Annotated in this window: 196 protein-coding genes, 5 tRNA genes, 3 pseudogenes and 1 riboswitch; of the genes and pseudogenes, 116 read left to right on the top strand and 88 right to left on the bottom strand. The window is 74.8% G+C overall.

What is annotated here, in order from left to right:
- Positions 1-272: 272 nt before the first annotated feature.
- From thyX to ACFY23_RS17020, 3 genes are read left to right on the top strand one after another with little or no spacing between them, the layout of a single operon-like run.
- Entirely contained in the window at positions 273-1,016 is a 744-nt protein-coding gene (gene thyX, locus ACFY23_RS17030) for an FAD-dependent thymidylate synthase (RefSeq protein WP_350680638.1), read from the top strand.
- A gap of 46 nt (positions 1,017-1,062) precedes the next feature.
- Positions 1,063-1,989 carry a 4-hydroxy-tetrahydrodipicolinate synthase gene (dapA, locus tag ACFY23_RS17025; protein WP_350680608.1) on the top strand — a complete coding sequence of 309 codons (927 nt, stop codon included), beginning with the start codon at positions 1,063-1,065 and terminating at the stop codon, positions 1,987-1,989.
- Between the two features lie 52 nt (positions 1,990-2,041).
- Entirely contained in the window at positions 2,042-3,730 is a 1,689-nt protein-coding gene (locus tag ACFY23_RS17020) for a ribonuclease J (RefSeq protein WP_350680610.1), read from the top strand.
- A gap of 76 nt (positions 3,731-3,806) precedes the next feature.
- On the opposite strand, the gene ACFY23_RS17015 is transcribed toward ACFY23_RS17020, so the two are convergent.
- The 3 genes from ACFY23_RS17015 to ACFY23_RS17005 all read right to left on the bottom strand — a co-directional run bounded on the left by ACFY23_RS17015 (position 3,807) and on the right by ACFY23_RS17005 (position 6,845).
- Positions 3,807-4,640, bottom strand: coding sequence for an isocitrate lyase/phosphoenolpyruvate mutase family protein (locus ACFY23_RS17015; protein WP_350680612.1), 834 nt, complete (start codon positions 4,638-4,640; stop codon positions 3,807-3,809).
- Between the two features lie 76 nt (positions 4,641-4,716).
- Positions 4,717-6,369, bottom strand: a complete 1,653-nt coding sequence (locus ACFY23_RS17010; RefSeq protein WP_350680614.1) for a YbjN domain-containing protein — start codon at positions 6,367-6,369, stop codon at positions 4,717-4,719.
- On the bottom strand, positions 6,366-6,845 hold the full coding sequence (locus ACFY23_RS17005; protein WP_350680616.1) for a YbjN domain-containing protein: 480 nt from the start codon (positions 6,843-6,845) through the stop codon (positions 6,366-6,368). Before ACFY23_RS17005 ends, ACFY23_RS17010 begins: the two co-directional genes overlap by 4 nt.
- Before the next feature lie 113 nt (positions 6,846-6,958).
- Here ACFY23_RS17005 and ACFY23_RS17000 point away from each other — a divergent pair, with 113 nt between their 5' ends.
- Positions 6,959-9,418 (top strand): DNA translocase FtsK 4TM domain-containing protein, encoded by a 2,460-nt coding sequence (locus tag ACFY23_RS17000; protein WP_350680618.1) that lies wholly within the window; start codon positions 6,959-6,961, stop codon positions 9,416-9,418.
- A gap of 88 nt (positions 9,419-9,506) precedes the next feature.
- On the opposite strand, the gene ACFY23_RS16995 is transcribed toward ACFY23_RS17000, so the two are convergent.
- Together ACFY23_RS16995 and ACFY23_RS16990 are read right to left on the bottom strand one after the other, a co-directional pair.
- A complete protein-coding gene (locus ACFY23_RS16995; protein WP_350680620.1) occupies positions 9,507-9,752 on the bottom strand; it encodes a hypothetical protein in 246 nt (81 codons plus the stop codon).
- A 128-nt stretch (positions 9,753-9,880) separates the two neighbouring features.
- Positions 9,881-10,195, bottom strand: coding sequence for an SMR family transporter (locus ACFY23_RS16990; protein WP_350680622.1), 315 nt, complete (start codon positions 10,193-10,195; stop codon positions 9,881-9,883).
- Between the two features lie 59 nt (positions 10,196-10,254).
- Positions 10,255-10,320: riboswitch (guanidine-III (ykkC-III) riboswitch) on the bottom strand.
- A gap of 91 nt (positions 10,321-10,411) precedes the next feature.
- On the opposite strand from ACFY23_RS16990, the gene ACFY23_RS16985 reads away from it, so the two are divergent.
- From ACFY23_RS16985 to ACFY23_RS16955, 7 genes are all read left to right on the top strand, one after another.
- Complete coding sequence (locus tag ACFY23_RS16985) at positions 10,412-11,335, top strand: ornithine cyclodeaminase family protein (protein ID WP_350680624.1); 924 nt, start codon at positions 10,412-10,414, stop codon at positions 11,333-11,335.
- Positions 11,336-11,468: 133 nt separating this feature from the next.
- A complete protein-coding gene (rimO, locus tag ACFY23_RS16980) occupies positions 11,469-13,019 on the top strand; it encodes a 30S ribosomal protein S12 methylthiotransferase RimO (protein ID WP_350680626.1) in 1,551 nt (516 codons plus the stop codon).
- Between the two features lie 77 nt (positions 13,020-13,096).
- Positions 13,097-13,684 carry a CDP-diacylglycerol--glycerol-3-phosphate 3-phosphatidyltransferase gene (pgsA, locus tag ACFY23_RS16975; RefSeq protein WP_350680628.1) on the top strand — a complete coding sequence of 196 codons (588 nt, stop codon included), beginning with the start codon at positions 13,097-13,099 and terminating at the stop codon, positions 13,682-13,684.
- Positions 13,685-13,845: 161 nt separating this feature from the next.
- Positions 13,846-14,403: a CinA family protein gene (locus ACFY23_RS16970; protein WP_350819113.1), complete on the top strand. Its 558-nt coding sequence runs from the start codon at positions 13,846-13,848 to the stop codon at positions 14,401-14,403.
- A 285-nt stretch (positions 14,404-14,688) separates the two neighbouring features.
- Positions 14,689-15,132 (top strand): helix-turn-helix transcriptional regulator, encoded by a 444-nt coding sequence (locus ACFY23_RS16965; protein ID WP_350683725.1) that lies wholly within the window; start codon positions 14,689-14,691, stop codon positions 15,130-15,132.
- A gap of 209 nt (positions 15,133-15,341) precedes the next feature.
- A complete protein-coding gene (locus ACFY23_RS16960) occupies positions 15,342-16,214 on the top strand; it encodes a PspA/IM30 family protein (RefSeq protein WP_350683727.1) in 873 nt (290 codons plus the stop codon).
- Positions 16,215-16,241: 27 nt separating this feature from the next.
- On the top strand, positions 16,242-17,024 hold the full coding sequence (locus ACFY23_RS16955) for a hypothetical protein (protein WP_350683729.1): 783 nt from the start codon (positions 16,242-16,244) through the stop codon (positions 17,022-17,024).
- On the opposite strand, the gene ACFY23_RS16950 is transcribed toward ACFY23_RS16955, so the two are convergent.
- The 4 genes from ACFY23_RS16950 to ACFY23_RS16935 form a co-directional block, all read right to left on the bottom strand.
- Entirely contained in the window at positions 17,025-20,672 is a 3,648-nt protein-coding gene (locus ACFY23_RS16950) for a hypothetical protein (protein WP_350819112.1), read from the bottom strand.
- A gap of 282 nt (positions 20,673-20,954) precedes the next feature.
- Positions 20,955-21,794, bottom strand: coding sequence for a zinc finger domain-containing protein (locus ACFY23_RS16945; RefSeq protein ID WP_350683733.1), 840 nt, complete (start codon positions 21,792-21,794; stop codon positions 20,955-20,957).
- Between the two features lie 136 nt (positions 21,795-21,930).
- Complete coding sequence (locus ACFY23_RS16940) at positions 21,931-22,737, bottom strand: SAM-dependent chlorinase/fluorinase (RefSeq protein ID WP_350683735.1); 807 nt, start codon at positions 22,735-22,737, stop codon at positions 21,931-21,933.
- A gap of 10 nt (positions 22,738-22,747) precedes the next feature.
- Positions 22,748-23,245, bottom strand: coding sequence for a GNAT family N-acetyltransferase (locus tag ACFY23_RS16935; protein ID WP_350683737.1), 498 nt, complete (start codon positions 23,243-23,245; stop codon positions 22,748-22,750).
- A gap of 157 nt (positions 23,246-23,402) precedes the next feature.
- Here ACFY23_RS16935 and ACFY23_RS16930 point away from each other — a divergent pair, with 157 nt between their 5' ends.
- Complete coding sequence (locus ACFY23_RS16930) at positions 23,403-23,999, top strand: hypothetical protein (RefSeq protein WP_350683739.1); 597 nt, start codon at positions 23,403-23,405, stop codon at positions 23,997-23,999.
- A gap of 204 nt (positions 24,000-24,203) precedes the next feature.
- Here the strand turns inward: ACFY23_RS16930 and ACFY23_RS16925 are convergent, their stop codons facing one another.
- Positions 24,204-28,886 carry a DEAD/DEAH box helicase gene (locus tag ACFY23_RS16925; protein WP_387036975.1) on the bottom strand — a complete coding sequence of 1,561 codons (4,683 nt, stop codon included), beginning with the start codon at positions 28,884-28,886 and terminating at the stop codon, positions 24,204-24,206.
- Between the two features lie 171 nt (positions 28,887-29,057).
- On the opposite strand from ACFY23_RS16925, the pseudogene ACFY23_RS16920 reads away from it, so the two are divergent.
- From ACFY23_RS16920 to ACFY23_RS16870, 11 genes and pseudogenes are all read left to right on the top strand, one after another.
- Positions 29,058-29,415, top strand: a pseudogene (locus ACFY23_RS16920) (hypothetical protein); the annotation flags it as partial.
- 195 nt (positions 29,416-29,610) lie between these two features.
- A complete protein-coding gene (locus tag ACFY23_RS16915; protein WP_350683745.1) occupies positions 29,611-32,445 on the top strand; it encodes a Na+/H+ antiporter subunit A in 2,835 nt (944 codons plus the stop codon).
- The gene (locus ACFY23_RS16910) at positions 32,442-32,921 is read left to right on the top strand and encodes a Na(+)/H(+) antiporter subunit C (protein ID WP_350683747.1); all 480 of its coding nucleotides are present in this window, start codon (positions 32,442-32,444) and stop codon (positions 32,919-32,921) included. The genes ACFY23_RS16915 and ACFY23_RS16910 overlap by 4 nt, the downstream gene beginning before the upstream one ends.
- A 25-nt stretch (positions 32,922-32,946) precedes the next feature.
- The gene (locus tag ACFY23_RS16905; protein WP_350683749.1) at positions 32,947-34,452 is read left to right on the top strand and encodes a Na+/H+ antiporter subunit D; all 1,506 of its coding nucleotides are present in this window, start codon (positions 32,947-32,949) and stop codon (positions 34,450-34,452) included.
- Positions 34,449-35,033, top strand: a complete 585-nt coding sequence (locus ACFY23_RS16900) for a Na+/H+ antiporter subunit E (protein WP_350683751.1) — start codon at positions 34,449-34,451, stop codon at positions 35,031-35,033. The genes ACFY23_RS16905 and ACFY23_RS16900 overlap by 4 nt, the downstream gene beginning before the upstream one ends.
- Positions 35,030-35,299 (top strand): monovalent cation/H+ antiporter complex subunit F, encoded by a 270-nt coding sequence (locus ACFY23_RS16895; RefSeq protein WP_350683753.1) that lies wholly within the window; start codon positions 35,030-35,032, stop codon positions 35,297-35,299. Before ACFY23_RS16900 ends, ACFY23_RS16895 begins: the two co-directional genes overlap by 4 nt.
- Complete coding sequence (gene mnhG / locus ACFY23_RS16890) at positions 35,299-35,628, top strand: monovalent cation/H(+) antiporter subunit G (RefSeq protein WP_350683761.1); 330 nt, start codon at positions 35,299-35,301, stop codon at positions 35,626-35,628. The genes ACFY23_RS16895 and mnhG overlap by 1 nt, the downstream gene beginning before the upstream one ends.
- 162 nt (positions 35,629-35,790) lie before the next feature.
- Positions 35,791-37,389, top strand: coding sequence for a M28 family metallopeptidase (locus ACFY23_RS16885; RefSeq protein WP_350683755.1), 1,599 nt, complete (start codon positions 35,791-35,793; stop codon positions 37,387-37,389).
- A gap of 222 nt (positions 37,390-37,611) precedes the next feature.
- Positions 37,612-38,961, top strand: a complete 1,350-nt coding sequence (locus tag ACFY23_RS16880) for a hemolysin family protein (protein WP_350683757.1) — start codon at positions 37,612-37,614, stop codon at positions 38,959-38,961.
- Positions 38,958-40,022: a hemolysin family protein gene (locus ACFY23_RS16875; RefSeq protein WP_350683759.1), complete on the top strand. Its 1,065-nt coding sequence runs from the start codon at positions 38,958-38,960 to the stop codon at positions 40,020-40,022. The genes ACFY23_RS16880 and ACFY23_RS16875 overlap by 4 nt, the downstream gene beginning before the upstream one ends.
- Positions 40,023-40,412: 390 nt before the next feature.
- Entirely contained in the window at positions 40,413-41,339 is a 927-nt protein-coding gene (locus tag ACFY23_RS16870) for a sporulation protein (protein ID WP_350682806.1), read from the top strand.
- Between the two features lie 119 nt (positions 41,340-41,458).
- Here the strand turns inward: ACFY23_RS16870 and leuE are convergent, their stop codons facing one another.
- On the bottom strand, positions 41,459-42,127 hold the full coding sequence (gene leuE / locus ACFY23_RS16865; protein WP_350682808.1) for a leucine efflux protein LeuE: 669 nt from the start codon (positions 42,125-42,127) through the stop codon (positions 41,459-41,461).
- Entirely contained in the window at positions 42,124-43,368 is a 1,245-nt protein-coding gene (locus ACFY23_RS16860; RefSeq protein WP_350819108.1) for a bifunctional pyridoxamine 5'-phosphate oxidase family protein/GNAT family N-acetyltransferase, read from the bottom strand. The genes leuE and ACFY23_RS16860 overlap by 4 nt, the downstream gene beginning before the upstream one ends.
- 34 nt (positions 43,369-43,402) lie before the next feature.
- Here ACFY23_RS16860 and ACFY23_RS16855 point away from each other — a divergent pair, with 34 nt between their 5' ends.
- From ACFY23_RS16855 to ACFY23_RS16825, 7 genes are all read left to right on the top strand, one after another.
- Positions 43,403-44,743, top strand: a complete 1,341-nt coding sequence (locus ACFY23_RS16855; RefSeq protein ID WP_350682812.1) for an aminotransferase class I/II-fold pyridoxal phosphate-dependent enzyme — start codon at positions 43,403-43,405, stop codon at positions 44,741-44,743.
- Between the two features lie 285 nt (positions 44,744-45,028).
- Positions 45,029-45,733, top strand: a complete 705-nt coding sequence (locus ACFY23_RS16850) for a UdgX family uracil-DNA binding protein (protein ID WP_350682814.1) — start codon at positions 45,029-45,031, stop codon at positions 45,731-45,733.
- A gap of 95 nt (positions 45,734-45,828) precedes the next feature.
- Positions 45,829-46,971, top strand: a complete 1,143-nt coding sequence (locus ACFY23_RS16845) for an acyl-CoA dehydrogenase family protein (RefSeq protein ID WP_350682816.1) — start codon at positions 45,829-45,831, stop codon at positions 46,969-46,971.
- A gap of 109 nt (positions 46,972-47,080) precedes the next feature.
- Positions 47,081-48,460: an MFS transporter gene (locus ACFY23_RS16840; protein WP_350682818.1), complete on the top strand. Its 1,380-nt coding sequence runs from the start codon at positions 47,081-47,083 to the stop codon at positions 48,458-48,460.
- A 4-nt stretch (positions 48,461-48,464) separates the two neighbouring features.
- Complete coding sequence (locus ACFY23_RS16835; protein ID WP_350682820.1) at positions 48,465-48,665, top strand: DUF3046 domain-containing protein; 201 nt, start codon at positions 48,465-48,467, stop codon at positions 48,663-48,665.
- 184 nt (positions 48,666-48,849) lie between these two features.
- The gene (gene recA / locus ACFY23_RS16830; RefSeq protein WP_088995380.1) at positions 48,850-49,896 is read left to right on the top strand and encodes a recombinase RecA; all 1,047 of its coding nucleotides are present in this window, start codon (positions 48,850-48,852) and stop codon (positions 49,894-49,896) included.
- A 7-nt stretch (positions 49,897-49,903) separates the two neighbouring features.
- Positions 49,904-50,602: a regulatory protein RecX gene (locus ACFY23_RS16825; protein WP_350682822.1), complete on the top strand. Its 699-nt coding sequence runs from the start codon at positions 49,904-49,906 to the stop codon at positions 50,600-50,602.
- A gap of 111 nt (positions 50,603-50,713) precedes the next feature.
- Here the strand turns inward: ACFY23_RS16825 and ACFY23_RS16820 are convergent, their stop codons facing one another.
- A complete protein-coding gene (locus ACFY23_RS16820; RefSeq protein WP_350682824.1) occupies positions 50,714-51,304 on the bottom strand; it encodes an HAD-IA family hydrolase in 591 nt (196 codons plus the stop codon).
- Positions 51,305-51,908: 604 nt separating this feature from the next.
- Between ACFY23_RS16820 and rny the strand changes: the two genes are divergently transcribed.
- The gene (rny, locus tag ACFY23_RS16815) at positions 51,909-53,675 is read left to right on the top strand and encodes a ribonuclease Y (RefSeq protein ID WP_350682826.1); all 1,767 of its coding nucleotides are present in this window, start codon (positions 51,909-51,911) and stop codon (positions 53,673-53,675) included.
- Between the two features lie 67 nt (positions 53,676-53,742).
- Here rny and ACFY23_RS16810 read toward each other — a convergent pair whose 3' ends face one another.
- The 4 genes from ACFY23_RS16810 to ACFY23_RS16795 are packed head-to-tail and all read right to left on the bottom strand — an operon-like array spanning position 53,743 to position 57,149.
- On the bottom strand, positions 53,743-54,711 hold the full coding sequence (locus ACFY23_RS16810; RefSeq protein ID WP_350682828.1) for an amino acid ABC transporter permease: 969 nt from the start codon (positions 54,709-54,711) through the stop codon (positions 53,743-53,745).
- On the bottom strand, positions 54,708-55,415 hold the full coding sequence (locus tag ACFY23_RS16805; RefSeq protein ID WP_350682830.1) for an amino acid ABC transporter permease: 708 nt from the start codon (positions 55,413-55,415) through the stop codon (positions 54,708-54,710). The genes ACFY23_RS16810 and ACFY23_RS16805 overlap by 4 nt, the downstream gene beginning before the upstream one ends.
- A 42-nt stretch (positions 55,416-55,457) precedes the next feature.
- On the bottom strand, positions 55,458-56,336 hold the full coding sequence (locus ACFY23_RS16800) for a glutamate ABC transporter substrate-binding protein (protein WP_350682832.1): 879 nt from the start codon (positions 56,334-56,336) through the stop codon (positions 55,458-55,460).
- Positions 56,337-56,393: 57 nt separating this feature from the next.
- On the bottom strand, positions 56,394-57,149 hold the full coding sequence (locus ACFY23_RS16795; protein WP_350682834.1) for an amino acid ABC transporter ATP-binding protein: 756 nt from the start codon (positions 57,147-57,149) through the stop codon (positions 56,394-56,396).
- A 192-nt stretch (positions 57,150-57,341) separates the two neighbouring features.
- Between ACFY23_RS16795 and selD the strand changes: the two genes are divergently transcribed.
- Together selD and ACFY23_RS16785 are read left to right on the top strand one after the other, a co-directional pair.
- Complete coding sequence (gene selD / locus ACFY23_RS16790) at positions 57,342-58,331, top strand: selenide, water dikinase SelD (RefSeq protein WP_350682836.1); 990 nt, start codon at positions 57,342-57,344, stop codon at positions 58,329-58,331.
- Positions 58,332-58,556: 225 nt separating this feature from the next.
- Complete coding sequence (locus ACFY23_RS16785) at positions 58,557-59,036, top strand: hypothetical protein (RefSeq protein WP_350682838.1); 480 nt, start codon at positions 58,557-58,559, stop codon at positions 59,034-59,036.
- Between the two features lie 52 nt (positions 59,037-59,088).
- On the opposite strand, the gene ACFY23_RS16780 is transcribed toward ACFY23_RS16785, so the two are convergent.
- Positions 59,089-59,319, bottom strand: a complete 231-nt coding sequence (locus ACFY23_RS16780) for a DUF2277 family protein (protein ID WP_350682840.1) — start codon at positions 59,317-59,319, stop codon at positions 59,089-59,091.
- 51 nt (positions 59,320-59,370) lie between these two features.
- Between ACFY23_RS16780 and miaB the strand changes: the two genes are divergently transcribed.
- Positions 59,371-60,870, top strand: coding sequence for a tRNA (N6-isopentenyl adenosine(37)-C2)-methylthiotransferase MiaB (miaB, locus tag ACFY23_RS16775; protein WP_350682842.1), 1,500 nt, complete (start codon positions 59,371-59,373; stop codon positions 60,868-60,870).
- A 121-nt stretch (positions 60,871-60,991) separates the two neighbouring features.
- Here miaB and ACFY23_RS16770 read toward each other — a convergent pair whose 3' ends face one another.
- Positions 60,992-62,200, bottom strand: a complete 1,209-nt coding sequence (locus ACFY23_RS16770) for a DUF349 domain-containing protein (RefSeq protein ID WP_350682844.1) — start codon at positions 62,198-62,200, stop codon at positions 60,992-60,994.
- A 150-nt stretch (positions 62,201-62,350) separates the two neighbouring features.
- On the opposite strand from ACFY23_RS16770, the gene ACFY23_RS16765 reads away from it, so the two are divergent.
- From ACFY23_RS16765 to dapF, 3 genes are read left to right on the top strand one after another with little or no spacing between them, the layout of a single operon-like run.
- Positions 62,351-63,121 carry a hypothetical protein gene (locus tag ACFY23_RS16765; RefSeq protein WP_350682846.1) on the top strand — a complete coding sequence of 257 codons (771 nt, stop codon included), beginning with the start codon at positions 62,351-62,353 and terminating at the stop codon, positions 63,119-63,121.
- Positions 63,106-64,056, top strand: coding sequence for a tRNA (adenosine(37)-N6)-dimethylallyltransferase MiaA (gene miaA / locus ACFY23_RS16760; protein ID WP_387037081.1), 951 nt, complete (start codon positions 63,106-63,108; stop codon positions 64,054-64,056). Before ACFY23_RS16765 ends, miaA begins: the two co-directional genes overlap by 16 nt.
- A 7-nt stretch (positions 64,057-64,063) precedes the next feature.
- A complete protein-coding gene (gene dapF / locus ACFY23_RS16755; RefSeq protein ID WP_350682850.1) occupies positions 64,064-64,915 on the top strand; it encodes a diaminopimelate epimerase in 852 nt (283 codons plus the stop codon).
- A gap of 181 nt (positions 64,916-65,096) precedes the next feature.
- On the opposite strand, the gene ACFY23_RS16750 is transcribed toward dapF, so the two are convergent.
- Positions 65,097-66,563: an NAD-dependent malic enzyme gene (locus ACFY23_RS16750; RefSeq protein WP_350682852.1), complete on the bottom strand. Its 1,467-nt coding sequence runs from the start codon at positions 66,561-66,563 to the stop codon at positions 65,097-65,099.
- 173 nt (positions 66,564-66,736) lie between these two features.
- Here ACFY23_RS16750 and hflX point away from each other — a divergent pair, with 173 nt between their 5' ends.
- On the top strand, positions 66,737-68,191 hold the full coding sequence (gene hflX, locus ACFY23_RS16745; RefSeq protein WP_350682854.1) for a GTPase HflX: 1,455 nt from the start codon (positions 66,737-66,739) through the stop codon (positions 68,189-68,191).
- 54 nt (positions 68,192-68,245) lie between these two features.
- Positions 68,246-69,955 carry a hypothetical protein gene (locus ACFY23_RS16740; RefSeq protein WP_350819107.1) on the top strand — a complete coding sequence of 570 codons (1,710 nt, stop codon included), beginning with the start codon at positions 68,246-68,248 and terminating at the stop codon, positions 69,953-69,955.
- Positions 69,956-70,173: 218 nt separating this feature from the next.
- On the opposite strand, the gene lexA is transcribed toward ACFY23_RS16740, so the two are convergent.
- Positions 70,174-70,956 carry a transcriptional repressor LexA gene (gene lexA, locus ACFY23_RS16735; RefSeq protein WP_350685387.1) on the bottom strand — a complete coding sequence of 261 codons (783 nt, stop codon included), beginning with the start codon at positions 70,954-70,956 and terminating at the stop codon, positions 70,174-70,176.
- Positions 70,957-71,523: 567 nt separating this feature from the next.
- On the opposite strand from lexA, the gene nrdR reads away from it, so the two are divergent.
- The 3 genes from nrdR (at position 71,524) to ACFY23_RS16720 (ending at position 75,587) form a co-directional block, all read left to right on the top strand.
- On the top strand, positions 71,524-72,024 hold the full coding sequence (gene nrdR, locus ACFY23_RS16730; RefSeq protein ID WP_350685385.1) for a transcriptional regulator NrdR: 501 nt from the start codon (positions 71,524-71,526) through the stop codon (positions 72,022-72,024).
- Between the two features lie 66 nt (positions 72,025-72,090).
- Positions 72,091-74,967 (top strand): vitamin B12-dependent ribonucleotide reductase, encoded by a 2,877-nt coding sequence (locus tag ACFY23_RS16725; protein WP_350685384.1) that lies wholly within the window; start codon positions 72,091-72,093, stop codon positions 74,965-74,967.
- A 113-nt stretch (positions 74,968-75,080) separates the two neighbouring features.
- Complete coding sequence (locus tag ACFY23_RS16720) at positions 75,081-75,587, top strand: NUDIX domain-containing protein (RefSeq protein ID WP_350685383.1); 507 nt, start codon at positions 75,081-75,083, stop codon at positions 75,585-75,587.
- A gap of 112 nt (positions 75,588-75,699) precedes the next feature.
- Here the strand turns inward: ACFY23_RS16720 and ACFY23_RS16715 are convergent, their stop codons facing one another.
- Complete coding sequence (locus ACFY23_RS16715) at positions 75,700-75,909, bottom strand: DNA-binding protein (RefSeq protein ID WP_350685381.1); 210 nt, start codon at positions 75,907-75,909, stop codon at positions 75,700-75,702.
- Positions 75,910-76,220: 311 nt separating this feature from the next.
- On the opposite strand from ACFY23_RS16715, the gene ACFY23_RS16710 reads away from it, so the two are divergent.
- From ACFY23_RS16710 to ACFY23_RS16695, 4 genes and pseudogenes are all read left to right on the top strand, one after another.
- Positions 76,221-76,400: a hypothetical protein gene (locus tag ACFY23_RS16710; protein ID WP_350685380.1), complete on the top strand. Its 180-nt coding sequence runs from the start codon at positions 76,221-76,223 to the stop codon at positions 76,398-76,400.
- Positions 76,397-76,612, top strand: a pseudogene (locus ACFY23_RS16705) (hypothetical protein); the annotation flags it as partial. The gene ACFY23_RS16710 and the pseudogene ACFY23_RS16705, both read left to right, overlap by 4 nt.
- On the top strand, positions 76,612-76,791 hold the full coding sequence (locus ACFY23_RS16700; RefSeq protein ID WP_350685378.1) for a hypothetical protein: 180 nt from the start codon (positions 76,612-76,614) through the stop codon (positions 76,789-76,791). The pseudogene ACFY23_RS16705 and the gene ACFY23_RS16700, both read left to right, overlap by 1 nt.
- A 24-nt stretch (positions 76,792-76,815) precedes the next feature.
- The gene (locus ACFY23_RS16695) at positions 76,816-77,751 is read left to right on the top strand and encodes a DUF2332 domain-containing protein (RefSeq protein WP_350685376.1); all 936 of its coding nucleotides are present in this window, start codon (positions 76,816-76,818) and stop codon (positions 77,749-77,751) included.
- Between the two features lie 100 nt (positions 77,752-77,851).
- Here ACFY23_RS16695 and ACFY23_RS16690 read toward each other — a convergent pair whose 3' ends face one another.
- Complete coding sequence (locus ACFY23_RS16690; RefSeq protein WP_350685374.1) at positions 77,852-78,166, bottom strand: TraR/DksA C4-type zinc finger protein; 315 nt, start codon at positions 78,164-78,166, stop codon at positions 77,852-77,854.
- Positions 78,167-78,574: 408 nt separating this feature from the next.
- Positions 78,575-79,843, bottom strand: coding sequence for an MFS transporter (locus ACFY23_RS16685; RefSeq protein ID WP_350685372.1), 1,269 nt, complete (start codon positions 79,841-79,843; stop codon positions 78,575-78,577).
- Positions 79,844-80,016: 173 nt separating this feature from the next.
- Here ACFY23_RS16685 and ACFY23_RS16680 point away from each other — a divergent pair, with 173 nt between their 5' ends.
- From ACFY23_RS16680 to ACFY23_RS16670, 3 genes are all read left to right on the top strand, one after another.
- Positions 80,017-81,006, top strand: a complete 990-nt coding sequence (locus ACFY23_RS16680; protein WP_350685370.1) for an asparaginase — start codon at positions 80,017-80,019, stop codon at positions 81,004-81,006.
- 78 nt (positions 81,007-81,084) lie between these two features.
- A complete protein-coding gene (locus tag ACFY23_RS16675) occupies positions 81,085-81,327 on the top strand; it encodes a DUF5522 domain-containing protein (RefSeq protein ID WP_350685369.1) in 243 nt (80 codons plus the stop codon).
- Positions 81,328-81,423: 96 nt separating this feature from the next.
- Positions 81,424-81,975, top strand: coding sequence for a hypothetical protein (locus ACFY23_RS16670; protein WP_350685368.1), 552 nt, complete (start codon positions 81,424-81,426; stop codon positions 81,973-81,975).
- Between the two features lie 141 nt (positions 81,976-82,116).
- Here ACFY23_RS16670 and ACFY23_RS16665 read toward each other — a convergent pair whose 3' ends face one another.
- Positions 82,117-82,803 (bottom strand): metal-dependent transcriptional regulator, encoded by a 687-nt coding sequence (locus tag ACFY23_RS16665; protein WP_350685389.1) that lies wholly within the window; start codon positions 82,801-82,803, stop codon positions 82,117-82,119.
- Positions 82,804-82,900: 97 nt separating this feature from the next.
- On the opposite strand from ACFY23_RS16665, the gene ACFY23_RS16660 reads away from it, so the two are divergent.
- Genes ACFY23_RS16660 through ACFY23_RS16650 form a run of 3 tightly spaced genes read left to right on the top strand, consistent with a single transcriptional unit; the run spans position 82,901 to position 87,542 of the window.
- Positions 82,901-83,749 carry a sulfurtransferase gene (locus tag ACFY23_RS16660; RefSeq protein WP_350819105.1) on the top strand — a complete coding sequence of 283 codons (849 nt, stop codon included), beginning with the start codon at positions 82,901-82,903 and terminating at the stop codon, positions 83,747-83,749.
- A gap of 30 nt (positions 83,750-83,779) precedes the next feature.
- Positions 83,780-84,961 carry an acetoin utilization protein AcuC gene (locus ACFY23_RS16655; RefSeq protein ID WP_350681340.1) on the top strand — a complete coding sequence of 394 codons (1,182 nt, stop codon included), beginning with the start codon at positions 83,780-83,782 and terminating at the stop codon, positions 84,959-84,961.
- A 25-nt stretch (positions 84,962-84,986) separates the two neighbouring features.
- Positions 84,987-87,542: a GNAT family N-acetyltransferase gene (locus tag ACFY23_RS16650; RefSeq protein WP_350681338.1), complete on the top strand. Its 2,556-nt coding sequence runs from the start codon at positions 84,987-84,989 to the stop codon at positions 87,540-87,542.
- Positions 87,543-87,610: 68 nt separating this feature from the next.
- Here the strand turns inward: ACFY23_RS16650 and ACFY23_RS16645 are convergent, their stop codons facing one another.
- A complete protein-coding gene (locus ACFY23_RS16645; RefSeq protein ID WP_350681336.1) occupies positions 87,611-88,018 on the bottom strand; it encodes a VOC family protein in 408 nt (135 codons plus the stop codon).
- A 100-nt stretch (positions 88,019-88,118) separates the two neighbouring features.
- A complete protein-coding gene (gene sigB / locus ACFY23_RS16640) occupies positions 88,119-89,135 on the bottom strand; it encodes an RNA polymerase sigma factor SigB (RefSeq protein ID WP_387037005.1) in 1,017 nt (338 codons plus the stop codon).
- Between the two features lie 258 nt (positions 89,136-89,393).
- Between sigB and ACFY23_RS16635 the strand changes: the two genes are divergently transcribed.
- Positions 89,394-90,182 carry a sporulation protein gene (locus ACFY23_RS16635; protein ID WP_350681334.1) on the top strand — a complete coding sequence of 263 codons (789 nt, stop codon included), beginning with the start codon at positions 89,394-89,396 and terminating at the stop codon, positions 90,180-90,182.
- Positions 90,183-90,272: 90 nt separating this feature from the next.
- Here ACFY23_RS16635 and dtd read toward each other — a convergent pair whose 3' ends face one another.
- The 3 genes from dtd to ACFY23_RS16620 all read right to left on the bottom strand — a co-directional run bounded on the left by dtd (position 90,273) and on the right by ACFY23_RS16620 (position 93,413).
- A complete protein-coding gene (dtd, locus tag ACFY23_RS16630; RefSeq protein ID WP_350681332.1) occupies positions 90,273-90,695 on the bottom strand; it encodes a D-aminoacyl-tRNA deacylase in 423 nt (140 codons plus the stop codon).
- Positions 90,695-92,179, bottom strand: coding sequence for a methyltransferase (locus tag ACFY23_RS16625; RefSeq protein ID WP_350681330.1), 1,485 nt, complete (start codon positions 92,177-92,179; stop codon positions 90,695-90,697). Before ACFY23_RS16625 ends, dtd begins: the two co-directional genes overlap by 1 nt.
- 154 nt (positions 92,180-92,333) lie before the next feature.
- Positions 92,334-93,413 carry a type II CAAX endopeptidase family protein gene (locus tag ACFY23_RS16620; protein ID WP_350681328.1) on the bottom strand — a complete coding sequence of 360 codons (1,080 nt, stop codon included), beginning with the start codon at positions 93,411-93,413 and terminating at the stop codon, positions 92,334-92,336.
- Between the two features lie 159 nt (positions 93,414-93,572).
- Here ACFY23_RS16620 and ACFY23_RS16615 point away from each other — a divergent pair, with 159 nt between their 5' ends.
- The 3 genes from ACFY23_RS16615 (at position 93,573) to ACFY23_RS16605 (ending at position 97,318) form a co-directional block, all read left to right on the top strand.
- Positions 93,573-95,924: a histidine kinase gene (locus tag ACFY23_RS16615; protein WP_350681326.1), complete on the top strand. Its 2,352-nt coding sequence runs from the start codon at positions 93,573-93,575 to the stop codon at positions 95,922-95,924.
- Positions 95,921-96,583: a response regulator transcription factor gene (locus tag ACFY23_RS16610; RefSeq protein ID WP_350681324.1), complete on the top strand. Its 663-nt coding sequence runs from the start codon at positions 95,921-95,923 to the stop codon at positions 96,581-96,583. Before ACFY23_RS16615 ends, ACFY23_RS16610 begins: the two co-directional genes overlap by 4 nt.
- Positions 96,584-96,736: 153 nt before the next feature.
- Positions 96,737-97,318, top strand: coding sequence for an HhH-GPD-type base excision DNA repair protein (locus tag ACFY23_RS16605; RefSeq protein ID WP_350681322.1), 582 nt, complete (start codon positions 96,737-96,739; stop codon positions 97,316-97,318).
- A gap of 102 nt (positions 97,319-97,420) precedes the next feature.
- On the opposite strand, the gene ACFY23_RS16600 is transcribed toward ACFY23_RS16605, so the two are convergent.
- Positions 97,421-97,732, bottom strand: coding sequence for a hypothetical protein (locus tag ACFY23_RS16600; RefSeq protein ID WP_350681320.1), 312 nt, complete (start codon positions 97,730-97,732; stop codon positions 97,421-97,423).
- Between the two features lie 13 nt (positions 97,733-97,745).
- Positions 97,746-98,033, bottom strand: a complete 288-nt coding sequence (locus ACFY23_RS16595) for a hypothetical protein (protein WP_225851882.1) — start codon at positions 98,031-98,033, stop codon at positions 97,746-97,748.
- Positions 98,034-98,140: 107 nt separating this feature from the next.
- On the opposite strand from ACFY23_RS16595, the gene ACFY23_RS16590 reads away from it, so the two are divergent.
- Positions 98,141-98,497 carry a DUF3099 domain-containing protein gene (locus ACFY23_RS16590; protein WP_350681346.1) on the top strand — a complete coding sequence of 119 codons (357 nt, stop codon included), beginning with the start codon at positions 98,141-98,143 and terminating at the stop codon, positions 98,495-98,497.
- 90 nt (positions 98,498-98,587) lie between these two features.
- On the opposite strand, the gene ACFY23_RS16585 is transcribed toward ACFY23_RS16590, so the two are convergent.
- Together ACFY23_RS16585 and ACFY23_RS16580 are read right to left on the bottom strand one after the other, a co-directional pair.
- Positions 98,588-99,484, bottom strand: a complete 897-nt coding sequence (locus tag ACFY23_RS16585; RefSeq protein WP_350681318.1) for a PfkB family carbohydrate kinase — start codon at positions 99,482-99,484, stop codon at positions 98,588-98,590.
- A complete protein-coding gene (locus ACFY23_RS16580) occupies positions 99,481-100,410 on the bottom strand; it encodes a pseudouridine-5'-phosphate glycosidase (RefSeq protein ID WP_350681316.1) in 930 nt (309 codons plus the stop codon). Before ACFY23_RS16580 ends, ACFY23_RS16585 begins: the two co-directional genes overlap by 4 nt.
- Positions 100,411-100,497: 87 nt before the next feature.
- Here ACFY23_RS16580 and ACFY23_RS16575 point away from each other — a divergent pair, with 87 nt between their 5' ends.
- The 3 genes from ACFY23_RS16575 to ACFY23_RS16565 all read left to right on the top strand — a co-directional run bounded on the left by ACFY23_RS16575 (position 100,498) and on the right by ACFY23_RS16565 (position 103,448).
- Positions 100,498-100,716: a DUF3039 domain-containing protein gene (locus ACFY23_RS16575; protein ID WP_091096469.1), complete on the top strand. Its 219-nt coding sequence runs from the start codon at positions 100,498-100,500 to the stop codon at positions 100,714-100,716.
- 40 nt (positions 100,717-100,756) lie between these two features.
- Entirely contained in the window at positions 100,757-101,407 is a 651-nt protein-coding gene (locus tag ACFY23_RS16570; RefSeq protein ID WP_350681314.1) for a trimeric intracellular cation channel family protein, read from the top strand.
- A gap of 310 nt (positions 101,408-101,717) precedes the next feature.
- Complete coding sequence (locus ACFY23_RS16565) at positions 101,718-103,448, top strand: DEAD/DEAH box helicase (protein WP_350681312.1); 1,731 nt, start codon at positions 101,718-101,720, stop codon at positions 103,446-103,448.
- 328 nt (positions 103,449-103,776) lie between these two features.
- Here the strand turns inward: ACFY23_RS16565 and ACFY23_RS16560 are convergent, their stop codons facing one another.
- The gene (locus tag ACFY23_RS16560) at positions 103,777-104,010 is read right to left on the bottom strand and encodes a hypothetical protein (protein WP_036374862.1); all 234 of its coding nucleotides are present in this window, start codon (positions 104,008-104,010) and stop codon (positions 103,777-103,779) included.
- 244 nt (positions 104,011-104,254) lie between these two features.
- Positions 104,255-105,871 (bottom strand): RNA polymerase sigma factor, encoded by a 1,617-nt coding sequence (locus ACFY23_RS16555; RefSeq protein WP_350681310.1) that lies wholly within the window; start codon positions 105,869-105,871, stop codon positions 104,255-104,257.
- A gap of 289 nt (positions 105,872-106,160) precedes the next feature.
- Between ACFY23_RS16555 and ACFY23_RS16550 the strand changes: the two genes are divergently transcribed.
- A complete protein-coding gene (locus ACFY23_RS16550; RefSeq protein WP_350819103.1) occupies positions 106,161-106,976 on the top strand; it encodes an inositol monophosphatase family protein in 816 nt (271 codons plus the stop codon).
- Between the two features lie 77 nt (positions 106,977-107,053).
- On the opposite strand, the gene ACFY23_RS16545 is transcribed toward ACFY23_RS16550, so the two are convergent.
- Complete coding sequence (locus tag ACFY23_RS16545) at positions 107,054-107,569, bottom strand: LytR C-terminal domain-containing protein (RefSeq protein ID WP_350681344.1); 516 nt, start codon at positions 107,567-107,569, stop codon at positions 107,054-107,056.
- 434 nt (positions 107,570-108,003) lie between these two features.
- Here ACFY23_RS16545 and ACFY23_RS16540 point away from each other — a divergent pair, with 434 nt between their 5' ends.
- Together ACFY23_RS16540 and ACFY23_RS16535 are read left to right on the top strand one after the other, a co-directional pair.
- Complete coding sequence (locus tag ACFY23_RS16540; RefSeq protein ID WP_007075406.1) at positions 108,004-108,300, top strand: DUF4193 domain-containing protein; 297 nt, start codon at positions 108,004-108,006, stop codon at positions 108,298-108,300.
- 139 nt (positions 108,301-108,439) lie between these two features.
- Entirely contained in the window at positions 108,440-109,318 is an 879-nt protein-coding gene (locus tag ACFY23_RS16535; RefSeq protein ID WP_350681306.1) for a hypothetical protein, read from the top strand.
- Between the two features lie 72 nt (positions 109,319-109,390).
- Here ACFY23_RS16535 and ACFY23_RS16530 read toward each other — a convergent pair whose 3' ends face one another.
- Positions 109,391-109,891 (bottom strand): DUF3093 domain-containing protein, encoded by a 501-nt coding sequence (locus ACFY23_RS16530; RefSeq protein WP_350681342.1) that lies wholly within the window; start codon positions 109,889-109,891, stop codon positions 109,391-109,393.
- A gap of 90 nt (positions 109,892-109,981) precedes the next feature.
- Here ACFY23_RS16530 and dut point away from each other — a divergent pair, with 90 nt between their 5' ends.
- From dut to ACFY23_RS16510, 4 genes are all read left to right on the top strand, one after another.
- Positions 109,982-110,542: a dUTP diphosphatase gene (gene dut / locus ACFY23_RS16525; RefSeq protein WP_350681305.1), complete on the top strand. Its 561-nt coding sequence runs from the start codon at positions 109,982-109,984 to the stop codon at positions 110,540-110,542.
- A 25-nt stretch (positions 110,543-110,567) separates the two neighbouring features.
- Entirely contained in the window at positions 110,568-111,242 is a 675-nt protein-coding gene (locus ACFY23_RS16520) for a DUF3710 domain-containing protein (protein ID WP_350681303.1), read from the top strand.
- A 125-nt stretch (positions 111,243-111,367) separates the two neighbouring features.
- The gene (locus ACFY23_RS16515; RefSeq protein ID WP_350681301.1) at positions 111,368-111,748 is read left to right on the top strand and encodes an OB-fold nucleic acid binding domain-containing protein; all 381 of its coding nucleotides are present in this window, start codon (positions 111,368-111,370) and stop codon (positions 111,746-111,748) included.
- A gap of 31 nt (positions 111,749-111,779) precedes the next feature.
- Positions 111,780-112,502, top strand: coding sequence for a DUF3159 domain-containing protein (locus ACFY23_RS16510; RefSeq protein WP_350681299.1), 723 nt, complete (start codon positions 111,780-111,782; stop codon positions 112,500-112,502).
- Positions 112,503-112,636: 134 nt separating this feature from the next.
- On the opposite strand, the gene ACFY23_RS16505 is transcribed toward ACFY23_RS16510, so the two are convergent.
- Positions 112,637-113,326, bottom strand: coding sequence for a TrkA family potassium uptake protein (locus tag ACFY23_RS16505; protein WP_350681297.1), 690 nt, complete (start codon positions 113,324-113,326; stop codon positions 112,637-112,639).
- 3 nt (positions 113,327-113,329) lie between these two features.
- Complete coding sequence (locus tag ACFY23_RS16500; protein WP_350681295.1) at positions 113,330-113,995, bottom strand: TrkA family potassium uptake protein; 666 nt, start codon at positions 113,993-113,995, stop codon at positions 113,330-113,332.
- Between the two features lie 163 nt (positions 113,996-114,158).
- Here ACFY23_RS16500 and ACFY23_RS16495 point away from each other — a divergent pair, with 163 nt between their 5' ends.
- From ACFY23_RS16495 to dxs, 4 genes are all read left to right on the top strand, one after another.
- Entirely contained in the window at positions 114,159-116,234 is a 2,076-nt protein-coding gene (locus ACFY23_RS16495; RefSeq protein WP_350681293.1) for an APC family permease, read from the top strand.
- Positions 116,231-117,532 (top strand): TRAM domain-containing protein, encoded by a 1,302-nt coding sequence (locus tag ACFY23_RS16490; RefSeq protein WP_350681291.1) that lies wholly within the window; start codon positions 116,231-116,233, stop codon positions 117,530-117,532. Before ACFY23_RS16495 ends, ACFY23_RS16490 begins: the two co-directional genes overlap by 4 nt.
- On the top strand, positions 117,529-118,695 hold the full coding sequence (locus ACFY23_RS16485) for an anhydro-N-acetylmuramic acid kinase (protein ID WP_350681289.1): 1,167 nt from the start codon (positions 117,529-117,531) through the stop codon (positions 118,693-118,695). Before ACFY23_RS16490 ends, ACFY23_RS16485 begins: the two co-directional genes overlap by 4 nt.
- A 138-nt stretch (positions 118,696-118,833) precedes the next feature.
- Complete coding sequence (dxs, locus tag ACFY23_RS16480; protein WP_350819101.1) at positions 118,834-120,786, top strand: 1-deoxy-D-xylulose-5-phosphate synthase; 1,953 nt, start codon at positions 118,834-118,836, stop codon at positions 120,784-120,786.
- Between the two features lie 207 nt (positions 120,787-120,993).
- Here the strand turns inward: dxs and ACFY23_RS16475 are convergent, their stop codons facing one another.
- The gene (locus tag ACFY23_RS16475) at positions 120,994-122,187 is read right to left on the bottom strand and encodes a hypothetical protein (protein WP_350684338.1); all 1,194 of its coding nucleotides are present in this window, start codon (positions 122,185-122,187) and stop codon (positions 120,994-120,996) included.
- 510 nt (positions 122,188-122,697) lie between these two features.
- Here ACFY23_RS16475 and ACFY23_RS16470 point away from each other — a divergent pair.
- Both ACFY23_RS16470 and ACFY23_RS16465 read left to right on the top strand, forming a co-directional pair.
- Positions 122,698-124,494 carry a hypothetical protein gene (locus tag ACFY23_RS16470; protein WP_350684340.1) on the top strand — a complete coding sequence of 599 codons (1,797 nt, stop codon included), beginning with the start codon at positions 122,698-122,700 and terminating at the stop codon, positions 124,492-124,494.
- Positions 124,494-126,284 carry a hypothetical protein gene (locus tag ACFY23_RS16465; RefSeq protein WP_350684337.1) on the top strand — a complete coding sequence of 597 codons (1,791 nt, stop codon included), beginning with the start codon at positions 124,494-124,496 and terminating at the stop codon, positions 126,282-126,284. The genes ACFY23_RS16470 and ACFY23_RS16465 overlap by 1 nt, the downstream gene beginning before the upstream one ends.
- 46 nt (positions 126,285-126,330) lie before the next feature.
- Here ACFY23_RS16465 and ACFY23_RS16460 read toward each other — a convergent pair whose 3' ends face one another.
- On the bottom strand, positions 126,331-128,190 hold the full coding sequence (locus tag ACFY23_RS16460; RefSeq protein ID WP_387037085.1) for a hypothetical protein: 1,860 nt from the start codon (positions 128,188-128,190) through the stop codon (positions 126,331-126,333).
- A 107-nt stretch (positions 128,191-128,297) separates the two neighbouring features.
- Here ACFY23_RS16460 and ACFY23_RS16455 point away from each other — a divergent pair, with 107 nt between their 5' ends.
- Positions 128,298-129,581 carry a PQQ-binding-like beta-propeller repeat protein gene (locus ACFY23_RS16455; protein ID WP_350684336.1) on the top strand — a complete coding sequence of 428 codons (1,284 nt, stop codon included), beginning with the start codon at positions 128,298-128,300 and terminating at the stop codon, positions 129,579-129,581.
- A gap of 19 nt (positions 129,582-129,600) precedes the next feature.
- The gene (locus tag ACFY23_RS16450; RefSeq protein ID WP_350684335.1) at positions 129,601-130,890 is read left to right on the top strand and encodes a PQQ-binding-like beta-propeller repeat protein; all 1,290 of its coding nucleotides are present in this window, start codon (positions 129,601-129,603) and stop codon (positions 130,888-130,890) included.
- A gap of 34 nt (positions 130,891-130,924) precedes the next feature.
- Here the strand turns inward: ACFY23_RS16450 and ACFY23_RS16445 are convergent, their stop codons facing one another.
- Entirely contained in the window at positions 130,925-132,214 is a 1,290-nt protein-coding gene (locus tag ACFY23_RS16445; RefSeq protein ID WP_350684334.1) for a peptidase C39 family protein, read from the bottom strand.
- Between the two features lie 149 nt (positions 132,215-132,363).
- Here ACFY23_RS16445 and ACFY23_RS16440 point away from each other — a divergent pair, with 149 nt between their 5' ends.
- The 4 genes from ACFY23_RS16440 to ACFY23_RS16425 all read left to right on the top strand — a co-directional run bounded on the left by ACFY23_RS16440 (position 132,364) and on the right by ACFY23_RS16425 (position 135,347).
- Positions 132,364-133,032 carry a response regulator transcription factor gene (locus tag ACFY23_RS16440; protein WP_350684333.1) on the top strand — a complete coding sequence of 223 codons (669 nt, stop codon included), beginning with the start codon at positions 132,364-132,366 and terminating at the stop codon, positions 133,030-133,032.
- Positions 133,033-133,206: 174 nt separating this feature from the next.
- Positions 133,207-134,388, top strand: a complete 1,182-nt coding sequence (locus ACFY23_RS16435) for a HAMP domain-containing sensor histidine kinase (protein WP_350684332.1) — start codon at positions 133,207-133,209, stop codon at positions 134,386-134,388.
- A gap of 165 nt (positions 134,389-134,553) precedes the next feature.
- Complete coding sequence (locus ACFY23_RS16430; RefSeq protein WP_350684331.1) at positions 134,554-134,964, top strand: VOC family protein; 411 nt, start codon at positions 134,554-134,556, stop codon at positions 134,962-134,964.
- Positions 134,961-135,347 (top strand): VOC family protein, encoded by a 387-nt coding sequence (locus ACFY23_RS16425; protein ID WP_350684330.1) that lies wholly within the window; start codon positions 134,961-134,963, stop codon positions 135,345-135,347. The genes ACFY23_RS16430 and ACFY23_RS16425 overlap by 4 nt, the downstream gene beginning before the upstream one ends.
- A gap of 52 nt (positions 135,348-135,399) precedes the next feature.
- Here the strand turns inward: ACFY23_RS16425 and ACFY23_RS16420 are convergent, their stop codons facing one another.
- From ACFY23_RS16420 to ACFY23_RS16405, 4 genes are all read right to left on the bottom strand, one after another.
- Positions 135,400-136,389 carry a hypothetical protein gene (locus ACFY23_RS16420; protein ID WP_350684329.1) on the bottom strand — a complete coding sequence of 330 codons (990 nt, stop codon included), beginning with the start codon at positions 136,387-136,389 and terminating at the stop codon, positions 135,400-135,402.
- A 161-nt stretch (positions 136,390-136,550) separates the two neighbouring features.
- Positions 136,551-138,617, bottom strand: coding sequence for a 3-hydroxyacyl-CoA dehydrogenase NAD-binding domain-containing protein (locus ACFY23_RS16415; protein ID WP_350684328.1), 2,067 nt, complete (start codon positions 138,615-138,617; stop codon positions 136,551-136,553).
- A complete protein-coding gene (locus tag ACFY23_RS16410; protein ID WP_350684327.1) occupies positions 138,614-139,807 on the bottom strand; it encodes an acetyl-CoA C-acyltransferase in 1,194 nt (397 codons plus the stop codon). Before ACFY23_RS16410 ends, ACFY23_RS16415 begins: the two co-directional genes overlap by 4 nt.
- A gap of 190 nt (positions 139,808-139,997) precedes the next feature.
- On the bottom strand, positions 139,998-141,326 hold the full coding sequence (locus ACFY23_RS16405; protein ID WP_350684326.1) for a ribonuclease D: 1,329 nt from the start codon (positions 141,324-141,326) through the stop codon (positions 139,998-140,000).
- A gap of 208 nt (positions 141,327-141,534) precedes the next feature.
- Between ACFY23_RS16405 and ACFY23_RS16400 the strand changes: the two genes are divergently transcribed.
- Complete coding sequence (locus ACFY23_RS16400; RefSeq protein WP_350819099.1) at positions 141,535-142,758, top strand: trypsin-like peptidase domain-containing protein; 1,224 nt, start codon at positions 141,535-141,537, stop codon at positions 142,756-142,758.
- A gap of 79 nt (positions 142,759-142,837) precedes the next feature.
- A complete protein-coding gene (locus ACFY23_RS16395) occupies positions 142,838-143,707 on the top strand; it encodes a hypothetical protein (protein ID WP_350819097.1) in 870 nt (289 codons plus the stop codon).
- A gap of 17 nt (positions 143,708-143,724) precedes the next feature.
- Here ACFY23_RS16395 and ACFY23_RS16390 read toward each other — a convergent pair whose 3' ends face one another.
- Positions 143,725-144,297 (bottom strand): DUF3000 domain-containing protein, encoded by a 573-nt coding sequence (locus ACFY23_RS16390; protein ID WP_350685187.1) that lies wholly within the window; start codon positions 144,295-144,297, stop codon positions 143,725-143,727.
- Positions 144,298-144,539: 242 nt separating this feature from the next.
- Here ACFY23_RS16390 and hemE point away from each other — a divergent pair, with 242 nt between their 5' ends.
- From hemE to hemQ, 3 genes are read left to right on the top strand one after another with little or no spacing between them, the layout of a single operon-like run.
- Complete coding sequence (gene hemE, locus ACFY23_RS16385) at positions 144,540-145,637, top strand: uroporphyrinogen decarboxylase (RefSeq protein ID WP_350685188.1); 1,098 nt, start codon at positions 144,540-144,542, stop codon at positions 145,635-145,637.
- A gap of 5 nt (positions 145,638-145,642) precedes the next feature.
- Positions 145,643-147,052, top strand: a complete 1,410-nt coding sequence (gene hemG / locus ACFY23_RS16380; protein WP_350685189.1) for a protoporphyrinogen oxidase — start codon at positions 145,643-145,645, stop codon at positions 147,050-147,052.
- The gene (hemQ, locus tag ACFY23_RS16375; protein ID WP_350685190.1) at positions 147,049-147,750 is read left to right on the top strand and encodes a hydrogen peroxide-dependent heme synthase; all 702 of its coding nucleotides are present in this window, start codon (positions 147,049-147,051) and stop codon (positions 147,748-147,750) included. Before hemG ends, hemQ begins: the two co-directional genes overlap by 4 nt.
- 107 nt (positions 147,751-147,857) lie before the next feature.
- Here the strand turns inward: hemQ and ACFY23_RS16370 are convergent, their stop codons facing one another.
- Together ACFY23_RS16370 and ACFY23_RS16365 are read right to left on the bottom strand one after the other, a co-directional pair.
- Positions 147,858-148,319: a GNAT family N-acetyltransferase gene (locus ACFY23_RS16370; RefSeq protein ID WP_350685191.1), complete on the bottom strand. Its 462-nt coding sequence runs from the start codon at positions 148,317-148,319 to the stop codon at positions 147,858-147,860.
- A gap of 20 nt (positions 148,320-148,339) precedes the next feature.
- Entirely contained in the window at positions 148,340-148,840 is a 501-nt protein-coding gene (locus tag ACFY23_RS16365; RefSeq protein ID WP_350685192.1) for a MarR family transcriptional regulator, read from the bottom strand.
- Between the two features lie 91 nt (positions 148,841-148,931).
- Between ACFY23_RS16365 and ACFY23_RS16360 the strand changes: the two genes are divergently transcribed.
- Positions 148,932-149,831, top strand: coding sequence for an EamA family transporter (locus ACFY23_RS16360; protein WP_350819095.1), 900 nt, complete (start codon positions 148,932-148,934; stop codon positions 149,829-149,831).
- A 42-nt stretch (positions 149,832-149,873) separates the two neighbouring features.
- Here ACFY23_RS16360 and ACFY23_RS16355 read toward each other — a convergent pair whose 3' ends face one another.
- Complete coding sequence (locus tag ACFY23_RS16355; protein ID WP_350685194.1) at positions 149,874-150,134, bottom strand: Prokaryotic metallothionein; 261 nt, start codon at positions 150,132-150,134, stop codon at positions 149,874-149,876.
- 157 nt (positions 150,135-150,291) lie between these two features.
- Between ACFY23_RS16355 and ACFY23_RS16350 the strand changes: the two genes are divergently transcribed.
- Positions 150,292-150,567, top strand: coding sequence for an isoamylase early set domain-containing protein (locus tag ACFY23_RS16350; RefSeq protein ID WP_350685195.1), 276 nt, complete (start codon positions 150,292-150,294; stop codon positions 150,565-150,567).
- 19 nt (positions 150,568-150,586) lie between these two features.
- Here the strand turns inward: ACFY23_RS16350 and msrB are convergent, their stop codons facing one another.
- Positions 150,587-151,000: a peptide-methionine (R)-S-oxide reductase MsrB gene (gene msrB / locus ACFY23_RS16345; protein WP_350685196.1), complete on the bottom strand. Its 414-nt coding sequence runs from the start codon at positions 150,998-151,000 to the stop codon at positions 150,587-150,589.
- A 47-nt stretch (positions 151,001-151,047) separates the two neighbouring features.
- On the opposite strand from msrB, the gene ligD reads away from it, so the two are divergent.
- Positions 151,048-152,073: a non-homologous end-joining DNA ligase gene (gene ligD, locus ACFY23_RS16340; protein ID WP_350685197.1), complete on the top strand. Its 1,026-nt coding sequence runs from the start codon at positions 151,048-151,050 to the stop codon at positions 152,071-152,073.
- 78 nt (positions 152,074-152,151) lie between these two features.
- On the opposite strand, the gene ACFY23_RS16335 is transcribed toward ligD, so the two are convergent.
- The gene (locus ACFY23_RS16335) at positions 152,152-152,445 is read right to left on the bottom strand and encodes a hypothetical protein (RefSeq protein ID WP_350685198.1); all 294 of its coding nucleotides are present in this window, start codon (positions 152,443-152,445) and stop codon (positions 152,152-152,154) included.
- 159 nt (positions 152,446-152,604) lie between these two features.
- Here ACFY23_RS16335 and ACFY23_RS16330 point away from each other — a divergent pair, with 159 nt between their 5' ends.
- From ACFY23_RS16330 to ACFY23_RS16315, 4 genes are all read left to right on the top strand, one after another.
- Positions 152,605-155,799, top strand: a complete 3,195-nt coding sequence (locus ACFY23_RS16330; protein WP_350685199.1) for an ABC transporter permease — start codon at positions 152,605-152,607, stop codon at positions 155,797-155,799.
- Positions 155,800-155,839: 40 nt separating this feature from the next.
- Complete coding sequence (locus ACFY23_RS16325; protein WP_350819094.1) at positions 155,840-158,545, top strand: FtsX-like permease family protein; 2,706 nt, start codon at positions 155,840-155,842, stop codon at positions 158,543-158,545.
- Between the two features lies 1 nt (position 158,546).
- Positions 158,547-159,545 (top strand): ATP-binding cassette domain-containing protein, encoded by a 999-nt coding sequence (locus tag ACFY23_RS16320; RefSeq protein ID WP_350683789.1) that lies wholly within the window; start codon positions 158,547-158,549, stop codon positions 159,543-159,545.
- 88 nt (positions 159,546-159,633) lie between these two features.
- Positions 159,634-160,350 carry an ABC transporter ATP-binding protein gene (locus ACFY23_RS16315; RefSeq protein WP_350683797.1) on the top strand — a complete coding sequence of 239 codons (717 nt, stop codon included), beginning with the start codon at positions 159,634-159,636 and terminating at the stop codon, positions 160,348-160,350.
- 120 nt (positions 160,351-160,470) lie between these two features.
- Here the strand turns inward: ACFY23_RS16315 and ACFY23_RS16310 are convergent, their stop codons facing one another.
- Both ACFY23_RS16310 and ACFY23_RS16305 read right to left on the bottom strand, forming a co-directional pair.
- Complete coding sequence (locus tag ACFY23_RS16310) at positions 160,471-161,007, bottom strand: hypothetical protein (protein ID WP_350683787.1); 537 nt, start codon at positions 161,005-161,007, stop codon at positions 160,471-160,473.
- Between the two features lie 164 nt (positions 161,008-161,171).
- The gene (locus ACFY23_RS16305) at positions 161,172-161,624 is read right to left on the bottom strand and encodes a GNAT family N-acetyltransferase (RefSeq protein ID WP_350683785.1); all 453 of its coding nucleotides are present in this window, start codon (positions 161,622-161,624) and stop codon (positions 161,172-161,174) included.
- 74 nt (positions 161,625-161,698) lie between these two features.
- Between ACFY23_RS16305 and ACFY23_RS16300 the strand changes: the two genes are divergently transcribed.
- Complete coding sequence (locus tag ACFY23_RS16300) at positions 161,699-162,211, top strand: potassium channel family protein (protein WP_350683783.1); 513 nt, start codon at positions 161,699-161,701, stop codon at positions 162,209-162,211.
- Here ACFY23_RS16300 and ACFY23_RS16295 read toward each other — a convergent pair.
- The gene (locus tag ACFY23_RS16295; RefSeq protein ID WP_387037035.1) at positions 162,138-163,721 is read right to left on the bottom strand and encodes an alpha/beta hydrolase; all 1,584 of its coding nucleotides are present in this window, start codon (positions 163,719-163,721) and stop codon (positions 162,138-162,140) included. The genes ACFY23_RS16300 and ACFY23_RS16295 overlap by 74 nt on opposite strands.
- 34 nt (positions 163,722-163,755) lie before the next feature.
- A complete protein-coding gene (locus tag ACFY23_RS16290) occupies positions 163,756-164,868 on the bottom strand; it encodes an ATP-dependent DNA ligase (RefSeq protein WP_350683781.1) in 1,113 nt (370 codons plus the stop codon).
- A gap of 83 nt (positions 164,869-164,951) precedes the next feature.
- Between ACFY23_RS16290 and ACFY23_RS16285 the strand changes: the two are divergent.
- The 4 genes and pseudogenes from ACFY23_RS16285 to ACFY23_RS16270 all read left to right on the top strand — a co-directional run.
- Positions 164,952-166,016 (top strand): annotated as a pseudogene (locus ACFY23_RS16285) (RNA-guided endonuclease InsQ/TnpB family protein); the annotation flags it as partial.
- Between the two features lie 294 nt (positions 166,017-166,310).
- A complete protein-coding gene (locus ACFY23_RS16280) occupies positions 166,311-166,523 on the top strand; it encodes a hypothetical protein (RefSeq protein WP_350683793.1) in 213 nt (70 codons plus the stop codon).
- A gap of 140 nt (positions 166,524-166,663) precedes the next feature.
- Positions 166,664-167,086 carry an SRPBCC family protein gene (locus tag ACFY23_RS16275; RefSeq protein WP_350683780.1) on the top strand — a complete coding sequence of 141 codons (423 nt, stop codon included), beginning with the start codon at positions 166,664-166,666 and terminating at the stop codon, positions 167,084-167,086.
- Positions 167,087-167,104: 18 nt separating this feature from the next.
- Positions 167,105-167,638 (top strand): DUF1990 domain-containing protein, encoded by a 534-nt coding sequence (locus ACFY23_RS16270; protein ID WP_350683779.1) that lies wholly within the window; start codon positions 167,105-167,107, stop codon positions 167,636-167,638.
- Positions 167,639-167,754: 116 nt separating this feature from the next.
- On the opposite strand, the gene ACFY23_RS16265 is transcribed toward ACFY23_RS16270, so the two are convergent.
- Positions 167,755-168,675, bottom strand: a complete 921-nt coding sequence (locus tag ACFY23_RS16265; RefSeq protein WP_350819092.1) for a DNA-3-methyladenine glycosylase 2 family protein — start codon at positions 168,673-168,675, stop codon at positions 167,755-167,757.
- Positions 168,676-169,168: 493 nt separating this feature from the next.
- On the opposite strand from ACFY23_RS16265, the gene ACFY23_RS16260 reads away from it, so the two are divergent.
- Entirely contained in the window at positions 169,169-171,079 is a 1,911-nt protein-coding gene (locus tag ACFY23_RS16260; protein ID WP_350683776.1) for a stealth family protein, read from the top strand.
- 47 nt (positions 171,080-171,126) lie between these two features.
- On the opposite strand, the gene ACFY23_RS16255 is transcribed toward ACFY23_RS16260, so the two are convergent.
- The 10 genes from ACFY23_RS16255 to ACFY23_RS16210 all read right to left on the bottom strand — a co-directional run bounded on the left by ACFY23_RS16255 (position 171,127) and on the right by ACFY23_RS16210 (position 187,607).
- Positions 171,127-173,964, bottom strand: a complete 2,838-nt coding sequence (locus ACFY23_RS16255; protein ID WP_350683774.1) for a stealth conserved region 3 domain-containing protein — start codon at positions 173,962-173,964, stop codon at positions 171,127-171,129.
- Entirely contained in the window at positions 173,961-174,947 is a 987-nt protein-coding gene (locus ACFY23_RS16250) for a hypothetical protein (protein ID WP_350683772.1), read from the bottom strand. Before ACFY23_RS16250 ends, ACFY23_RS16255 begins: the two co-directional genes overlap by 4 nt.
- Positions 174,944-176,722, bottom strand: coding sequence for a stealth family protein (locus ACFY23_RS16245; protein ID WP_350819090.1), 1,779 nt, complete (start codon positions 176,720-176,722; stop codon positions 174,944-174,946). The genes ACFY23_RS16250 and ACFY23_RS16245 overlap by 4 nt, the downstream gene beginning before the upstream one ends.
- A 369-nt stretch (positions 176,723-177,091) precedes the next feature.
- Positions 177,092-179,155 carry a DUF6541 family protein gene (locus ACFY23_RS16240; RefSeq protein WP_350683769.1) on the bottom strand — a complete coding sequence of 688 codons (2,064 nt, stop codon included), beginning with the start codon at positions 179,153-179,155 and terminating at the stop codon, positions 177,092-177,094.
- Positions 179,156-179,409: 254 nt separating this feature from the next.
- Positions 179,410-180,267 carry a fused MFS/spermidine synthase gene (locus ACFY23_RS16235; protein ID WP_350683767.1) on the bottom strand — a complete coding sequence of 286 codons (858 nt, stop codon included), beginning with the start codon at positions 180,265-180,267 and terminating at the stop codon, positions 179,410-179,412.
- Positions 180,267-181,226, bottom strand: coding sequence for a hypothetical protein (locus ACFY23_RS16230; protein ID WP_350683765.1), 960 nt, complete (start codon positions 181,224-181,226; stop codon positions 180,267-180,269). Before ACFY23_RS16230 ends, ACFY23_RS16235 begins: the two co-directional genes overlap by 1 nt.
- Before the next feature lie 49 nt (positions 181,227-181,275).
- Entirely contained in the window at positions 181,276-183,750 is a 2,475-nt protein-coding gene (locus ACFY23_RS16225) for an SMC family ATPase (protein WP_350819088.1), read from the bottom strand.
- Positions 183,750-184,898: an exonuclease SbcCD subunit D gene (locus tag ACFY23_RS16220; protein ID WP_350683838.1), complete on the bottom strand. Its 1,149-nt coding sequence runs from the start codon at positions 184,896-184,898 to the stop codon at positions 183,750-183,752. The genes ACFY23_RS16225 and ACFY23_RS16220 overlap by 1 nt, the downstream gene beginning before the upstream one ends.
- A gap of 64 nt (positions 184,899-184,962) precedes the next feature.
- Positions 184,963-186,717: an ATP-binding protein gene (locus tag ACFY23_RS16215; protein ID WP_350683840.1), complete on the bottom strand. Its 1,755-nt coding sequence runs from the start codon at positions 186,715-186,717 to the stop codon at positions 184,963-184,965.
- Positions 186,718-186,860: 143 nt separating this feature from the next.
- Entirely contained in the window at positions 186,861-187,607 is a 747-nt protein-coding gene (locus tag ACFY23_RS16210) for a pyrimidine reductase family protein (protein WP_350683842.1), read from the bottom strand.
- Positions 187,608-187,757: 150 nt separating this feature from the next.
- On the opposite strand from ACFY23_RS16210, the gene ACFY23_RS16205 reads away from it, so the two are divergent.
- The 3 genes from ACFY23_RS16205 (at position 187,758) to ACFY23_RS16195 (ending at position 191,056) form a co-directional block, all read left to right on the top strand.
- Positions 187,758-188,303 carry a plasmid pRiA4b ORF-3 family protein gene (locus ACFY23_RS16205; RefSeq protein WP_350683843.1) on the top strand — a complete coding sequence of 182 codons (546 nt, stop codon included), beginning with the start codon at positions 187,758-187,760 and terminating at the stop codon, positions 188,301-188,303.
- Between the two features lie 187 nt (positions 188,304-188,490).
- The gene (locus tag ACFY23_RS16200) at positions 188,491-189,924 is read left to right on the top strand and encodes a GH1 family beta-glucosidase (RefSeq protein WP_350683845.1); all 1,434 of its coding nucleotides are present in this window, start codon (positions 188,491-188,493) and stop codon (positions 189,922-189,924) included.
- An 85-nt stretch (positions 189,925-190,009) separates the two neighbouring features.
- Complete coding sequence (locus tag ACFY23_RS16195) at positions 190,010-191,056, top strand: LacI family DNA-binding transcriptional regulator (RefSeq protein WP_350683847.1); 1,047 nt, start codon at positions 190,010-190,012, stop codon at positions 191,054-191,056.
- Between the two features lie 467 nt (positions 191,057-191,523).
- On the opposite strand, the gene ACFY23_RS16190 is transcribed toward ACFY23_RS16195, so the two are convergent.
- Positions 191,524-192,738, bottom strand: a complete 1,215-nt coding sequence (locus ACFY23_RS16190) for an acyl-CoA dehydrogenase family protein (protein WP_350683849.1) — start codon at positions 192,736-192,738, stop codon at positions 191,524-191,526.
- A complete protein-coding gene (locus ACFY23_RS16185) occupies positions 192,738-193,826 on the bottom strand; it encodes a phosphotransferase family protein (RefSeq protein WP_350683851.1) in 1,089 nt (362 codons plus the stop codon). The genes ACFY23_RS16190 and ACFY23_RS16185 overlap by 1 nt, the downstream gene beginning before the upstream one ends.
- A gap of 150 nt (positions 193,827-193,976) precedes the next feature.
- On the opposite strand from ACFY23_RS16185, the gene ACFY23_RS16180 reads away from it, so the two are divergent.
- On the top strand, positions 193,977-194,681 hold the full coding sequence (locus ACFY23_RS16180; RefSeq protein WP_350683853.1) for an amino acid-binding protein: 705 nt from the start codon (positions 193,977-193,979) through the stop codon (positions 194,679-194,681).
- Between the two features lie 121 nt (positions 194,682-194,802).
- Positions 194,803-195,864 (top strand): GNAT family N-acetyltransferase, encoded by a 1,062-nt coding sequence (locus ACFY23_RS16175; RefSeq protein WP_350683855.1) that lies wholly within the window; start codon positions 194,803-194,805, stop codon positions 195,862-195,864.
- Positions 195,865-195,943: 79 nt separating this feature from the next.
- Here the strand turns inward: ACFY23_RS16175 and ACFY23_RS16170 are convergent, their stop codons facing one another.
- Positions 195,944-197,509: an aldehyde dehydrogenase family protein gene (locus ACFY23_RS16170; RefSeq protein ID WP_350683857.1), complete on the bottom strand. Its 1,566-nt coding sequence runs from the start codon at positions 197,507-197,509 to the stop codon at positions 195,944-195,946.
- A gap of 434 nt (positions 197,510-197,943) precedes the next feature.
- Positions 197,944-198,729 carry an LPXTG cell wall anchor domain-containing protein gene (locus ACFY23_RS16165; protein ID WP_350683859.1) on the bottom strand — a complete coding sequence of 262 codons (786 nt, stop codon included), beginning with the start codon at positions 198,727-198,729 and terminating at the stop codon, positions 197,944-197,946.
- Between the two features lie 553 nt (positions 198,730-199,282).
- Here ACFY23_RS16165 and ACFY23_RS16160 point away from each other — a divergent pair.
- The 3 genes from ACFY23_RS16160 (at position 199,283) to ACFY23_RS16150 (ending at position 201,807) form a co-directional block, all read left to right on the top strand.
- Positions 199,283-199,807, top strand: coding sequence for a DUF488 domain-containing protein (locus ACFY23_RS16160; protein ID WP_350683861.1), 525 nt, complete (start codon positions 199,283-199,285; stop codon positions 199,805-199,807).
- A gap of 66 nt (positions 199,808-199,873) precedes the next feature.
- Positions 199,874-200,389 (top strand): SigE family RNA polymerase sigma factor, encoded by a 516-nt coding sequence (locus ACFY23_RS16155; protein WP_350683863.1) that lies wholly within the window; start codon positions 199,874-199,876, stop codon positions 200,387-200,389.
- A complete protein-coding gene (locus ACFY23_RS16150; protein ID WP_350683865.1) occupies positions 200,389-201,807 on the top strand; it encodes a WD40 repeat domain-containing protein in 1,419 nt (472 codons plus the stop codon). The genes ACFY23_RS16155 and ACFY23_RS16150 overlap by 1 nt, the downstream gene beginning before the upstream one ends.
- Here the strand turns inward: ACFY23_RS16150 and ACFY23_RS16145 are convergent.
- The 3 genes from ACFY23_RS16145 to bioB form a co-directional block, all read right to left on the bottom strand.
- Positions 201,797-202,303 carry a GNAT family protein gene (locus ACFY23_RS16145; protein WP_350683867.1) on the bottom strand — a complete coding sequence of 169 codons (507 nt, stop codon included), beginning with the start codon at positions 202,301-202,303 and terminating at the stop codon, positions 201,797-201,799. The two genes, ACFY23_RS16150 and ACFY23_RS16145, sit on opposite strands and share 11 nt — an antisense overlap.
- Before the next feature lie 3 nt (positions 202,304-202,306).
- Positions 202,307-202,540 carry a hypothetical protein gene (locus ACFY23_RS16140; RefSeq protein ID WP_350683874.1) on the bottom strand — a complete coding sequence of 78 codons (234 nt, stop codon included), beginning with the start codon at positions 202,538-202,540 and terminating at the stop codon, positions 202,307-202,309.
- A 61-nt stretch (positions 202,541-202,601) separates the two neighbouring features.
- Positions 202,602-203,597: a biotin synthase BioB gene (gene bioB, locus ACFY23_RS16135; RefSeq protein WP_350683869.1), complete on the bottom strand. Its 996-nt coding sequence runs from the start codon at positions 203,595-203,597 to the stop codon at positions 202,602-202,604.
- Between the two features lie 155 nt (positions 203,598-203,752).
- Here bioB and ACFY23_RS16130 point away from each other — a divergent pair, with 155 nt between their 5' ends.
- From ACFY23_RS16130 to ACFY23_RS16115, 4 genes are all read left to right on the top strand, one after another.
- Positions 203,753-204,889 (top strand): 8-amino-7-oxononanoate synthase, encoded by a 1,137-nt coding sequence (locus ACFY23_RS16130; RefSeq protein WP_350683871.1) that lies wholly within the window; start codon positions 203,753-203,755, stop codon positions 204,887-204,889.
- A gap of 138 nt (positions 204,890-205,027) precedes the next feature.
- On the top strand, positions 205,028-205,729 hold the full coding sequence (bioD, locus tag ACFY23_RS16125) for a dethiobiotin synthase (RefSeq protein WP_350683876.1): 702 nt from the start codon (positions 205,028-205,030) through the stop codon (positions 205,727-205,729).
- Positions 205,730-205,783: 54 nt separating this feature from the next.
- The gene (locus tag ACFY23_RS16120) at positions 205,784-207,373 is read left to right on the top strand and encodes a histidine kinase (RefSeq protein WP_350819087.1); all 1,590 of its coding nucleotides are present in this window, start codon (positions 205,784-205,786) and stop codon (positions 207,371-207,373) included.
- A complete protein-coding gene (locus tag ACFY23_RS16115) occupies positions 207,370-208,047 on the top strand; it encodes a response regulator transcription factor (protein ID WP_350684272.1) in 678 nt (225 codons plus the stop codon). The genes ACFY23_RS16120 and ACFY23_RS16115 overlap by 4 nt, the downstream gene beginning before the upstream one ends.
- Before the next feature lie 156 nt (positions 208,048-208,203).
- Here ACFY23_RS16115 and ACFY23_RS16110 read toward each other — a convergent pair whose 3' ends face one another.
- From ACFY23_RS16110 to ACFY23_RS16090, 5 genes are all read right to left on the bottom strand, one after another.
- Entirely contained in the window at positions 208,204-209,367 is a 1,164-nt protein-coding gene (locus tag ACFY23_RS16110) for a cytochrome P450 (RefSeq protein ID WP_350684271.1), read from the bottom strand.
- Positions 209,368-209,376: 9 nt separating this feature from the next.
- Positions 209,377-210,045: a 50S ribosomal protein L11 methyltransferase gene (locus tag ACFY23_RS16105; protein ID WP_350684270.1), complete on the bottom strand. Its 669-nt coding sequence runs from the start codon at positions 210,043-210,045 to the stop codon at positions 209,377-209,379.
- Between the two features lie 127 nt (positions 210,046-210,172).
- On the bottom strand, positions 210,173-213,100 hold the full coding sequence (locus tag ACFY23_RS16100; RefSeq protein ID WP_350684269.1) for a M36 family metallopeptidase: 2,928 nt from the start codon (positions 213,098-213,100) through the stop codon (positions 210,173-210,175).
- A gap of 273 nt (positions 213,101-213,373) precedes the next feature.
- Complete coding sequence (locus ACFY23_RS16095; RefSeq protein ID WP_350684268.1) at positions 213,374-213,949, bottom strand: TIGR03086 family metal-binding protein; 576 nt, start codon at positions 213,947-213,949, stop codon at positions 213,374-213,376.
- Between the two features lie 199 nt (positions 213,950-214,148).
- Positions 214,149-214,751 carry a TetR/AcrR family transcriptional regulator gene (locus ACFY23_RS16090; protein WP_350684267.1) on the bottom strand — a complete coding sequence of 201 codons (603 nt, stop codon included), beginning with the start codon at positions 214,749-214,751 and terminating at the stop codon, positions 214,149-214,151.
- 309 nt (positions 214,752-215,060) lie between these two features.
- On the opposite strand from ACFY23_RS16090, the gene ACFY23_RS16085 reads away from it, so the two are divergent.
- From ACFY23_RS16085 to ACFY23_RS16075, 3 genes are all read left to right on the top strand, one after another.
- Positions 215,061-215,133: transfer RNA gene (locus ACFY23_RS16085), tRNA-Gly, on the top strand.
- Positions 215,134-215,167: 34 nt separating this feature from the next.
- A tRNA-Cys gene (locus tag ACFY23_RS16080) sits at positions 215,168-215,238 on the top strand.
- 13 nt (positions 215,239-215,251) lie between these two features.
- Positions 215,252-215,326 (top strand) — tRNA-Val (locus tag ACFY23_RS16075).
- A gap of 487 nt (positions 215,327-215,813) precedes the next feature.
- Here ACFY23_RS16075 and ACFY23_RS16070 read toward each other — a convergent pair.
- Both ACFY23_RS16070 and ACFY23_RS16065 read right to left on the bottom strand, forming a co-directional pair.
- Positions 215,814-217,478: a helix-turn-helix domain-containing protein gene (locus ACFY23_RS16070; protein WP_350684266.1), complete on the bottom strand. Its 1,665-nt coding sequence runs from the start codon at positions 217,476-217,478 to the stop codon at positions 215,814-215,816.
- A gap of 204 nt (positions 217,479-217,682) precedes the next feature.
- A complete protein-coding gene (locus ACFY23_RS16065; protein WP_350684265.1) occupies positions 217,683-217,922 on the bottom strand; it encodes a DUF6458 family protein in 240 nt (79 codons plus the stop codon).
- 176 nt (positions 217,923-218,098) lie between these two features.
- Between ACFY23_RS16065 and ACFY23_RS16060 the strand changes: the two genes are divergently transcribed.
- The 3 genes from ACFY23_RS16060 (at position 218,099) to ACFY23_RS16050 (ending at position 219,492) form a co-directional block, all read left to right on the top strand.
- Positions 218,099-218,171, top strand: a tRNA-Gly gene (locus tag ACFY23_RS16060).
- A gap of 48 nt (positions 218,172-218,219) precedes the next feature.
- A tRNA-Val gene (locus ACFY23_RS16055) sits at positions 218,220-218,291 on the top strand.
- Positions 218,292-218,481: 190 nt separating this feature from the next.
- Positions 218,482-219,492, top strand: coding sequence for an NAD-dependent epimerase/dehydratase family protein (locus ACFY23_RS16050; protein ID WP_350684264.1), 1,011 nt, complete (start codon positions 218,482-218,484; stop codon positions 219,490-219,492).
- A gap of 54 nt (positions 219,493-219,546) precedes the next feature.
- Here ACFY23_RS16050 and ACFY23_RS16045 read toward each other — a convergent pair whose 3' ends face one another.
- The gene (locus ACFY23_RS16045; protein ID WP_350684263.1) at positions 219,547-220,521 is read right to left on the bottom strand and encodes an Acg family FMN-binding oxidoreductase; all 975 of its coding nucleotides are present in this window, start codon (positions 220,519-220,521) and stop codon (positions 219,547-219,549) included.
- A gap of 321 nt (positions 220,522-220,842) precedes the next feature.
- Here ACFY23_RS16045 and ACFY23_RS16040 point away from each other — a divergent pair, with 321 nt between their 5' ends.
- Positions 220,843-221,481, top strand: coding sequence for a response regulator transcription factor (locus tag ACFY23_RS16040; protein ID WP_350684262.1), 639 nt, complete (start codon positions 220,843-220,845; stop codon positions 221,479-221,481).
- A gap of 172 nt (positions 221,482-221,653) precedes the next feature.
- Here ACFY23_RS16040 and ACFY23_RS16035 read toward each other — a convergent pair whose 3' ends face one another.
- From ACFY23_RS16035 to ACFY23_RS16015, 5 genes are all read right to left on the bottom strand, one after another.
- Positions 221,654-223,387, bottom strand: a complete 1,734-nt coding sequence (locus ACFY23_RS16035; protein WP_350684261.1) for a GAF domain-containing protein — start codon at positions 223,385-223,387, stop codon at positions 221,654-221,656.
- Positions 223,388-223,428: 41 nt separating this feature from the next.
- Positions 223,429-224,439, bottom strand: coding sequence for an Acg family FMN-binding oxidoreductase (locus ACFY23_RS16030; protein ID WP_387037062.1), 1,011 nt, complete (start codon positions 224,437-224,439; stop codon positions 223,429-223,431).
- Positions 224,440-224,507: 68 nt separating this feature from the next.
- Positions 224,508-225,380: a universal stress protein gene (locus ACFY23_RS16025; RefSeq protein ID WP_350684259.1), complete on the bottom strand. Its 873-nt coding sequence runs from the start codon at positions 225,378-225,380 to the stop codon at positions 224,508-224,510.
- 108 nt (positions 225,381-225,488) lie between these two features.
- Entirely contained in the window at positions 225,489-227,891 is a 2,403-nt protein-coding gene (locus tag ACFY23_RS16020; protein ID WP_350684258.1) for a phosphoketolase family protein, read from the bottom strand.
- A gap of 126 nt (positions 227,892-228,017) precedes the next feature.
- Positions 228,018-228,845, bottom strand: a complete 828-nt coding sequence (locus ACFY23_RS16015) for a universal stress protein (RefSeq protein WP_350684257.1) — start codon at positions 228,843-228,845, stop codon at positions 228,018-228,020.
- Positions 228,846-229,085: the final 240 nt, after the last annotated feature.

The raw sequence follows: 229,085 nt of genomic DNA, 5'->3' as shown, positions 1-229,085 counted from the left end.
CGGGAGGCGTCTCGTCCGGGTAGTGCCCCGCCGCGCCGCCCGACCCGACGCATCCGAGAGCGGAACGGGGCCGCTCCGCGAGGGCGGAACCAGGCCGCGCGGCGGGGGCGGAACCAGGCCGCGCGGCGGGGGCGGAAACGGGGCCGCTCCGCGGGGACGGAACCAGACCGCTCCGCGGAGACTGGCATCGCTTCGGGTGATCGACATTGCACTGGGCGAGCCTGGCTTGGGCGGGCCGGGTCGACGCCACTACAGTGCCAGGAATGCCGGACATGGTGCAGCCCCAGGTCAAGCTCATCGCGTGGACCCACTTCGAGGCCCCCGACGACGTGCCGTGGTCCACCGACGCCGAGGGCGGCCAGGCCCTCGCCGAGTTCGCCGGCCGGGCCTGCTACCAGAGCTGGAAGAAGCCCAACCCGGCCACGGCCACCAACGCCGGCTACCTCGCGCACATCCTGGAGGTCGGGCACCTCTCGGTGCTGGAGCACGGGTCGGTCAGCTTCTACTTCAGCGGCGTGTCCCGCTCCTTCACCCACGAGCTGATCCGGCACCGCCACTTCTCCTACTCCCAGCTCTCGCAGCGGTACGTGCCGGAGCGCGACGCCGCCATGGTCGAGCCCGCGGTGATCGCCGAGGACCCCGAGCTGCACAAGAAGTTCGTGGAGGCCGCCGAGGCGAGCGTGCGCGCGTACAACGAGCTGCTGGAGGGGCTGGAGCGGCGCTTCGCGGACGTGGAGAACGCCACGCTGCGGCGCAAGCAGGCCCGCCAGGCGGCCCGCGCCGTCCTGCCCAACGCCACCGAGACGCGGATCGTGGTCACCGGCAACTACCGGGCCTGGCGGCACTTCATCGCCATGCGTGCCACCGAGCACGCCGACGTCGAGATCCGCGAGCTGGCGGTGGAGTGCCTGCGGCAGCTCCAGGGGGTCGCTCCGAACGTCTTCGCCGACTTCGTCATCTCCACCCTGCCCGACGGCACCGAGGTGGCCGCCAGCCCGCACGCCGAGCTGTCCTGAGCCCTTCCCCGGCGGGGGGCCGGCAGTCGTCCGCTAGGTTGGTGGCATGACGCACGACCACCCTGACACCCCCGCCCGGGCGGTGTCCCGCCCCTTCGGGCGAGTGCTCACGGCCATGGTGACCCCGTTCACCGCCGAGGGCTCGCTCGACCTCGACGGCGCGGCGCGCCTCGCCAGTCACCTGGTGGACGAGCAGGGCAACGACGCGCTGGTGGTCAACGGCACCACCGGCGAGTCGCCGACCACCACCGACGCGGAGAAGGAACGCCTGATCCGGACGGTGGTGGAGGCCGTCGGCGACCGCGCCAAGGTCGTGGCGGGGGTCGGCACCAACGACACCCGGCACACCATCGAGCTGGCCGCCGGCGCGGAGAAGGCCGGCGCTCACGGCCTGCTCGTGGTCACCCCTTACTACAACAAGCCCCCGCAGGCCGGCCTGCTGCGCCACTTCACCGCCGTCGCGGACGCCACCGGCCTGCCGGTGATGCTCTACGACATCCCGCACCGCTCCGGCGTGCCGATCGCCACCGAGACGATGGTGCGGCTGGCCGAGCACGGCCGGATCGTCGCGGTGAAGGACGCCAAGGGCGACCTGACCGCCACCGGCTGGGTCACCGCCCGCACCAACCTCGCCTTCTACAGCGGCGAGGACTCGCTGACCCTGCCCGCGCTGGCCGTGGGCGCCGTCGGCGTGGTCGGCACCTCGACCCACTTCACCGGCGCGCTCACCAAGCGGATGATCGAGGCGTACGACGCGGGGGACACCGCCGGCGCGCTGGACCTGCACCGGCGGCTGCTGCCGCTGTTCACCGGCATCTTCCGTACCCAGGGCGTGATCCTGGTGAAGGCGGGCCTGGCGGCCGCCGGGATGCCCGCCGGCCCGGTGCGGCCGCCGCTGGTGGACGCGACCGACGACGAGATCGCCCAGCTCCGCGCGGACTGCGCGGCGGCGGGCCTGGAGCTACCCGAATGACCGAACGACACGACGGGCGCCGGGTGACGGCGCCGCAGAATGAGGTGGACGCGTGACCGAGGCGCACATCGAGGCGGAACTGCCCCCGCCGCTGCCGGAGGGTGGGCTGCGGATCATCCCGCTCGGCGGGCTCGGCGCCATCGGCCGCAACATGACCGTCTTCGAGTACGACGGCAAGCTGCTCGTCGTCGACTGCGGGGTGCTCTTCCCGGACGTGGAGCAGCCCGGCGTCGACCTGATCCTGCCGGACTTCGGCCCGATCCTCGACCGGCTCGACGACGTGCAGGCGATCGTGCTCACCCACGGCCACGAGGACCACATCGGCGCGGTTCCCTACCTGCTCGCGCACAAGCCCGACATCCCGCTGGTCGGCTCGCAGTTCACGCTGGCCCTGGTCGAGGCGAAGCTCGCCGAGCGGCGGATCCAGCCCTACACGCTGACGGTGCGGGAGGGCGGCCGGGAGCGGCTCGGCCCGTTCGAGTGCGAGTTCTTCGCGGTCAACCACTCGATCCCGGACGCGCTCGCGGTGGCCATCCGCACCCCGGCCGGCCTGGTGCTGCACACCGGCGACTTCAAGATGGACCAGCTCCCGCTGGACGGCCGGATCACCGACCTGTCCGGGTTCGCCCGGCTCGGCGCCGAGGGCGTGGACCTGCTGCTCTCGGACTCCACCAACGCGGAGATCCCCGGCTTCGTCACCCCCGAACGCGAGATCGGGCCGGTGCTCGACTCGATCTTCGCGAAGGCGCGCGGCCGGATCATCGTCGCCTCGTTCGCCTCGCACGTGCACCGGGTGCAGCAGGTCTTCGACTCCGCCGCCGAGCACGGCCGCAAGGTCGCCCTGATCGGCCGCTCCATGGTCCGCAACATGGGCATCGCCCGCGACCTCGGGCTGCTCAACATCCCGGCCGGGCTGGTCGTCGGGCTGGAAGAGGCGACCACCATGCCGCCCGAGCAGATCGTGCTGATGTCCACCGGCTCGCAGGGCGAGCCGATGAGCGCCCTGGGCCGGATGGCCAGCGGCGACCACCGGCACATCACCATCGCCCCCGGCGACACGGTGGTGCTCGCCTCGTCGCTGGTGCCCGGCAACGAGACCTCCGTCTACCGGGTGATCAACCGGCTGGCCCGGGCCGGCGCGGTGGTGGTGCACAAGGACGTGGCCAAGGTGCACGTCTCCGGCCACGCCCCCGCCGGCGAGCTGCTCTACCTGCTCAACGTGGTCCGCCCCAGCAACCTGATGCCGGTGCACGGCGAGTGGCGGCACCTGCGGGCGCACGCCCGGCTCGGCATCGAGTCCGGCGTCGCCCCGGACCGGGTGGTGCTCTGCGAGGACGGCGACGTCGTCGACCTCGTCGAGGGTCGGGCCAGCCTGGTCGGGCACGTGAAGAGCCGCTACGTCTACGTGGACGGCCTCGCCGTCGGCGACGTCAGCGAGTCGCTGCTCACCGAGCGGCGGATCCTCGGCGACGGCGGGTTCATCGCCACCACCGTGGTCGTGGACTCCGTGACCGGCAAGGTGGTCGGCGGTCCCACCGTCTCCGCCAAGGGCTTCTCCGAGGACCCGGAGGCGTTCAACCCGGTGATCCCGCTGGTCACCGAGGCGCTGAACCGGGCCGCGTCCGACGGCATCACCGACCCGCACCAGCTCCAGCAGATCGTCCGGCGCACCGTGGGACGGTGGGTGAACGACGCGTACCGGCGTCGGCCCATGATCGTGCCCACCGTCGTCGAGGTCTGACCCGCTCCACCGACGCCCGCCCGCACCCCGTGTGCGGGCGGGCGTCGCGGTGCGGCCCGAGGGCCGGCGCGTCGGCTCAGGCCAGCAGCGCGTTCAGCTCGCCGTAGCCGATTGCGCCGGCCAGCGAGTCGTACGAGCCGGAGCGCAGCGCCTCCGTGGCGGCGCGGCGGACCAGCCCGTACGCGGCCTCGGCGAGCGCCGAACCGAGGCTGACCCGGGCCACCCCCAGCCCGGCCAGGTCGGCCACGGAGAGCGCGCCCGGCCCGGCGAGCACGTTGACCGGCCCGTCGATCCCGGCGACCAGCGCCCCGACGGTCTCCGCGTCGCCCACGCCCGGCACGAAGATCCCGTCCGCGCCCGCCGCCCGGTACGCCTCCGCCCGGCGCAGCGTCTCCGCCAGCCGGTCCGCCGGGTCGCCGACCGCCCGCAGGAACACGTCGGTGCGGGCGTTGACGAAGAGCCGTACCCCCGCCTCGTCGGCGGCCTCCCGGGCCGCCCGGATACGGGCGCACTGCTCGTCGGCGGGACGCAGCGGGGACGTCCCGGCCGGCGCGGCGTCCTCGATGTTGACGCCGACCGCGCCGGCGGCGAGCACCGCGGTCACCGTGCGGGCGACCCCGGCCGGGTCGGCGGCGTACCCGCTCTCGATGTCGGCCGTGACCGGAACGGTGACGGCGGCGCAGACGCGGGCGACCACCGCCAGGGCGCGCTCCCGGTCCAGCTTGTCGCCGTCCGGCGCGCCCAGGCTCCACGAGACGCCGGCGCTGGTGGTGGCGACGGCGGCCGCGCCGCAGTCGGCCACGATCCGCGCGCTGGCCGCGTCCCAGGCGTTGGGCAGGACGAGCGGGGAGCCGGGGCGGTGCAGGGAGTGCAGGAGCCGGGCGGCGTGCTGCTGGTGCGTCGTCGTCATGGGCACCAGTCCACCAGGGCGGGAGGAGATCGTCCGGCGGGTTTCGGACCTCACCCGTGGGCCCGCCCGGCCCCGGTCAGGGCAGCGCGGCCACGGCGTCGGCGTACGCGACGCCGGTGTCGACGGCCGCGTCCAGCAGGACCGTGAGCTGGGCCGGGGCCACCCCGTGCGCCAGGTCGGTGCTGACGTCGCCGGCCAGCACCAGCTCGCCCCCGAGGTCGTGCACGTACGCCTTCGGCAGCAGCCGGTCGTGGTTCCACGCGTTGCAGAACGCGTACGCCTCGGCGCGCCGGTCGGCCGGCAGCCGGCGGTTCGCCACCGCGCGCGCCCGGAGGATCTCGCCCCGCTCGCCGGCCCGCCGGAACTGGATGAGCGCCTCACCCCACCGGCCGACCACGGTGCCGCCGGCGTCCACGGCGTAGTGGTCCCCGCGCCGGTCCAGGGCGGCCGTGATCATCTCCAGGCTCAGCGGGCGCGGCTCCCCGTCGGCCGGGGGGACGGCGTCGGCCGGGTCGGCCGGGCCGTCGTCGGGCGGGTCGTCGGGCGGCAGCGGCACCGGTGCGGCGAGCGGCCGCTCGGCCAGCCAGGAGGCGATCCGGCCGGACTGGTGGCCGGTGCCGTTGCGGGCGTCGAAGCTGCCGGCCAGCGCGGTGGCCAGCCCGAGCAGGGTCGCGCCCAGCGTGGCCACGTCGAGGTCGGCGGCCGGCCGGTCCCCGTACCCGGGTCGGTGCACCGTCCGGCCGCCCAGCCCCGCCTCGACGGCGAGCGCGCAGACCAGCGCCCCGGCGGCGGCGAACTCCATCGCGGACAGGTCGTCGTGCGGCCGGTCCAGCCGGGGCAGTTGCTCGGCCAGGACGTCCAGCCCCCGGGCGGGGTGCCCGCCCAGCGCGCACCACCGCAGGTGCGCGGCGAGGTACGGGAAGGCGGCCCGCTCCCGCCGGTGCCGCCGGTACGCACGCACGTGCGCCTCGGCGGCCCGCTCCGGCTGCCCGGCGCGCAGCCAGGGCAGCAGCCCGGCGGCCAGCGCCCGCTCGGGTTGCTCGGTGCAGCCGCCCGTGCCGGCCGGCGCGTCCGTCAGCGCGTCCAGCGCGGCCCGGTGGTCGCCCCACCCGGCGAGCAGTTCCGCCCGCCGTGCCGGCGCGCAGCCGGGGCAGCCGCCGGCCGGCCCCGCCCCGGCCGTCGACCAGCGGTCGAACCACCGTCGGGCGGTCGGCTCGTCGCCGAGGTGGTCGGCGATCCGGCAGCGCAGCTCGGTGACCATCGCCGCGTCCGCGCCGACGCGGGCGGCGAGGTCGTCCAGCATGGCGCGGGCCTGGTCCAGCCCGACCCGGGGACTGCCGAGCAGGGCCTCCACGGCGTAGCGCTGGTAGCGCAGCAGCAGCGCGGCGTCCGGGTCGGCCAGCAGGTCGGGGCGACGGTCGACGGCGGCGAGGCAGCGGCGCACCGGCTCGACCAGCCGCCACCGCTCCCCGTGCAGCAGGTAGCCCTCGATCAGCGCGAACCGGGCCTCCACGGCGGACCTGTCGTCGCCGGTGGCGTCGGCGCGCGCGGCGATCCGTTCCAGCTCCGCGCTGCGGGCCTCGCCGTCGGGCGCGTCCCGGGCGTCGGCGAGCGCCTCGGCCAGCGCCGGGTCGCGGTGGCCGTTCCCGCGCCGCCGCCCGCCCCACCGGCCGGTCAGCCCGAAGGGGTCGAACCCGCGAGGGGCCGGCTCCCCGCCCCGGCCCGTCACGCCACGACCCCGCCCGGCAGCCGGGCGACCTCGGTGGCGAGCTGGCAGCCGGTGGCGATGCCGCAGTCGAGCAACTGGTCGAGCTGGTGCGGGGTGACGCCGCGCTCCAGATCGGTGATGACCTCGCCGCAGACCCGGGCCCGCCCGTCGTCCTCGACGTGCACGAACGCCTTCGGCCAGAGCCAGTCGTGGTTCCACGCGTTGCAGAAGGCGTGCAGCGCCGGCACGTACTCGATCGGGAACGTCGGCGCGGCCAGGGTGCGGACCTGGAGCAGCTCACCGGCGGCGCCCGGCCGCAGGAACCAGATCAGGCTGTCGGCCCAGCGGCCGACCAGGTCGCCGTCCGCGTCGGCCTGGACCACGTATCCCCGGTTGCGCAGCACGGCGGCGATCAGCTCACCGGTCAGCGGTCGCAGCGCCTCCGGGTGTCCGGCCAGGGGGCCGTCCGGACCGTCCTCGATTCCCGGCGACGCCATCGGGCATCCCTTCTGAGGCAGATATCACGTGAAGCGGCGGGGTTCGCGCTGCGACGCGCGGACGCGACCCGGAAAAGCGGCGATCTGCCGGGTCACGCCGTTAAGTTGATGCTATGGCGGGCCGTACCTCTCAGGCGAGCCGGCGGCGCGGCGCGTCGCCGCGTGGCACCACGAACACCCGTGCCCGCCAACCGGCGAAGAAGACCACCCGGGCGACCCCCCGGCGGCGGCCCGCGGCGCGGCCGGGCCCGGGGCTCCTCGTCGGGCGCGCGGTCGGCGCACTGTGGATGGGGCTGGCGCACGGCGTCGGCTGGGCGTTCCGCGCCGCCGGCCGGCAGGCCGCCTCGGCCCGGGGGCTCGACCCGGAGCACCGCCGCGACGGCGCGGGGCTGCTGGTCTTCGGCCTCGCCCTGCTCAGCGCGGTGGCCATCTGGTTCTCCGGGGCCGGCCCCGTCGGCGAGCAGCTGGCCGACACCGTCCGGCTCTTCCTCGGCGCGATCGCCATCGTGGTGCCGGTGCTGCTGATGATCGGGGCCTGGCGCCTCATGCGCGAGCCCGGCGACCCGGAGCACCGCGGCCGGGGGCTGGTCGGCTGGGGCTCGATGCTGGTGGCCACCGCCGCGATGCTGCACATCGGACAGAACCCGGTCGACGCGGTCCAGCGCGACTTCGCCGGCGGCCTGGTGGGCGCGGGCGTGGGCAGCCTGCTGGAGCGGGCCGTCACCGCCTGGGTCGCCGTGCCGCTGCTGATCCTGCTGCTGCTCTTCGGCCTGCTGGTGGTCACCGCGACGCCGATCAACAAGATTCCGGAGCGGCTCGGCCTGCTCGCCGGCACCCTGGTCGCCCCGGCGGCGGCGGAGGAGGAGACGGAGGCGGCGCCCGCGAAGCCCGCCCGCAAGCGCGCGACGAAGCGGACGGCGCCGCCGCCGGTCGACCCGGCGGAGTTCGACGACGACCTCGACGGGGCGGACCTCCAGGAAACCCTCGTGCTGCCCCGCAAGCCCCCCGGCAAGGTGCCGGCCAGCCGCAAGCCGGTCGAGCCGCCGGAGCACTCGCCCGCGCCGACCCGGGCCGAGCAGCTCGCGCTGACCGGGCTGGCCGGCGACTACACCCTGCCGCCGGCGAACATACTCAGCAGCGGCGCGGCCCCGAAGAGCCGGAGCAGGGCCAACGACGAGGTGATCGCCGCGCTCACCGGCGTCTTCGAGCAGTTCGACGTGGACGCCGCCGTCACCGGCTTCACCCGGGGCCCGACCGTCACCCGCTACGAGGTGGAGCTGGGCCCGGGCGTCAAGGTCGAGCGGATCACCCAGCTCTCCCGCAACATCGCGTACGCGGTCAAGTCGCCGGACGTGCGGATCCTCAGCCCGATCCCGGGAAAGAGCGCGGTCGGTGTGGAGATCCCGAACACCGACCCGGAGAACGTGGCGCTCGGCGACGTGCTGCGCTCGCGGGCCGCCACCAGCGACCACCACCCGATGGTCGTGGCGCTCGGCAAGGACATCGAGGGTGGCTACGTGGTGGCCAACCTCGCCAAGATGCCGCACATCCTGATCGCCGGCGCGACCGGCGCGGGCAAGTCGTCCTGCCTGAACTCGCTGCTGGTGTCCATCCTCACGCGCGCCACGCCGGACGAGGTGCGGCTGCTGCTGATCGACCCGAAGCGGGTCGAGATGACCGGCTACGAGGGCATCCCGCACCTGGTCACCCCGATCGTGACCAACGCCAAGAAGGCGGCCGACTCGCTGGAGTGGGTCGTGCGCGAGATGGACATGCGCTACGACGACCTCGCCGCCAACGGGGTCCGGCACATCGACGACTTCAACCGCAAGGTGCGCAACGGCGAGATCAAGGCCCCGCCGGGCAGCGAGCGGGAGATGCGCCCGTACCCGTACCTGCTGGTGATCGTGGACGAGTTGGCCGACCTGATGATGGTCGCCCCGCGCGACGTGGAGGACTCGGTCGTCCGGATCACCCAGCTCGCCCGCGCGGCCGGCATCCACCTGGTGCTGGCCACCCAGCGCCCGTCGGTCGACGTGGTCACCGGCCTGATCAAGGCGAACGTGCCGTCCCGGCTGGCGTTCGCCACCTCCTCCCTGGCCGACTCCCGCGTCATCCTCGACCAGCCGGGCGCGGAGAAGCTGCTCGGCCGAGGTGACGGTCTCTTCCTGCCGATGGGTGCCTCGAAGCCCATCCGGATCCAGGGCGCCTGGGTGACCGAGCGCGAGATCTCCGACGTGGTGAAGTTCTGCAAGGACCAGCGCGAGCCGGAGTTCCGCCCCGACGTGCTCACGCCGCCGGACAGCGGCAAGAAGAAGATCGACGAGGACATCGGCGACGACCTCGACCTGCTGGTGCAGGCCGTCGAGCTGGTGGTCACCTCGCAGTTCGGCTCGACCTCCATGCTCCAGCGCAAGCTGCGGGTCGGCTTCGCCAAGGCGGGCCGGCTGATGGACCTGATGGAGACCCGGGGCGTGGTCGGCCCGTCGGAGGGCTCCAAGGCCCGCGACGTGCTGGTCAAGCCCGACGAGCTGGAGGAGGTCCTGGTCGGCCTGCGCGGCGGCGAGGACTGACACCGACCGGGCTGGGCTTCGTGACCGGTGCGTCGGACGCGGACGGGCCCGCCGGAGTCCGGCGGGCCCGTCCGTGGGGGAGCGGCGGTCAGGAGTTGTAGATGGCGGCACCGATGATCATGCCGATGATCGCGCCGGCCACGCTGGCGACGGCGGCGTACCAGCCCAGCGGCTTGTCGCCGAGCACGGCGCCGACGATCCCGAGGATCAGGCCGGCGAGGCCGAACAGCGGCGGCAGGAACAGGATCGCGATGACCGCGAAGACGAAGCCCAGGATGGTGCAGATGCGGGCGGCGCCGCTGCGTGGGCGGGCGGTGGTGTGCATGTCGGCCATGTCTGCCTCCGGTGGATGAGAGCCTGCGTTGCCAGGCCGACCTCTACCCACTGTGGCCGTTCGTCACGCCTCGGACCCGCCCGCCGCCCCGGTGCGGGTCGCCCCCGGCGGGCCGTGTCGCGCGGTCCCTAGTGGAAGACCTTCAGGCCCACGATGCCGGCGATCACCAGCAGGAGGCAGAGGATCCGGGGCAGGCTGGCCGGCTCGTTCAGCGCGAGCATCCCGACCAGGGCGGTGCCGACCGTCCCGATGCCGACCCAGACGGCGTAGCCGGTGCCGACCGGGATGTCGCGCAGCGCGTACCCCAGCCCGGCCATGCTGAGCACCAGGGTCACCACGAAGACCACCGACGGGACGGGACGGCTGAAGCCGGCGCTGCGGTCGAGGGCGATCGCCCACGCCGTCTCCAGGAGTCCGGAGACCACCAGCACGATCCAGGCCATGAGAGTCACCTCTGTGTGAGCGCCCGGACCACCGGGGCCGGGACGAGTCGGTCGCTGACCTCGGGGCGTCTTTTCCTGACCGGGTACGCCCTCGACTCGTCCGGAGCGGCCCACGGGGCCGCCGTGACCGACGCTAGCACCCGGCGGGCGGCGCGTGGAGTGAACCGGGCCACCGCCCGTTGACCTCAACTTGACTTCAGCTTGCAGTATGGGCGCATGCCGCTGCTCTTCTCCGACGCCGACGTCACCGCCGCGCTGGACGCCCCCACCACCGTGGCCGCCATGCGCGACGCCCTGCTCGCCGCGTACGCCGGCCGCCTGGTGGCCCCGCCCCGGGCCGCCGCGCCGTTGGGCGGGGGACGGATGGTGCTCACCGCCGGGCACCTGACCGGAGAGTGGTACGGCTTCCGCTCGTACGACACCTTCGGTCACCCCGAGAGCGAGCAGGTGGTGGTGCTGCACGACGGGCGCACCGGGGCGGTCCGGGCCGTGGCGGTCGGGGAGGAGCTGGGGTCCCGCCGCACCGGCGGGCTCGGCGGGGCCGCCGTGGACGCCCTGGCCCGCCCGGACGCCGCCACCCTGGGCGTGGTCGGCTCCGGCCGGCAGGCGTGGACGCAGGTCTGGGCGGCGGCCGCGGTCCGCCCGCTGCGCGAGGTCACGGTGCACAGCCGCTCCGCCGCCCGGCGGGAGGCGTTCGCCGCCCGGGTGCGCGCCGAGCTGGGCGTGCCGGCGCGCGCCGTGGACTCGGCCCGGGCCGCCGTGGCCGACCGCGACGTCGTGGTGCTCGCCACCACCAGCGTCACTTCGGTGCTCGACGCCGTCGACCTCGCCCCCGGCACCCACGTCAACACGGTCGGCTTCAAGCAGGTCGACCGGCACGAGTTCGGCCCCGACCTGCTGGACGCCGCCGACCTGCTGGTCACCGACTCGCCGGCGCAGGCCGCCGCGTACGACCCGCCGATGCTCGCGGCGCTGCCCGCGTACGCCGAGCGGCTGCGCGACCTGGGCGCGGTGCTGGCCGGTGCGGTGCCGGGCCGGACCGGCGCGGACCAGGTGTCGGTCTTCTGCTCGACCGGCCTGGCCGGCACCGAGGTCTTTCTGCTCGACCGCCTGGTCCAGGTCGGCGCGGCGACCGTCTGACCGGCGTGGCGTCCGTCACCCCGCCGCGACCGGAGCGCCGGGAGGCCCCTTCCCGCACCGCACCCGCCGACACCGGTGCCTTCCGCGCGGGACGGGCGTGCGTGGGGAGTCGCGGGTGGCCCGGTACCCTCGGATGGTGTCTGCCACCTCCCCTTCCGACAACTCCAGCTCGGCGCGCCCGGCGCCGCGCCGCGATCTGGAGCTGTCGCCCGCCGACGGCCGCCGCGTCGCCCTGCTGACGCTGGGCTGCGCCCGCAACGAGGTCGACTCGGAGGAGTTGGCCGCCCGGCTGCACGCCGACGGCTGGCAGGTCACCACCGACGGCGAGGGCGCCGACGTGGTGGTCGTCAACACCTGCGGCTTCGTGGAGAAGGCGAAGCAGGACTCCATCCAGACCCTGCTGGCCGCCGCCGACACCGGCGCGAAGGTGGTCGCGGCCGGCTGCATGGCCGAACGGTACGGCCGTGAGCTGGCCGAGAGCCTCCCCGAGGCGCAGGCCGTGCTCAGCTTCGACGACTACCCGGACATCGCCGCCCGGCTGGACGCCGTGGTCGCCGGCGAGGCGATCCACGCGCATACCCCGCGCGACCGCCGCGAGCTGCTCCCGCTGACCCCGGTGAAGCGGCGGGACAGCGCGGTGTCGCTGCCCGGCCACGGCACCCCCGCCCGGGGCGTCACCGAGACCGACGAGCACACCCCGGCGCACCTGCGCCAGGTGCTGCGCCGCCGGCTCGACACCGGCCCGGTCGCCTCGCTCAAGCTCGCCAGCGGCTGCGACCGGCGCTGCGCGTTCTGCGCCATCCCCGCCTTCCGCGGCGCCTTCGTCTCGCGTACGCCGGACGAGCTGCTCGCCGAGGCGGAGTGGCTGGCCAAGACCGGCGTCCGCGAGCTGGTGCTGGTCAGCGAGAACTCGACCTCCTACGGCAAGGACCTGGGCGACCCCCGGGCGCTGGAGAAGCTGCTGCCGCAGCTCGCCGCGATCGACGGCATCGTCCGGGTGCGGGCGAGCTACCTCCAGCCGGCCGAGACCCGGCCCGGCCTGGTCGAGGCGATCGCCACCACGCCCGGCGTGGCCGCGTACTTCGACCTGTCGTTCCAGCACTCCAGCGAGCCGGTGCTGCGCCGGATGCGCCGCTTCGGCTCCACCGACCGGTTCCTGGAGCTGCTGGCGAGCGCCCGCGCCCTGGCCCCGGAGGCGGGCGCGCGGAGCAACTTCATCGTCGGCTTCCCCGGCGAGACCCGCGCCGACTACCAGGAGCTGGTGCGCTTCCTGACCGAGGCGCGGCTCGACGCGATCGGCGTGTTCGACTACAGCGACGAGGACGGCACCGAGGCCGCCGGGCTGCCCGGCAAGGTCTCCGCCGCCACCGTCAAGCGCCGGTACGACAGGCTCAGCGCGCTCGCCGACGAGCTCTGCTCGCAGCGGGCCGAGGAGCGGCTCGGCTCCACCGTCGAGGTGCTGGTCGACTCGGTCGCCGACGGTGTGGTCGAGGGACGGGCGGCCCACCAGGCCCCCGAGGTCGACGGCTCGACGACCCTCGTCGCCCCGTCCGGCGGCGGGGTGGACCTCGCCGCGCTGCGCCCGGGTGACCTGGTGCGCGCCACGGTGACGGGCACCGAAGGGGTGGATCTCGTCGCGGTCCCGGATGAGATGATCTCGGCTGCGCCCGGCGCGGCACGGTGACGGCGGGCCCGGACAGAGCGGGGGAGCCACGTGGCAGGGTGCCGGATGCGCCACGGCGGCCGGAGCGGGGTGCGGCGGTGACCGGGGCGGCGGATTCCACGCCGGTGGTGGCCCGGGTGCCCGTGCTGAACGCGGCCAACGCGCTCACCGCGTTGCGGCTGGTCCTGGTGCCGATCTTCGGCGCGTCCCTGGTCGTCTCGGGGATGACCCACGCCGGCTGGCAGATGGCCGCCTGCCTGATCTTCGCCGTCGCCTCGGTGACCGATCTGGTCGACGGCTGGATCGCCCGCCGCTTCGCCCTGGTCACGTCGGTCGGCAAGGTCGCCGACCCGATCGCCGACAAGGCGCTCACCGGCGCCGCGCTGCTGTTGCTCTCCTGGTACGACCGGCTGCCGTGGTGGGTGACCGCGGTGATCCTCGTCCGCGAGCTGGGCATCACCGCGCTGCGCTTCTGGGTGATCCGGCACGGGGTGATCGCGGCCAGCCGGGGCGGCAAGATCAAGACAGCGCTCCAGATCCTCGCCATCACCTGGTACCTGTGGCCGATGCCGGCCGCCCTCGCCGCCGTCGGCCCGTGGATCATGGCCGCGGCGGTCGGGGTCACGGTGGTCACCGGCTTCGACTACGTCGTCCAGGCCCTGCGCCTGCGCCGGCCCGCCTCCTGATCCCGGCCTCCCGGCCGGGCGGGCCGGGGCTCCACGCCGCCCCATCCCGCGATCCCGTCGGCGCGGGGACACCCGTGCCCGGCGAGGGGCAGGACACCCTGTGATCCTGTCGGCTCGGGGAGGATGAGTAGGGCCCGCGGGGCGGGGGAAGGATCTGGGGCATGGAGAGTGACGCGGACGGCGCGCGGCCGGTTGGCAGCCCGGCGGCGGGCGTGGTGCACAGCCTGGCGGAGCGCCACGAGACCCTCGCCACGGTGGAGTCGCTGACCGGGGGGCTGCTGGCCGCCTCGATCGTGGAGATCGCCGGGGTGAGCGGCATCTTCCGGGGCGGGCTGGTGGTCTACGCCACCGAGCTGAAGTCGCTGCTCGCCGACGTACCGGAGGATCTGCTGGCCGACCGCGGGCCCGTCGACCCGGACGTGGCGGTGGCCCTCGCGGAGGGCGGGCGGCGGCGCTGCGGGGCGCACTGGGGCCTGGCCACGACCGGGGTGGCCGGCCCGGAGCCGCAGGACGGCAAGCCGGTCGGGCTGGTCTACGTGGCGGTGGCCGGGCCCGCCGGCACCGACGTCCGGCGGCTCGACCTGGACGGCGGCCGCGACCACATCCGCTCCGCGGCGGTCGTCGAGGCGCTGCGGCTGCTCGCCGAGCGGATCCACGACACCGACGCGGGCGGAAGCGACGCCGACCGGGCCGACACCGCCACCGCCGGGCGGCGCTGAGCCGACCCCGAAGCGCAGCGCCGCAGGCCCGGCGAGCCCCGCGGGCCAAGCCGGGCGCCGCAGGCCGGGCCGGCCCCCGCAAGGCGGGCCGACGTCGCACCCCGGGGCTGACGTCGCACCCCGGGCCGATCCCACAGGCTGAGCCGACTCCGCAATCCGAGAGGCGGGGTGGGATGTCGGCGGGGCCGGCAACGGGTACGGTTGCGGGAAGGCTCCGACGGTCGGAGCCGGCACGACGTGCCGGACGGCCGTGCGGAACAGTGGTGTCCCTCAGGGGAGGTGCGAATGGTCCTGCTACGCCGGGTTATCGGTGACGCACTGCGGGCGCGCCGGCAGGGGCAGCACCGCACCCTGCGCGAGGTCTCCTCCGCCGCCAACGTCAGCCTGGGCTACCTCTCCGAGATCGAGCGCGGCCAGAAGGAGCCGTCCAGCGAGCTGCTGGCGGCGATCTGCGACGCGCTGGGCGCGCGCCTGTCCGAGCTGCTGCGCGAGGTCAGCGACACGGTCGCGCTCGCCGAGCAGATGCCGGGCGTGCTCGTGCCAGTGCAGGACGAGACCGTCGACACCGCGGGGGTGACCACGGTGCGCAAGGCCACCGGCCGGGGCGTGCACCAGGTCAGCTCCGACGGCAAGGTCGCCGTCCAGGTCCGCCAGGATTCGCCGCTGAAGGCCACGCTGCGCACCTCCCGCGTCCGCGGGGGCGACCGCGACGTGGTCTGCGCCGCCTGACCCACCCCCACCCCGTCCGCGTCTCATGGTCGCGGTGGCGACCGCCGCGTAGGGTTGATCGCGGACGGCGTCGGCGCTCGCTTCGCTGGCCGGTACGGATGCCCCGGTGGCGTCCGGCTGGGACGATGGAGCCACTGCCGCGCCGCAGCCGGCCAGGCCCGCCCGGCCCGGTCGAGGCGGAGCGACGCTACTGAGGGGATACCGCGGAGATGGCGAACCCGTTCGTCAAGGGTTGGAAGTACCTGATGGCGCTGTTCGGCGCCAGGATCGACGAGCACGCCGATCCCAAGGTGCAGATCCAGCAGGCCATCGAGGAGGCCCAGCGCCAGCACCAGACGCTCGTCCAGCAGGCCGCCGCGGTGATCGGCAACCAGCGGCAGCTGGAGATGAAGCTGTCCCGCCAGATGTCGGAGGTCGAGCGGCTCCAGGCCAACGCGCGCCAAGCCCTGGTCCTCGCCGACCAGGCCCGCGCCAAGGGCGACGAGGCCGAGGCCAACCGCTACGAGCACTCCGCGCAGACCCTGGCCACCCAGCTGGTCTCCGCCGAGCAGGCCACCGAGGACCTGAAGACCCTGCACGACCAGGCGCTGGGCGCCGCCGCCCAGGCCCGCCGGGCGGTCGAGAACAACTCGATGATCCTCCAGCAGAAGCTCGCCGAGCGCACCAAGCTGCTCAGCCAGCTGGAGCAGGCCAAGATGCAGGAGAGCGTGGCCCGCTCGCTGGAGTCGATGTCGGCGCTGACCGCGCCCGCCAGCACGCCCTCGCTCGACGAGGTGCGCGATCGGATCGAGCAGCGGTACGCCACCGCGATGGGCCGCGCGGAGCTGGCCGGCAACTCCGTCGAGGGCCGGATGCTGGAGATCCAGAAGGCGACCCTCGACTCGGCCGGCTCCGCCCGGCTGGAGCAGATCCGGTCGAGCATGGCCGGCGAGCAGCTCGGCGGCAAGCAGGAGCGGCCGCCCGTCGCGCGTACGGAACCCGCCGCGCCGGCCGCCGACCCGGCCGCCGCCGCCCGGCTGAACGAGATCCGGGCCAGCATGGGCCGGGAACGCGGCACCGGGGACACCACCGCCGCCGGCTGAGCCGGTCAGGTCTAGGAGGCAGCAGAGGTGGCAGACGAGCGCACGCGGTACTTCCGGCGCCTGAGCCGGTTGCGGCGGTCCGCCCGCCGGTGGAGCGTCACGGCAGGTGGCCTCGGCGGCGCGGCTGCCGTGCTGACGCCGTACGCCGGGCTCGGGCTGCCCGACGCGGCCTGGGCGGCCGGGGCGGGCGGCGCGCTGGTGCTCGCCGCCTGGCGTTGGGTCGACCTGCGCGCGCTGGCCGCCCAGCCGGCGCCGCCCGCGCTCGACCCGGCCGAGGCCGCCGCCCGGTCCCGCGCCAGGCTGGTCGCCGCCGTGGAGCGGCTCCCCGCCGGCCCCGGCGTGCTGGCCGAGGTGCGCCGGGTGCGCTCCCGGGTGGCGCTGCGCGGCACCAGCGCCGCCGAGCCGTGGGCCCGGCTGGACCGGGCCGCCCTCACCCTCGCCGGGATGGCCGGCCGGCTGACCGGGCTGGCCGGGCCCGCCCTGTCGGAGGCGGCCGACGCCGACCGGTCGCTGCGGGACCTCGCCGGCCGGGTGGCCAGTGTCGAACGCGCGCTGCGGCTCGCCCCCGCCGACGCCCGACCGCCGCTGGCCGAGGCGCACCGGGCGTTGACCGGCCAACTGGAGCAGGGCGTCGCGGCGTACGAGCGGCTGGTCGTGGCCGCAGCCGGCTACGTCGCCGAGGACGCCCGTCCCGACACCGACCACCCGGCCGCCGCCGCCCGCCTGACCGAGGCGACCGACCTGCTGCACGGGGTCGCCTCGGCGCTGGCCGAGCTGCGCGGTGTCGGCGCGCCGCTGCGCACTCCCTGATCACGGCGGCGTCGTGACCGGCACCGGGCCGGTGAACGGGGAGCTGCCGACGACGTTGAACGACCGGATGCGGTAGTGGTAGGTGACGCCCCGCGCCAGGCCGGTGTTGGTGAAGCCGCGGCCGGTGACGGTGAAGGTCGACACCTCCCGGCTGAACGCCGGGTCCAGCGCCCGCTGCACGATGAACCCCGCCCCCGGCCCGGTGGGGGTGCTCGCCGACCAGCCGAGGATCACCGTCGCCGTGTCGGGCCCGGGCGCCGTGGCGGTGGCGGTCACCCCCGTGGGCAGTCCCGGGGCCGGCGGCGTGGTCGCCCGGGCCACCGTCGACCAGGGTGACGCGGCCCCGAGATAGGTGGTCCGCACCCGGTAGTAGTACGTGGTGTCCGCGGCGACCGCGGCGTCGAGGTGGTTGTCGCCGACCCCGATCGCGGTGGTGCCCGGCCCGCTGCTGAAGGTCGGGTTGGTGGCCCGCTGCACGTCGATGCCGGTGGCGAAGGAACGGTTGGTCCAGCGCAGCGCGATCCGCAGCGGCGCGGCCGGCGGGATCGCCGCGGTCAGCCCGGCCGGCGCGGCGAGCTGCACCGACGCCGGCACGCTGTTGGACCAGGTGGAGCAGCTCACCGCGTTCTCCGCCCGGATCCGGTAGTGGTAGGTCACCCCGGGGGTGACGGTGGCGTCGGTGTAGCGGGTCGCCGTGGCCGCCACGGTGATCGCGGTCAGCCCCTGCGTGAAGGTGGCGTCGGTGGCCCGCTGGAGCAGGTGGCTGGTGGCCGCCGGGCGGCTGCCGTTGCCCGTCCAGGCCAGCGCGATCGCCGGCAGCGCGGTCGCCGAGCCCGGGGCCGGGGTCGCGGTCAGCCCGGTCGGCGCCCGGGGCGAGACCCGCAGCACCAGCGGCCGGGTCATGCCCTGGTCGCGGTGCCCGGCTAGCTGGCTGTGCCAGTGGTACTCCCAGCCGAGGTTGACGAGCTGGTTCACCACCAGCGACGGCCGGCCGTCGACCGGGCTGACCGGGGTCGAGCCGGTCCGGGCGCCGGCCGGCCGGGCCGGGTCGAGCAGCCGTACGCTGTCGCCGATCTTGAACGGAAGGGGCGGCGCGACGGGCCGCAGCGCGACGACCACGTCCTCCCGCGGGTTGACCCGGACCACCTGCTTCCAGCCCCGCTCGGCGGGGTGCGGCGGGCGGGTGGCGCCGTCCCAGCCGACCCGGTTGACCAGTTGGACGTCGCAGCCGGCGAACCGCACCGGCTGGGTCTGCCGGCTGTTGCCGCGGATGCGCCAGAGCTGGGTGCCGTCGGCGGGCGCGCCCACCGGAACGGCCGGATCGCTCACGTGCAGCACCTCGGTGGCCGGATCGGTCGGGCCGAGCGGCAGGGTGGCGGGATGCAACGGCCCGGCGTGCGGGTGCCCGACGCCCAACCGGCCGACGAGCCGGCCGTGCTCCGGCTCGAACGCCTGCTGCACCGCCTTCACCTCCAGCGGGAGGAGCACCGGGGCGGCCCCGGCGGTCGGCACGAAGCTGACCGTGGTGGCGTGCACCGGGACGACCGTCTCCCGGCCGGTGCGGGTGCCGAACGCCGCGTCGTACGCCGCCTGCGGCACGATCGGCGGGCGCTGGCTGGCCGCGTACGCGTGGGGCAGGCGGTCCCGCAGCCGGGCCAGGTCGTACGGCGGCGCCGGGGTGCCGGCGACCCGGAACTGGAGCAGCGTGCGGGTGTTCGGGCCGTACCCGGGGCGGGTCGGCGGCGCGCCGCCCTCGGCGGTGCGGTCCGGCGCGCCCGTGTGGTGGTCGGCGCGGGGGTCGAAGCCGGGCAGCGGGGCGGGGCAGTCGTTGTAGAGGATCACCGTGCCGCCCGGCGGCACCGTCGAGAAGTCCACCAGCACGTCGGCCACCTCGCCCGGGGCGAGCAGCAGCGCGTGCGAGTCGACGTTGAGCACGGTCGGGTCCCGGCGGTCGTACCGGTAGCCGACCGGCTGGTTGGGCACCACCACCGGCGTGGGGAGCAGGCCGCCCTCGTTGCCGATCTGGATCAGCTCCGGGCCGGCGGCGCGCGGGTCCGGGACGCCGCCCTCGCGCCCGTCCGTCGGCCAGCCCGCCGGACGGCCCGGCGCGCGGACCGCCTCCACCATCGGCACCTCCCCGGCGTCCGCGTCGACCAGGTCGCCCTCCGCGTCCCACATCGGGCCGTCCGAGCGGGCCCGGTAGAGCTGGAGGTTCAGGGCGCGGTCCAGGCAGGCGTTGAGGACCCGGAACCGGTACGTCCGCGGCGCGACCTCCAGGTACGGGTACGCGATCCCGTTGACCAGCATGGTGTCGCCGAACGCGTCCGGCACCGCCGACGGGTGCGGGACGCCGGGTGTCAGCGGCGGCTCGTCCGGGTCCGTGACCGGGTCGTGGTGCGGGTTCGGCACCGGGCCGGCGTCGGGCTTCCCGGGGTGTTCCCGCGGCCCGGGCACGTCGGCCGTACGCGACCACGGGCCGTAGTCCCACCGGCCGGTCGGGTTCGTCCCGTCGGCCCGGTGCGGGTTCTGCCGGGGCTGGTAGACGTGCGGGTGCCAGAGGCTGCCCCGGGAGCCCCAGCGGTCCCGGTCCCAGGTCGGGTCCTCGCCGGCGAGCTGGGTGTCGTCCGGCACGAACGTCTTGTCCTCGATCACCAGGGGGAGCTGGTCGGTGGGCAGCACGCCGTCGGCGACGAGTTCCTCCTCGGCCGGGTCGGTGAGCAGGTAGAGCGCGAGCTGCCCGGAGTAGACGGTCAGCCGGGCCAGGCCGACGGTGTTGTCGTGGAACCAGCACAGCCGCCCGCTCTGCTCGTTCGGGTAGTAGAGCGTCGTGGCGCCCGCGCCGGGCGGCGGCATGTCCGGGACGTGGGTCAGGCCGACCCCGCCCGGGTACGGGGTGATCTCGCCCGCCGGGGCCACCCACTGCCAGGGGTTGCCGGCGCTGATCCACCCGGTGTGCGCGCCCGCCAGCCGCAGCACCGCCCGGTTCTGCGGGTAGGGCGCGGGACCGTCGAGCGGGCCCGTCCCCGCGCCCTCCACGGTCGGGTCGACGGGCAGGAACAGCTCCCCGGCCCGGCCGGTGGGAAGGTGGTTGATGAACTTGACCCGGACCGGGCGGCCCCGGCGGGCCAGGATGACCGGGCCGAGGTGCCAGGGGCGCCCCGCCGGCACGACCGTGTTGTGCCCGTTGGCGTCCGTGCCGAGGTTGAGCTGCCGGTAGCCGCGCAGCCGGGTCGCCGGCAGGTCCCGGTGCAGCCGCTGCGCGTACTGCTCCAGGACGATCTCGTAGTAGTCGCAGCCCGGGTAGCTGATGGTGTCGGGCACCGCCACGGGCAGGTGGCCGCCCAACTGGGTGCGGCCGAGCGTGCCGAGGCCGGGCAGCGCGTCGACGAACTTGCGGATGCCGGTGCCGGGCACCACCCGGCCGTCGGCCCCGACGACCGGCAGCGGGCTGCGGGCGTAGTTGGGCACCGGGCCGAAGCAGCGCGGGACGGCCGCCGGGTCGAGGCTGGCCGGCGCCACGACGGGCTCCTCCGCGCGTCGGGCCGCCGGGACGGGCCCCGCCGGCCGGGATCCGGCGGTGGCGCCGTTCCCGGTGCGGGGCGCCGCCCGCTCCACCCATGGGATCCGGAGTCTGCGGAACAGGTCCATGGCTCTCCCCGGTGTCCGGGCGCGGGGCCCGCCACGGCGGCGTGGCGGCCCGGTCGCGCGTCGCTGACGATGCGTGAGGAGTCAACCGCAGCATGCGACTCGACGGCGGGGGTTAGGAAGTACCCAATCGTCCGTATCTGTGGCGCGGGCGTGACTTCCCGCCGCGCCGGCGGAGTGTCCCGCCCGACACGCCGGCCCCACGTCGGTCGGACGGTCGATGGAGGGCGGGCGGGTGGCGCCCGTCGTCCCCGCCCGCCGCCGGCTGACGGCGCCTCGGCGTCGTCAGCCGGCCGGGCGTTCGGGCTGGCAGACGGGGCACCAGTAGGTGACCCGCTCGCCCAGCTCCTCCTTCCGGATGGCGGTGCCGCACCGGCGGCAGGGCTGGGCGCGCCGCCCGTAGACGTAGCTGGTCTGCCCCCGGTGCAGCGACCCGGTGGTGCTCTGCGTCCAGCGGCCCCGGTTGGCCGCGAGCAGCTTCCGCGCCAGGGCCACGGTGCCGGCGAGATCCGGCACGGCGCGTACCGGAGTCCACGGGGACACCCCGCGCAGGAACAGGACCTCGCACTTGTAGAGGTTGCCGACGCCGGCCAGGTTGCGCTGGTCCAGCAGGGCCTCGCCGATGGTGGCGTCCGGGTGGGCGGCCAGCCGGCGTACCGCCTCGGTCGGGTCCCAGTCCGCCCCGAGCAGGTCGGGGCCGAGGTGGCCGACCAGCGAGTCCTCCTCGGCCGTCGGCACCAGCGACAGCTCGTGCAGGTGGTAGCCGACAGCCACCGCCTGCGGGGCGCGCAGCACCACCCGGATCAGGTGTGCCGGCCGGGCGGTCCACCGTTCCCCCGGCGCGTACGCCCGCCAGGCGCCCTCCATCCGCAGGTGCGAGTGCAGCGTCCAGCGCGCCCCGCCGCCTTCCGGCGGGGCGTCTCCCGGTGGGGCGTCTCCTGCCGGCGGGGCGACCAGGCGGAGCAGCAGGTGCTTGCCCCGGCTGGCCGACTCCCGCACCGTCCAGCCGGTGAGGTCGGTCGCGGCGAGCTGCGGCACCCGGAAGTCGCTGCCGGTCAGGCGGGCGCCCGCCAGCGCGCGGTGCAGGACGCGGGCGGTGTTCCAGACGGTGTCGCCTTCGGGCACCCGTCCATCCTCCCCCGCCGCCCGGGACCCGGCGGCGGTCACCCGGCCGCCACGCGCGGCAGGCGGCCGTCGGCTACCCGTGCCAGCTCACCGGGCCGCGACGCGCGGCAGGTGGCCGTCGGCTACCCGCACCAGCTCACCCGGCCGCGACGCGCAGCAGGTCGCCCGGCGCCACCGTGAGCAGGTCGACCGCCCGGCCGCCGTTGACCGCCACCGCGACCAGTCCGGCCGAGTCGGCGTGCACCACCAGCCCGCCCGCCGGGGCGTCCCCGAAGGTGCGGCCGTGCACGGCCTCGCGCCCGGCCCCCGGCCCGACGTCCGGCCGTACCCGCACCCGGGCCGGCAGCGGCGCCAGCAGGTCGGCCGGCGCGGCCAGTTGGACGTTGCCGAAGTGGTCCACGGTCAGCACCTCGGCGGTGAAGCCCGCCGACTCCGGCCGGACGACCGGCGCCGGCAGCCGGACCAGGGTCGCCGGGTCGACGGCCGGGCCGCCCCCGGACAGCGGGGCGCCGAGCGCCAGCCGCGCGGCCACGGGCGCGAAGACGTCCCGGCCGTGGAACGTGCGGGACACCTCGGGCGCGAGCCAGTCCGGCGCGGTCAGCTCGACGGCCGCGGTGACCCCGCCCAGCGCATCGGCGGCGTCGACGAGCAGGCCGTTGTCCGGCCCCACCAGCAGCCCGCGCGGCGCGGCCAGGGCGACGCCCCGGCGGGCGGTGCCGACGCCGGGGTCGACCACCGCCACGTGCACGCCCTCGGGCAGGTGGGGCACGGTCTGCGCCAGCACCGCCGCGCCCCGGCGCACGTCGGCCGGCGGCACCAGGTGGGTCACGTCGATCACCCGGGCGGCCGGCGCGAGCCGGGCGATCACCCCGTGGCAGGCGGCCACGAAGCCGTCGGCGAGACCGTAGTCGGTGGTCAGCGAGATCCAGGGGGTCCGGTCCATGCCGGGCAGGTTAACCGCCGGCGGTGAGCGGCAGTTCCAGGACCAGCTCGTCGTGCAGCGGGATGCCGTCCTCGCCGACGACCGGGATGCCCGGCTTGAGCCGGCGGGCCCGGTCCACCGCGCCCCGGTCGACGCGTACCAGCCGCAGCCCGCGTCGCTGGTAGAACCGCAGCGCCCGCAGGTTGTCGTTCGTCGTGACGAGCCACAGCCGGGTCAGGCCCGCCGCCCGGGCCACGTCCGCGGCGGCGGCCAGCAGCGCCGTGCCGACGCCCCCGCCGGGCGTCGCCGCGGCCACGCTGACGACCTCCAGCCCGTCGCCGTCGCCGTGGTGGGCGAGCGCCCCGACGATCGCGCCGGCGCCGTCGACCGCCACCAGCGTGGGCAGCGTACGCAGGTCGTAGCGGGTGTCGTGGGCGACGACGTACGGGCCGCCCCACTCGCGTTCGTGCAGCGCGTCGACCGCCGCGCGGTCCCCGGCCCGGGCCGGTCGGACGGTCACCCCGGTCATCGTCGGCTCCCCTCGTCGACCGGCTCGGGAGCCTACCGTCGCCGGTGCGGGCGGGCACCCGGGATTCGGGGTCGACCGGGCGCTGGCGGATATGGGACAGCCGGATGGCCGACCGGCCACTGGCCGGGACGGGACCGGGTTGGGCAGACTGCCAGGGGTGACCAACCGGAGCCTGCCCGCCGTCGCGGCGCTCGTGATCGCCGCCGCCCTGACCGCCGCCTGCGGAGACGACGCGGAGGAACCGCCCCGCGCCGCGCCCCCGGCCGCCTCGGCGTCGACGCCGGCCGCCGACGTGCCGTCGGGCCCCACGGCGGGGCCCGGGACGGCCACCCCGCCCGCCGCCCCGCCCGCCGCCACGCCCACCGGCGCGGCTCCGGCCGGCCCGAGCACCGGGACCACGGAGCGTCGCCCCGCGAGTCCGCCGCCGGTGGAGTTGCCCGTCCGGCCGACCGGGACGCCCGGCGCGCGGCAGGTCGTCGACGCGTTCAAGGCGGCCGGGCTGAAGGTGCCGAATCCGCGGGACCGCTCGGTCGACTGCGGGCCGGACGGCCTCGGCCTGGGCTGCTCCGAGCTGATCGCCACCGACGCCGTCACCGTCTACGTCTTCCCGGACGAGTCGAGCGCCAGCGACATCGCCGAGACCTGGAGCGGCCAGTCCTTCCGGCGCGGCGCGGTGGTGCTCAACTACCTGGAGGCGAGGACGCCGGCGGCCGACCGCGCCAGGTACGAGAAGGTCCTCACCGGCCTGCGCTGACGCGCCCGGCCACCCCACCTCCGGCCACCCCGTCTCCGGCCACCCCGCCTCCGGCCACCCCGCCTCCTGGCTGCCGGGCCAACTCGCCTCCCGGCCGCCGGGCCACCTCGCTCCCCGGCCACTTCGTTTCCCGGCTACCTCGCCACCCGGCCACCCGCCGTCGTCCGGGCCCGGCCGTGTACGGCCGGTGGTGGGGCGCGTGGTTCAGCCGCGCAGGCGCAGGCCGCGTGGGGTGGCCCGGAAGCCGGCGGCGGTGAGCGCGTCGCGCAGCGGCGAGGAGCGTACCGACTCGCCGTCGGCCCGCTCCACCGACATCGCGCCCAGCGCGCCGGAGTGGACCGCGTCGGCGAGCGCCTTGCCGGCCGCCGCCAGCGTGTCGGCGTCGTCGGTGAAGGAGAGGATGGTCCGCCCGCCGCGCTCGACGTAGAGCACCAGGTCGCCGGCGACCAGTACCACCAGGGCGCCGGCCTTGCGCCCCGCCCGGTGCCCGGTCGCCGGGGCGGCCCCGTCGCCCGAGTCGACCACCCGTTCGGGCCAGGGCAGCGCCGCCCCGTACGGGTTGGCCGGGTCCGTCGCGGCGAGCACCAGGGTGGGCCCGCCGCGTCCCCGCCCGCCGTCGGTCGGCTCCGCGAGCGCCCGGATGCGGTCCACCGCGCCCGGCACCGCGAACTGCGCCGCGCCCAGCCCCTCGACGAAGTAGCCCCGCCGGGCCGCGCCGCGCTCCTCCAGCGCGGAGAGCACCGGATAGACCGCGGCGAACCCGCCGGTCACCTGCTCGGCCACGACCGCCCCCCGGGTCACCACGCCGTGCCGTTCGAGCAGCACGTCGGCCAGGGCGGCGGCGCGGCGCGTGGGGTCGGTGTCGCGCTCCGGCAGGCGGGACCAGCGCCCGGCGACGGTCGGTGGGCCGCCTCGAGTCGGCAGGGCCATCCGCCCGGGGCGGCGGTAGCGGGTGCGCGGCGCGGTCGGGCGGGACCGGTGCGCCCCGCCACCGCGGAGCACCGCCCGCAGCGGGGCGAGGGTGTCGTTGGTGAGGTGACCGGCCCAGACCAGGTCCCAGACGACCGCGGTCAACGCGGCGTCGTCCGTCGAGCCCACCCGGTCGGACAGCGAGCGGAAGAACAGTGCCTGCCCGTCGCCGAGCGCCGCCAGCACCGCGTCGTGCAGCGGGGTGCGGGTGAGCGCCTCGTCGGGCAGGGGCAGCAGCAGCGGGGCGGCGTCCGCGTACGCGAGGGTGACCCAGCCGTCCCCGCCGGAGATCGCCCCCGAGCCGGCCCAGAGCACCTCGCCGCTGGCGCACAGCTCGTCGAGCTGGGCGGGGGAGTAGTCGGCGACCCGGCCGGGCAGCACCAGGCGTTCCAGGGCCGACGCCGGCACCGCCGCCCCCTGGAGCTGCTCGATCGTCGCGGCCAGCGCCTCCACCCCGCGCGCCGAAGAGCCGACCTGCTGCCACCGGGGCAGGAACGCGGCCAGCGCGCGGGGCGGCACCGGCTCGATCTCCCGGCGCAGGGCGGCGAGGGACCGGCGGCGCAGCAGGCGCAGCACCTCCGCGTCGCACCACTGGGTGCCGGCCGTGTCGGGGCTGAACTCGCCGGAGACGACCCGCCCGGTGGCGGCGAGCCGACGCAGCGCCTGCTCCACCACGGCGACCCCGAGCCCGAACCGGGCGGCGCAGGTGGCGGCCGCGAACGGGCCGTGCGTACGCGCGTAGCGGGCGACCAGGTCGCCCAGCGGGTCGGCCACCGGGGCGAGGTACGCCTCGGCGACCCCGACCGGCAGGGCCACGCCGAGGGCGTCGCGCAGCCGGGCCGCGTCCTCGACACCCACCCAGCGCTCCTCGCCGGCGATGCGCACCCGCAGCACCCGGCGGGCGGCCGCCAGCCCGGTCAGCCATTCCACGGGCGCGCCCCGCTCGGCCAGCTCGGCCTCGGACAGGTCGCCGACCACCCGGAGCAGCTCGACCACGTCCTCCGCGTCGCGCGGGCGGCGCTGCTCGGCCAGCCAGCGCAGCTGCCGCTCGGTCTCGGCCAGCACCGCCGGGTCGAGCAGCTCGCGCAGGTCGACGCGGCCGAGCAGCTCGCCGAGCAGGGCCGAGTCCAGCGCCAGCGCGGCGGCCCGGCGCTCCGCGAGCGGGGCGTCGCCCTCGTAGAGGAAGGCCCCGACGTAACCGAACAGCAGCGACCGGGCGAACGGCGACGGCTGGGCCGTCTCCACCTCGACCAGGCGCACCTTGCGGGCGGCCAGGTCGCGCATCAGCTCCGCCAGCGCGGGCTGGTCGAAGACGTCCTGGAGGCACTCCCGGGCGGCCTCGAGGGTGACGGGAAAGTCGGCGTACTCGCGGGCGACGTCGAGCAGCTGGGCGGCGCGCTGGCGCTGCTGCCACAGCGGCTGGCGGCGGCGCGGGTCGCGGCGGGGCAGCAGCAGCGACCGGGCGGCGCACTCCCGGAACCGGGACGCGAACAGCGCGGAGGTGCCGACCGACTCCTCGACGAGCTGCGTGATCTCCTCCGGCTCGAAGACCACCACGTCGGCGCCCGGTGGCTCGTCGGCCGTGTCCGGCAGGCGGACGACGATGCCGTCGTCGGACGGCATCACCTGGGCGTCCACCCCGTAGCGCTCGGCGAGCCGGCGACTGATCGCCAGCGCCCAGGGCCCGTTGACCCGGGCGCCGAGCACGCTGTGGACGGCCAGCCGCCAGTCGCCCAGCTCGTCGCGGAACCGCTCGACCACCACGGTGCGGTCGTCGGGCAGGGACCGGGTGGCGGCCCGCTGCTCGCGCAGGTAGGCCATCAGGTTGCCGGCGGCCCAGTCGTCGAGCCCGCCGGCCCGCAGCGCGGCGACGGCGGCCTCGTCGTCCTGCCGCAGCAGGGCGCGCACCCGGGCGCCGATGGCCCGGCCCAGCTCGACGGGCCGGCCGAGCTGGTCGCCCTTCCAGAACGGCATCTTCGCCGCCTGCCCGGGGGCCGGGGAGACCAGCACCCGGTCGGGCGTGATCTCCTCGATCCGCCAGGACGAGGAGCCGAGCAGGAAAACGTCGCCGACCCGCGACTCGTAGACCATCTCCTCGTCCAGCTCGCCGACCCGGGCGGCCCGTTCGGCGCCGGCCAGGAAGACGCCGAAGAGCCCCCGGTCGGGGATGGTGCCGCCGCTGGTCACCGCGAGCCGCTGCGCGCCGGGCCGGCCGGTGAGCGTGTCGGTGGCGCGGTCCCAGACCAGCCGGGGCCGCAGCTCGGCGAACGCGGTGGACGGGTAGCGGCCGGAGAGCATGTCGAGCACGGCGTGCAGGGCCGAGTCGGGCAGCTCGGCGAAGGGCGCCGCCCGGCGGACCAGGACGGCCAGGTCGCCGACCTGCCACGGCTCCAGCGCGACCATGGCGACGATCTGCTGGGCCAGCACGTCGAGCGGGTTGCGCGGATAGTGCAGCTCCTCGATGGCGCCACCGCCCATCCGCTCGGCCACCACCGTGCAGGACAGCAGGTCGCCCCGGTGCTTGGGGAAGACCACACCCCGGGAGACCGCGCCGACCTGGTGCCCGGCCCGGCCCACCCGCTGCAGGCCGGCGGCCACGCTGGGCGGCGCCTCGATCTGCACCACCAGGTCGACCGCGCCCATGTCGATGCCCAGCTCCAGGCTGGAGGTGGCCACCACGGCGGGCAGTTGGCCGGACTTGAGCGCCTCCTCGATGTGCTTGCGCTCCTCCCGCGAGACGCTGCCGTGGTGGGCGCGGGCGATCACGGTCGGCGCGCCGGCCGCCCCGCCCGCCTGGGCCATCATCTCGGCCGGCGTGCGGCGCGCCGGGCCGGCGAAACCGCCCGACACGCCGGTGCCCCGGGCCGGGCTGGCGGGGCCGCTCCGCGCGCCCGTGCCCCGGTCGAAGCTGGCGGGGCCGCCCCACGCGTCGACGCCCCGGGCCGGCGCGGCCCCGTCGCGCTCGGCGTCGAGACCGGCCAGCTCGTCGGCGGCCAGCTCGTTGAGCCGCGCGCAGAGCCGCTCGGCGGAGCGCCGCGAGTTGGTGAAGACGATGGTCGAGCGGTGCGCCCGGATCAGGGAGAAGACGCGCTCCTCGACCGCCGGCCAGATCGACGCCCGGCGTGGCCCGAGCCCGCCGAGGTCGTCCTCCGGCGGCTCCTGCTCGTCGAGGCGGGTCATGTCCTCCACCGGCACCTGGACGCTGACCTCGATCGTCTTGGCGGTGGGCGGGGCGACGACGTCGACGGGTCGGGCGCCGCCGAGGAAGCGGGCGCACGCGTCGACCGGCCGGACCGTGGCCGACAGGCCGATCCGCTGCGCCGGCGCGGGCAGCAACTCGTCGAGGCGTTCCAGGGAGAGCGCGAGGTGCGCCCCGCGCTTGGTGCCGGCCACCGCGTGCACCTCGTCGACGATGACCGTCTCGACGCCGCGCAGGGAGTCGCGGGCGGCGGAGGTCAGCAGGAGGAACAGCGACTCGGGCGTGGTGATGAGGATGTCCGGCGGGGTGCGGGCGAACGCGCGCCGCTCGTCGGCCGGGGTGTCGCCGGTGCGCATCCCCACGGTGATCTCCGGCGGGGCGACGCCCAGCCGGGTGGCGGCCTGCCGGATCCCGGCGAGGGGCGTGCGCAGGTTGCGCTCGACGTCGACCGCGAGCGCCTTGAGCGGGCTGACGTAGAGCACCCGGCAGCGGTGCCGGCGGTCGGCCGGGGCCGGCTCGCGGGCCAGCCGGTCGAGCGACCAGAGGAACGCGGCGAGCGTCTTGCCGGAGCCGGTGGGGGCGACCACCAGCGCGTTGCGGCCGGCGGCGACGGAATTCCAGGCGCCGGCCTGGGCGGCGGTGGGCGCGGCGAAGGCGGCGGTGAACCATTCCCGGGTGGCCGCGCCGAAACCCGCCATCGCATCCGTCACGCCATCCATCCTGCCCCGGCCGTCTGACATCCGGTCGCCGGGCGGGCGCTGATTGTGTCCTGGTCCGGTTCATACGCGATGGTTGTGCCGTTCAATGCGTTAAGTCTTACTTAACTGCTTGCTTGTGGCGCGCAACATAAAGTAACTTCACTCGCAGCCGACCGGGGTGGAGGGGATCGGATGACCGTCGAGCAGCGGAGCTTCGAGCCCGGCACCGACGTGCTCATCCGTAAGGTCGACAGTCATCTCGCCGCCGTCCGCGCCGGTCTCGCCGGGCCGGAGCTGGAGCTGGCCGAGCGGCTGGCCGCGGCGCTGCGGGAGCTGGTCGTCTCCACCGCCCAGGCCAGCGCCGCCGACCGGGGCCAGGTGCGCGCCGCGGTGCACTACTTCGTGCTGCGCCGGGAGAGCCGGGGCCGGCTGCTGTCGGTGCGGTCGCTCGCCGCCGCCCAGCGGGTGGTCAACAAGGTCGTGCTCCAGCTCGACCGCCCCGACCTGGTGGTGGAGACGCGCCGGGAGCGCCCGGCCCGGGAGTCCGCCGTCCCCGCCGCCGACGTCACCATCGCCTGACCGCGCCGCGCCCGGCCCGTGCCCGGCACCGACGGAGATCGGCAGGGCCGACCGAGGGTACGAATTCCCGCAAAACGGCCCGGCGGGCGGTCATCTGGCGTCTGATCGCACCTAGGTGCCGGCCCACCTCCGGCGCGCGCCGCTGCCACCTCGACCGGGAGTGCGGGTGCTCGTACTGCTGATCCTCCACCTCGTGGCGGCCCTCCTGGCGCCGCTGCTGGTCCGGCGGTGGGGTCCGCGCGCCTGCTACGCGCTGGCGCTGGCGCCGGCCGCCGCCTTCGGCTGGGCGCTGGCCCGCACGCCCGCCGTCCGCGACGGCGGGGCGGTGGTGGAGACGTACCCGTGGATCCGGCAGCTCGGGCTCGACCTGGCGCTGCGGCTGACCACCCTGTCCTGGCTGATGACCCTGCTCGTCGGCGGCGTCGGCGCGCTGGTCCTGGTCTACAGCGCCCGCTACTTCGGCCCCGGGTCGGTCGGGATGGCCCGCTTCGCGGCCGTGCTGGTGGCCTTCGCCGGGGCGATGCTGGGGCTGGTCCTCGCCGACGACCTGCTGCTGCTCTACGTCTGCTGGGAACTGACCACGATCTTCTCGTACCTGCTGATCGGGCACAGCACGGAGCGGCGCGCCAGCCGCTGGGCGGCCGCCCAGGCGCTGACCGTGACCACCCTCGGCGGGCTGGCCATGCTGGTCGGGTTCATCATGCTCGGCCACCACGCCGGCGGCTACCGCTGGTCCGAGATCGCCGCCGGTCCGCTGCCCGACGGGGCGTACCTGGTCACGGCGGTGCTGCTGATCCTGGCCGGGGCGCTGGCCAAGTCGGCGGTGCTGCCGTTCAGCTCCTGGCTGCCGGTGGCGATGGCGGCCCCGACGCCGGTCAGCGCGTACCTGCACGCCGCCGCGATGGTGAAGGCCGGCGTCTACCTGATCGGGCTGCTCGCCCCGGTGCTGGCGGGCGTCGGCCCGTGGCGGCCGGTGGTGGTGGTCGCCGGCCTGGCGACCATGCTGGTGGGAGGCTGGGCGGCGCTGCGGCAGACCGACCTGAAGCTGCTGCTGGCGTACGGCACGGTCAGCCAGCTCGGCCTGCTCGCCGTGGTCGTCGGGGCGGGCACCCCCGACGCCGCGCTGGCCGGCGTGGCCATGCTGCTGGCCCACGCTCTGTTCAAGGCGGCGCTGTTCCTCGTCGTCGGCATCGTCGACCACGGCGCCGGCAGCCGCGACCTGCGGGAACTGTCCGGCCTGGGCCGGCGGGCGCCGCTGCTGGCCACCGTCGCGGTGCTCGCCGCCGCCTCGATGGCCGGCCTGCCGCCGCTGGTCGGCTTCGTCGCCAAGGAGGCCGTGCTGGCCGCCTTCACCGACCGGCCCGTGGTCCTCGCCGTGCTGGTGGCCGGCACCGCGCTCACCGTCGCCTACAGCGCCCGGTTCGTCTGGGGCGCGTTCGCCACCCGGCCCGGCGTGGAGCCGTCCGACCCGGGGCGGATCCCCGTGCCGATGCTCGCCCCGCCGGCCCTGCTGGCCGCCCTCGGGCTGGTCGCCGGCCCGGCAGCCGGGATCCTCGACGGCCTGCTCGCCCCGTACGCCGAACTCTTCGGCACGGTCGGCGGGCACCTGGCGCTGTGGCACGGCCTCAGCCCCGCGCTCGGCCTCTCCGCCGTCGCCGTGGCCGGCGGCGCGGCGCTGCACGCGCTGCGCGGCCCCCTCGCCCCGGCGCTGGCCCGGCTGCACGTCCCGGTCAGCGGCAACCAGGGGTACGAGTGGGTCATCGGCCGGTTCGACCGGCTGGCCATCGAGGTCACCAGCGTCACCCAGCGGGGTTCGCTGCCGCAGTACCTCGGGATCATCCTGCTCGCCTTCGCGGTGCTGCCCGGCGGGGCGATGCTGGCCACCCGGCCGTGGCAGGACCGGATCGACCCCTGGGACAGCCCGTTGCAGGTCGTGGTGGTGGCCGTGGTGACCGTGGCGGCGGTGCTGGGGGTGGGCGCCCGGCGGCGGCTGACGGCGATGCTGCTGGTGGGGATGACGGGCTACGGCAGCGCGATGCTCTTCGTGCTCTACGGCGCGCCGGACCTGGCGCTGACCCAGTTCCTCGTCGAGACCGCCACCATCGCGGTGTTCGTGCTGGTGCTGCGCCGGCTGCCCGAGCGGTTCTCGGCCCGCCCGCGCCGTCGCCGCTGGGTGCGCCGGGCGATCGGCGTGGCGGCCGGCGTGGTGGCGGCCGGGCTGGCGCTCACCGCCGCGGCGGCCCGGGACGCGCCGACCATCTCCGACGCCTTTCCCGACCTCGCCGTCAGCCAGGGGTACGGCCGCAACGTGGTCAACGTGACCCTCGTCGACATCCGCGCCTGGGACACCATGGGGGAGTTGGCGGTGCTGGTGGTCGCCGCGACCGGCGTGGCCAGCCTGATCTTCCAGCGGTCCCGCACCGGCCCGCGTCCGCGCCGACCCGAGCCGGCGGGTCCGGCGCACCGGCCGGGTCGCCCGGTCTGGCTGCGCGGTGGCGCGACCCTGCACGAGCGGCAGCGCTCCATCGTGCTGGAGGTGGTCACCCGGCTGATCTTCCACACCGTGGTGGTCTTCTCCCTGTTCCTGCTCTTCTCCGGCCACAACGCCCCGGGCGGCGGGTTCGCCGGCGGCCTGGTGGCGAGCCTGGCGCTGGTCGTGCGCTACCTGGCCGGCGGCCGCTACGAGCTGGCCGAGGCCGCCCCGGTCGGCGCCGGCACGGTGCTCGGCGCCGGCCTGTTCGTCTCGATCGGCACGGGGGTGATCGCGCTGCTGGCGGGCGGGTCGGTGCTCGAGAGCGCCCGGATCGACCTGTGGTTGCCGCTGATCGGCGACTTCTACGTGATCACGTCCCTCTTCTTCGACGTCGGGGTCTATCTCGTCGTGGTCGGGCTGGTGCTGGACATCCTGCGCAGCCTCGGCGCGGAGGTGGACCGGCACATCGAGGCGGCCGACGTCTCCGGCGGCGGGCTGCGCGTCGACCGGGGCGGGGAGCGGACGTGAGGCCGGGGGTGGAGGGGCCGACGCTGGTGCTGGTCGTCGCCGTCGGCGTGCTGGTCGGTTGCGGGGTCACCCTGCTGCTGGAGCGCAGCCTGACCCGGATCCTGCTCGGCGTCATCCTGATCAGCAACGGGGTCAACGCGCTCATCCTGATGGGTGGACGTGCCGGCGCGGCCCCGGTGGTGGGCACCGCGCCGACCGACCGGCTGAGCGACGCGCTGCCGCAGGCCATGATCCTCACCGCGATCGTGATCACCTTCGGGCTGACCGCGTTCCTGCTGGCCGTGAGCTACCGAAGCTGGTACCTGACCGGCGACGACGAGGTCCCCGACGACATCGAGGACCGGCAGATCAGGCGGGCGGCGGAGCGCAACGAGGCCCTCGCCGCCGACCTCGGCGGCGAGGGCGCGGACGCCGACCCCGAGCAGGTGGACCCCGAGCTGCCGCGCCGGCTCCGGCCCGGGGACGGTCCCGGATGACCGGGTACGCGGAAGGGGTCGTCCCGTGAGCGCCCTCGTGCCGCTGCCGGTGGTGGTGCCGCTGCTGGGCGCGGCGCTGACCCTGCTGCTCGCCCGGTGGCCCCACCTGCAACGGGCCGTCAGCGTGGCCTGCCTCGCCGGCACGCTGCTGGTGGCGGTGCTGCTGCTGGTGCAGGCATACCGGCACGGGCCGGTGGTGGTGCAGGTCGGCGGGTGGCCGGCGCCGGTGGGCATCGTGCTGGTCGCCGACCAGTTGGCCGCGCTCATGCTGGTCGTCTCGTCGGCGGTGACGCTGTGCGTGCTGCTCTACTCCGTCGGGCAGGGCCAGGGGGACTTCGGCGAGACCGTCCCGGTGACCATCTACCACCCCACCTACCTGGTGCTGACCGCCGGCGTGACGAACGCGTTCCTCGCGGGCGACCTGTTCAACCTCTTCGTCGGGTTCGAGATCCTGCTGGCCGCGAGCTTCGTGCTGATCACCCTCGGCGGCACCGAGACGCGGATCCGCACCGGCTCGACGTACGTGGTGGTCAGCATCCTCTCCTCGATGCTGTTCCTCACCGCGGTGGGCCTCGTGTACGCGGCCACCGGCACGCTGAACATGGCCCAGCTCGCCCACCGGCTGGACGCGCTGCCGGACGGCGTACGGCTGAGTCTGCAGCTGATGCTGCTGCTCGCCTTCGGGGTCAAGGCGGCGGTCTTCCCGCTCTCGGCCTGGCTGCCGGACAGCTACCCGACCGCGCCGGCGCCGGTCACGGCGGTCTTCGCCGGCCTGCTCACCAAGGTCGGCGTCTACGCGATCATCCGGACCGAGACGCTGCTCTTCCCCGGCGGCCAGGTCGCCGGGCTGCTGATGGTGGTGGCCGGGCTGACCATGGTGGTCGGCATCCTCGGCGCGGTGGCCCAGTCCGACATGAAGCGGCTCTTCTCGTTCACCCTGGTCAGCCACATCGGCTACATGATCTTCGGGGTGGCGCTGAGCACCGTGGCCGGGCTGTCCGGCGCCATCTTCTACGTGGTGCACCACATCACCATCCAGACCACGCTGTTCCTGGTCGCCGGGCTGGTCGAGGAGCGGGCCGGCAGCACCGACCTGCGTCGCATCGGCGGGCTGGCCCGGGTGGCGCCGCTGCTCGCGGTGCTCTTCTTCGTGCCGGCCATGAACCTCGCCGGCGTGCCGCCGTTCTCCGGTTTCCTCGGCAAGCTCGGCCTGCTCCAGGCCGGGGTGGCGGCGGGCGAGCCGCTGCCCGGTGTGCTGGTCGCGGCCGGGGCCGTGACCAGCCTGCTCACCCTCTACGTGGCCTCGCGGGTGTGGAACATCGCCTTCTGGCGCGCCCCCCGGCTGGCCACCGCCGAGCCGGTGGTCCGGCTGCCCGGGCTGATGGTCGGCGCGACGGTCGCGCTGGTCGCGCTGGGGCTGGTGCTGACCGTCGTCGCCGGGCCACTCTTCGACGTCACCGCCGACGCGGCCGTCGACCTGCGGGAGCGCACGCCGTACATCCGTTCCGTGCTGCCCGGCGGCGCGCCGTGAGCGCGGAGTCCGGCGCGCCGTCGCGGGGGCGGGCGGTGCGGTGGCGGGACCAGCTGATCGCCCTCGGCTGGCTGGTGCTGGTCTGGTGCCTGCTCTGGGGGACGTTCTCCTGGGGCAACCTGGTCGGCGGGGTGCTGGTGGCCGGGGCGGTGCTGCTGTTCTTCCCGCTGCCGCCGGTCACCTTCGGTGGGCGGCTGCGCCCCGGACCGCTGCTGGTCTTCCTGGTGCGTTTCGTCGGCGAGCTGGTCAGCGCCAGCCTGCACGTCGCCCGGATCGCGGTGCAGCCGGGCTGCCGGCCGCGGGGCGCGATCATCGCGGTCCGGTTGCGCGTGCGCACCGACCTGAACCTGGCGCTCACCGCCGAGGCGATCTCGTTGGTGCCGGGCACGCTGATCGTCGAGGTGGACCGGGACGCCGGGGTCCTCTACGTGCACGTGCTCGACGTCCGCGGCCCGCAGGACCTGACCGACAGCCGGGAGCGGATCCTCGCCGTCGAGCGGCGGATCGTCCGGGCGGTCGGCTCCGCCGCGGAGCTGCGCCAGGTGGACACCGATCCCGTCGAGAGGGGGCCTGGACCGTGACCGCGTTCCTCGTCGTCGTCCTCACCGTCCTGTTCTCGGTGACCGCGCTGCTCGCCCTGATCCGGCTCTACCGGGGGCCGTCCCTGATCGACCGGGTGGTCGCCGCCGACATGCTGCTCGCCACGATGGTCGGCGCGGTCGGCGCCGAGGCGGCGGTGAACCGCCACGCCACCACCCTGCCGGTGCTGGTGGTGCTCTCCCTGCTCGGCTTCGTCGGCTCGGTGTCGCTGGTCCGCTTCGCCGCCCGCGAGAAGGAGGAGGCGTGATCGGCACGGTCGCCGACTGGGTCGGCGCCGGCTGCCTGGTGGCCGGCGCGCTGCTGAGCCTCGCCGCCGGGATCGGGGTGCTGCGCTTCCCGGCCACGCTGGACCGGATGCACGCGGCCACCAAGCCGCAGGTGCTGGGGGTGCTGCTCCTGCTGCTCGGCGTGGCGCTGCGGCTGCGCGCCCCGGCCGACCTGGGCATGGTGGCCCTGGTCGCGCTCTTCCAGCTCGCGACCGCTCCGGTGGCGGCACAGATGATCGGCCGGGCCGCCTACCGCACCGGCCGGGTGGACCCCGACCTCCTCGACGCCGACGAACTCGCCGACCGCTGACGGGCGTCCCAATTCGGGGAATGCGGCGATTCTGAGTCTTGTGTATTGCCGGGGGACGGGTCCCGCTGCACGCTTTCGCAGTGATGACCGTCGATCAATGGTCGTCCACCGGTGACCGCCCACCCGACGGGAGCCGAGACTCCGCCCCCACCCGGAGGACCCATGAGACCTCGTACCCCCCGCTCCGCCTGGCTGGCCGCGGCGGCCGTGGCGGCGGCGGTCGTGACCGCCTCCTCGGCGACCGCCGCGCCCACCGGCACCGCCGCCCCTGCCGTTCCGGCTGCCCCGGCCGCGCCTGCCGCCGCTCCCGGCGCCGGACCGGCGGCGCTGGCGGCGCCCGACGTCCCGCTGGCCAACGTGAAGGCCCACCTGTCCCAGTTCCAGTCCATCGCCACCGCCAACGGCGGCAACCGGGCGCACGGCCGCCCCGGCTACCTCGCCTCCGTCAACTACGTCAAGGGACACCTCGACGCGGCCGGGTTCAGCACCGTGGTGCAGTCGTTCACCTACAACGGCGCCACCGGCTACAACCTGATCGCCGACTGGCCGGGCGGCGACCCGAACCAGGTGGTCATGACCGGGGCGCACCTGGACAGCGTCTCCGCCGGCCCCGGCATCAACGACAACGGCTCCGGCTCGGCGGCGATCCTGGAGACCGCCCTCGCGGTGGCCCGCAGCGGCCTCACCCCCACGAAGCACCTGCGCTTCGGCTGGTGGGGCGCCGAGGAACTGGGGCTGCGCGGCTCGCAGTACTACGTGAACAACCTGCCGTCGACCGAGCGCACCAAGATCAAGCAGTACCTCAACTTCGACATGGTCGGCTCGCCCAACGCCGGCTACTTCGTCTACGACGGCGACAACTCCGACGGGGTGGGCTCCGGGCCCGGCCCGGCCGGCTCGGCGCAGATCGAGCAGACCATCCAGGCGTACTTCGCCTCGATTGGCGTGCCGACCCGGGGCACCGACTTCGACGGCCGCAGCGACTACGGGCCGTTCATCGGCGTCGGCATCCCGGCCGGCGGCACCTTCACCGGCGCCGAGGGCATCAAGTCCAGCACCCACGCCTCGCTCTGGGGCGGCACGGCGGGCCAGGCGTTCGACCCCTGCTACCACCGGTCCTGCGACACCACCGCCAACATCAACGACACGGCGCTGGACCGCAACGCCGACGCGATCGCGTACACGGTGTGGGCGCTGGCCGGGACGGGGACCCCGCCGGGCAGCACGGTCTGGAGCGACACCTTCGAGACCGCGACCGGGTGGACCGCGAACCCGGCCGGCACCGACACCGCAACCCTCGGCCGGTGGGAGCGCGGCGACCCCGCGGCCACCAGCAGCTCGGGCGTGACCACCCAGCTCGGCACGACGGTCAGCGGCAGCTTCGACCTGGTCACCGGGCCGCTCGCCGGCGGCAGCGCCGGGGCGTACGACCTCGACGGCGGGGTGACCACGATCCAGTCGCCGGCCATCACCCTGCCGTCGACCGGCACGCTCCACCTCTCCCTCTCCTGGTACCTGGCCCATTTGAACAACGCCAGCAGCGCCGACTACCTGCGCGTCCGGGTGGTCGGGAGCAGCACCGTCACGGCGCTGCACGCGACCGGGGCCGCGAGCAACCGGGCGGCGTCCTGGCAGACCGCCGGCGCGGACGTCTCGGCCCTGCGGGGACAGACCGTAAGGATCGTCGTGGACGCGGCGGACGCCGGCGGCGCCAGCCTCGTCGAGGCGGCCGTGGACGACGTGAAGATCACCCAGAGCTGAGCCGGCACGGCCCCCTGTCGCGCCGGCGGGACGGAACGGGGTGATCCACGACGACCCGTAACCGGACGACAGGGGGCCTTCGGCGCACCTTCAGCGGGCGTGCAGCCGGCGCGGATAAAATGGCCGCATGATCGACTCCTCTGCCCAGGAGGGCAGCAGTAGCCAGCCGGGTCCTGCCCGGCGTTCCCCGACCCCGACGACCACGGGAGCCCTGAACGACCCGTGTTGATCGTCCTCGGTCTTCTTCTCATCATCGTGCTCACCGCCGCCACCGGTTACTTCGTGGCCCAGGAGTTCGGCTACGTCGCCGTCGACCGGGGCAGGCTCAAGCAGCTCGCCGACGACGGCGACAAGGCCGCGGCCCGGGCTTTGGAGGTGACCGGACGGCTGTCGTTCATGCTCTCCGGCGCCCAGCTCGGCATCACCGTCACCGCCCTGCTCGTCGGTTACGTCGCCGAGCCGTTCCTCGGTGCCGGGCTGGCCGAGCTGCTCGGGGTGGCCGGCGTCTCCACGGCGGTCAGCCTGCCGCTCTCGGTCGCCCTGGCACTCGTCCTCGCGACCGTGGTGCAGATGGTCCTGGGCGAGCTGGCCCCGAAGAACCTCGCCATCGCCCGGCCCGAGCCCCTGGCGAAGGCCCTGAGCCGCTCCACCCTGATCTACCTCAAGGTGGCCGGTCCGCTGATCAAGCTCTTCGACCGCGCCGCGGTGCGGCTGCTCCGCCGCGTCGGCATCGAGCCGATCGAGGAGCTGCCCAGCGGCGCCACCCCGGAGGACCTGGAACAGATCATCGCCGAGTCCCGCCAGGAGGGGCACCTGACCGCCGAGATGTCCACCCTGCTCGACCGGGGGCTCGACTTTCGCGAGCTGACGGCGGGCGAGGCCATGGTGCCCCGCGTCGACGTGCACACCGTACGCGCGCACGAGCCGGTCAGCCGGGTGGTGGAGCTGCTCGACACCGGCAAGTCCCGCTTCCCGGTGCGCGGCGCGGAGGGCGTCGACGACCTCGTCGGCGTCATCGGCATCGCCGACGTGCTCGGGGTGCCCCCCGAGCGGCGCGCGACCACCCCGGTCAGTGCGGTCGCCGGCCCGCCGCTGCTGGTGCCGGAGACCCTGCCGCTGCCGACCGTGCTGGACCGGCTCCGCTCCGGCCACCGGCAGCTCGCCTGCGTCGTCGACGAGTACGGCGGCTTCGCCGGCGTGATCACCCTCGAGGACATCGCCGAGGAACTGGTCGGCCCGATCCGGGACGAGGACGACCCGCCCGAGCGCGCGCCCGCCCGGCAGGCCGACGGCTCCTGGGTGGTGCCCGCGCGCTGGCGCATCGACGAGGTCGCCGACAGCACCGGCATCGAGCTGCCCGAGGCCCCGGAGTACGACACCCTCTCCGGCCTGGTCATGCGGGAGCTGGGCCGGGTGCCCGAGGTCGGTGACCGGCTGGAGATCAGCCTGATCGCCGACGGCGAGGACGGCGCGGTCGAGCCGCGCGCCCTCGTCGAGGTGCTGGCCGTCGACCGGCACGTGGCCGACTCGGTCCGGCTGCGGCTCGCCGAGTCCGAGGAGGTGTCCGAGTGAGCCCGGGCATCGCGCTGTTCACGTCGGTGATCCTGCTGGCGTTGAACGGCTTCTTCGTGGCCGCCGAGTTCGCCCTGGTGGCCAGCAAGCGCTACCGCCTGGAGCAGGCGGCCGCCGGGGGCGGCCGGGCCGCCCGGGCCGCCCTGGATGGCGTACGGGAGCTGTCGCTGATGCTCGCCGGCGCGCAGCTCGGCATCACGCTGTGCACCCTGGGGCTCGGTGCGCTCGCCGAGCCGGCGATCGAGCACCTGCTCAGCCCGCTGCTGCACGCGGTCGGGCTGCCGGACGCCGCGAGTCACGCGGTCGCGCTGGTCTTCGCCCTCAGCCTGGTCACCTTCCTGCACCTGGTGGTCGGCGAGATGGCGCCGAAGTCCTGGGCGATCACCGACGCCGAGCGCTCGGCGATGCTGCTGGCGCTGCCGTTCCGCGCCTTCGCGCGGGTCGCCCGGCCGGTGCTGTCGGTGATGAACGCCCTGGCCAACGCGATGCTGCGGCTCGCCAAGGTCAACCCGCAGGACCAGCTCGCCCAGGTGCACGGCCCCGACGAGCTGCGCATCCTGCTGGAGCAGTCCCGTGAGCACGGGCTGCTCGGCGTCGAGCAGCACCAGTTGCTGACCAGCATGCTGGAGCTGCAGGGCACCACGGTGGCCCAGGTGATGGAGCCGTTCCACCAGATGGTGACGGTCCGCCGCGACGAGGACGCCGCCCGGATCGAGCAGGTCAGCCGGGACAGCGGCCGGTCGCGGCTGGCCGTGCTGGACGCGAACGGCGACGTCTGCGGCCTCGTCCACGTCCGGGAGGCGGTGCGGGCCACCACCACGGGCCGCGCGGTCACCGCCGGCGACCTGATGACCAGCGCGTTCACCCTGCCCGCCGCGGCCACGGTGACCGACGCGGTGGCGGCGATGCGGGCCCGGCAGTCCCAGCTCGCGCTCGTGCGCAACGGCGGCGGCCCGACCCGGCCGATCGGGTTCGTCGCGCTGGAGGACCTCCTGGAGGAGGTCATCGGCGAGTTCGACGACGAGACCGACCCGGTGCCGCGCGGCCGACGCATGAGGTGAGACCCGCGGGCCGCCCCCGGGTCGACCCGGGGGCGGCCCGGCACGTCCGGTCCGTCACGTGAGGCCCCCGGGTGCGGCTTGGGGCGGCCCGGCACGTCGGGTCCGGGCGATCTTCGCCGGAGACCGCCCGGTACGTCGCCCGTGGGTCTTCGCGGAAGACCGCACGGACGCCCGCCAGGTCCGCGAGGCTGGAGGGACCGGGCCGGGTGACGCACCGGCCAGATGGGGCCGGGCCGGGGCCGGGACCGGACCGGGTCACGCACCGGCCGGGGCCGGGCGGCGCGCGGGCAGGGGCCGGCGGCACGGGCCGGGGTGTCCCGCGCGCCCGATCGCGGCCAGGTCGGTCCCAACGGCCCGGCCGGAGCGCGGGATGCGACGGGGGGAGTGCGGATGCGGTTGACCGGGGTGTCGCCGGAGTCCGGGTGGACCGGGCTGTCCGTCCGCACCGCCCTGGCCAACCCGAGCACCCGCCCCGGGCTGCGGCTGCCCGGGCGGGTCACCGTCATCGCCGGCTCGACCGACGTGCCGGTGCTGCACGTCCGGCTCGGCCTGGTCACCACGGCGGAGCCGGACGACCCGGAGGCGCCCCGCCGCCTGGTGCAGTTCCACCAGGCGACCGTCGCCGACGGCTTCGTGCTGCGGGCCGGGCGGGGCCGCACGATCCCGTTCGAGTTCCCGCTGCCCTGGGAGACCCCGGTGACCATCTTCGGCGGGGTGCCCCTGCTCAGCCTGCGGATGGGACTGCGCACCGAGGTGGCGGTCGAGCCGCGGCTCGACCAGGGTGCGATGGTGCCGGTCTTCGTGCACCCGCTGCCCACCCAGGCGCACATCCTGGCCGCCTTCGACACGCTGGGCTTCAGCATGCGCCAGGCCGGCCTGGTCGACGCCCGGCTGCCGGGGGTGGAACAGACCCTGCCGCTGCACCAGCGGCTGGGATTCTGGGTGGCGCCGCTCTACGCCGGGCCGATCACCGAGCTGGAGCTGATCTTCATCGCCAACCCGGCCGGCCTGGAGGTCCTCTTCTGGATGGACCGGCGGCTGGCCCTGGCCGGGATCACCCACCAGAGCATCAGCCGTTTCCGGATCTGGCACGCGGGCGCCGACCAGCGGGACTGGGTGGCGACGGTGGACGGCTGGCTGCGCGAGGCGATCAACCGGCACGCCGCGGCCGCCGCGCACGCCGACTGGTCCGCGACGATCGCCGAGTCGGCGCACGTCAGCCGCCCGCCGGACGAGCCCGTCCACCCAGGCTTCGGCCTCGGCGGCACCGCCGGCGGAGCCGGCATCGGCGGCTCCGGCGGCGGCGACGGCACCTGACCACCCGCCCCCGCCCCGCCCCGCCCCGCGATCTTGCACTTCGTGCCCCGGCAAATCGGGCTTCCCGCCCGTAACCGGGGGCCGAAAATGCAAGATCGCGGAAGGTGGGGGGCCGGGGGTCAGACGCTGGCGGTGGCGAGTTTGAGGCTGAAGCCGAGAAAGAGGGCGGCGACGCCGGTGGTGGCGCCGGCGGCGAGGCGGCGGCGCCGGCGGAACTGGGCCGCCAGGAACGTCCCGGCGAAGATCAGCGCGGTCAGGTAGAGCGCGCTGGTGACCTGGGCGATCAGCCCGAGCAGGAGGAACGACAGCGCCGGCCACGCATAGTTCGGGTCGACGAACTGGATGAAGAACGAGACGAAGAACAGGATCGCCTTCGGGTTGAGCAGGCTGATCACGAGCGCCTTGCGGAACGGGCTGCGCATCGCCGCCGGCTCCGCGGCGTCGATCAACCGCGGCGTGGCCGGGTCGTTGCGGTCGCGCCAGCGCCGCCACGCGCCGCGCAGCATCGTCAACCCCACATAGCCGAGGTACGCGGCGCCGACGTACTTGATCACCAGGAAGAGCGGCGGGTACGCCTTGAGCAGCGACGCCACCCCGGCGGCGGAGAGGAACATCAGCACCCCGTCGCCGACGAAGACCCCGCCGGCGGCACGGTAGCCGGCGGCCACCCCCCGCTGCGCGGCCGTGGAGAGCACGAAGAGGGAGTTGGGCCCGGGCAACAGCACGATCGCCACGGTGCCCAGCACGTACGTCCAGATGTCGGTGATGCCCAGCACGCCCGACATCATCCGGCCGCCGGTGCCGTCCGGCGAAGCCTTTCCCGCAGCGCGACCTGTGCGTTTGGCCACTCGTCGACGGTCATCGAATACTGCACGGTGTCCCGCCACGAGCCGTCCGGGCGGAGCTTGTGCATCCGCAGCACCCCCTCCCGGGACGCGCCGAGGCGCTCGATCGCCCGCTGGGAGCGCTCGTTGCGGATGTCGGTGTGCCAGACCACCCGCACCGCGCCCAGCTCGTCGAAGGCGCGGGTCAGCAGCAGCAGCTTCGCCTCGGTGTTGATCCCGGTGCGCCACCAGGGCCGGCCCAGGAAGGTGTAGCCGATCGCCACCGACCGGCGCTCCGGATCCACCTCGTAGTAGGAGGTGGTGCCGACCACCGCGCCGGTGGCGGCGCAGCGCTGCACCCACGGCACCCGCTCGCCCCGGCGGTGGGCGGCCAGCGCGGTGGCGACCACCTCGGCGGTGCCGGCGGGGTCGGCCGGCAGCGGGCTGCCCAGGTGCCGCCAGACCTCCGGGTCGGCGGTCGCCGCGTGCAGCTCGTCGGCGTGCGCGAGGTCGAGGGGCTCCAGCACCACGTGCTCCCCGCGCAGGACCGCCGGGTCGAGCCACGGCGAGAGGGCCGGCCGCAGGTACGCCGGCACCGGCGCGGTCACCCCGGCGTCGGGCTCGGGCAGCCCGGCGGTGAGCCGCAGCGGCACCACCCCGGCCCAGTGCGGCAGGGCGAGGTCGGCCTCGTCGTCGCGTACGCCGCCGGTGCGGGCGCGGACGGAGACCTCGCGCAGCGGCAGGGCCAGCACGGCGGTCTCGGCCAGCTCCTTGCGCGACGGCGGGCGGCTGTCGGCGCTGCGCCCGGCGCCGACCTTCTCCACCAGCGCGGTGAGCACCCGCGCCTTCTCCCGCTCGTCGGTGACCAGGTGCGCGGTGCCGTGCGCGACCACCGACCGGTAGTTGGCGCTGTGGTGGAACTGGGAGCGCCCGTAGACGAGGCCGTCGAGCAGGGTCACCGCGACGCAGACCGGCAGCCCGTCGCCCCGGGCGGCCAGGAGCGGCCGGCTGCCCGTGGAGCCGTGCAGGTAGAGGGTGTCGCCGACGCGGACGTGCAGGGTGGGCAGCACCCGGGGCTCGCCGTCGACGGTGAACCCGAGCGCGCAGTCGTACGCCTCGTCGAGGACCGCGTGTGCGGCGGTGGCGTCGTAGCTCATCCGTTCCCGGGAGCGGCTGGCGGTGGTCCGGTCGGTGCGTGCGTACATGCTCCCGCCTTTGTTCTAGTACAATCTCTGATTTGTGTCAGCACGCTATCAGGTCACCGGCGCGACAGCCGTCGAGATTTCGGCCAGCATCGAGTCGGGCATCCGTTCCGCCGCCCTCGCCCCCGGCGCCGCCCTGCCGGCGGTGCGCGCGCTCGCCGCCCAGCTCGCGGTCAGCCCGGCCACCGTGGCCCGGGCCTACCAGGAGCTGCGCCAGCGGGGCCTGGTGGTCACCGCCGGCCGGCACGGCACCCGGGTGCGGCCCCGCCCGCCGGTGGCGGCCCGCCGCTCCGCGCTGCGCCCGCCGCCCGCCCCCGGCCTGCGCGACCTCTCGCTGGGCGAGCCCGACCCGCGGCTGCTGCCGCCGCTGGGGGCGCACCTCGCCGGGCTCGCCGCCGACGCCGGGTCGCCCGTCGGGTACTCGGCCGCCGGGGTGCTGCCCGAACTGGCCGAGGCGGCCCGCGAACGGCTGGCCGCCGACGGCGTGCCCGCGACGGAGCTGACCCTCACCGGCGGCGCGCTGGACGGCATCGAGCGGCTGCTCGTCGCCCACCTGCGCCCCGGCGACGCGGTCGCGGTCGAGGACCCGGGCTGGGCCAACCTGCTCGACCTGGTCGCCGCGCTCGGGCTGCGGCCGATCGGGGTGCCGGTCGACGACGACGGCCCGCTCGTCGGGGGCGTCCGGGCCGCGCTCGACGCCGGGGCCCGCGCGCTGATCGTGACCAGCCGGGCGCAGAACCCCACCGGCGCGGCCGTCTCCGCCGGGCGGGCCGAGGAGCTGCGTACGCTGCTCGCCGGCCGGTCCGACCTGCTGCTGATCGAGGACGACCACGCCGCCGAGCTGGCCCGCGTACCGCTGCATCCGCTCGCCGGGGCGACGCCGACGTGGGCCTTCGTCCGCTCGGTGAGCAAGCCGCTCGGGCCCGATCTGCGGCTGGCCGTGCTGGTGGGGGACGAGACCACGGTGGCCCGGGTGGCCGGCCGGGCCCGGGTCGGCGCCGGCTGGGTGTCCACGGTGCTGCAACGGCTGGTCCTGTCGCTGTGGCGCGACCCGGCGGTGGCCGGGCTGGTGGACCGGGCCGCCGCCAGCTACGAGCGGCGGCGCGCAGGGCTGGTCGAGGCGCTCGCCGGCCACGGCCTCGCCGCCCACGGGCGCAGCGGCATCAACGTGTGGCTGCCGGTGGCGGACGAGACCAGCGCGCTGACCGCGCTGCGCGACGCCGGCTGGGCGGTCGCGCCCGGGGCGCTCTACCGGATCGCCGGCCCGCCCGGGTTGCGGATCACCGTCAGCTCGCTGGACGACGGCGAGGTCGCACCGCTCGCCGACGCCGTCGCCCGTGCCGTCCGACCCGCCGCGTCGCGGGGTTTCACCGCCTGACCCGCGCCCGGGCCGGCGACGCGTCGGTGTGCCGGGCGCGGCGTGACCAGCCGCCGGGTGGGTAAGCGCGGTGCCGGAGGTGGACGACCATGGCTTCGACGGGGTCGAGGAGAGGTGTCTGGATCGCGGTCGTGGTGGCGGTGATCGTGCTCCTGATCGTGGTGATCGCGCTGGCGTCCGGCGGCGACGGCGGCGGCGGATACTGACGGCCCGGCCGCCGGTCGGACGTCGTGCGGAGGCAGGACGGACCGGCATCGCTGCCCGAACGGGTATATAACAGTCGACATGGCCGAGCAGACCGAGACCGCGCCGGGCGCGCAGCAGTTCATCCCGCCACAGGCCGACACCCTCGACGACCTGCGCGCCGCCGCCGCTGGCTGTCGGGGCTGCGAGCTGTACCGCGACGCGTCGCAGACCGTGTTCGGCCGCGGCGACGCCGGTGCCCGGGTGGTCTTCGTCGGCGAGCAGCCCGGCGACATGGAGGACCAGAAGGGGCTGCCGTTCGTCGGCCCCGCCGGTCGGCTGCTCCGCAAGGCGGTCGACGACGCCGGGCTCGACCCGGGGCACATCTACCTCACGAACGCCGTGAAGCACTTCAGGTTCGAGCTGCGCGGCAAGCGGCGCATCCACCAGACCCCGGACCGGGTGCACGTCACGGCCTGCCGGCCCTGGCTCGTGGCCGAGTTCGCCCAGCTGCGCCCGGAGATCGTGGTGGTGCTCGGCGCGACCGCGGCCAAGGCGCTGCTCGGCCCGACGTTCCGGGTCACCCGGCAGCGCGGCGAACTCATGCCCTGGCCGGCGTCGGCCCAGCACCCGGAGGACTTCCAGCGGGTGCCGGTGGACGCCAAGGGCACCGTCGCCGACGCCCCGCCGGCCCGGCTGCTGGCCACCATCCACCCGTCGGCCGTGCTCCGCGCCGACGACCAGGACAAGGCGTACGAGGGGCTGGTCGCCGACCTCGCCGTGGCCGCCCGCGCCCTCGCCGGCTGAGCCGTCACTCCCTGGTCGCCGGCGCCGCCTGGTGGAGCTGAGCCGCCCCCGTCGGCCCCTGGGCAGGGCGGGTGCGCGGTGCCACACTGGCGGCCATGGAGCAGCATCTCTACGAGCGGGACCACGAGGACTTCCGCGAGCTGTGCCGCGAGTTCCTGAACCGGGAGGCCGTGCCCCACCACGAGCGCTGGGAGGCCGCCGGGATCGTCGACCGCGAGGTGTGGCGCCGGGCCGGGGCGGCCGGCCTCCTGGGCCCGGACGTCGACCCGGAGTACGGCGGCGGCGGGCAGCGGGACTTCCGGTTCAACGCGGTGCTGGCCGAGGAGGTGGTCGCCGCCGGCTGCACCGGGCTCGGTTTCGGCCTGCACAACGACGTGGTGGCGCCGTACCTGACCGAACTGACCACGCAGGACCAGCGCAAGCGCTGGTTGCCCGGGTTCTGTTCCGGCGATCTCGTCACGGCGATCGCGATGAGCGAGCCCGGCGCCGGCTCCGACCTCGCCGGAGTCCGCACCAGCGCGGTCCGTGACGGTGACGGCTGGGTGCTCAACGGCCAGAAGACGTTCATCACCAACGGGGAGATGGCCGACCTGGTGGTCGTGGTCGTCCGCACCGCGCCGGACCAGGGCGCGCACGGGGTGAGCCTGGTCGCCGTGGAGGCCGGCACCCCCGGCTTCTCCCGCGGCCGGCGGCTGGCCAAGGTCGGGCTGAAGGCCAACGACACCGCCGAGCTCTTCTTCTCCGACTGCCGGGTGCCGGCGGAGAACCTGATCGGCACCGAGAACCACGGCTTCTACCACCTGATGGCCAACCTGCCCCGGGAGCGGCTCAGCATCGCGGTCGCCGCGGTGGCCGCCGCCGAGCGGCTGCTCGCCGTCACCCTCGACTACGCCCGCTCCCGGCAGGCGTTCGGCCGGCCGATCGGCGCGTTCCAGCACAACCGCTTCCTCCTGGCCGAGCTGGACACCGAGGTCACCATCGCGCGCACCTTCGTCAACCACTGCGTCGCCGAGTACAACGCCGGCCGGCTGTCGGTCACCGACGCGGCCAAGGCGAAGTGGTGGACCACCGAGCTGCAGAACAGGGTCGCCGACCGCTGCGTGCAACTGCACGGCGGCTACGGCTACATGCTGGAGTACCCGGTGGCGAAGGCCTGGCTGGACGGGCGGGTGCAGACGATCTACGGCGGCACCACCGAGATCATGAAGGAGATCATCGGCCGCGGCCTGGGCCTGTAGCGCAACCGGGGGAGGGGCGCGGCCGGGGCGGCCACCGGCTGTGGGGCGGCGCGGCGGGTGCGCAAGGATGAGAGGGCACCCCCGCCCCTTACCGCTGAAGGAGCCGCCGATGGCCACCGACCTCGCCGCGCCGCTCACCGCGCCCGATGTCACGCCGATCCAGCGGCGCACCCTGCGGCTGCTCTTCGTCACCCAGATCGTCGGCGGGATCGGGGTGACGGTCGGCGTCGCCGTCGGGGCGCTGCTCGCCGCCGACATCGCCGGCACCGCCGTGGCCGGCCTGGTGAGCAGCGCCGCCGTGGTGGGCGGGGCCCTGCTCGCGGTGCCGGTCACCCGGATCATGAACGGTCACGGCCGGCGGCCCGGCCTGGTCGTGGCCTATCTCGCCGGCGCGGCCGGCGGCGGACTGGTGGTGCTCGCCGCCGTCACCCGCTGGGTCCCGCTGCTCTTCCTCGGCATGCTCCTCTTCGGCGGCGGCAGCGCGGCCAACCTCCAGGCCCGCTACGCCGCGGTGGACCTGGCCGAGCCGGCGCGGCGGGGCCGCCAGCTCGCGCTGATCGTCTGGGCCACCACCATCGGCGCGGTCGCCGCGCCGAACTTCGCCGCGTTCGCGGACCGCACCACCAGCGGCTGGGGCCTGCCGACGCTGGCCGGTCCGTTCGCGTTCAGTGCCGTCGCGCTGGCGCTGGCCGCCGGCGTGATCCTGGCGTTGCTGCGGCCCGACCCGCTGCTGACCGCGCGCCGGCTGGCGGCGGCCGCCGCCGCGCCGGTCACCGTGCCACCGGCCGTCGTCCCGGCCGCCCCGTCGCCGGACGCCGCTCCCGCCGCCACCCCGCTGCCGGACGCCGTCGTCACGCCGGCGCCGGCCGGCCGGCGCGGCGCGGGCATGCGGGCCGCCTGGTCGGTCGTACGCGCGAGCCCGGCCGCCCGGCTCGGCATCGCCGCGGTGGCGGTCGGGCACCTGGTCATGGTCGCGGTGATGGTGATGACCCCGGTGCGCCTGCACGAGTGGCACGACGACGCCGACGTGCTGCGGGTGGTTGGTCTCGTGCTGAGCCTGCACATCGCCGGCATGTACGCCCTCGCCCCGGTGGCCGGCTGGCTCACGGACCGGTTCGGCCGCCGGGCGGTGATCCTCGGCGGCGTCGGGCTGCTGCTCGTGGCGTGCGCGGTCGCCGGCACCGCCGGGCACCACACGACCCGGCTCTCGATCGGGCTGTTCCTGCTCGGCCTGGGCTGGTCGGGGACCATGGTGGCCGGTTCCACCCTGCTGTCGGAGTCGGTGCCGGTGGGGATCCGCCCGAGCGTCCAGGGGCTCTCCGACCTGACTATGGGGCTGGCCGGCGCCGCCGCCGGGGCGGTCAGCGGGTTTGTCATGGAGATGGCCGGTTATCCGGTGCTCGCCCTGCTCGCGGCGGTCGCGGCGGTGCCCCTGGTGGCGCTAGCGTTGCGTCCGGTGCCGGCGGGCGCACCGGACGAGGAGGATTGATCACGTGCGGCTGACCGACTTCTGGTCGCGGTTGGAGGAGGCGTTCGGCCCCGCCTACGCGGCCAGCATCGCCCGCGACCAGGTGCTCTCCCAGCTCGGCGGGCGGACCGTCGAGCAGGCGCTGGCATCGGGTGAGCAGGCGCACGTCGTGTGGCGGGCGATCTGCGCCGCCTATCCCGACCGGGTGCCCGCGCGGCTACGCTGAGCAGCCGTTTCGCCGCTTCCGCGTGTCGCTTGCCGACTCGTACACCTGTTCGGCTATTGTCCACAGCGGGGTGCTCGTCCACAGCTCACGGCCCGTCGGCTGGTTTTCTGTCGGACCCAGCGCCTAGCGTGTCCGCGTGACGCGAAGCTCAGGAAAGACGCCGGCGAAGGCAGGGGTGGCAACGATGGCAGCAGGGCCTGACCGGGAGAAGGCACTCGACCTTGCTCTCGCTCAGATCGACAAGCAGTTCGGCAAGGGCTCGGTGATGCGGCTCGGGGAGCGGCCGGTCATCCAGACCGCGGTCATCCCCACCGGGTCGATCGCCCTCGACGTGGCGCTCGGCGTGGGCGGTCTGCCCCGCGGCCGGGTCGTCGAGATCTACGGCCCGGAGTCCAGCGGTAAGACCACGGTCGCGCTGCACGCCGTGGCCAACGCCCAGCGGGCCGGCGGCATCGCCGCCTTCGTCGACGCCGAGCACGCGCTCGACCCGGAATACGCGAAGGCCCTCGGCGTCGACACCGACGCCCTGCTGGTCTCCCAGCCCGACACCGGCGAGCAGGCGCTGGAGATCGCGGACATGCTGGTCCGCTCCGGCGCGCTCGACATCATCGTGATCGACTCGGTGGCCGCGCTGGTGCCGCGCGCCGAGATCGAGGGCGAGATGGGCGACAGCCACGTGGGTCTGCAGGCCCGGCTGATGAGCCAGGCGCTGCGGAAGATCACCGGTGTGCTCAACAACACCGGCACCACCGCGATCTTCATCAACCAGCTCCGCGAGAAGATCGGCGTGATGTTCGGCAGCCCCGAGACCACCACGGGCGGCCGGGCGCTGAAGTTCTACGCCTCGGTCCGGCTCGACGTGCGCCGCATCGAGAGCCTCAAGGACGGCACGGACGTGGTCGGTAACCGCACCCGGGTCAAGGTCGTGAAGAACAAGGTCGCCGCGCCGTTCAAGCAGGCCGAGTTCGACATTATGTACGGCAAGGGCATCTCCCGCGAGGGCTCGCTGATCGACGTCGGCGTCGAGCAGGCGATCATCCGCAAGTCCGGCGCCTGGTACACCTACGACGGCGACCAGTTGGGCCAGGGCAAGGAGAAGGCCCGCGAGTTCCTCCGGGAGAACCCGGACGTGGCCGCCGAGATCGAGAAGAAGATCCTGGAGAAGCTCGGCGTCGGGGTCGGCGCGGGCGACGCCGCCGGTGGCCCGGAGCTGCCGCCGGTCGACTTCTGACCGACCCGTGGCAGGACGACGCGCCCGCACGGGGCGGGGCTGGGATGCCAGTCCGCCCCGCGCGGGTGACGGCACCACGACGCCCCGGCCCCGCCGGGGTCGCCGCGGTCGCGTCGAGGAGACCGACCCCGAGGCGCCTCCCGCCCCGCCGCGCGACGAGGCGGAGGTGGCGCGGGAGATCTGTCTGCGCCAGCTCGCCGTCCGGCCGCGCACCCGGGCCGAGCTTGCGGGGGCGCTGGCGAAGCGGGGGATCTCCGAGGAGGTCTCCGCGGAGGTGCTCGACCGCTACGACGAGGTCGGCATCATCGACGACGCCGCCTTCGCGCGGGCCTGGGTGTCCAGTCGGCACGCCGGCCGTGGCCTGGCCCGTCGGGCGCTCGCCAACGAGCTGCGTCAGCGCGGCGTCGACGGCGAGGTCGCCAGCGAGGCCCTCGGTGAGCTGGACGAGGAGACCGAGGCCGAGACCGCCCGCGCCCTGGTGGAGCGGAAGCTGCGGTCCGCCCGCGGCGAGCCGGACGCGGTCTTCCGGCGCCTGGTGGCCATGCTGGCCCGCAAGGGCTACCCGCCCGGCGTGGCGATCCGGGCGGTGAAGGACGCGCTCGCCGCCCAGAGCGCCGAGGCGGCCGAGTTCGCCGAGCAGATCGACGCCGACGCGCTGGCCGACGCCGAGGGCGAGATCGACCGGGACAGCCGCTCCGTCGACTGAGCGCAACCGACGGCGAGCCGGCGGCCCCGCGCGGGGCCGCCGGACGCACACCGGTGGGCCACCTGCCGGGGGCCAGACCGATGCCGCCGGGGGCCCGGTCGCGGAGTGGCGCTACCGCTGCCGGGGCGACGGGACGCGCACGGCGGCCATGCCCGCGGCCGTGGCCGCCGCGACGCCCAGGTCGGTGTCCTCGAAGACGAGGCAGGACTCCGGTGGGATGTCGAGGAGCCGGGCGGCGAGCAGGAACGCCTCCGGGTCGGGCTTGGCCCTGGCGTAGTCGCCCGCGCAGACCAGCACGTCGAACTTCCCGGTGAGGCCGAGGGTGTCCAGGGAGGCCGTGACCGACTCCCGGGTGCTGCCGGAGACCACGGCGAAGGGAACCCGCCCGTGGGCGTCCTCGATGTGCCGCAGGACGCCGGGGACGGCGGTGAGCCTCGGCAGGGACTCCTGGTAGATCGTCTCCTGGCGGGCGGCGACCGCCTCGACCGGCATGGTCAGGCCGTGGCGCTCGTTGAGTTCGACGATGATGTCGGCCACCGGGCGGCCGCCCCAGGCGTAGAAGAGGTCCTCCGGGAAGTCGCAGTCCCACTCCTTGAGCGCCTCGACCCAGGCGAGGTGGTGCAGCGGCATCGAGTCGGCGATGGTGCCGTCGCAGTCGAAGAGGTAGGCCCGGAACTCGCCGGGCGGCAGGGGGAGCAGCACCCGGATAGGGTAGGCGGCCGCGTGGCGAGCCGGGCGGCCGGGCGGACCGGCCGGCGGACGCCCCGCCGACTCGCCTCGTTTGTCCTCCGGTGTCCGGGCTGGCGTGGGCGTTGCGTAACGCGACAACTTCTCTCCGTTCGGGGGGTTTGATCATGAGTTCTTGACCAGACGGCCCCGGGAGACCTAGCCTCGCCATACAGGCTCACATTGCCCGACCAGCGCAGGCTAAGCGCACAACATAGATCGCGTAACGGAACAGCAACACTTTGGCCGACTCGTCGGCCACTGGCGGCAGCTTCGGACAGGCCGGTCCGAGGCTGGCGCGACAACTGCACCCGGCCGCCGGCGATGCCCCGCGTGGGCACCGCCGACGGAACCTACCCACGGCCAGTCGCTCCGGTCGGGCGTCCACAGCCGCAGGGTGCGTGCCCACCGGCACCGTCGCTGCGGTCCCGACGTTCAGGGGAGGCGGCCATGGCGAGGCGGCGCAGGTCCACCGGGGTGCCGACATGAGCGGGTTGACCGCCGGGCCGGGCCCGCACCGATCGCGGGCCGACCGGGGCGTGGCCGACCGGGTGCCGGCCGTGCGGAACGGGGCGCCGGCATGAACGGCTTCGACGTCGTGATCCTCGCGGTGGTGCTGGTCCTGACCGTGGTCGTCCTCGGGGCGGTGCTGCTGGGCGTACGGACGCTGCGCCGGCTCGGCGCCGCGCCGGCACCCGAGGATCCCGCCTTCATCGCCGAGAAGGACCGGCAGGAACAGTCCCTGGCCGCGCTGCGCAGCGCCGCCGACGAGGCCAACAGCACCATCGACGTGGCGAAGTCCGCCGCCGCGGCGGCCCGGGCCGAGGCGGCCGCAGCGAAGGCCGAGGCGAAGGCGGCCCGCGCCGAGGCGCGCCGGGTGCTCGACGACGCCCGCGCGGAGGCCGACACCATCCTGGAACGGGCCCACAAGCAGGCCGAGGCGGACGCGGAGCAGCTACGGGCCACGGCCCGGCGCAGCGGCGAACGCGAGGTCGCGGTGCTCGCCGCCACCACCCGGGAGCAGGCCGCCGAGGTGGAGCGGCGGGCGGCCCGGATGGACGAGCGCGAGCGGCTGCACACCGAGGAGGTGGAGCGGCTCGCCGAGCGGGAGCGTCAGCTCACGGCCGCCAGCGCGGCCCTGGCCGCCCGTGGGGCCGCGCTCGACCAGCGGGAGGCGGAGCTGGCCGAGGCGGAGGAGCAGCGGCGCCGGGAGCTGGAGCGGGTCGCCGGGCTCACCGCCGACGCGGCCCGGGCCGAGCTGATCGAGGCGATCGAGGGCCAGGCCAAGCGGGAGGCCGCGCTGCTGGTCCGCGACATCGAATCCGACGCGCGTGACACCGCCGAGCAGCGCGCCCGGCACATCGTCGTCGACGCGATCCAGCGGGTCGCCAGCGAGCAGACCGCGGAGAGCGTGGTCAGTGTCCTGCACCTGCCCGGCGACGAGATGAAGGGACGGATCATCGGCCGGGAGGGTCGCAACATCCGCGCCTTCGAGTCGGTCACCGGCGTCAACCTCATCATCGACGACACCCCCGAGGCGGTGCTGCTCTCCTGCTTCGACCCGGTGCGCCGGGAGGTCGGCCGGCTGACCCTGGAGAAGCTGGTCCTGGACGGGCGGATCCACCCGCACCGGATCGAGGAGGTCTACGACCTGGCCCGGCACGAGGTGGAGACGCTGTGCCAGCGGGCCGCCGAGGACGCCCTGGTCGAGGTCGGCATCACCGAGATCCACCCGGAGCTGGTCACCCTGCTCGGCCGGCTGCGCTACCGCACGTCGTACGGGCAGAACGTGCTCAAGCACCTCGTGGAGACCGCACACATCGCCGGCATCATGGCGGCCGAGCTGCGGCTCGACGTGCCGACGATCAAGCGCTCGGCGTTCCTGCACGACATCGGCAAGGCGCTCACCCACGAGGTGGAGGGCAGCCACGCCATCATCGGCGCCGACCTGGCCCGCAGGTACGGCGAGAGCGAGGACGTCGTCCACGCCATCGAGGCGCACCACAACGAGGTGCCGCCGCAGACCATCGAGGCCGTCCTCACCCAGGCGTCCGACGCCTGCTCCGGCGGGCGGCCCGGGGCGCGGCGGGAGAGCCTGGAGGCGTACGTCAAGCGGCTGGAGCGGATCGAGGAGATCGCGGCCGGCAAGCTCGGCGTGGAGAAGGTCTTCGCCATGCAGGCCGGCCGGGAGATCCGGGTGATGGTCAAGCCGGACGACGTGGACGACATCGGCGCCGCCGTGCTGGCCCGGGACGTGGCCAAGCAGATCGAGGAGGAGCTGACCTACCCGGGTCAGATCCGGGTGACCGTCGTCCGCGAGTCCCGGGTCACCGAGATCGCCCGCTAGACCTCGACAACGCGAAGGGGCCGGCCCGGAGATCCGGGCCGGCCCCTTCGCAGGACTGGAGCGGGGGTCAGAGACCTCCGCCCATGCTGCCGTCGGCCTGTGCGGTGAGCGCCGCGGGGGGCGGCTGCGTCGGGGTGCCGGCGGTCTTGCGACCCCGGGAGAGGCGGTGCTGGACGTACTGGGCCAGCTTCGACAGCGAGTAGTTCACCACGATGAACATCACCGCGATCACGACGTAGACCTGGATCGGGTTGTCCAGCACGCCGATGAGCTGCTTGCCGATGTTCAGGGTCTCCTCGTAGCTGATGATGAAGCCGAGCGAGGTGTCCTTGAGCACCACCACGAGCTGGCTGATCAGCGCCGGCAGCATGATCCGGAACGCCTGCGGCAGCAGGATGATCCGGGTGGTCTGCAGCGGGGAGAGGCCGATCGCGGCCGCCGCCTCCGCCTGCCCGCCGGGCAGGCCCTCCATGCCGGAGCGGAGGATCTCGGCGATCACCACCGAGTTGTAGATGGTCAGGCCGATGACCAGGTACCACAGCGTCTCGAACGAGACGCCGAACTCGGGGAAGCCGCGGGCCACGAAGAAGATCGTGATGACCACGGGCAGGCCCCGGAACACCTCGACGCAGACCCGGGTGAGCGCCGACAGGAACAGGCTCAGCCCGCGCAGCAGGTAGGCCAGCGGCGTGGCGAGGCCGGTGAACCGGCGGCGGGTCAGGCTCTTGAGCTGGATCCGCAGCACCGCGAGCAGGGTGCCGACCACCAGCGAGGCGACGATCGCCAGGGCGGCGGCGGTCAGCGTGTTCTTGAAGCCGAGGCCGATCCGCTCCCACACCTGCGAGAAGTTCTCGTTGGAGGGGTCGAGCAGGGGCCCCCACAGCTCCATCGAGAACTGGCCCTTGGCGTCCAGCGGCTTGTAGATCAGGAAGTACGCGCCCGCGAGCAGCAACACGGTCGCCGCCAGGCTGCTGACGAGCGTGATCCGGCGCTGCCGGGGGCCGGGGACGTCGTAGAGGACGGTCTGCTGGCTCATCGGGCCACCGCCTGCCGCTTCTCGATCCGGTCGAGGAGCGCGCCGAGGGGGACGGTCATGATCAGGTATCCGATCGAGATGCCGATGGCGACGGGGACGAAGGCGTAGCCCTCGGCCGAGGTGAGCTGGTCGGCGGTCTGCGAGAGGTCGCCGACCACGCCGAAGAAGCCGATCAGGGCCGAGTTCTTGATCATCGCGATGATGACCGAACCGAGGGGCACCACCGAGGCCTTCCAGGACTGCGGCAGCACCACGTACCGCAGGTTCTGGCCGAAGGTGAGGCCGAGCGACCGGGCGGCCTCCGCCTGGCCGGCGGGGACGGCGTTCACGCCGGACCGCAGCGCCTCGCAGACGAACGCGGCGGTGTAGAGCACCAGCGCGATCAGCGCGAAGCGGAAGTACGGCAGGTCCGTGTCGAGCCGGCTGAACACCGCGTCCAGGCCGGGGATCCGCAGGAAGTCCGCGTTGGAGCCGAGTGCCGGCAGGCCGAACGCGGCGAAGAACATCACCACGGTCAGCGGCATGTTCCGGAAGATGTTGACGTACGCGGTGCCGACCGCCCGCAGCGGCGGCACCGGGGAGATCCGCAGTACCGCCACGATGGCGCCCAGGATCAGGGCACCGATCGCGGCGAGTACGCAGATCTGGAGGGTGAGCCAGAAACCACCCGCGAAGACGTCGAACTTGTCGATGAGCACACTCACGGGTCGGTCTTCCTCCCCACCCTCCAGATCGAAGGAATTAGATTAGTAGCGGTCGACGGTGGGCGCGGAACCCAGCTGGGCGCCGAACTTGCCGGCGGTGTTGTCCCAGGCCTTCTGCCAGCTGCCGTCGGCGAACGCCTTCTCCAGCGTGTCGTTGATGAAGTTGCGGAAGTCGGTGTCCTCCTTCTTCACCCCGATGCCGTACGGCTCCTTGGTGAAGTTGTCGCCGGCCAGCTTGAAGGAGGCCTCGTCCTTGGCGATGTAGCCGAGCAGGATCACGTTGTCCGTGGTGACGGCGTCGACCTGGCCGCCCTTGAGGGCGTCGCGGCACTTGTCGTAGGTGTCGAACAGCACCAGCTGGGTGGCGACGTCCTTGACGTGCTTCTTGATCTCCTCGGCCGGGGTGGAGCCGGTGACCGAGCAGACCTTCTTGGTGCCGTCCTTGAAGGAGTCCGGCCCGGTGATCGTGGCGTCGTCCTTCTTCACCATGATGTTCTGGCCGGCCTCGTAGTACGGCCCGGCGAACGCGATGCGCTCCTTGCGCTTGGGGTTGATCGTGTAGGTCGCGGCGACCAGGTCGACCGTGCCGTTCACGATCACGTCCTCGCGGACCTTCGAGGGGGCCTCGACCCACTCGATCTTGTCCTCGGGGATGCCGAGCTCCTTGACGATGATCTTCGCGACCTCGACGTCGAAGCCCTCCGGGTCGCCGGACAGGCCCTTCTGGCCGAAGCCGGGCTGGTCGAACTTCGTGCCGATCTTGATGGACTGGGCCTTGTTCAGGCGCTCCATCGTGCTACCGGCGGCGAAGGACTTGCTGCCGGCGCCGGTGCCCTCCTCGGCATCGTCGCCGCCGCAGGCGGTCATGCCGAGTGCCAGGGTGGCGGCCGCGGCGAGCGCCGCCACGCGCGTGATACGCATACTCACTCCTTCTTCGGAGGAACCCGCCGGGGGACGGCGCGCTCCAGGTACGGACGCCTAGTGCGTGAGGATCTTGGAGAGGAAGTCCTTGGCCCGCTCGCTGCGCGGGTTGGCGAAGAACTCGGCGGGCGGCGCGTCCTCGACCAGCTGCCCGTCGGCCATGAAGATGACGCGGTTCGCCGCGTGCCGGGCGAAGCCCATCTCGTGGGTGACCACGACCATCGTCATGCCGTCGCGGGCCAGCGACGTCATCACGTCCAGCACCTCGCCGACCATCTCGGGGTCGAGCGCGCTGGTCGGCTCGTCGAAGAGCATCGCCTTGGGCTGCATGGCGAGCGCCCGCGCGATCGCGACGCGCTGCTGCTGGCCGCCGGAGAGCTGGGCGGGGAACTTGTCGGCCTGGTTGGCGATGCCGACCCGGTCCAGCAGGGCCAGGCCGCGCTCGCGGGCCGCCGCCGGCTTCTCCTTGCGGACCTTGACCGGCCCGAGGGTGACGTTCTCGAGGATCGTCTTGTGCGCGAAGAGGTTGAACGACTGGAACACCATGCCGACCTCGCTGCGCAGCTTCGCCAGCGCCTTGCCCTCGGCCGGCAGCGGCTGCCCGTCGAAGGTGATGGTGCCGGAAGTGATCGGCTCAAGTCGGTTGATGGTGCGGCAGAGCGTCGACTTGCCGGAGCCCGACGGCCCGATCACCACGACCACCTCGCCGCGCCCGACCGACAGCGAGACGTCGTCCAGCACGTGCAGCGGCCCGAACCACTTGTTGACCGATTCCAGCACGATGAGCGGTTCGCCCGTCGCCACGTCGTCCACCGTCCCTGTCGTCGCGCACGGGGTCCGTTGACCCCCGGTGCGGCAACTTTAGGCGGGGGGATGTGGCGGAACGCAAGTCAGTTGGTCACGGAGCGGTAACACCCTTGCCGCTCGGGGCCGGGAGTCGGATTTTGACCCCGAAACCGACCCACCCGGTGGCGGCGCGGAGCTGTGTAAAAGATCATACGGGGCATGACGGACCCGGTACGGCTGACCCGGTACGCCCGCGGCGGCGGTTGTGCCTGCAAGATCCCGCCCGGCGAACTGGAGGCGATGGTCGCCGGCCTCGGCCCGGCCACCGGCACCGCGGACCTGCTCGTCGGCCTGGACCACGGCGACGACGCCGCGGTGGTCCGGCTCGACGAACGGACCGGCCTGGTCACCACCGCCGACTTCTTCACCCCGGTCGTCGACGACGCGTACGACTGGGGGCGGATCGCCGCCGCCAACGCGCTCTCCGACGTGTACGCGATGGGCGGCACCCCGCTCGTGGCGCTCAACCTGCTCTGCTGGCCGCGCGACGTGCTGCCGCTGGAGCTGGCCCGGGAGGTGCTGCGCGGCGGGCAGGACGTGGCCCGCGACGCCGGCTGCCACCTCGCCGGCGGGCACAGCGTCGACGACGAGGGCCCCAAGTACGGGCTGGCCGTCAACGGGATGGTCCGGCCCGAGGAGCTGATCACCCTGGACGCGGGCCGGGCGGGGCTGCCGCTGTCGCTGACCAAGCCGCTGGGCGTCGGGGTGCTCAACACCCGGCACAAGGCCACCGGCGAGAGCTTCCCCGAGGCGGTCGCCGCCATGACCACCCTCAACCGGGACGCCGCGCGGGCCGCGGTGGCGGCCGGTGTGCGCTGCGGCACCGACGTGACCGGTTTCGGGCTGCTCGGGCACGCCGCCAAGCTGGCCCGGGCGAGCCGGCTGACGGTGGCGATCGACGCGGCCCGGGTGCCCTACCTGGCCGGTGCCCGCGAGGCGGTGCGCGACGGGTACGTCAGCGGCGGCAGCCGCCGCAACCTGGAGTGGGTCGACGGGTGGACGGACTTCGGTGGGGTCGCCGAGGACGAGCGGCTGCTGCTGGCCGACGCGCAGACGTCGGGCGGCCTGCTGGTCGCCGGCGAGCTGCCGGGCGCCCCCGTGGTCGGTGAGCTGCTGCCCCCCGGCGAGCACCGGGTCGTCGTGCGCTGACCGTCCCGGAAGCGGGCGCGCGTCCGGAGTGGGGGAGTCCCGAGCGGGCCACCGTACCCGATAAACTGTCACCTTTCCGCTACTCGGCGCGATGCCGCTCGAGGAAATTTTGCCCGGAATGGTCACAGACCGGTAACTTGCCCCCGGCTGAGGTCATATGCCCCCCACCATCGTCAGTAAGGCCCGATCCGGAGGCCGGTGGGACGAGCACAGCGAGGAGGCGGCATGACCGAGCTGTGGAACTGGAGAATCGACCAGGTGCGGCCGGTGGAGGTCTACCCGGCACTGGCCGAGGCGCTCGGCCGGGTGGTGATGCCCCTGGCGGCGGCCGACCCGGCCCGGCTGCCGACGTACGCGGTGATCTGCGACGTCTGGCAGGCGCCGGGGGAGTTCGCCACGATCGTGGACTGCTACGGGGTGCCCGACGGGCTCCCCGAGCACGCCAGCATCGCCGCGCTGGCGCGGCTGCTGGACCGTAACTGCCTGCTGCGCGACGACACCCTCGACGCCGGCCGGCACCTGCTCGTGGCCCCCGACGGCACGATCCGGCCGGTGCACTTCGACGTCCGCGACACCGACGACGGCGAGGTGCTCAGCAACCAGCGGCTCTGCACCGAGGCCGACCCGCGCTGTCGCGGCTGGTCGCAGTGCCACCGCTCGCGCTGGGCCCCCGACTCGGTGCTGCCCGCGCTCGCCGCCGCCTGACGCCGGCCGCGCCGGCACGCGGGACGACTCCCCGTGCCGGCGGGCGGCGAGGTCAGCGGGCCGGGCCGGCGGAGCGGCTGCCGCGTACCTCCAACTCGCTCAGCAGGGTCGCGGTGGCCGCGGCGACCGCGGCCACCGCCGCGTCGAAGGCCGCGGCGTTGTGCGCGGCGGGCTTGCGGAAGCCCGAGATCTTCCGGACGTACTGCAGGGCGGCGGCCTCGACGTCGGCCGGGCTCACCTCGGCGACGTACGGCTCACGAAGGGTCTTGATGCTCCGGCACACGGCTCCTCCTCGTTCGGTTCGGGATTGTCGCCCGGATACGCTGTCCGGGTCATGACTACCGCAGCGGCGAGCAGCCCGCGCACCTACCAGGTGCGCACGTACGGCTGCCAGATGAACGTGCACGACTCCGAGCGCATCTCCGGGCTGCTGGAGCAGGCGGGCTACGTGCGCGCCGCCGAGGCCGACGACAACCCGGACGTGGTGGTGTTCAACACCTGCGCGGTCCGGGAGAACGCCGACAACCGGCTCTACGGCAACCTCGGTCACCTGCGCCCCGTGAAGGACAGGCACCCGGGGATGCAGATCGCCGTCGGCGGCTGCCTCGCGCAGAAGGACCGGGGCGAGATCGTCCGCAAGGCGCCCTGGGTGGACGTGGTCTTCGGCACGCACAACATCGGGTCGCTGCCGGTGCTGCTGGAGCGGGCCCGGCACAACGCCGCCGCCGAGGTGGAGATCCTCGAGTCCCTCGACGTCTTCCCCTCGACGCTGCCCACCCGGCGCGAGTCCACGTACGCCGGCTGGGTGTCGATCTCCGTCGGCTGCAACAACACCTGCACGTTCTGCATCGTGCCCTCCCTGCGCGGCAAGGAGAAGGACCGCCGCCCCGGCGACATCCTCTCCGAGGTGCGCGCCCTGGTCGACGAGGGCGTGCTGGAGGTGACGCTGCTCGGGCAGAACGTCAACTCCTACGGCGTGGAGTTCGGCGACCGGCTCGCCTTCGGCAAGCTGCTGCGCGCCTGCGGCGACGTGGACGGCCTGGAGCGGGTCCGGTTCACCAGCCCGCACCCGAAGGACTTCACCGACGACGTGATCGCTGCGATGGCCGAGACGCCGAACGTCTGCCACTCGCTGCACATGCCGCTGCAGTCCGGCTCCGACGACGTGCTGCGCGCCATGCGCCGCTCGTACCGGGCCGAGCGCTACCTGGGCATCATCGAGAAGGTCCGGGCGGCGATGCCGGACGCGGCGATCACCACGGACATCATCGTCGGCTTCCCCGGCGAGACCGACGCCGACTTCGAGCGCACCCTCGACGTGGTGCGCGAGGCCCGGTTCTCCTCCGCGTTCACCTTCCAGTACTCCAAGCGCCCCGGCACCCCCGCCGCCACGATGGAGGGCCAGCTCCCCAAGCAGGTCGTCCAGGAGCGCTACGAGCGGCTGATCGCCTGCGTGGAGGAGATCACCTGGGCGGAGAACAAGCGGCTCGTGGGGGAGACCGTCGAGGTGCTGGTCGCCGTCGGCGAGGGGCGCAAGGACGAGCGCACCGGCCGGATGTCCGGCCGCGCCCGCGACGGCCGCCTCGTCCACTTCGACGCGGGTTCCCTCGCCGGGCAGATCCGCCCCGGCGACATCGTGCACACCACCGTGACGTACGCGGCTCCGCACCACCTCAACGCCGACGGCGAGCCGCTGTCGCACCGGCGCACCCGGGCCGGCGACGCGGCCGAGGCGGGGCGCGCCCCGCGTACCCCCGGGGTGCTGCTCGGGCTGCCCACGATCGGCGCGCCGGCCGCGACGCCCGCGCCGACGACGGGCTGCGCCGCGCACTGACCCGCGACGGCGGGCCGGTCCCGCCGTCGGGGCGGCGGCCCGGACGCGCCCTCGGGACGGGGGCCCGGACACGCGGAAGCCCCCGGTCCGCGCGGACCGGGGGCCTCCGGCATGGCTCAGCTCAGCCGGCCTGCTCGGCGAGCTGGAGGAACTGCCGCTTCGAGGCGAGCGCCTGCTCGGCCTCCTTGATCCGCCGCGCGTCCCCGGCCGCCTGGGCCCGGGCCAGCCGCTCCTCGGCCTCGGCGACCTGCGTCCGCATCTGGGCCAGCAGCGGGTTGTCCTCCTTGGTGGTGCGCCGCCACGCGGAGTCCATCACCTCGCGGACCTTGTCGTCGACCGCCCGCAGCCGGCGCTCCAGCCCGGCCGCCGCCTCGCGGGGCACCCGGCCGGCCTCGTGCCACTGCGCCTGGATCTCCCGCAGCTTGGCCTGCGCGCCCTTCGGGTCGCCGTCGACGTCCAGCGCCTCGGCCTCGGCGAGCAGCGCCTGCTTGCGCTCCAGGTTGGCCCGCTGCTCGTTGTCGCGGGCCGAGAAGACCTCGCTGCGCCGGGTGAAGAACTCGTCCTGCGCGGCCCGGAACCTCTCCCAGAGCCGCTGCTCCGCCTCCTTGGAGGCGCGCGGGGCGGCCTTCCACTGGTTCATCAGGTCCTTGAGCTGGTTGGCGGTCGCCGCCCAGTCCGTGGAGTCCTTCAGCTTCTCGGCCTCGGCGACCAGCTCCTCCTTGGCCGACTGCGCCTGCTTGCGCTGCGAGTCCAGCGAGGCGAAGTGGGCGCCCCGGCGGCGGGTGAAGCCGTCCCGGGCCGCGGCGAACCGCTTCCACAGCTCACCGTCGGTCTTCTTGTCGACCCCGCGGATGGTCTTCCACTCCTCGAGGATCTCCTTCAGCCGGTCGCCCGCGGTCTTCCAGCCGGTCGACTCGGCGGCCAGCTTCTCCGCCTCCTCGACCAGCGCCTGCTTGCGGGCGAGCGCCTCGCCCCGGGCGGCGTCCCGGGCGGCCTTGGCCTCGCCGGCCTTCTCCTCGGCGACGGCGGCGAGCCGGTCCAGCCGCGCGGCCAGCGCGTCGATGTCGCCGACGACGTGCGCCTCGGCGAGCGAGGCGCGGATCCGGCGGATCGTGGTCAGCGAGTGGCCGGCGTCCGCCGCACCCGAGTTGAGCCGCGCCTCCGTCAGGTTGACCTCGGTCACCAGGTCGTCGAAGCGGCGGGCGAAGTGGGCAAGCCCCTCCTCGGGCGCTCCCGCCTGCCAGGATCCGACCACCCGCTCGCCGTCGGCGGTCTTGACGTACACGGTGCCGTCCGCGTCCACCCGTCCGAAGGCAGTCCAGTCGCTCATGTGCCCATCCTCGTTCTCCCGGCGTCGGGGACCGGTCCCACGATCGCCGCCACGGCGCAGCAAAGTTACTCCCGGCATTGTCACAGGTCCGCCCCCGTCCGCGTCGAGCGCCTATCGCCGACCGTGACCATACGGTGTCCTAGCCACCGAATGACCGGATCGGCGCGGGGACGCACCGGGGGGTCCCGCTACGGTGAACGGGTGCCCCTGGTCGCCGCCGCCGTCTGCCCGCATCCGCCCCTGCTCGTGCCCGAGGTGGCCGGTGCCGCCGCCGCTGAGCTGGACGAACTCCGCGCGGCCTGCGACGCGGCCGTCGGCCGGCTGCTCGCCGCCGCGCCCGACCAGATCGTGCTCGTCGGCGGCGGGCCCGAGACCGTCCCCTTCCAGGCCGCCGACTACGGCTCCCTGCGCGCCTACGGCGTCGACCGGCACGTCCGACTGTGGAAGACCAACTGCGCCGGCGGGGAGCGGCTGCCGCTGAGCCTGACCGTCGGCGCGTGGCTGGTCGGCAGGACGGGCACCGACCTGCCCCGATTCGCCCAGTCGGTCGCCGCCGACGCCACCCCCGGCGAGTGCGCCACGCTCGGGGCGGAGCTGGTGGGCCGCGCCGAGGGTCGGGTCGCGCTGCTGGTGATGGGGGACGGGTCCGCCTGCCGGGGCGAGAAGGCGCCCGGCTACGACGACCCGCGCGCGCAGGCGTACGACGACGGGGTCGCCCGGGCCCTGGCCGACGCGGACGCCGACGCCCTGCGCGGCCTGGACCCGGTGCTGTCGGCCGAGCTGAAGGTCGCCGGCCGGGCGGCCTGGCAGGTGCTCGCCGGCGCGGCGGACGCGGCGGGCGGACGCTGGCGCGGCGAGCTGACCCACGACGCCGCGCCCTACGGCGTGGCCTACTTCGTGGCCACCTGGGAGCCGGCGTGAGCGCGCCGACCGGCGGCCGCCCGCCGGCCGGGACGGTGGTCGCGGTGGTCGGGCCCACCGCGGCCGGGAAGTCGGCGCTGAGCATCGCGCTCGCGCACGCCCTCGACGGCGAGGTGGTCAACGCCGACTCGATGCAGCTCTACCGGGGCATGGACATCGGCACGGCGAAGCTCACCCCGGCCGAGCGCGAGGAGGTGCCGCACCACCTGCTGGACATCTGGGACGTCACCGAGCCGGCGAGCGTGGCGGAATACCAGCGGCTGGCCCGCGCGGCGGTCGACGACATCCTGGCCCGGGGCCGGGTGCCGCTGCTGGTCGGCGGCTCGGGGCTCTACGTGCGGGCGGTGCTGGAGCGGTTCGAGTTCCCCGGCACCGACCCGGCGGCCCGCGAGCGGCTCGAACGGGAGCTGGCCGAGACCGGCCCCGCCCCCCTGTACGCCCGGCTGCGCGAGGCCGACCCGGCCGCCGCGGCGGGGATCCTGCCCACCAACGGCCGGCGGATCGTCCGCGCGCTGGAGGTGATCGAGCTGACCGGGGCGCCGTTCACCGCGTCGCTGCCCGCCCCGACGCCGTACTACCCGTCGGTGCAGCTCGGGGTGGACCTGGACACGGCGCTGCTGGACGAGCGGATCGCGCTGCGGGTGGACCGGATGTGGGCCGACGGCCTGGTCGCCGAGACCCGCGAGCTGGTCGGCCGCGGCCTGCCGCAGGGGCGGACGGCCAGCCGGGCACTCGGGTACCAGCAGGTGCTGCGCTTCCTGGCCGGCGAGATCACCGAGGGCGAGGCGCACGACGAGACGGTCCGGGCCACCCGGCGCTTCGTCCGCCGGCAACGCTCCTGGTTCCGGCGCGACCCGCGGATCCACTGGCTCGACTCGGCCGCGTCGGACCTGATCCCGGCCGCCCTGCGCCTGCTGCCGGCCGCTGCGAGATGATGGGGGCGTGGAGTTCACCAAGGGCCACGGCACCGGCAACGACTTCGTCATCCTGCCCGACCCGGACGGGGCGCTCGACCTGACGCCCGGCCTGGTCGCCGCGATCTGCGACCGGCGGCGCGGCCTGGGCGGCGACGGCGTGCTGCGGGTGGTGCGGGCGGCGAAACACCCCGAGGGCGCCGCCCTGGCCGGCGAGGCCGAGTGGTTCATGGACTACTGGAACTCCGACGGCTCGTTCGCCGAGATGTGCGGCAACGGCGCCCGCGTCTTCGTCCGCTACCTGCTGGCGTCCGGGCTGGCCACGCCGGTCGGCGCGGCGCTGCCGGTGGCCACCCGGGCCGGCCTCGTGCGCGCGCGCGTCGAGGGGGACGCCGTCGCCGTCGAGATGCGCCGCCCCCGGGTGTACGACGCCTCGACCGCCACCCTGGGCGGGTTGACCCTGCCGGGCGCGGCGGTGGACGTCGGCAACCCGCATCTGGTCTGCGCGCTCCCGGCGGGGATGGACCTGACCGGCCTGGACCTCACCCGCGCGCCGGAGTTCGACCCGGCTGCCTTCCCGGCCGGGGTGAACGTCGAGTTCACCGCGCCGGGCGAGCCGGTCGACGGCGCCGACGTGCACGTGCTGATGCGGGTGTACGAGCGCGGGTCCGCCGAGACGCTCTCCTGCGGCACGGGCGCGTGCGCGGTGGCCGCCGTGGCCCTCCGCGACGCCGACCGGGACACCGGCGTGGTCGCCGTGGACGTCCCCGGCGGCCGCCTGACGGTCACGGTCACCCAGGACTCCTGCTGGCTGGCCGGCCCCGCCGTCCTGGTCGCGGCCGGCGAGGTCGACCCCACCGCCCTCACCACCCCCGCCTGACCACACCCTCCCCCTGCCCCACCCCCACCCGCCCCCCACGCCCGCACGCCCCCCGCGCGCGATCTTGCACTTCCGGCCCGTGTTCTGCCGGTTATGTCCCGAATGCCGGGGCAGAAAGTGCAAGATCGCCGGTGGCGGCGGCGGGGCGCGGGGCGGGGCGGGGCGGGGCGCGGGGAGTGGGTCAGGGGGTGGCGCTGGCCTCGGCGGCGATCTCGGGGAGGTCGGCCGGGCCGGAGTCCCCGGCCGGCGCCGGGGCCGGGTTCTGGGCGGCGGCGCGGACCGCCGCCGCGACCGCCGGGGCGACCCGGGAGTCGAAGACGCTGGGCACGATCACCGTCGGGTTGATCTTGTCCTCGCCGACCACGTCCGCGATGGCCCGGGCGGCGGCGATCGCCATCTCCTCGGTGAACTCCTCGGCGTGCGCGTCCAGCATGCCGCGGAAGACACCCGGGAAGGCGAGCACGTTGTTGATCTGGTTCGGCTGGTCGGAACGGCCGGTGGCGACCACGGCGGCGTGCTTGCGCGCCTCGCGCGGGTCGACCTCCGGGTCCGGGTTCGCCAACGCGAAGACGATCGCGTCCTTGGCCATCGTGGCGATGTCGTCGCCGGTGAGCAGGTTCGGCGCGCTGACGCCGATGAAGACGTCGGCGTCGCGCACCGCCCCGGGCAGGTCGCCGGCGTAGTTGTCCTTGTTGGTGTGGTCGGCCAGCCACTGCCAGGCCGGGTTGAGCCCGGTCAGGCCGCGGTGCAGGGCGCCCTGCCGGTCGTACGCGATGATGTCGCCCACGCCCTGGCGCAGCAGCAGCTTCATGATCGCGGTGCCGGCCGCGCCGGCCCCGGAGACCACGACCCGGACGTCCGAGAGCTGCTTGCCCACGACGCGCAGCGCGTTGGTCAGCGCGGCCAGCACGCAGATGGCGGTGCCGTGCTGGTCGTCGTGGAAGACCGGGATGTCCAGCGCCTCGCGCAGCCGGGCCTCGATCTCGAAGCAGCGCGGCGCGGCGATGTCCTCCAGGTTGATCCCGCCGTACGCGGGCGCGATGGCCTTGACGATCTGCACGATCTCGTCGGTGTCCTGGGTGTCCAGGACCACCGGCCAGGCGTCCACCCCGCCGAAGCGCTTGAACAGCGCCGCCTTGCCCTCCATCACCGGCAGCGACGCCGCCGGCCCGAGGTTGCCCAGGCCCAGCACCGCCGAGCCGTCGCTGACCACGGCCACGGTGTTGCGCTTGATGGTGAGCCGCCGGGCGTCCGCCGGGTTCTCCGCGATCGCCTGGCAGACCCGTGCCACCCCCGGGGTGTACGCGCGGGACAGCTCGTCGCGGGTGCGCAGCGCCACCTTCGAGCTGACCTCGATCTTGCCGCCGAGGTGCAGCAGGAACGTCCGGTCGGAGACCTTGCGCACGTCCACGCCGTCGAGCGCGGTCAGCGCGTCGACCACCTGGTCGGCGTGGGCGGCGTCGGCGGTGTCGCAGGTCAGGTCGACGATCACGTGCGTCGGGTCGGAGTCGACCACGTCGAGGGCGGTGACGATCGCACCGGCCTCGCCGACGGAGGTGGTGAGCCGGCCGATCGAGGACGCGTCCGCGGGTACGGCGATCCGAATGGTGATCGAGAATCCGGCACTCGGAAGTCGGGTGATGGCCACTAATTCCTCCGTCGACGCTGAGCGGCTCGCACCGCATTTCTACTCGCTCACCCGGGCCGACCCACCGGCCGCCCCCACTTTTGTGGCATTTCACGCGGGCATATAGCAGGTGCGTCCGGCGTTGACACATGTCAGGATTGCTCGGTACGTGACAGAACGGACAGGAGACCGGCTTGACCAACCAGGAGACCTACCTCCCCTACACCGACGACGAGCTCGACGCCACCACCGGCGAGTTCGAGCTCTCAGAGCGGCAGGCACTGCGGCGGGTCCCTGGCCTCTCCACCGAACTCGCCGACATCACCGAGGTCGAATACCGCCAGCTGCGCCTGGAGCGCGTGGTCCTGGTGGGCGTCTGGACCGAGGGCACCCAGAGCGACGCCGAGAACAGCCTCACCGAGCTGGCCGCGCTGGCGGAGACCGCCGGCTCGCAGGTGCTCGAGGGGCTGATCCAGCGGCGCAACCGCCCCGACCCGGCCACCTACATCGGCCGGGGCAAGGTCGACGACCTCGGCTCGGTCGTGCTCTCCAGCGGCGCCGACACGGTGATCTGCGACGGTGAGCTGTCGCCGTCGCAGCTGCGCAACCTGGAGCAGCGCACCAAGGTCAAGGTGGTGGACCGCACCGCGCTGATCCTCGACATCTTCGCCCAGCACGCCAAGAGCAAGGAGGGCAAGGCGCAGGTCGAGCTGGCCCAGCTCGAATACCTGCTGCCCCGCCTGCGCGGTTGGGGTGAGACGCTCTCCCGGCAGACCGGTGGTAGCGGTCGCGGCGGGGGCGCCGGCGGCGGCGTGGGCCTGCGCGGTCCCGGTGAGACCAAGCTGGAGACCGACCGGCGTCGGATCCGCCACCGCATCGCCCGGCTGCGCCGGGAGATCAAGGCCATGCGGACCGTACGCCAGACCAAGCGCGCCCGGCGTTCCCGCAACGCCGTTCCCGCCGTCGCCATCGCCGGCTACACCAACGCCGGCAAGTCCAGCCTGCTCAACCGGCTGACCGGCGCGGGTGTGCTGGTCGAGAACGCGCTCTTCGCCACCCTCGACCCGACCACCCGCAAGGCCACCACCTCCGACGGGCGGCTCTACACCCTCTCCGACACGGTCGGGTTCGTCCGGCACCTGCCGCACCAGATCGTCGAGGCGTTCCGCTCGACGCTGGAGGAGGTCGCCGAGGCGGATCTGGTGGTGCACGTCGTCGACGGCACCCACCCGGACCCGGAGGAGCAGGTCCGCGCGGTCCGCGAGGTGCTCGCCGAGGTGGGCGCCGACCGGCTGCCCGAGCTGCTGGTGGTCAACAAGACCGACGCCGCCGACGAGGAGACGCTGCTGCGGCTGAAGCGGCTCTGGCCGGAGGCGGTCTTCGTCTCCGCGCACACCGGGCGCGGGATCGACGGGCTCCGCGAGGCCGTCGAGGAGCGGCTACCCCGCCCGGCGGTGGAGATCCGCGCGGTGCTGCCGTACGACCGGGGCGACCTGGTGGCGCGGGTGCACCGGCAGGGCGAGGTGCTGAGCACCTCCCACCTGCCGGAGGGGACCCTGGTGCACGTCCGGGTCGGCGACGCGCTCGCCGCCGAGCTGGCGCCGTTCCAGACCGTGGCGGAGAGCGAGGCGGTCGCGGCAGCCCGGTGACGGCGTCGTCCCGGCGTCACTCGCCGGAAACCTGAGGCATGCGACACTGACGCAATGCGCCGCGCTGTTTCTTCGGTCACGGTCGCCCTCGGCTTGCTGGGGGCGACCGTGGCGTGTGCAGGGGTCGCCCTGGCGGCGCCCGCCTCGGCCTCGTCCCCGCTCGCGGCCGCCGCGGGCAAGAAGCGGTGCACGGTGGCCGACGAGCGGCTACGCGAGCTGTCCGGCCTGGTGGCCACCAAGAGCGGCTACGTCGTGGTCAACGACGGCACCGAGGTGGAGAGCCGCAAGCGGGTCTTCTTCCTCAACACCAGGTGCGAGGTCACGAAGGAGCCGGTCCGCTATTCGGGGCAGGGGCCGTTCGACACGGAGGACCTCGCGCTCTCCCCGGACGGCAAGACGCTCTGGATCGCCGACACGGGCGACAACGTCACCAGCCGGAACCGCCGCGATCGGGTGGCGGTGTGGAGCATGCCGGTCAGCGGATCCAGCCGGCCGGTGCTGCACCGGCTCTCCTACCCCGAGGGCAAGCCGCACGACGCCGAGGCGCTGCTCATCGGCGACGACGGCAACCCGCTGATCATCACCAAGGTGATGTCGGGCAAGGCGCAGATCTTCACCCCCGCCGCGAAGATGAAGAGCGGGAACACCGAGCCGGTGCCGATGAAGCAGGTCGGCGAGATCGCCCTGCCGAAGACGGACACGGACAACCGGCTCGGCGCTCCGGGCCGGGTGGCGATCACCGGAGCCGCCCGTTCCCCCGACGGCTCCCGAGTGGTGGTGCGCACCTACGCCGACGCCTTCGAGTACGACGTGACCGGCGGCGACATCGTGGCGGCCCTGACCTCCGCCGAGCCCCGGGTGACGGCGCTGGCCGATCCGTTCGGCGAGGCGATCGCCTACACCCCGGACGGCAAGACCTTCCTCACCGTCTCCGACGGCGGCCAGCTCGACGAGGACGAGCCGGTCGACATCCTCGGCTACACCCCGTCCACGGAGGGCGCGAAGCCGATCGCCGGCGAGGGCGACGAGCCGAAGAAGGCGGCCGGGCGGTCGTGGCTCGACGGCCTGAGCCTGAGCGACATCACGTACATCATCGCCGCGGTCGGCGTAATCGGCGCGCTGATGGTTGCCGCCGGCGTCTTCGGCATCCTGCGGGCCCGGCGCAAACCGGCCACCTCGCGCCGTGACGGCGACGGGCCGGACCGTGACGACCTCGCCGACGATCCGCGGGGCCCGGCGGGCGACGACTTCCTGCCGCCGGACGACCGGGCGCGGGGCGGTGTCTACGGTGGCGCGCCCTCCGGCGGCGTCTACGGCGGCGCGCCCGGCGGCGGGCGGGGCGGGACGGCCCCGGCGGGCGGTGGTCGCGGCGGGGCCGCGCCGGCCGGCGGCGGGGTCTACGGCGGCGGCCGCCCGGCCGGCGGAGGGGTCTACGGCGGTGGTCGATCGGCCGGCGGCGGGGGCGGTGGCGGCGCCTACGGCGGCGCCCGGCCGCCGGGCCCCGGTGGCCCCGCGGGCGGTGGCGGCGGTGGCCGTCAGGGTGGCGGGCGTCCCGGTGGTGGCGTCTACGGCGGCGGGGGCCAGCCGGGCCCCGGCGTCTATGGCGGCGGTGGCCGGGCCGAGCCGCCCCGTCGCGGCGGTGAGCAGGATCCCCGTGGTCAGCGGCCGGTCCGCCGGCGCGGCGAGGGCTACGACGACGGCCGCGGCGGCCCCTACGGCCAGGCGCCGGGTGGCGGCCGTGGCTACCGGGGTGACCGCTACTGACGTCCGGCGTCGCCCAAGCACCGCACCGTCCCGGCGTCGCCGGAGCGCGCGCCGCCGGACCACGCGTCGTCCCGGCGCCGCCTGACGGGCCATCCCGGCGCCGCCTGACGGGCCGTCCCGGCGCCACCGGATCATGCGCCAGGAATCCGGGTCGTGGCCACGGCCGACCGGCTGCCTCCGGGGACCGCCGTCGGCGGCCGGCCCGGAGGCCCACGGGGTCAGATGCGGCGCAGCACCGCGACGACCCGGCCCATGATGGTGGCGTCGTCGCCGGGGATCGGGTCGAAGGCCGGGTTCTGCGGCATCAGCCAGACGTGCCCGTCCCGGCGGCGGTAGGTCTTGACCGTCGCCTCGCCGTCGAGCATCGCGGCGACGATGTCGCCGGACTCGGCGGTCGGCTGCTGCCGGACCACGACCCAGTCGCCGTCGCAGATCGCCGCGTCGAGCATGGAGTCGCCCTTGACCTGGAGCATGAAGACCTCGCCCTCACCCACCAGCTCGCGGGGGAGGGGGAAGATGTCCTCCACGGCCTGCTCGGCCAGGATCGGGCCACCGGCCGCGATCCGGCCCAGCATCGGCACGTACGCCGGGGCGGGGCGCTGCGAGCGGGTCAGCTCGTCGTCGACGTCGCCGGGAGCCCGGACGTCGACGGCGCGCGGCCGGTTGGGGTCGCGGCGCAGGAAGCCCTTCTTCTCCAGCTCCTTGAGCTGGTAGGCGACGCTGGACGGCGACACCAGGCCGACCGCCTCGCCGATCTCGCGCACGCTCGGCGGGTAGCCGTGCCGATCCACCCAGGTGCGGATGAACTCCAGGATCCGCCGCTGACGGGCGGTGAGATCCACCGTCGCCGGGTCGGGGAAGGCGCTCACCACCGGGGTGACCGGGCGCACGGCGGGCTGCCCGGCCCGGCTGCGCGTGGCGCCCCGGCGTCGGGTGGCCGGCGGGCCCGCCTCGGTGATCTGCTGCGGGCTCTTCGGCCGGATGGCCCGGTCCTCGGTCACGTCCGTCCTCCCTGGTCGGCGCTGGGTGCCTTGGCGGCTCGTGGTGCGTGCGGCGGTGCGTGGTGACCGGTGGCGGAACGATCCGCGCCCGGTTGTTCATGACCGTATAGGTGGGATCGGTCATTTTCAAACGTCTGTACGACATCACCTCGGCGTGTCGGGGTGAAAAGCGGCCCTGCTCGTACTCACGTTCTGATAAATGGTACGTCGGGTCGAACGGGTGTTCGACTCCTGCCCGATCGGCGGCGGTTTCGCCGCGACCGGACGAATAACCCCGGCGGGCGCCGGACGGTTGGTTCTGCGGCGGGTGGCGCTGGCCGGTCGAGTCCGGATGGCGGTGACGCGCCGGACACGCCGGCCAACTTGACCGCGGATCGTCGGCGGCATACGGTCGACCCCTAGATGTAGTAGTCACACGGGCGTAAGTCGCCTACAGGTTGGGTCCGACTACCGACCGCACTCCCGTACCGTCGACACGGCGAAGACCATCGACAGATGGCTCCGTCGCGCTGACGCGTGCCCGGAAAGCGGTCGGCGTGCCCGCGATCGATGAAGGAGGTCCGGCCGATGCGGTGTCCGTACTGCCGGCACGCGGACTCCCGGGTGGTCGACTCGCGGGAGGCCGACGACGGCCAGTTGATCCGCCGGCGACGGTCCTGCCCGGAGTGCGGCAAGCGGTTCACCACGGTGGAGGAGGCGGTCCTCGCGGTCGTCAAGCGCAGCGGGGTCACCGAGCCGTTCAGCCGCACGAAGATCATCGGCGGGGTGCGCAAGGCGTGCCAGGGCCGGCCGGTGGACGACGACTCGATCGCGCTGCTCGCGCAGAAGGTCGAGGAGACCGTCCGGGCCAAGGGGGCCGCCGAGATTCCCAGCCACGAGGTGGGGCTGGCCATCCTGGGTCCGCTGCAGGACCTGGACGAGGTCGCCTACATGCGGTTCGCCAGCGTCTACCGGTCGTTCGACTCGCTCGCCGACTTCGAGCGGGAGATCGAGACGCTGCGGGCCGCCGCACGCGCCCGGGAGGGCGCCGGGGCCGACGCGGTCGAGGCCGCCGGCCGTACCAGTTGAAGTTTTTCGCAGTTTTGACAGTCGGATCGCGCGGCGGGTGGTTGCGCGGACGAGGGGGCGGATGAGATGTCGGGGGATGGTGTGACGACGAGCAGGGCACGGAGCAAGGCCGGCGCGGGGCTCAAGGTCGAGCGGGTCTGGACGACCGAGGGGGTGCACCCCTACGACGAGGTCACCTGGGAGCGCCGCGACGTCGTGATGACCAACTGGCGCGACGGCTCGATCAACTTCGAGCAGCGCGGGGTCGAGTTCCCGGAGTCGTGGAGCGTCAACGCGGCCAACATCGTGACCACCAAGTACTTCCGGGGCGCGGTGGGCACCCCGGAGCGGGAGTGGTCGCTCAAGCAGCTGATCGACCGGGTGGTCACCACCTACCGCACCGCCGGTGAGGAGTACGGCTACTTCGCCAGCCCCGCCGACGCCGAGGTCTTCGCCCACGAGCTGACCTGGATGCTGCTGCACCAGGTGTTCAGCTTCAACTCGCCGGTCTGGTTCAACGTCGGCACGCCCTCGCCGCAGCAGGTCAGCGCCTGCTTCATCCTGGCCGTCGACGACTCGATGGACTCCATCCTCGACTGGTACAAGGAGGAGGGGCTGATCTTCAAGGGCGGCTCCGGCTCCGGCGTCAACCTGTCCCGGATCCGCTCCTCCCGCGAGCTGCTCTCCTCCGGCGGCAACGCCTCCGGGCCGGTCAGCTTCATGCGCGGCGCGGACGCCTCCGCCGGCACCATCAAGTCCGGCGGCGCCACCCGGCGCGCGGCGAAGATGGTCATCCTCGACGTGGACCACCCGGACATCCAGGAGTTCGTGGCCACCAAGGCGCGCGAGGAGGACAAGATCCGCGCGCTGCGCGACGCCGGGTTCGACATGGACCTGGGCGGCGCCGACATCGTCAGCGTGCAGTACCAGAACGCCAACAACTCGGTTCGCGTCTCCGACGAGTTCATGACCGCCGTGGAGAACGGCGGCGGCTTCGACCTGCGCGGCCGGCTCGACGGCGCGGTGATCGAGACCATCGACGCCAAGAACCTGTTCCGCTCCATCTCCCAGGCCGCCTGGGAGTGCGCCGACCCCGGCCTCCAGTACGACGACACCATCAACGACTGGCACACCTGCCCGGAGACCGGGCGGATCACCGCGTCGAACCCGTGCTCGGAGTACCTGCACCTGGACAACTCCTCGTGCAACCTGGCCTCGCTCAACCTCATGAAGTTCCTCCGCGCCGACGGGGGCTTCGAGGTGGAGAAGTTCGTCAAGAGCGTCGAGTTCGTCATCACCGCGATGGACATCTCGATCTGCTTCGCCGACTTCCCGACCGAGAAGATCGGCGAGACGTCCCGCGCCTACCGGCAGCTCGGCATCGGCTACGCCAACCTCGGCGCGCTGCTGATGGCCTCCGGCCTGCCGTACGACTCGGAGCAGGGCCGCTCGGTCGCCGCGGCGATCACCTCGCTGATGACCGGCACCGCGTACCGCCGCTCCGCCGAGCTGGCCGGCGTCGTCGGCCCGTACGACGGCTACGCCCGCAACGCCGAGCCGCACAAGCGGGTCATGCGCAAGCACGCCGCCGCCAACGACGCGATCAAGCCGGCGGGCACCGTGGCCACCGCGATCCAGCGGGAGGCCACGAAGCAGTGGACCCAGGGCAACAAGATCGGTGACAAGAACGGCTGGCGCAACTCGCAGGCGAGCGTCCTCGCGCCGACCGGCACCATCGGCTTCATGATGGACTGCGACACGACCGGCGTGGAGCCGGACCTGGCGCTGGTCAAGTTCAAGAAGCTGGTCGGCGGCGGCTCGATGCAGATCGTCAACCAGACCGTGCCGCGCGCCCTGCGCAGCCTCGGCTACCCCGAGGAGCAGGTCGAGGCGATCGTCGAGCACATCGCCGACCACGGCCACGTGGTGGACGCCCCCGGCCTCAAGCCGGAGCACTACCCGGTCTTCGACTGCGCGATGGGCGAGCGGTCCATCGCCCCGATGGGTCACGTGCGGATGATGGCGGCCATCCAGCCGTTCGTCTCCGGCGCCATCTCCAAGACGGTCAACATGCCGGAGTCGGCCACCGTCGAGGACGTCGAGAAGATCTACTTCGAGGGCTGGAAGCTCGGCCTCAAGGCGCTGGCGATCTACCGGGACAACTGCAAGGTCGGCCAGCCGCTCTCGGTGGCGAAGTCCAACAAGGCCACCGAGGCCGCCCCCGCCGAGGTGGAGAAGGTCGTCGAGAAGGTCGTCGAGTACCGCCCGGTGCGCAAGCGGCTGCCGAAGAAGCGCCCGTCGGAGACGATCTCCTTCTCGGTCGGCGGCGCCGAGGGCTACCTCACCGCGTCGTCGTACCCGGACGACGGCCTCGGCGAGGTCTTCCTCAAGATGTCGAAGCAGGGCTCGACCCTGGCCGGCGTGATGGACGCCTTCTCGGTGGCCATCTCCATCGGTCTCCAGTACGGCGTCCCGCTGGAGACGTACGTCAGCAAGTTCACCAACATGCGCTTCGAGCCGGCCGGCATGACCGACGACCCGGACGTGCGGATGGCCGCCTCGGTGATGGACTACATCTTCCGTCGCCTGGCGCTGGACTTCCTGCCGTACGAGCGCCGCGCGGAGCTGGGCATCTTCACCGCCAAGGAGCGGGCCGCCCAGCTCCAGGCCGAGGCGGAGGCGGAGGCGAACGGTGCGGACCTCACCGCGATGGCCGCCTCCGCCCCGGTCGAGACCAAGCCGGAGGAGCCGAAGACCGGGCCGGTCGCCCAGCCGGCCCAGGAGGTCGCCGGCATCGCCGCCGCCAAGCCGGCGCCGTCCGTGGGTTCCAGCACCGAGCTGCTGGAGGCCGTGATCGGCAAGGCCGCCGACGCGCCGCTCTGCTTCACCTGCGGTACGAAGATGCGCCCGGCCGGTAGCTGCTACGTCTGCGAGGGCTGCGGCTCCACCAGCGGCTGCAGCTGACGTACGACCGCGATGAGCCCCGGGCGTGGGAACGCCCGGGGCTCATTCGTTACGCCACCGGCCGGGCCACTCGTTGCTGCGGCTCTCGTGGTGGATCTCGTACGCTCGGCTGCGTGTCAGAGCCATTACCGTATCGGCGCCGCTCCGCGCGGGTTCTGCTGCTCGACGGTGCCGGACGGATCTTGCTCTTACGATTCCTGTTCGATTCCACGAACCCTGACCGCGGCCACGGCTGGGTGACCCCTGGCGGCGGAGTCAACGACGGCGAACCGCTACAGCGCGCCGCGGCCCGCGAACTCCACGAAGAAATCGGCCTGGTGGTCGACCCGCACCGCCTCGGTGAACCAATCGCTCACTGCGCTGGCTATGCGGACCTCGGCTGGGCCAGTGGCGTTTTCCGCGACGACTTCTTCTACCACCGCATCGACACCCACGACGTCGACATCACGCGCATGGAGACGCTCGAACGTACACACCACGCCGGACACCGGTGGTGGCCCCTCGACGAATTGGCCACGACCACCGACACCGTCTACCCGTTCGGGCTCGCTCAACTGCTAGCCGACATCCTGACCGGCCACATCCCGCAACAGCCGGTCCAGCTGCCCTGGCACCACTGAAACATCAACCACAGCGGTACAACCAGCGGCAGTGCCGACAATTCGTCGACAGCAACTCACATAGTGCACCGGGCGGGACTCGCTATCTCCCGTCCGTGATCGAGATGTCTCGTCAGCGGTCGTCGTCACCCTCGGTCGGGCGGGGCGGGCGATTGTGTCGGGCCCACTCGTCCACCTCGTCCGCGTCCCAGATGGTCGTCCCGATCAGGCGGGCGACAGGCTCAGGAAAGCCGGGCCTGCGGGTGATCTGTAGAACCCGCTGCCGTGACACGCCGAACAGGGCGGCCAACTCGCCAGGCCCGTACAAGCGCGGTCGCTTCACGGCCTGAAGGTAGGCGCGACTCGTCCTTTACGATCGCCACTTACAGATTGACAACCCACCGGTGGGTGGTGTGTGGTGGATGAGGACCTGCCCAGGGGCCTGGCGGGCGGATCGCCGGAAGGTCAGATGCCCATGCGTGTGTCGTACGACGACTACCTGCTGGCGGTGGCGCTCACTCTGGCCCGTCGGCACCGCCCGGTCTGGTCCTGGCGGCGCTGGCGTCGGGTCTGCCGGTGTGGGTCGGATCTGCCCTGCCGGGCTCGCCACCGCACACCGATACGTCGAGGTCACTGGCCGGGGGAGGAGCAGCGGTGACGGAGGATCAGGTCGGGCGGATCCTGTCGGTGCATCTGCCCGGTGTCGACGGCCTGTGCGTCGGGTGCCGTTGGTGGTGGGCGCGGCTGGCGCCGTACCCCTGCTATCAGGCGGACTGGGCGTCCCGCTGGCGTGCTCGCGTCGCCACCCGGCGCTTCCTGGACGGCCTGCGGTGACCACCCACGGCCCGGTCCTTCCGGTGTGGACCTGCGGCGGCTGCGACGCACCCTGGCCGTGTCAGACCCGGCGCAGGGAACTGCACGCCGAGTTCGAGGGCGCGCCGGTGTCGCTGGCCCTCTACATGGGGTCCTACCTGGTCTGGGCCGCCGAGGATCTGACCTGGGTGCCCGCCGGGCTGCTGCACCGGCGCTTCCTCGGGTGGGTCCGGTGAGCGTGATCCGGCGCGGCGACGAGCGCTTCCACTACAGCGACGGCTCCCACAAGTGGATCCCGCCGGACCCGGACTACGACCAGGAGGTCTGGAACGAGATGGTGCGGCAGCACCAGCGCCAGCACCTGGAGGAGATCTCGCGGCGCAGGAAGCCGCGTCAGGGGACGACACCGTGAGGCGTCGACCGCGATCATCGGAACATGACGATCGCCGCGAGCTACGTCGAGTTCGGCACCCGTGAGGCGCGGGGCGTGTCGCCAACCTACGAGCGCCTGTGTCTCGCCGTCTCGCGGGACGACGAGGTGCTCGCCCTGCTCGGCACGCTCCCGCCGGCCAAGCGGCAACCGAACCTGCTGTTCGGCGTCGTACGGCTGCTCGGCGGGCCCGTCGACGACCCGGCCGCGTTCCGCGACTTCACGCTGACGAACTGGCCGGCGATCGAGGCGGAGTTGCGCACCCGGGCCGTCCAGACGAACGAGCCTGGGCGGTGCGCCGTACTGCTGCCGGTGCTCGTCGCGCTGCCGCAGCCGCTGGCGCTGCTGGAGGTCGGCGCGTCCGCCGGCCTCTGCCTCTACCCCGACCGGTACGCCTACCGCTACGGCGACCACCTGCTCGGGGTGGGCGATCCGGTTCTGGAGTGCGCGGCGACCGGAGTGCCGCTGCCGGACCGGCTACCCGAGGTGGTGTGGCGGGCCGGCCTGGACCTGAACCCGCTGCGGGTGACCGACCCGGCGGACGTCGCCTGGCTCGACGCCCTCATCTGGCCCGAGCAGACGCACCGCCGCGACCGGCTGCGGGCCGCCGCGGCCATCGCCGCGGCCGACCCGCCGCTGCTCGCGCGCGGCGACCTGGTGGACGACCTGCCCGCGCTGGCCGCGCAGGCGCCGCCCGGCGCGACGCTGGTGGTGCTCCACACCTCCGTGCTCTATCAGGTGCCGGCGCCGCGCCGGGCGGCGTTCACCGAGGTGGTACGCGGACTGCCCGGCCACTGGATCGCGAACGAGACGCCGGGCGTGCTGCCCCACGACGCGCTGCCGGAGCCGCCGGACGAGGCCCTGCACAACGTGCTGTCCCTCGACGGCGTGCCCCTCGCCTGGACCCGCTCGCACGGCCAGGCGATGACCTGGTGGCGCTGACCGGCGTCTGACACCGGGCGCGGTCGCGGCAGGACAGCCCGTCACGTCCGCACGGGCCGCGGGCTGCCTCCGCCGTACGAGGCAGCCCCGACCCTGTCCGTCAGTACTGCTTCTGCTGGCAGGGCACGCAGAAGCGGGCGTGCGGCAGCACCTCCAGGCGTTCCCGGGGGATCGGCGCCTCGCACTTCTCGCAGATGCCGTAGCGACCGTCGGCGATGCGCCGCAACGCCCCGCTGATCTGGTCCAGGCTCTGCCGGGTCGCGGCGATCAGTGCGCTCTGGGTGTGCGCCTCGCCCGGGTCGCCGGTGTCGGCCGTCAGCTGCGTGAGCCGGACGGTCTGCGCCTCGAAGTCGGTCGTCAGTGTCGCCCGCAGCTCATCGAGCCACTGCTGGTCCGGCTGGGTGTGCGTGGTCATGGCGTAGCTCCCTTGAAAAAAGAAAAGGGCCGAAGCTTGGGAAGCTTCGCCCTGATGGCCGTTCGCAGAGTTGCAAGCGGTCCACGGAGGGCTACGTCCGGCGGGGACGGGGCTCGGCAGTCCGGAGGCGACCGAGCCGGCGCACGACGGCGCGACCGCGGATCGCACCACCCGGGTCGCGACGGTCACCGACAGGGCACGCCGACGGGCAGCAGCGGACGCCGCCGTCACCACGACGACGGTGCTCCTCTGCTGACCGACCGAACACATGCAGCCACCATAGGCCGGGCGGATCGGAAAACCAACGTGCTTCCGTACGCGCGCAAACCGGCCTCACCCGGCCAGGTCGTCTGTCAGGCGTGGACGCGCAGGTGGCGTAGCAGGACGACCCCGTTGCCGAAGGCCCGGTCAGGTCGCCGGCATGTCCCGCATCCGCCGCAGCGGGGAGCAGACGACGAAGAGCGCGGCGCTCCACGTGCCGAGGACGCAGATCCACAGCGCCGGCCGCAGCCCGAGCTGACTGGCGAGCGTGCCGCCGGCGAGCGCGCCGAGCGGGATCACGCCGAAGCAGATCCACAGGAACGCCGCGTTCACCCGGCCCAGCAGAGCCGGCGGGGTGATCCGCTGCCGGTACGTCAGGGTGGCGACGTTGTAGAGCACCGCGTTGGCGGAGAACGCCGCCAGGCCGACGCCGTAGAGCAGCACGCCCCAGCCCGGCTGCGCCAGGGGCATGAGCAGGTAGAGCGGGCCGGGGGCGGCCATCGCCACCCAGATCACCCGGGCCGAGCCGAGCCGGGCGGTCAGCCGGTCGGCGAGCGCGCCGACCACGAGGCCGCCGACGGCGCTGACCGAGAAGACCAACCCGACTAGCGCCGGCGGGGCGTGCAGTTCCTGGAGCAGGAAGACCACCTCGATGGAGGCGGACGCCATCACGAAGAAGTTGGAGACGGTGGTGCAGGCGAGGATGCTGCGCAGGATCGGTTGGCGCCGGATGAAGCCCAGCCCCTCCGTCATCTGCACCCGCAGCGGCACCCGGGCCCGGGGCTCCGGTGCCGTCGGCGCGTCGCGGATCAGCAGCAGGGTCACCCCGCTGACCGCGAAGGCCAGGCCGGTGACGACGAAGATCTTCGCGGCGCCGACCAGCCCGACCAGCACCCCGCCGACCGTCGGGCCGACGAGTTCGGCGGAGTCCTGGGTGACGGTGAGCTTCGCGTTGGCGTCCACGAGCCGGGCCGGCGGCACCAGCCGGGGCAGCATGCTCTTGTGGGCCACGGTGAAGAGCACGGTGAACACGCCGGAGAGCCCGACCACCGCGTACAGGAAACCGAGGGTGAGCCGGTCGATCAGCGCGACCACCGGCACCGACAGCAGCAACGCGGCCCGGCCCAGGTCGCAGGCGACCATCAGCCGCCGCTGGTCGACCCGGTCGGCGAGGATCCCGGCGGGCAGCGAGAAGAGCAGGTACGGCAGCCAGGCGAGCGTGGTCAGCAGCGAGACCTGGAAGACGCCGGCGTCGAGGGTGCCGGCGGCGAGCAGCGGCACCGCCACCCCGGAGATCCGGGTGCCCAGCTCGCTGACCGCCTGCCCGGCCAGGAGCAGACCGAAGTTCCGGTCGCGCAGCAGCGACGACCGCACCGGGGTGTCGACCTCGGCGGTGCGCGCCGCCTGCTGCGTCACGTCCGGTCCCCGGCGGTCTCCCCCGTCAGGTGTGGGGCGGGCGCGGGCATGCTCCGGCGACGATCCACCCGGCCAGCCTGCCCGCCGCCCGCAGACCGGCGCCACCGGTTATCCGGCCCGGACGGTACGGTCTTGCGGGCCGCCTTCCGTGGCGGCGGACGGGAGGCCCCAACGTGTCCATCGCCCTGTTCACCCTTGGCGGCACGATCGCGATGGGCGGGGTGGACCCCGGCCGGGCCGGGGTGGTCACCCGGTTGACCGGTGCGGACCTGACCGCCGCCGTGCCGGGCCTGGGCGAGCTGGGCCTGCCGCTGGACGTCCGCGACACCCACGCGGTGCCGAGCGCGCACCTGACGTACCGCCAACTTCTCGACGTGGTCGACGCCGCCTCGCGGGCGGTGACCGACGGGGCGACCGGCGTGGTGGTCACCCAGGGCACGGACACGCTGGAGGAGTCGGCGTTCCTGGCCGACCTCGTCTGGCCGCACGCCGCGCCGCTGGTCTTCACCGGCGCGATGCGCAACCCGACCCTGGCCGGCCCGGACGGCCCGGCGAACCTGCTCGCCGCGGCCCGGGTGGCGGCCGCGCCCGCCGTCCGCGACCTGGGCGTGCTGGTCGCGTTCGCCGACGAGATCCACGCCGCCCGCTGGGTACGCAAGACGCACAGCACCAGCACCGGCACGTTCGCCTCGCCGAACGCCGGCCCGGTCGGGCACGTGATCGAGGGGCGCGTCCGCGTGCTGGCCCGCCCGCCCCGGCGGGAGCCGCTGCCGCCGGTCGACCCGGCGCGGCTCGACGCCACCCGGGTCGCGCTGCACACCGTGACGCTCGACGACGACGGCGGGCTGCTCGACCGGGTCGCCGAAACCCACCACGCGCTCGTCGTCGCCGCCTTCGGGGTCGGGCACGTCCCGGCCGTGCTGGCCCCGGTGCTCGGCGAGCTGGCCGGGCGGATCCCGGTGGTGCTCACGTCCCGCACCGGCGCCGGCTCGGTGCTGCGGCACACGTACGGAACGGTCGGCTCCGAGACGGACCTGCGACGCCGGGGCCTGCTGGACGGCGGGCTGCTCGACCCGTACAAGGCGAAGGTGCTGCTGCGGCTGCTGCTCGCTGCCGGCGCGGGCGGCGAGGAGATCGCCGGCGCCCTGGCCCGGCACGGCTGACCGCCCCGACGCCCGCACGTCCGGCGAGAGGCGTGCGGCCCCGGCGGGGGATCGGCGCGGCGTCTCTAGACTGCGCCGGTGACCGGAGAGCGACGACCGCTGGCGGACCGGCCGCTGACCGAGCCGCACCCGTCCCGGCTGCCGCCCGAGCACCCGGACCGGGAGCGGATCCTGGCCGCGCACGCCGCCGCCCTGGCCGCCGGTGAGGCCGGTTACCTGGACCCGACCACCGGCCTGTTCGTGCTGAGCGCGGGGTTCCTGGCCCGGCGCGGCACCTGCTGCGGTCGCGGCTGCCGGCACTGCCCGTACGTCGACGACTGACGGCCCGCCTGATCGAGGGCTACCGCGCGGGCGGGGCAGGCCGTACGGTGTCCGGCGGACGCGTCGGGGTGGACAGTGGACAGCGGAGGAGTGATCGTGCGCGGGCGGATCGTGGGCGCCGGGGTGGCCGTACTGTTGGCGACGGGCTGTGGCGCGGAGGCCGCCGAACCGGTGGCGGTGCCGCCTCCCGCGCCGATCGCGATCGACGTGGCGGCCGCCTCGTCCGGCGGGGCGTGCCGACTGCTCGACTTCGGCGTGATCGAGCAGCACGCGGGGGTCCGCTTCGACGTCGCCGCCGCCAGCAGGACGGGCGACAGCCACACCTGCGTGGTGCGGGCCGAGCAGGCCACCCTGCCGGAGTTGGCGCTGACCGTCACGGAGACGTCGATCGACGCGGCCACCTTCACCGCGGACGTGGTGCCGGAGAAGGCGGCCAAGGTCACCGGGCTGGGCCAGAAGGCGTACCGGCAGACCATCTCGGCCAAGGGCGCCTCAGGCCCGGTCGCGGAGGTGGGCTGGCTGGCCGCCGAGGGCCGCCTCGCCACCCTCCGCTACACCACCCCGCGCGACACCGCCAAGCCAGACGCCGACAAGCTGGCGGACGCCCTCATCGCCCTGGCCAAGCAACTGGACACCCGCGCCTTCTGACCTGCCCCGCCGCCCCGGTCCAACTCCGCGATCTTGCACTTTCGGCCCCCGATCTGTTCCTTGTGCCGGATATGCCCGGGCGCAAAGTGCAAGATCGCCGAGTCAGGGGGTCGGGGGCGTAGGGGGTGCGGGGTGGGTGGGTTAGTGGGCGGCGACGAAGACGCGGGAGGCGACCTCGCGGGGAAGGCGGACGCGGTCGCCGGAGCGGTCGATCGACACCCCGTCGCGCTCCTGCGCCACCGTCACCGTCGCGCCCGGGTCGACGCCGGCCGCGTGCAACTGGCGGAGCACGTCCGCGTCGGTCTGCACGCTCTCGCAGATCCGTCGGACCACCACCGGCCCGGAGAGGCCGGGGAAGGCCAGGTTGCGCTCACCCTCGATCGCCTCGGCGGTCTCCGGCTCCGGCATGCCCAGCTCCTCCAGCCCCGGGATCGGGTTGCCGTAGGGCGAGCGCGTCGGCCGGTTCAGCAGGTCGTAGACCCGCTTCTCGACGGCGTCGCTCATCACGTGCTCCCACCGGCAGGCCTCCTCGTGGGCCTCCTCGTAGGGCATCCCGATCACGTTGACCAGCAGCAGCTCGGCGAGCCGGTGCTTGCGCATCACGGAGACGGCGGTGCTGCGGCCGTGCGGCGTGAGCGCCAGGTGCCGGTCGCCCTCCACCGTGAGCAGGCCGTCGCGCTCCATGCGGGCGACGGTCTGGCTGACGGTGGGGCCGCTCTGCCCCAGCCGTTCGGCGATCCGGGCGCGCAGGGGCGGCACCCCCTCCTCTTCCAGCTCGAGGATGGTCTTGAGGTACATCTCGGTCGTGTCGACCAGATCATGCTTCACGTCAGCGGCCCTCCGGTCCACGATGCTACCTTGGCGCAGGCCGAACGACCCTTGACGAACCGCGAGGTACGGGCCCGGATGGTGTTGACTTGACCTCATGTCCGGAACCGAGGATCTGTTGGTCGAGGCCGACCGGCTCGCGGTCGAACTCGACCGCGCCGACCCGCCCACCCTGCTCGACGTCCGCTGGCGTCTCACCGGCCCGCCCGGCCGGGACGACTATGCCGCCGGTCACCTGCCCGGCGCGGTCTTCGTCGACCTCGACACCGCGCTCTGCGGCCCGCCCGGCCCGGCCGGCCGCCACCCGCTGCCCGATCCGGCCGCGCTCCAGGCCGCGCTGCGGGCCGCCGGCGTCCGCGCCGGTCATCCGGTGGTGGTGTACGACGGCGGCGACGGCATGGCCGCCGCCCGCGCCTGGTGGACCCTGCGCTGGGCGGGCCACCGGCCGGTACGGCTGCTGCACGGCGGATTCCCGGCGTGGCGGGCCGCCGGGCTGCCCACCAGCACGGCGGAGCCGAGCCCGGCGCCGGGCGACGTCGAGGTGCGCCCCGGCGCGCTGCCGGTGCTCGACGCGGGGGAGGCCGCCCGGCTGGCCGCCGCCGACGAGGGCGTCCTGCTCGACGTGCGCGCCGCGCCCCGCTACCGGGGCGAGACCGAGCCGATCGACCCGGTCGCCGGCCACGTCCCGGGCGCGGTGAACCTGCCCGCCGGTGAGTACGTCGCCGAGGGCCGGTTCCCGGCCGCCGACGCGCTGCGCGAGCGGTTCGCCGCCGCCGGGGTGGCCGGGGGCGCCCCGGTCGGGGCGTACTGCGGGTCCGGGGTGACCGCCGCGCAGGCGGTGTTGGCCCTGCACCTGGCGGGCCGACCGGACGCGGCGCTCTACGTCGGCTCGTGGAGCAACTGGGTCGCCGACCCGTCCCGCCCGGTGGCCACCGGCAAGGGCTGAGGGCCACGCCGCGCGTGCGACGATGTGGCCATGCCCGACGACACGGTGGTGGTGTGGGACGAGTCCCTGCTCGCCTACGACATGGGGGACCACCCCCTCGACCCGGTACGGGTGGAGCTGACCGTCGCGTTGGCCCGCGAGCTGGGCGTGCTGGAGCGTCCCGGGGTGCGGCTGGTCAAGCCCGAGCCGGCCGACGACGCGCTGCTGACCCGGGTGCACGACCCGCGCTACCTCGACGCGGTGCGGGCCGCCCCGCGCGACCCGCTGTTCGCCGGCTTCGGGCTGGGCACCTCGGACAACCCGGTCTTCGAGGGGATGCACGAGTCGAGCGCGCTGGTCGCCGGGGCGAGTGTGGCCGCGGCCGAGGCGGTGTGGCGGGGCGAGGCCCGGCGGGCGGTCAACGTGGCGGGCGGGCTGCACCACGCGATGCCCGCCCGGGCCGCCGGCTTCTGCGTCTACAACGACCCGGCGGTGGCCATCGCCCGCCTGCTCGACCTCGGCGCCGAGCGGATCGCGTACGTGGACGTGGACGTGCACCACGGCGACGGGGTGCAGCAGATCTTCTGGAACGACCCGCGGGTGCTGACGGTCAGCCTGCACGAGACGCCGCTGGCGCTCTTCCCGGGCACCGGCTTCCCCGACGAGACCGGCGGGCCGGGCGCCGTGGGCAGCGCCGTCAACGTCCCGCTGCCGCCGGGCGTGGACGACGCCGGCTGGCAACGCGCCTTCCACGCGATCGTGCCGTCGGTGCTGCGCGCGTACCGGCCGCAGGTGCTGGTGACGCAGTGCGGCGCCGACGGGCACCGGCTCGACCCGCTCGCCGACCTGCGCCTCTCCGTCGACGGTCAGCGCGCCACCTACCTGGCCCTGCGGGCGCTCGCCGACGAGCTCTGCGAGGGCCGCTGGGTGGCCACCGGCGGCGGCGGGTACGCGCTGGTCGAGGTGGTGCCGCGGGCCTGGACGCACCTGCTCGCCGTGGCCACGGGCGAGCCGATCGCGCCGGCCACGCTGACCCCGCCGGCCTGGCGTGAGCTGGCCGCCGCGCGCCGGCCGGGCCGGGAGATCCCGCTGCGGATGACCGACGACGTCGACCCGTCGTACGAGCCGTGGCAGCCGACCGGCGAGCCGAACGCGGTGGACCGGGCGATCGCGGCGGCTCGCAAGACGGCGTTCCCGCTGTTCGGGCTGGACCCGCACGACCCGCGGGACTGAGCCGGGCCGGAAAGGGACCGCACAGGTGACGACGGTGGAACCACCGGTGGACGTGCTGCTCAGCGACGGCACCACCGTCCAGTTGCGACCGATCCGCCCGTCGGACGCCCCGGGGATCGTGGCGATGCACTCGCGCTTCTCCGAGCGCACCCGCTACCTGCGGTACTTCTCGCCGTACCCGCGCATCCCCGAGCGGGACCTGCACCGCTTCGTCAACGTCGACCACCGCGACCGCGAGGCGTTCGTGGTGCTGGCCGGCGACCGGATCGTGGCCGTCGGCCGGTACGAGCGGCTCGGCCCCGAGGCGCCCGAGGCCGAGGTGGCGTTCGTGGTCGAGGACGCCTACCAGGGCCGGGGCATCGGCTCGGTGCTGCTGGAGCACCTGGCCGACGCGGCCAGCCGGACCGGCATCGCGAACTTCGTGGCCGAGGTGCTCCCGGCCAACGGCGCGATGCTGCGGGTCTTCTCCGACTTCGGCTACCAGGTCCAGCGCCAGTTCGCCGACGGCGTGGTGCACCTGACCTTCCCGATCGCGCCCACCGACGCCACGCTGGAGGTGCAGCGCGGGCGCGAGCACCGCACCGAGGCCCGCTCCGTCGCCCGGCTGCTCGCCCCGCGCGGCGTCGCCGTCTACGGCGCCAGCGCCACCGGGCAGGGCGTCGGCGCGGCGGTGCTCGGGCACCTGCGCGACGGCGGCTACACCGGCCCGGTGGTGCCGGTGCACCCGAGCGCGGCGACGGTCGCCGGGCTGCCCGCGTACCCGTCGGCGGCCGACGCGGGCGTGCCACTCGACCTGGCCGTGGTGGCGGTGCCGCCCGAGGGGGCGCGGGAGGTGGTCGACGACGCCGCCGCCGCGGGCGCGCACGCCCTGGTGGTGATCTCCGCGGGCTTTGCCGAGGCCGGCCCGGACGGCGCGTCCGCGCAGCGCGCGCTGGTCCGCGCGGCGCACGCGGCGGGCATGCGGGTCGTCGGCCCGAACTGCCTGGGGGTGGCGAACACCGACCCGGCCGTACGCCTCAACGCCACCCTCGCCCCGCGGCTGCCGGTGCCCGGCCGGGTGGGCATCTTCAGCCAGTCCGGCGCGTTCGGGGTGGCGCTGCTGGCCGAGGCGGACCGGCGCGGGCTCGGCCTGTCCAGCTTCGTCTCGGCCGGCAACCGGGCCGACGTCTCCGGCAACGACCTGCTCCAGTACTGGCAGGACGACCCCGGCACCGACGTGATCATGTTGTACCTGGAGACGTTCGGCAACCCGCGCAAGTTCGCCCGGCTCGCCCGCCGGATCGGCCGGGACAAGCCGGTCGTGGCGCTCGCCTCGCCGGCCCGCCCGCCCGGCGTCGGCGACTCCGCGGGGCCGGACGAGGTCGCCGTCGGCGCGCTGTTCGCGCACTCCGGGGTGATCCGGGTGGACACGGTCGCCGAGCTGCTCGACGTCGGGGTGCTGCTGGCCAACCAGCCGCTGCCCGCCGGGCCGCGGGTCGGCGTGGTCGGCAACTCCTCGGCGCTGACCGGGCTCGCGGCCACCGCCTGCGCCGCGCAGGGGCTCACCGTCGCGCGCGGCTACCCCCGCGACGTCGGGCCGCGCGCCGGGGCGGCCGAGTTCGCCGCCGCGCTCGCCGACACCGCCGCCGACGAGGGCGTGGACGCGCTGGTGGTGGTCTTCGCCCCGCCGCTGCCCGGGCAGCTCACCGACACCGAGGCGGACTTCACCGCCGCCCTGCCCGCCGCGCTCGCCGGCGGCAAGCCGACCGTGGCGACGTTCCTGGTCGGCCGGGCGCCGGCCGGGGTGCCCGCGTACCCGAGCGTGGAGGAGGCCGTCCGCGCCCTCGCCCGGGTCGGCACGTACGCCGACTGGCTGCGCCGGCCGGCCGGCGTGCTGCCGGAGCTGCCCCGGGTCGACCGGGAAGCGGCGCACGCGGCCCTGCGGCCCGAGGCCCTCGACCCGATGGGGCTGCTCGCCGCGTACGGGATCGACGTGGTCGAGTCGGTGCCGGTGCGTTCCGCCGAGGAGGCCGTCGACGCGGCGACCCGGCTCGGGTTCCCGGTGGCCCTCAAGGCCGCCGCCCCGGGCCTGCGGCACCGGCTCGACCTCGGCGCGGTCCGGCTCGACCTGCCGGACGCGGCCACGGTCCACCGCACGTACGCGGAGATGTCGGCGGTCTTCGGCGCGGACGTCCTGGTGCAGCCGATGGTGCCGCCCGGCGTGGCCTGCGTGGTCGAGCTGGTCGAGGACCCGGCGTTCGGCCCGGTGGTCGGCTTCGGGCTGGGCGGCGTCGCCACCGAGCTGCTCGGCGACCGGGCCTGGCGGGCGGTGCCGCTGACCGACCTGGACGCGGCCGAGCTGGTCGACGAGCCACGGGCGGCGCCGCTGCTGCGGGGGCACCGGGGCGCGGCTCCGGTGGACCGGGCGGCCCTGGCCGACCTGCTGTTGCGCGTCGGCCGGCTCGCCGACGAGCAGCCCCGGGTGCGCGCGCTCACCCTCAACCCGGTGCTCGCCCGCCCCGACGGCATCTCGGTGCTGCACGCCACCGTACGCGTCGGCTCCGCCGTCGCCCGCCCCGACACCGGCCCCCGCCGGCTGTAAGGAAGGGCACCTTCCTCACGCCTGCGGTAGAGGAAGGGGCCCTTCCTAGCCGGCGGGGAGCCGAGCAGTCACGCCCGGGAGGAGATCTGCTGCACCGCCCACGCGTTGCCGTCCGGGTCGGTGAAGAAGACGAAGCCGACGTTGTCCAGCGGATCGGGCACGGGGCGCGGGTTCTCGCCCACCACCTGGATCTCGCTCACCGCCACGCCGCGCTCCACCAGCTCGGACCGGGCCCGGCGCAGGTCGGGCACGACCAGTTGGAGGCCCTTCAGCGAGCCCGGCGGCATGTCCGGCACCGCCCCCTTGCCGATGACGATCGAGCAGCCCGAGCCGGGCGGGGTGAGCTGCACGATCCGGACGTCGTCGCTGATCACCGTGTCGTGGTCCACGACGAAGCCGAGCTGGTCGGCGTAGAACGCCTTGGCCCGGTCCACGTCGGAGACCGGCACCACCACCACTTCCAAAGTCCAGTTCACAACCGTTGGTAACCCGTCCGGTGGCCCGGGTCAAGGACCGGGCCACCAGACGCACGCGAGGCCCCGGCGAACCGCCGGGGCCTCGCGTGGCTCGGGAACGTCAGCAGGCGTACGCCTCCAGGCGCTGCGCCCGCTCCGGGTCGCGCAGCTTCAGCAGGGTCACCTTCTCGATCTGCCGGATCCGCTCCCGGGACAGGCCGAACTCCCGGCCGACCTCGTCGAGCGTGCGCTGCCGGCCGTCGTCGAGACCGAACCGCAGCCGGATCACCGCCTGCTCCCGCTGGGAGAGGGTGGCCAGCACGATGCTCACCTCGTTGCGCAGCTCGCCCTGCGCGGCGGCGTCGCCCGGCTCGGCGCTCGGGTCCACCGCGGCGACGAAGTCACCGAGCGCGCTCTCGCCGTCCTCGCCGACCGCCTGGTCCAGGCTCACCGGCTCCCGGTCGTACGAGATCAGCTCGATCACCTGGAACTCCGGGATGTCCATGGCCCGGGCGACCTCGGCGACGGTGGGTTCGCGGCCCAGCGAGACGGACAGCTCGCGGCGGGCCCGGACCATGCGGTTGACCTGCTCGACCATGTGCACCGGGATGCGGATGGTGCGGGCCTGGTCGGCCATCGCGCGGGTGATCGCCTGCCGGATCCACCAGGTGGCGTAGGTGGAGAACTTGTAGCCCTTGGCGTAGTCGAACTTCTCGACCGCGCGGATCAGGCCGAGGTTGCCCTCCTGGATGAGGTCGAGGAAGGCCATGCCGCGACCGGTGTAGCGCTTGGCGATGCTGACGACCAGGCGGAGGTTCGCCTCCAGCAGGTGGTCCTTCGCCGCCCGGCCCTGCGTGACGATCAGCTCCAGGTCGGCCCGCAGCTCGGCGGAGACCGGGGTGCAGGTCGCCAGCTTCTCCTCCGCGAACAGCCCGGCCTCGATCCGCTTGGCCAGGTCGACCTCCTGCGCGGCGGTCAGCAGCTTCGTCCGCCCGATCCCGTTCAGGTATGCCCGGACCAGGTCCGTGGAGACGCCGCGCTCGTCCGTGGCGTCCAGGTCGGTCAGGGTGTCGGTGGCGTGGTCGGCCTCGGTGGTGCCGGCCGAGCGCATCCGGTGCTCCATCATCTGCAGGGCCATCTCGATTTCTCCCCGTGTCCACGTCTGTGCCGCTGGTTCCGGCCCAGTGGTGCCGGTGTGACACACAGCTTGGCGGGCCGGGCGTGAAACGGGAGTGAGGCGATCGGGGACCCGACACGAATCCGGTCCGGGGCCTGCTCACCGTGCGCGTGTCGTCGCCGAGCGTTCCTTGTCGCGGGTGGTTACCGTGCCAGCGGTCGGCCAGTGGGGCCGACGCCGCCGGCGACGTCGGCGCACCGGAACAGGTTGGAGGGTGTCGTGGTCTTCAAGCGGCTCATGCAGGCGATGGGCGTGGGTGGCCCGTCCGTGGAAACGGTCCTGGCGAACCCGAACTGCCGCCCCGGCGGCCAGTTGGAGGGTGTCGTCCACGTGGCCGGCGGCGAGCACCCCGTCGACATCTCCTACGTGTCCCTGGGCCTGGTCACCCGGGTCGAGGTGGAGAGCGGCGACAACGACTACGAGACCACGCAGGAGTTCCACCGACAGGCGGCGACCGGCGCGTTCCGGCTGGAGCCGGGCCAGCGCCACGACATCCCGTTCCGCTTCGCCGTGCCGTGGGAGACGCCGCTCACCGAGCTGTACGGGCAGCACCTGCACGGGATGACGATGGGGCTGCGTACGGAGCTGGAGGTGGCCCGCGCCGTCGACAAGGGCGACCTGGACGCGGTGGCGGTGCACCCGCTGCCGTCCCAGCAGCGGATCCTGGAGGCGTTCCTGCGGCTCGGCTTCCAGTTCGCCCGGGCCGACGTGGAGCGCGGCCACATCTACGGCGTGCGGCAGAGCCTCCCCTTCTACCAGGAGATCGAGTTTCGCCCCGCCCCGCAGTACGCCGGCGCGATCAACCAGCTCGAGGTCACCTTCGTCACGGACCCGCAGCAGATCCAGGTGGTGCTGGAGCTCGACAAGCGCGGCGGCCTGTTCACCGAGGGCCGGGACGCCTTCGGCCGCTTCACCATCGACCACGCCACCGCCGAGCGCACCGACTGGACGGCCCAGCTCGACGGCTGGATCCGCCAGTCCCTCCAGCGCCGCGGCCTCTTCTCCTGACGCCTACTCCTGCCTCTCCGGGGCGGGCGCGGGCGTGACGGCGCTGCCGTCATCCGCCTGACCGACCAGGAGAGGCAGGAGGCAGGGCGGTCAGAGGTCGAGCAGCACCGTGCGCGGGCCGACGTTGACGCTCTCGACCAGCATGTGGGCGCGGAAGCGGCCGGTCTCGACCTTCGCGCCCCGGGCGCGCAGCGCCTCCACGACCGCCGTCACCAGCGGCTCCGCCACCTCGGCGGGGGCCGCCGCCGTCCAGCTCGGACGGCGCCCCTTGCGGGCGTCGCCGTAGAGGGTGAACTGGCTGACCACCAGGATCGGCGCGCCGGTGTCGGCGGCGGACCGCTCGTCGTCGAGGATGCGCAGCTCGTGCACCTTGCGGGCCATCGTGCGGGCGGTCTCGACGGTGTCGGTGTGGGTCACCCCGAGCAGCACCAGCAGCCCGTCGTCGATCGCGCCGACCACCTCGCCGTCGACCGTCACGGCCGCCCGGCCGACGGTCTGCACCACGGCCCGCATCAGCCGGCCACCGGCTCGATGAAGCCGCGCTCGACGAGGTGCGCCACGATCGGGCCCGCGGCCTCGGCCAGCTCCTCGGGGGCGACGTCGTGCGCGGCCGCGAGCAGGGCGAGCTGGTCACGCAGCGGCAGCCGCCCGTCGGCCCCGCCCACCAGGGCGAGCACCAGGGGGTCGATCTCCTCCGTCCACCGCAGCCCGTGCGGCATGGCCAGCAGTTGCCGGTCCACCGCCCAGCCCTCGTCGCCCATCGTCGCCTCCTGCCGGAGCTGGAGCCCGTCGGCCGCCCGGTAGCGCGCGGCGAGCAGCCCGTCGGCGTCGCGGGCGCGCAGCCAGTCCTGGCGGTCGAACCAGGCGCCGACCCGGTCGCCGAGCGGCGTCTCCACCCGCTGGCGCAGGTCCTCCACCCGGATCACCGGGTCGTCGTGGCCGGAGCGGCGCAGCGAGACGATGCCGAAACCGACCGCCTCCACCTTGTGCGCGTCGAACCAGTCCAGCCACTCCGCCATCCGGTGCGGGTCGGCGCCCTCGCCGACGTCGGTGAGCCACAGGTTGACGTACGCCATCGGGTCCGCCACCTCGCGCTGGACGACCCAGGCGTCCAGCCCGGTGCCGGCGAACCAGCCGGTCACCCGCTCGGCCCAGTCCTCGCCCGCGACGTGCACCCAGTTGGCCAGGTACTGCATGGTGCCGCCCTCGGTGAGCAGGCCCGGCGCGGCGGCGGCCAGCTCCGCGCCGATCGCGTCGCCGACTCGCCCGGAGTCGCGGTAGACGTGCGTCGTGGTGCCCGGCCCGACCACGAACGGCGGGTTGCTCACCACCAGGTCGAAGCGGCGCCCGGCGACGGGGGCGACCATGTCGCCGCGGAGCAGCTCCCAGTCCTGGCCGTTGAGGGCGGCGGTGGTGGCCGCGAAGCGCAGCGCCCGCTCGGAGACGTCGGTGGCGGTGACCCGCCGGGCGTGGGTGGCCAGGTGCAGCGCCTGCACGCCGGAGCCGGTGCCCAGGTCCAGCGCGGTTTCCACCGGCCGGCGGACGGTCGCGCCGATCAGGGTCTGGGTCGCCCCGCCTATGCCGAGGACGTGCTGGGCGTGCAGCGGGCGGCCCGGGCGGGCGCTGGCGGGCACGTCGGCGAGCACCCACCAGTCGTCCCCGTACGGCTCCAGGTCCAGGCCCATCCGCAGCCCGTCGCCGTGCCGCTCGACCAGGCCCCCGGCGAGCGCCTCCTCCAGCGACAGCGGCGCGAGCGCGGCGGCCACGGCCGCCTCCGGCTCGGTCTGCTCGCAGATGAACACCCGGATCAGCGTGCCGAGCGGATCGCGGTCCTCGGTGGCGCGCAGCGCGGCCCGGAAGTCGTTGCGGGCCACCGCCCCGGTGGCCTGCGGTCCGAGCCGGTCGGCGATGCCGTTCGAGGTGAACCCGGCCCGGGTCAGCGCGGTCCGCAGCGCCTCGACGCCGGCGGGGGAGAGCAGCATGTCGTGTCCGTCCACGCCGTCATCCTGCCTGGCGCCGCGCGCCGCGGTTCGACCACCCGGGAGTTCGGTGGGCCGTCGTCCCGGCCGACCGGTCATCCGGCGGCCACGTCCTGGCCCGTGGCGTGACCGACCCCGGGGGCGGCTCGCCCCACCGCCCGCCGGTCGCCCGTCAACCGACCCCCACCGGCCACGCGGACCGTTCGCCCGGGCAGGCCGGTCCGCCGTCGACCCCCGGACCGCCGCCCGGACGGCCGCCGGACTCGACGCCCGGACCGTCGCCGGACCCGTCGCCCGGTCGGCCGGCAGATTCGTCGCCCGGTCGGTCGGCGATGCCGGGGCCCGGCGTCACCGTCGCCAGCGCGCGCCGGTCGGCGGCCCGGGCCACCAGCCAGGTGTACGCCAGCAGCACGAGCACGTCGACCAGCACCAGTTGCCACGGCGCGTCGGCCATCGTCTCGTCCACGGTCAGCCCGCCGAACGCCGCGGCCAGCCCGAACGCGCTCACGTTGTTGACCACGTGCAACGCGACGGCCGCCTCCAGGCCGCCGGTGCGCACCGTGAGCCATCCGCAGAGCAGACCCATCACGACCAGGTCGGCGAAGCCCCAGACCGTGCCCCAGCCGTGTGCCGCGGCGAAGAGCACCGCCTGCACGACCAGGCCCGGCCAGGGCGAGCGCAGCCAGGTCCCGAAGGCCTGGAGCAGCCAGCCGCGGAACAGGTACTCCTCGGCGGCGGCCTGGAACGGGACCAGCGCGACGATCATCAGCAGGCCGGCGGCGAAACCGGGCCAGCCGACCCAGGCGTCGAGCGGGCCGACGAGGACCATCTCGTCCCCGGTGGCCCGCAGGAGCAGGTGGCTGCCGGCCAGCATGACCGTGATCGCCGGGGCGGCCGTCAGCAGGCAGGTGCCCAGCCAGCGCCACCGGGTCCGGCCGAGCACGGAGGAGAGGCTGCCGGCCGGCCGGCGTTCCACCCAGCGGGTGACGGCCAGCGTCAGCGGCAGGGCCACCGCCACCGACAGCACCAGCAGGGCGGTGTCCACGACGGGGCCGAAGACGGGCAGCCCGGCGGCGTCCGTCGGGCGGCCGGTGATCTCGGCCACGACGGCGGCGACGCCGAAGAGCGCGCAGCCGGCGAGCAGCGCGCCGCCGAGCAGGGCGAGGACGCCGACGAGCGGCCGCCACCACCGCTGCCGGCCGGTCCGGGCCAGTCGGTGGTACGGGGCGCCCGGGGGAGTCGTACTGATCATGGGGCAAGCCTGCCGCCGCCGCCGGGCCGCCGGGTCGACGCGTGGGCCGAAATTCGGTACCACCCTGGGGTGGAAGTCGGCACCACCCTGGGGCATAGGCCACGTCGTGCCCGCGGGCGACGTGACCGGTCGGCGGGCCTCCGTAGGGTTTCCCTCATCATGACTCTCCTGCGGACCTGGTCGCTGCCGTCGGCGCTGGTCGGCGCCCAGCTCCTGATCTGGCCCGGCCTGCCGCTGCTGAGCGGTGACGCACCGGGCGTGGCGGCGACCTCGGCGGGTCTGGTCGCCGCCGTGGTCACCCTCCTGGCGTTGGGCTGGCGGCAGCGCCGGCCGCTCCCGGTGCTGGGCGTGGTCCTGGCCGCGCAGACCCTCGGCCGGCTGGGCGCCTCTCCCGACGACCTGCTGGTGCTCAGCCTGGCCGAGCTGGTCGCCATCTGGTCCGTGGCCGTCCGGGCGCCCGGACGGGTGGTCCGGGTGGCGCTGGCCGCCAGCACCCTCTGGGTGGCGTCGGTCAACCTGCCCCGTTTCGACACGGCCGCGGCCTACCTGGGGGAGGTCGTCGTCGCCGTACTCGGCTACCTGCTGGCCGCGGGGCTCGGGCGCAGCCGCCGGCACTGGGTGACCGGGCGGGCGGCGGTGGCCGGCCGGCTCGTCGCCGTCGAGGCGGAGGCCCGCCAGGCGGCGGAGACCGAACGCCACCGGCTCGCCCGGGAGCTGCACGACGTCAGCGCCCACCACCTCACCTCCATCGTGGTGACGGTGGGAGCGGCCGAGCGCCTCGCGGCCCGGCGTCCGGAACTGGCCGCGGAGGCGGTGGAGTTCGCGGCGCGTACGGGGCGGGAGACCCTGGTCGCGCTGCGCCGCCTGGTCGTGGTGATGGGCGACGACACCGACGTGCACCGGCCGCTGCGGCGGCGTCTCGACGACCTGGTCGCCGGCTTCCACCGGCTCGGCCAGCCGGTGCGCCTGGACCGGGCCGGTCCGGAACCACCGGCCGCCCTGGCCGACGTGGTCCACGCCGTCGTCCGGGAGTCCCTGACCAACGTGGTGCGCCACGCCGCCGGAGCCGACGTCTCGGTCCGGGTCGCGGTCGACGGCGGGACCGTCACCGTCACGGTCGCCGACACCGGCGTACCGGGGCCGACGGCCACCTTCACGCTGGGCGCGGGGCGGGGGATCAGCGGCCTGCGGGAGCGCGTCGCCGCCCTGGGCGGCACCCTGCGGGCCGGCCCGGACGGCGACGGCTGGCGGGTCGAGGCACGGCTGCCGGTCGGGACGGACCCCGGCAACCCGCCGTCGCCGGTCCGGTCGGCGAACGGCCGGTCCCTGGTGACCGCCGCGCTGGTCGGCAACGCCCTGGTGCTTCCGGTGGCGGCGGCGCTCGTCTCCGTGGAGACCGACGTCACACTGGCGGGGCTGCGCGACCCGATCGTCCTGCTCCAGCTCCTGCTGCTCTCCGTGGCGCACGCCGCGCCGCTGGCGTGGCGGTGCGGCCGACCGTGGGCCGCGTTCGCGGGCGTCGCCGGGACCGTGCTGCTCTGGCCGGTCACCGCGCTGCTGGTCGGGCTGCCCCGGGGTGCGGAGTTCGTGCTGCTGACCGCCGGGCTCGCCGACCTTGCCGCCGTCTGGGCCGTGGCCGCGTACGCCCGACGGGCCGGCCCGACGTGGCTGGCCGCGCCGGTGGCGGCCACGGTGCTCGCCGTGGGCCTGGTCGGTACGGCGGCGGCGGACGGCTCGATTGCCGGGGAGCCCGTGCACGTGCCCGTCACCGTCTTCATGACCGTCTTCGTCGCCGGGCTGCTGCTGGCGCCGATGGTGCTGACCTGGGGCGGCGGCGCGCTGGTCCGGGGCCGGCGGCGGCGGGTGCTCAGCCGGGAGGACGACGCGCTGGCCGCGGCGGCCGCCCGGGCCGTGGCGGCCGCCCGGGCCGAGCGGGAGCGGGTCGGCGCCGGACTGCGCTCGGCGGTGCTGGACCGGGCGGGTCGCCTGGTGGTCGTCGCCGACCAGGGCCGGCTCGCCGAGATCCTGGTCGAGGCACGGGCCACGTTGGCCGCGATGCGTGGCCTGCTGGACGACCTGCGTGCCGACGAGCGACCGACGCCGCACGGCCCGCAACCGACCCTCGCCGACGTGGGCGGGCTCTGCGCGTCGCGGCAGGCGGGCGGCCGGGACGTCCTGCTGGACGCGCCGGCGACCGTGCCGGCCCTGCCGACCGACGTGGACGTGTCGGCGTACCGGCTGGTGGAGGCCGCGTTGGACGCGGGCGCAGGGCCGGCCCGGGTGGTGCTGCGGCTGGTCGGCGGTGAGCTGCGGGTGTCGGTCACGGGCCTGCCCACCGCGGCGGACCCGCTGGTCGTCGCCGGGCTGCGGGCCCGGGTCGACGCGCTCGGCGGCCGGCTCGCGCTGCGCCGCGGCGAGCTGCGGGCGCGGCTGCCGCTGCCGTCGGTCCCCGTGGCCCCCGCCGCCCGGCCCGGGCAGCGGCGGGAGCGGGTGCCGGAGGGGGCGCGATGATCAGGGTGCTGGTGGTGGACGACCAACCGGTCGTCCGGGCCGGGTTCGCGGCGATCGTCGACGCCGAACCGGACCTGACGGTGGTCGGGGAGGCCGCCGACGGGGCCGACGCGCTCGACCAGGCCGCCCGGAGCCGACCGGACGTGGTGCTGATGGACATCCGGATGCCGGGGATGGACGGCCTCACCGCCACCGCCCGGCTGACCGCCGACCCGGCCGGCCCCCGGGTGCTGGTGCTGACCACCTTCGACCTGGACGCCCACGTGTTCGAGGCACTGCGGGTGGGCGCTTCGGGCTTCCTGCTCAAGGACGCCCTACCGGTCGACCTGCTGCACGCGATCCGGGTGGTGGCCGCCGGCGACGGGCTGCTCGCCCCCACCGTCACCCGCCGGCTCATCGACGCCTTCGCCACCGGGGCGCTCACCCCGCCGGCGGAGCCTGTCGAGCTGGCCGCGCTCACCGCACGGGAGCGCGAGGTCTTCGTCCGGCTGGCGACCGGGCTGACCAACGCGGAGATCGGGGCGCAGTTGGGTGTCGCGACCGGCACGGTGAAGGCGCACGTCAACGCCCTGCTGGGCAAGCTGGGTGCGCGGGACCGGGTGCAGGCGACGATCCTCGCCTACGACCTCGGGCTGGTCCGGCCCGGCACCCGGCGGTGACCCGGCGTAGGGGCGCAGGCCGGGGCGCCGGGGCCGGGCGACGACGCCTTGCCTGGTGGCGGGCGGCGACGCCCTGCCCGGCGGCGGTGGGAAGGCCCGGGCGGATCGGCGCGGCCCCTCCGCCCGGCGTCCGCGATTGGGCAGGATGGTCCCATGACGCTCGCGCTGCCCATCGACCCCGAGGCCAACCGGCTGCTGGAGCGCAGCCCGCTGGCCCTGCTGCTGGGGATGGTCCTCGACCAACAGGTCACGATGGAGAAGGCGTTCTCCTCGCCGTACGTGCTGACCCAGCGCCTCGGACGGGACCTGGACGCCCGGGAGATCGCCGACCACGACCCGGAGGCCCTGCTGGCCCTGTTCGCCCAGCCGCCGGCGCTGCACCGGTTCCCGAAGGCGATGGCGGCCCGGGTGCAGGAGGTGTGCCGGGTCCTCGTCGACCGGTACGACGGCGACGCCGCCGGGCTCTGGTCGGGCGTCGCCGACGGCCGGGAGTTGTTCCGCCGCATCGCCGAGCTGCCCGGCTTCGGCAGGCAGAAGGCGCAGATCTTCCTCGCCCTGCTCGGCAAGCGGTTCGGGGTCACGCCGGAAGGCTGGCGGGAGGCGGCCGGCGGGTACGGCGACCCGGACGCGCACCGGTCGGTGGCGGACGTCGTCGACGCGGACTCGCTGCGCCGGGTGCGCGACTACAAGCAGCAGATGAAGGCGGCGGCGAAGGCGAAGGCCGCCCAGGGCTGAACTGTGGCCGCTGCCGCCGGCGAGGCCGGGGGAGGGGACGTCCGCGCGGCCCGTGACGGCCGAGGGCGGGCGGCGGTCGCCGGGGTGTGCCTGGCCGCGACGTCAGGCGGCGGTGGGCCGGGACAGGGCGGCCAGCGCCCGCCGGACATCGGCGAGGGAGACCGTCGCCGAGTCGTCCAGGTCGGCCAGGCCGGCCTCGATCCACTGCCGCATCAGCGTGGTGACCCCGATGCCGCGCGCGTCGGCGGCCGCGCGGACCCGCTCGTACGTCTCCAAGGGCAGGCGCACCGAGCGGCTGACCATGGGGGTGTCGGTGTCGGGGGTCGGCAGCTCCACCGGCTGGCTCTCGTCGATCAGCTCCGCGAGCCGGTCACCGCCGCTGTGGAACTGCTTGGTCGCGTCGTTACGGTTCATCGTCACCGCCTCCTCATCGGCGAGATCTCCGCACGGCCTCGTCGTAGCGCTTCGCCTCGACGTCGCTGAGCTCGCGGGCGGAGAGGATGTCCCAGTCGTTGTCGGTGCCGTCGGCCTCGGCGAGCAGCACGGCCAGCCGGCGCCCCCGGCGGGCGGCGGCGTAGACGACCATCACGTCGTCGCCCAGGTGACGGATCACCCGGCGGGTGCTGTGCAGCGCCTCCCAGACTTCCCCGGGCGTGACGTCGTAGACCCTCAGGTTGGCCAACGCCTCGTCGGTGAAGCTGAACCTGCTGCCCACGGCGCCGAGCGTACCACGGATGTAACACGAGCCAGCCTGGACGGATTTTCGCTGATCATGCGCCGGAGGTGACAGGATGAGGCGTAACCCCCTCGAGGAGGTCCGTGGTGAAGCGTCAGGCGTACCAGCCGATTCTGATCACCGACGCCTCGCGCAGCCAGGACGATCAGCTCACCAGCCGCCAGCGGCGCTACGTGCTGATGATGGGGATCCGGGTGGTGTGCGTGATCGTCGGTGCGGTCCTGGTCGGCGTGCAGGCCCCGTTGCTCTGGCTCTGGCTGCCGCTGGTGGCCCTCGGCATGGTGCTCATCCCGTGGTTGGCCGTGCTGCTGGCCAACGACCGGCCGCCGAAGGAGCAGCACCGGCTGGCGTCCCGGTTCCAGGCGCGGCACCGCGACGAGACCCCGCCGATGAGCCTGACCGCCGAGGAGCGGCCGCACAAGGTGATCGACGCCGAGCCCTGACGAGCCCGGGCCCGGCGTCCGCCGAATCCTGACCCGGCCCGTCTCCGGCGTCCGCCCGGGGCAGGGCCGGGCGGACGGCACGGTCTCCGGTCAGCCGGCGGGCCGGGCGCCCACCTGCGAGACCGCCAGGGCGCCGAGGTCGCCCGCGCGGCGCAGCGCCACCTCGGGGCCCGCGCCGGCGAGCCAGGCGGCCAGCAGCCCGGCCGCGAAGGCGTCCCCGGCCCCGGTGACGTCCACCACCGCCACCCGGCGGGCCGGCGCCACGGCGACCGTGGCGTCGCGGTCCACCCAGACCGCCCCCGCCGCGCCCTGTTTGACGACGATCCGCCGGGCGGAGGCCGACAGCGCCCGCCCCTGCGCCGCCGGGTCGAGCCCGCCGGCCAGCACCGTCGCCTCGTCGGCGTTGACCAGGAGCAGGTCGACTCCGCGTACCCAGGTCAGGAAGGCCGCCGCGCCGACCCGCCGCAGCGGCGCCGCCGAGGCCGCGTCGACGCTCGTGGTGAGCCCGCGCTCGCGGGCGGCGGCCAGCGCGCGCAGCCCGGCCGGGCGGGACCCGGCGTCCAGCAGGGTGTACGCGGACAGGTGCAGGTGCCGCGCGTCCGACGCGGCGGCCAGTGCCGCGTCGACGTCCGCCGGAGCCAGCCGCAGGTTCGCGCCCCGCTCGGTGATCATCGTCCGCTCCCCGGCGGTGGCCAGCACGATGACCGTGCCGGTGGCGTGCTCCGGGTGCCGCGTCACCGCGCAGTCGACCCCGGCCCGCTCCAGCTCGGCCACCCGCTCCCGGCCCTGGCCGTCGTCGCCGACCGCGCCCACCAGCGTCACCGGCACGCCCTGGGCGGCGAGCCAGGCGGCGGTGTTGGCGGCCTGTCCGCCGCCGCTGAACCGGATGGCCGCCGGCGTGTCGGACCCGGTGGCCGGCGGCCCGGTCAGCACCGCCACCACGTCGGTGATCAGGTCGCCGACGACGAGGACGCGGCCTGCGGTCATGCGCCGGCGCGACGGACGGCCGCGGCGACCGCGATCCGGGCGGCGAGGTCGGCGTTGCGCAGGATGATCCGGACGTTCACCGCCAGGCTCGCCCCCTCGGTCGCCGAGTGGAAGTGGGCGAGCAGGTAGGGCGTCACCGCCTTGCCGGTCACCCCGTCGCGCTCCAGCAGCGCCAGCCCGTCGGCGAGGGTCCGGTCGTGCAGCTCCGGGTCGAGCTGCTCGTCGACCGGCAGCGGGTTGGCCACGATCAGGCCGCCGTGGTGCACGCCGTGCTGCTCCCGGGCGGCCAGCGCGTCGGCGACCTGCTCCGCGGAGTCCAGCGACCAGTCCAGGTCGAAGCCGCCGTCGGTGATGAAGAAGCCGGGGAACCGGCGGGTCCGGTAGCCCACCACGCCGACGCCGAGGGTCTCCAGCCGCTCCAGGGTGGCGCCCACGTCGAGGATCGACTTGACGCCGGCGCAGACCACCGCGATCGGGGTCCGGGCCAGGGTGACCAGGTCGGCGGACTCGTCGAAGGTCTGCGCGGCCTCCCGGTGCACCCCGCCGAGGCCGCCGGTGGCGAACACCCCGATGCCGGCGGCGGCGGCCACCGCGCTGGTCGCGGCCACGGTCGTGGCGCCGTCCGCGCCGGTGGCGGCCGCCACGGCGAGATCGCGTACGGAGAGCTTCGCGACCCCGTCGGCGGTGGCGAGCCGGGTCAGCTCCGCGTCGTCCAGGCCCGCCACGAGCCGGCCGCCGACCATGCCGATGGTCGCCGGGACCGCGCCCGCGTCCCGGACCGCCTGCTCGATCTCCCGGGCCACCCGGAGGTTGTCGGGCCGGGGCAGGCCGTGCGAGACGATGGTGCTCTCCAGGGCGACGACGGGGCGTCCGGCGCGCAGCGCCTCGGCCACCTCCGCGCCGTAGTGGATGTGAAAGTCGGTCACGTCACCACCGTACGGCCTGCGCCGGGGGTGACCTGAAGTGGACCGGGCCGCGGTGACCTGCCAGACTTGACGGTTGGAGGTGCAGAAGTGAGCACACAGGTTCTCGAGCGTCCGGAGCTGAAGGACGCCGACACCGGTCCCGAAATGTTCCACTACGTGCGCAAGGAGAAGATCGCCGAGAGTGCCGTCATGGGCACCTTCGTCGTCGCGCTCTGCGGGGAGACGTTCCCGGTGACCAAGGCCGCCAAGCCCGGCTCGCCGGTCTGCCCGAAGTGCAAGGAGATCTACGACTCGTACGCCGAGTGAACCGGGGCGGCCCGCGTGGCCGCCCACGTAACCTTCGGCGGTGACCACCTCCACCGCCCTGCTCCTCGCCGACCTCACCGGAGTGGCGGTCTTCGCCGCCTCCGGGGCCTCCGCGGCGGTGGCCAAACGGCTCGACCTCTTCGGCGTCGTCTTCGTCGGCTTCGTCGCCGCGCTCGGCGGCGGGATCTTCCGGGACCTGGCGATCGACGAGGTGCCGCCGCTGGCCTTCGCCGACTGGCGGTACGCCGCCACGGCCGCCGTCACCGCCGCCGCCGTCTTCTGGCTGCACCCCCAGCTCGCCAGGCTGCGCACCACCGTGCTGGTGCTGGACGCGGCCGGGCTGGGGCTGTTCACCGTCACCGGCACGGTCAAGGCCCTCGACGCCCAGGTGCCGGCGGTGGGGGCGTGCGTGATCGGCATGCTCACCGCGATCGGCGGCGGCCTCGGGCGGGACCTGCTCACCGCCGAGATCCCGGTGGTGCTGCGGCGCGAGATCTACGCGGTCGCCGCGCTCGCCGGCTCGGTCACCGTGGCGCTGCTGGACGCGCTCGGGCACGCCAACGCCGCCTGGCTGACCGCGGCGGCGGTGTTCGTCTTCCTGTTCCGCCTGGTCGCCCTGCGCCGGCGCTGGTCCGCCCCCATCGCCACCCTCCGCCCCCCACGCACCCACACCCCCGGCCCTCACCCCTGACCCCCCACGCCCCGCCCTGCCCGCCCCGCGATCTTGCACTTTTCTGCCCCGTCAAATGCCGCTCAAGGTGCGAACCGGGGGCCGAAGGTGCAAGATCGCGGAGGTCGTCCGTCGAGGACGAGCCCCCTGGTCCGTGATCGCGGACGTGGGAGATGTGAGCCGCGTGGTGTCGGCTGGGTCGGGAGGGCCGCGCTGGTTATGCTGAGTCGGCCTTCGCGGCACCATCGGCGCGGAGGCGTTTTCATGGGCGGCGGCACCCGTGGCCCTCGGCCGGGGTCCGCCCTTTCAGGCGGTCGGAGAGGAGCTTCGCGTGGCGGCCCGGTTGCCGGCGATCGAGACGTTTCCGGCACTGCGCGCGTGGCAGCGCAAGGCACTGGTGGAGTACCTGCGCCGGCGCGACCCCGACTTCACCGCGGTCGCCACCCCGGGCGCCGGTAAGACCACCTTCGCCCTGCGGATCGCCGCCGAGCTGCTCGCCGACGGCACCGTCGAGGCGGTCACCGTGGTGGCCCCGACCGAGCACCTGAAGACCCAGTGGGCGCAGGCGGCGGCCCGGGTCGGCATCCAGCTCGACGCCGCCTTCCGCAACGCCGACCTGCACTCCTCCGCCGACTTCCACGGCGCCGTCGTGACGTACGCACAGGTGGGCATGGCGCCCCAGGTGCACAAACGGCGCACCCTGACCCGGCGCACGCTGGTCATCCTCGACGAGATCCACCACGCGGGGGACAGCCGCTCCTGGGGCGACGGGGTGAAGGCCGCCTTCGAGGGCGCCGAGCGCCGGCTGATGCTCACCGGCACCCCGTTCCGCTCCGACGACAACCCCATCCCGTTCGTCACGTACGAGCGGGGCGGGGACGGTCTGCTCCGCTCCCGCGCCGACTCGGTGTACGGCTACTCCGACGCGCTGCGCGACGGCGTCGTCCGCCCGGTGCTCTTCCTGGCGTACTCGGGGGAGACCCGGTGGCGCACGAACGCCGGGGAGGAGCTGGCGGCGCGGCTGGGCGAGCCGATGACCCAGGACCTCGTCGCGCAGGCGTGGCGTACCGCCCTCGATCCGGCGGGCGACTGGATGCCGCAGGTGCTGCGGGCCGCCGACGCCCGGCTGACCGTGCTGCGTAACGCGGGGATGCCCGACGCCGGCGGGCTGGTGATCGCCAGCGACCAGCAGGCCGCCCGTTCGTACGCGAAGCTCATCGAGCAGGTGACCGGCGAACGGGCGGCGGTGGTGCTCTCCGACGACGTGGGGGCCTCCGCGCGGATCGCGACGTTCGCGGCGTCCGAGCAGCGGTGGCTGGTGGCGGTCCGGATGGTCTCCGAGGGCGTCGACATCCCCCGCCTGGCGGTCGGGGTGTACGCGACCAGCGCCAGCACCCCGCTCTACTTCGCGCAGGCGATCGGCCGGTTCGTCCGCGCCCGCCGCGAGGGGGAGACCGCCTCGGTCTTCCTGCCCAGTGTGCCGCACCTGCTCGGGCTGGCCAGCGAGATGGAGGCCGAGCGGGACCACGTGCTCGGCAAGCCGAAGGACCGCGAGGGTTTCGACGACGACCTGCTGGAACGCGCCCAGCGCGACGACCAGGCCAGCGGCGAGCTGGAGAAGCGGTTCGCCGCCCTCTCCGCGACCGCCGAGCTGGACCAGGTGATCTTCGACGGCGCCTCGTTCGGCACCGCCGCCCAGGCCGGCACCCCCGAGGAGGAGGAGTACCTGGGCCTGCCCGGGCTGCTCACCGCCGAGCAGGTCTCCATGCTGCTGACCAAGCGGCAGCAGGAGCAGCTCGCCGCCCAGCGCCGGAGGGCCGCGCGGCCCGCTGAGCCGGCCGCTGAGCCGGCTGCGGCGCCGCCGGCACCCATGAGTGCCGCCCAGCGTCGGGTAGCCCTGCGTCGGCAGCTCAACGCTCTGGTGGCCGCCCGGCACCACCGCACGGGGCAGCCGCACGGCAAGATCCACGCCGAGCTGCGTCGCCTCTGCGGCGGCCCGCCGAGCGCCCAGGCCACGATCGAGCAGCTCGAGGAACGCATCGCCACCGTCCAGACCCTCTGACGGCGGGCAGCCCGGCGACCTCCGATCGGGCCCCCGCCGGGGCGGACCGGCGAGTGGGCCAGCGACGCGGGCGCGTACGGCACGTGCGGTCGCCCCGGGGGCCCGGCGCGTGGTCCGCGCCCGCTGTGCCCGTCAGGCCGTCCGTGGCCGGCGGTGCGCGGTCGGCTCCGCCCGTGCCCGCTGGGCCGCGTCGGGGCCGTCCGTGGCCCGGCCGCGCGATCCGTTCCGCGTGCGTGGGTCGTGGGCCGGGCAGGGCCGGGGTACGCAAAAGCCGGCCGGAGGCTCCCCGTGGGGAGCCTCCGGCCGGCTATGTCGTCGGTTTGCGGATTCAGTTCGCCATCAGATCGGCGCCACGCCAGCTGAACTCCGGGTCCGTCGCGTACCGCACGGTGATCTTCACGAGATCCTCCGCGTACTTGTTCGCGTGGTGCCCACAGAACACCAGCTCGCTCCCACCCGCCAGAGTGATCCGGAGCTTGCCGGCAGCATTGCAGCGGTCGCACCGTTCATCGGCGGCTGGGGGAGCCACCGTCTCGGGCGGCGGCGTGAGGGTCGGGGTCATCGCCTTCCTCCTCTGGTCGTCACCGATGAACACTCTCTTCGGTCGTTGCTCACCTATCGTGCAACACCTTGTCCCGGCGCTGCCTTCCCTGTGTGCCCGCGGGGGACCGAGGTCACACATGGCAGGGACAGTGTGCCGTGCACCAAGGGTGCCACGTCAACGATCACAATCGTGCAACCGAACGATCACCTTCCGACGTTGCACGTCAGGTGATCAAAACGACACGTTCGGTTGACGATCCCGATCAGTCCAGGTAATCCCGCAGCACCTGCGAACGCGACGGGTGACGCAGCTTGGACATGGTCTTGGACTCGATCTGCCGGATGCGCTCCCGGGTCACGCCGTAGACCTGGCCGATCTCGTCGAGCGTGCGCGGCTGGCCGTCGGTCAGGCCGAAGCGCAGGCGTACCACACCCGCCTCACGCTCGGACAACGTCTGCAGCACCTGCTGGAGCTGGTCCTGCAGCAGCGAGAACGACACCGCGTCGACCGCGACCACGGCCTCGGAGTCCTCGATGAAGTCGCCGAGCTGGCTGTCGCCCTCGTCGCCGATCGTCTGGTCCAGCGAGATGGGCTCCCGGGCGTACTGCTGGATCTCCAGCACCTTCTCCGGTGTGATGTCCATCTCCTTGGCCAGCTCCTCCGGGGTGGGCTCGCGGCCCAGGTCCTGGAGCAGCTCGCGCTGGATGCGGCCGAGCTTGTTGATCACCTCGACCATGTGCACCGGGATGCGGATGGTGCGGGCCTGGTCGGCCATCGCGCGGGTGATCGCCTGCCGGATCCACCAGGTGGCGTAGGTGGAGAACTTGTAGCCCTTGGTGTAGTCGAACTTCTCGACCGCGCGGATGAGGCCGAGGTTGCCCTCCTGGATGAGGTCGAGGAAGGCCATGCCGCGGCCGGTGTAGCGCTTGGCCAGCGAGACGACCAGGCGGAGGTTGGCCTCCAGCAGGTGGTTCTTGGCGCGCTCGCCGTCGCGGGAGATCCAGAGCAGGTCCCGCTGCATGTCGCGGGTGAGCTTCTCCTCGCCCTCCTCGGCCGCGCGCAGCCGCTCGGCGGCGTAGAGCCCGGCCTCGATCCGCTTGGCCAGCTCCACCTCCTGCTCGGCGTTGAGCAGCGGGACCTTGCCGATCTGCTTCAGGTAGGCCCGGACCGAGTCGGCCGAGGCGGTCAGCTCGGCGTCGCGGCGCGCCTGCTTGAGCGCCTCGGACTCCTCGTCGTCCCACTCGAAGTCGTTGTCGCTGGCCGAGTTGGCGGCGTCGGTCTCGGCGGCCTGGGCCAGCTCGGCCGGCTCCTCGACCACCACGTCCTCGATCTCGGCGGCCAGCTCCTCCGGGTCGATGTCGCCCTCGGCGCCCTCGCCCTTGGCCTTGCCGGCGGCCTTGGCCGGCTTGGCGCCGGCCGCGGCGGCGACCGTGGCCTTGGTGGCCCGGGTGGACCTGGTGGCCTTCGCGGGCGCCGCGGCCTTGGCGGCCACCTCGGCGGTGGTGCCGGTGGCCTTGCGGGCGGCGGCGACCTTGCGCGGGGCGGGCGCGGGGGCCTCGTCGGCGGCGGGCGCCTGCTTCGGGGCGGGCGCGGCGGCCTTCTTGGTGGTCTTGGCGGTGGTGGCCCGGGACGCCGGGGTGGCCGAGCGGGCGGCGGCGACGCGGCGGCGGGTGCTCGCCGAGCCGTCGACCACCACGGTCACTCCCGCCTCGGAGAGCGCCCGCAAGATCTTCTTGGCCTGGGCCGGAGTCACCTCGGCGGACTCGACGGTGCGCGCGAGCTGGGCCGACGTGAGCTGGCCGCCGGCGCTCTGCGCGTGGGCGATCAGGGTGTCGGTGAGCGAGCGAACGTCGGCGCCGGTCTGGCGGGGTTCTGTCACGAATGACCTTCCGGAGGCGAAGAGCGAGCACGGCCGGGTCGTCCGACGCAGAGCGGTGCACCTTGCCGGGCGATGTGGTTGAGAGGCCCCCGTGTGTCGGGCCGGCCGGTCGTTGGCGGTCCGTCGCAGCGTGGGCAGGGGTGAATTGTAACGCCGTCTGCGGCGATCATCAGTCGCCGCACGGTGGACCGGCGGCGGGGACCGCCGATTCGACGTAGATGTGGACTTTGTAAGGATGGTACCCGCGCGTGACCCGGAACACCCCGGCCGTGCGGGAAGGGGACGAACGATGGACCGCTCGGCGCCTGCGGAGCTGCTGGAGATCGCGATCGAGGTGGCCCGCGAGGCGGCGGCGACCGCGTACCGGATGCGGGTCGAGGGCGTGTCGGTGGCCGCCACCAAGAGCACGGTCACCGACGTGGTGACCGCCGCCGACCGGGCGGTCGAGCGGCAGGTGGTCGACGCGCTGCGCCGGCTGCGCCCGGGTGACGCCGTGCTCGGCGAGGAGTACGGCCCGGGGGAGACCGGCCCGGCCGGCCCCGGCGGGGTGCGCTGGATCGTCGACCCGATCGACGGCACGGTCAACTACCTGTACGGGATCCCGCACAGCGCGGTCTCGCTCGCCGCCGAGGTCGACGGCGAGGTGGTGGCCGGGGTGGTGCGCAACATCAACACCGGCGAGGAGTGGACCGCCACCCTCGGCGGGGGCGCCTGGCGCGACGGCGAGCGGCTGCGCTGCTCCACGGAGACGGACCTCGGCCAGGCGCTGGTCGCCACGGGGTTCGGCTACGACCCGGCGCGCCGGGCGCACCAGGCCCGGGTGGTCGCCGAGCTGATCCCGCACGTCCGCGACATCCGCCGGCTCGGCGCCGCCGCGCTGGACCTCTGCTTCGCGGCGGAGGGACGGGTGGACGCCTACTACGAGAAGGGGCTGGCCGCCTGGGACCAGGCCGCCGGGGCGCTGGTGGCCACCGAGGCCGGGCTGCTGGTGGCCGGGCTGGGCGGGCTGCCGGCCGGCCCGGACCTGGTGATCGCCGCCCCGTCCGCCCTGTTCAAGCCCCTGCACGACCGCCTCGCCGACCTGGACGCCTCCGGCGGTCCGTGACCAGCGGGCCGGCCGGCACGGCCTTCGCCAGGCCGGCGTGGGGGGCGCCCCGGCCGAGCCGGGGCGCGGCACCTGCGTCAGTCGTCCTCGCTCATCGGGCAGGATCCCTCCGGGGCCCTCGGTGCGCCGAGGTCGCCCAGGGACTGGTTGACCTCGGTGGTGGTGGCGAGCTGCTGGAAGTCGCCGCCGAGCACCACGTCGACCACGTCGTCGGTGCGCTTGGCGTCGTACTCCCACTCGGCGCTGCCGAGGAAGTACGCCCGCAGCAGGTGCGCCGAGCCGACGCCCTTCGGGCCGTAGCGGAGCAGCGCGACGTCGTCGATCTGCTTCTTCTCGTCGCCGGTCTTCTTCACCTGGAACTTCCGGTTGCGGAAGTCGTCGGCGATGCTGGCGGCCAGGCCGATCCGGTCGGTGCCGTTCAGCACGTTGATCTTGACGTCCTTGGGCTCGCGCAGGGTCACGTCGGCCATCGGCCAGCCCTCCGGGCACCCGCCCGCGAGGCCGGCGTCGCTCTGGGTGTCGCGGACCATGGCGACCACCACGAAGACCAGGGCCAGCACCGCCAGCAGGCCGACGACAACGAGTGCTCGCACTCGCGCAAAGCTCATCAGGGCGCTCCCCGGACAGAGGTGGGTGGCGGCGGCCGTCGGCGGTCGGGCCGCCCCGCCGGCCGTCGAGTACGCCGCTGAGGTTAACGGGTGTCCGGCCGTCGCGTGGAAACAGTCCGACATGCCGGCGCGCCATCCGGGAACCGGGTACTACTACCCCTATCTTCGTGTCGCCTGAGTCACATTGGGAACAACTTTGCGTGCGGGGGCGTACATCTCAGCCACGAGGGCGGTATACATGCCTCGCCCAGAGGGGGGGTATGGTTCCGCGCTCGCTGGGGGTTCCTCCGGGGGTCTCCGTCCGTGCTGTCTTCGGGTCGGGTGACCGACACAAAGTGGTGGCCGGCCAGCGGAACCGAAACAGCGTCGTCCGGCGTTACAACCGGAAGCGACAACATCGATATGGGAGAGTGAAACCGATGGCCACCGACTACGACGCCCCGCGTCGCGACGAGGTCGACCTCGGCGAGGACAGCCTGGAAGAGCTCAAGGCCCGACGCGTCGACTCACAGTCGGGCGCCGTGGACGTCGACGAGGCCGAGGTGGCCGAGAGCTTCGAGCTGCCCGGCGCCGACCTGGCCGACGAGGAACTCACGGTCAAGGTGCTACCGATGCAGCAGGACGAGTTCCGCTGCGCCCGCTGCTTCCTCGTGCACCACCGCAGTCAGCTGGCGGTGGAGCGCAACGGCGAGCTGATCTGCCGCGAGTGCGTCTGACACCGCGTGCCGGCACCAGCGGCGGCTCCCTCGCGGGGCCGCCGCTGCCCGAGTTGCCGTGCGCTGCGGCGGGGGAACTGCTTCACTCGTGACGGGTGGCCGCCACGCCGGCGACCGTCCATTCCGGGAGGTCGGACCCATGAGCGAGCGGAGCGAACCCCGCGGCACACGCGGCGCGGACAGGACCCGCGCCGAGGGCGTACGCGACCGTGACCCGGCCGACGCCGCGCCCGGCGCGGACGGCGGCACGGCTGGCGCCGTCGACGAGGAGCTGGGGGCCACGGTCGCGGCACTGACCGCCGACGACATCGGGACGTCCCGCCGGCGGCAACTGCTCGGCCGGCTCGTCGGGCAGGCGCGGGCGCGCGGGCTGGGCGACCTGTTCAAGCCGAAGACCGCCGTCCGGTGGATGGTCGACACGGTCGCCGAGGTCGCCCCGCACGTGCCCGTGCGGGACCTGGCGACCCTTCGTCGCCACTTCGACGGCCTGGACGGCGAGGCGCTGGCCGACCGGCTGGTGCGCAACGCCGCGCGGACGACGGCGGGGATCGGCGCCGCGGGCGGGGGAATCGCCGCGGTCGAGTGGGCCGTCACCCCGACCCTGCTCTCCGCGCCGGTCCTGCTCGCCGCCGAGACGGTCGCCGTGGTGGCCGTCGAGCTCAAGCTGATCGGCGAGCTGCACGAGGTCTACGGGGTGCCGCTGCCGCCCGGCGGCACCCAGCGGGCGGTCGCGCTGGTGCAGTCCTGGGCCGGCCAGCGCGGGATCAATCCGATGACGCCCGGCGTCGGGGTGGGCGCGGTGCTCGGCACCGCCGCCCGCAAGGAGCTGCGCGACATGCTGCTCAAGCGCTTCGGCCGCAACCTGACCACGCTCGGCCCCTTCCTCACCGGGGCGGCGGTGGCAAGCTACCTCAACCGCCGGGCCACCTGGACGATGGCCGACCAGCTCCGCAGCGACCTGCGCCGCAAGAGCCCCGCCCTCCCGGGCGGCCCGCCGGCCCTGCCCGGCCCCGCCTGACGCCCGTCCAGGGCCAGGCGGGTGTGCGGTGGCCGGGGGACGGACAGGGCCGCCTGCGGGCGGCGGGACGGCTCAGGAGCGGGCGGCGTCGCGGGCGGCGAGGACCGCCTCGGCCAGCTCGACCGGGTGGCGGGTGCTGACCACCCAGAACGGGGTGGGGTCGGCCGGGTCGTCGAGGACCACCTGGACGGCGCCCGGGACCCACGGCCGCTGCACCACGAACGCCAGCGGGTCGGCCCCGACCCCGAGCACCTCACGCCGGCCGGCGGCGTCCAGCGGGACGACGTCGGCGACGAACCGGACGGGCAGCCGGGCGTCGTCCACCCGCAGCTCGCCGTCGCGGACCGCGATCCGGATCCGGCCCAGCCAGGCCAGGCCGGCGACGGCCGCCGGCAGCAGCACCGCGAACGGCAGCCAGGCACGCACGCCGGGGGCGCCCATCCACAGCTCCACGGCCAGCAGCGTGGCCGCGGCCAGCCCGCCCAGCCACAGCCACCAGGGCAGGCCGAGCCGCTCGGTGTGCTCCGGGGGCGCCGCGGCGGGCGACGCCGGGGACGGCGAGGATGGCGACAGGCTCACTCCTGCCAGGGTACGGCGCACGGCGGCCAGCGGAACCGGCAGGATGTCAGGGTCACCCCACGAACCGGACGGAAGAGGGGAACCGTGACCGACGTCGTACCCGTGCCCGTACGGCAGCTCGACCCGGAGCTGCCGCTGCCGGCGTACGCCCATCCCGGTGACGCCGGGGCCGACCTGGTGGCGGCCGCGGACGTCGAGCTGCCGCCCGGCGGTCGGGCCCTGGTCCCGACCGGGGTGGCGATCGCGTTGCCCGAGGGGTACGTGGGCCTCGTCCACCCCCGATCGGGGCTCGCGGCCAGACTCGGCGTGACGGTGCTCAACGCGCCCGGTACGGTCGACGCCGGCTACCGGGGTGAGATCCTGGTCAACCTGATCAATCATGATCGGGAGGTGCCGGCGAAGATCTCCCGTGGCGATCGGATCGCCCAGCTCGTTGTCCAGCGGGTGGCGCGGGCGGAGTTCCAGCCGGTGGCCGAGCTGCCCGCGTCCATGCGCGGGACCGGCGGGCACGGCTCCACCGGCGGACACGCCGGCCTGGTGCCGTCCCCGGCGGCCCTCGATGCGCCGGACGGACGGTGGGCGCCGGCCGGGCGGCGGGACGAGCGGGACCGGGCAGCCGGACGGACGGAAGAGGTGGCAGGGTGAGTGCGAACAGCGGAGGGTTGGCGCAGTGATCTTCTCCCGTAAGCGGGACGATGCCCGACGGAACGCCCGTGACGAGCGGACGACCGAGGTCCTCGACTCCCCCGAGTCGGCCCCGGCGGCCCTGCCGCGCGGCCCGTACGACGTCTCGGAGGCGCCCGCCGGGGTGCAGCGGCTCGACCTGGGCAGCCTGCAGATCCCCGCGGTGCGTGACGTCGAGGTGCGCGTGCAGGCGGACCCGGAGGGCGTGATCCAGCAGGTCGTGCTGGTGCACGGCCAGAACGCGCTCCAGCTCGGCGTCTTCGCCGCGCCGCGCTCCGAGGGCATCTGGGACGAGGTGCGCGAGGAGATCCGCCAGTCGCTGTTCAACGACGGCGCGGCGGCCCAGGAGATCGAGGGCGAGTACGGCACCGAGCTGCACGCCCGGGTGCGCACCCAGGACGGCATCACCGACCTGCGGTTCGTCGGCATCGACGGGCCGCGCTGGATGGTCCGCGGCGTCTACCAGGGCGAGGCGGCGACCGACCCGGCCGCCGCCGGCCCGCTCGCCGAGTGCCTCGACGGCCTGGTGGTCGACCGGGGACAGGAGGCGAAGCCGGTGCGCGAGCCGCTGCCGCTGCGGCTGCCCCGCGACGTCGCCGACCAGGCCGGCGCCGAGGCGCCGGCCGGCGGCAACCCCGCTCCCGGGCCGCGCGAGGCCTGACCGACTCACCGGCGGAGCCGGGACCGGGCCCGTCGGCGTACGCTGGCGGGACGGTCCCGGCGTCGCCGGGGCCGGGCCCGTGCCGGCACCGCGCCGGCCAGCGTGGAGAGGGTGACGCGGAGGTCATGTCGACCGACGAGGACCGGGGCTCGCTGCGCCGCATGCTGCGACGGCTCACCGCGAGCGAGGCGGAGATCGAGGCGCAGGAGCTGCGCCGGGAGTGCGCCGAGCACGGCGGCAAGCCGGTCGGGGAGTGCCTGCGGGGCCAGGTGGTGTCGGTCGCCGGCCGGCTCCGCACGGTGGTCTACACCCCGCGGACCAACCTGCCCACGCTGGAGGCGGACCTCTACGACGGCAGCGACGTGGTGACCCTGGTGTGGCTGGGCCGGCGGCACATCGCCGGCATCGAGCCGGGCCGGCACCTGACCGCCCGTGGGCGGGTGGCCGTGCGTGACGACCGCAAGGTGATCTACAACCCGTACTACGAGCTGGAACCGCCGAAGTGACCCGGTGGGCGCGGCGGACGGAAGGCGTGCGATGACGACGGGACAGCACCGGGCGGCGCAGCCGGAGAGCGGTCCAGAGGACGAGGAGCGGCTGCCCACCCTCGCCGAGCAGATGGCCGACCAGCTCGGCGGCTGGCGAGGGCTGGTCGAGTCCAGCATCCCGGTGGTCGTCTTCGTGGTGGCCAACGTCGTCGGCGAGCTGCGGCCCGCCGTGATCGCCTCGGTGGCGGTGGCGCTCGTGATCGCCGGGCTTCGGCTGGCCCAGCGGCGACCCGTCCGGCACGCGGTCAACGGGCTGTTCGGCATCGCCATCGGCGCCGCGATCGCCTGGCGTACCGGCGACGAACGCGACTTCTACCTGCCCGGCATCCTCTACGGCATCGGCTACGGGCTGGCCCTGCTGGTCTCGGCGGCCGTCCGACAGCCCCTGGTGGGGTGGATCTGGTCGGTGCTGGTGGCCAAGGGGCGTTCCGAGTGGCGCGACGACCCGCGCCTGGTGCGGACGTTCACGGGGCTGACCGTGCTCTGGGGCGTGGTCTGGCTGGCCAAGGTCGGCGCGCAGGCGGCGCTGTACCTCGCCGCCCGCCACTTCGACGACGCCGGCAACGAGGCCGCCGCGGCCAACATGGAGACCGCGCTCGGGGTGGCCCGGCTGGCGCTCGGCTACCCGCCCTACGCGCTGCTGCTGCTCATCACGGTCTGGACGGTCCGCCGGGTGACCCGGGAGCCCCGGCCCGCCCCGCTGCCCGGCTGACGGGCACGCCCACTCGGTCCGCCGGCCACACCGCCACGCGGGCGCGGCGGCGGCGCGGCAGCCACGTGGTCGGTGCGGCGGCCGGGGTGCGGCAGCCACTGGTCGGTGCGGCGGCCGACGGCCTGGTGCGGCCGTCAGCGCTGTTCGCGGGTCCGCTCCACGCTGTCCGGCCCGAGCACCACCGCGCGGACCGCGTCCTCGACCTCGGCGGTGCAGACGAAGATCAGTTCGTCGCCGGCCTCCAGCGGGTCGTCCGGGCTCGGCACCAGCACCCGCTTGCCGCGCAGGATCGCCACCAGCGCGGAGTCGCGCGGCAGCGGCACCGCGTGCAGCGGCTGCCCGACGTACGGCGCGGTCGGCGGCAGGGTGATCTCGACGAGGTTCGCCTCGCCCTGCCGGAAGGTCATCAGCCGGACCAGGTCGCCGACGGTGACCGCCTCCTCGACCAGGGCGGCCATCACCCGCGGCTTGCTCACCGCGACGTCGACGCCCCACTGCTCGGTGAAGAGCCACTCGTTCTCGGCCCGGTTCACCCGGGCCACCACCCGGGGCACCGCGAACTCGGTCTTGGCCAGCAGCGAGACCACCAGGTTGACCTTGTCGTCCCCGGTCGCCGCGACCACCACGTCGCAGCCAGCGACGTTGGCCTCCTCCAGGCTGGTCAACTCGCACGCGTCGGCCAGCACCCACTCGGCGGCGGGCACCCGGTCGGGCCGGAGCATCTTGGGCTGGCGCTCGATCAACATCACCTGGTGGCCGTTGTCGATCAGCTCCTGCGCGATCGAGCGGCCCACGTTGCCGGCGCCGGCGATGGCGATGCGCATGGCTCAGAGCCCTCCTTCCGGCGGCGCCGCCGCCACCGACGTGACCGACCCGGCGATGTCGTCGGTGACCAGCATGAAGAGCTGGTCGCCCTCCTGGATGACGGTGGACACGGTCGGCAGGGTGCCGATGCCGAAGCGGATCAGGTACGCCACCCGGGCCCCCGTCGCCTCTTCCAGGGCGAGCACCGACCGGCCGATCCAGTCCTTGTGCACCGGCACCTCGACGATCGACACCGTGCTCGTCGGGTCGCGGAAGATCTCCACGTTCCCCTCGGGCACCAGGTGCCGCAGCATCCGGTCGGCCGTCCACCGGACCGTGGCCACGGTGGGGATGCCGAGCCGCTCGTAGACCTGCGCCCGGCGCTGGTCGTAGATCCGGGCCGCCACGCGGGAGACGCCGAACGTCTCGCGGGCCAGCCGGGCCGAGATGATGTTGGAGTTGTCGCCGCTGGAGACCGCCGCGAAGGCGTCCGCGCGCTCGATGCCGGCCTGCCGGAGCACCTCGCCGTCGAAACCGGCGCCGGTGACGGTGATCCCGGCGAACTCGGGGCCGAGCCGGCGGAAGGCGTCGGAGTCCTGGTCGATGACCGCGACCGAGTGCCCCCGGGACTCCAGGCTGTGGGCGAGGGTCGAGCCGACCCGGCCACAGCCCATGATCACGACATGCACCGCGTCCCTCCTCAAGGTGCGCAACCGCCCGACCGGTGAGCGTGTCGTCTGCGAGCCTGCCACGTTCCCGGCGGGGGCGGGGACCGACGGTACTCCGCCGGTCCAGCGTCCCGCGCTCGGCCACCCCGCGACGCCCGCCCGGGTCGTCGTACTCTTGGCGGTTGTGGCCAGACCCACCTCGCTGCTGAAGCGGCTGCTCCTCGGTCGACCGTTCCGGTCCGACCGACTGAAGCACACGCTGCTGCCCAAGCGCATCGCGCTGCCCGTCTTCGCGTCCGACGCGCTCTCCAGCGTCGCGTACGCGCCGGACGAGATCCTGCTGACCCTCTCGATCGCGGGCGCCTCGGCGTACCTCTTCTCGCCGTGGATCGCCCTGGCCGTCGTGGTGGTGATGCTCACCGTCGTGGCCAGCTACCGGCAGAACGTGCACGCCTACCCCTCCGGCGGCGGCGACTACGAGGTGGCCACGGTCAACCTCGGGCCCCGCGCGGGGGTCGGGGTGGCCAGCGCGCTGCTGGTCGACTACGTGCTCACGGTCGCGGTGTCGGTCTCCTCCGGGGTGGCCAACCTCGGCTCGGTGGTGCCGTTCGTGGCCACCCACAAGGTGCTGATCGCGGTCGCGGCGGTGGTGCTGCTCACGGCGGTGAACCTGCGCGGCCTGCGGGAGTCCGGGACGGCCTTCGCGATCCCCACCTACGGCTTCATCATCGTGATGGTCGGGATGCTGCTCACCGGGCTGGTCCGGGTCTTCGTGCTCGGCGACGACCTGCGGGCGCCCAGCGCCGGCCTGGAGATCCAGGCCGAGCACAGCGTCACCGGCTTCGCCCTGGTCTTCCTGCTGCTGCGCACCTTCTCCTCGGGCTGCGCGGCGCTGACCGGCGTGGAGGCGATCTCCAACGGGGTGCCGGCGTTCAAGGCGCCCAAGAGCCGCAACGCGGCCACCACGCTGCTGCTGCTCGGCACCATCTCGGTGACCATGCTGGTCGGCATCATCTGGCTGTCCAAGCTCACCGGCCTGCAGTTCGTCGAGGACCCGGAGCTGCAGATCATCTCCGGCCCCGAGGGGTACGTGCAGAAGACGGTCACCACCCAGCTCGGGGAGACGGTCTTCGGCTCCGGCTCGGTGCTGCTCTACGTGGTCGCCGGGGTCACCGCGCTGATCCTCTTCCTGGCCGCGAACACCGCGTTCAACGGCTTCCCGGTGCTCGGCTCGATCCTCGCCCAGGACCGCTACCTGCCCCGGCAGCTGCACACCCGCGGCGACCGGCTGGCCTTCTCCAACGGCATCGTCTTCCTGGCCGTCGCCGCGATCGTGCTGATCGTCGGCTTCCAGGCCGAGGTGACCCGGCTCATCCAGCTCTACATCGTCGGCGTCTTCGTCTCCTTCACCCTCTCCCAGGCCGGCATGATCCGGCACTGGAACCGGCACCTGCGGACCGTGCGGGACCCGCAGGCGCGCCGGCGGATGCTGCGGTCCCGGGCGATCAACACCTTCGGCATGGCGATGACGGGCACCGTGCTGGTCATCGTGCTGGTCACGAAGTTCCTGCTCGGCGCGTGGATCGCCATCGCCGCGATGGCGATGATCTACGTGCTGATGCTGGCCATCCGCCGGCACTACGACCGGGTCGCGGCGGAGCTGACCCCGCCGGACGAGGGCCGCGCCGTGCTGCCCGCCCGCAACCACGCCGTCGTGCTGGTCAGCAAGCTGCACAAGCCGACGCTGCGGGCGATCGCGTACGCCCGGGCCACCCGGCCGGACACGCTGACCGCGGTGACGGTCAACGTCGACGACAAGGACACCCGGGAACTGCAGACGGAGTGGGAGCGGCGGGACCTGCCGGTCCCGCTGACCGTGGTCGACTCGCCGTACCGGGAGATCACCCGCCCGATCCTGGACTTCGTGGCCGGCGTCCGCCGGGAGTCGCCCCGCGACGTGGTCACGGTCTTCATCCCGGAGTACGTGGTCGGGCGCTGGTGGGAGAACCTGCTGCACAACCAGAGCGCGCTGCGCCTCAAGGGTCGGCTGCTGTTCGAGCCGGGCGTGATGGTGACCAGCGTGCCGTGGCAGCTCGCCTCGACCGCGACCAAGGACCTGGACCGACTGGACGCCACGCTGAGCCGGGGGCCGGCCCGCGGGCCCCGGGTGCTGCCCCGCGGCACCCTGCCGCCGAGCGTCCCGCCGGTCGTGTCCGCGCCGCCCGGCGAGGGCGGCCCGATCGGTGGGGGTGAGCGGTGACCGGGGAGCGGAACGGCCGGGGGCTGGAGGAGGCCGAGCGGGTCGAGTTGACCGTCGGGGCGGTCGCCCCGGGCGGGCACTGCGTCGCGCGGGTGGACGGCCAGGTGGTCTTCGTCCGGCACGCGCTGCCCGGCGAGCGGGTGGTCGCCGAGGTCACCGAGGTGCACAAGGGGTTCGTCCGGGCCGACGCGGTGACCGTGCTCGAGGCCGCCCCGGACCGGGTCGAGCCACCCTGCCCGTACGCGAAGCCGGGTCGGTGCGGCGGCTGCGACCTGCAGCACGTCGCCCCGGCCGCCCAGCTCGACTGGAAGGCCGCGGTGGTGCGCGAGCAGCTCACCCGCCTGGGCGGGCTGACCGACGCCGAGGTGGACGCGCTGGGCGTCCGGGTCGCGGCGCTGCCCGGCGGGCCGCTCGGCTGGCGCTCCCGGGTCCGCTACGCGGTCGACGGCGCGGGCCGGGCCGGGCTGCTCAAGCACCGCTCGCACGAGGTGGTGCCGATCGACCGCTGCCTGATCGCCCACCCGGCGATCCAGGAGCTGCCCGTGCTGGCCCCGAGCGGGGCGCGCTGGCCGGAGGCGGACGCGGTGGAGACGGTCGCCTCCACCGGCGGGGACGTGACCGTGGCCGCCCTCGCCGAGGGGGTGTCGCGCCCGGTGAGCGGCCCGGAGCGGGTCCGCGAGGTCGCCGCCGGCCGGGAGTGGGCCCTGCCCGCGTCGTCGTTCTGGCAGGTCCATCCGGCCGCCGCCGACACCCTGGTCGACGCGGTGCTCGACCTGCTCGACCCAGGGCCGGGGGAGACCGCGTGGGACCTCTACGGCGGGGCGGGGCTCTTCGCCGCGGCGCTGGCCGGCCGGGTCGGCGACGCGGGCCGGGTCACCCTGGTGGAGTCGGCCGAGCAGGGCGTCGCCGCGGCCCGGGAGAACCTGCGCGACCTGCCCCGGGTCGACATCGTGTCGGCCCGCGTGGAGGCCGCGCTCGCCCGCCGGCGGGTCACCGGCCCCGTCGACGTGGTGGTGCTGGACCCGCCGCGCTCGGGAGCGGGCGCCCGGGTGGTGCGGGACGTGGTCGCCGCGGGCCCGCGCGCGGTCGCGTACGTGGCCTGCGACCCGGCCGCCTTCGCCCGGGACGTGCGCACCTTCGCCGGGTCGGGCTGGCGGCTCGCCGCGCTGCGCGGCTTCGACCTGTTCCCGATGACCCAGCACGTCGAGCTGGTCGGCCTGCTCCTCCCGCCCGGCCTTGTGTTAGCAGGGGACCCTTCCTCTACCGGATCCGACAAGAAGGGGCCCTTCCTTACATGAAGATCGTCGGGCTGATGTCGGGGACCTCCTACGACGGGGTCGACGTGGCCGCCGCCGAGTTCACCGTCGACGGCGACACGCTCTGGCTGCGTCCCCTCGGGCATCGCGGCCTGGACTACGACGACGCGCTGCGGGCGGAGATCGGGGCGCTGCTGCCGCCGCAGGCCACCACGATCGAGGCGGTCTGCCGGCTGGACAACCGGCTCGGCGAGGTCTTCGCCGAGGCGGCGGCGGTCGGCGTCGAGCTGGCCGGCGGCGCGGTCGACGCGGTGGTCTCGCCGGGACAGACGGTCTTCCACTGGGTCGACGGCGGGCGGGCCCGGGGCACCCTGCAACTGGGCACGGTGGCGCGGGTGGCCGCCCGGGTCGGCGTACCCGTGCTGAGCGACCTGCGTTCGGCGGACGTCGCCGCCGGCGGGCAGGGCGCGCCCCTGGTCCCGGCGTTCGACGCGCTGCTGCTCGACCCGGCCGACGGCGCGGCCCCGCGCGCCGCGCTCAACCTGGGCGGCATCGCCAACCTCACGGTGGTCGCGCCGGGCGCGCCGGTGCTCGGGTACGACGTCGGGCCCGCCAACGCGCTGCTCGACGCGGCGGCCCGGCGCCTCCTGGGGCGGCCCTGCGACCTCGACGGCGCCCGGGCGGCGGCCGGCCGGGTGCATCCCGGTCTGCTCGACGCGCTGCTCGCCGAGCCGTACTACGCGGCGCCGCCGCCCAAGTCGACCGGCAAGGAGCTGTTCCACGCCGGCTACCTGGACGCGCGGCTGGCCGCCCTCGGTGAGCCCGTGCCCGCCGACGACGTGCTGGCCACCCTGACCGAGCTGACCGCCCGGGTGGTGGCCGCCGAGTGCGACCGGCACGGCGTCACGGAGGTGGTGGCGGCCGGCGGCGGGGTGCGCAACCCCACCCTGACCGCCCGGCTGGCCGCGCTCGGGGCCGGGCGGTGGCGGCTGCGCACCACCGACGAGCTGGGCGTCCCGGCGCAGGCCAAGGAGGCGTACGCCTTCGCGCTGCTGGGCTGGCTCTCCTGGCACGGGCTGCCCGGCGCGCTGCCCTCGGTGACCGGCGCCACCCGGGCCGCCGTGCTGGGCTCCTGGACCCCGTCCGGGCCGGCGGGCCGGAACGCCCCGGCCGCCGCGCCCCGCCGGCTGCGGATCCGCCCCTGACGACGGCGGGCGGACCGGGGCCGGGCCATCTCCTGGCCGGGTGGAGCCCGGGTCTGACCGGGCGCTCAGCGTCCCGGCCGGGCGGTGATGATCCCGGCCAGGCTGCGGACTGTGCGGCGGCCGATAGACTCTTCCGTCATGAGTGTTGAAGAGGACACGGTCCACCACGCCGGGCTGCTGGCCACCGTCCGGGGCCCGCAGGACGTCAAGCGGATGTCCGCCGAGGAACTGGACATCCTCGCCGCCGAGATCCGTGACTTCCTGATCGCCAAGGTCTCCCGCACCGGCGGGCACGTCGGGCCCAACCTGGGCGTGGTCGAGCTGACGCTGGCCATGCACCGCGTCTTCGACTCGCCGCGCGACCGGCTCCTGTTCGACACCGGCCACCAGGCGTACGTGCACAAGATCCTCACTGGGCGGCAGGTCGGCTTCGACAAGCTGCGCCAGCGCGGCGGCCTCTCCGGCTACCCGAGCCAGGCGGAGAGCGAGCACGACCTGATCGAGAACTCGCACGCCTCCACCGCCCTGTCCTACGCCGACGGCCTGGCCAAGGCGTACGCCCTGCGGGGCGAGCAGCGCAGCGTCGTCGCGGTGGTGGGCGACGGCGCGCTCACCGGCGGCATGTGCTGGGAGGCGCTGAACAACATCGCGACCGCCGGCAACCCGCTCGTCATCGTGGTCAACGACAACGGCCGGTCGTACGCGCCGACCATCGGCGGGCTCGCCGACCACCTCTCCTCGCTGCGGCTCAACCCCGGCTACGAGAAGGTCCTCGACACCGTCAAGGACGCGCTCGGCTCGACGCCGCTGGTCGGCAAGCCGATGTACGAGGTGCTGCACGCGGTCAAGAAGGGCATCAAGGACGCGGTCGCCCCGCAGGCGATGTTCGAGGACCTCGGCATCAAGTACGTCGGCCCGGTCGACGGCCACGACGTGACGGCGGTCGAGTCGGCGCTGCGCGCGGCGAAGCACTTCGGCGGCCCGGTGATCGTGCACGCCGTCACCCGCAAGGGCTACGGCTACCGCCCGGCCGAGGAGGACGAGGCGGACTGCCTGCACGGTCCGGGTAGCGCCTTCGACATCGAGACCGGCAAGCTGGTGGCCGCCCCCTCGGTGAAGTGGACGCACGTCTTCGCCGACGAGCTGGTCGCGATCGCCGACGAGCGGCCCGACGTGGTGGGCATCACCGCCGCGATGGCCGAGCCGACCGGCATCGCCAAGCTGGCCCGCAAGCACCCGAACCGGGTGTACGACGTGGGCATCGCCGAGCAGCACGCGGCCACCTCGGCCGCCGGCCTGGCGCTCGGCGGGCTGCACCCGGTGGTGGCGGTCTACGCGACCTTCCTCAACCGCGCCTTCGACCAGGTCCTGCTGGACGTGGCGATGCACAAGCTGCCGGTGACCTTCGTGCTGGACCGGGCCGGGATCACCGGCCCCGACGGGCCGAGCCACTACGGCATGTGGGACATGTCCGTCTTCGGGGTCGTGCCGGGCCTGCGGATCGCCGCGCCCCGCGACGCCGCCACCCTGCGCGAGGAGCTGCGCGAGGCGGTGGCCGTCGACGACGCCCCGACGATCGTCCGGTTCCCGACCGGCACCGTCGCCGCCGACCTGCCGGCCGTGCGCCGGGTCGGCACCGTCGACGTGCTGGCCGAGTCGGCGCGTACGGACGTGCTGCTCGTCGCGGTCGGCTCCTTCGGGCACCTCGGCATGGAGGTGGCCGCCCGGGTCGCCGAGCAGGGCTACGGCGTCACCGTGGTCGACCCGCGCTGGGTCCGCCCGGTGCCGGCCGAGCTGGTCGAGCTGGCCGCCGGGCACCGCCTCGTGGTCACCGTCGAGGACGGCGTCCGGGTGGGTGGCGTCGGCGACGCCCTCGCCCAGGCGATGCGGGACGCCGACGTCCGGGTGCCGCTGCGCGACCTCGGCGTGCCGGCGGACTGGCACCCGCACGGCACCCGCGCGCAGATCCTCGCCGACCTCGGCCTGACCGCCCAGGACGTGGCCCGCGACGTCACCGGCTGGATCTCCCGGCTGGACGTCGAGCCGATCGAGCCGGTCATCACCGCCGACGACGCGACCGCGCAGAACTGACGCACCGGACGCAGGCGGCGGGCGGCCCTTCCGGGCCGCCCGCCGCCTGCGTGTCGACACCCCCCGGCCCGGCACCTCCCCGGGCGCTCGTTCCGCCGCCGCGCCGATCTTGCACTTTCGGCCACCCTTAAGCCGTGAATGCCTTTTCGCCTGGGCGGGAAGTGCAAGATCGCCGAGGCAGGTCAGGTCAGGCCAGGTCAGGCCAGGTCAGCGGGGGCCGAGGGAGCGGTAGTGGGTCTTCTCCGTCTCGGCCAGGCTGAACGTCTCCGAGCGGGTCGGCATCGGCACGACGACCAGGCCGGACCGGTCCACCAGGCGCGGGGTGTCCGGCGGCGTCGACAGGGAGCTGTCCCGGGTGGCCCGCCAGCTCAGCACCGCCAGCGGCTGCCCCGGCACCGGCAGCGCGTACGCCTGCAGCGGGCTGGACGGGTCGGCGGGGGAGACCACGGGCGGGCCCCCGTCGGACGGGCGGTAGACCACGGCGGTCATCGTCCCGTCGGCGGTCTCCCAGCTGAGCTGCTGCAGCTCCGCCGGCTCGCCGCCGCCGAGGGCGACCTCGCCGAGGGTGCGGACCGCCAGCTTGGACATCGGCCAGGACGACGGCGTGGAGCGCGGCGCGTCCCGGTCGCCGATGCGGCGGGGGACGCTGCCGAACGGGCCCTCCTCGCCGGCGAGCACGCAGGTGTCGAGGCCCTTGAGGGCCCGCTTGCCGGAGCCGCTCTCGTCCCGCAGCAGCGGGTAGCGCGGATCGGTGGTGCCCGTGCCCAGGTCGAGCAGCCGGTCGGCGGCCCGGCCGCGGGGCAGCGACTCGGTCGCCTTCAGCGTGGCGGTCACCCCGACGGCCCGGCAGGCCGGCACGTCCACCGGCTCGGTGAGGCCGTCGACGTTGCGCAGCGCGCGGCCGTCCGGCCCGAGCAGCCGCTCGACCCGGCTCGACGTCAGGTAGCGCCGGCCGGCGGAGGTGTGCACGGGAAGCACGTCGGAGTAGACGAGGTAGCCGGGGTCGGTGTACTCGGCGGCGCGGGTGACCGCGTACCGGTCGCCGTCGGCGGTGACCTGGAGCAGCCAGGACGCGCTCTCGCCGGGCACGTCGGCGGCCACCAGCACCAGCGGCGCGCCGTCCACCTCGCCGGACCAGAGGATCCCGGACGTGGGTAGGTGCACCCGGTCCTCGGCCGGCGACCGCCAGTCGCGGACCGCCCCGGTGACCGCCGCGGTCACGGCGGCGTCGCCCGCGAGCGCGCCGCGCGGCGGCCACACCGCCAGGTCGCCGTCGAGGCTGTCGTACCCGACCCGCAGGTCGCCCGGCTGCCGGTCGGCGACCGGTCCGCAGGCCGTCGTGGTGAGCAGCAGGGTCAGCAGTGCGGTGGCCGTGATGCCGCGCCGGCGGACTGGAGCCACCTGTACGCCCCCTCGATCGCCTCAGCCGTCGTCTACGGAAAGCGCCATAGTACGAGATGTCCGATCACGCGGACGCGGCACCTCGCCCCCGACGGGCCGCAGGTCGCGGGGCCCACGCACAGGTCGCGCGGCCCGGCCGACACGCACCACAGAGGACGCTGCCGTGGTTTCAGGGCGAATGTCCCGCTCGGGTAGACTCCGCCGACTGTGACGCCTGCCGAGACCCGCGCCGAATCCTCGCCGGAATCCGACGCCGCCGCGGCCTGCGCGTCCGACCCCGCCGCCCGACCCGACGGCGGCGACGCCGGTGACCGCACGGCGAACGGCGGCGCACCCGTCCCGGCCACCCGGACCCCGGCCGAGGCCACCGGGCCGTCGGGGGCCGACGCCGAGGTCGACGCCGCCGGCACCTCGTCGGAGACGGACGCCGGCACCTCCTCGAAGGCCGCCGGCACCTCGTCGGAGACGGACGCCGGCACCTCCTCGAAGGCCGCCGGCACCTCGTCGGAGGTGGACGCCGCGGCCGGGTCACCGACGGCCGACGGCGGGGCGGCCCCCGCCCGACCGCGGCGCTGGGCCCGCCGCCGGCAGGACCTCGTGGTCTTCGGCCTGTTCCTGCTCGCCGCGGTCTGGGTGACCAGCCAGATCTGGGTGGACCCGGCCGGCCGGGTGGCCTCGCTCTACAGCAGCGACCCGGCCCAGGTGCAGTTCTTCCTCGCCCACTCGGTACGCGTGGTGCTGCACGGCGAGTTCCCGTTCTTCACCGAGCAGTTCAACTATCCCGACGGGGTCAACCTGATGGCCAACACGGCCATCCTCGCGCTGGGCATCCCGATGGTGCCGGTGACCCTGCTCTTCGGCCCGGCCGTGACGTTCGTGGTGCTGGTCACCCTCGCCCTCGCCGGCACCGCCTCGGCCTGGTACTTCGTGCTCTCCCGGCACGTCGTGCGCAGCCCGCTGGCGGCGGCGGTCGGCGGCTGGTTCTGCGGGTTCTCGCCGGCGATGCTGTCGCACGCCAACTGGCACCCCAACATCATCTCCCAGTTCCTGCTGCCGTTCATCGTCTGGCGGGTGCTGGTCATCACCCGGTCCCGGCGGCCGTGGCGCGACGGTGTGCTGCTCGCCCTGATGGTCACCGTCCAGGCGTTCATCAACGAGGAGATCCTGCTCTTCACCGCGCTGGCCTGCGGGGTGTTCCTGCTCGCCGTGCTCGCCCAGCGCCCGGCGCTCTGGTCGGCGGCCTGGCGGCCGCTGGCGAAGGCCCTGGCGACCTGCACCGTCGTCGCCGGGGCGCTGCTGGCGTACCCGCTCTACGTCCAGTTCGCCGGCCCGATGGCGTACCACGGGCTGAGCGACGCGGTCCGCGACTACGGCAACGACATCGCCGCCTTCTTCGCCCCCGGCTCGCCGACGCTCGGCGGCAACGAGCGCGCGAACATCAACCTCGCCCCGAACTACTCTGAGGAGAACGCCTTCTTCGGCTGGAGCCTCTCCCTGATCGCCGTCGGCATCGTGGCCTGGCTGCGGCGGGAGCTGCTGGTCCGGGCGCTCGCCGTGACCGCGGTGTTCTTCGCCGTGCTCTCCCTCGGCGAGCGGGTGTCCTGGTGGGACCGTGAGCTGGTCACCGGGCCGTGGGAGTGGCTGGTCCGGCTGCCGCTGCTCGACGCGGTGGTGCCGACCCGGTTCGGCCTCATCACCAGCGTGGTGATCGGCATCCTGCTGGCGCTGGCCGTCGAGCGCTCCCGGACACTGCCGGTCGAGCCCCGGACGCTGCGTACGCTCACCGCCGCCGTGCTCGTCCTCGCGCTGCTGCCGATCGCGCCGATGCCGCTGAAGGTCACCTCGCGCCCGCCGGTGCCGGACTTCATCACTGCCGACCGGTGGCGCGGCTACGTCGGGCCGGACCAGACCCTCGTGCCGATCCCGGTGCCGAACATGGGCCACACCCACGGGATGCGCTGGGCCGCCTCCACCAACCTCGACTTCAAGATCCCCGGCGGCTACTTCCTGGCCCCGCGCAACGGCAACACCGGCGACCCCGGCCGCTTCGGCGGCCGGCCCAGCGGGGTGGGGCAGTTGCTGGAGGAGGTCGCGTCGACCGGCCGTACCCCCGACCTGGACGACCGGCAGCGCCGCCGGTCGCTCGACGAGCTGCGGCACTGGCGGGCGGCGATCCTGGTGCTCCCGGTGAACCAGCACCACGCCGAGCCCCTGCGGCGCACCGTCGAGCAGTTGGTCGGCCCCGGCCGTCGGGAGCTGGACGTCTGGGTGTGGGACGTCCGGGCGCTGACCGACCAGCCGGCCTGATGGCCGCCCCGACGGCGACCGGCACCGTCGAGGCGGCACCCGCCCGGCGTCCGCGCCGGCTGTCGGCACGCGCCGCCGACGCGCTGGTCGTCGCCGGCTACCTCGCCCTGGCGGTGCTGCTGACCGTCGGCCAGTGGGGGCGGCCGGGGCGGCTGTTCCACCAGGCGGGGGACCAGATCCTCTTCGAGTGGATGCTGGCCCGCGCGGCCCGGGCCGTGACGGGCCCGGAGAACCCGCTGTACAGCTCGGCGCTGAACGCGCCGGACGGCGTGAACCTGATGGCCAACACGTCCGTGCTCGGCCTGGGCGTGCCGCTGACCCCGGTCACCCTGCTGTTCGGCTCGCAGGCGGCGTTCCTGGTGGCGGTGGTCGGCTGTCTCGCCGGCACCGCGACCGCCTGGTACGTCCTGCTGCGCCGCCGGCTGGTCGACTCCCGGGTGGCGGCGGCCGTCGGCGGCCTGTTCTGCGGCTTCGCCCCGGGCATGATCGCGCAGGCCGGGGCGCACCTGCACATGGCCGCGCAGTTCCTGGTGCCGGCGATCCTCGCGCTGGTGTTCCACCCCGACCCGCGCCGGGCGGTGCGGCACGGTGCGCTGCTGGGGCTGTTGGTGGCGTACCAGGTCTTCCTCGGCGAGGAGGTGCTGGTCTTCCTGGTGCTGGCCGCCGGGACGTTCGTGCTCGCGTACGCGGCGGCCGACCGGTCGGCCGCCCGCCGGCTGGCGCCCGCGCTGCTCGTGCGGCTGGGGGTCGGCGTGGCGGTCTCGCTGCCGCTGCTGGCGTACCCGCTGTGGTTCCAGTTCTTCGGCCCGGGCCACTACCGGGGGATGCCGTTCCACGCGTACGGCTACCAGCTCGACGCCGCGTCGTTCACCGCCTCCGCCCGGCAGACCGTGTTCGGCGACGACCACCTGCCGGGCCTGCTCGCGCCGAACCCGACGGAGGAGAACTCCTTCTTCGGGCCGGGGCTGCTGGTGCTCGCCGTGGTGGTCGTGATCTGGCTGTGGCGCCGACCGCTGGTCCGCGCGCTGGCCGTCTGCGGGGTGCTGTTCGCGCTGCTCTCGCTCGGCGCGCAGGTGCGCCTGGACGGCACGGCCACCGGCATTCCCGGGCCGTACCGGCTGGTCGCGGAGCTGCCGCTGCTCGACCTCGCGGTGCCGGCGCGTTTCCCGCTGGTCTGCATCCCGGTGCTGGGCATCCTGCTCGCCCTCTCCCTGGACCGCCTCGGCGCCGCCCATCCCCGGGGTGCGGCGGCGGGCGGGGTGCCGGTGCGGCTGCTCTGGGGTGGGGCGGTGGCCGCCGCGCTGCTGCCGCTGTTCCCCACCCCCATCCGGACCGTGCCGGCCTGGCCGGTGCCGGCCTTCGTGGCCGAGGGCGGCTGGCGCGCGTACGTCCCGCCGGGCCGGACCCTGGTGCCGGTGCCGCCGGTGACCGGCGCCGGGGTCAGCCCGGCGATGCTCTGGTCGGCCCGGACCGGGCTGGCCTTCCCGACGCCGGGCGGCTACTTCATCGGCCCCCGGGCCGCCGACGACCCGGCCGCCCGCTGGGGCGCGCCGGACCGTCCCACCGCCGTGCTGCTGCGTCGGGCGGCGGAGACGGGCGAGGTGCCGGCGGTCACCGACGCCGACCGCCGGCGGGCGGTGGAGGATCTGCGCCACTGGCGCGCCGCCGTGGTGGTCCAGGGTGGACTGCACCACGGCGATGCGGTCCGGCGTACGGTCGAGGCGCTCCTCGGCCCCGGCCGCGAGATCGCGGGCGCCTACGTCTGGGACGTGCGCCCGCTGGTGGGGTGACGGGACAGCCAGGTGTGGTGACGGGGCAGCCTGGTGGGGCGACGGGTCAGCCGACCAGGGGACGGACGTCCCACAGCCAGACGTCGTCGACGCGCTGCGGCGGGCCGATCAGCGCGGTCATCAGCTCCCGGAGGACCGCCTCGCGCGGGTGCGCGCCGAGGACGACCACGGACGCCTTCCAGAAGCGCAGGTCCTCGACCGCCTGGCGGCGGTTCTCGTCGGTGAGCGCGGGCACCGCGTTCTTGTCCATCGTGGTGTAGACCAGGGTGCTGGTCGGCCGGTTCGGCGCGCCGAAGACCCCCTCGCCCAGCTCGTTCGGCCCGATGAAGTAGCCGCCGGGGATGGGGAAGGCGTGCTGCGTCAGGGCGCTCCAGCGCAGCGTGGGCAGGCCGTGCACGTTGCTGGGGATCGGCACCGGCACCAGGGTCCGGCCCTCCGGCACGTACGGGCGCCAGCCGCCGGCGGTGATGAAGTGCGGCGGGGGCTCGACGGGCTGCGCCGGCAGCGGGCGGGGGACGAGCGGCAGCACGGCGAGCACGACGGCCGCGTACCCGACCGGCCGGAGCCAGCGGCGGCGCGGCCCGGCGGCCCCGGCGACGCCCTCGGCGGTGTCGTCGCCGGAGCGGGGGGCCGGCACCCGCGGGCGGCCGCTGCGGGCCACCGCGTCCCAGGCCAGGGCGAGCAGCACGCCGACCGCCGCCCCCACCACCAGGGCCAGCCGCGTCGGCATCATCATCTCGACCAGCGGCAGGTCGTCGGGGATGTACGACCACGGGCCGTCCGTCTCCGTCTCCACCCCGTTCAGGCGCACCTTTGGGCCGATCGAGGCCACGGCGAAGACCACCACCAGCACCGCGACGATCCGGGCCGCGAGCGAGCGGCGGACCAGCAGCACCAGCGCCACCAGCGCCACCAGCACCAGCGGCCAGCCGAACCAGGTGTTCTGCTCGGTCAGCCCGATGGTCTTCTCCACCGCCTCGTCCCCGGCGACGGTGTCCCGGGCGAAGGTGACGAAGGCCGCCAGGTCCTCGCCCCAGTTGTGGAACACCCCGCCCTGCAGGCCCCGGTAGGACTGCGGGCCGTTGAACTGGAACCAGATCGGGTAGGCCGTCAGCAGCAGGGCCAACCCGCCGCCCACGCCGAGCGCGGCGGCGAAGGTGCCGGCCACCGCCCGCGTCCGCGCCGGCCGCATGACGGCGTACGCGACCACGGCGACCAGGCAGGCCAGCGCGGTCAGCAGCAGCATCTCCTCGTTGATGAAGATCTGGTACGCCACCAGCAGCCCGAGCACGACGCCGTTGCGCCGCCACCGGCCGGGCTCGCCCAGCCGGAACACCCGCAGCACGATCAGCGGCAGCAGGAAGTTCGAGACGAAGTTGGGCTGGCCGTTGGCGTGGTGCACGATGCCGGGCGCGAAGCCGAGGAAGGCGCCCCCGACGAAGGCCGCCGCGCGGGAGCGCACCAGGTGCCGCGACAGCACCCAGTACGACGTGCCGGCGGTCGCGGCCAGCGCGGCGCCGAGGTAGAGCGCGTACATGACCTGCGGGCCGAGGAGCATGGTCAGCGGCGCCAGCGGCAGCGTCACCCCGAGCAGCGAGGTGTTCGCCATCATGTTCACCCCGTCCGGGGCGTTCTGCCGGGCGGTGAACAGCGGGTTCTCCAGGTGCCGCACCGAGTACGCGCCGTGCGAGAAGAGCCACTCGAACCAACTGTGGTCGGTGGGCAGGTGCGACGACACCCGGTTCTGCACGTCCACCCAGTAGTTCAGGCACACGAGAACGCCGAGCAGGACATAGGCTCCGATGGCCAGTACGTCGGCGCGGGCCGGCCTCCGCCGGGGCCGCCGCGACGGCTCGGCCGCGACGGGCGCGGAGACGGAGTTCAGCGAGGGGTCTACCACCGGCACGGCCACGACGCGCCATCGTACAGGCGCGGATGCGTCGCTTTTGCCGGGCCGGTGCCTCCGCGGCCGGTTTGCCGGTCCGTGCGGGGGTGTGACGGGGAGGACAGCGGGTGACGGTCATCGACCTCGGCGAGCGGCGGGACGTCCCGCCGCCGGCCGACCCCCGGCCGGGTCGGGCGGTCCGCCCCTGGGCGCCCGCCCTGGTCGCCCTGCTCTGCCTGGCCGTGCTGACCGCCGCCGCGCCACGGCCCGCGCAGCCGCCCGGCGCCGTCATCCCGGCCCGCCCGGACGCCGACGTCGCCGTCGCGGGCGACCTGCTGCTGGTGGTCGACAGCACCGGGCCCGGCGCGGCGAGCGGCCCGGGCCCGGAGCGCCGGGTGGCCGCTCACCACCTGCCCTCGGGTCGTCCACTGTGGCACCTTCCGCTGGCCGGGCCGGTGAGTCCCTTCCCCGCGCGCGTCGGCGACGTGGTGGCGCTCACCATGCCAGAGGGGGAGACGGGGACGCAGGTCGTCGGGCTCGCCGCCGCCGACGGCGCGGTGCGCTGGCGCGTCGACGGGCAGTTGTACGGCGCCACGCCGGCCGGCAACCTGCTCGTCTGGGGGGTCACCGGCGCCGGGCCGGGCGCGCCGGAGCTACGGTCGGTCGACGCCGCCACCGGTACGGCCCGCTGGGCGCTGCGGCTGCCCCTGGAGACCCTGCACCGGTCCACCCGGGACGGCCGGGTGACGCTGCTGACGGTGCTCGACGGCGGGCGGCTGGAGCTGCGCGACCCGGACTCGGGCGACCTCCGGCACGCGGCGGCCCTGCCCGCCACGGCCGAGCCGCCCGAGGTGCTCGGGGTCACCGACGACCTGGTCCTGGTGTCCGAAGGGCCCGGTGTGCTCTCCGCCTACGACACCGCCGCCCTGCGCCGGCGGTGGAGCGTGCCGCGTGGCCCGTCCGCCCGGGCGTACGCCTTCGGGTGCGGCGTCGTGATCTGTGTCGAGGACGGCGGGCGCGGCTTGCGGCTGCTCGACCCCGCCACCGGCAGCGCCCGCTGGCGCGCCGACGACTGGCCGCTGCTGACTCCCGTGGGCGATCGGCTGCTGGCGGCTGGCTATCCGCACGGCGGTGTGGCGGACCACGCGCTGCTCGACGCGGCGACCGGGCGCCCGGTGCGGGAGTTGGGCCGCTGGCAGTTGGGTGACCTGGCGCTGTGGGAGGACCGCGCGACCCTGCACCGTCGGCAGCGGGACGGGCGTGTCCTGATCGGCCGGCTCGACGAGCGCGGGGACGGCGTCCGTGTCGTGGCGGCCCTGCACGGTGTGGTCGGGACGTGCGGCTCGTACGGGTCGCTCGTCATCTGCCGCCGGGAGGGCGGCGCGTACGGGGTCTGGGACCTGCCCGGATGACCGGCGGAAAGGGGCGGGCATGACGCTCATCGACCTCGGCGAGCTGCGCGACGAGCCGGACCGCGAGGCGCCGCTGCCCCGCCCGCCCCGCGCCGTCGGGCGGCCGCTGCGGGTCGCGCTGGTGCTCGCGTTGCTCGTGGCCACCCTGGCCGGCGCCGCGCCCGCACCGGAACGGGTCTCGGTCGTCGTGCCGGCCCGCCCCGGGTCCGAGGCGTTCCTCGCCGGCGACCGGTTCTACGTGGTCGAACCGGCCGAGAGGGAGCCCGAGGGGGCCGTCGAGGTGCGCGCCTACGCCCTGCCCGCGCGGGCCCCCGCCGACGGCCGGGCGCCGGCTCCACTGTGGCGGGCCCGCGTCCCGGCAGCGGGCCGGTTCTGGCAGGTGCAGTCCGTGCCCGGGGTGGTGCTCTTCTCGGTCACCGGGGAGCAGACCTTCGGCGAGACGCTCGCCCTGGATGCCGCCACCGGCCGGGAACGCTGGCGGCAACCCGGCCACCCCTGGCCGGATCTGGCCGGGACGCTGCTGGTGCAGACCGCCGACTCCGTCCGGTCGGTGGACCCGGCCTCCGGACGGGCGCTCTGGTCGGTGCGGACGCCGCCGGAGGGGGCGCACTTCGGCGGCGTCCGCGACGGGCTGGTCAAGCGGATCGTGCTGCTCACGGCCGACGGGAGGGCGGAGGTGCGCGACCTCCGCTCGGGCGACCTGCTGCACGCGGCGGACCTGCTCCCCGACGGGCAGCCCGCGTTCGGTCAGACGGTCGTCACCGACGACCTGCTGCTGCTCGTCCGGCACCAGGCCGGCGCGCTGACCGCCTACGGGCTGGACGGGCTCCGACCGCGCTGGGAGGTACGCCTGCCGACGGTCGACTACGTCTCCGAATGCGGTGGGTTGCTCTGCGTCGGGGGGCCGTTCGTGGGATTCCGCGTGCTGGATCCGGCCACCGGCGCGGTCCGGTGGACCGGGGAGGGGTGGCTGGGGGTGCTGTCCGGGCGGGGCGGACGGCTTCTCGCGGTCGCGCCGGGGCCGACGACCGGGGAGCGGCTCGGCGTGCTCGACGCGGCGACCGGTCGGCAGGTCGCCGACCTGGGCGCGTGGCAGTTGATGCCGTGGCACGACGACGACCGGCTCCTCGCCGTGCGGCCGGCCGCATCCGGTGGCGGACTGGTGGTCGGTGAGCTGGACGTCGTGGCCGGCCGGGCCCGGGTGGTCGACGTGCTCCGGGACGCCTCCGGGGAGTGCCGGGGCGGCGCGGAGGCCGTGCTGTGCCGGCTGCGCACCGGCGAGATCGGCGTGTGGCGGTTGCGGAGCTGAGCGCCGGCGTGGTCGTCCGGCCCGCGCCGCCGGGTCACCAGTTGGGTTGGTCCGGCGCCGGGGGCAGCGGCACGCCGGGCGGCCGGAGCACGTACGTCACCCCGCCGCTGCCGGTCTGCCAGGCGGCCTCGAACCGGTCCCGGTCGACGGTCCGGCGCACCGCGTCGTCGTCCGGGGCGTACGGGTCGTTGAGCACCGGCGCGCCGGTGTCGGTGAAGCCGACCAGCACCAGCAGGTGTCCGCCCGTGTCGTAGTCCAGACCCGGCACCTGGCCGGCGGTGTACGTGGCGGAGACGATCAGCGGGATGCCGGCCGCCACGAACGCCTCCGCCTCGGCCAGCGAGCGCAGCCGGGTGACGAACGCGTCCACCCCGTGCAGTCCGGCGTACGCGGTGTTGAACGGCCAGTTGCCGGCGCCGGCGTAGGCGTGGTCGTAGCAGTGCCGGGCGGCGTGCACCACCACCGGGCGGGGGCCGGCCGGGGTCACCCAGGCGTACCGGTCCGGGGCGGGGGCGGCGTCCCAGAAGGCGAGCACCATCGACGTGCAGGTGGGGCTGCACCAGGAGTCCCCGCCGCCGCCCCACTGCGGGTGCGCGCCGGCGTGCACCCGCTGCGAGTAGCGCGGCACGTCCAGCACCGTGCCCCAGGCGGCGGGCGTCGTCGGGGCGGCGCCGGGTGCGGCGGCCGGGGCGGCTACGGCGGGCCGGGCGTCCGCGCCGGGCGGGGACGCCACGGGTGGGGGACCCTCGGCCGCCGGCCGGGTCGCCGGGGTCTCCGCGCGCGGTGCGGAGGCGACGGCCCCGACCGTGCGCAGCACCGGCGTGGTGCCGGCGTCGGCGTCCGCCGGCCGGAGCAGGGTCACCCGGGCCTGCCAGCCGGTGACCGTCGCGCCCGTAACCAGCAGGGTGTCCGTGTCCACCTGGGCGTCGGCGTCGCGCTGCCCGGGCACGGAGGTGCGACGGAACGCCTCGTCGTCGGCGGCCCAGTCGCCGAGGACGTACCAGCCGGTGGCCGGGGCGTCGTCGTGCCAGCCGCGCAGCTCCACCCGTAGCCAGCAGCCGCCCGGGGTCTGCCCGGTCCACGAGGGCACCACGTCGCGGACGGCGAAGCCGGCCGGCACGGGCGGCGAGGTCCAACTGCCCGCGGCGTACCGGCGGGTGCGGCCGTCGGCGTCGGTGTGGTCGAGCCGGTCGACCGGGTCGGCCAGTTCGAGCCCCCCGGGGCCGACGCGCAGCCCGGCCAGGACGCCCCGGTCCGCGTCGTCCGGCAGCCGGAAGCCCCGGTAGGCGACGTCCTGCCGGGCCGTCGGCGCCGCGTCGGTCATGCGTCTCCCCGTCCGTCGCGAAGGTTGATGCCGGAAGCATCGCGTACGACGAAGGTTTTCTGCAACGGCGGCGGGCCCGGACGGCGGGTGCGGCCCGGGTTGGCGGCCGGCACTAGGTTGTCGGGTGGTCAGGGCGGGAGGAGGCCGGGATGCGGGTACTGGTGGTCGAGGACGAGCGGAACCTCGCCGACGCGATCGTGCGGGGGCTGCGCAAGCGGGGCATGGCGGTGGACGTCGCCTACGACGGTGACAGCGGGCACGAGATGGCGTTCGTCACCCGCTACGACGTGGTGGTGCTGGACCGGGACCTGCCGGGCGTGCACGGCGACCAGATCTGCGCGGACCTGGCGGCCTCCGGCGCGCTCACCCGGGTGTTGATGCTGACCGCCAGCGGCACGGTCGCCGACCGCGTCGAGGGGTTGCAGCTCGGCGCGGACGACTACCTGCCCAAGCCGTTCGCCTTCGACGAGCTGGTCGCCCGGGTGCAGGCGCTCGGCCGGCGGGCCACCCCGGCCGCCCCGCCGGTGCTGGAACTCGCCGACCTGGTGCTCGACCCGGCCCGCCGCGTCGCGACCCGCGGCGGGCAGCCGGTCGACCTGACCAACAAGGAGTTCGGCGTGCTCTGCGAGCTGCTCAAGGCGCGCGGCGCGGTGGTCTCCAGCGAGGAACTGCTGGAGCGGGTCTGGGACGCCAACACCGACCCGTTCACCACCATCGTCCGCGTCACGGTGAGGACGCTGCGCAAGAAGCTGGGCGAACCCCCGCTCATCGAGACGGTGGTCGGCGCCGGCTACCGCACGGCGGAGGGGGCACGGTGAGCGTGAGGAGTGAGCCGGGTTTGCGAGCCCCGCAGTCGCGAACGGAGGGGGCACGGTGAGCGCGAGGAGTGAGCCGGGTTTGCGAGCCCCGCAGTCGCGAACGGAGGGGGCACGGTGAGCGCGAGGAGTGAGCCTGGGTCGCGGGCCCCGCGGTCCAAACCGAAGGACCCGGCCGTGCGGCGGCGCCTGCGTCCCACCCTGCGGCTGCGGCTGACGCTGCTCAACGGCGTGCTGCTGGTCGGTGCCGGGGCGATCCTGGTGCTGCTGGCCTGGCTGCTGGTCCGCGACGCGCTGCGCCCGACCGACGAACTGCTCCCCGGCACGACCGTGGTGCTGGCCGACGGCCGGTCGCTGGACGCCGCGCAGTGGCAGCGGCAACTGGTCGACGCCGCCAGCACCGAGCTGCTGGTCAAGGGCCTGGTGGCGCTGCTGGCGATCAGCGTCGTCGGGGTGGCCGGGGCGTACGCGGTGGCCGGGCGGGCGCTGCGCCCGCTGCACCAGGTCACCGCCACCGCCCGGCGGCTCGGCGAGACCACCCTGGACCAGCGGATCGGCTACTCCGGTGCCGACGACGAGGTGGCCGAGCTGGCGAAGACCTTCGACGCGATGCTGGACCGGATCGCCGCCGCGTTCGAGGCGCAGAAACGCTTCGTGGCCAACGCCTCGCACGAGCTGCGCACCCCCCTCGCCGTGATGCGTACCGAGATCGACGTGACGCTCAGCGACGACGAGGCGGACGCCGCCGAGTACCGCCGGATGGCAACCGTCGTGCGGGACGCCTCCGAGCGGGCCAACGGGCTGGTCGACGCCCTGCTGGTGCTGGCCCGCAGCGAGGCACAGGCGGGCCGCCGACTCGGCCGCCGCACCGAGTGCGACCTCGCCGCCGGCACCGCCAACGCCCTGTCGGCCGTACGCCGGGAGGTGGAGCGGATCGGGTTGCGGGTGCAGACGTCGCTGGAGTCCGCGCCGGTGGTCGGCGATCCCGGGCTGCTGGACCGGCTGGCCGGCAACCTGATCGAGAACGCGGTGCGCTACAACCACCTGCACGGCCGGCTGTGGGTGCGCACCGGCTCCGACGGGTGCCGGTCGTGGCTGGTGGTGGGCAACACCGGCTTCGAGGTGGACCAGGCCGACGTGCCGGGCCTGTTCGAGCCGTTCCGGCGCGGCGGCCGGGAGCGTACCGGCGCGCGCGGCTCCGGCCTCGGGCTCTCCATCGTCCGGGCGGTCTGCGACGCGCACGGCGGCACGGTCAGGGTGATCGCCCAGCCCGGTGGCGGGCTGGAGGTCACGGTGACCCTGCCGGCGGCGGAGGCCGCCCCGGCGGTGACCGCCGAGGAACGGGCCGCCAAGCGGTGACGCGGCACCCGGGGTTGCGGGCAGGTGGGCCCGGTGGAAGGATCATGGCGTCAGCCCGATGATCGGAGGGGGGTGCGTCGATGTCCACCGTCATGATCTCCGCGCCCCGTCTCGCCGGCTGACCCGCACGCACCCGGGGCGCCTCCACCCGTAGCGGAGGAACCCGTGTATCCACGGATCCACAACATCAGCTTCGACTGTCACGACACCTACACCCTGTCCGGCTTCTGGTCGGCGGTGCTCGGCTACGCCCGGCACGCCGACGACGCGCCGGGCGCCCCGGAGGCGGTCCTGCTGCCGCCGGACGGCGACACCACCCCGAACGTGTTCTTCCAGCAGGTGCCCGAGGCCAAGACGGTCAAGAACCGGGTGCACGTCTGCCTGCAACCGGCCGGTCGGACCCGCGACCAGGAGGTCGAGCGGGTGCTCGGGCTCGGCGCGACCCTGGTGGACGACCAGCGGCGCGCCGACGGTACGGGCTGGGTGGTGCTCGCCGACCCGGAGGGCAACGAGTTCTGCGTCCTGCGCGGCGCGGCGGAGCGGGCGGGTGCGTCCACCGAGGAGGAACACCAGTGAGCGCTCTCATCCACAACATCGGCATCGACTGCCGCGACACGTACGCCCTGGCCGGCTTCTGGGCGCAGGTCTTCGACTGCCCCCGGCAGCCGGACGACTTCCCCGGCGACCCGGAGGCGATGCTGCTGCCCCCGGGCGGCCCGGAGGTGCTCTTCCTGGCCGTGCCGGAGGGCAAGACGGTGAAGAACCGCCTCCACCTCGACCTGGAGCCCGCCGACCGGACCCGGGACGAGGAGGTCGAGCGGCTGCTCGGCATCGGCGCCACCCAGGTCGCCGACTGCCGTCGCCCCGACGGTTCCGGCTGGGTGGTGCTGGCCGACCCGGAGGGCAACGAGTTCTGCGTGCTGCGCAGCGCCGCCGAGCGGGCGGCCGCCGCGGGCTGACGCGACCGGGGCCCGTCACCACCGGTGGTGACGGGCCCTGCGTGCCCGGCGGTCAGTACTTCTGCTCGATCTGGCCGCGGATCTCGACGAACTCCGCCGCGGCGGCGGCCGAGGACGAGAAGAACATCACGATGATCCCGACGCTGCCGTGGTCGGCCCACGCGCAGACGCCCAGCGGCACGCCGGCGGACTCGCCGTCGCCACACTTGGCCTCGCCACCGTTCGGTCCCGGGGCGATGCTGGTCAGCCTCTTCACCGCCAGCTCACCGGAGATCTCCTTGACCGCGTCGTCGAGTTCCCGCTCCGGGTTGAGCACGAAGGTGGAGGCGGCGACCACCATGACCATGTCCTGCTCGTCGGCGCTGCCGTAGAAGGCGCCGGCCACGCCCGTCGCCTGGGGCACCGAGGTCTTCAGCTCCCGCACCATGTCGTCGGCCAGCTTCTTCAGCGTCGGCTCGGTGCTCTTCGGACGGCCCGCGAGGGTCTCCGGCGTGACGACCCGGATCTGGGGGGTGGCACTGGTCTCCGGGGAGGGGGTGGTCTCCGCCGACGGCGTGGCGCTCGGCGTGGCGCTCGCCGCCGGGGTCGCCGTCGGCGTCGGGTTCACGTCGGGGCGGTCGTCGTCGGAGAGGGCGAGGTAGCCGGCCGCGCCCCCGCCGAGGCAGAGCACCAGCAGGCCGACGAGGCCCAGGGTCAGCACCAGGTTGAGCTGGGACGACCGGGCCGGCGCGCCACCCGGGTGTGGCGCGGCGGCGTACTGCGGCGGGTAGCCGGCGTACGGGCCGGGCGGGAAGCCCTCCTGCGGCGTGACGGGATATCCGCCGTACGGCTGGGTGGGGTACGGCTGGGTGGGGTACGGGGCGGCGGGGGAGCCGGGGGCCGGCGCGGCGGACCAGCCCCCGTGGTGCGGCGGCTGCCCGCCCGCCGGCGACCAGCCCTCCGCCGGCGGCACGGGGTAGCCGTCCGGCTGCGGCGGGTGGAAGTCGTAGTGGTTGTCGTGCTCATGCTGCCCGGACCAGGGATCGACCGGCGGTGAGGACATGGATCAGCTCCAGGCGACGTTGCGAACGCGTGATCGTAGCCAGCCACCGGTCCGCCCCGCAGTCCCCTTCCCGACCGGCGGGCCGCGATGACGATCGCGGTGGTCGCCCCCATCCAAGCCGGAGGGGGCAACCACCGCGAACGCGGGGGAGCGGTGTGGACTCAGGCGGGCAGGCTGGCGACCCCGCGCGGCAGGAACCGCTGGCCCGTCACCCGCTCGGAGGTGCCGGTCCGGTCCAGGTACGGGGTGACGCCGCCCAGGTGGAACGGCCAGCCGGCGCCGAGGATCATGCACAGGTCGATGTCCTGCGCCTCGGCGACGACGCCCTCGTCGAGCATGAGCCGGATCTCCTGGGCCAGCGCGTCGAGCGCGTTCTGGCGCACCTGCTCGGCGGTGAGCGGCTGGTCGCCGACCACGAGCAGCTTCGCCACCTCGTCGTTGACCTGGTCGTCGACGACGATCGGCTGACCGGAGTCGGCGATCCGCTTGAGGTTCTCGCTGACCCCGAACCGGTCCGGGAACGCGGCGTGCAGGGTGCCGCCCACGTGGTACGCGACGGCCGGCCCGACGAGCTGGAGCAGGGCGAGCGGGCGCATCGGCAGGCCCAGTGGGTCCAGCGCGCTGTTCGCCACGTCCAGCGGGGTGCCGGCGTCGACGGCCGCGAAGACGGTGCCCAGGAAGCGGGTGAGCAGCCGGTTGACCACGAACGCCGGCGCGTCCTTCACCAGCACCGAGGACTTCTTGAGCTGCTTGCCGACCGCGAACGCGGTGGCGAGGGTGGCGTCGTCGGTCTTCTCGCCCCGGACGATCTCCAGCAGCGGCATCATGGCGACCGGGTTGAAGAAGTGGAAGCCGACCACCCGCTCCGGGTGCTCCAGCTCGGCCGCCATCGCGGTGACCGACAGCGACGAGGTGTTCGTCGCCAGCACGGCCTCCGGCTTGACGATCTTCTCCAGCTCCGCCCAGACCTGCTTCTTGACGTTCAGGTCCTCGAAGACCGCCTCGATGACGAAGTCGGCGTCCGCGAACACGCCCTTGTCGACCGAGCCGCTGACCAGGCCGTACAGCTTGGCGGCGGTGCCCTTGTCCATCCGGCCCTTGCTGACGGCCTTCTCGATCTGGCTGTGCACGTAGCCGACGCCGGAGTCCACCCGGGCCTGGTCGAGGTCGGTCATGACGACCGGCACCTGGAGGCGGCGGGCGAAGAGCAGGGCGAGCTGGCTGGCCATCAGGCCGGCGCCGACGATGCCGACCTTGGTGACCGGGCGGGCCAGGCCCTTGTCCGGCGCGCCGGCCGGGCGCTTGGCCCGCCGCTGTACCAGGTCGAAGGCGTACAGGCCGCTGCGCAGCTCCTCCGAGAAGACCAGGTCCGCCAGGGCCTCGTCCTCGGCGGCGGTGCCGGTCGCGAAGTCGGCGTCCTTCGCCGTCTCCAGCAGGTCCAGCGCCTTGTACGCGGCCGGGACCGCGCCGTGCAGCCGCTGGTCGAGCGTCGCCCGGGCGAAGTACAGCACGCCCGCCCACATGTCCTTGTCGACCTCGGGACGGGTCACGGTGATCTCGCCGCGGACCACGCCGGCGGCCCACTCCAGGGACCGCTCCAGGAAGTCCGCCGGCTCCAGCAGCACGTCGGCGATGCCCATCTCGGCGGCCTGCTTCGGCTTGAGCATCTTGTTCTGCGTCAGCGGGTTCTGGATGACCACCTGGGTCGCCGCCGGGATGCCGATCAGGTTCGGCAGCAGTTGGGTGCCGCCCCAGCCGGGGACCAGGCCGAGGGAGACCTCGGGCAGCGCGAGGGCCGCGGCGCCGCCGGAGAGCGTCCGGTAGTGGCAGTGCAGGGCCAGCTCCAGGCCGCCGCCCATCGCCGCGCCGTTGACGAAGGCGAAGGTCGGGATCTCGCTGTCCTTCAGCCGGGCGAAGACCCGGTGGCCGAGCCGGCCGATCTCCAGGGCCTGCGCGCGGTCGGCGAGCTGCGGGAGGCTGGTGAGGTCCGCGCCCACGCAGAAGACGTACGGCTTGCCGGTGACCGCGATGAACGCCGGGTTCGCCGCCACGGCGGCGGTGATCGCCTCGTCCAGGCTGGTCAGGCCGCCCGGGCCGAAGCTGTTCGGCTTGGTGTGGTCGAAGCCGTTGTCCAGGGTGATCAGGGCGGCCGGCCGGTCCAGCCCCGGTACGTTCACCTGGCGCAGCAGCGCCCTGGTGACGACCTCGTTCGGTGCGGCGAGGCTCATTCTCCACCCTCCCAGTGGGGGTTCTCCCAGATCACGGTGCCGCCCATGCCGATGCCGACGCACATGGCGGTGAGGCCGTAGCGGACCTCCGGGTGCTCGGCGAACTGCCGGGCGAGCTGCGTCATCAGTCGCACGCCCGAGGAGGCGAGCGGGTGGCCGATGGCGATCGCGCCGCCCCACGGGTTGACCCGCGGGTCGTCGTCGGCGATGCCGAAGTGGTCGAGGAAGGCGAGCACCTGCACGGCGAACGCCTCGTTCAGCTCGAACAGGCCGATGTCGTCGATGGTGAGGCCCGCGATGCGCAGCGCCTTCTCGGTCGACGGGATCGGGCCGACGCCCATCACCTCGGGCTCGACGCCGACGAAGCCGAACGAGACCAGCCGCATGGCGACCGGCAGGCCCAGCTCGCGGGCGACGTCCTCGGCGACGAGCAGGCTGGCGGTGGCGCCGTCGTTCAGGCCGGCCGCGTTGCCCGCGGTGACCTTGCCGTGCGGGCGGAACGGGGTCTTGAGGGTGGCGAGCTTCTCCAGCGAGGTGTCCCGGGGCGCCTCGTCCACCGTGGCCAGGCCCCAGCCGCCGTCGGCGTCGCGGATCGCCACCGGCACCAGGTCGTCCTGGAGCTTGCCGTTGGCGTACGCCTTGGCGGTCTTCTGCTGCGAGGCGAGCGCGAAGGCGTCGGTGCGCTCCTTGGTGACGTGCGGGACGCGGTCGTGCAGGTTCTCCGCGGTCGCGCCCATGACCAGCGCGGACGGGTCGACCAGCTTCTCGGCGACGATCCGCGGGTTCGGGTCGACGCCCTCGCCCATCGGGTGGCGGCCCATGTGCTCGACGCCCCCGGCGATGGCGACGTCGTACGCGCCCACGGCGATGCCGCTGGCGACGGTGGTCACCGCGGTCATCGCGCCGGCGCACATCCGGTCGATCGCGAAACCGGGGACGGTCTTGGGCAGGCCGGCCAGCAGGGCGGCGGTCCGGCCGATGGTCAGGCCCTGGTCGCCGATCTGGGTGGTGGCGGCGATGGCGACCTCCTCGACCCGCTCCGGCGGCAGCTGCGGGTTGCGGCGCAGCAGTTCGCGGATGCAGCGGATCACCAGGTCGTCGGCGCGGGTGTTGGCGTACATGCCACCCGCCTTGCCGAAGGGGGTGCGGACGCCGTCGACGAAGACGACGTCCCGGACTTCACGGGGCACTGGAGCCTCCTTTTCGACCATGACTCGGCCTCCGCGCCGTCAGGCGGCACGACGGACCGGGTGAAGGTCGCCGGCACGGGCGTGTTCCCCCGGATGCTACTTGCCAGTAACCATCGCCGGCACCCGCCCCCGTGTGGCCAACCCCACACCCGCCCCACCCTCGCCCGCACGCGGGAGCGGGGCGGGGCGGTCAGGCGGACGGGGGCGGGTCGGTGAGGGCCTCGGTGAGGTCCGCGAGGAGGAGGCCGATCTGCCACTCGCGGGCGTTGAAGCCGCGCAGCGTCTCCGCCACGGTCTCCTCCGTGACCTCCTCAGGGGGAACCCAGGCCAGGCGGCGGATCGAGTCGGGGGCGATCAGGTTCTCCGGGGGCAGGCGGTGCGCGCCGGCGATCCGGACCACCACCTCCCGGCACCGGGCCAGCCGGGCCGCCGCCACCGGGTCCCGCTCGGCCCAGCGGTGCGGCGGCGGGGGGCCCTCGACCGTCGGGGCGACCGGCAGCGCGTCCTCCGGCAGTTGCCGGGCGTCGTCCAGCGCGGCCAGCCAGGTGCGGGCCAGCCGCCGCACCGAACGGCCGCCGAATCCGGGCAGGGTGAGCAGCGTCTTCTCGTCCCTCGGGTCCAGTTCGGCCGCCGCGACGATGGCCGAGTCCGGCAGCACCCGCCCCGGGGCGGCGTCCCGTCGGGCCGCGATCTGGTCCCGGGCGTACCAGAGGGAGCGCACGCGCGCCTGCGCGCGCGCCCCGCGCACCCGGTGGATGCCGGAGGTGCGCCGCCACGGCTCGGCGCGGACCCGGGGCGGCCGGGCGCCGGTGCGCACCAGCGCGGCGAACTCCTCCGCCGCCCAGGCGGACTTGCCCTGCCGGGTCAGCTCCTCGTCGAGCGCGTCGCGCAGGTCGACCAGCATCTCCACGTCCAGCGCGGCGTAGGTGAGCCAGGACTCCGGCAGCGGGCGGCTCGACCAGTCGGCTGCCGAGTGGTGCTTCTCCAGGCTGTAGCCGAGTAGCTGCTCGGTCAGCGCGGCCAGGCCGACCCGCTCGAATCCGGCCAGCCGGGCGGCCAGTTCGGTGTCGAAGAGCCGGCGCGGGCGCAGCCCCACCTCGGCCAGGCAGGGCAGGTCCTGGCTGGCCGCGTGGAGCACCCACTCGGCCTCGCCGATCACTTCGTCGAGGGCGGTCAGGTCGGGCAGCGGCAGCGGGTCGATCAGCGCCGTGCCGGAGCCGGCCCGGCGTAGCTGCACCAGGTACGCCCGCTGGCTGTAGCGGTAGCCCGAGGCCCGCTCGGCGTCCAGGGCGACCGGGCCGGTGCCGGCGGCGAAGCGGGCCACGACCTCGGCGAGCTCGTCCGGCGTGGCCGCCGGTTGGGGTGTGCCCTCGCGCGGGGCGGTCAGCGGAACGGGCCCGTCGGCGTTGGGTTCTGTCCCCGCGTCCGCCGGCTCCGGCCGGGCCGACGGCGGGTGGTGCGCTTCGTTTCCCGTACGGCTTTCGGCGGCCCGACGGCGCAGGGGTGGTTCGTCGGTCACCTGACAACCCTAGTGCGCGATGCGATCCGGCGGGTGCAGCCGGTCCGGTGTGTGTCGACCGGACGGTCGGCCGGGTCCTCCCGCGAGCCGGGCATCGGGGAAGACAAAGCCCTTTCGCGCAGGTACGGTCCATCGAGCCGTTTGCGCCGGTACGGCATTATCAGGCCCCGGGACACCGCGGGGCGGCTACGGGGAGGGCAAGGCGATCATGACTGCTGGCTACGGGTCGGCGGACACGGGTCCGGCGGGGCCGGGCGACGGGAGCTACCGGCCGGGGCCGCTGCCGCCCCGGATCGAGCCGCCCGCGCCGGCGTACCCGCAGAACGTTCCGGGGCAGGCGCCCGCCGCGCCGCCGCGGACCTGGTCGCCGCCACAGCAACAGGGCCAGTGGGGTGCCGCCCCGGCCGCCCCGACGGCGCCGGCCGCCCCCGCCGGTTGGGGGCAGGGTGGAGGTGGCGCGCGTCCCGCCGCCCCGACGGCCCCCGCCGCCCCGACGCCCGCCGGCTCCGCCCCGGGCGCCGGCTGGCCTCCCGCCGCCGGGCAGGCGTCCCCGGGCGCCCCCGGGCAGCTGCCCGCGCCCGGTCAGCCGCCGGCCGCCGGGCCGGCCCAGCCGTACCCCGTCGGTCCCGTCCCGGCGGGCGCCGCGTCGGCCCCCCGGGGCCGCTGGCTGACCGTCACCGCGCTCGTGCTCGCCGGCCTGCTGGCCGTGGTGACGGGCGTGCAGGCGTACCAGATCCACCGGCTCTCGGACCGGCTCGGCGACACCGACCGCCGGCTGGACGCGGCGCAGGCCGCCGACGGGACCCGGCTCGACGGGCTGGAGGGCCGGGCCGAGGCGCTGGAGAAGCAGGCGGGCGCCGCGTTCAATCCGGAGGCCGTCGCGAGCGCGGTGCTGCCCAGCGTGTTCCGGGTCCGGGCCGGCAACTCCACCGGCACGGCGTTCGCCATCGGCAAACCGGCCGCCGGCGGCGGCACGAACCTGTTCACGAACTACCACGTGGTCGAGTCGGTCTGGGAGGCCGGCGAGCGGGAGGTCTTCCTGGAGCGCACCGACCAGCGCTTCCCGGCGACCATCGTCAGGGTCGACGAGGCGAACGACGTCGCCCACCTGCGGACCACCGGCAAGTTCACCGGCCTGGTCGCCGCGCCGGCCGCCGTGAAGTCCGGGCAGCAGATCGTCGTCGTCGGCGCGCCGCTCGGCCTGGAGGACAGCGTCACCACCGGCGTGGTGAGTGCCTTCCGCGAGGCGGGCGGCGGCGAGGGCCCCGTCATCCAGTTCGACGCCCCGATCAACCCCGGCAACTCCGGCGGCCCGGTGATCAACGGCAGCAAGCAGGTGGTCGGCATCGCCACCGCCAAGGCCCGCGACGCCGAGGGGATCGGCCTCGCCGTGCCGATCAAGGTCGCCTGCGACGGCTTCAAGATCTGCTGACCCGGTCAGCACCCGACCCGTACCCACCCGGTCCGGCGGACCCTGCCGCCCGGACCAGCTCACGTGGAGGAAGAACGACATGTCCCAGCCACCGACCGGGCCGGGCGGCTACCCGCCGCCGTACCCGCCGCAGCCGCCGGCCGCGCCCGGTCAGCCGCCGTCGGGCGGCGCCCCGCACGGCACCACCTACGGCACCCCCCGCCAGCACACGCCGGAGCAGGCCGCGCCGCAGCAGTACGGCGCCCAGCCCGGCTCCGGCTACCCGCAGTCCGCGCCGGCCGCCGGGTCCGCCGGCTACCCGCAGTCCGCGCCGTCGGCCGGGTCCGCCGGCTACCCGCAGTCCGCGCCGGCCGCCGGGTCCGGCTACGCCCCGGCCGGCACGCCGGCCGCCGCGCCCCAGGCCGGCCAGGTCTCCGTCCCGCCCGCCTTCGGGCAGCCGATGTCCGTGCCCCCGGCGTCCGGGCCGGCGTACGGGCAGCCGATGTCCGGCCCGCCCGGCTCCGCCCCGCCCTTCGGCGCCCCCGCGCCGGGCGCCGGCAAGAGCCGCAAGGTGCTGGTCCTGGCCGTGGTGGCCGGGCTGCTCTTCGTCCTGGGCGGGGTGATGACCGGCCTGTTCGTCACCACGAGCAGCGAGCTGGACCGCACCGAGAAGAAGATGGCCAGCGAGGTCAGCCAGCGCGACGGCACCATCGCGGCCAACGGCAAGGAGATCGAAAAGCTCAAGACCGAGCTCCAGACGGTGAAGGACAAGCTCGACGACACCGAGCAGGACCTCACCGGCACCCGTAACGACCGGGACGAGCAGGCCCGGCAGAAGAAGGTCATCGCCAACTGCCTCGACAAGCTCACCACCGCGCTCGGCGCGGCGGCGGCCGGCAACAAGGCGGCCTACGACAAGGCCATCCAGGGCATGGACAAGGTCTGCAACGAGGCCGAGAAGTATCTGTGAGGTGACCCGTCGCGGGGTCAGGCCGCGCCGGCGGGGCGACGCTCCGGCAGCGCGGTCACCCCGGGCGGGGGCAGCCCGGCGGTCGACGCCAGCAGCGCGCACCAGGCGAGCAGGTGCGGGGCGAGGTCGTCGTCGACCGGCGTCCAGGAGGCGCGGATCTCGATGTCGCCGGCCGCGGGCGGCCCGGCCAGGTCGCCGAACCGGGTCGACATGGTCTGGGTGATCGTGCCGCCGATCGCGCGGTGACCGGCGTCCTGCGCGTCCAGGGCGTCGGTCAGCCACGTCCAGCCCACCCCGGGCAGCAGCGGGTCGGCGGCCAGGTCGACCTCCAGCTCCGCGGTCACGTAGGTGACCAGCCGCAGGGTGCCCTGCCACGCCTCGTGCCCGGCCGGGTCGTGCAGCAGGATCAGCCGCCCGGAGGCCACCTCGTCGCCGTCGCGCACGACGGTGGCGGAGAGTGCGAAGGCGTACGGGGCGAGGCGCTGCGGCGCGCCGACCTCCTCCAGCACGATCTCCGACCGGGGCGCCGCGGACCGCAGCCCGGCGACCGCGCGGGCGAAGGTCTCCGGGAGCGCGATCGGGGGGGCCATGCCGGCAGCCTATGCCCGGCGACCCGCCGTCGCCGGAAACGGCGCGCCGGGCCGGCCCCTCCCGTGGCCCGTCGGCGGCGGCCCGGCGGCCCGCGGCGGCCCCGCCGGAGGTGCCCCGTCGGCGGCGGCCCGGCGGCCCGCGGCGGCCCCTCCGGAGGCGCCCCGTCCCGGCGGGCTGACGGGGGTCACAAAAGGCGGCGCTGCCCGCTGCCGTGAGCGTGCCGCGTGGCACGATGGCCGCGATGACCACCACCACGACGGGCGACGACGCCCGAGACGACGCCCCCCGCCCCGGCGGACCGGCCGACTCGCCCCTCGTCCGGGCCTGCCGGCGCCAGCCCGTCCCGCACACCCCGGTCTGGTTCATGCGGCAGGCCGGCCGGTCGCTGCCGGAGTACCGCGAGATCCGGGCCAACGTGGCGATGCTGGAGTCCTGCCGCCGCCCCGAGCTGGTCACCGAGATCACCCTCCAGCCGGTACGCCGGCACGGGGTGGACGCCGCGATCCTGTTCAGCGACATCGTGGTGCCGGTCGCCGCCGCCGGGGTGGACCTGGACATCGTGCCCGGCACCGGCCCCGTGGTGGCCGAGCCCGTCCGCACCCTGCCGGACGTGGAACGGATCCGGCCGATCACCCGCGACGACGTCTCCTACGTGGACGAGGCGGTCCGGATGCTCGTCGCCGAGCTGGGCGACACCCCGCTGATCGGCTTCGCCGGCGCCCCGTTCACCCTGGCCAGCTACCTGGTCGAGGGCGGCCCGTCGCGTACCCACGCGAAGACCAAGGCGCTCATGTACGGCCAGCCGGAGCTGTGGCACGCGCTGTGCGCCCGGCTGGCCGAGGTGACGCTGGCGTTCCTGCGGGTGCAGGTCGCCGCCGGGGTCTCCGTGGTGCAGCTCTTCGACTCGTGGGCCGGCGCGCTGTCCGAGGCCGACTACCGCCGCTTCGTGCTGCCGCACTCGGCGGCGGTGCTCGCCGGGCTGGCCGACGCGGGCGTGCCCCGGATCCACTTCGGGGTGGGCACCGCCGAACTGCTGGGCGCGATGGGTGAGGCCGGCGCCGACGTGGTCGGCGTCGACTGGCGTACGCCGCTGGACGTGGCCACCCGGCGGATCGGCCCGGACAAGGCGGTGCAGGGCAACCTCGACCCGTGCCTGCTGCTCGCGCCGTGGCCGGTCGTCGAGGGCGAGGTGCGGCGGATCCTGGAGCAGGGCCGGGCCGCGCCCGGGCACGTGTTCAACCTGGGGCACGGCGTGCTGCCGGAGACCGACCCCGACGTGCTGACCCGGGTGGTGGCCCTGGTGCACGAGCTGTCCGCCCAGCCGACCGACCGGGGCTGAGCGGCATGCGGGCGCCGTGGCGGGTGGCGGTGGTCGGCGGCGGGATCGCCGGGCTGGCCGCCGCGGTCCGGTTGCGCGACCGCGCCCCCGCCGACACCGAGATCACCGTGTACGAGCAGTCCGGCGCGCTCGGCGGCAAGCTGCACACCGGCGAACTGGCCGGGTCGGCGGTGGAGTTCGGGGCGGAGTCGTTCCTGATGCGCGACCCGGCCGGGGGCGAGTCCGCCGCCGTGGCCCTGGTCCGCCGGCTCGGCCTGGGCGAGCGGATCGTGCACCCCACCGTCGGGCAGGCCGCGCTGCTGGTCGACGGCGGGCTGCGCCCGATCCCCGGCGGCACGCTGGTGGGCGTACCCGGGGATCTGGAGCGGGTGACCACGGTCGCGCGCCCGGCGGCGGACGCCGACACCGACGCCGGCCGCCCGCTGCTCGGCGCGGACGACGACGTCTCGGTCGGCGCGCTGGTCCGGGCCCGGTTCGGCGACGAGGTGGTCGACCGGCTGGTCGACCCGATGCTCGGCGGCGTCTACGCCGGCCGGGCCGACGACCTGTCCCTGGTGACCACCATGCCGGCGCTGGCCCGGGCCGCCCGGGTGGAGCACACCCTGGTGGGGGCGGTACGCGCCGCCCAGGCCGCCGCCCCTCGCGCGCCCGGCGCGCCGGTCTTCGGCACCCTGGCCGGCGGGCTGAGCACGCTGGTCGAGGCCGCGGCGGCGGCGAGCGGGGCGACGATCCGGCGGAACGCGGCCGTGCGCGAGCTGACCCCGACCGGGGCCGGGTGGCGGCTGACCGTCGGCCCGACCCGCGACCCGGAACTGGTCGACGTCGACGCCGTGGTGCTGGCCGTGCCGGCCCGGCCGGCGGCGCGGCTGCTCGGCGGTCCTGCGCCGGCGGCGGCCGAGCGCGTCGGCGGGCTGGACTACGCCAGCGTCGCGCTGGTCACCCTCGCGCTGCCCGAGCCGGAGCTGCCCGAGCTGTCCGGCTTCCTGGTGCCGAGCACCGAGGGCCTGCTGATCAAGGCGTCGACCTTCTTCACCACGAAGTGGGGGCACCTGCGCCGGGCGGACGGGCTGGCGCTGGTCCGCGCCTCCGTGGGCCGGTACGGCGAGGAGCGGCAGGTGCAGCGCACCGACGAGGACCTGGCCGCCACCGTGCACCGGGAGCTGTCGGCGGTGCTCGGCGTGCCGCTGCCGGCCCCGGTCGCGGGGCACGTGCAGCGCTGGGGCGGTTCGCTGCCGCAGTACACGCCGGGTCACGCCGACCGGGTGGCCGCCGCGCGGGCGGTGCTGCGGGCGGACCACCCGACGCTCGTCCTGGCCGGCGCCGGATACGACGGGGTCGGCATCCCGGTCTGCGTCCGCTCCGGCGAGACGGCGGCCGAAGAGATCATCACAGCACTGGGAGGATCGGGGACATGACCGAGCAGACCAACGCGGCCCGGCTGCGGGAGCTCAACGCCAGCATCCGCTACACCATGTGGTCGGTGTACCGGGCCAGCAGCCCGCTCCCGTCGCTGCGCGAGAACGTCACCGGCGAGGTCGAGGCCCTCTTCGAGGAGCTGGCCGGCAAGGACGTGGTCGTCCGTGGCACGTACGACGTCTCGGGCCTGCGCGCCGACGCGGACCTGATGATCTGGTGGCACTCCGCCTCCAGCGACGCCCTCCAGGACGCGTACCTGCGGTTCCGTCGCACCACCCTGGGGCGGGCGCTCACCCCGGTGTGGTCGCAGATGGCCCTGCACCGGCCGGCGGAGTTCAACAAGAGCCACATCCCGGCGTTCCTCGCCGGCGAGGAGGCGCGCCCTTACGTGTGCGTCTACCCGTTCGTCCGCTCGTACGAGTGGTACCTGCTGCCGGACGCCGAGCGGCGCGAGATGCTCGCCGAGCACGGCAAGATGGCCCGCGGCTACCCGGACGTGCGGGCCAACACGGTCGCCTCGTTCGCGCTCGGCGACTACGAGTGGATGCTGGCGTTCGAGGCCGACGAGCTGCACCGGATCGTCGACCTGATGCGCGACCTGCGGGCCTCCGGCGCCCGCCGGCACGTCCGGGAGGAGATCCCGTTCTACACCGGCCGCCGTCGCTCGGTCGCCGACATCGTCAACGGCCTCGTCTGACGTAGGGCCCGGGACCCGGCCCGGACCGCGCCGTCGAGCTGCCTCGCCCGCGGGGCGTGGGTGCGGGCCGGCCGGGGTCGCGGCGCCGGCCCGGCGCTGACAGCCAGTTATTGCCGTTGACCAACGCCTTCCCGTCGCATCGGGGTGTGCGGGATGCCGTCCTCGACGTAGTCGGGGCCGCTGACGGCGAAGCCGTGCCGGGCGTAGAAGTCGACCAGGTGGGACTGGGCCTCCAGCACGCACGGGCGGTCGCCGACCACCTCCAGCGCCGCCGCCATCAGCCGGCCGGCGTGCCCGCCGCCGCGCGCCCGCGGCGTGACCACCACCCGCCCGATCCGCGCGACACCGCCCGGGTCGGCGAGGATCCGCAGGTACGCCACCAGCGCGCCGCCGTCGTCGAGCCACAGGTGCCGGGTGTCGGGCTCGACGTCCCGCCCGTCGAGTTCCGGGTACGGGCACGCCTGCTCCACCACGAACACGTCGATCCGGAGCCGGAGCAGGTCGTGGAAGGTGCGGGCGTCCAGGTCGGCGAACGCGGCGACCCGGACCGGAAGGTTCTGCTGCGGCATGCCGCGATGGTAGATCGACCTCACGGGCTCCGCGTGTCGCCGAGAGACTCCAGCAGGGTCCGCAGGGTGTCCGCGAGGGTGTCGCGCTGGGCCGGGGTGAGCGCGGCGAGCAGCCGGTCCTCGGTGGCGACGTGGTCGGGCAGGACCCGGTCGATGAGGGCGAGGCCCTCGTCGGTGAGGCCGACCTGCACCGCGCGGCCGTCGGTGTCGCTGCGGGTACGGGTGACCAGGTTGCGCGCCTCGAGCCGGTCGAGCCGCTGGGTGACGGCGCCGGAGGTGATCATCGACGAGTGCATCAGCTGGGTCGGGGTCAGCCGGTGCGGCGGGTCGCTGCGGCGCAGCGTGGCGAGCACGTCGAAGGACGCGGAGTCGAGGCCGTGCGCGCTGAACGTGCGGTGCAGTTCCGCCCCGACGAGCCGGGAGAGCCGGGAGAGGCGGCCGAACACCCCCATCGGGGAGGCGTCCAGATCCGGTCGTTGGGCGGCCCACTGCTCCAGCACCCGGTCGACGTGATCGGCCATCCGCCCACCCTAGCAGCGATGCCTTAGCGGTGAGGTAGTTCACGGGCCCGGCGTCGCGGCACTTCCCTTAGCGCTGAGATAAGTTATCTCAGTGCTAAGCAATCGAACGCGCGTCCTCGGCGTGACCGCGCTGGCCCCCGCGATCTGGGGGAGCACCTACCTCGTCACCACCGAGCTGCTGCCCCCGCAGCGCCCGTTGCTGGCCGCCGTGGTGCGCGCCCTTCCCGCGGGTCTCCTCCTGGTCGCGGTCACCCGCCAGCTACCGAAGGGCGCGTGGTGGTGGCGCGCGGCGGTGCTCGGCGCCCTGAACATCGGCTTCTTCTTCGCGCTGCTGTTCGTCGCCGCGTACCGGCTCCCGGGTGGGGTGGCCGCGACCGTCGGCGCGGTGCAGCCGCTCCTGGTCGCCGCGCTCTCCGCCGGCCTGCTCGGCGACCGGCTGACCCTGCGGACCGTTTTCGCCGGCGCGGCCGGGGTGGCCGGGGTCGGGCTGCTGGTGCTGCGGGCGGACGCCCGCCTCGACGGCGTCGGCGTCCTGGCCGCCCTCGGCGGCGCGGTCGTCATGGCCGCCGGGGTGGTGCTCAGCAAGCGGTGGTCGTCGCCCGCGCCGCTGCTGGCCACCACGGGCTGGCAGCTCGCGGCCGGCGGCCTGCTGCTCCTGCCGGTCGCCGCGCTGGTCGAGGGGCCGCCGCCGGCGCTGACCACCGGGAACCTGGTCGGGTACGCCTACCTGACGTTCGTCGGCTCCGCCCTCGCCTACGCCCTCTGGTTCCGGGGCATCCGCGCCCTGCCGCCCACCACCGTCACGTTCCTCGGCCTGCTCAGCCCGCTGGTGGCGACGGCGTTGGGCTGGCTCGTGCTCGCCCAGGAACTCACCCCGGCGCAACTGCTGGGCGGGCTGGTCGTCCTGGCCGCCATCGTCGTGCAGTCCCGGGGAGCCCGCCCGGTGCCATCCCCGCGCCGCGTCACCCCGTCCCCGGCCGCCACCCGCTGAGCCGCGATTCCGCGCGGGCGACCACGCCGCACCCGCCGCGCGTCACGCCGGGCGGGCGCCGACCGCGTCGCGGATCTCGGCACCCTGGGCGCCCTCCTCCGAGCGGGCGCAGTGCGCGCAGCAGAAGAACCGGCCGGACACCTCCACCCCGTGCCCGACGATCTTGATCTGGCAGTGCTCGCAGATGGGCGCCATCTTGTGCACGGCACACTCGAAGCAGTCGAAGGTGTGCACGTCGCCGCTGACGGTCCGCACCTCGAACGCCATCCAGTAGTCGTTACCGCAGACCTCGCAGGTTGCCACGACATTACCCCCCGAAATAGGCACGTTTTCCCCAAGCCTGCGGTACGCGGGCGGGTCCGGCGGCCGAAACGGCCGAGCCGGTCCGGTTCGGCGGCGTGTCGCCCCCGGCGTGTCGGCCGTTGTACCGGGTGACCGCGCACGACCGGAGGAACCCGACATGATCAAGCGGAACAAGCTCTTCGGCAACCAGACCCGGGTCACGTTCAGCCTGCCCCGCGACACCCCGCCCGGCGCCGTCAGCGTGGTCGGCTGCTTCAACGGCTGGGAGCCGGGGCGGCACGAGCTGGTCCCGCGCCGCGACGGCACCCGTACCGTCACCGTGCGGCTCGGCCCGGGCGAGTACCGCTTCCGCTACCTCGCCAGCGGGGGCGTGTGGCTGGACGACGACTCCGCCGACCGCATCGACGAGCGGGGCAGCCTGCTGCTGCTCTGACCGGTCGGAGCGTCCGGGCTCAGGCGTCGGCGCGCGGCTCCAGCCGGATGGAGACCGAGTTGACGCAGTGCCGGGTGTCCTTCGGGGTGAAGCCCTCGCCCCGGAACACGTGGCCGAGGTGGCTGTCGCACCGGGCGCAGCGGATCTCGGTGCGGCTCATCCCCAGGCTGCGGTCCTCGATCTCCTTGACCGCGCCCGGGATGGCGTCGTCGAAGCTGGGCCAACCGCAGTGCGAGTCGAACTTCGTGTCGCTCGGGAAGAGTTCCGCGCCGCAGGCCCGGCAGCGGTAGATCCCCGGCGTCTTCGTGTCGACGTACTCGCCGGTCCACGGGCGCTCGGTGCCGGCCTCCCGCAGCACCCGGAACTCCTCGGGGCTGAGCCGGACCCGCCACTCTTCCTCGGTGCGGGGCAGTTCGCTCTCGTCAAGACTCACCCGCCAACGGTACGCCGGACGTCGGGGGTGTGGCATATGGTCGCGCAATGGGTGGCACGAAGGCCGCGGCCGAAGAGATCGAGCTGGCCGGGCACACCGTACGGCTGACCAGCCCGGAGCGGGTCATCTTCCCGCAGCGCGGCTTCACCAAGGCCGACGTCTTCCACTACTACGTCGCGGTGGGCGACGGCATCATGCGTGCCCTGCGCGACCGTCCCACCACGTTGCAGCGCTTCCCCGAGGGTGTCGAGGGGGAGATGTTCTTCCAGAAGCGGGTGCCGACCCGGGGCGTGCCGCCGTGGGTGCAGACGGCCACCATCAGCTTCCCCAGCGGCCGCAGCGCGGCGGAGCTCTGCCCGGCCGACCTCGCCCACGTGGCCTGGGCTGCCCAGATGGGCACGATCGTGCTCCACCCGTGGCCGGTGCGCGCCGCCGACGTCGACCGCCCCGACGAGCTGCGCGTCGACCTCGACCCGCAGCCCGGCACCGACTTCGCCGACGCGGCCACGGCCGCCGGCGAGCTGCGCGCCATCCTCGACGAGCTGGGCGCCACCGGCTGGCCGAAGACCTCCGGCGGTCGCGGCGTGCACGTCTACCTGCGGATCGCGCCACGCTGGACGTTCACCGAGGTGCGTCGGGCCACCATCGCGCTGGCGCGCGAGCTGGAGCGGCGCCGGCCGGAGCTGGTCACCACCGCCTGGTGGAAGGAGCAGCGGGGCACCCGCGTCTTCGTCGACTACAACCAGATGGCCCGGGACCGCACGATCGCCTGCGCGTACTCGCTGCGGGCCAACGCCCGGGCCACCGTCTCCACCCCGGTCACCTGGGACGAGCTGCCCGACGTCGACCCGGACGACTTCGACCTGCGTACCGTCCCGGCCCGGCTGGCCGAGCGCGGCGACCCGCACGCCGGCATCGACGACGCGGGGTGGGACATCACCCCGTTGCTGGAGTGGGCCGACCGGGACGCCGCCGCCGGGCAGGGCGACATGCCGTACCCGCCGGACCACCCGAAGATGCCCGGCGAGCCGAAGCGGGTGCAGCCCTCCAAGGACCGCGACCGCCCCCGCTGACCGGCCCGCCCGCCGCCGCCACGGCACCCCGGCGGGGGTGGCGCACCGTCGCGCCGGTGGGCGGGGACGGCGCGGGCGTCACCGCCGTCCGGCGTACGCCTCCACGGCCTCCTTGGCCGAGCGCAGGTCCGCGCCGGTCGCCTCCCGGTACGCGGCGATCGCCTTGATCTTGTCGCCCCGGGCCAGGTGCTCCCGGACCCTCGGCGGCACGGGCGCGGTGTCCACCACGCCCAGGTGGTCCATCACCAGCGTGAGCCGGCGCTCGATCTCGGCGAGCCGGTACGCGGTCCGCGCCTGCTCAGCCCTGCCCGGCACCTGGGCGGCGAGCAGCGCGACGACGGCGACCACGAGCACGATGAGAACGATCTCCATCCGGCGATGGAAGCACAGGGCCGCCACCCCTTCCGTCCCGCGCCCCGGCGGTGGCCGCCGTCGATCGGGTAACGATCATGTAACGGGCGCGAACCTTTCCCGGACCGTCACCCCTCTCCCTGATCGTCGGCCCGACTCCGGGCCAGGGGAGGGCATCGGATGAAGCTGGTGTGGAGGCGGGCCCAGGAGGCACGCGGGCTGCTGCTCGCGGCGGTGGTCGCGGCCCTGGTGGCGGTCGCGTTGGTCACCGGCCTCTCCGACTACAACCGCCGGGCCGTCGAGGCCGGCCAACGCGCCCTGCTCACCGGGGCGTCCTTCGAGGAGCGCAGCCTCCTGGTCAGCGGTGCGGCCGGCCGGGACGCGACCGAGTACGCCGCCCGGGACCGGGCGGTCCGCGACGGCTTCGCCGCCCGTCTCGGCGGCGCGCCGGTCACCGTCGACGGCGCCCGCTACGGCGATGGCCGTGAGCTGACCGGCGACCTCGGCCCCGTGGTACGGGAGGGCGACGACCCGGTCTTCGCCAGCCTCGCGACCCTCGACGACCTGCCCCGCCACGCGGAGTTGAGCAGCGGCGCGTGGCCCACCCCCGGGGCGTCCCCGGTGCAGGTGACGCTGCCGGAGAAGGTCGCCGGCGCCCTCGGGATGTCCACCGGCGACCGGGTGCCGATGCTGGACCGCAGGTCCGAACGGACCAGCGAGATGGTGCTCGTCGGGACGTGGCGCCCGCGCGACGCGGCCGACCCGTACTGGCGGCTGGCCCCCGGCGTGGGCGCCGGCAGCGCGGCGGGCCCCGACACCTCGTACGGGCCGTTCGTGCTGGACCGGGCCGACTTCGTCGCGACCTACCCGGGTGCGGTGTCGGCGTCCTGGGTGGTCGAGCCGGACCTCACGGCGGTGGCCCGCGCCGGCCGACTGCTCGACGTGCGGCAGGCGCTGACCGCCGCCGTCGCCGAGGTGCCCGAGGCGGCCGGGCTGGGCTCCTCGGCCCAGACCGTCACCGCGATCGACCGGCTGCTCGACCGCGTCGTCCGGGCCGACCTGGTCGGCCGCTCCTCGCTGGCCACCCCGCTGCTGCTGATCGTGGTCCTCGGCGGGTACGCGCTGGTGCTGGTTTCCGCCCTGCTGCACGAGGACCGGCGGGGCCAGAACGCCCTGCTCCGGGCGCGGGGCGCCGCGCGGCGGCAACTGGCCGGCCTGGCGGCCCGGGAGGCGAGCCTGGTCGTCCTGCCCGCCGGCGTGCTGGGGCCGCTGATCGCGAGCGAGGCGCTGCGGCACGTGGGCACCGGCGGCGGGTCTCCGCTGGCGCTCTCGACCGGCAACACGACGCTGGTCTGGGCCGCCGCGGCCGCCACCGCCGCGGGCTGCCTGGTGGCGATGGTCGTCCCGACGCTGCGCGGGGCCGGCACGTACGTCGCCGACATGGCCGCCCGGTCCCGTCCCACCCGCGCCGCGACCGTCCAACGGGCCAGCCTCGATCTGGTGCTGGTCGGCTTCGCGGTGCTGGCCTGGACCCAGCTGCGCCAGTACTCGTCGCCGGTCACCGGGGCGGCCGGCCGGCTCGGCGTGGACCCGCTGCTGGTCGCCGCGCCGACGCTGGGCGTGCTCGCGGGCGCGGTCGTGGCGCTGCGGCTGCTGCCGCCCGCGACCCGGTTCGCCGAGCGGTTCGTCGACCGCAGGCCGTGGACCGCCACCATCTTCGGCATGTGGCAGGCCGGGCGGCGCCCGCACGCCGGCCCCGTGCTGCTGCTCGCCCTCGCCGTGGGCGGCAGCACCCTGGCCTGGTCGCTGGTGACGACGGGGGAGCGGTCGCAGGCCGACCAGGCCGACCACACCGTCGGCGCCGACCTGCGGGTGGTCGAGCGCACCGGCGTGGCGCCCGACGGCCGGGCCGGCCAACTCGGCGCGCTGCCCGGCGTCGCCGAGGCGTTGCCGGCCTGGCGGGACGAGATCCGCCTCGGCCGTGCCGACCTGCCGACGACGGTGGTGAGCCTCGACGCCGCGGGCGCGACCGGCGTGCTGCGGCTCAACGAGCGACTGGCCGACGAGCCGGTGCCGGCGCTGCTGGACCGGCTGACCCGGGCGCGCGGCGCGCCGGCCGGCCTGGACCTGCCCGCCGGCACCCGCTCCCTCGCCGGCACGGTGCGGACGCCCGTGCGGGACGCCGTGACGTCGCACCAGATCGGTCTCTGGGTGCTGCTGACTCGGGCGGACGGGCTGTCCTTCCGGCTTCCGGCGGGCAGCAGCGGCAGCGACGGACGGCCGGTGCCGTTCACCGTCGCCATCCCCGACGGGGCGGGCACCGTGCGGCTGGCCGGGTTCGAGGTCGACGGCGGGGACGCGCGCGGGCGGGCGTACCGCCTGGAGGTGTCGGACCTGCGGCTGGTCGGCGCCGACGGCGCGGCCCGGCCGGCGTCGCTGGCCGGCGGATGGGTGGCCGCCAACGGCCAGGACCAACCGGTCGGCGCGGCGGTCACCGCCACCGGGCTGACCGCCGAGCGGGAGGTCGAGTACCTGGCGGGCGGCCGGTTCGCGTTCCAGCCGCCGAGCCGCTTCGTCGTGGTGCCGGCCGGCGAGAACCGGCCGATACCCGCGCTGATGACCCCGGCGGTGCGCGACGCGCTGAGCCTGCGGGTCGGTGACACGGTCAACCTCGTGCTGTCCGGCGCGACGGTGCCGGTCACGCTGGTCGGCGAGCTGGACAAGGTGCCGTCCACGGCCGGCGAGGGCGTGCTGCTGGACCTGCCGGCGGCGACGGACTGGCTGATCCGGGACCGGGGCGCCGTCCGGCCGGTCGCGGAGTGGTGGTTGAGCACCGGGGGCGGCGGGCACGCCGAGGCGGTCCGCGCGGCGGCCGAGGTGACCGGCACCATGCTGCTCGACCGGCGGGAGGTGGCCGAGCGGGCCGCCGGCGACCCGTACTGGCAGGGGGCCCGCACCGGGCTGCTCGCCGCCGCGCTCGGCTCGGTGCTGCTGGCCCTGGTCGGCCTGATGGTCGACGTCTGGGCGACCGCCCGGCACCGGCTGGGGGAGTTCGCCGTGCTGAACACGCTCGGCGCCAGCCCTCGGCTGCTGGCCCGCGCGCTGCTGGCCGAGCAGACCTTCCTGGCCGGGATCGGCGTCGGCGTCGGCCTGCTGCTGGGCGCCGCGGTCGGCGCGACCATGGCGCCGTTGGTCATCCTCACGCCGTCCGCCGGCCGGCCGGTGCCGGAGGCCGCCTTCGTGCTGCCCTGGCTGCCCATCGGCCTGACCGCGCTCGGCCTGCTGCTGGCGGCACTCGCCTTCAGCGCGTTCATCGCCCTCGGCATCCGGCAGCGGGTGGCCGTGGCGCAGCTGCGGATCGGGGGAGACCGGTGACCGGGTGGAACGTAGGGACGACCAGGAGCGGAGACGGGGCGTGGTGAGCATCGCAGAGGTCGCCCGCCGGGTGCGGGCGTACGGGGGGCAGTTCCTGCTCCTCGCGGCGCTGACGCTGGTCGCCACGCTGCTGATCAGCGGCGTGCCCCGGATCGTCAACGCACACGCCGAGCAGGGCCTGCGGGCCCACCTGGGTGCCGTGCCGCCGCAGCAGCGGGACGTGACGTACTCGACCGGGCCGCTCCTCGCGAAGAGCGACGGCTACGCCCCGGTGGCCGCGCGCCAGGGCGACCTGGCGACGCTGGAAGCCGAGATGCCGCCGGTCGTGCGGGGGTTGGTCGAACAGCGGTGGTTCACCGCGGAGACCGCGGCCAGGCGGGTGCGCGGCCCGGACCTGGCGGCGAAGAACCTCCTGGTCGACCTCGGCCTGCGGACCGTTCCCGGGATCGAGGAGGCCGGCACGCTGGTCGAGGGGCGCTGGCCGGCCGACGCGCCGGAGGACCAGCCGGTGCAGGTGGCGCTGGCCGTGGACGTCGCCCGCAAGCTGAACCTGCGGCTCGGCAGTCGGCTCACCCTCACCCCACCGGAAATGCCCGAACCCCTGCCCCCGGTCCGGGTCGCCGTGGTCGGTCTCTTCCAGGCCCGCGACGGCGCCGACGGGTTCTGGGACGGCCTGCCGCCGCTGCTGCGGATCGTCGAGCCGGTGGGGGACGCCGAACCCTTCATCGCCGTCGGGGTCGTCGACGGCGCCGTGCTGGACCGCCAGGCCGCCGCCGGCTGGCCGCTGGCGTTCAGCTGGCGCTACCGGCTGGGCGCCGACGCCATGGACGTCCGCGAGCTGGACCAGGTGATCGGCGGCCTCCAGCAGATGACCCGGGAGGCGTCCGGCCGCAACTTCGTCCAGGGGGTGGACATCCCGCTGCGGGAGTTCTCCGCCGAGGTGGACAGCGCCCGGACGGTGCTCGGGGTGATCGCCGCGGGCGTGCTGGCCACCCTGACCGGGCTCGTGGTGCTGGCCGCCGGGCTGCTGGCGCGCCGGCGCCGGGCGGAGTTCACCCTGCTGCGCGCCCGGGGCGGGTCGGCCGCCGCGGGCGCGGGCCGGAGCCTGGCCGAGGCGCTGCTGGTGGTGTTGCCCGCCGCCGCGCTCGGGTGGCTGGCCGGCGGCCTCGCCCCCGGGGCCCCCGGCGAGACCTGGTGGCTCGGCGTCGCCGCGACCGTCCTGGTGGCGGCGACGCTGCCGGTGGCCACCCTCGCCGCGTCCACCGGCGGCACCGGGCGGCGCGACCTGATCCGGGTGCGCCCCTCCGCGCGTCGGCTCACGATGGAGGCGGGCCTGCTGGTCCTCGCGGGTCTCGCGGTGGTGCTGCTGCGGCGCCGCGGCCTCACCCCCGGCGAGGTCGACCCGCTGCTGGTGTCGGTGCCGGTGCTGCTGGCCGTCGCCGCGGCGGTGGTGGCGATGCGGCTGTACCCGTGGCCGTTGCGGCTGGTCAGCCGGCTCGCCGCCCGGGCCCGGGGCAGCGTGGCCTTCCTGGGCACCGCGCGGGCCGGACGGTCGGTCGTCGCCGTGCCGCTGGTGGTCGTCGTGCTGGCCATCGCGACCGCGGCGTTCTGCGCGGTGACGGCCGCCGGGATCGAGGCGAGCCGGGACCGGGCCGCCAGCCGGGTGGTCCCCGGCGACGCCCTGATCCTCGGGGACCGGATCGCCCCGGACACGGGCGCCGAGCTGGAGCGGCTGCCCGGGGTACGCGCCGCGAGCCCCGTGCTGCAGGAGGCGGGCCAGCGCCTGGCGAAGGACGCGGCCGGCACCGACGCCCGCCTCGGCGGGGTGACCGTGCTCATGGTCGACGGTCCCGCCCTGGCCCGGATGGTCCGGGAGGCCGACGTCGACGTGACGGTGCCCGCGGCGCTGCGCACCGCCACCGGGGAAGCCGGGCCGCTGCCCGCGGTGGTCTCCCCGACGGTCGCCGCCGAGCTGGCCGCCGCCGGGCTGGACGGCTCCGTCTTCGTCAGCGCCCAGGGCCAGCGGTACGAGTTCCGGGTCGCCGAGCGGGTGGAGAGCTTCCCGCTGCTGCGCGGGGACAGCAGCCGGTTCGTCATCCTGCCGTGGCAGTCGTTGCCCCGCCGCGACTACGCCGCCGTGCCGACCGGCTTCCTGGTCGTCGGCGACGGGCTGGAGGTCGAGGCGCTGCGCCGGGCCGGCGACGCGGGACAGTCCCGCTTCCAGACGGGCGGGACGGTTGCCGGTGGGGAGCGCCCGCGCGGCGTGGAGGTGCTGACCTTCGCGGAGACCCGCCGGCAGGTGGGCGAGGGCGGCGCGAACGGGGTGCTCGCCTTCGGTTTCCTCGCCGGCGCGGCCGGCGGAACGGCGCTCGGCCTGCTCGCGATCGCCTTCACGGTGCTCGCCGGCGCCCGGGAGCGCGGTCAGGTGTTGTCCCGGCTGCGCACCCTCGGCCTGTCCCGGCGGCAGTGGCGCGGGCTGCTGGTGGTGGAACTGGCTCCGCTGGTGGGCGTCTCGGTGGTGACCGGCGCGCTGGTCGGCACGGTGTTGCCGCTGCTGCTCACCCCGGTACTCGGCCTGTCCGCCTTCACCGACGGCGTGGCGGTCCGGGTGGCGTTCGAGCCCGGCCTGGCGGCGGGGGTCGTCGCGTTGGGGGCGGTCGCCCTCGGCTTCGCGGTCGCCGTCGAGGCCCTGAACAACCGCCGGATGCGCCTCGGCGAGGTGCTCCGGCTCGGAGAGGAGAGCTGACATGACCGCTACCGCGGATACCACCGCCGTGCCGGACCTGGCCGCCCTGCAACAGCGGGCCGCCGAGCGTGCGGCGGAGCGGGCCGGTGGCCGGGACCTGCTGCGCGGGCACATCGTCTGCGACGGCCTGGTCCGGATCTTCAAGACCGAGGGGGTGGAGGTGGTCGCCCTGCAGGGGCTCGACCTGGTCATCGACCGGGGCGAGCTGGTGGCGATCGTCGGCGCCTCCGGCTCCGGCAAGTCGACCCTGCTGAACATCCTCTCCGGGTTGGACACCCCCACCGCCGGCATCGCCCGGGTGGGGGACTACGACCTGCTCAACCTGTCCGCGCGGCGGCGGCTGAGCTACCGGCGCGACATGGTCGGGTTCGTCTGGCAGCAGACCGGCCGCAACCTGCTGCCGTACCTGACCGCGCTGGAGAACGTCGAGCTGCCGATGCGGCTCGCCGGGCGGCGGGGCGGCCGGCGGGCGCACCGCGAGCGGGCCCGGGAGCTGCTCGACATGGTCGGCGTGGGCTACTGCGCCGACCGGCGGCCCGGGCAGCTCAGCGGTGGCGAGCAGCAGCGCTGCGCGGTGGCGGTGGCGGTGGCCAACGACCCCGAGGTGCTCTTCGCCGACGAGCCGACCGGTGAGCTGGACGAGGCGACCGGTGCCGAGGTCTTCGGGGCGCTGCGCACCATCAACGCCGAACTCGGCGTCACCATCGTGGTGGTCACCCACGACCACGCCGTGGCCGACCAGGTCCGCCGGACCGTCGCGATCCGCGACGGCCGGACCGCCTCGGAGGTACGCCGGACCGCGCGGATCGGCGCGGACGGCAGCACCGAGTTGGTCAGCGAGGAGTACGCCGTGCTCGACCGCAGCGGCCGGATGCAGCTGCCGGCGTCCTTCGTCGACGCCCTGTCGCTGCGGGACCGGGTGCGGCTCAACCTGGAGCCGGACCACGTGGAGGTGCGGCCGGGCGACCGGGCGCGGGACGAGCGGGAGGCGACGCGGTGAGCGGGCCTGGAATCAGTCGGTACCGCGTGGCCGAGCCGGTCGGCCGCGCCGAGCGCAGCGGAGCGGGATCATGAGCGAGCGGGACGTGATGACGGACGGGCGGCCGGAGCGGGTGGCGGTCGCGGTCGCCGACGAGGTGGTCCGGGTGGCGGAGGTCAGCCGCACGTTCGGCCGCGGTGAGCACGCGGTGCACGCCGTGCGGGAGGTGTCGTTCTCCGCCGGGCGGGGGGAACTGGTCGCCGTGCGGGGCCGCTCCGGGGCGGGCAAGACCACCCTGCTGAACCTGGTCGGTGGGCTGGACCGGCCCGACTCGGGCCGGGTGGTGGTGGCGGGGCACGACGTGACCGGCGCCGGCGAGCGGGAACTGCTGGAGCTGCGCCGGGGCACCGTCGGCTTTGTGTTCCAGACCTTCGGGCTGGTGCCGATCCTCTCCGCCGCCGAGAACGTCGGCGTGCCGCTGCGGCTGGCGCGGGTGCCGGCGGCCGAGCGGGAGGAGCGGGTGGCGGTGCTGCTGGAGCTGGTCGGCCTGGGCGGGCACGCCGCGCAGCGGCCGTACGAGTTGTCGGGCGGGCAGCAGCAGCGGGTGGCGGTGGCCCGGGCCCTGGCCAACGAGCCCGACCTGCTGATCGCCGACGAGCCCACCGGCCAGCTCGACTCGGAGACCGGCCGCTCGATCATGGACCTGATCCGGGCGGTCGTGCACGCGCGGGGCATGACCGCGCTGGTCGCCACCCACGACCCGGCCCTGATCGACCTCGCCGACCGCGTCCTCACCCTCCGCGACGGCCGCCTGGTCGACGGCTGACCGGGGCGGGTCCGCACCGACGTGCGGTGCGGACCCCCGGGCGCGGGCGACCAGGGCGAACGAGGTGCCCGGGCTGCGCGGGTCGAGGCCGGTGGCCGGCTCGTCGAGCGCGGTTCGCACTCAGTCCCGGCAGCGACGCCGGTGGTAGGCCACGGTGAGCGCGAGCAGCAGCGGACCCCAGAGCAGCAGCGGGGTGTAGCAGGCCAACAGCAACGCCATCCCGCCAGGGGAGAAGCCGAACTCGCCGCCGCGCGGGAGCCCGCCAATCGCGGCGTACCCCCAGATCAGAATGAGCGCGACGCCGCCCGCGGTGGCCGCGGTCTCGGCGAACGGCGGCGGCACCGGCCGGCCGCCGACCAGCGGCAGCCAGCGTGGGAAGGTCTCGCCCCACTGCCGGACGAGTCCGATCGAGAGCAGCGCCAGCGCCTCCTGGACCACACTCAGCGACAGGATGTAGACGGCCTCCCAACCGCCGACCCGGACCGGCTCGCCGTTCGCGAACGCGCCGATCGGGACGCCGGCCACCAGCGCGACGCGCCACAGCCCCGACGGGAGGGTGACCAGGGGAATCAGGTGGGCGGTCCGCACCGCCCACCGCGGTGCCGATCGTCCGTCCCGGACGTGACCCGACGGGGCGGGGGCGATGGCGGTGCTCATGACGGACTCCGTTCCTCGGCGGCTGCCGCTCCAGCCTCGCCGGCCGAGGACGGCCCGACACCCCGCCGGTGGGTGAACCGACTCCCCGACGCGGGGGAGCGTCCCGCCGTCCCGGTTCACCGTGCGGATCGCGGAAGGCGGGGGCCGGCGGGCCGGGCCCGAGGTCAGAGCGGGAGCTTCATGCCCTCGTGGCTGGGGGTGAAGCCGAGGCTCACGTAGAAGCGGTGGGCGTCGTGGCGGGTCTTGTCGGTGGTGAGCTGGACCAGGGCGCAGCCCCGCTGCCGCGCCTGGTCGACGGCCCAGGTCATCATCTGCCGGCCGAGGCCCCGCCCGCGCAGGTCCGAACGGACGCGGACGGCCTCGACGAGCTGCCGCTCCGCGCCGTGCCGGCCGAGCCCGGGGATGTAGGTGAGCTGCATGCAGCCGACCACCTCCCCGTCCGCGTCGGCCACGACGAGCTGGTTGCGCGGGTCTGCGTCGATGTCCGCGAACGCCTTCTCGTACGCGTCGTCGACCTCTGGGAAGTCCCGGGACTTCCCGAGCACGTCGTCGGCGAGCAGGGCCAGCACGGCGGGCAGGTCGGCGCGGACCGCCTCCCGGAAGATCACGTCGCTCATGCCGCCCAGCGTGGCACAGCGATGTGGGGCGATGCGGGGGCGGCGCTTGCCGGCACCGGGCAGCATGGTGCTTCATGGACGTCCTGCTGCTGCCGTTCCGGTGGATCTACCGGGCGCTGGTCTGGTTCGCCAACTCGCCCCGAACGCTGATCATCTCCTACCTGCTGATGATCGTGGTGGCCGGCATCATCTACGGCCAGGTGGAGAACCGAACGGCGGCGGACGCGGTCTGGTGGGCGGTGGTGACCGCGTCCACCGTCGGGTACGGCGACATCTCGCCGGTCAGCTGGCAGGGCCGCACGCTCGCCGCGCTGCTCATCTCGACCATGGTACTGCTGGTCATCCCGTTGATCACCGCGCACTTCGCCAGCCAGCTGATCGTCGACGACGACGCCTTCGAGCACGACGAGCAGGAGGAACTCAAGGCCGACGTCCGGCGGATGCGGGCGCTGCTGGAGGAGATCGCCGCCCGGCAGGGCATCGAGCTGCCCGACCTGCCGCCGGAGCGGCCGGTCAACGGGCCGGGCAGCGCAGCCCCTCTCTGGGCACGGTCAGGTCGATCAAGTAGGCGTCGACCGCCTCCGTGATGCACGAGGTCTGCGGGTAGGCCGTGTGCCCCTCGCCCTCCCAGGTGAGCACCCGGCCGACGCCGAGCATCTCGGCCAGCTCGCCGGTCTGCTCGTAGGGCGTAGCCGGGTCGCCGGTGGTGCCCACCACCAGGATCGGCGGCGCCCCGTCGGCCCGGCCCGTCGGGTACGGGTCGCGCCCGCCCGGCCACTCGGTGCAGGAGAGCATGCTGACGGCCAGCGACGGGCCGAACAGCGGGTACTTAGCCCGCCACTGCGACTGGTACTGGCGGATCTGCTCCCGGGTCGGCTTCTCCTCCTCGTCGGCGCAGTTGACGGCCAGGTTGGCGTCGAACAGGTTCGAGTAGTGCCCGTCGGAGTCCCGGTCGGCGTACGCGTCGGCGAGGCGGAACACCTCCGTCGGGTCGCCGCCCTCCAGCTCGTCGAAGGCGCGGGCCAGCTCCTGCCACCCCTGCTCGGTGTAGAGCGAGGAGATGATCGCGTAGAAGACCCAGCCCGCGGTGGCCTCCCGGCCGTCGTCCCCGCGCACCGGGGACACCCGGGCCTTGTCGATCGCCGAGGTGACCACGGCGCGGGCGTCCGGGGCGATCGGGCAGCGGCCGGCGTTGGCGGCGCACCACCGGGTGAAGTTGTCGAAGGCCCGCTCGAAGCCCTTGGCCTGGCTCTCCGAACCGGCGACCAGACCCTGCTTCGGGTCGATCGCGCCGTCGAGCACCATCGCCCGGACCTGCTCGGGGTAGAGCTGCGCGTAGGTGGCGCCGAGCAGGGTGCCGTAGGAGTAGCCGAGGTAGGTCAACTTGTCGTCGCCGACGGCGGCGCGGACCGCGTTCATGTCCCGGGCGGCCTGCTCGGTGCCGTAGAGCGGCAGCTGGTCGCCGTAGCGGTCGCCGCAGCCGCGCCCGATCCGCTGGTTGAGCGCGACGAATCCGTCGAAGGACTCCTGGCTGCGCGGGTCGGGGTCGTAGCCGAAGCTCGCGTCCAGGTCGGCGTCGGAGATGCACTCCACCGGGCTGGAGCGGGACACCCCGCGCGGGTCGAAGCCGACGATGTCGAACCGGTCGGTGATCGAGGCGGGCAGGCCGCCGAACGCCGGCCCGAAGGAGAGGTAGACCGCCGTGTCCACCCCGGAGCCGCCCGGCCCGCCCGGGTTGACCACCAGCGAGCCGATCCGCTCGCGTTGCTTCGTCGACCGGGCGCGCAGCAGCGCGATCTCGAAGGTCTGCCGGGCGCCCGGGCCGGTGCCGGCCGCGCCCTCCATGCCCCAGTTGCGCGGCACCTTGATCCGCGCGCACTCGTAGCGCATGTCCGGCGCGCTCCGCCCGGCCAGCTCCTCGGCCACCTCCGGGCAGGGCCGCCAGGTCGGCGCGGCACCCGGCTCGGCGGCCTGGCCCTCGACGTCCGTGCGGGGCGCGAACGCCGGCAGGGTGCAGCCGGCGGCGAGCAGCGCGGCGGCGGCCAGGCCGGCCAGGGTGAGCCGGAACCGGCGGATCCGGGCGGACGTGCGGGTCACGAGCGGGCCTCCGTGATCGATGTCGACGGCCAGGCTACGCCGGGCGCGCGGCGGAGCCCACGGTCACCGCCGGGTCGCCGCGGAGCACCTGGTCCACATCGAACCGGACCGGCCGGTCGAGCTGGTCGTAGCGGCAGGAGCGGGGCTCGCGGTCGGGCCGCCAGCGGACGAACCGGGCGGTGTGCCGGAACCTGTCGCCCTCCATCGCGTCGTAGCCGACCTCGACCACCAGCTCGGGGCGCAGCGGCTCCCACTCGAGGTTGCGGGTGCCGGTCCAGCGGCTCACCCCGCCGGGCAGGCGCTGGCCGCGCTCGTGGTCGCCGTGCACCCACGGGTGGTCGGCGCCGACCTCCCGGTAGGGCTCCAGCTCCTCCAGCAGCTCGGCGCGGCGGGCCATGGTGAACGAGGCGCTCACCCCGACGTGGTGCAGGACGCCCGCGTCGTCGTAGAGCCCGAGCAGGAGCGAGCCGACCACCGGCCCCGACTTGTGCCACCGGAACCCGGCCACCACCACGTCGGCGGTGCGGGCGTGCTTGACCTTGAACATGAGCCGCTTGCCCGGCTCGTAGGGCAGGTCGGCCGGCTTGGCGATCAGGCCGTCCAGGCCGGCGCCCTCGAAGACGTCGAACCAGCGGTGGGCGGTGTCGACGTCGGTGGTGACCTGGGTGACGTGCACCGGCGGGCGCACCCCGGCCAGGGCCGCCTCCAGCCGGGCCCGCCGCTGCGGGTAGGGCTGGCCGAGCAGCGTCTCGTCGTCGAGGAGGAGCAGGTCGAAGGCGACGAAGTCGGCCGGCGTGGTTTCGGCCAGCAGCTTCACCCGGGAGGCGGCCGGGTGGACGCGCTGGGCCAGCAGCTCGAAGTCGAGCCGGGGCTTCCCGCCGGGGCCGTCCCGCCGGATCACGATCAGCTCGCCGTCGACCGCGCACCGCTCGGGCAGCTGGCGACGGGCCTGCTCGACCACCTCGGGGAAATAGCGGGTCATCGACTTGCCGCCCCGGCTGGACAGCTCCACCTCGTCGCCGTCGCGGAACACGATGCACCGGAAGCCGTCCCACTTCGGCTCGTACGTCATCCCGGACGCGGTGGGGATCCGCGGGACGCTCTTGGCCAGCATCGGCTCGACCGGTGGATTGATCGGCAGTTTCACGGGATCACCGCCAGGATGCCCCGTCCTCGAAGGCGGGGAGGGATGACAGCTCCATTGTTAGTCATGATCTCATTCCTTGGTATGTGAGGACGGCGTACAGGTGCCGGGCATACCCGACACCTGAGCAGGCCAGCGTGTTGAACCGCACGTTCGGCTGCGTGCGCGTCGTCTGGAACAGCACCCTCGCCGCCCGGCATACCCGCTACCACACTGGAAAGCCCACCTCGTACGCCGAGACGGACCGGGCGTTGACGGAGATGAAGAAGCAGCCGAACCTGGCGTTCCTCAACGAGGTCAGCTCGGTGCCGTTGCAGCAGACTCTGCGGCACCAGCACAACGCCATGACCGCCTCTTTCCAGAAGCGGGCCCGGTATCCGCGGTACAAGTCCCGGCACGGCCGCCAGTCGGCCTCCTACACCCGCTCGGCATTCCGCATGCGCGACGGGACGCTGTCGCTGGGGAAGACGCCGGGCGCGCTGGCGTTCGTGTGGTCGTGGCCGGACATCGACGCGACCACGCTGGACCCGAGCATGGTGACCGTGTCCCGAGACCCGGACGGCCGCTGGTTCGTGACTTTCGCCGTCGACGTCGCCGCGCCCGCCGCACCCCAGCCCACCGGCGAGGTCGTGGGCGTGGACCTCGGCCTGACCGACTTCGCCGTGTTGTCCACCAGTGAGCGCATCGCCCACCCGAGGCACATGGAGCGTCGGGAACGCCGGTTGAAGCGCTACCAACGGATGATGGCCCGCAAGAAGCGCGGCTCCGCCAACCGGGCCAAGGCCAAGCGAAAAGTGGCCCGCGCCCACTCGAAGGTCCGCGACGCCCGCCGGGACTTCCTCCACAAGACCAGCACCACGCTGGTACGCCGGTTCGACGCCATCGCCGTTGAGGACTTGGCCGTGGCCAACATGGTCCGCAACCGCAGTCTCGCCAGGGCCATCTTCCGCACCGGCTGGGCCGAGTTCCGCCAGATACTCGCCTACAAGGCGCACCGCGACGGCCGCACCTTCGCTGTCGTGGACCGCTGGTACCCGTCCAGCAAGACCTGCTCGGCGTGCGGACACCTGCTTGCCGCGCTGTCTCTCGGCACCCGCCACTGGACCTGCCCCACCTGCCGCACCCCGCACGACAGGGACATCAACGCGGCCAAGAATCTCGTTGTCGCCGCCGGACTGGCGGAGACCCGAAACGCCTGCGGAGCGGACGTAAGACACGGGGGACCTCCTTCCGTGCGGTCTGCAATGAACCAGGAACTCTCTCGGGTGACCGGGGGAATCCCGGCCCCTCAGGGCCGGGAGGATGTCAAGGCGACAAGTCAACCAGACGACACCGACAGTCGTGAGGCATATCACGGCCGGGCGGCGGGCGGCGTGTCCCCCCGCGCGCCCCTCGTCCCTGCCCGGGTGAATCGGAAAACCCCAGCTCAGAGCTACTTTCGCGGGGTGTCTGAGTGGGTCTGCGGGTGCTGCGGGCGATGGCGGGTGAGCGTGGAGCTGATCCGGGGCCGCTACCGCTACCGGCTCGTGCGCCGCTACCCCGCCCGCTTCGGCGGGGGCAAGGACGTGATCGGTGAGGTCGGCTCGGTGGCGGAGCTGGAGGAGCTGCTGCGCCGGCGTACCCCCCTGGGGCTGGCCGACCTGCGCGAGGCCGCCTGACCCGGCGGCGCCCGCAGCCGGCGGTGGCCGGCCGGACCGGCGACGACCGACCGGCCGGCGGATGCCGCGGTGACGATCGGGCGGGCAGCGTCGTCACCGGCGGGCGCGGCGCGCGGGGCGCCGCCCGGGGAGGAGGCGCGATGCGGTTCGAGGCCGGTACGGAGGTGGCCGCCGAGCCCGGGCGGGTCTGGGCGGTGCTGGTCGACGTCGAGCGGTGGCCGGAGTGGACGCCCTCGGTGCGCCGGGCGTGGCGGGGGGAACCGGGGCCGCTCGCGGTGGGCGCCACCGCCGGGCTGGAGCAGCCGAAGCTGCGGCCGGCCGTCTGGCGGGTCACCGAGCTGACCGAGGGGCGCTCCTTCGCCTGGGTGTCGCGCGGCCCCGGCGTGCGCACCCTGGCCGAGCACCGGGTGCTGCCGCTGGCCGACGGGCGCAGCCGGGTCGAGCTGGTGCTCGCCCAGTCCGGGCCGCTGGCCGGTCCGGTCGGCTGGCTCTACGGCGACCTGATGCGCCGCTACCTGCGGCTGGAGGCCGACGGCCTCAGGCGTCGCTGCGAACGGGACTGACCACGGCCTACGCTGGCGGTGTCCCGTCGAGCCCTGGGGGTGCGCGCCGTGCCGGCACTGACCTATCCGCACGTCGGCGCCACCCGCGCCGGGGAACTGCCGCCCGGCTGGCGGCACGTGCGGCACCGGGTGCGGCTGCCCGACTCCTGCTTCGCCGCCGCCGGGTCGGCGGTGCTCGGCTGGCGCCTGCACCGGGCGGCCGGCATCCGGATCGACGCGGCGGCCGACCGCGCCGCGCCCGGGGTGCGGGTGGTCTCCCGGCTGGGCGTCGGCCCGCTGCGGCTGGCCGCGCCCTGCGAGGTGGTCTGGGCCGTCGACGACGACCGGCGGGTCGGCTTCGGGTACGGCACGCTGCCCGGGCACCCGGCCAGCGGCGAGGAGGCGTTCGTGGTCAGCCGCGACGCCGCCGGCCGCGTCTGGTTCGAGGTGGTCGCCTTCAGCCGCCCGGACCGCTGGGTGATGCGCGCGGCCGGGCCGGCCGGGCGGGCCTTCCAGCACGCGTACGCCTGGTGGCTCGGCCGCACCCTGCGCCGCCTCTGCGCCCGCCCCTGACCGCGCACCCGTCCGCGCCGTCGCGGGCGGCGGCCGACGGACGGCAGCGGACGGGCCAGCGGCGGCGTGGCGGGTGACGGCCCCGCCGCCCGGACCGGCGCGGCGGGGGCGGCCGGTCAGAACCGGGCGAAGGAGCGGATCGGCATCCGGGGGCCGTACTTCGGGGCCTGGACGCCCCCCGCCTCCAGCAGCACGCAGACCCGTCCCCGGTGCCCCCGGAACGGCTCCAGCAGCGCCAGCATCCGGGCGTCGTCGCCGCGCGGCTCGCCCGCGAGCGCCCAGGCCACCGTGTTCGGCACGTGGAAGTCGCCGACGCTGACCGCGTCCGGGTCCCCGTACGCCACCCGGACCACCTCGGCGGCGGTCCACGGCCCGATGCCGGCGATGGCGGTGAGCCGGCGGGTGGCCTCGGCGGAGTCGGCGCAGCGCTCCAACCGGTCGGCGACGGCGGCGGCGCGGCGCAGCGTGTCGGCCCGGCGCTGCTCCACCCCGAACGGGTGGAAGGCCCAGTAGGGCGTCGCGGCGATCGCCGCCGGCTCCGGCGGCAGCAGCAGCGGCTGCATCGGCCCGGGCGCCGGCTCGCGGAAGTGCCGCACCGTCGCGGCGTACGCCCGGTACGCCTCCTTGCCGGTCACCTTCTGCTCGAGGACCGCCCGGAACAGCCGGGGGAAGACCTGACCGGTGGCGGGCATCCGCTGCCCCCGGTGCTGGGCCGCCAGCCGCGCCACCACGGGGTGCCCGGCGGCGAGTTCCGCGAACCCGCTGAGGTCGTCGCGCAGCCCCGCGACCGCGTCCGCCCGCTCCACCACCCAGTCGGCGCCCGGGCCGTAGCCCTCGGCGAGCAGGTCGCCGCCGGCCGGCCGCAGGGCGAGGGTGGCCGGCCCGTCGGGGGTGCGGGTGGCCCACCAGAAGGTGCCCGCCGCGACGCGCGCGCAGGGGTCGTACGCGCTGAAGGTCAGCGCCCGGACCGACGCGGCCAGCCGGTAGTCGGCCGGTGGGCGCAGCACCCGGCGCGCGCCGGGTTCGGTCTCGGTCACCACCCCACTCTGTCACCTCGGTGTGGCGACCTCGCGCCCGATGCCCTTTCGGGCCTGCGGGAGAGATGGCCGGCTATCTTCCCACTGTCCATCGTGGCTGGGCTCACCACCCAAACGGCTGGAATTATTCGGGCAAGTGCTGAAAATGGGCATATGTCGCGTGACGCCACCCGGGTCCTGACGACACCCCATGGTCCATTTCTTTGCCCCGCGTTTACGCGTTGCTAAGGTCCCATTTGCGCTGGCCGAAGTCCCATCAGGGACAGGCGGCCGCCGGCACGGGAACGTGGGGGGCAGCGGAGCGGCAGACCAGCCGCCGCCGGCCCTCGGTCGACTCGTGCGGCAGCGTAACGGGGCTCGAGAAAGGCACCATCGATGACTGCATCTGCGGTTGTTCGGCGTGAGCAGGTCGTGTCGGGCAGGTCGCCTCGTCAGGACCGGCACTGATCATGGTTGCCGACGAGGTGACCGTCCGACCGGAACGGTCCGAAGCATGATCGCCCTGCGGGTCTACCGCCTCCTTCCGCCCGCCGCCCGGCGCCGGCTGCTTCACCTGCTCCCCGCGCAGCGGCGGCTCGGCCTGGTCCGCACCTTCACCCGGCCGCGCGGCAACGACACCGTGCACCCGGTCGGCTCGCGGCTGACGGTCGACGACGACGGCGTCCGCACGGAGGCCGAGGTGGTCGAGGCCGCCACCCCGTTGGAGATGTGGCACCGCAACCTGACGGCCGTCACGTCCGCCCTCGAGTCGGCCGGGATCGACTACCACTGCGTGCGCAACGACGACTACCTGCGCAGCTCGGTCGCCATCCTGCTGGACCAGCGGGACGCGGTGCGTCGCCTGGTCCGGTCCTCGCCGGCGTTGACGGGCGCCCACGTGCGCACCATCGAGGTGCAACCCGGGCGGAACCAGCCGGACCTGGCCCCGGCCGAGGTGATCCAGGTCTGGTTCCCGGTGACCGACCGCCGGGCGGGCGTGGTCCTGGGCGCGCAGTTCGCCTGCGAGATCGAATTCTGGACCCGAGTGGGCGACGTCGTCCGCGCGCCCCGGCACAACGCGGTCATCGACGAGGCGCCGGTGCGGGCCGAGCCGGTCCGGGTCGCCGCGGCGCTGCTCAGCCATTTCGTCCCCGAGGCGGACGACCACACCTACCGCACCCGCCGAGACCTCACCGTGCGCGCCCCCGACCGAGTGGGCTTCCCGATCGACGCGGTCTACACGTGGGTGGACGGTTCGGATCCGGAGTGGCTGGAGCGGAAGATGGCCGCGCTGGCCACGTCCGGCGGTCAGCTGCACGCGATCGCGGCCAACACGTCCCGTTACCACAACCGGGACGAACTGCGGTACTCGATGCGCGCGCTGTACAGCTTCGCGCCCTGGCTGCGCCGGATCTTCCTGGTCACCGACAATCAGCTGCCGAGCTGGCTCGATCCCACCCACCCGATGGTCACCGTCGTCTCGCACGCCGAGCTGTTCGCGGACCTCGGCGGGCGTTCGTCCTTCAACTCCCACGCCATGGAGGCGCGGCTGCACCGGATCGAGGGGTTGGCGGAGCACTTCCTCTACCTCAACGACGACGTGTTCCTGGGGCGGCCGCTGCTGCCGACCCAGTTCTTCCACGCCAACGGGATCGCGAAGTTCTTCCTCTCGCCCGCGCAGTTCGGGCTGGGCGAGGCGAAGCCCAGCGACCCGCCGGTGAACGCCGCTGGCAAGAACAACCGCAGGCACATCCAGCGGCATTTCGGTGTCACCATCACCCAGAAGATGAAGCACACCCCGTTCGCGCTGCGGCGCAGCATCATGCAGCAGATCGAGGCGGTGTTGCAGGCCGACGTGACCGCCACGGCACGCCACCAGTTCCGCCACCACGGGGACCTGTCGATCCCGTCGTCGCTGCACCAGTACTGGGCGTACATGACCGCACAGGCGGTCCCGGGCGACATCGAGTACGAGTACGCCGACCTCGGCCACCCCTCGACACCCGCCCGCCTCGCGGAGTTGCTCGCCCGTCGGCACCGTGACGTCTTCTGCCTCAACGACACCGACTCCGACCCGGAGACGTTCCAGGAGCAGGAGAACATGCTCGCCGACTTCCTGCCGCGCTACCTGCCCTTCCCGGCGCCGTTCGAGCTGCCCGACGAGGCGGTCGCCGAACGGCGGAACGTGGGCGCCACCGCCCTGTGGCGGCAGGCTCGCGGCGCCGATCGGCGCGGCACGCAGCTGGACGCGCCGACCACTCCCTCGCTCCGGGTCGGCCCGCAGGTGGACGCGGCGGCGGTACGCAAGCCGCGGCTCAGCCCCCGGCTGGACGCGCCGACCCTGCCCTCGATCCGTATCGCGGCCGCCCGCGTTGCCGAGCACGAGGCGGAGCGCAGCCCGAATCCGGACCTTCCGCCGCGCTAGGAGAGGCGCGGGGGTGTCGCGAAGCGGTCTCCGCGACACCCCTGGACTCAGCGGGTGTGGTTGCGGGCGCTGCCCCGCTCGAACTGACTGGCGACCGGGAAGTAGCTCTCCAGGAAGGTCATGACGATCCGGCCCTGCTCCTCGGCGTCGAGCTTGCCGTGGTGGGTGTCGTTGAGGCAGAACGTGTCGTAGCCCCGGGTCGTCAGGATCTGGGTCAGCTGTGGGTGCTCCTGCGGCTCGCCCGTGTTCACGTAACTCATCCGGATGCTGCCGGGCACCGAGCGCCCGGTGAGGTAGCCGAAGTAGTGGTGCAGCGAGGACGCGACCGAGACGTCGGAGTGGGCCCGCAGCTGGGACGCGGCGGTGAGCTTGACGTCGTCGGCGAACTGCCGGTCCAGGTCGTACGCGACGCTGCGGCTCATCGGATAGGGCGCGTGCAGCAGGCCGTGGGTCAGCGTACGACCGTAGGCGTTCCGGATCAGCCGACGGTTGTTCTTCGCCGCGCTGAAGTTGAAGTCGTCCTCCTCCTGGACGTCGAGCATCGGAATCGGCGTCGGTGAAAGGAAGAACTTCGCCAGCCCGGTCGGGTGGAAGAACAGCGTCGGAGGGACCGGACGGCCCAGGAAGAAGTCGTCGTTGAAGTAGAGGAAGTGCTCGGCGAGGCCGTCGATGTGGTGCAGCTGCGACTCGATGGCGTGCGAGTTGAACGTCGGCAGGGTGCCACGTCCGTCGAACAGTTCGCGGTGGTCCACGATGGTGACCCGGGGGTGGTCGGTGTCGAGCCAGACCGGGGTCTGCCCCGCCGTCACCACGTAGATGTTGCGCACCCACGGCGCGTACATGTCGATGGAGCGCAGCGAGTAGCGCAGCTCGTCGCGATCCCGGAAACGGGCGGACCCGTCCGCCGCCGCGAGCGGCTCCCGGCCCAGCTCCGCGAGGACCCGGTCCTTGCCCGCGCGCCACCGCGGGTCGTCCCCGTCCACCCAGGTGTAGACCACGTCGATCGGGAAGTCCAGGTCGGACGTCAGCCGGTGGGTGAAGGGCTCGATGGTGGGGTGCTCCCGCCCCCGCACCGTCAGGGCGGCCGGTGTCATGGCCGCCAGCGGGATGCTGGGGCCGAGCAGCGTGGTGCGGGTGGCGACCAGCGTCGCGCCGTCCTGCGACGGGGTCCAGAACTCCACGTCGCAGCCGAGCGCGGGCCCGTACCGGAGGGTCCGCGACGACGACACCACCGGCTGGAACACCCGCAGACCGACGGCCTCCGCGGCCCGGCTCTCGGCGGCCAGACAGGCGGCGGGCGTCACGGCCGTGACCTTGGCTCCCGGGGCGAGGGTCTCGGCGTAGAAGGGCGCGGTGGCGAACTCCTCCGCAAGGGCGGTGAGCAGCGCGTCGCGCTGCTCCAGGGCCACCACCACCCGGTAACGGACGCCGTGGTCACGCGCCACCCAGTAGGGGATGTCCCGCCGCCGCAGGAGGTCGGTCACCGCCGCGAAGTTGGCGTGGGCGGCATCGGCGGGCGTCAGGTCGTCCCGGACGACGCTCAGGCGACCGCCGGAGCGGACCAGCCCCGCGACGGTCTCCTGGATCCGCTCCTCGACGGTCGCCACGTCCGGCCCGCTCGTCACCTGGGCGGGCCGGGGCGCGGCGGGAGCGAAGCCTGATCCGCCGGTGCGTCCGATCCACGCCGCGAGCCGGTCGGCACGGGCCTGTTCGCCGTCGGCACGCGTCGCGACGAGTTCCTCGTAGAGCTGCTCCCAGCGCCGCATGATCGGCTCGATGCGGTAGTTCCCGGCGGCGCGCAGCGCGCTGGCCCCAAAGTCCTGCCGCAGGCTCTCGTCCGCGATGAGCGTCATCATCGACTCGGCCAGACCGTCGATGTCACCGGAGCTGACGAGGAAACCGTTCGCGCCGTGGGTGATGATCTCGGCGGGGCCGGTCTGGATGTCGTACGCCACCGCGGGCACGCCGGCCGCGAACGCCTCCAGCAGCACCAGCGGGAGCGCCTCACCGTCGCGCGAGGAGAGCAGCGCGATGCTGGTCTTCGACCACTCCTCGACCATCCGGCTGGTCGGGCCGAGCACCTGGACGTTGTCGGACAGACCGAGGTCGGCGGCGAGGTTGCGCATCTCCAGCAGCAGCGGGCCGTCGCCGAAGATCCGCAGCGTCCAGTCCGGGTACCTGTCGGCGACCGTGCGAAAGGCGCGGATGGCGTGGTCGATGCGCTTCTCCGGGACCATGCGACCCGCCACGCTCACGATGGGGTTGCGGAGGCTGGACCGGGGGCGGAACCCGTCGGGAATGCTGTTGGGGATGACCTCGATCCGCGGGCAGGACGAGGCGAAGGTGTCGACGAACCAGTCCCGGGTGCGGTCCGTCAGCACCACCAGCGCGTCCAGCCGCGGCGCGAACTGGAACAGCGGCTCGCCGGTCCCACCCCGCAACTGCGACGGCCGGTGCTCCTGGTGCACCGTCACGACGGACGGTGGCGCCAGCGTGGTGGCCATGGCCATCAGCGCCGGCGAGGAGGAGACGAGCACGTCGGTGTCGAGCGACCGCAGCGCGTGGTCGATCTCCAGGTCGGCCAGGCGGCTGCCCTGCTTCTCCCAACGGGCCGGCATCAACCGGCTCGGGCTGCGGTACAGCGCGGTGTACGCCTCGTCGTCGACGCTCGTCGGCCGGGTCGGCCGCGGCGCCGGGCCGGTCAGGTCGACGAGGTACCGCATCCGTACCCGCTCGTCGGCCTGGAAGAAGCTCTCGTGACTCGTGCGGTAGACGCTGATCACCTCGACCGTGTGACGCCGCGAGAGGTAATCGGCCTGGGTGAGGATGGCGCGTTCCGTGCCGCCCATCGCGTCCGCGGTCAGCAGGAGGAATGTGATCTTCACTTCGGTGTCCCCGTGAAACGTGTGAAGCGGAGGCAGCCCACCGCCAGGTTGCCGGCCGCGGTGTAGTACGGGCGGTAACCGGCGAACTGCTCGCCGCCCAGTGGCAGGATGGCCCGGCTGGTCCGGAGGACCGTACGCGGGTCGGTGAGGTCGTGCAGGAACCGGCCGAGCCGGACCATCCGGGTGGCGGAGGTGCGCACCCAGGCCTCCCAGATGATTTCCTCGCCCGGTTGGTCCGGCACGAGCTCGGCGAGGGGCACGACGAACGCGAAGCCGTCGTCGACCGGCTCGACGGGCACGACCACGTCGGCACCGCCGCCCCGCGGCGTGAAGACCACCGCCGGGCCCTCCTGCGGCCGTACGCCGACGAACCGGGCCCGGATCCGGGCCTCGGTGCGGCCGGTCGCGAGTTGGACCACCTCGGCCCGGGCCCGCGCGCCGGTGACCGTGAGCTGCGCGAGCCCGTTGCCGCTGCGACCCGGCCGGTACAGCCACCCGGACACGGGGTGCGGCGGATTGCCCACGGTCGGCCCGTCCCGGTCCGGCGTCTCGTCGACGGTCAGGGAGAAGCGACGCTCGTTTCCGGAGCCGGCGGCCACCGCGATCACCACCGACCAGGTGCCCTTGCCCAGCGGAACCTCGTCCGCGGAGTCACCGAGACGGGCCACCACCTCGACGGTGAGACGGCCGTCCTCCCGCCGGACGGTCGCCGGGCAGCGGAGCGTGTGGCCCTCGCGGACGAAGAAGAGCTCGGCCCGGTCGGCCGGGTCCGTGCCGGCCGGCAGCACCGCGTGCACGTGCAGCGTGCGCCCGTCGAGCACGGCGAGGAAGTCGCACTCAGCCGGTGGCAGCCCGGCTACCGGGTCCTGCCGCAGGCGGGTGACCCGCTCGGCGAGCCGGTCGGCGACCAGACCGGCGCGGCGGCGGGCGCCGTGCATCGCCTGGAGCAGGCGGGGCTGCGTCAACCGGTTGGCCGGGTTCATCGGACCCGCTCGGGTTCGTCGTTGTCGACCCCGCCCGGCGTGAGGGCCTGCTGGCCAGGGACCGCGACGGCCTCCGGAAGGTACGCCGCCGCCCGCGCCGTCGACGTCATCCTCGCCCGCTCCGCCTCGACCTCGGCCGGGAGCTCGAACGGCGCCCGGAACGGGAAGTACGCCGACAGGAAGTCGGTGAGCATGGCGAGTTGCTCGGAGAGGAGGACCTCGCCCGAGTCGGTGTCGTTGAGGCAGAACACGTCGCAGTGCCGCCGGGTCAGTAGGTTGGCCAGCTTCACCGGGGTGGACGGGTGGGCCAGGTCGGCGTACGTGTACTTGATCGATCCGGGCACCGCCTGACCGGACAGGAACGACCAGTAGTGCTGCAGCGAGGAAGGGATCGACAGGTCCTTCGGATGCCGGAACTGGTGGCCGGCGGTGTCCAGCACCTCGGCCGGCAGGTGCCGCTCGATGTCCTCCAGCACGCTCCGGCGCAGCGCGTACGGGACATGCCGCATCTTCTGCGTGATGGTGCGCCCGAACCGCTCCTCGATGTGCCGGCGGTTGTTCTTGCCGGCAGCGGTCACCGGTGCGTCGTGGACGGTCGCCGGGCCGACGTCCAACTGCGCCGGGGACGGGAAGAACTTCGCGATGCCGTTGGCGTGGAAGAACGTGGTCGGCAGCAGCGGGCGCCCGAAGAACATGTCGTCGTTGACGTAGATGAAGTGCTCGCTGAGGCCCGGGATGAGGTGCAGCCGGGACTCGATGGCGTGCGAGTTGAAGGTCGGCAACCGGCCGGTGTCACCGAAGATCTCGCGGTGGCGTACCACCCGCACCATCGGGTGCTCGACGTCCAGCCACGGCGGGACCTGGTCGTCGGTCACCAGGTAGATCTGCCGGACCCAGGGTGCGAACGACACCACCGAGCGCAGTGAGTACCGCAGCTCGTCACGGCTGGCGTAGCGGGAGGCGTGAGCGCCGACGATGTTGATCTCGGCCTGCCCGTGCGCGCGCAGGGCACCGTTCTTCCGGGCCTGCCAGTCGGTGTCGTCACCGTCCACCCAGGTGTAGACGAGGTCGATCGGGAAGGTGACGTGTTCGGGTCCGAGGCCGGCGAACTCGGCCCGGGTGCGGTAGGTGGCGGACTCCCCGGCCGGCACGAAGCGGCTGAGCCGGGACGCCGGCACGCGGATCGTCTCGCCGGTCTCCGGCAGGGCCGCCGCGACCTGGTTCGCGCGCGGCGCGACGAGGTCCGTCCCCGGCCTCTCCTTCGGCGACACCGTACGCCAGAACTCGACCTCGCAGGCGAAGGCGCTGCCGAGGACGGTGTGGCCGAAGGGATCCGTGACGGCGTGGAAGATCTGCGCGATCGCCTCCGGGGCCTTGGGGCCGACCTCGCGGCGCCCGGCGTCGACGAAACGCAGGGTGACCCCGTCGGCCGACGTGGCCCGGCCGAGCGCCTTCAGCGCCTCCGCCTTGTGCTGGTGCGGCACGGCGATCGCGCTGCGCAGGTCGTCGGCGTGACGGACGTGGAAACTGTCGATCCCGGCCTCGTCGAGTGCCCGGGTCACCAGGTCGACGTTGCGCTGCCGGAGGGCCAGCGGCGTCGCCTCCTCGACGACCCGCGCGTGCACCTGGCGGCCGTCGAGGTCGCGGACCTGGCGCAGCTCACCGGGCGTGGTCCGGGATCGGCGCGCGGCGACCCGGGTCAGCCGACGGACGAGCCAGAGCTGCCGCTCAGGCGGCACGAGCTGGATGAGCCGGTCCCGGTACGCCTTGGGCACGACACGGTGGGCACGCAGCATTATCCCCGGCCGCCGTTCCGGCGCGTCGGCGCGCCACCCTCGTCCCGGCGGTGCGGGCTGGCCGGGCCGTTGCGTTCCGACCGCGAACGGTCAGCGGTCACCCTGCTCTCCACACCATGCCCCGTTCCCTGCAGTCGACCGGCCAGCGGTCGACGTCGTCACCTCGATTGTGCGGACACGCCGCATGGACGACCGGCTCAGGCACGCCGGTCGCGCAGGCGAAAGGTACCAGTGTGCTCTATACCTGGACACCCTCTCCTCACCTCGGGGCCACTGTCCGTTCGGACTACATCGGACAAATGGCAGCATTTAGTGCTGCATGTCACCCGCGCGGCTCCGGGCGGAGCGTCACTGCCCGGTCGAGCAGGCCCGCCCGGCCTCGGTGACCTGGTAGATCCGCACGTGGCCCTCGCGGTGGACCAGGGTCACCCGCTTGCTGTCGTCGAGCCGCCGCTGCTCGTAGTTCGCCTCCCAGCCCTCGTAGTCGCGGCCGCCCACCACCACGTACTCGATGCCGAACCGGCGCACCGTGCAGCCCTGGTTCTTCGGTGCCTTCTTGTTGTTGACCAGCCAGCTGAGCGCCCGCCACCGATCCGTGTAGTTGTCACGGGCGACCTTCTCCAGCGGCGGGATGCCGAACAGGGTGGGCGTGCCGTAGTCGGCGTAGGACCAGGTCATGAACTGCCGGTGCCGGTCGTACGCGACCACCCCGCCCGGCGGGGTGTGCTCGGCCAGCCACTCGAAGGCCCGGGTGTAGCTCTCCCCGACCGGCGCCCGCTGCACCATCTCCTTGCGCAGCGGACGCCACGTGTCCGGCACCAGGGCGAGCGCCGCCAGGCTCAGCACCACGAGCGAAGCCGTGGCCGCGGCGGGCACGGCGGATCCGCGCAGCACCCGGGCGCGGGCGACGAGCCGCACCAGCAGCCACTGGATCCCCAGCCCGATGACGACCGCGCCGGCCACCGTGAGTACCCCGTACACCGGGAAGATCATCGAGCGGGGACGTTCGCGGACGCCGTACCAGAGGCTCGCGAGGAACTGCGCGGGCGCCGAGTCCGACGCGACGGTCCAGATCCCGATCAGCGTGAACACCACGCCGGCCACCAGCCACGGCCGGGCCCAGCGCACCTGCGGCAGCACCAGCGACAGCGGGGACGCGAGCAGGCAGGCGATGGTGATCCAGAGACCGATCTGCACGGGCAGCACGCTGAGTTGGAAGTCTGCGCCGCCCGGCACGGGGTAGCCCAGCAGCACGTAGCGCTGCGGATCGGTGACCCAGTACTCGACCGCCCCGCCCCACTGGCCGAGCAGGCTGGGCGGTTCGCTGAGCCGCTCACCACCGGCGCCCAGGATGACGCCGAGCAGGGGCAGGATCGGGACGAGACCGGCGACCGCCGTCGCGCCCACCCCCGCCGCGCTGCGGCGCCAGGCCAGCGCCTCGGGCAGCAGCACGAGCAGACCCAACGCGAGCACCCCGATGAAGAGGACGTCGTACGAGTGCATCATCACGATGCCGGCGGACGCGAGACCGGCCAGCAGGCCGAGCCGTACCGGATGCGGGCCGCGCAGGGCGAGCGCGATCAGCAGGGCGACCCCACCGGCCAGGCAGGGAGCCGTCTGCTCGTTCACCCGACCGGTGAGCAGCGAGCTCCACATCGGACCCAGGAAGACCGGAGCGGTGGCGGCGGCGGCCGCGATCACCGGCCCTCCACGGAGGACCCGGACGCAGGCGTAGATGCCGGCGGCCAGGGCGAGTGGCCCGACGACGATCGCCCACGCGGTCATCGTCGTGCTCACCAAGCCGCCGGACAGGTGGGCCGCCTGCGCCCAGGCGACGTTCTCCGCGAGGGGATAGAACTCGCAGGAGGTGACCGTGTCGGTCGAGCCGGAACTGCACGCGGAGGTGATCTCGACGCTGTTGGTGTCGAGGATGCGCCGGGTCAGGTACCCGTGGTTCATCGCGTCCCAGCCGGGAGTGGCGCCGAGCCGGCCCACCATCGCCCAGCCGTAGGCCACACCGATCACCGCCGGCACGGCGATACCGACGAGGTCGGCGCGGCGCGGCAGGACGGGCCGCAGCCGGAACCGCGACGCGAGTGAACGGCCCCGGTCGCCGTCCGCGCCGTCACCCCCGGGCTCCGCTGCCGACGGCTGCCGGTTGACCAGACCTCGGGTCACCAGTCGGGACAGCACGATCGCTGCGCCGGCCACGAGCACTTCCGCGACGAGTACCGCCGTGGCGCTGTGGGGCAGTCCGAGCCTGGGCAGCCACGCCATCGCCAGCGCGATCAGGCCGAGGGTCAGCGCGGGAGCTGCCGCCCAGGCGGCCCACCGGTAGCGCCCCGGCGGCAGCGCGAAGCCGAGCAGGGCCCCGGGCCCGACGGCCACGACGAGGGTGATGAGCGTCGTCAAGAATGGTTCCTTCCCCGCGGTGACCGCACAGACGCGGCGGCCGGAACAGTACCGGACCGTGTTCGCGCGGGTGGGGCCTGCTGCCCCAGGTGCGGGGCCCGCCAACCGGCCCAGCGAGGAATCCGCGCCGTCGTGCCTCCGGGCGGATGCCGGTGGGGCGGGGCGTCCCGCTGTTCCGGTGCCCGGCCGCGCCCTCCCGGCGGCGACCGGCCGTCCTCGGGCCCGGTGCGCGTCGGTAAACGGTGCGGTGGTCGTCAGCGGCCGGTCGAGAAGAGGCCCGGTGGTGGTGGGCTGGAGCCGGTGGCGTCCGCGTCCCGGACGACCCCCGCGCCGCCGGCGAACCGGTCCAGGTCGGCGCCGGCGACGACCCGGCCGGGAAACCAGTCGCCGGCGGCCCGCCGGGTCAGTTCCGGCACCGGAGGCTCGGTCCGCCCCGCCAGCAGCACCAGGTTGCCGTACCGGCGCCCCCGCAGCACCGCCGCGTCGGCAACCAGGCAGGCGTGGGGGAGCACCGAGCGGACTGTGGCGACCTGCCCGCGGGCGTGCCGCAGCGGCGGCCCGTCGGCCAGGTTGGCCAGGTACCAGCCGTCCGGGCGGAGCACCCGGGCCACCTCGGCGGCGTACTCGACCGAGGTCAGATGCGCCGGAGTGCGCGCGCCGGCGAACACGTCGGCCACCACCACGTCGTAGCTCGCGTCCCGGCTGCCGGCCAGCACCTCGCGCGCGTCGGCGACCCGCACCTTGAGCCGGAAGTCCGCCGGCCAGGGCAGGGCGCGGCGGACCAGGTCCACCAGCGCGCCGTCGACCTCGACCACCCGTTGAGCGGAGCCGGGCCGGGTCGCGGCCACGTAGCGGGGCAGGGTCAGCGCCCCGCCGCCGAGGTGAAGCACCCGCAGCGGCGCGCCGGCCGGGGCCACCAGGTCGATCGCGGCGGCCAGCCGCCGGACGTACTCGAACTCCAGGTGCGTGGGATCGGTCAGGTCCACGTGCGACTGCGGCGCGCCGTCCAGCAGCAGGGTCCACGACCCCGGCCGCTCCGGATCCGGCACCAGCTCGGCCAGCCCGGTGTCCACCCCCGCGGTCACCGTCTCGGCGCCCCGCCTGCGCCCCATCAGCGGCGGGCCCGGGCGGCGGCGGTGAGCACCCGGTGCAGCAGCCGCGCGTCGCCGAGCAGCGCCCGCAGCCGGCGCTCCAGGCCCGCGATCGGGATGAGGTTCTGCGGCGCCCGCGGGTCCTTGTACGGGGTGGAGGCGAACCGGGGCAGCGTCACCAGCGACAGGTCGGCCAGCTTCACCGCCTCGTCGATGCTCAGCTCGGCGGAGCACTCCATCCGGACGATGCCCGCCCACGGCGCGCCGAGGGCCACCGGCAGCCGCACATACCACGACCAGCCGCCCCACGCCGTGCCGAGCCGGAACACCGGGGACCGCTCGCCGGCCGCCAGCCCGGTGACCACCGCCGTCAGCCGGGCGTCCAGGTATTGGCTGTGCTGCGTCTTGATGTAGCCCAGGGTGCGCGGCAGCTGCCGCCGGTTGCGCAGCGGGCCGTCCACCACCAGCAGGTCGCCGTCGGTGCGGGCCGCCCCGGAGACCTCCACCTCCAGCGCGGTCAGCGGCCCCTGCACGGCGGCGGGAAGCTTGTTCAGCTCGCCGGTGCCGCTGACCCGGTGCACGGGGTAGCGGACGCTGCCGGCGACCACGTCGACCGCCGACGGGCTGGCGGTGAACAGGCCCCGGCCGACCTTCGCGCCGGCGAGCTGCGCCGCGCCGCGCTCCAGGTCGCACCGGACCACCCCGGCGGCGTACGAGGCGGCCAGGCCGGGGAAGGAGGCCCCGTCGTCCTCCGCCGTCCACACGCTCGCGTCGATCCGGCGCACCCCGTCGACCAGCAGCACCACATCGGGGGCACGCACCCCGGGGCGGGGGCCGATGGCCCGCCAGTCAACCGCGGGCAACTCCGCGTCCGCGTCGACCTGGGCGCTGCTCGGCGCGGCGGGACCGCCGCCGGACGCCTCGAACGAGGCCCCGTACGCCGGGTCCCAGGCGTCGACGAAGAACCGGGGATCGGTCACCGGGGCGTGCCTCCCGTCGTGGCCCGGGGGACGCCGCGGCGGCCCCCGCTCACCGGCCGGTCCGCTCGACGCGGGCCGACCGGGCGTCCTTGCTGACCTCGTAGCGGACCGGGATGCGCTCGGCCAGCGCGGGCACGTGGGTGACCACCCCGACCATCCGGTCGCCCCGGGCGGCCAGGCTCTCCAGCGTGGCGGCCACCGTGTCCAGGGTGGCCGCGTCGAGCGTGCCGAAGCCCTCGTCCAGCACGATCGACTCCAGGCTCGCCGCGGTGGTCGACATGCCGGCGAGCTGCTCGGACAGCGCCAGCGCCAATGCCAGCGACGCCTGGAAGGTCTCGCCGCCGGACAGGGTGCGCACGCCCCGGCGCAGCCCGGCGTCGTGGTGGTCGACGACGAAGAACTCGCCCTTGTCGTGCACCAGGTCGTACTGCCCGCCGGACAGCTCCCGCAGGATGCCCGACGCGCCGTCGACCAGCAGGTCCAACGCCTCCGCCAGCAGCCACCGCTCGAAGTTGTTGGCCCGCAGGTGCCCCGCGAGGGCCCGGGCCACCTGCGCCTCGCGCTCGTATCCGGCCCGCTGCTCGCGCAGCCCGCCGGCCTGCTCGCGGCGGCGCTCCAGCTCGCGCAGGTCGGCCTCGGCCCGCTCCAGGGCGCGGTCGGCGGCGCGTACCGGATCGTCGGTGGCCGGCAGCCCGGCGGCGGCGAAGATGTCCGCGATGCGCTCGCCGACGCCGGCCGCCACCGCCTCGGCCTCCGCCACCGCGGCGGCCCGCCCCGCCCGCTCGGCGCGGCGGCGCTCCGCCTCCGCGCCGGCCCATCCGGTGAGGACCGCCCACGCCGCGCCGAGGTCCTCCCGGTCGGCCGCCGGCGGCCCGAACCGGGCCAGCCCGTCGCGGGCGGCGTCGAACGCCCGCCAGGTCGCGCGCAGCCGCTCCTCGGCGGCGTCCACCGCCGCCCGGGCCCGCCGCGCCGCCTCCCGGCCGGCCCGCACCGCCGCCGCCGACTCCTCCAGCGCCCGGCGCAGCCGCGCGTGGTCGTCCAACTCGCGGCGCAGCACCGCCGGCTCCGCCGCCCCGGCCAACTGGCCGTCCAGCTCGGCCAGCCGGGCGTCCAGCTGGTCCTGCCGGGCCCGCGCCCGCACCAGCACCCGCTCCAGCTCCCGGGCGGCGGCGTCGCGCTCCTGCACCACCGCCTGCGCGGCCTTCGTGGCGGCCCGCGCCGCCCGGCCCGCCGCCGTGGCGGCGGCGACCGCCGAGTCCGCCGGCACCGCCGGCACCCGCGCCACCGTCTGCTCGCAGACCGGGCAGGTCGCCCCGTCGTGCAGGTGCGCCCGCAGCGCCACCGCCTGGTCGGTCGCCTTGGCCTCCTCGTGGGCCCGGAAGGCGGCCTCCAGCTCGGCCTCGGCCCGCTCGGCCGCCGCCCGCGCCCGCGCCAGCGCGGCCACCGCCGCCGCGTGCTCGCCCTGCGCCGTGCCCACCGCCGCGCGGACCGTCTCCGCCTCGCCGGCCAGCTTCTCCCGGTCGGTGTACGCCCGCAGCAGCAGCCGCAGCGCGCTCTCGTCGCCGGCCGCGGCCAGCTCGCCGCGGAGCTTCTCCTCCCGCTCCTCGGCCAGCGACACCGCCGTGCCCGCCTCGTCCGCGCCCGCCCGCGCCGACGCCACCGCCCGGGCCACCTCGGCCACGCCGTCCGGCGGGCGCACGGCGGCCAGCACCGCCAGGTCGGCGTCGAGCGCGGCCAGTGCCGCGCCCGCCTCGCGCGCCGCCTCCCGGGCCGCCGCCAGCTCCGGTACGGCCGCCGCCACCGCCCCGACCAGCTCCCGCATCCGATCGACCTGTCCGGTCGCCGCCGCCAGCGCGGCATCGTCGACGTCGACGAGCCCGGCCAGCGCCTGGTCGACCGCCTCCAGCTTCGCCTCGGCCTGCGCGGCCCGCGCGGTCGCCTTCTTCTGCACCTCCTCGTAGACCCCCAGGCCGAGCAGGTTCACCAGGATCTGCTGCCGGGTGGCCGGCTTGGCGTGCAGGAAGTCCGCGAACTGCCCCTGCGGCAGCACCACGCAGCTGGTGAACTGCTCGTACGGCAGCCCGACCGCCTCCAGGACCGCCTGCTCCATCTCGGCCGGGGTGCCGGCGACCACCTCGCCGAGGTCGTCGGGGCTCAGCCCGGTGTCGAGCTTGGTCACGTCGAAGCCGGCCGGCATGAGCTGCAACCCGGCGTTGGCCGTCTTGACGTTGCCCCGCCCGTCCCGGCGCACCACCCGGGTCGCCACGTAGCGGTCGCCGGCGGACTCGAAGACCAGCCGGACGCGCGCCTCGGTGGCCGACGGCGCGAGGGCGTTGGCCAGCCCCCGGGTGCCGCCCCAGCGGGGCACCGTGCCGTAGAGGGCGAAGCAGATCGCGTCCAGCACCGTCGACTTGCCCGAGCCCGTCGGCCCCACCAGGGCGAAGAAGTCGGCGTCGGTGAAGTCGACCGTCGTCTCGTTCCGGAAGACGGTGAAGCCCGCCATGTCCAGCCGCATCGGCCGCATCAGCGATCGACCTCCTCGAACAGTTCGTCGAAGAGCTCCCGCACACCGTCGTCGGTGTGCCCCCGGCTGTCCAGGTAGTCGGCGAAGAGCTGCCGGGGCGAGCGGCCGGCCCGCTGCGCCACCCGGGCGCCGCCGCCCGGGGCGGGCACCAGCTCGGGGTCGATCCGGATCTCCAGGGCGCGGGGGAGCAGCTCCTGGACCTCCTCGCGCAGCCCGGCGCGGGGCTGCTCCCGCACGTACACCCGCAGCCAGGCGTCCGGCACGTCCAGCTCGGCGAGCTGCGCCAGGGTGCCCCGGACCGTGCGCAGCGCCGCCGCGGCGACCACCGGCACCTCGCGGACCTGCGCCGCCGTGGTCGCGGTTACCTCGACGACCGTCACCGACGGCACGTTCTCCTGCTCGCCGAAGTCGACGGCGAGCGGGCTGCCGCTGTAGCGGATCGGGCAGGGGCCCTGGACCCGCTGCGAGCGGTGCAGGTGACCCAGCGCCACGTAGTGCGCGGTGCCCGGGAAGACGGTCGCCGGCACCGCGTAGCCGAGCACGGTGTGCGCGTCCCGCTCGCCGCCGCCGGTCGCCGCGCCGACCACGGTCAGGTGGGCGGTGACCAGGTGCACCCGGTCCGGCTCGGTGAAGCCCTCGGTCAGCCGGCCCAGCACCCGGCCCAGGTGGTCGGCGTACGTCTGGCTGGCCTCGGCGGCGGTCAGCTCGTACATCTCCACGGCCCGGATGGCGTAGCGCTGGGAGAGGAACGGCAGCGCGGCCAGCCGCCAGCGCTCGCCGCCGGCGGTGGTGCCGTCGATGACGTGCTCGTCCGGGTTCTCCCGGACGCCACCGCGCAGCGTGATCCCGGCGGCCTCGGCCCAGGGCCGCAGCGCGTCGAGGGCCTGGCCGTTGTCGTGGTTGCCGCCGATGGCCACCACGTCGGCGCCGGTGCGGCGCAGCGCGGTCAGGGCCCGGGTGACCAGCCGGGTCGCCTCGGGCGTCGGCGCGGCGGTGTCGTAGAGGTCACCGGCGACGATGACCAGGTCGGGCCGCTCGGCGCGGGCGACGTCGATCACCCCGGCGAGGACCTGCTTGTGCTCCTCGGCCCGCGACTGGCCCTTGAGGACCTTGCCGACGTGCCAGTCGGAGGTGTGCAGGATCTTCACGGTGCCAGCCTTCCGTTCGCGACTGCGGGGCTCGCAGGCTCACTCCTCGCGCTCACCGGTCCCCCTAGAACGGGATGTCGTCGTCGCTGGTGCCGCCGCCGGAGCCCACCACCGCGAACGGGTCGGCGGACTGGGTGATCGACCGGAGCGTCTCCGACGGTGCCCGACCGGCCTCGGAGACCCGGGTGGCCCAGGCCGGGAACGGGAACTCCAGGCAGAGCGGCACCGGGATGTCGGGCTGGTTGACGAACATCGTGCCGGGCTTGGCCAGCAGCGCGCGCTGCCGCTGGGCGGGCGGCAGGAAGCCGTATTCCGGGCGGGACGCCTCGGCCGGGTCGAGCCGGCCGACCACCCGGATCGCCGAGTTGGTGACGATCCGCCGCTCCACCTCGCTCGCCGTCTGCTGGGCGCCGACCAGGATCACCCCGAGCGAGCGGCCCCGCTCGGCGATGTCGAGCAGCACCTCCTTGATGGGGGAGGAACCCTCGCGGGGGGCGTACTTGTTGAGCTCGTCGAGCACCACGAAGAGCAGCGGCTTGGCGGTGCCGGCCTTCTCCTTGCGCTCGAACTCGCTCTTGAGCGTCACGCCGACCACGAAGCGCTGCGCGCGGTCCGGCAGGTTGTGCAGGTCGACCACGGTGACCTGGGCGCTCTCGGCGGTGTTGATCGAGTGCGGGCGGCGGGTGGCCAGGTCGCCCCGGATCAGCCGGGACAGGTCCTTCTTGCTGCCGATCAGCCGGCGGGCGAACGCGTTGACCGTGCCCAGCCCGACCGCGCTGCCGGCCCAGTCGGAGCGGGTCTCGTCGTCGTTGAGCTGCTCGACGACGTGGTCGACCAGGTCGGCGTACGAGCCGAGCCGCACCCCGTCGATGCTCACCCCGCCGTCGGCGGGCTGGGCGTGCCGGGCCAGGTGGGCGGCGACCGAGTGGACGACCATGGTGTATTGCTGGCGCTCGTCGTCGGCGTCGGCGAAGACGTAGGGCAGCAGGCGGTCGGCGCAGAACTCGGCGAGGGTCCAGTAGAAGCTGTCCACCCCGGTGAGGCGGCTGCTCACGTCGGGCGTGCCGGAGGAGTCGCCGACCCTGGGCGGTGCGTAGACCCGCACGTCGGGGAACGCGCCGGCGGTGAGGCCGAGCTTCGCGTAGGCGGCGCGGGTGGCGTCGTCGAGGCGGGTGTTGGGATGGTCGAGGAAGAGCAGGTCCTCGCCCTTGACGTTGAAGATGAGCGCCTTGGCGTTGACGGCGTCGCCGCCGAGCACTCCGGAGCGGAAGACCGAGTAGAGCAGGAAGGTGGCGAAGCTCGTCTTCGTGGCGACGCCGGAGATGCCGGAGATCGACACGTGCGCGCCCCGGCTGCCGTCGAGGAAGTCGGCGTTGAGGTAGACCGGCACCCCGTCGCGGCCCATCCCCATCGGGATCCGCCGCTCCATCCGGTCGAAGTGCAGCGCCCGCGCCCGGGCGTCGCCCTCGGCGCGGTGCACCACCGCGCCGGGCGACGGCGGCACGTAGAGCTCGGGGTCGACGCGGGTGGTGGTGATCTCGGCGGCCTCCTGCACCTGCGCCGGCAGGGTGCCGTCGGCGATGGCGAAGACGTCGGAGTCGAACTGGGCTCCCTCGTGCCGGGCACGCACCTGGGTGACCACCCCGGCGATCGTCACCGGCTCGCGGTCGGGCAGCTCCCGGCGGGTCACCACCACGTCGTCGAGCTGGAGGTAGCTGCCGGGGGAGACCGCCGTCCAGAACTGCAGGGGGGTGGCGTCGGCCGTGCCCAGCACCCGGCCGACCTCCTCGCCCGGGCCGTCGAACCCGTCGTCAGTCATCGGGCAACTCCGGTCGGCTGGTCGTCACGGTCGGGGCACACGTGGTGCATCCTGCCGCAGGAGTACGACAGGTTGCCACGCGACGCGGCGGACGCCACGCACCCGGCCGGCCACCCCGTCGCAGGGTGTCCGACCGAGCACGCTCAGTCGCGGGCGTACCGCAGCATCAGCGTGCCGTCGCCGGCGGCGAGCACGTGCCGCAGCGGCAGGTGACGCACCTCGCTGGGCTCCCCGGCGGTGATCCGTCCCGGGCCCGCCCCGGCGAGCAGCGGGGCGACGGTGAGGCAGACCTCGTCCACCAGGCCGGCGGCGGTGAGCGCGCCGAACAGCCGGGGCCCGCCCTCGCAGAGCAGCTCGTCGAAGCCGCGGCGGCGCAGCTCGGCCAGGCCCGCGGCGAGGTCTACCCGGTCGTCGCCGCAGCGCACCACGTCGGCGACGTCGGTCAGGCCGGGCGGCGCCGCCGCGTCGGACCGGGTGAGCACGACGGGCCGCGTCGGCGCGTCGGCGAACGCGGCCTGCGCCGGGTCGAGGTCGAGCGAGCCGGAGACGACCACCAGGGTCGGGTAATCGGGCAGGCCGCGCTCCCGGCGCCACGCCCGGCGCCGCTCGTCGAGCCGGACCGCACGGTAGCCCTCGTGCCGCAGGGTGCCGGCGGCGACGACGAGGGCGTCGCAGAGCATCCGCAGCAGGCCGAAGACGCGCTTGTCCGGCTCGCCGGAGAGCCCGGCGGAGTACCCGTCGACGGCGACCGCGCCGTCGACGCTCGTCACGAAGTTCACCCGCAGGTGGGGGCGGCCCGCTCGCCCGTAGCGCGCCGTGAGCGCGGCGTCGTCCAGCGGCTGCGCCGACGGGTCGGGCCAGAGCGCCGAAATCGGGATTCCGACGCTCATTCGCTGGCCGGACCGGTGACCGGAGGGGTGGGTCGGGGGGTACGGTGCTGGCAGTCGCACCAGTTCCGCCCCGGACAGTCGTCGTGCCGCCTCGCCCGGCACGCTCGGCAGATCATGCTCGCAGCCTATGCCGAGGAAGGATGGGACAGCATGCCGCGTCAGATCTTCCAGCTGAAGATTTCCCTGGCCGGGGTCCGGCCGTCCGTCTGGCGCCGGGTGCTCGTCCCGGGCGGCTACACGCTGGACCGGGTGCACCGGGTGGTGCAGCACGGCATGGGCTGGCGGGACTGCCACCTGCACTCGTTCGAGATCGAGGGCCGGCAGTACGGCGAGCCCGACCCCGACGGCGAGCTGGCCCTGCGCGACGAACTGGACGTCCGGCTCGACGCGGTGGTCGGCAAGGGCAGCCGGTTCCACTACACCTACGACTTCGGCGACTGGTGGGAGCACGACCTGGTGGTGGAGGACGCCTTCACCGCCGACCCCGACGAGCGTTACCCGTCCTGCCTGGACGGGGAGCGGGCGTGCCCGCCGGAGGACGTGGGCGGCCCGATCGGCTACCAGGCCCTGCTGGCCGCGCTGGCCGACCCCGGCCACCCCGAGCACCGGTCGATGCGGGACTGGGTGGGCGAGCGCTTCGACCCGGCCGCGTTCGACGCCGGCCGCGTCGCCACCCTGCTGCGTCGCTTCTGCTGAACGCCTCACCCCCGGCCGGCTCCGCATCGTGCGGCGGCGGCTGCGGTAACGATCTGGGAACGCTCCCATTCGTTCGTTGACACCCCCTGGCAGCCCCGACATGCTCGTGGGAGCGCTGCATGCCCCGCTGGCGTTCCCGTCGTCCGCCCGCGACACCGCGCGGGATCATGGAAGGTGCCGTCGCGTCGTGAGCAACCCCGCCACCCCGCCCGCCCTCGGCGTCCTCGACGACCGCACACCGCTGACCTTCCCGCCCGGCTTCCTCTGGGGCGCGGCGACCGCCGCGTACCAGGTCGAGGGCGCGGCGGCCGAGGGCGGCCGGACCCCGTCGATCTGGGACACCTTCAGCCACACCCCCGGGCGGGTGGTCGCCGGGCACACCGGCGACGTGGCCTGCGACCACTACCACCGCCTCGGGCCGGACGTCGCGCTGATGGCCGAGCTGGGGCTGCGGTCGTACCGGTTCTCGGTCTCCTGGCCCCGGGTGCAGCCCGGCGGGTCGGGCCCGGCCAACGCCGAGGGGCTGGACTTCTACCGCCGCCTCGTCGACGAGCTGCTGGCGCACGGCGTCGAGCCGTGGCTCACCCTCTACCACTGGGACCTGCCGCAACCGCTGGAGGACGCGGGCGGCTGGCCGGCCCGGGACACGGCCGCGCGGTTCGCCGACTACGCCACGCTGGTCGCCGACGCCCTCGGCGACCGGGTGCGCTACTGGACCACGCTGAACGAGCCGTGGTGCTCGGCGTTCCTGGGCTACGGCTCCGGGGTGCACGCGCCGGGCCGCTCCGACGGGGCGGACGCCGTCCGGGCCGGACACCACCTGATGCTCGGCCACGGCCTCGCCGTGCGGGCGCTGCGCGCGGCCCGGCCGGCCGCCGAGGTCGGGGTGACGGTCAACCTCTACCCGGTCACCCCGGCCAGCGACGCGCCCGCCGACGTCGACGCCGCCCGGCGCATCGACGGGCTGGCCAACCGGTTCTTCCTCGACCCGCTGCTGCGCGGGTCGTACCCGGCGGACCTGATGGCCGACCTCGCCCGGGTCACCGACTTCGGGCACGTGCGCGACGGAGACCTGGCGACCATCGCCACCCCGCTGGACCTGGTCGGCGTCAACTACTACAGCCGCCACGTCGTCGCCGCCCCGGTGGCGGGCGCCGAGCCGGAGCCGTACTGGCGGGCGCCGTCCTGCTGGCCCGGCAGCGAGGACGTCCGGTTCGTCACCCGGGGCGTCCCGGTCACCGACATGGACTGGGAGATCGACGCCCCGGGCCTGGTGGAGACGCTGCGCCGGGTGCGCGAGGAGTACACGGACCTGCCCCTCTACGTCACCGAGAACGGCGCGGCCTTCGTCGACGCGGTGGTCGACGGACGGGTCGACGACGTCGACCGGGTGGCGTACTTCGACGCCCACCTGCGCGCCGCGCACGAGGCGATCGAGGCCGGCGTGCCCCTGCGCGGATACTTCGCCTGGTCGCTGATGGACAATTTCGAATGGGCCTGGGGCTACACCAAGCGCTTCGGGATGGTCTACGTCGACTACGACAGTCAGGCCCGGATCCCCAAGTCCAGCGCCAGGTGGTACGCCGAGGTGATCCGACGCAACGGTCTGGCCGCACAATAGGCGAGGGCCAGCCAGCAACGGGCGGCCCCGGCAACCACCCGCCGAGGGCGGGGCCGGGGCCGGCCCGCCGTCGGAGGAGCAGACGATGACAACGCAGCGCACCCGGTCCCTCGGGCGCCCGACCCTCGACGCCGTCGCCGCCCGCGCCGGCGTCGGCCGCGGGACGGTCTCGCGGGTGGTCAACGGCTCACCGCAGGTGAGCCCCGAGGCGCGCGCCGCGGTGCAGCAGGCCATCGCCGAGCTGGGGTACGTGCCGAACCGCGCCGCCCGCGCCCTGGTCACCCAGCGCACCGACTCCATCGCCCTGGTCGTCTCCGAGTCCGGCGACCGGGTCTTCACCGAGCCGTTCTTCGCCGGCATCGTCCGGGGCGTCAGCTCGGGGCTGCTGGAGACCCCGCTGCAGCTCTGGCTCGCCATGGTGCAGTCGCCGGTCGAGCGGGAGCGGGTCGAGCACCACCTGACCAACCAGCACGTCGACGGGGTCCTGCTGCTGTCGCTGCACGACTCCGACCCGTTGCCCACCCTGCTGGCGGAGCGCGGCCTGCCCACCGTGCTCGGCGGGCGGCCGGCCCGGATGCTCCCGCCCGGCGCGCAGCCCGCGCACTACGTCGACGTGGACAACGTCGGCGGCGCCCGCCAGGCCGTGGAACACCTGGCTGGCCGGGGTCGGCGGCGCATCGCCACCATCGCCGGCCCGCAGGACATGGGCGCCGGCCTGGGCCGGTTGACCGGCTACAAGGAGGCGGTCGAGGCCGTCGGGGGCGCGGTCGACCCCGACCTGATCGCGTACGGGGACTTCAGCGAGGGCAGCGGGGCGGCCGGGATGCGCCGGCTGCTGGAGGTCTGCCCCGACCTCGACGCCGTCTTCGTCGCCTCCGACCTGATGGCGTTCGGCGCGCTGCGGGCGCTGCGCGAGGCGGGCCGGCGGGTGCCGGAGGACGTGGCGGTGGTCGGCTTCGACGACGCCCCGATCGCCCGGCAGTCCGACCCGCCGCTGACCACGGTCTTCCAGCCGGTGGAGGAGATGGGCCGGCAGATGGCCCGCCTGCTGGTCTCCCGCATCCGCGGCGACGAGCTCCCGTCCCCCCACATCCTGCTCGACACCCAGCTCGTCGAGCGCGCCTCCGCCTGAGCGGGTCGCGGCCGTCCCGCCTGACCGGGTCGCGGCCGCCCCGCCGTCTCCTTCTCGGCGTGTCTGCGACGCCCGGCGGGTATCCGGTCCGGCGCCTTTGGAGCTGAATCGTCTACGACATCACGGCGGTCCACCGGCTCCGTCAACCGGGCCGCCGTCCGTCCTCACTCGGCGGCTACGGGTGTCGGTCCGCCCCACTCGCCCGCCGCCCACTCGCCCGCGCCGCCGCGTAGGGCCGAGTGCGTCACTCGCACGCGCCGCCGCGTAGGGCCGAGTGCGTCACTCGCACGCGCCGCCGCGCAGGTTGCCGGCCGTCGGTGAATCGTCTGCGACATCAGCTCGAAAGGGCCGATGGGGCGGTACCCCCGCCGCCGCCGTCACCGCAAGGGCGCCGGTCGGCCCGCCCTCGCTCGGCCACCTGGTACGTCGGGCGAGCCCGGGGTCCGGCCGGCGGCGCTCGGTGGGGGTCAGTCCGACCAGCGGCGGAGTTCGCGCTTGGCGAGCGAGGCGCGGTGCACCTCGTCCGGGCCGTCGGCCAGGCGCAGGGTGCGGGCCTGGGCCCAGAGGGCGGCCAGCGGGGTGTCCTGGCTGACGCCGGCGCCGCCGTACGCCTGGATGGCCCTGTCGATCACCCACTCGGCCATCGCCGGCGTGGCGATCTTGATGGCCTGGATCTCGGTGTGCGCGCCCTTGTTGCCCACGGTGTCCATCAGCCAAGCGGTCTTGAGCACCAGCAGGCGGGCCTGCTCGATGCGCACCCGCGACTCGGCGATCCACTCGCGCACGACGCCCTGCTCGGCCAGCGGCCGGCCGAACGCGACCCGCTCGGTGACCCGCCGGCAGAGCAGCTCGAGGGCCCGCTCCGCCATGCCGACCAGCCGCATGCAGTGGTGGATCCGGCCGGGGCCGAGCCGGGCCTGGGCGATCGCGAAGCCGCCGCCCTCCGCCCCGACCAGGTTCTCCGCCGGCACCCGGACGTCGGTGAAGTCGATCTCGGCGTGCCCGCCGTGCGGGGCGTCGCTGTAGCCGAACACCGTCATGCCCCGGCGGACCGAGACGCCGGGAGTGTCCCGGGGCACCAGGACCATGCTCTGCTGGCGGTGCCGGTCGGCCCCCGGGTCGGTCTTGCCCATCACGATGAAGATCTCGCAGGCCGGGTCCATCGCCCCCGACGACCACCACTTGCGCCCGTTGATCACGTAGTGGTCGCCGTCCCGGACGATCCGGGTGGCGATGTTGGTCGCGTCCGAGGAGGCGACCTCCGGCTCGGTCATGCAGAACGCCGAACGGATCTCGCCCTCCAGCAGCGGCCGCAGCCAGCGCTCCTGCTGCTCCGGCGAACCGAACTCGGCGAGCAGCTCCATGTTGCCCGTGTCCGGCGCGGCGCAGTTGACCGCCTCCGGCGCGAGGTGCGGGCTGCGCCCGGTCAGCTCGGCCAGCGGGGCGTACTGGAGGTTGGTCAGCCCGGCACCGTGGCGCGGGTCGGGGAGGAAGAGGTTCCACAGGCCGCGCTTGCGTGCCTCGGCCTTCAGCTCCGCCAGCACCGGCGGCCGCGCCCAGGGGTCACCGGCGGCGGCGACCTGCGCGGCGTGCACCGGCTCGGCGGGATAGACGTGCTGCTCCAGGAACTCGGTCAGCTCGCCCCGCAGCGCTTGCGTGCGGGCGTCGTACGCGAAGTCCATCACCGCTCCCCGGCGGCGGTGAGCCCGTGCTCGACCAGCGGTGCCACCATGTCGCCGATCCGGTCGAAGCCCTCGCCGAGCGTCTGCCCGAGTGTGTGCCGGTAGTGGATGCCCTCGCAGATCACCGCGAGCTTGAAGCAGCCGAGCGCGACGTGCCAGTGCAGCGGCCCCACGTCGACGTCGCCGCGCCCGGCGTACCGCTCGATCAGCTCCGACCCGGTGGGGAAGCCGGCGCGCGGGCCGAGCCCGTCGGCGACCGGGTTGCCGGCCGCCGCGTCGCTGCCGCCGAGCACGTCCCAGTAGGTCAGCAGCAGCCCGAGATCGGCCAGCGGGTCGCCGAGGGTGGCCATCTCCCAGTCGAGCACCGACCGGACGGCCACCGGGTCGACGGTGGCGAGGAGGTTGTCCAGCCGGTAGTCGCCGTGCACGATCCGGCCCGCGTTGGCGCCCTCCGGCGCGGTGGCGGCGAGCAGGTCGCGCAGCTCCTCGATGCCGGGCAGCGGCCGGCTGCGGGAGCGGTCGAGCTGGCCGGACCAGCGGCGGACCTGCCGGGCGAGGTAGCCCTCCGGCCGGCCGAAGTCGCCCAGCCCCACCGACGCCGGCTCGACGGCGTGCAGGGCGGCGAGGGTGTCCATCATCGCCATCGCCAGCTCCCGGCGCTGGCCGGCGGTGAGCGGGTCCGTCTGGGCGCGGGTGCGGAACACCTCGCCGCGCACCCGCTCCATCAGGTAGAAGGGCGCGCCGATCACCTCGGGGTCAGCGCACAGCAGCAGCGCCCGCGGCACCGGCACGTCGGTCGGCGCCAGCGCGGAGATCACCCGGTGCTCCCGGGCCATGTCGTGCGCGGTGGCCAGCACGTGCCCGAGCGGCGGGCGGCGCAACACGAGCTCCTGCCCGCCGGCGTGCAGCAGGTAGGTCAGGTTCGACTTGCCGCCGGCGATCAGCCGGGCCCGCAGCGGACCGTCGGCCAGCTCGGGCCGGTGCCGCGCCAGGTAGCCGGCGAGCCGGGCCAGATCCAACCCCCGGGGCGAGGCGGCGGGGGCGGCGCCGTTCCCCGGCCCGTGCGCGTCGACGGCCGGCTCGGTCATCCGATTAGTTGATGGCAGCCCCGCCAGGTTGTCAAGGTCGGATGTGACCCCCGGGACATGCCGCCGCAACAGGGGGGAAACGGCCACGGGTCAGGCTGGTGCCCAGCCTGCCGGCCAGCGGTGCCGGCCCGCCGAGCGGAGGGTTCAGACATGTTGCTGCGAGTTCGGGTCACCCTGCCGGACCGTCCGGGCACGCTCGGCCAGGTGGCGCGCACCATGGGCGTGTCCGGCGCGGACATCGTCCAGGTGGTCGTCCTGGAGCGGCTCGGCGGGCGGGCGGTGGACGACTTCACCGTGGTCTGGCCGGGCGCGGCGCGGGTGGAGCGGCTGTTGGCCGGCCTGGCCGCGATCCCCGGGGTCCGGGTGGACGGGGTGTGGCGGGCGATCGGCGCGCCCACCACCACCGGGCAGGACGCCGAACTGCTGGCCCAGGTCGCGGCGAACCCCGCCGAGGGGGTGGCGACCCTGGTCGACGCCGTGCCCGGGCTGCTCGCCGCGGACTGGGCCGTGGCCGCGGCGGTGCCCGTGGACTGGGCCGCGCGGACCGGCACCACCGGGGAGGTGACCGTCGGCTACGCGAGCTGGCGCGCCCCCGTACCGCCGCGGCTGCCGGAGGTGACCCCGCTGCGCGCCCGGGCGATGACCGCGCCCGACGGGGAGCACTTCGCGGTCGCGCCGTTCGGCCGGGCCGGCCTGGTGCTGGTGGTGGCCCGCGAGCGCACCGGGACGCCGGCCGCGGCGGCGTTCCACGCCACCGAGGTGGACCGGCTGGCGCAGCTCGTCCGGGCCAGCGCGGTGATCCTCGGCGACCGGCTCGACCTGGTCGGGGCCCCGCCGGCGGTGGCGAACCCCTGAGCCCGGCCCGCCCGGTGGTGACTGTGGCGCAGGTCGCGGCGGCCGATCCGAGCCGTCACCGCAGGGCAACCGGCCCGCAACAGGCACCGGCGAGGGTCGTACGGGAGAAGGGGAGGCAACCATGACGCTGTGGCGGATCCGGGCGACCGTGGACGACCGGCCGGGCTATCTGTCGGTGCTCACGGCCAGCCTGGCGTTGCGCGGGGTCAACATCCTCGCCGTGCAGGTGCACACCACCGAGCGGGGGGCGGTCGACGACTTCCTGGTCGACGCGCCCGACACGCTCGCCGAGGCCGACCTCGTCGCCGCCGTGGAGCGGGGGCGGGGGCGGGACTGCTGGGTCGCCCGCAGCGAGGCGCGCGGGCTGGCCGACGAGCCCACCCGGGTGCTCGGCCTGGCCAACCGGCTGGTGCGGGACCCGGACGCGGCCGGAGAGGCGCTGCGCACCCTGCTCGGCGCGGACACGGTCACCTGGCGGCCCGCGCCGGCCGGCACCGGCGCCGGGATCACCGGCACCACCATGCTGCTCGCCGACCCGGGCGGGGGCTCGTTCGCGCTGCGCCGGGCCGCTCCCGGCTTCACCCCCGCCGAGTACGCCCGGGCCCAGGCGCTGGCGGAGCTGTCCGCCACCGTCGCGCGCCGGGCCGCCGAGCAGGCCACCCTGGTCCTGCCCGACGGCGCCGAGGCGGTCGTACGCCCGGCGGGCGCCGACGACCTGCCGGGCGTCGTCGAGCTGCACGAGGCCTGCTCGGCGCGCAGCCGGCACCGCCGCTACCTGGGTGGCGCGGCGATGCCCTCGGCGGCCCGGCTGCGCCGGCTGCTGGAGCCGGCCCAGGGCCTGACCCTGCTCGCCACGGCCGGCGGCGACGCCGGGCCGACGGAGACGGTGGTGGCGATGGCGAACCTGCTCGCCGAGGGCGACGAGGCGGAGGTGGCGCTGCTGGTCCGCGACGACTGGCAGCGGCGGGGGCTCGGCTCGGCCCTGCTGCGCCGGCTGGTCCGGCACGCCGATCAGGCCGGGTACGCGGCCCTGGTGCTGCACGTCCACGTGGAGAACGCCCCGATGCTGCGCACCCTGCGGCGGCTCGGCCGACCGATGCCGACCGAGCGCGACGGCGCCGTGCTCACCCTCACCGTCCCGCTCGCCGCCGGGGCCACCGTGGAAGGACGGGCACCTCGGTGACGCCCGGCAGCGGAATGCGGGGGTGACGGGAGGGCCCCCGGCCAACAGGATGCGTTGACGGAGGGCCCTTCCCCGCACCTCAGGTCGTCGGGTAGCTGCTGTAGTCGGGGAAGTTGCCGTAGAGGCGGCCGTCGCCGCCCACGGTGACCGCCTGCACCAGCAGGTCGCCGCCGACGAAGGCGCCCTTCCAGGAGGCGCCCCGACCGCCGAACGGCTCCTCCCGGTCGCCCCGCGAGCGCGGCTTGTTGATGCCCACCTTGAACGCCTGGAGGTCGACCGCCAACTTCCCGGCCAGCTCCTCGTCGTCGCAGGCGAGCGAGGCGACCAGCGCGCCGTTGGAGGCGTTCATGGCGGCCAGCAGTTCGTCGGTGGTGTCCACCACCACGATGGTGTCGACCGGGCCGAACGGCTCGGCGTGCATCAGCCGGGACCGGCCGGGCGGAGCCAGCAGCACCGACGGCGCCACGTACGCGGAGGTGTCCTGCCCGTCCAGGAACGGCGCGTTGTCGAGCTTGCCCCGGTGCAGCGGGATCGCGCCGCCGCGTACCGCCTCGTCGACCTTGCGGCGCAGCTCGTCGGCCTTGGCGGCGCTGATCAGCGGACCGAAGTCCAGCTCGGGCAGCGGGTCCCCGGCGGTCCAGTCGGCGCCGACGGCGAGCGGGTGTCCGAACCGGACCGAACGCACCACCGGCAGGTACATGTCGAGGAACTCGTCGACCAGGTCCCGCTGGACCACGAAGCGCGGGTACGCGGTGCAGCGCTGCTTGCCGTACTCGAAGCCCTTCTTGAGGTGCCCGGCGAGCAGGTCCCACTGCGAGAAGTTCCAGATGCCCCAGGCGTTGAGGCCCTCCTGCTCGATGAAGTGCCGCTTGTCGGAGTCGAGCAGGGCGGCGGCGACCTTGCCGCCGTTGGAGCGCCCGCCGACGAACGCCACCGCGCCGATCTCCGGCGCCCGGACGAGGACCTCGGACAGCTCCTCGCCGCCGCCGGAGACCAGGGCGGCGGGCAGCCCGGCGCGGCGCATCAGCGCGTGCGCGACGGTGAGGCAGACCGCCCCGCCCTGGGACGGGGTCTTGGCGATGACCGCGTTGCCGGCGAGCAGCTGCACCAGCTCGGCGTGCACGAGCACGCTCATCGGGTAGTTCCACGACGCGATGTTGCTGACCGGGCCGGGCAGCGGCTCCCGGCCGTCGGCGAGCATCCGGTCGATCTCGCCGACGTACCAGCGGACGCCGTCCAGCGCCCGGTCCACGTCGGCGCAGGCCAGCCGCCACGGCTTGCCGATCTCCCAGACCAGCAGCAGGGCGAGCAGGTCGCGGTGGGCGGTGAGGGCGTCCAGCGCGTCGGTGACCCGGGCCTTGCGCTCGGCGAGCGGGGTGTCGGCCCAGGCGCGGTGCGCGGCGGCGGCGTGCGCGACCGCGGCGCGCGCGGTCTCCGCGTCGAGGCGGGCCAGGTTGACCAGGACGGTGTTGTCGACCGGGGTGCGGACCGGGCTGGGCGTGCCCACCGGGTGCCAGTCGCCGCGCACGAGGTTGTGCAGCGTGGTGACGCCGTCGACCGGGGGGCCGAACGCCTCCGGCGCGGCGGCCACCGCGCGGGCGAGGGTGTCGGACCAGGCGGTGCCGTCGGCGAGTCGTAGAGCCATCGCGTTCTCCTCAGGGTTGGCCGGGGGAGCGGCGGCGTCGATGGCACCGCTGGTGTCGCGTACTGTCGCGCGCCGGAAAGCGGCGCGGCAACAGTACGTTCGTATGCCGGAACGCCCGGCCCGCGCCCGGCCGGCCGTGGCGCGACCTACCGGCCCCCGACCGCAGCTCTGAGCTGGTCGTACGCGGACAAACGATCCATTGACTTAGATGATGTGATGAATGTCCGGGCGGCGTCGACCGGCCTGCCGTCGGTGGCTTCGGAGCCGGCCGACGCCGGGCCGGTCGGCCGGGCGCGAGCGGCTCCGACGGACCGACGCGCTGGCCGTCGGGTCGGGACGTGGCGTCGGCCGACGGGCGCCACGGCGGCCGGGCGGTCGAAAAGGCGACCGGCCGCCGGACGAGGTGTCCGGCGGCCGGTCGGGCGTCAGGTGGGTCAGCTGGTGAAGGTGACGTTGTCGCGCCGGCGGCGCAGCATCAGCAGCGCGCCGCCGCCGATCAGGGCGAGGCCGCCCAGCGCGATGCTGGTGGTCGCCACGCCGGTCAGCGGCAGGCCGCCCTCGTCCTCGTCGTCGCCGCCACCGCTGCCGCCCGTGCTCTCCGACGGCGTGACGGACGTCGACGGCGAGACCGACTCCGACGGCGAGACGGACCCGCCCGGGGAGGTGGACTCCGACGGGGACACCGACGTCGAGGGCGACACCGAGGTCGACGGCGACGGGGAGGTCGACGTCGTGGGGGTCGGGCTCGGGGACTGCGTCGAGGTGGTGCCGGCGCAGGTGTGGCTCAGGTTGAACTTGTCGGCGGTGCCGCTGATGGTGGCGCTGCCGTCCAGCAGGGTCCAGCCGGCCGGGGTGAACACGTAGGCGTGGATGACCCGGCCGCCCGCGGAGTAGAGGTGGTCGGGGTAGGCGTCGGAGGCGTCCGGCACCTTCACGGTCACCGGGCCGGTGCCGTTGTCGAAGGTCAGGGTGAGGCTCTCGAAGCTTCCGGACTTCGCGCCGCCGGGAAGCACGAAGTGCCACCCGTCCTGCCCGGCCGTGAGGCCGTCGAAGCGCTCGTCCTCGCACTCCTGCGTGGAGAAGCCGCTGGCGGTCTCGTCCTTGTGGTCGGGGTTGATCTGGATGGTGCTCGACGCCCAGGCCGGGGTGGCGAGTGCGAGACAGGCCGTGGCGGCGACTGTGGAAACGGCCGCGCGCGCCACGCGCCGACGGTGTGCCATGAGGGCTCCTCTGGAGTTGATCGAGGGGACAGCACATGATCGCACGCCGCGTGACGGTCGTGGACATCGGTCTATCGGATTGAGCTGCGGCGACGCGGCAGGATCGAGCGGCTCGGCGTCGAAATTCCGCACTTCCCTCAGGCGTGTCGACGTAACGCGATCGGCCCCGCGGACGCTCCGGCCCGCCGGGGCCCGGTCCATCCTGGCGGTCGTCACGGCACCCACACCGGCCCGGGCCCCGGCCCGCCGGGCTCTCGGGCGGCACCCCTGCGCCGTCCCCTGAGGCTCGCCGGTCGAGCGGATCTTGGACGGTTCCCGTTCGCGACGCGCGGGAACCGTCCAAGATTCACTTCACGGGCCGCCAGCCGCCTGGTCGAACGCCAGCCAGTCGAGGGCGTCGGCCCCGTCGGCGGGAGGGGCGGGCCACATCCGTCCCACCCTCGCCGCCCGCCCGGCCCTGCGCCGCCGGATCCCCGACCGCCGGCCCGCGGATCGTGGACAGCTTCCGTTCCCGAGGACGGTAACTGTCCAGGATTCGGGGCATCCCCTCCACGTGGAGCTGGTGACGGTGGGGCACGGGGCGGCGGACCGGACGCGGCTGGGCGAGCTGCTCGCCGGCGCCGGGGTCGCCCTCGTCGTGGACGTGCGGCGGTTCCCCGCGAGCCGCACCAACCCCGACGTCCGCCGGGAGGAGTTGGCACGCTGGCTGCCGGCGGCCGGGATCGACTACCGCTGGGAGCAGCGCCTCGGCGGGCGGCGGCACACCCCGGCCGGCGCCGCCGAGCCGGACAACTGGTGGACCGTCGCCGCCTTCCGGGCGTACGCGGCGTACACCCGTACCGCCGACTTCCGGGCGGCGCTGGACGCGGTGCTCGCGGACGCGGCGGCCCGGACCACGGCGGTCATGTGCAGCGAGAGCGTCTGGTGGCGCTGCCACCGGCGGCTGATCGCCGACGTGGCCGCGCTGGGGCGCGGCGTGCCGGCGGTTCACCTGATGCCCGACGGGCGGCTCGCCCCGCACCGGCCCGCCGCAGGTGCCCGCCGGCTCGGCGGCGGAGACCTCGTCTGGGACGGCTGAGAAACTTCTCCACCGGACCCACCCGTCGGGGCGTCGCCGCGCGTGGTCCTGATCGGGAGGTGGGGTGTGGACCCTGAGGAGTCGTTCCGCGCGTACGTGTCGGGGCGCATCGCGGCGCTGTCCCGCGCGGCGTGGCTGCTGACCGGCGACCGCCACCAGGCCGAGGACCTCGTCCAGCTCACCCTGGTGCGGGTCGCCAGGCACTGGGAGCGGATCAGCGGGTCGGGCGACCCCGACCCGTACGTGCGGCGCACCATGTACAGCCAGCACGTGTCGCTGTGGCGGCGCCGGTGGCGGGGCGTGGACCTGCACGCCGAGCCGCCGGAGCAGGCTCTGCCGGACGGCAGCGCCGACGTCGCCCGCGCCCTGGTGGTGCGGGCCGCGCTGGCCCGGCTGGCGCCCCGGCAGCGGGCCGTGCTGGTGCTGCGCTTCTACGAGGACCTCACCGAGGTGGAGACGGCCCAGGTGCTCGACTGCTCGGTCTCCACGGTCAAGAGCCAGACCCGGGACGCGCTGGCGCGGCTGCGTACGCACGCTCCCGAACTGGCCGAGCTGGTCGGCGCGACGGCGGGGGAGGCGTGATGGGCGAGGAGCTGCGGAACGTGCTGCGGGATCTGGGCGAGCGGATGCCACCGGTCCGGCTGGGCGACGACCCGTGGGCGGCGGGACGGCGGCTACGGCGGCGGGCGCGCCGGCGGACTGCCGTGGTGTCGCTGGTGGCGGTGCTGGCCTGCGCTCTCGGCGTGCCGGTGACGCTCGGCACCGTCGAGCAGCGGTCGATGACGGGCTCCGTGCCCGACGCCGTGCCGCGCCAGATCGGGGTGCCGTACATGTGGCAGGCGACCGTCGAGCAGGATCCGCCCGGCCGGGCGTCGCTGCTGTTCAGCGGCGGCGACCGCCTCGGCCTCCGCGGCATCGACCCGATCGACCACGAGGGCAAGGTGGCGGTGCTCGGCATGGGCGGGAAGTACCGCACGCTGCTCTACGGCGACGCCGAGCGCAGCGCCGGGGTCGACGTGCTGCTCTCTCCGGACAGCCGGTACGTCGCGGACGGTTCCGCCGACGGGTGGGTCCACGTGACCGACCTCATCACCGGCGACCGGCGGTCCTTCGCCGGCGGGGCGGACAGCACCTGCTGCACCACGCCGGTCGCCTGGGCCCCGGGCGGCGACGCCCTGCTCGTGCTGCACCACCAGGACGGCGACCCGGACGGCGACGGGGTGCGCCCCAGCCGGCTGCTCCTGCTGGACCTGGCCACCGGCGCCAGCCGCCGGGTGGGGGGCGACCTCGGCGACCGGTGGAGCCTGCGCACCGGGTCGCTGGCCGCGTTCTCCCCGGACGGCACCCGCATCGCCGTCGACGCCGGCGGCGAGCTGATCATGCTGGACCGCGCCGGCACCGTCGCCTGGTCCCGCGAGCTGGGGCCGGACGAGCGGCTCGCCGGGGTCGGCGCGTTCACCCCCGACGGCTCGGCGGTCGCCGTCTTCCGTCTCGACGGCTGCCAGAGCATGTGCGACGCCGACCAGCGGGCCGCCCGCACCTGGCGGACCGGCTACGTCGACGCGGCGACCGGCCAGGACGGCACCGGCCCCGCCGTGCCCCCGACGCAGGGGCAGGCCCTGCGGGCGCTGGGCTGGAGCCACGGCCGTGCCCTGGTCGCGCTCCGGTACGCCCCGGAGCCCGGCATGATGATGGGGGAGAGCAACGAGTGGGACGACACCGGCTACCGGGAGACCGGCCACGTGCAGTTGGTGTCGCTGGTCCCCGACGGGCGCGTCCAGGTGCTGCTCGACCCGCCCGACGGCGTGCGGGCGATGGACGTGGCGCGCCACCTGATGGAGGCCGGCCGGTTCGGCGGCCCGGCTGACGACCCGCGTCCATTCCCGGCCCGGCCGCTCCTCCTGCTGCCGGCCGTGCCGGTGCTGCTGCTGGTGGTCGGTGGGGCCGTCGGGGCGCTGCTGTGGTGGCGCCTGCGCCGGCGCCGGGCGGTCAGTCGGTGAGCTCGTCGGCGAGCAGGTCCATCAGCAGCCCGTCGTGCCAGCGGCCGTCCTCGCCGCGCTCGTAACGGCGCAGCACGCCTACCGGCCGGAAGCCGACCTTGGCGTAGCTGCGCACGGCCGGGGTGTTCGCCGCCGCCGGGTCGATGGTGAACCGGTGGTGCCCGTACGCCTCGACCAGGTGCCGGACCAGGGTGCGGATGGCGTCCGGCCCGAGCCCCCGGCCGTGCACCGACGGGTCCAGGAAGACGTCCAGGCTGGCGTGCCGGTAGTCCGGGTCGTCCTCGGCGTACCACTGGATGGCGCCGACCACCCGGCCGTCGTGTTCGATCGCGTACACCGACAGGTCGTCGTCGGCCAGGTCGGCCCGCACGGCCGCGGCGAGGTCGTCGCCGCCGCGCCACCAGCGCCGCACCTGCGGGGTGGCGCGGATCGCGGCGAGCGCCGGCACGTCGGCCGCGGTGGCCGGACGCAGCGTGACCGCCCTGCCCCGCAGCATCCCTCAGCCCCGGATCTCGCCGTGCTCGACGCAGACCGCCGCCCAGCCGACCGGCAGCACCTGCACCTTCATCCGGCGGCGGCACCGCGCGCAGTACCGCGGCGGCTCCAGCTCGCGCGCCGCCCGGCAGGCCGCGTGGGCGCCGGCGCCGGCCGGCTCCCCGCACCGGTCGCACCACGGGTCGGGGGCCACCCCGCCGCCGGCCGCCGGCACCGCGTCGCGCGCCGTCGTCGGCACGCGCGCCGCGTCGCCCGCCGGCACCGGGACGCGCGCCGCGTCGCTCGTCGTCACCGGGCGCTCACAGCGTCGCGGAGAGCGCCTTGACCGGCATCTTCAGGTCGTCGAGCAGCTCGAGATCCGCGGTCGCCGGCCGGCCCAGGGTGGTCAGGTAGTTGCCGACGATCACCGCGTTGATGCCACCCAGCAGGCCGTCGCGGGTGCCCAGGTCACCGAGGGTGATCTCCCGGCCGCCCGCGTACCGCAGGATGGTGCGCGGCATCGCGAGCCGGAAGGCGGCGATCGCGCGCAGCGCGTCCTTGCCCTCCACCACCGGGCGGTCGCCCAGCGGGGTGCCGGGCCGGGGGTTGAGGAAGTTCAGCGGGACCTCGTGCGGGTCCAGCTCGGCGAGCTGCGCGGCGAACTCGGCCCGCTGCCCCACCGTCTCGCCGAGGCCGAGGATGCCGCCACAGCAGACCTCCATGCCGGACTCGCGGACCATCCGCAGCGTCTCCCAGCGCTCCTCCCACGAGTGCGTGGTGACCACGTTCGGGAAGTAGGAGCGGCAGGTCTCCAGGTTGTGGTTGTAGCGGTGCACGCCCATGTCGACCAGCTCGTCGACCTGCTCCTGGCTGAGCATGCCCAGGGACGCGGCCACCTGGATGTCGACCTCGGCCTTGATCGCGGCGACGCCCTCGCGCATCTGCTTCATCAGCCGGGCGTCCGGACCGCGTACGGCGGCCACGATGCAGAACTCCGTCGCACCGGTCGCGGCCGTCTGCTTCGCCGCCTCGACCAGCGACGGGATGTCCAGCCAGACCGAGCGCACCGGCGAGGTGAACAGGCCGGACTGCGAACAGAAGTGGCAGTCCTCCGGGCAGCCGCCGGTCTTCAGCGAGACGATCCCCTCGACCTCCACCTCGGGGCCGCACCAGCGCATCCGTACCTCGTGGGCGAGCTGGAGAGCGGCGGGCAGGTGCTCGTCGGGCAGGTTCAGCACGGCGAGGACGCCGGCCTCGTCGAGACCGACGCCGTTCTCCAGCACCTGGGTTCGGGCCTGGTCGAGGATCTCTGGCATGGCTCGTACCCTACAAGGCCGCCCGGCCGGGAGAAACGGCCAGCGTGTCGGGCCGACGGCGCCGGGGTGGACGCGCCGGGCCAGGTCCGACGGGTGGTAATTTCGCCCGGCGGAAGCAGCCGACGACGGTCGGCACGGGCGGCGTGGGGGTGACGGTGGCGGACTGGCTGGCGGCGCTCGACCGCCGCGCCGAGCTGCGCGCGAAGGCGGGGCTGACCCGCACGCTGCTGCCCCGGGCCGCCGGCGACGCCGTGGTCGACCTGGCCGGCAACGACTACCTCGGCCTGGCCACCCACCCCGAGGTCACCGCCGCGGCGGCGCGGGCGCTGTCCGCGTACGGGCTGGGGGCCACCGGGTCGCGGCTGGTGCGCGGCTCCACCGACGCGCACCACGCGCTCGAGGACGCCCTCGCCGACTGGCTCGGCACCGACCGCGCGCTCGTCTTCTCGTCCGGCTACCTGGCCAACCTCGGGGCGGTCCGGGCGCTCGTGCGGCCGCGTACGCTCCTCGTCTCCGACGCCCACAACCACGCGTCGCTGATCGACGGCTGCCGGATCTCGGGCGCGGAGACGGTGGTGACGCCGCACGCCGACGTGGCGGCGGTGGCCGCCGCGCTCGCCGCCGCGCCGGGCCGGCCGGCGGTGGTCGTCACCGAGTCGGTCTTCTCCGTCGACGGCGACCTCGCCCCGCTGGCCCGGCTGCACGCCGTCGCCCGGGAGCACGGCGCGCTGCTGCTCGTCGACGACGCGCACGCCCTCGGAGTGACCGGCCCGGCGGGCGCCGGGGGCGTCGCCGCCGCCGGTCTCGCCGGCCAGCCCGACGTGGTGGTCACCGCGACCCTGTCCAAGGCGCTCGGCGGCGCGGGCGGCGTGGTCGCCGGGCCGGCCGCGCTCGTCCGGCACGTGGTCGAGACCGGGCGGACGTTCATCTTCGACACCGCGCTGCCCCCGGCGGTCGCCGCCGGCGTGCACGCCGCCGTCGGGCTGGCCCGCGCCGGCGACGACCTGCGCGCGGAGCTGACCGAGCGGGCCGCCCTCGCGGTACGCCGGCTGACCGCCGCCGGCCTGGCCGTCTCCGACCCCGACGGCGCGGTCGTCTCGGTCACCGCGCCAGGACCCGAGGCCGCGACCGCGTGGGCGGCCGACTGCCGCGACCGGGGCGTCGCCGTCGGCTGCTTCCGCCCTCCGTCCACCCCGGACAGCCGGTCCCGGCTGCGACTCACCATCGGCGCGGGGGTGCCCCGGCGGGACTTCGAGCGGGCCCTGGAGGTCATCGTGGAGTGTGCACCGTGAGCGCGAGGAGTGAGCCGGTTTTGCGAGCCCCGCAGTCGCGAACCGAGGTGGCACCGTGAGCGCGAGGAGTGAGCCGGTTTTGCGAGCCCCGCAGTCGCGAACCGAGGTGGCACGGTGACCACGCCGTGGCGGGGGCCGGTGCTGGTGACCGGCACCGACACCGAGGTCGGCAAGACCGTGGTGACGGCGGCGATCGCGGCCGCGGCGCAGGCCGCCGGCCTGCGCGTCGCGGTGGTCAAGCCCGGCCAGACGGGTACGGCCACCGGCGAGCCCGGCGACGTCGACTCCGTCACCCGGCTGGCCGCCCCGCTGACGGGCCGCACCCTGGCCAGCTTCCCGGATCCGCTCGCCCCGCTGGCCGCGGCCCGGGTCGCCGAGCTGGAGCCGCTGGAGCTGTACACCGCCGTCGACGCGGTCCGCGAGGAGGCCGAGAAGCACGACCTGGTGCTGGTGGAGGGCGCGGGCGGGCTGCTCGTACCGATGGGGCTGCGGCCGTCGGGGGAGCCCTGGACGGTGGCCGACCTGGCGGTCTCGCTGGGCTGCCCGGCCGTGGTGGTGGCCCGGGCGGGGCTCGGCACCCTGAACCACACCGCGCTCACCCTGGAGGCCCTGGAACGCCGGGCGGTGCCGGCGGGCGTGGTGATCGGCGCGTGGCCGGCCGACCCGGAGCTGGTGCACTGGGCCAACCTCACCGATCTGGTGCCGCACCTGCTGGGCGCCCTGCCGGCCGGTGCCGGCGCGATGGACCCGGGGGTGTTCCGGCGGTCCGCGCCCGGCTGGCTCACTCCGGCGCTCTACGGGGTGCTCGACGACTGGCGTGCCTGGGCCGACGAGATGTGAGCACCTGACTTTCGTCGGTGCCCGCCCAGGTCGGGCGTGGGTAGCCTGGCCGCCGTGGAGAGCTGGTGGCCCGCGCGCGCGGGCGGCGGACGCGAGGCTCGGGCGGGCGTCCGGCGGTGGACCGGTGACCTGTTCCTGTGGCTGGTGACCGCCGCCCCGATCGGGTACGCGGGCGTCACGCCGCCGCACTCCGGGCGGGCCTTCGCCCTGACGGTCGGCGCGCTGCTGCTGCTCGCCGCGGCGGTCGCGGTGAGCCGGCGGTGGCCGGTCGCCGCCCTGGTGGCGGTGGTGCTCGGCTCGTTGCTGGACGGCAACTTCCTCTTCGCGATCCCGGTGTTCAGCTACCTGGCCGGCCGCCGCAGCGCCACCGCCGTGCCGGCCGCCCTCGCCTTCGGCGCGATCGCGGCCGGCGGCACCGCGCTCAACCTGGGGCTGCTCGGCACCGGCGCGGCCACCTGGTTCCTGCTCGCCTCGGTGCTGCTCTTCGCCGGGGTGTTTCCGTGGCTCGTCGGGCGGTACCGGCGCCAGCAGGCCGCCCTGGCCGACGCCGGCCGGCGGCACGCCGAGGCGAGGGACCGCGAACAGCGGGGCGCCGCGGAGCGGATCCGGCTGCGGGAACGGGCCCGCATCGCCCAGGAGATGCACGACTCGCTCGGGCACGACCTGAGCCTGATCGCCCTGCGCGCGGCCACCCTGGAGGTCACCGACGACCTCGCCCCCGCGCACCGGGCCGCCGCCGGCGAGCTGCGGGCCAGCGTCGCGGCCGCCACCGAACGGCTGCACGGGATCATCGGGGTGCTCCGGGACGAGGGCGGGGCGGCCACGACCCGGCCGGCCGACGAGACCGTCGCGGACCTGGTCGACGGGGCCCGGGAGGCCGGCATGGCGGTCGACGTGGACCCACCGGGCGGGCTGCCGGACCTGCCGGCAGCCACCGCGCGCACCCTGCACCGGGTGGTCCGGGAGGCGCTCACCAACGCCGCCCGGTACGCGCCCGGCGCGGCGGTCACCGTCAGCCTGGCCCGCGACGACGACCGGGTCGAGGTGTCCGTCGTGAACGCGCCGCCACCGGCCGGGCCGCTGCCCGGCCCGCCGTCCAGCGGTTCCGGCCTGCTCGCCCTCACCGAGCGGGTCCGCCTCGCCGGTGGTGCCCTGACGGCCGGTCCCCATGGTGGTGGCGGTTTCGCCGTCCGCGCCCGGCTGCCGGTGGGTGGCCTCCCCGGCGTCGACGCCCTCCTGCCGCCCAGCGCCGCCCTCGGTCCGGGCGACGCCTCCGGTCCCGGTGGCGGCCCTCGGCCGGGCGAGGCCGAGCGGCGGCTGCGCGACGCCCGCCGGCGGGTCCGGCGCAGCCTGCTGACGGCGCTCGGCGCCCCGGCGGGCCTCGCCCTCGTCCTGTCGCTGGTCTACTACCCGGTCGCCACGGCCGGAACGGTGCTCGACGCGGAAGCCTTCGCGCGGATGCCCCTCGGCGCGGAGCGCGCCGCGCTGACCGGGCTGCCCCGGCGCCAGCTCGACCCTCCCGCCGAGCCGGCGCGGCCCGGCTGCGAGCACTACACCGACGGCAACTTTCCCCTGGCCGAGCCGACCTGGCGGCTCTGCTTCGCCGACGGCCGGCTGGTCAGCAAGGAGCGGATCAACGGATGAACGCCGACACGGGCGGCCCGGTGCGGGTCGTCCTCGCCGACGACGAGGCGATGATCCGGGCCGGTGTCCGGGCCATCCTGGCCACCGACCCGGGGATCGAGGTGATCGGCGAGGCCGCCGACGGCCGGGCCGCCGTGGACCTCGTCCTGGCGCACCGGCCCCGGGTGGCGCTGCTGGACATCCGGATGCCCAGGCTGGACGGGCTCAGCGCGGCCGCCGAGATCCGCCGCCTCGTGCCGGAGACCGCGACGGTCATGCTGACCACCTTCGGCGAGGACGACCACGTGGCCCGGGCGCTCGGGCACGGGGCCAGCGGATTCCTGCTCAAGGCCGGCGACCCGCGCGAGCTGATCGCCGGGGTGCACGCCGTCGCGGACGGCGGCGCATATCTGTCGCCGCGGGTGGCCCGCCGGGTGATCGAGCTGGGCGGGGACCGGGTGGCCCGCCGGCCGGTGGCGCGGGACCGGCTCGCCGGGCTGACCGAGCGGGAGCGGGAGGTGCTCGCGCTGGTCGGGGCGGGACTGTCCAACGCCGAGATCGCCCGCCGGCTGTACCTGGTCGAGGGTACCGTGAAGAGCTATCTGACCAGCATCTTCACCCGGCTGGAGGTACGCAACCGGGTGCAGGCGGCGATCCTCGCGTACGAGGCGGGGCTGGTCGAGCCCACCGGCTGACCGTCCAGCAGCGTCGACGGCCGGCGCGGGTCCGGCGGCCCCGCCACCGGGCGGCTTCGCCCGGCTCCTGAGGGAACAGCGGGGTGACCATGAGGCTGCGCGGAGCACGGTCAGCGTGAGCGCCGCGCCGGGCCGGGGCGCCGCCACGGCGGCGGATCAGCGGCGGCGGACGACGAAGGCGTCGGGCATCCGGAACGTGAGGTTGTCGGGGCACCACGGCTCGCGGACGACGGTGACCCCGTCCAGCAGCGGGGCCGTCTCGCCGACCACCACCGCCGCCTCCATCCGGGCGAGCTGGTCGCCGACGCAGCGGTGCGCGCCCGCCCCGAAGGCCAGGTGCCGGCGGGATCCGCGCTGCCCGGGCCGGAACTCGTCGGGCGCGTCCACGGCGGCCGGGTCCCGGCCGGCGCGGGCCAGCCAGAGCACGATGCCGGTGCCCGCCGGCACCGCCGTCCCGCCCAGCGTGGCGTCCACCGCGGCCACCCGTCGCCAGGTGACGATCGGCGGCTCCAGCCGGAGCCCCTCCTCGACCACGTCGGCGACCGCGACGGTGCCGGCCCGCAGGCCGGCCAGCACGGCCGGCTCGCCGGCCAGCCGGTGCAGCAGCAGGGTGAGGAACTGCGACGTGGTCTCCTGGCCGGCGACCAGCAGGAAGAACAGCGCGCCGACCACCACGTCGGGCGGGTGCCCGGCCGCCCGCAGCGACCCGGCCAGCCCGCCCCCGGTCTCGGCGAACTCCCGCAGCACCCGGTGGAACCGGCCCACCTCGGCCGCGAGCGCCGACTGGCGGTCGGCGTCCAGCGGCGCCCAGAACAGTTCCAGCGCCGCGCGGGCGAACTCCTTCACGGCCCCGACCGGCGCGTCGGGCAGCTCGACCAGCCGGGCCAGCACCAGCAGCGGCAGGTCGGCGGCGAGTTCGGCGTAGAGGTCGACCGGCGTGCCCGCGTCCAGGGCGGCGCCGATCGCGGTGAGGCGCTCCCGGACCAGCCCGGCCAGCCAGGGCCGCTGCGCGGCGACCCGGGTCGGGTGCAGGGCCTCGGCGACGATCGCCCGGATCCCCGGGTGGCTGGCGCCGCCGTTGTTCGCCAGGGTCGGCGGCAGCCGGAACCGGTGCCCGGCCAGCACCCGCAGGGCCGCCACCGGGATCGGGGTCACCGCGTCCAGCGCGTTGTCCGGCCGGTAGGTCGCCGGGTCGGTCAGCACCTCCCGGACCAGCGCGTGCCGGGTCACCACCAGGTGTTCGACACCCACGTGGTCGGCCACCCGGGCCACGTCCGGCCAGTGCGCGTCGGTGGTCTGCGCCCAGCTCCGGAACAGCACGCCGACACGCTATCGGGCGGCTCCCGGCAGCCCGGCCCGCAACTGCCACACCGTGGTGCGCTTCACCCGTACGCTCTCCAGCGTCTCGGGCACCGGCACGTCATAGGCGGCCAGCTCGTCGAAGCGGTCGCGGGGCAGGAACGCCCGGCCGGGATCGCCCACCAGCACGTCGGCCCCGGCGCGGGCGGCCCGGAGCAGGAAGCGCAGCACCCGGTTGGCCATCGCCTCGCTGTAGAACACGTCCCCGGCGAACACCACCTCGGCCCCGCCGGCGTCGCCGTCGAGGATGTCGCCGAGCTCCGCGTCGACGCGTACCCCGTTGGCCTCGGCGTTGACCGCCACGGCCGCGACGGCCAGCTCGTCGATCTCCACGGCGCGGACGGCGGCGGCGCCGGCCCGCGCGGCGGCGATGGCGACGAGGCCGGAGCCGGCGGCGAGGTCGAGCACCCGGCGGCCGGCGACCAGCTCGGGATGGTCGCTGACGTACCGGGCCAGCGCCTGCCCGCCGGCCCACGCGAAGGCCCAGAACGGCGGCGGCTGCGCGCTGCGGAACTCGCCCTCGGTCAGCTCCCACAGCCCGATGGCGTCGTCCGCCTGGTGCAGCCGCACCTCGGGGACGAAGGCGACCGGGGCGAGGCGGGCGTGCAGGCGGACGAAGGCGGTCGAAAGGTCGGACACGCCGCTGATTGTCTCCCGTCGCCCCGTCCCGGCGTGGCGCGGGGCGACGGCGACCGTGACCTGCCGCACCGGGACCGGCGGTCGCCCGTCGGGGCCGGCCGGCACGCCGACCGGCCCCGACGGACGGTCACTTCGAGAACGCCTGGAACTCGGCGATGCGCACCTGCGTACGCGCCGGGCTGGCGGTCGCGCAGTCGGTGGTGGTCGCCGGGTCGTCGTCCTGCTCGCCCGCGTAGTCCGGCCCGCCGGTGCACTGGCTGGCCAGGACCTCCAGCCGCAGGTGCGTGGCCAGCGTGGTCGGCACCGCGAACTCGCGCAGGTTGATGTCCCGCACGTACGCCCGGTACGCCCCACCCGGGAACGCGTCCGCCGCGCTGGTGTGGATCCGCTGCCAGTTCGCCGGATCCGCGCAGTCCGTGGTCTTCGCGTTGCAGGCGGACACCGCGAACGACCGCAGCGCGCTGAGCGAGTTCTGGCTGCCCGGGTCGGCGTCGCCGGAGATCGCCGGGCGCAGCATCGCGCTGACGTTGACCCGCTTCACGACCTGCGGCGCGTCGCCGGGCAGCGCCACGGTGACCTGCTTGCCGGCCACCCCGTCGAGGGACGCCCAGTTGGTCGCCTCGGTGTCGTCGGCGATCCGGTCCAGGTTGACCCCGTCGCCGGTGATCGTCGCGCCGGAGGCGGTGGACGCCAGGTTGCGGCTCATCCGCAGGTCGACGTACCCGTCCTTGCCGGCCTCGGCTTCCACGGTGAGCCGTTGGTGGCCGAAGCCGGGCGCGACGGCGAGCAGTTGGTACGCGCCGGGCACCAGCTCGACCCGGTCCGGCAGCGCCGTCGCCGGGTCGGTGTCGGCCACCGGGACCGCCCGTGCCTCGTACGCCCCGACGTACACCCGGATCGGCGCGTCGGCGCTGTCGCCCTTGGGGCGGAGGGTGAGCACGGCGTTGTCGGCGCCGGGGGCGGCGAAGCTCGGCGTCGGGTCGGTGTCGGAGGCGCCGTTGGTGGCGGCGTCCCGGCCCATCCCGGAGCGGGCGAACTCGGCCCAGATCAGGTCCTGGTTGGCGCCGCCGAAGCGGAGCAGGTCGGCGGTGAGCATGTTGTCCCGCATGTCGAGCATGCTGACCTGGCTGGCCGCCTGGAGCAGGAACGAGTCGAAGACCAGCTGCGACCAGCGCCGGTTGCCGGGGCACTGCTCGACCGGCACCCTGCCCTGCGCGCAGTCGAGCTGCCGCTGCGGGGTGCCGAGGCCGTACTTGGCGACCAGGGCCGCCCGGACCCGGAAGTTGGTCGCGCTCCAGATCTCGCCGTCGGCGTGTACGGCGGGACCGCCCGTGTTGTAGCCGACGTCGGAGTAGTTCAGCGGGCTGCGGCTGAAGTCGTGGTTGCGGATGCCGCTGACCAGGTTCCCGGTGACGTAACCGCCGGTGACGTACGGCGTCTCGCCGGGGGGGCGCAGCCCGTGCTGGAACAGGTACTCGGCGGCGAGCAGGTCGCTCCACGACTCGCCCATCGACCCGCCCTGGTGCCCGCCGATGCCGCTGTCCGGGCCGGCGATCATCCGGTTGGTGATGGCGTGGGTGTACTCGTGCCCGATCACCGTCATGTCGTAGTCGCCGTCGACGCAGGGCGGGTACGGCCCGCCGGCCTGCGGCTGCCACAGGTACATGTTGGTGGTCGGCGGCAGGCCGTCGCGCGGGGTGCCCTGGTTGGCGTTGTTCCGGTTGCCGCTGAGCGCGCCCTGCTGGGCGCGGCCCTGCTCGGCGTCGCCGCCCCGGCCGGCCGGGGTCAGGTTCACCGCCTGGAGGTTCCAGGTGGCCTCGGTGAAGCCGAGGTGCCAGGCCCAGTCGTGCATCCGGTTGTGCATGGCGAAGAGGTTGGCGATGGCGGCGTCGCCGTCGTTGCGCTGCGCGGAGGTGAACACCTCGGGGTTGCAGCGGGCCTGGTGCCACTGGTCGGTGAACGGGTACTCGTAGCGGCGTTCCGGGCTGGGCGTGGCCGGGACGGCCGGCGTGCCGGCGCCCCAGGACCGCACGGTGTTGGCGGAGTTGCCGCGCGCGGTGCCGGTGGGCGTGCCGGTGGCCGCGTCGACGTCCCACGGCTGCCCGGTGGCCGGGTCACGGAACGCCTCCTGGCAGTCCGGCGCCGGGTCGCCGCACCAGCGCACCCGAGGGTCCTGCCCCGGGCCGAGGTCGCGCGGCGGGGTGGCCGGGAAGACCGCCCAGCTCGGGTTGTCGGAGTCGAAGTCGACGAGGTCCTCCCGGACCAGCACCTGCCCGGTGATTCCGTCGACGTAGGTGGTGAACGCCTCCGGGTGGTCGGCGTCGGCGCCGATCAGGGTCACCTCGTACGCGGCCCGGGGCCCGTCGAGCGGGGTGGGCACGGCGACGGCCCGCACGCTGTGGCTGCGGACCGCGTCGGGGGCCAGGCCGGCATCGGCGAGCGCCGCGGCGTACGCCTGCTCGTCGGTGAGGGTGGCGGGCGCCGGCGCGGCGGTGTCCCGGGAGAGCGAGGAGCTGACCGCGAGGACCTTGCCGGCGGCGACCGCGACGGTGACCAGGCCGTCGTGCCCGGCCGGCAGGGTGCCGAAGCGCTGCCGGAGGGTGACCACCGCGCCGTCGCCGATCGGCCGGACCAGCAGCCGGTCCATCGCCTCGACGGCGGCGGCGTCCAGGCCGAAGAGGTCCTGGTTGCCGGTCAGGTACGCGCGGGCGGCCGCCTCCGGGTCGCCGGGGAGACCGGTGGCGAGCGGGGCGCGGGCGGGGCCGAGCGCGTGCGGGGTGCCCAGCCGGTTCCAGCGGACGTCCGGGTCGGCCTTGCGGGCCAGGCCCCGCTGCCGGGCGTCGGGGGCGGCGGTGCCGGGGCGGTTGTCGACGTCGGCGTGCTCGTGCCCCTCGGCGAACGGGCCGGAGCGCCGCTCGGTGGAGGCGCCGCCGGCGGGGGCGGCGGCGGTGGGGGCGGCGGGGAGCAGCGCGGCCACCACCGCCGCCGCTGCCAGGACGGGGACGAGCCGGTGGCGACGCCGGCTCATCCAGGGTGTCCACTCCGGTTGTGCCACGGGACCTCCTCGTGGGAGCGGGGGATGGCCGGACCTCCGCCGGCCGCGCAGCGCCGTGACGCATGCGCATCTGTGGATATCAGCCCCGGGTCGGCGGGAACAAGGGCCACGCCTACTCAAGGCGCCCCCGGCTACCCCGATCGTGGAGGCGGGAGACGGCCGAGCACCGGGAGCCCCACGGGCTCGCCGGCAGCGCGCTCCCGCCCGCCGCCACGAGAAGATGGCGGTCGCCGCGCTGGCGCCGCCGGTGTGGCGGCGGACGCGACGCCGGCGTTACGGCGCCCAGTCGGGGTCGCGGCCGAAGGCGGCGACGAGGCGGTCCTGCGGGTCGGCCTCCGCCGGCACGTCGACCTCCGACCGGATCAGCCTCTCCCGCTGGTAGTCGCCGATCCGCCGGCCGAACCAGCGGGCGCACTCGGCGACCGCTTCGGCGTCCAGCCGGGGGTCGGCGCCGATCGCCACGGCCAGGTCCCAGGCGTGGACCAGGTGTTCCGCGATGAGCTGGTGCAGGTACTCGTCCGCCGGGGTCTCGCCGGCGGAGAGCGCGACGGTACGTTCCAGCGCCCCGGGGTGGGTGAAGGCCAGCTCCGCCTGCGCCGCCGCCTCCCGGGCCGCCTCGACCGGGTCCGGACCGAGCAGGTCGCCGTCGTAGCGGTCGCCGACCTCCTCGATCGTCCGGCCGGCGAGCAGGGGCACGCTCCACCGGTCCTCGCCGACGACGTGGTTGACCAGCGCCCGGACGTCCCAGTCCGGGCAGGGGGTCGGGTCCGACCACTGCCCGGGGCCGACCAGCTCCACCCGGTCGGTGAACTCGGCCAGGCTGCGGCGGTACGTCTCCAGCGGGTCCATGCCGACGATTGTTCCGGGCGGCCCGGTACACCGAGCCTTTTTGCCGGCTTAGGCCGGAGGTGCCCGCATTGGCCGCCCCCGTCCGGCCTGCCGCCCTGCCGCCCGGCGGGCATCGGTCGAGCTGGTCCGTCCGGATGACCGCCCGCTGGCGGCGAACATCGGTGGAGCCGGTCCGGTGCGCCGCCCTCCGGCGGTCGGGTCAGTCGAGCTGGTCCGGGTCCAGCCCGAGTTCGCGGGCGGTGACCAGGCGGACCCACTCGGCGAACTGGCGGCGGGAGATCACCCGGTCGTGCACCGCGAGCTGCACCGCCAGGCCGTCCATCACGGCGCTGATCCGCCACGCGGCGCCGGCCGGGTCGGCGCACTCGAAGGTGCCGTCGCGGACGCCTTCCGAGATCACCGTCGCGAGGTCCTCCCGCCAGCGCAGGTCGAGCCGGCGGGAGACCTTCTCCAGCTCCGGGGTGCGCAGCGACTCCGCCCAGCCGTCGATCCACATGGCCCACGAGGTCGCCCGGCCGGCCGGCGTGTAGAGCTTCACGATCCGGCGCAGCTTGGTCAGCGGCGGGGCGCTGGACCGCATCACCGCGTCCAGGCGGGCCAGGTCCTGCTCCACCGCGTACGCGAACGCCTGCGCGAGCAGCCGGTCCTTCGTGGCGAAGTGGTAGAAGACCAGCGCCTGACTCACCCCGGCGGCCTGCGCCACGTCGGCCGTGCGGGTGTTGGCCAGACCGCGCTCCACGATCACGTCACAGGCCGTGCGCAGCAGGGCATCCAGGCGGATTTCGGCCGCACGTCTCGTCACGCCGTTACCGTAGCCCATCGGCTTGAACACGAGCAGTCACGGATCACGGTCCGTTCACCCTCCCAAGAGTCGGAATCCGGACAGTTCGACCACGTTGCGACGGTGTCGCGGAGTCGGCCCGCCCGCTCTCTCCGCGCGAGCCCGGGCGGATCGGCCGGGACCGTCTCCAGGAAGCGGGACAGTCTCCTAGGAAACTTAGGGGTGGGTCGGCCCGCCACCCTCGGACGCGCCGAGAACCACCCCCGATTTGGCAACCGCTCGTCGGCTCGGCTAAAGTTCTCACCCGTCACCGGTTAACGCCGGAGACACGCGGACGTAGCGCAGCTGGTAGCGCATCACCTTGCCAAGGTGAGGGTCGCGGGTTCGAATCCCGTCGTCCGCTCGGAGATGCCGCCACGCATGACGGGGGCAACCTCGGTGGGGTGGCCGAGAGGCGAGGCAACGGCCTGCAAAGCCGTGTACGCGGGTTCAAATCCCGTCCCCACCTCGGCAACAGGCGAGGGCGATTGGCGCAGTGGGAGCGCGCTTCCTTGACACGGAAGAGGTCACTGGTTCAAACCCAGTATCGCCCACCAGAATGAAGGCCCGTCACCATCCGGTGGCGGGCCTTCGTCATTCCCGGACGGTCGCTGCGCCGAGCCTTCGTCACGCACCGGCGGCTGCCGCCGTGGGCCGCCATCCTTCCCGCCCGAACGCACCGTCATCGGACCGCGCCCGGAGTCACCGGACCGCGCCCGGATCCCCCACGGCGCGCCCGGAGTCACGGACGACCACGGCCGCCCGCCCGCGGTGTCGTCGCGGACAGGGCGGCCGCACCCCCCGGAGCCGGCCGGACGCGTCCCCCGTTGCGGCGCGTCCGGACGTCGGTCGTCGGATCGCCGGATCGCCGGTATGGCTCAGGACGTGGCGCCCTCGCCGTCGCCTCCCACCACACGGTAGGAAGCACCGCCGGTCGGGCGCGAGGACCGATCCGCACAGCGACGGCGGCGGCGGTGTCGGGCCGCACAGCGACCGCGACCGGCGCCGCCGCTCGGGGGAGCACAGACGGGAAGCCGCCCGCGGTCAGGCGGGCGGCCATTCGGCCGGGTCGTCGACCGGGCCCGCGCCGGCGGTCACGTCGAGGGTCCGCAGGGCGAGCCAGAGCTCGTGCCGGGCGCTCGGCCCGCGCAGCAGGGAACGCCCCAACGCCTGCTCGGCCCGGCCGAGGCGCTTGCGTACGGCGGACACCGAGACGCCGAGCGCGGCGGCGGTGCCGGGCAGGTGCGCCTCGGCGCGCAGCCACGCGCGTACGGTGGCCAGGCCGACCGGCGTCCCGTCGGCCTCCAGGGGTGCGATCTGGCCGCGCGCCCAGAGGCGCAGGGCGGGGGTCGCCAGCAGGCGGTCGAGGCCGACCCACCAGCTGCCGGCTGCCGCCGCTGCCCGCCCGAACGCGCCGTCCGCGCCACCACCGACCACGGGCGGCGCCTCCGGCACGTCCTCCGGGGTCGCGGCGGCACCGAGCAGGTGCAGGGCCAACCACGCGACCGACTGGTCGGAGACCCGGGACAGGTCGAGCCCGAGGCGGTCGCGCAGCAGCGCCAGCCGGGCGGCCAGGGTGTTGCGGTGGATCCGCAGGTGCCGGTGGGCCGCGCCGTCGAAGGCGAGCCAGGAGCCGAGGGTGGCGAGCAGTTCCTGCCCGTCGGGATCGATCCGCCGGGCCGGCCGGTACGACAGGCACGGCGCCAGCAGCGTCCGCGCCCAGCCCTGCCCCGCGGCGCCGAGCAGGGCGCGCAGCTCCGTCGCCCGGTCGAAGCGACAGTGCCCGTCCGGTCCGTTCCGGGCCACCGCCAGGGCGTGGAACGCCTGCTCGTAGCCGGCGGCGGTGCGGCGCAGCGGGACCGGCTCGCTCACCCCGATCCGGGTTCCGGGAACCCGTCCCGTGACGAGCCTGCCCAGCGCGTCCGCCTCGCCGGCATCCTCGGGCCCGGCGAGGTCCGGGGCCGGCACCAGCGCGATGAGGTGCCGGGAGCGGACCGGGCAGGGCACCACCCAGGCCCGCCCGCTCAACGCGCGGGTCACCTGCCCGGCCGCCTCGCCGCGTCGCCGCGGCGCGCACTCGACGACGCACACCCGGACCAGGTCGGGCAGGCGGGGGCGCAGCGCCGCGGCGATGCGCCGGGCCGGTGCCACGTCGCCGACCATCAGCAGGTGCAGCACCGCCTCCCGGCTGCGGACGTCGCCGGCGGCGACCCGCCGCCGGGCCCGCTCGGAGCGCTCCAGCCGCCAGCAGAGACCGAGGACGCGCGCCGCGTCGGCGAGCAGGTCGCCGGGCAGCGGGTCCACCACCGCGAGCCAGGGGGCCGGCTCCGTTCCGCCGCCGGGGTCGCACCCCGCGCCGTCGTCGGGCTCCCCGACGCCGAGACAGACCAGGTGGACGGTGGGCGCGCCCGCGCCGCCCCGCACGGCCGCCGGCGTGCCGCGTTCGTGCAGTTCGGGTACGGCGCGGGCGGCGACGCCCAGCACGTTCCGGTCGAGCGGGTTCCGGCCCGGGCGGACCGTCAGGAGGGAGCCGTCCACGCCGATCAGGGCGGCCGCGGTGGAGCGGCGGGCGAGCGTGTCGAGGACGGCCCGGACCGGATCGGGGCCGGCGGCGAGGCGGGTCATCGCGACGACGGCCTCGGCGCGCTCGGAGTGGACTCGCGACGGCTGTCGCCCGGGCGTTCGCGATTCGTCCCGCTCCGTCCGCACGACACCAGACGGTAGTACCCGGGTGGCGAGGGTCACGAGGAGAGGCGGCGGAGGGGTGACGCCCGGCACCCGGGCGCTGCGATCGGGCCGTGCGGCGGGTGGGACCGGTGACGTCGACGTGCCGGCCACCCTCGCGGGTGCCCGGCACGTGCGTCGCGGTGCGTCCGGCGACCGTCCAGCTCCGTCGGCCGCGCGGGCGGTCGGTCAGAGCGGCGGGGCGATGTCCCGGCGCTCCTCGACCCGCCGGTACTCCACCGGCTCGGTCGTGCTGACCACCTGGCGGCGGCGTCCCCAGATGAGCGTGGTCATGATCAGGCCGAGCACGCCGGCCGCCATCAGGATCCAGCCGACGATGTCGAGGTTGATGCCGCCGAGGCTCGCGTCGAGCGCGAAGGTGAGGATCGCGCCGAGCGCGATCAGGAAGATGCTGGTGCCGATACCCACGACAGCCTCCTTGGTCAGGGGATGTGGTGTGCTGTCGAAGGAGGTCAGTACCCCGTGGCTGACCAGCGCAACCATTGGCCGCGTGGGACCCGCCCGCGGCGACCGGCGGGGCGGCGTGCCGGGCGATCTTGTCGTCGGGTAGAGTTCCTTCCGTCGCCGGGGAACACCGGCGGCACGCGGACGTAGCGCAGCTGGTAGCGCATCACCTTGCCAAGGTGAGGGTCGCGGGTTCGAATCCCGTCGTCCGCTCGCATCCCGCCCCCTGCCGGCCCGGTCTGCCGGGCCCGGGTGGCCTACGGGCGATTGGCGCAGTGGGAGCGCGCTTCCTTGACACGGAAGAGGTCACTGGTTCAAACCCAGTATCGCCCACCGAATGATCCACGAGGCCCGTCACCGTCACCCGGTGGCGGGCCTTCGTGCTCTCCAGGGGTACGCGGGGCTGTGCGCTCCGCCACTGTGGGTCCCCTTCCCGTCGCCCGGCGGATCTTCTGCCCTGGGCAGATCCGCTCACCGTGAACAGGGGGCCGGACGGCCGTCCCGAGCCGGCACAGTGGGGCGCATGAGACTGCTGGTGTTGGGTGGGACGGGTTTCGTGGGCGGCGCGACGGTCGCCGAGGGGGTGCGTCGGGGCTGGTCGGTGACGGTGTTCAACCGAGGCCTGCACGGGTCGACGCCGGAGGGCGTACGCCGGTTGCGGGGTGACCGGACCGCGCCCGGCGGCCTGGCGGCGCTGGCGGACGGCGAGTGGGACCTCGTGGTCGACACCTGGGACGGCGCGCCCCGGGCGGCGCGGGACGCCGCTCGCGCACTGGTCGACCGGGTGGGCAGCTACGTCTACGTCTCCAGCGGCTCGGTCTACGCGCCGCCGGTCGCCGACGGGGTGGGCGAGGAGGCCCCGGTGGTCGACGCCGGGTCGGACGCCGACGACGGCGACTACGCGCACAACAAGGCCGGCGGCGAGCGGGCCGTGCGCGAGGTGTTCGGCGACCGGGCACTGCTCGCCCGGGCGGGGCTGATCCTCGGGCCGGGGGAGGACATCGGCCGGCTGCCCTGGTGGCTGGGGCGGATCGCCCGGGGCGGGGAGGTGCTGGCGCCGGGCCCGGTCGACCTGCCGTTGCAGTACGTCGACGTGCGGGACCTGGCGGGCTGGATGCTGGACCGGGGCGCGGAGGGGCTGGGCGGGGCGTTCAACGTGGTGAGCCGCACGGGGCACGCGACCATGGGTGAGCTGCTCGACGCCTGCGTCGCGGCCACCGGCGCCGACGCCCGGCTGCGGTGGACCGACCCGGAGCCGATCCTGGCCGCCGGGGTGGTGCCGTGGAACGACCTGCCGGCCTGGATCCCGGCCGGGCACGAGTACCGCTGGCTGCAGGAGCGCGGCGTCGAGAAGGCGTACGCGGCCGGGCTGACCTGCCGCCCGGTGGCGGAGACGGTCGCGGACACCTGGGCGTGGCTGCGGGAGGTGGGCACGGTCCCGCCGCGGGCGGGCCGACCGCAGCGCGCCCCGGTCGGCCTGGCCCCGGACCGGGAGGCGGCGCTGCTGTCGGCGACGAGACCGGCCCCGGCCTGATCCCGCCTCGACACCATCGGCGCGGCGGCGGCCGTCCACTGGTTCGACCTTGGGTCAGGCCCGGGCCACCGGCAGATCCAGCACCTCGTCCACGTGCCGGCGCGGGGTCGGCCAGCCCGGTTGGCCGTACCCGATGCGCATCACCATCTGCGGGGTGCCGAACCGCCCCAGCGACAGCCGCAACTGCTCCCGAGCGGTGGGCACCTCGATCGGCTGGGACAGCATCGACACCGCCAGCCCCGCATCCGTCGCGGTCAGCAGCACCCGCTGCAACGCCTGCCCGGCGACGACCTGGTCGACGGCCGTGTTGCCGGGCGAGCCGAGCACCGCGACCAGCGGCTCCGGCTCGAAGTCCCGCCCCGGCGCCCGGTTCAGCACGCCGAAGCCACGGGAGGGCAGCAGATCCTGCGGCTCGCCCTGGGGGCCGCCGGACGTGGCCGGCACCCCGTCGGGGGCGGGGGTGGAGCGCACCCACTCCTGGCGTTCGGCCACGTACGCGGGGTCCCGTTCGAGGACCCGGTGGGCGCTGCGGGCGATCTCGGCGAACGCGTTCACGGCGCTGACCCCGATCAGCAGCTCCAGCCAGCAGTGCTCGGCGCGGGCGGCCTCGGCCAGCCGCCAGCGGGCGTCGGCGGGCACCGGGTCGGGCCAGAACGGCGCGCGGTTGCTGAACCGGCGGGGGATCGCCGCGTGCAGGGCCTGCTCGGCGGGGGTGGGGCGGCGCGGCACGTCCGGGACCAGCCGGGCCACCACGTCCGGCTCGGCCGGGTAGGGGCGCAGCCGTACGGTCGCCGGGGCGCCGGCCGCGGTCAGGGAGAGCCGCAGGTTGAACAGCGCCGCCCCGCAGGCGATCCGGACGCCCCAGCCGTTCGGGTCGGTGGCCGGCAGGCGCCGGGCCGGGTCGACCAGCACCTCGATGCCGCCGTCGCGCAGCCGGAACCGCCACGGCTGGGTGTTGTGCAGCGACGGCGCCCGCACGGCGTCGGTCGCGGCGGCCCGCAGCTGCTCGAGGGTGAAGCCAGTGTCCATGGTCGCGCCCCTTCCGTGGCAGGTAGTGCCGTCCGCGTCTGGTACACCACCACGGTGCGTCAGCGGGGCGGGGCGCGGGCAGGGCCGGACGTCCCGTCCCGCCGGGCCCGACCGGCCCTCGCCGCAGGTCAGCGCGGTTCGGGGACCTTCGACCCGGCGGCGGCGCCCCGGCGGGGTGGGACCTGCTGCCCAGGCCCGCGCGGTGACGCGACCGGCGTCGCTGCCGGCCCGCCACGGGCTGCCGGCACCCGCCTTCCGTCGGCACAGGATCGGGACCTTCGGCCCGTGCGGAATCCGGCGGGCAGGGGGTACAAACGAGGGATGATCCGCGTGTTCCTGCTCGACGACCACGAGGTCGTCCGCCGTGGCCTGGCCGACCTGCTACAGAGCAGCGGTGACATCGAGGTGGTCGGCGAGTCCGGCCTGGCCCAGGAGGCGGCACGCCGCATCCCCGCCCTGCGTCCGGACGTGGCGATCCTCGACGCGCGGCTGCCCGACGGCAACGGCATCGACGTGTGCCGGGACGTCCGGGCCGTGGACTCCTCGATCAAGGGCCTGATCCTCACCTCGTACGAGGACGACGAGGCGCTCTTCGCGGCGATCATGGCCGGCGCGGCCGGCTACGTGCTGAAGCAGATCCGCGGCACCGACCTGGTCGACGCGGTGCGCCGGGTGGCGGCCGGCCAGTCGCTGCTCGACCCGGCGATCACCACCCGGGTGCTGGAGCGCATCCGCAGCGGCGTCGAGCAGCCCCGCGAGCTGAAGTCGCTCACCGAGCAGGAGCGGCGGATCCTGGAGTACGTGGCCGAGGGCCTCACCAACCGGGAGATCGCCGGCAAGATGTTCCTGGCCGAGAAGACGGTGAAGAACTACGTCTCCAGCGTGCTGGCGAAGCTCGGTCTGGAGCGCCGCACCCAGGCGGCCGTCCTCGCCACCCGCCTCCTCGGCAAGAACCACTGACCCGCCCCGCACCCACCCTCCGCGCCCGCTCCCCACTGCGTCGTCGATCTTGCAGTTTCTGCCCTCGAAATGGGGGATTTTGCCCCGTATGTCGGGGCGGGAAGTGCAAGATCGCGGGGACGGAAGGGCGGGGAGTGCGCGGGCGGGGCGGGGAGGGCGCCCGGGGCGGGCGTCAGTCGCGCAGGGGGACGGACCAGCGCAGTTCGGTGCCGCGGGGCTCGGCCCGGCGTACCTCGAAGGTGCCGCCGTGGCGTTCGGCGCGTTCGCGGAGGTTGACCAGCCCGCCGCGGGCGGCGGCCGGGTCGCAGCCCACCCCGTCGTCGGTGACGGTCAGCGCCACCTGGCCGGCGTCGACGCGCACCGACACCGTCACGCGGTCGGCGTGGGCGTGGCGTACGGCGTTGGAGAGCGCCTCCCGCAGCACGGCGGTGAGGTCGGGGCGGACCGCGTCGGGGACGGCGCTGTCGATCGGCCCGGTCAGCTCCAGGCGGGGCCGGTGGCCGAGCGACTCGGCGGCCACCTCGACCGCCTCGCGGATCTCGGTACGCAGCGCCGCGCTCATCGGGGTGCGCAGCTCGAAGATCGTGCGGCGGATGTCCTTGATCGTGGCGTCCAGGTCGTCGACCGCCGCGTTGATCCGCTTGGCGACCTCCGGCTTCGACGTCATCGGCGCGGCGCTCTGCAACTGCAGGCCCGTGGCGAAGAGCCGCTGGATGACCACGTCGTGCAGGTCCCGGGCGATGCGCTCGCGGTCCTCCAGGACCACCAGCAACTCCCGTTCCTCCTGGCCGCGGGCCCGCTCCATGGCCAGCGCGGCCTGCCCCGCGAAGCTGCCCAGCAGGGCCAGGTCGTCGTCGCTGGCGGCGGGCAGCCGGTCGGGGCGGTGCGCGATCACCAGCACGCCGTGCAGGGTGTCGGCGGTGGCCAGCGGGGAGATCACCGCCGGCCCGGTGCTCAGCAGCGCCGGCCAGGGCGCGGCGTGGGCCAGGTCGTCCACCTGGTCGTGCCGGCCCTCGACGACGGCGGCGGCGAAGCTCGTCTCGGCCGCGGGCAGCACCGTGCCGACCAGCGCGGCGGCCTGCTCGTCCGCCCCGTCCACCACCTCGACGGTGAACTCCTCGGCGTCGGGGTCGTAGAGCAGTACCAGCGTGGCCTCCGCCTCGGCGACCTCGCGGGCGCGCCGCGCCACCAGCGCCAACGCGTCGGTGCGGCGCACCTCACCCAGCAGCACGCCGGTGATCTCGGCGGTCGCGGCCAGCCAGCGCTCCCGCCGGTGGGCCAGGGCGTAGAGGCGGGCGTTCTCGATCGCCACGCCGGCCGCCGCGGCGAGCGCGACCACGATCTCCTCGTCGTCCTCGGTGAACTCCGCGCCGCCCTGCTTCTCGGCCAGGTAGAGGTTGCCGAAGACGTGGTCGCGGATGCGCACGGGCACGCCGAGGAAGCTGTGCATCGGCGGGTGGTGCGGCGGGAACCCGTACGACCTCGGGTGCTGGGTGATGTCGGGCATCCGCAGCGGGCGCGGGTCGTCGATGAGCAGGCCGAGCACGCCCCGCCCGTGGGGCAGGTCACCGATCTTGGCGTGCAGCTCCGCGTCGATGCCGTACGTCACGAAGTCGTGCAGCATCCGGTCGTGGCCGAGCACGCCGAGCGCGCCGTAGCGGGCGCCGGCCAGCTCGCAGGCCGCCTCCACGATGCGTTGCAGGGTGCTCCGCAGATCCAGGTCCGTGCCGATGCCGACCACCGCGTCGAGCAGGGCCCGCAGCCGCTCCCGGCTGGTCACCACCTCGCCGACCCGGTCCAGCATCTCCTGGAGCAGCTCGTCGAGCCGGACCCGGGACAGCGGGCTCAACCCCAGCGAGGGGGTCACGTGCGGTTCGTCCCGGGGGTTCGGTGCACTGGCGGCCATCGGGCGATGGTATCTCCCGGTGACCGAGGGCGAAGGGCGCGCTACGCGCCCCCGGAGCGGACCGCCGACGTGTCCACCACCTGCCGCACCTCGAGCCGCGGGGTGTGCGGCGGGCCGGCGTGCGCCGGGTCCGCGATCCCCAGCCGCATCACGAGGTACGGGTAGCCGAGGCCGGCCAGCAGCCCGCGCAGCGTCTGCCGGGTGCCCGCCACCTCCACCACGCCGCTCAGCGGCACCACCGACACCCCGAGCCGGGTGGCCGTGAGCCAGGCGGCCGAGAGCGCCTCGCCGGCGCGCAGCCAGCTGTCCGGCTCGTCCTCGTCGCCGTGGAGGAGCGCGTACACGGCGGCCCGGTCGTGCCCCGGCCCGACCGGCAGGGTGCCGGGGCGGCCGAAGTCGCGGGCCGGCACGGTGGTCTGCGGCGCCTCCTCGGGCAGCACCTCCGGCGGCAGGCCGGTGCCGGAGCCGCTCCGGCTCGTCCAGTACTCCAACTCCTCACGAAGTTGCGGGTCCTCCGACTCGACCGACGCGGCGTGGCTGGCGACGGCGGCCAGCTCCAGGACGTTGTCGCGGTCGAGGAACTGGAGCTGGCAGCCCTCGGCGGCGACCGCCGAGGCGATCTGGCCGAGGGCGGCGGTCGGCACCGGCTCGTCGCTGACCGGGCGCCGGTCGGTGCGCCGGACCTGCATGCACTGCACCAGGCGCATGGCCTCCGGGTCGGCCTGCGCGCGGGCCGACCCGGTCAGGCGGGCCAGCAGGTCCGGGTCGCCGGGGTCGGGCATCCGCTCCACGACGGCCGTCCAGCCCTCCGCGGTCAGCGCCACCCGCGCGTGGTGCAGCGCCGCCCCGCAGCTGTACGCCACCAGCCGGCCCTCCGGGTCCGTGGCGGTCAGCCGGGGATCCCGGACCACGCGCAGCTCCAGCGCGTCCGGCAGCACCCGCCACCGCCACGGCTGGCTGTTGTGCACCGACGGGGCGTGCCCGGCCGTCGCGGCAGCCTCCGCGAGGGCGGTGGTCAGCGGGCGGCCCGTCGCCGGCGTCTCGTGGCTCATCGTCACGACCTTTCCGTTTCTCCCCATCGTGCCCTAGCCCGGCGCTGCCCGGATCAGGTCCCCTCCGCTCACCGCTCGCGCACGACCGCCACCGGGCAGTGGGCGTGCTGGATGAGCTGCTGACTGACCGAGCCGAGCAGCATCCCCCTCAAGCCGCCCCGGCCGCGGGTGCCGACCACCACCAGGGACGCGTTGCGGCTGGCGTCGACCAGCAGGGACGCCGGGCTGCCCTCCGCCACCTGCACGGCGACCTGCACGTCGGGGAAGGTCCGGCTCCAGCGGGCCAGCGGCTCGTCCAATTCGGCCCGGTCGACGGCCGCCGCCTCCCGCGCCTCGGGACCCGACGGCGGGCGCTGGCCGGGCCCCGGATGCCAGGCCCGCAGCACCTGCAGCGGCAGCCCTCGGGCCGCCGCCTGCTCGTACGCGAAGCCGAGCGCCACCAGCGAGCACTCCGAGCCGTCCACGCCGACCACCACCTGCCCCGTCCGCCCGCCCGCGGCGACCTCGCCGCGCACCACCACGACCGGGCAGTGCGCGTGGGCCGTGACCGCGACCGCCGTCGAGCCGACGAGCAGCCCGCCGAAACCGCCGTGCCCCCGGGTGCCCAGCACCAGCAGGCCGGCCCGGGCCGAGCGCTCCTGGAGCACCACCGCGGTCGGCCCGTCGAACACCTCGCCGGTGACGGTCAGCTCCGGGTGCGCGTCCGCCGCCTCCGTCGCCGCCTTGCGTACCAGCTCCTCGACCTGCCGGCGGGCCGCCTCGTCCGGCCAGATGCCCGGGGCGATGCCGGGGCCGACCCAGCCGGCCACGGTGACCCACTCGAAGACGTACGCCAGCCGCACCGGTCGTCCGCTGCGCCCGGCCTCCTCCAGTGCCCACTCCAGCGCGACGGAGGCGTCGGGGGAGCCGTCGTAGCCGACCAGGATCTCGTCGCCGCTCATCGGGTCCACCTTTCGTTCGCGACTGCGGGGCTCGCGAGCTCACTCCTCGCGCTCACGGTGCTGGCCTTTCGTTCGCGACTGCGGGGCTCGCGAGCTCACTCCTCGCGCTCACTGGCCACTCCGCAGACCGGGGTCCGTCTCGCGGACCCAGCGCCACTCCGCGACCCGGGGGTCGTCCTCGCCGTGCCGGCGGGTGTAGTCCCGGCAGGACTGGCGCGCGTCGACCATCTCCTGCCGCAGGTGGGCGGCGCGGGCGGCCAGCCCCGGCACCCGGTCGATCACGTCGATGACCAGGTGGAAGCGGTCCAGGTCGTTGAGCATCACCATGTCGAACGGCGTGGTGGTGGTGCCCTCCTCCTTGTAGCCGCGCACGTGCAGGTTGATGTGGTTGGTCCGGCGGTAGGTGAGCCGGTGGATCAACCACGGGTAGCCGTGGTAGGCGAAGATGACCTGCTTGTCCTGCGTGAAGATCGTGTCGAACTCCTTGTCCGACAGCCCGTGCGGGTGCTCCGTCGGCGGCTGCAGGCGCATCAGGTCGACGACGTTGACCACCCGTACCTTCAGCTCCGGCAGGTGCTTGTGCAGCAGGTCGGCGGCGGCCAGCGTCTCCAGCGTCGGCACGTCGCCGGCGCAGGCGAGCACGACGTCCGGCTCGCTGCCGACGTCCGTGCTGGCCCAGTCCCAGATCCCGAGGCCGCGCCGGCAGTGCTGGACCGCCTCGTCCATCGACAGCCAGTTCGGCGCGGGCTGCTTGCCGGCCACCACCACGTTGATGTAGTGCCGGCTGCGCAGGCAGTGATCCATGGTGGAGAGCAGGGTGTTCGCGTCCGGCGGCAGGTAGACCCGCACCACCTCGGCCTTCTTGTTCATCACGTGGTCGATGAAGCCCGGGTCCTGGTGGGAGAAGCCGTTGTGGTCCTGCCGCCACACGTGGCTCGACAGCAGGTAGTTCAGCGAGGCCACCGGCGCGCGCCACGGGATGCCCCGGGTCACCTTCAGCCACTTGGCGTGCTGGTTGACCATCGAGTCGACGATGTGGATGAACGCCTCGTAGCTGGTGAAGATGCCGTGCCGGCCGGTGAGCAGGTAGCCCTCCAACCAACCCTGGCACAGGTGCTCGGAGAGGACCTCCATCACCCGGCCGTCCGGCGAGAGGTCGTCGTCGCCCGGAACGCTCCCGGCCATCCAGGCCCGGTCGGTGACCTCGAACGCCGCGCCCAGCCGGTTCGAGGCGACCTCGTCGGGGCCGAAGAGGCGGAACGTCTCCGGGTTGGCGGTGATCACGTCGCGTATCCACGGGCCGAGCGCGCCCGTGGATCCGGCCACGGTCTCGCCCGGCCGCTGCACGTCGACGGCGTAGTCGCGGAAGTCCGGCAGCCTCAGGTCGCGCAGCACCAGCCCGCCGTTGGTGACCGGATTGGCGCTCATCCGCCGCTCGCCCGTCGGGGGCAGCGCGGCCAACTCGGCCACCGGCGCGCCGGTCGCGTCGAAGAGCTCCTCCGGGCGGTAGCTGCGCAGCCAGCGCTCCAACTCGGCCAGGTGCTCCGGGTTCCTGCGCACCTCCGACAGGGGCACCTGGTGTGCGCGGTAGGTGCCCTCCACCTGCTTGCCGTCGACGTCCCGCGGCCCGGTCCAGCCCTTCGGCGTACGCAGGACGATCATCGGCCAGCGGGGACGCTCGACGGTGCCGCCGGAGCGGGCCCGCCGCTGGATGCCGGCGATCTCGTCCAGCGCCCGGTCCAGCGTGGCGGCGAGCGTCTGGTGCACGGTTGCCGGGTCGTCGCCGGCCACCACGTACGGCTGGTAGCCGAAGCCGCGCATCATGCCCAGCAGGTCGTCCTCGGGGATCCGGTCCAGCACGGTCGGGCCGGCGATCTTGTAGCCGTTGAGGTGCAGGATGGGCAGCACCGCCCCGTCGCGGGCTGGGTTGAGGAACACGTTGGAGAGCCAGCTGCCCGCCAGCGGGCCGGTCTCCGCCTCCCCGTCCCCGATGACGCAGGCGACCAGCAGGTCGGGGCTGTCGAACGCCGCGCCGTAGGCGTGGCTCAGCGCGTACCCCAGCTCGCCGCCCTCGTGGATCGAACCCGGCACCTCCGCCGCCACGTGGCTCGGGACGCCGCCGGGGAAGGAGAACTGGCGGAACAGCCCGGCCATGCCGGCCTCGTCGCGGCCGATGTGGTGGTACCGCTCGCTCCAGGTGCCCTCCAGCCAGGTGTTCGCGACGATCGCCGGGCCGCCGTGACCGGGACCGGTCACGAACATGGCCCGCAGGTCACGGGCGACGATCACCCGGTTGAGGTGGGCGTAGAGCAGGTTCAGGCCGGGGCTGGTGCCCCAGTGGCCGAGCAGCCGCGGCTTGACGTGCTCGGGCGCCAGCGGCTCGCGGAGCAGCGGATTGTCCAGCAGGTAGATCTGCCCGACGGTCAGGTAGTTCGCCGCCCGCCAGTAGGCGTCCAGCCGGCGCAGCTCGTCTTGCGTCAGGGGGCCGTGCAGGTCGAGAGCGGTGTCCATACTGCATGAGCCTCTCGCGGGTAGGGGAATCCTGCATCCTCGGCGCGCGGATTCGTCGGGACCGATCCCAGCTTCGCCGTTGACGCCGGCGTGGATCAGGGCCGTTGGTCCCGCGCCGGGCGGGCGTTACGCCCCGTCCACCGGCGCCTCCATCAGCCCGCGCACGATGATCACCGGCGCGGGGGAGTGGTAGAGCAGCGCCTGGCTCACCGCGCCGAGCATGCCCCGCCACGGCTCGTCGCCCCGAGCGGCGACCAGCGCCACCTGCGCCGAGCGGGACTGCTCGACCAGGACGGTGCCGGGGTCGCCGCGGATCGTGTGGCACTCCGCCGCCACCGACGGGAACCGGCGTGCGCTGCGCGCCACCAACCCGACGAGCAACTCGGAATCCTCGGTGCCGTCCTCCGGCTCGACGACCCGGACGGCCAGCAGCCGCGACTCCCGCCGGGCCGCGCACTCGAACGCCCACTCCAGCGCGCCCAGGGAACTGGCGGAGCCGTCCACCCCCACCAGCACCGGGCCCTGCGGCGGCGGATCCCGGCGGGCCACCAGCACCGGGCATCCGGCCCGGGCGGCGAGCTGCACCGCCGGCGCGTCGGCCGGCACGCAGTCGCCGCATGTCGCCATACCGGCGTCGCCGATGGCGAGCAGGAACGCCGACTCCGACCGGCGGACCAGGGTGTCGACGACGGCGCCCTCGACGATCTCACTGCTGACCGGCAGCGCCGGCGCGACCTCGGCGGCGACCTCGGCGGCCCGGGAGATCAGCTCGTCGGCCTCGGCGCGCGGCCCGGCGATCGACGGGGCCTTCAGCGCGGCCGTCCAGTTGAACGCGTGCAGCAGGCACAGCGGGTGGCCGTGGGCGGCGGCCTCCTGCGCGGCCAGCCTGACCACCGGCAGGTTGCGCTCCGAGCCGAGCCCGACCAGCACGGCCGCGTCGGTGGCTGCGGCCATCCGGCATCACCTCCGCAGGCGTCACGCCCGGTCCTGTTGTCGAGGCTAGTACCGGCGGTGGGGCCGCGGGGGGTGATCGGCGGTTGCTGTGCGGTCGTGGCGGGGGTGTGGGTTGCTGTGCGGTCGTGGTGGGGTCTGGGTTGCTCTGCGTCGTGGTGGGGGTGTGGGCCCCCGGGGGCCGGGCGGGGGGGGGGGGGCGGGGGGCCGGGGGGGGGGCGGGGGGGGCCCCCCCCCGGGGCG

The organism is Micromonospora sp. NPDC000121, from assembly GCF_042899165.1.
Lineage (GTDB): Bacteria > Actinomycetota > Actinomycetes > Mycobacteriales > Micromonosporaceae > Micromonospora.
The sequence above is the reverse complement of the archived record's forward strand: the minus strand, read 5'-3'. Positions and strand labels throughout refer to the sequence as shown.

What these genes read in the sequence shown, in the direction of transcription:
- thyX (WP_350680638.1), top strand. Translation starts at nt 273, where the DNA reads ATGGTGCAGCCCCAGGTCAAGCTCATCGCGTGGACCCACTTCGAGGCC.
- dapA (WP_350680608.1), top strand. Translation starts at nt 1,063, where the DNA reads ATGACGCACGACCACCCTGACACCCCCGCCCGGGCGGTGTCCCGCCCC.
- ACFY23_RS17015 (WP_350680612.1), bottom strand. Translation starts at nt 4,640, where the DNA reads ATGACGACGACGCACCAGCAGCACGCCGCCCGGCTCCTGCACTCCCTG.
- ACFY23_RS17005 (WP_350680616.1), bottom strand. Translation starts at nt 6,845, where the DNA reads ATGGCGTCGCCGGGAATCGAGGACGGTCCGGACGGCCCCCTGGCCGGA.
- ACFY23_RS17000 (WP_350680618.1), top strand. Translation starts at nt 6,959, where the DNA reads ATGGCGGGCCGTACCTCTCAGGCGAGCCGGCGGCGCGGCGCGTCGCCG.
- ACFY23_RS16995 (WP_350680620.1), bottom strand. Translation starts at nt 9,752, where the DNA reads ATGGCCGACATGCACACCACCGCCCGCCCACGCAGCGGCGCCGCCCGC.
- ACFY23_RS16990 (WP_350680622.1), bottom strand. Translation starts at nt 10,195, where the DNA reads ATGGCCTGGATCGTGCTGGTGGTCTCCGGACTCCTGGAGACGGCGTGG.
- ACFY23_RS16985 (WP_350680624.1), top strand. Translation starts at nt 10,412, where the DNA reads ATGCCGCTGCTCTTCTCCGACGCCGACGTCACCGCCGCGCTGGACGCC.
- rimO (WP_350680626.1), top strand. Translation starts at nt 11,469, where the DNA reads ATGGTGTCTGCCACCTCCCCTTCCGACAACTCCAGCTCGGCGCGCCCG.
- ACFY23_RS16970 (WP_350819113.1), top strand. Translation starts at nt 13,846, where the DNA reads ATGGAGAGTGACGCGGACGGCGCGCGGCCGGTTGGCAGCCCGGCGGCG.
- ACFY23_RS16965 (WP_350683725.1), top strand. Translation starts at nt 14,689, where the DNA reads ATGGTCCTGCTACGCCGGGTTATCGGTGACGCACTGCGGGCGCGCCGG.
- ACFY23_RS16960 (WP_350683727.1), top strand. Translation starts at nt 15,342, where the DNA reads ATGGCGAACCCGTTCGTCAAGGGTTGGAAGTACCTGATGGCGCTGTTC.
- ACFY23_RS16950 (WP_350819112.1), bottom strand. Translation starts at nt 20,672, where the DNA reads ATGGACCTGTTCCGCAGACTCCGGATCCCATGGGTGGAGCGGGCGGCG.
- ACFY23_RS16940 (WP_350683735.1), bottom strand. Translation starts at nt 22,737, where the DNA reads ATGGACCGGACCCCCTGGATCTCGCTGACCACCGACTACGGTCTCGCC.
- ACFY23_RS16935 (WP_350683737.1), bottom strand. Translation starts at nt 23,245, where the DNA reads ATGACCGGGGTGACCGTCCGACCGGCCCGGGCCGGGGACCGCGCGGCG.
- ACFY23_RS16925 (WP_387036975.1), bottom strand. Translation starts at nt 28,886, where the DNA reads ATGGATGGCGTGACGGATGCGATGGCGGGTTTCGGCGCGGCCACCCGG.
- ACFY23_RS16885 (WP_350683755.1), top strand. Translation starts at nt 35,791, where the DNA reads ATGAGACCTCGTACCCCCCGCTCCGCCTGGCTGGCCGCGGCGGCCGTG.
- ACFY23_RS16870 (WP_350682806.1), top strand. Translation starts at nt 40,413, where the DNA reads ATGCGGTTGACCGGGGTGTCGCCGGAGTCCGGGTGGACCGGGCTGTCC.
- leuE (WP_350682808.1), bottom strand. Translation starts at nt 42,127, where the DNA reads ATGATGTCGGGCGTGCTGGGCATCACCGACATCTGGACGTACGTGCTG.
- ACFY23_RS16860 (WP_350819108.1), bottom strand. Translation starts at nt 43,368, where the DNA reads ATGTACGCACGCACCGACCGGACCACCGCCAGCCGCTCCCGGGAACGG.
- ACFY23_RS16850 (WP_350682814.1), top strand. Translation starts at nt 45,029, where the DNA reads ATGGCCGAGCAGACCGAGACCGCGCCGGGCGCGCAGCAGTTCATCCCG.
- ACFY23_RS16845 (WP_350682816.1), top strand. Translation starts at nt 45,829, where the DNA reads ATGGAGCAGCATCTCTACGAGCGGGACCACGAGGACTTCCGCGAGCTG.
- ACFY23_RS16840 (WP_350682818.1), top strand. Translation starts at nt 47,081, where the DNA reads ATGGCCACCGACCTCGCCGCGCCGCTCACCGCGCCCGATGTCACGCCG.
- recA (WP_088995380.1), top strand. Translation starts at nt 48,850, where the DNA reads ATGGCAGCAGGGCCTGACCGGGAGAAGGCACTCGACCTTGCTCTCGCT.
- rny (WP_350682826.1), top strand. Translation starts at nt 51,909, where the DNA reads ATGAACGGCTTCGACGTCGTGATCCTCGCGGTGGTGCTGGTCCTGACC.
- ACFY23_RS16810 (WP_350682828.1), bottom strand. Translation starts at nt 54,711, where the DNA reads ATGAGCCAGCAGACCGTCCTCTACGACGTCCCCGGCCCCCGGCAGCGC.
- ACFY23_RS16800 (WP_350682832.1), bottom strand. Translation starts at nt 56,336, where the DNA reads ATGCGTATCACGCGCGTGGCGGCGCTCGCCGCGGCCGCCACCCTGGCA.
- selD (WP_350682836.1), top strand. Translation starts at nt 57,342, where the DNA reads ATGACGGACCCGGTACGGCTGACCCGGTACGCCCGCGGCGGCGGTTGT.
- ACFY23_RS16785 (WP_350682838.1), top strand. Translation starts at nt 58,557, where the DNA reads ATGACCGAGCTGTGGAACTGGAGAATCGACCAGGTGCGGCCGGTGGAG.
- miaB (WP_350682842.1), top strand. Translation starts at nt 59,371, where the DNA reads ATGACTACCGCAGCGGCGAGCAGCCCGCGCACCTACCAGGTGCGCACG.
- ACFY23_RS16770 (WP_350682844.1), bottom strand. Translation starts at nt 62,200, where the DNA reads ATGAGCGACTGGACTGCCTTCGGACGGGTGGACGCGGACGGCACCGTG.
- ACFY23_RS16765 (WP_350682846.1), top strand. Translation starts at nt 62,351, where the DNA reads ATGACCGGATCGGCGCGGGGACGCACCGGGGGGTCCCGCTACGGTGAA.
- ACFY23_RS16740 (WP_350819107.1), top strand. Translation starts at nt 68,246, where the DNA reads ATGCGCCGCGCTGTTTCTTCGGTCACGGTCGCCCTCGGCTTGCTGGGG.
- nrdR (WP_350685385.1), top strand. Translation starts at nt 71,524, where the DNA reads ATGCGGTGTCCGTACTGCCGGCACGCGGACTCCCGGGTGGTCGACTCG.
- ACFY23_RS16725 (WP_350685384.1), top strand. Translation starts at nt 72,091, where the DNA reads ATGTCGGGGGATGGTGTGACGACGAGCAGGGCACGGAGCAAGGCCGGC.
- ACFY23_RS16695 (WP_350685376.1), top strand. Translation starts at nt 76,816, where the DNA reads ATGACGATCGCCGCGAGCTACGTCGAGTTCGGCACCCGTGAGGCGCGG.
- ACFY23_RS16690 (WP_350685374.1), bottom strand. Translation starts at nt 78,166, where the DNA reads ATGACCACGCACACCCAGCCGGACCAGCAGTGGCTCGATGAGCTGCGG.
- ACFY23_RS16660 (WP_350819105.1), top strand. Translation starts at nt 82,901, where the DNA reads ATGTCCGGAACCGAGGATCTGTTGGTCGAGGCCGACCGGCTCGCGGTC.
- ACFY23_RS16655 (WP_350681340.1), top strand. Translation starts at nt 83,780, where the DNA reads ATGCCCGACGACACGGTGGTGGTGTGGGACGAGTCCCTGCTCGCCTAC.
- sigB (WP_387037005.1), bottom strand. Translation starts at nt 89,135, where the DNA reads ATGGCCCTGCAGATGATGGAGCACCGGATGCGCTCGGCCGGCACCACC.
- dtd (WP_350681332.1), bottom strand. Translation starts at nt 90,695, where the DNA reads ATGCGGGCCGTGGTGCAGACCGTCGGCCGGGCGGCCGTGACGGTCGAC.
- ACFY23_RS16620 (WP_350681328.1), bottom strand. Translation starts at nt 93,413, where the DNA reads ATGATCAGTACGACTCCCCCGGGCGCCCCGTACCACCGACTGGCCCGG.
- ACFY23_RS16615 (WP_350681326.1), top strand. Translation starts at nt 93,573, where the DNA reads ATGACTCTCCTGCGGACCTGGTCGCTGCCGTCGGCGCTGGTCGGCGCC.
- ACFY23_RS16610 (WP_350681324.1), top strand. Translation starts at nt 95,921, where the DNA reads ATGATCAGGGTGCTGGTGGTGGACGACCAACCGGTCGTCCGGGCCGGG.
- ACFY23_RS16605 (WP_350681322.1), top strand. Translation starts at nt 96,737, where the DNA reads ATGACGCTCGCGCTGCCCATCGACCCCGAGGCCAACCGGCTGCTGGAG.
- ACFY23_RS16600 (WP_350681320.1), bottom strand. Translation starts at nt 97,732, where the DNA reads ATGAACCGTAACGACGCGACCAAGCAGTTCCACAGCGGCGGTGACCGG.
- ACFY23_RS16585 (WP_350681318.1), bottom strand. Translation starts at nt 99,484, where the DNA reads ATGACCGCAGGCCGCGTCCTCGTCGTCGGCGACCTGATCACCGACGTG.
- ACFY23_RS16560 (WP_036374862.1), bottom strand. Translation starts at nt 104,010, where the DNA reads ATGACCCCGACCCTCACGCCGCCGCCCGAGACGGTGGCTCCCCCAGCC.
- ACFY23_RS16550 (WP_350819103.1), top strand. Translation starts at nt 106,161, where the DNA reads ATGGACCGCTCGGCGCCTGCGGAGCTGCTGGAGATCGCGATCGAGGTG.
- ACFY23_RS16540 (WP_007075406.1), top strand. Translation starts at nt 108,004, where the DNA reads ATGGCCACCGACTACGACGCCCCGCGTCGCGACGAGGTCGACCTCGGC.
- ACFY23_RS16535 (WP_350681306.1), top strand. Translation starts at nt 108,440, where the DNA reads ATGAGCGAGCGGAGCGAACCCCGCGGCACACGCGGCGCGGACAGGACC.
- ACFY23_RS16515 (WP_350681301.1), top strand. Translation starts at nt 111,368, where the DNA reads ATGTCGACCGACGAGGACCGGGGCTCGCTGCGCCGCATGCTGCGACGG.
- ACFY23_RS16510 (WP_350681299.1), top strand. Translation starts at nt 111,780, where the DNA reads ATGACGACGGGACAGCACCGGGCGGCGCAGCCGGAGAGCGGTCCAGAG.
- ACFY23_RS16505 (WP_350681297.1), bottom strand. Translation starts at nt 113,326, where the DNA reads ATGCGCATCGCCATCGCCGGCGCCGGCAACGTGGGCCGCTCGATCGCG.
- ACFY23_RS16485 (WP_350681289.1), top strand. Translation starts at nt 117,529, where the DNA reads ATGAAGATCGTCGGGCTGATGTCGGGGACCTCCTACGACGGGGTCGAC.
- dxs (WP_350819101.1), top strand. Translation starts at nt 118,834, where the DNA reads ATGAGTGTTGAAGAGGACACGGTCCACCACGCCGGGCTGCTGGCCACC.
- ACFY23_RS16465 (WP_350684337.1), top strand. Translation starts at nt 124,494, where the DNA reads ATGGCCGCCCCGACGGCGACCGGCACCGTCGAGGCGGCACCCGCCCGG.
- ACFY23_RS16450 (WP_350684335.1), top strand. Translation starts at nt 129,601, where the DNA reads ATGACGCTCATCGACCTCGGCGAGCTGCGCGACGAGCCGGACCGCGAG.
- ACFY23_RS16445 (WP_350684334.1), bottom strand. Translation starts at nt 132,214, where the DNA reads ATGACCGACGCGGCGCCGACGGCCCGGCAGGACGTCGCCTACCGGGGC.
- ACFY23_RS16440 (WP_350684333.1), top strand. Translation starts at nt 132,364, where the DNA reads ATGCGGGTACTGGTGGTCGAGGACGAGCGGAACCTCGCCGACGCGATC.
- ACFY23_RS16420 (WP_350684329.1), bottom strand. Translation starts at nt 136,389, where the DNA reads ATGTCCTCACCGCCGGTCGATCCCTGGTCCGGGCAGCATGAGCACGAC.
- ACFY23_RS16415 (WP_350684328.1), bottom strand. Translation starts at nt 138,617, where the DNA reads ATGAGCCTCGCCGCACCGAACGAGGTCGTCACCAGGGCGCTGCTGCGC.
- ACFY23_RS16400 (WP_350819099.1), top strand. Translation starts at nt 141,535, where the DNA reads ATGACTGCTGGCTACGGGTCGGCGGACACGGGTCCGGCGGGGCCGGGC.
- ACFY23_RS16395 (WP_350819097.1), top strand. Translation starts at nt 142,838, where the DNA reads ATGTCCCAGCCACCGACCGGGCCGGGCGGCTACCCGCCGCCGTACCCG.
- ACFY23_RS16390 (WP_350685187.1), bottom strand. Translation starts at nt 144,297, where the DNA reads ATGGCCCCCCCGATCGCGCTCCCGGAGACCTTCGCCCGCGCGGTCGCC.
- hemE (WP_350685188.1), top strand. Translation starts at nt 144,540, where the DNA reads ATGACCACCACCACGACGGGCGACGACGCCCGAGACGACGCCCCCCGC.
- hemG (WP_350685189.1), top strand. Translation starts at nt 145,643, where the DNA reads ATGCGGGCGCCGTGGCGGGTGGCGGTGGTCGGCGGCGGGATCGCCGGG.
- hemQ (WP_350685190.1), top strand. Translation starts at nt 147,049, where the DNA reads ATGACCGAGCAGACCAACGCGGCCCGGCTGCGGGAGCTCAACGCCAGC.
- ACFY23_RS16370 (WP_350685191.1), bottom strand. Translation starts at nt 148,319, where the DNA reads ATGCCGCAGCAGAACCTTCCGGTCCGGGTCGCCGCGTTCGCCGACCTG.
- ACFY23_RS16365 (WP_350685192.1), bottom strand. Translation starts at nt 148,840, where the DNA reads ATGGCCGATCACGTCGACCGGGTGCTGGAGCAGTGGGCCGCCCAACGA.
- ACFY23_RS16350 (WP_350685195.1), top strand. Translation starts at nt 150,292, where the DNA reads ATGATCAAGCGGAACAAGCTCTTCGGCAACCAGACCCGGGTCACGTTC.
- ligD (WP_350685197.1), top strand. Translation starts at nt 151,048, where the DNA reads ATGGGTGGCACGAAGGCCGCGGCCGAAGAGATCGAGCTGGCCGGGCAC.
- ACFY23_RS16335 (WP_350685198.1), bottom strand. Translation starts at nt 152,445, where the DNA reads ATGGAGATCGTTCTCATCGTGCTCGTGGTCGCCGTCGTCGCGCTGCTC.
- ACFY23_RS16330 (WP_350685199.1), top strand. Translation starts at nt 152,605, where the DNA reads ATGAAGCTGGTGTGGAGGCGGGCCCAGGAGGCACGCGGGCTGCTGCTC.
- ACFY23_RS16320 (WP_350683789.1), top strand. Translation starts at nt 158,547, where the DNA reads ATGACCGCTACCGCGGATACCACCGCCGTGCCGGACCTGGCCGCCCTG.
- ACFY23_RS16315 (WP_350683797.1), top strand. Translation starts at nt 159,634, where the DNA reads ATGACGGACGGGCGGCCGGAGCGGGTGGCGGTCGCGGTCGCCGACGAG.
- ACFY23_RS16310 (WP_350683787.1), bottom strand. Translation starts at nt 161,007, where the DNA reads ATGAGCACCGCCATCGCCCCCGCCCCGTCGGGTCACGTCCGGGACGGA.
- ACFY23_RS16305 (WP_350683785.1), bottom strand. Translation starts at nt 161,624, where the DNA reads ATGAGCGACGTGATCTTCCGGGAGGCGGTCCGCGCCGACCTGCCCGCC.
- ACFY23_RS16300 (WP_350683783.1), top strand. Translation starts at nt 161,699, where the DNA reads ATGGACGTCCTGCTGCTGCCGTTCCGGTGGATCTACCGGGCGCTGGTC.
- ACFY23_RS16275 (WP_350683780.1), top strand. Translation starts at nt 166,664, where the DNA reads ATGCGGTTCGAGGCCGGTACGGAGGTGGCCGCCGAGCCCGGGCGGGTC.
- ACFY23_RS16260 (WP_350683776.1), top strand. Translation starts at nt 169,169, where the DNA reads ATGATCGCCCTGCGGGTCTACCGCCTCCTTCCGCCCGCCGCCCGGCGC.
- ACFY23_RS16250 (WP_350683772.1), bottom strand. Translation starts at nt 174,947, where the DNA reads ATGAACCCGGCCAACCGGTTGACGCAGCCCCGCCTGCTCCAGGCGATG.
- ACFY23_RS16235 (WP_350683767.1), bottom strand. Translation starts at nt 180,267, where the DNA reads ATGGGGCGCAGGCGGGGCGCCGAGACGGTGACCGCGGGGGTGGACACC.
- ACFY23_RS16225 (WP_350819088.1), bottom strand. Translation starts at nt 183,750, where the DNA reads ATGCGGCCGATGCGGCTGGACATGGCGGGCTTCACCGTCTTCCGGAAC.
- ACFY23_RS16215 (WP_350683840.1), bottom strand. Translation starts at nt 186,717, where the DNA reads ATGACTGACGACGGGTTCGACGGCCCGGGCGAGGAGGTCGGCCGGGTG.
- ACFY23_RS16210 (WP_350683842.1), bottom strand. Translation starts at nt 187,607, where the DNA reads ATGAGCGTCGGAATCCCGATTTCGGCGCTCTGGCCCGACCCGTCGGCG.
- ACFY23_RS16205 (WP_350683843.1), top strand. Translation starts at nt 187,758, where the DNA reads ATGCCGCGTCAGATCTTCCAGCTGAAGATTTCCCTGGCCGGGGTCCGG.
- ACFY23_RS16195 (WP_350683847.1), top strand. Translation starts at nt 190,010, where the DNA reads ATGACAACGCAGCGCACCCGGTCCCTCGGGCGCCCGACCCTCGACGCC.
- ACFY23_RS16190 (WP_350683849.1), bottom strand. Translation starts at nt 192,738, where the DNA reads ATGGACTTCGCGTACGACGCCCGCACGCAAGCGCTGCGGGGCGAGCTG.
- ACFY23_RS16185 (WP_350683851.1), bottom strand. Translation starts at nt 193,826, where the DNA reads ATGACCGAGCCGGCCGTCGACGCGCACGGGCCGGGGAACGGCGCCGCC.
- ACFY23_RS16180 (WP_350683853.1), top strand. Translation starts at nt 193,977, where the DNA reads ATGTTGCTGCGAGTTCGGGTCACCCTGCCGGACCGTCCGGGCACGCTC.
- ACFY23_RS16175 (WP_350683855.1), top strand. Translation starts at nt 194,803, where the DNA reads ATGACGCTGTGGCGGATCCGGGCGACCGTGGACGACCGGCCGGGCTAT.
- ACFY23_RS16170 (WP_350683857.1), bottom strand. Translation starts at nt 197,509, where the DNA reads ATGGCTCTACGACTCGCCGACGGCACCGCCTGGTCCGACACCCTCGCC.
- ACFY23_RS16165 (WP_350683859.1), bottom strand. Translation starts at nt 198,729, where the DNA reads ATGGCACACCGTCGGCGCGTGGCGCGCGCGGCCGTTTCCACAGTCGCC.
- ACFY23_RS16150 (WP_350683865.1), top strand. Translation starts at nt 200,389, where the DNA reads ATGGGCGAGGAGCTGCGGAACGTGCTGCGGGATCTGGGCGAGCGGATG.
- ACFY23_RS16145 (WP_350683867.1), bottom strand. Translation starts at nt 202,303, where the DNA reads ATGCTGCGGGGCAGGGCGGTCACGCTGCGTCCGGCCACCGCGGCCGAC.
- bioB (WP_350683869.1), bottom strand. Translation starts at nt 203,597, where the DNA reads ATGCCAGAGATCCTCGACCAGGCCCGAACCCAGGTGCTGGAGAACGGC.
- ACFY23_RS16115 (WP_350684272.1), top strand. Translation starts at nt 207,370, where the DNA reads ATGAACGCCGACACGGGCGGCCCGGTGCGGGTCGTCCTCGCCGACGAC.
- ACFY23_RS16095 (WP_350684268.1), bottom strand. Translation starts at nt 213,949, where the DNA reads ATGGACCCGCTGGAGACGTACCGCCGCAGCCTGGCCGAGTTCACCGAC.
- ACFY23_RS16050 (WP_350684264.1), top strand. Translation starts at nt 218,482, where the DNA reads ATGAGACTGCTGGTGTTGGGTGGGACGGGTTTCGTGGGCGGCGCGACG.
- ACFY23_RS16045 (WP_350684263.1), bottom strand. Translation starts at nt 220,521, where the DNA reads ATGGACACTGGCTTCACCCTCGAGCAGCTGCGGGCCGCCGCGACCGAC.
- ACFY23_RS16040 (WP_350684262.1), top strand. Translation starts at nt 220,843, where the DNA reads ATGATCCGCGTGTTCCTGCTCGACGACCACGAGGTCGTCCGCCGTGGC.
- ACFY23_RS16035 (WP_350684261.1), bottom strand. Translation starts at nt 223,387, where the DNA reads ATGGCCGCCAGTGCACCGAACCCCCGGGACGAACCGCACGTGACCCCC.
- ACFY23_RS16030 (WP_387037062.1), bottom strand. Translation starts at nt 224,439, where the DNA reads ATGAGCCACGAGACGCCGGCGACGGGCCGCCCGCTGACCACCGCCCTC.
- ACFY23_RS16025 (WP_350684259.1), bottom strand. Translation starts at nt 225,380, where the DNA reads ATGAGCGGCGACGAGATCCTGGTCGGCTACGACGGCTCCCCCGACGCC.
- ACFY23_RS16020 (WP_350684258.1), bottom strand. Translation starts at nt 227,891, where the DNA reads ATGGACACCGCTCTCGACCTGCACGGCCCCCTGACGCAAGACGAGCTG.
- ACFY23_RS16015 (WP_350684257.1), bottom strand. Translation starts at nt 228,845, where the DNA reads ATGGCCGCAGCCACCGACGCGGCCGTGCTGGTCGGGCTCGGCTCGGAG.